Source organism: Streptomyces tauricus, from assembly GCF_014650955.1.
Classification (GTDB): Bacteria; Actinomycetota; Actinomycetes; order Streptomycetales; family Streptomycetaceae; genus Streptomyces; species Streptomyces tauricus.
In genome coordinates, this window is record NZ_BMVY01000004.1 from 1 (window position 1) to 230,686 (window position 230,686).

A 230,686-nucleotide genomic window follows, 5' to 3' on the forward strand; every position below is an offset into this window, starting at 1 on the left:
ATGGCGACGTATCACGACACCATGATCCACCAGCGGTGATCATTTGAAGACACTGCCTAGGGGAGTGGGGGTGGCCGGAGTGTGTGGGGTGATCGTCGGTGGGGGCTGGCCGCCGCGCCGTTCCCCGCGCCCCTTGGGGAGTGGGGGTGGGGGCGTGTGGTGAGTGATCGTCGGTGGGGGCTGGGTGCGCCGTTCCCCGCGCCCCTGAGGGGCGGGGGGTGGGTGTGCCGTTTGTCGCGGCCCCTTGGGGCTACCGGGTGGGGTTTCGTACCGCTGTTACCGCCTTGCGGGCCGCTACCAGGATGGGGTCCCAGACCGGGGAGAACGGTGGGGCGTAGCCGAGGTCCAGGGCTGTCATCTGTTCGACCGTCATGCCCGCCGTGAGGGCCACGGCCGCGATGTCCACGCGCTTGGCGGCGCCCTCGCGGCCGACGATCTGGACGCCCAGGAGGCGGCCGGTGCGGAGTTCGGCGAGCATCTTCACCGTCATGAGGTCGGCCTTCGGGTAGTAACCCGCGCTGTTCGTCGACTCGATGGTGACCGCCTCGAAGCGCAGCCCCGCCCGGTGCGCGTCCTTCTCGCGCAGGCCGGTACGGGCGATCTCCAGGTCGCAGACCTTGCTCACCGCCGTGCCGACGACGCCGGGGAACGTGGCGTAGCCGCCGCCGACGTTCGAGCCGATCACCTGGCCGTGCTTGTTGGCGTGGGTGCCCAGCGCGATATGGCGCTCGCTGCCCGAGACCAGGTCCAGCACCTCGACGCAGTCGCCGCCCGCCCAGATGTTCTCGTGGCCGCGCACCCGCATGGCCAGGTCCGTCAGCAGTCCCCTGTGGTCGCCGAGCGGCAGCCCCGCGGCCTCGGCGAGCGACGTCTCCGGGCGGACACCGATGCCGAGGACCACCACGTCCGCCGGGTACTCGGCGTCCTCCGTGGCGACCGCGCGCACCCGCCCGTCGTCACCGGTGAGGATCTTGGTGACCTCGGCGTCGTTCACCATGGTGATGTTCATGCCCTCCATGGCCTCGTGCACCAGGCGGCCCATGTCCGGGTCGAGCGTGGCCATCGGCTCCTTGCCGCGGTTGACGACCGTCACCTCGTACCCGCGGTTGATCAGCGCCTCGGCCATCTCCACGCCGATGTAGCCCGCGCCGATCACGACCGCGCGGCGCCCCTCCGTACGGCTCAGCGTGTCGATGAGGGCCTGCCCGTCGTCGAGGGTCTGCACCCCGTGCACCCCGGGGGCGTCGATGCCGGGCAGCGACGGCCGCACCGGACGGGCGCCCGTCGCGATCACGAGCTTGTCGTACGACGTCCACTCCTCGGTCCCCGAGTCCAGGTCGCGGGAGCGCACCCGGCCGCCGTCGACGTCGAGTTCCGTGACCTCCGTACGCATCCGCAGGTCGATCCCGCGTTCCCGGTGCTCCTCGGGCGAGCGGGCGATCAGCTTGTCCCGGGCCTCGACCTCGCCGCCCACCCAGTAGGGGATGCCGCACGCGGAGTACGAGCTGAAGTGTCCGCGCTCGAAGGCGATGATCTCCAGTTCGTCGGGGCCCTTCAGCCTGCGCGCCTGGGACGCGGCGGACATGCCCGCCGCGTCCCCTCCGACGACCACCAGACGCTCTTTCGTACGGTTCTCGCCGCTCATAGTCATGCGAACACGCTACGGCGGTCCCGCATTTCAGTCCCGCTCAGGTTCGCGGTTCGTGGCCGTGGGCGCGGTCGCGGGCACGGGCGGAGCCGCCGGCGCGGGCGCGGGTGTGCGGCCCGGTGTCCGGCCGCGCAGGAAACGCACCCACAGGAACAACAGCAGCGCCGCGCCCACCAGGAAGGGCAGTACCGCGCTGAGCGCCAGCCCGATCCACCGGAACATGCTCACGAACGCGTCCCAGCCGCCCCCGAGCGCGTCGGCGAAACCGGGATCGTCGTCCTCGGCGGCCTTCTTCACCGGTGTCTCGGACAGCGACAACGTGATCGTGGCCAGGCTCGTACGGTCCTTCAGCGAGGCCTGCTGGGCCAGCAGCGACTCCAGGTCGGCCTGGCGCGTGCTCAACTCGCCCTCCAGGGTGACCACATCGCTCAGCTTGGAGGCCCGGTCCATCAGCTCGCGGATCCGCGCCACGCTGACCCGCTGCGACTTGATGCGGCTCTCCACGTCGACGACCTGCTCGGTGACGTCCTCCGCCTTCGCCCTGAGGTCGAGGAGCTTGCCCGAGCCCTCCAGTTCGGTGCGGACCTCCTTGTACCTGTCCGCCGGGATCCGCAGGACGACACGGGACCGCTCGCGGCCCTCGGAGTCGCGGTCCGTGGTCTCGTCGCCGACCATGCCGCCCGCGTTCTCGACCACCGTGCGGGCCTCGGCGAGGGACTTCGGTACGTCCTTGACCTGCACGGTCAGCGAGGCGGTGTGGATGATGTGGGCGGTCGGTCCCGGTACCGGGGCGGCCTCCTTGCCCTTGGATCCGCCCTCACCGGAGCTGTCGGCCGCACCGCTGCCGGCCGCCGCGCCCGCGCCCGCGTCCCGGGCGTCCGAGTCGGCGGCCTTGTCGCTGCTCGACCCGGTGTCGTCCGCGCCCGTGCACCCCGTGAGGGCGAGGGCGCCGGAGAGCAACAGCGCCGCCAGGACCTGGACGGGCCGGACGGACCGGTATCGGCTCATGCCACTGCCACTGCCACTGCCACTGCCACTGCCACGTGTCCGCATGTCGGTGTACCCCCGAAGTGTCGTGATGTCTGACGTTCCTTCGACGCCCGGGCCCCGCGGGACGTTGGCCCGATCCGGTCCCGAAGAGGTCACGGTCCGGCCTCGTGACGGACACCCTGGTCACGGGCCGGGGCGCCGGGGGCCCCGGAGACGGCGTCCCGGGTCTGGGACAGTGGACACATGCACGCAGACACACGTACGGGCCCGGGTCACGTCGTCGTCATCGGGGGCGGCATCGCCGGTCTGGCCGCCGCGCACCGCCTGCTGAACGGCGGCGCGCAAGTGACCGTCCTGGAGGCCTCCGAGCGGCTGGGCGGCAAGCTGCTGCCGGGCTCGATCGCGGGTGCCCGGGTCGACCTCGGCGCCGAGTCCATGCTCGCGCGACGGCCCGAGGCGGTTGCGCTCGCCCACGAGGTCGGCCTCGCCGACCGGCTCCGGCCGCCGAACACGGCGGGCGCCTCGATCTGGACGCGCGGGGCGCTGCGGCCCATGCCCAAGGGGCACGTCATGGGCGTACCCGGAGACGCGGCGGCCCTCTCCGGAGTCCTCTCCGACGAAGGTCTGCGCCGCATCGAACGCGACCGCGACCTGCCGCGCACGGAGGTCGGCGACGACGTGGCGGTGGGCGGCTTCGTCGCGGAGCGCCTCGGCCGCGAGGTCGTCGACCGGCTCGTCGAGCCGCTGCTCGGCGGGGTCTACGCGGGCGACGCGTACCGCATCTCGATGCGCTCCGCCGTCCCGCAGCTCTTCGAGGCCGCCCGTGCGCACGCCTCGCTCACGGAGGCGGTCCGCGAGATCCAGGCGAAGGCCGCGCGTGGTCAGCGGCCGGACCAGCAGGCGGGCCCGGTCTTCATGGGCATCGAGGGCGGCGTCGGCCAACTGCCGCTCGCCGTCGCCGCGTCGGTGCGCGCCCGGGGCGGCGAGATCGTCACGGGCGCGCCCGTCACGGAGCTGCGCCGGGTCACGGGCGACGCGGCCGGCGCCGAACGGCACGAAGGCTGGCGGGTCGTCGCGGGCGGCCGGGTGCTCACGGCCGACGCCGTCGTCGTGGCGGTGCCCGCGGGCACCGCCGCCGCACTGCTCGCCGCCGAGGCGCCCGCCGCCGCGGCCGAGCTCGCGGCCGTCGAGTACGCGTCCATGGCGCTGATCACCCTCGCCTACCGCCGCGACGAAACGGCCCTCCCCGAAGGCAGCGGTTTCCTGGTCCCGCCCGTCGACGGGCGGACCATCAAGGCGTCCACGTTCGCGTCCCAGAAATGGGGCTGGATCGCCGAGGAGAACCCGGACACGGTGGTCCTGCGCACCTCCGTCGGCCGGTACGGAGAGACGGAGATCCTCGGCCGCGAGGACGCGGACCTCGTCGACGTCTCCCGGCACGACCTGCGCGAGGCCACCGGCCTCACCGCGGAACCCCTGGAGACCCGGGTGACCCGCTGGGACGACGGACTGCCCCAGTACCCGGTCGGGCACCACGCGCGCGTGGCCCGCATCCGCGAACACGTCGGCAGGGTGCCGGGCCTCGCCGTGTGCGGAGCGGCGTACGACGGCGTGGGCATCCCCGCCTGTGTCGCGAGCGCGAACGCCGCCGTGGACCGGCTGCGGGGCGACGACCGGCTGACGGACGCGCTGATCACGAACCCGGTGCAGAGCCTGCACGGCGGAGCGGGAGAATAGCCCCATGAGTGACGACGCCCCCACCACCGGCCAGGCCAGGACCCCGAACGCCGGCAAGAAGGCCAAGGACCTCAACGAGGTCATCCGCTACACCCTCTGGTCCGTGTTCAGACTGCGTGACGTGCTCCCCGAGGACCGCGCCGGTTACGCGGAGGAGGTCCAGGAGCTGTTCGACCAGCTCGCCGCCAAGGACGTCACGGTCCGAGGCACCTACGACGTGTCCGGGCTGCGCGCCGACGCCGACCTGATGGTCTGGTGGCACGCCGAGACCGCCGACCAGCTCCAGGAGGCGTACAACCTCTTCCGCCGTACGAAGCTGGGGCGCGCGCTGGAGCCGGTCTGGTCGAACATGGCGCTGCACCGGCCGGCGGAGTTCAACCGCTCGCACGTGCCGGCGTTCCTCGCGGACGAGACGCCGCGCGACTACATCAGCGTGTATCCGTTCGTGCGGTCCTACGACTGGTACCTGCTGCCGGACGAGGACCGCCGCCGGATGCTCGCCGACCACGGGAAGATGGCCCGCGGCTTCCCCGACGTGCGGGCCAACACGGTCGCGTCGTTCTCGCTGGGCGACTACGAGTGGATCCTCGCGTTCGAGGCGGACGAGCTGTACCGCATCGTCGACCTCATGCGGCACCTGCGCGCCTCCGAGGCCCGCATGCACGTCCGCGAGGAGGTCCCGTTCTACACGGGCCGCCGCAAGTCCGTCACAGAACTGGTAGCAGGTTTGGCCTGACCTTCCAAGGAGCGCTCGGTCTTCGGGGGCGCGGGGAACAGCGCAATCTTTTGAGGGCGCGGGGAACGGCGCAGCTTTTAAGGGGCGCGGGGAACGGCGCAATCTTTGAGGCCCGGTAGGGACCGGCCGCGCGGTTCCCCGCGCCCCTGAAAGGCAAAGGACTGCGCCGTTCCCCGCGCCCCTATAGGCCCCTAGCGGGGCTGCGGCGGTTTGTGCGGGCCGCAGGCCGCCCCGGGCGCCGGGACCCGTCCCTCCAGCAGGTACGCGTCCACGTGGGCGTTCACGCACGCGTTGGACCCGCCCCCGATCCCGTGCGACCCGGCCCCCCGCTCCGTGACGAGCGCGGAGCCGGAGAGCCGCCGATGCATCTCCAGCGCCCCGGCGTACGGCGTCGCAGCATCCCGCTCGGCGGCGAGCACGAGCGTGGGTGCCAGCTCACCGGGGAACGTGCGGACGTCGAGCGGCCGTTGCCGAGGCAGCGGCCAGTACGCGCACGGCAGGTTCATCCAGGCGTTGGACCACGTCTCGAACGGCGCCACGCGCGCGAGACGCGTGTTGTCGCGGTCCCAGGTGTGCCAGGCCCGCGGCCAGGGCGCGTCGTTGCACTCGACCGCCGTGTACACGGCCTTGCTGTTCTCCTGCTCCTTCACCGAGTCCGGATGCGGCCCCGCCTGCCGGATCAGCGGCTTCGGGTCGCCCTTCAGATACGCGGAGAGCGCCAGCGCGCGCTGCGGCCAGTAGTCGTCGTAGTACCCGGCCTGGAGGAACGCGCCGTGCAGCTGCCCGGGCCCGACCTCGCCGCCCGCGGGTTCCGCCGCGAGCCGCGCCCGCACCCGCTCGTAACTGCGCCGCACCTCCTCCGCCGTACGGCCCAGCCCGTACACCTTGTCGTGGCCGGCCGTCCAGGCGCGGAAGTCGGCCCAGCGGCGCTCGAAGGCGGCGGACTGGTCGAGGTTGTTCCGGTACCAGACCTTCGCCGGGTCGGGGTTCACGGCCGAGTCGAGGACCATGCGGCGTACGTGCGAGGGGAACAGTTCCGCGTACAGGGCCCCGAAGTACGTGCCGTAGGACGCCCCCATGAAGGTCAGCTTCCGCTCGCCCAGGGCGGCGCGCAGCACGTCCAGGTCGCGGGCGTTGTTGACGGAGGTGAAGTGCCGGATCGCACGGCCCGACCGCTCGACGCAGCCCCGCGCGTACGCCTTCGCCCGCGCGACGCGCTCCTTCTTGTACGACTCCGAGGGGTGTGTCGGCGACTGCGAGGGCCCCTTCAGCAGCAGCTTCGGGTCCTGGCAGGACAGCGGGGCCGAGCGGCCCACCCCGCGCGGGGCGTACCCGATCAGGTCGTACGCCGACGCGATGCGCTTCCACTCCGGGATCATGCCGATCAGCGGGAAGTACATGCCGGACGCGCCGGGCCCGCCGGGGTTGTAGACGAGCGCGCCCTGCCGTGGGACGGACCGTTTGCCGTTCTCGGCGTCCTTGCCGGTCGCCCGCACCCTGCTGACGGTCAGCTCGATCCGCTTGCCGTCGGGGTGCGCGTAGTCGAGCGGGACCTTCACCGTGCCGCACTGCAGGGTGGCGGGGCCGTCCTCGTCCTCGGAACACGTCCCGAAGCGGATGCCGTCGGCGGCGGCGCGTTCGGCGGCGACCGCCGTGCCGTGCCGTTCGGCCCAGCCGGAGCCCCACGCCGGCGCCCGGCCCGGTGAGGCCTGGGCGCCTCCCGCGGGCGGTGCGACGGCGACGACAGCGGCCAGGATCAGTGATCCGGCCGTTCCGTGGCGGACGGCAGCTCTCATCGATGTCCCTTCGGCGCACGGCGACTTCACGTTCGGCAACAGAAGGGATGCTTCGGCCGGGACTGGGCGAAGTAAAGGACCGGCCCGCGAATGTCGTACCGATGACCCCGATGCGCGTCCGGCGCGCGCCCCTGCCGAGCGCTCAGGCGTGGGGTCCGCGGTGTCCGAAAGCCGCCCGCAGGTTCGGTTCGCCGACCGCCCGGATGCCGCGCACGGCCACGGTGGTGAGGTACGTACGGTCGTCGCTGTCGGCGTCCGCCCGGTGGGTCAGGGAACTGAGCAGGTGCTGTCCGGCCGGGGACGCCCAGCGGGTGTAGGGGTGCACCTCGATGCGCGCGATGGCCAGACAGCTCATGGTGAGGATGAGGGGCAGCGTGAACCAGACCGCCACCAGTGCCCGCTCGTGCTGGGTCTGAGTGGGCATCAGCAGCGCGGTGGCGGCCAGCACCAGGACGGCCACGGCGGCCGACCGCACCTGGCGTACGGCGCCCGCGACGGTGGTGCGCGCCCCGTCCGGCACGGCGAGGCCCGCCGCGACAAGACGGTCGGCGAGCACGCGTACGGACTCCGCGGCGGCGGCGCTCGTACGGACCGGTGCTATCCGGGACTGTCCGTCCGGGCCGATCGCGCCCAGGACGGAGCGCTCCATCTCGTCCCGGCCGTACGGGTCCACGACGGTCGCCCAGCCGGTGTGGGCGAGCAGCAGCCGGCGCTGGCGGGCCATCGACACGAGGGTGAGATCGGCGACCCGGGCGGGGCCGCCCGACAGGAACGCGGCCTCGTAGAGCGTCAGGCCGCGTCCGGCGAGCGTGTGCGTGTCGTCCGCGGCGGCGGCGCGGACCGAGGCCAGGCACAGGCGCGTACAGGCCGTGCCCGCCGCGGCCCAGGCGAGGAGAAGGAGGAGGACCCAGAACATGCCGGATTTCTATGCGACGGAGGACCGGCCGCGCCACGGCTTGTTCACAATTTGGACGAAGCATCGCCATTGAGTGACGTTTCGCGTCGGCGGTGCTTCGGTTGCTGGGGCTAGTTGTCCCCGCCCTGGGCCCCGCCGCCCTCCGCCCCGTCCTCGGGGGGCCGGGCGGTCGCGGCCGGGGGCAGGGAGTACGTCGGGGTGGGAGTGGCGGGGACGGGAGGACTGGGCGAGGCCTTCGGGCCGGGGGGCGCGGGGGAGTAGGTGAGCGGGGGCGCGCTCGCGGAGGCCGCGTCGCGGGCCAGGGCGTCGAAGTCGACCAGGCCGGTCGCCTCCAGGACCGTGATGTGGTCCAGCACCGTGGTGTTCGCGTCGTCGGCGAGGCCGCGGACGAGGGAGTTGCGGGTGTTCGCGCGGACCTGGGCGACCAGGCCGAACACCTTGCCGTGCGCGGCGCGGAGGATGTTCGCGAACTGCCTGTCGTACTCCTCGCCCCATGCCGCGCTCAGCGTGGCGAGCCAGGCCCGCTGCTGCTCGCTGGGCTGGTTGGGCAGTTCGAGGCCGAGCCGCGCGGCCACGCTGCGTACGCGCGCGTCCAGGAACGTATGGCCCTCGACGAGGTGCTCGCCCGCCGTCCGCACGGACCTGGTGGTGCCGCGCTCCTCGGCCTGCTGTCCGGCGGGCAGCTCCCACAGGCCCGCGAGCCGGACCTTCGTGACGAACTCCCGGTCCTGCGCGGACAGCGGTCCGAAGCTCGTCGACACGGTCTCGGCGTTCAGTGTGTCCACGCCGGTGCCCGACCGGTCGGCGTACGACCAGATCGGGATGAACAGTGCCACGAGGGTCGTCGTCAGACCCGCGATGATGAGCCCGGTGCCGGTGAACAGCCCGCGGCCGTCGATGGATCGCATGGTGCCTCCTGTTGCGGCACCGCACGTTAGTGCGCTTCTGGTGGAGGTTGGCATAGTACTTCGTGGCGTACGCCAACTGTGGTACGGGTTTGGACGAATGAAGTACGCACTCCGGACGGGCCGGTGAGACCGGTGTTTCCGCAGACGGGGACGGTGCCGGGGCCGTCGCCCGACGGCCGTCCGGGCCCGGTCCGCGACAGATGCGTACGCAGTCGCTGTGTGACGGCTGAGTGCGTGCCCGCGCGGCCCGGTGGTCGCGGGGGCGGCGCTGAACAGGCGCGGGACCCGCGTTCCTGTACACACCGGGCACGGCTGTCGCCCTGGTGAGCGACGTCACGGCTGACGAGGGCCGGCTACGCCCCGCGTCGACCGGTTCTCAACGCCTCAGCAGCACCCGGCGCGTGGCGCGCACCAGCCGGGCCGCCGGGCGCTGCGACAGCGGCGCCGGGCCCGAACGCTCCAGCCACCACTCGCTCAGCCGGCGCCGCACGTCCGCGTCCTGGAGGCGTCCGTCGAACAGCAGGTACGCGGCGAAGTCCAGCGCGTCCCGCCGGTAGCCCTCGGTCATCGGGTGGCCTTGCGCGTACGCCAGGAACGCCTTCCGGTACCCCTGGGCCAGGATCTCCGGCAGCTCCGGAGCGACCTTGGCCACGACGTCGGCCCGCTTGCCCGCCAGCGCCCGGGCCTGCACGGCCAGCCGGGTCCGATCGAACCCTTCAGGCACGGGCGTCCCCCCGACGAGCGCGGACAGGAGAGCGGCCTGAGCGAGCCCGACGCGCTGCCGGGCACCACCGTCGCCCGCGTCCGCCTCGGTACCGACGAGGGAGGCCGACCCGTCGTCGGCCGCTCCCGTGGCGGTGGCGGCGGGGCGCGGCGGGCCCGGCCTCGTGGGGGCCGGTACTCCGGCGGCCGCGGCCTTGTCCACCGTTTCGCGGATCGCGGTCAGTTCGCGTTCCAGTTCGGACGGGGCGGGGAAGTTCTCGTCGCGTTCCAGGAGTACGCCCGGCGGGCGGACCCGGGAGGCCAGTTCGGCGAGTACGTCGAGGACCGCCGGTGGCACGGCGTGCGCGTGGCTGTCGTGCCAGACGCCGTCCCGCTCGAAACCGCCGGCGACATGGACGTACGCGATGGCCTCGACGGGCAGTTCGTCGAGCGCCCGGGCCGGGTCCTCGCCGCGGTTGACGTGGTTGGTGTGGAGGTTGGCCACGTCGATGAGCAGGCGTACGCCGGTGCGGTCGACCAGGTCGTACAGGAACTGGCCCTCGGTCATCTCCTCGCCCGGCCAGCAGATCAGCGCCGCGATGTTCTCCACCGCGAGCGGCACCGGCAGCGCGTCCTGGGCGATCCGGATGTTCTCGCACAGGACGTCGAGGGCGTCCCGGGTGCGGGGGACGGGCAGCAGGTGTCCGGCCTCAAGGAGCGGCGAGGCGGTCAGCGCCCCGCCCGCCCGGACGAACGCGATGTGCTCGGTGACCAGCGGGGAGCCGAGGGCCTCGGCGCGGGCCGCCAGGTCGGCGAGTTTCGCCTCGGCGGGACGGTCGGCGCCGCCGAGCCCGAGCGACACCCCGTGCGGGACCACGGTCACCCCGCGCTCCCGCAGCCGCACCAGCGACTCGGGGAGATGTCCGGGACAGATGTTCTCGGCGACGGCCTCGACCCAGTCGATGCCGGGCATGCGCTCCACGGCCTCGGCGATCTCCGGCCGCCACCCGATTCCCGTACCCAGGTTCCTCATCGTCCCCCTCCTCCGCTCACCACCACGACTTCACCAGGACCTTGCGCGTCTCCTTCGACGGACCTGTGTTCCGGCGTGACGGGGTGATGGCCCCGTCAGGCGGGGCCGAACCCATCGGCGGGGACGTTCAGAGCAACATTTGAGGTTCGGACCTCACTGCGAGGAGGCGGAGGCGGGAGCGTCCGGGTCCTCGGGGTCGGGGCGGTTCGTGTTGACCGTGCCGGGCGCCCCGGGGGACGGCCGTGACGTGGTGTTGATGTCACCGGTCGCCTCGGCGGGCGGCGCCGAGCTGGGGATCACCCCGGGGACCGGTGCGGCCGGACCGGACGGGCTGGCCGTGGTGCCCGCCACCGAGTCGTTGGCGATCGCCTCGAAGTCGACGGCGCCGGTCTTCTCCAGCACCGTGATGTGGTCGAGCACGGTCTGGTTGGTGTCCGAGGCGAGCTGCCGCACCAGCGTGTTGCGCGTCTGGTTCCGTACCGTCCCGATCGCCGGGAAGATCTTGCCGTGGGCGGAGCGCAGCAGGTTCGCCCACACCTTGGGGTAGTCCGCGTCGCTCGCGTTCGTCATCTGCTGCAGCCAGCCCTGCTGCTGCTCGTTCGGCTGGTTCGGCAGTTCGACGCCGAGCTCCCGCGCGACCCCCCGCACCCGCTTGTCGAGGTCGGTGTGGCCGACGATCAGGTGGTCGGCGGCCTCCTTCATCGCGGGACTGGGGTTGCGTTCGAGGGCCTGCTGCCCGGCGGGCAGCTCCCACAGACCTGCCAGCCGCACCCGGACGATGAGGTCACGGTCGGTGGCGGTCAGCGGCCCCCACTTCGTCTGCACGGTCCCGGCGGCGAGGTTCGCCGGTCCCGTACCGGCGCGGTCGGCGTACGACCAGACGGGGAACGCGAGCGCGCCGAGCGTTCCGACGAGTGCCACGATGACGAGGGCCGTACCGTTGATACGCCGCACAGGTGCCTCCGGATTTTTACCAACTGGTCGTTGGGGATCTGTACTTGGCCAGCGCCAGAAGATACGTGCGGGGCGGCGGATCTGTTCAATCGTTCGTGTCTCCTGCGTCACACCTCCCGCGCGGTTCCCACCGCTTGCGGCCACTCCTCGGGCGTACGCCCCAGCAGCCGGAGCGTCTCGACCAGCGGGCCGGACCCGTCGGGCACGTCGAGCGCCGGCGCGAACGCACGTCCGGGACCCCGCCCGGCCGGATCGGTCGGTACGCGCCGGGCGACGACCAGTCCGGCTTCGAGGACCCGGTCCGGCAGCTCCAGGCCCACGCCCAGCGAGACCGCCACGTCCCACGCGTGCACCACGTGGTCGATGAAGTGGAACCCGATCGCGACCGACCCGGGCACGGTCCGGCCCAGCTCCGGCAGGACGAACTGCCGCTCCTGGACGCCTTCCGACGCGAAGTCGGCGAGCAGCGTCGTCACGGCCTCCCGGTGGATTCGCGACGGCTCGCCGAGGTCCTTGGGCTCCCGCCAGCACGCCGGATCTGCGCCCGTGCCCCGCGCGGCGGCGGCGAACCCGCGATGCTGGGCGGTCATATGGGCGACCAGCCGCCGCAGGTCCCAGCCCGCACAGGGTGTGGGCCGAGCCCAGTCCCGCGCGGTCGCCGTGTCGACGAGGCGTGCCGTCTCCAGGACCGCGATCCGGTCGAGCGTCACGATGTCGGGAGCGCCCGTCATGACGTCTCCCCGGTGATGAAGTGCCGCGCGTCCGCCCAGGCGGCGGCCTCGTCGAACCGGCTGGTCCTGCGGAGCGTCGAGCGCAGCACGCCTCGGCCGCTGTGGGCCCGGACGATCCGCAGGTGGTCCGGCCGGCCGACGAACTCCTTGAGGGCCACCTCGTCGGTCCAGACCGAGACCGACCCCGAACGCCGCCGCGCCGGGTCGGCCCACAGCCACAGGCCGATCGCGCCGGGGGTCCCGGGCCAGGTGCGGCGCAGTCTCAGCCCGGCCGGCGCGACGGACCAGGACTGCCGGTGGGTGGTGGCGGTGAAGTCGGTGACGCTGATGACGGCCGGACCGCCCCGGGCGTCGGTGCGCGGGCCCGGCTGCCAGGGCGAACGAAGGAGATGAAGAGGCATGGTCGGAGTATAAAAGTAAGCGAACGGTCGTGCTACTTGTTTCGCGTGATCGGGGGAGGGAGGAGGGGCGGCGCCAACAGCGCCTCAGGGCATGGGCAGTTCAGACGACGGCGCAGGCTCGGGTGCCGGGTCGGGATCGCGTACCGATGAAGGGTCGGGCGCGGGCGACGGCTCGGGCGCCGACGCCGGGTCGGTCGCTGCCGCGCGCAGCCGGGTCGCGATGGCGACGCGTGCCCGGCGGTAGGCCACCGACTCGTCGTGCAGGACGGAGACGGCGTTGGCGCTCTCCATCAACGCGACCAGCTCGAAGGCCAGTTGCGGCACGTCCGTGTCGGCGTGGAGTTCACCGAGGTCGCGTGCCTCCGTGATGACCTGCTCCACATGGGCCGTCCAGGCGCGCTGGGCCTCCGCGACCGCGTCGTGCACGGGGCCGGTACGGGCGTCGAACTCGGCGATGACCTCGTAGAAGAAGCAGCCGCCCGGGAAGACCCGGCCCCGGGAGTAGTCGAGCCAGCGCTCGCACAGCCGCCACAACCGGCCGGTCCCGGCGGGGAGTTCGGCGGCGGGCGCGATGACCTGCTCGACGTAGACGCGCGAGGCCTCGCGCACGGTGGCCAGTTGCAGCTCCTCCTTGGAGCCGAACAGGGCGAAGACACCGCTCTTGCTGAGCCCGAGTTCGGTCGCGAGGCGTCCCACGGAGAGGGCTTCCAGGCCCTCGGCCGAGGCGATGTCGACGGTACGGCGCAGCACCGACTGGCGGGTGCGGTTGCCCCGTTCGACCCTGCCGTCCAGTCGTGTCATCGCCTGTCCTCCCGCCGGCCGTCCGTCATCCGCCTACTGCCGGTCGAGACGCAGTGCCGGATGGTCGGCGACCACCGTGCAGGAACCCGGGGCGATCTCCGTGAAGCCCGCGTCGCGCACCAGCGGCAGTCCGCTCGTGACGAGGCGCTCCCACCGGTCGGGGGCGGCCGTGCGGACGGCCAGCGGGAAACCGGCCTCGATCCAGGCCGTGCGGTCCTCGCCGGACAGCTCCCACCAGGCCAGCTGGGCGCCGTGGCCCGCCTGGGCCATCGCCTTGCCCGCCGACATGTCCAGGTCCGGGCTCAGCCACAGTACGGGCGTGGCCGCGTCGGGGTCCGCGGGCGGCTCCGGGTCGTCGAGGTCCGTGCCGGAGACCTGGAGGCGGGCCAGCTCCTTGGGCCAGCCGTCGAGCGGGACCGGCGGGAAGACGCGGACCTCGGCGGACTTGCCGGTGACGGTGATGCCGGGCAGGGCCTCCGCGCGGCGCCACTCCGCGCCGCGGGCCCGGCGGACGACCTTGCGGATGCGGGCGTCCTGCCAGTCGCGGACCGCCTGGGCCCATTCGCCCTCGCCGAGCGAGCGGTCGTCGCTGAGGAGGGTCAGGACTGCGCGGGCGGCGGTCTCCAGGGCGTCCGTGCGGGCGGGTGGTTCGGTCCGTTCGATACGGACGACCAGGGGGAGCACGAACTGCGGTGCGTCGTCGCTCGGGGTGGGGGTCGTCGTTTCGTCGCTGCTCACGTGCTCAGTCTGCCAGTCGGGTGTGCGGGGGTGGTGACGTGCGGGTACGTCGTAGCTGGCCGCGCAGTTCCCCGCGCCCCTAAAAGACTGCGCCGTTCCCCGCGCCCCTGGGTAGGGGCGCGGGGAACGGCGCAATCCTTTTACGCCTCGTCCAGACGCTTCAGCTCCGCGGCTGAGAGGTTCAGGTCCGCCGCCGCCGCCGAGTCGCGGATGGTTTCCGGGCGGGAGGAGCCCGGGATCGGGATCGTCACCGGGGCCTTCGCGAGGATCCACGCCAGGCAGACCTGCTGCGCGCTCACCCCGTGCTCACCCGCCACCTCCGCGAACGCGGCGTACCGCGAACCCAGTTCACCCGCCTTCGAGATCCCGCCGAGCGGACTCCACGGCAGGAACGCGATGCCGAGTTCCGCGCACAGCTCCAACTCCGGCTCGCTGGAGCGGAACGCCGGCGAGAACTGGTTCTGCACGCTCACCAGCCGCCCGCCCAGGATCTCGTTGGCCTGCCGGATCTGGTCGGGGTCGGCGTTGGAGACACCCGCGAAGCGGATCTTGCCCGCGTCCAGCAGATCGCGGATCGCGCCGACCGACTCCGCGTAGGGGACCTTCGGGTCCGGCCGGTGGAACTGGTAGAGCCCGATGGCCTCGACGCCGAGTCGTTCGAGCGAGGCGTCGCACGCCGTCTTCAGGTACTCCGGCGAGCCGTTCAGCGTCCACGAACCGTCGCCCGGACGCAGATGTCCGCCCTTCGTCGCGATCAGCACGTCCGAGGTGTCACCGCCGTACGAGGCCACCGCGCGGGCGATCAGCGACTCGTTGTGGCCGACCTCGTGGGCGTCCCGGTGATAGGCGTCCGCGGTGTCGAAGAGCGTGACGCCCGCGTCCAGCGCCGCGTGCACGGCCGCGACCGAACGCGCTTCGTCCGGACGGCCCTCGATGGACATCGGCATCCCGCCCAGACCGATCGCTCCGACCCGGACGTCACCGATGGTGCGTGTCTGCATGGAGGCTCCTCCTGGGGGTTCGTTCGGTACGTCCCAGCCTCCACCGTGACGTTTTTGCCGTCCAACAAGAGAATGCGATCGCTTTGAGCGACCCCGGTGATGAATCGGCCCCCGGCCGTCCCGTCAGATCAGCTCCGACACCTTCACGAACCGGTAGCCGCGCTCCCGCAGCTCCGGGACGATCGTGCGCAGGGCCTCCTCCGTCGCCGGGGCCGCGCTGCGCGTGCAGTGCATGACGACCACCGAACCGGGCCGTACGCCGTCCAGCACCTGCCGCGCCACGGCGTCCGCGTCCGTCGCGAACGCGTCCCCGCTCACCACGTCCCACTGCACGGCCGTCACACCGGTGCCGCTCAGCGCCTTGAGCGCCCGCTGGTCGTAGCAGCCGCCGGGGAAGCGGAAGTACGGCATCGGGTGCTCGATCCCCGCCGCGCGGAACGCGGTGAACGCCCGCTCCACGTCCGCCCGCATCCCGGACGCGGGAACGGTCGGCAGCCCGTAGCAGTCCTCGGTGAAGGCGTGATGGCTGTAGGAGTGGTTCGCGACCTCGAAGAGCGGATCGCGTCCGATGGCCCGCGCCTGCCGGGGGTACTCCTCGGCCCAGCGCCCCGTCATGAACACGGTCGCCGGCACCTTCAGCCGTCGCAGTGTCCTGATCAGCCGCGGGTTGTCGAACCGTTCCCCGGCGGCAGCCCGGGGCCCCTGGTCGGCCGTCATGTCGGCGTCGAAGGTCAGGGCGACCGTCCTGTCGCGCGCCCCGGCCGCCTTCATGAAGACGGGGGTCAGTCCGCCAGGACCCGGGGCGAGGGTGGGCGGCCGGGAGGGCGCGGTGACCGCGGGCGCGGGGGCCGTGGCGGCGCGGGGGGCGTCGGGAGCGCCGCACGCCGCGAGGGCGACCGCGCCCGCCGTCGTGAGTACACAGGCGGCGGTGGCCCTCTTCAGGCACAGGAAGATCTTCACGCGGGCGACATTAACCGGATGAATAGGAAAAACCGGTTATATCGCTTTCAGTGTCGATCCTGTACGGGTACGGGTGCGGGGGAGGTGCTGGTCAGCCCTCCTCCTGGAGGCGCTTCCGGCAGGCCTCCACATCGAAGTCCGGCTGCGGATACTGCGGGTCCAGTGCCGTCAGATGCTCCAGCAGCAGCCGGCTGATCGCCCAGTTCCGGTACCACTTGCGGTCGGCGGGGATCACGTACCAGGGGGCGGCGTCGGAGGAGCAGCGTTCGAGGGCGATCTCGTACGCCTCCTGGTAGGCGGGCCACAGGGCCCGGTCGTCGATGTCCGACGGGCTGAACTTCCAGTGCTTGCGCGGGTTGGCGAGCCGGCGCAGGAGACGCAGGCGCTGCTCCTCGAACGAGATGTGCAGGAAGCACTTCACGAGGGTCATGCCGTCGTCGGCGAGGGCCCGCTCGAAGTCGTTGATCCGGCCGTACCGGGACTCGATCTCGGCGCGCGGGGCCAGCTCGCGGACGCGGCCGACGAGGACGTCCTCGTAGTGGGAGCGGTCGAAGACGCCGATCTCGCCGTGCTGGGGGAGCCGCCGCCTGACGCGCCAGAGGAAGTCGTGCTGCTGCTCCTCGGGGGTCGGCGCCTTGAAGCCGTGGACGCGGCAGCCGACGGGGTTGAAGAGCCCGATGACGTGCTTGACCGTGCCGCCCTTGCCGCTGGTGTCCATGCCCTGGAGGACCAGGAGGACCCGGCGGTGGTCACCGGCGGTGCTCGCCGCCCAGAGGCGTTCCTGGAGGTTGGCGAGGGGTTCGGCCATCCGGGTGATGGCGGCGAGGCCGTCGGACTTGGACCTGGGCGCAGTCGCCCCGCCGGGGGTCGCCGAGGCGTCGTACGAGGAGAGGGAGATCCGTTCGCCGACCGGGACGCGCAGCACCTCGCGGACGGCGGGGGCGCTCTCCGCGGCCCGCGAGGTGCTGCGCGTCCCGTCCTCACCGGACCCGCTGCCCCGCGTGTCCTTCCTGCCCTTGCTGTCCTTCTTGGCCATCGCGCATCCCTTCGGGGCGGTTCTCTCGATCCTGCGCCGCGGGGGCGGGGGCCGCTACCCGCGGCGCACCCGCCCCCGGACCAGGCGACCGCTACGGCCGCCGGGTGCCCCGGGAAACGCAGGTCACTACCTGCTCCAGGGGCCCGTCACCGCGAACGTCGTCCCCGGCGTGTAGCAGTTCACGTACATCGTCCGGCCGTCGGGCGAGAAGGTGACGCCCGCGAACTCGCCCCACTCGGGGGCGTCCGGCGTGCCGATGTTCTGCCGGTTGCGGGCCATCGGGTACACCTCGCCGCGCCGGGTCACGCCGTACACGTGCTGCGCGCCCCCGCCGTCCTCGCAGACCATCAGACCGCCGCTGGGGGCGAGGCAGATGTTGTCGGGGGACTCGCCGGGCAGCTGGATGTCGGTGTCGGGACCGAAGACGATCACCAGCGTGAGCCGGCGGGCACCGGGCTCGTACCGCCAGATCTGGCCGTAGTGGTCGGCCGCGGAGCCCTCGCCGCTGTGCGCGAAGGAGGACACGAAGTAGACGGACGAGCCGCCCCAGTAGCAGCCCTCCAGCTTCTGGGCGTGGGTGATGCCCTTGGGGCCGAAGTCCTGGAGCCGGATGGGGGTTTGGGCCGCGAGCGGGTCCGGTACGTCGACCCACTCGACGCGGTCGAAGCTCGCCCCCGTCTCCTGGATCGAGGAGAGGTCGGGGACACCCGGTACGCGCATCGCCTGGAGCCGGCCGCCCGCGCGGAGCGAACCGCGCCCGCCCTCGGGCCTGTCGGGCAGGAAGCGGTAGAAGAGGCCGAAGGGCTTGAGGAAGGCGTCCTCGGTCTCGTAGACGACACCGCGCTTCGGGTCGACGGCGATCGCCTCGTGCTGGAAGCGGCCCATCGCGGTCAGCGGCACGGCCCCGGTGCGGTGGGGGTCCACCGGGTCGACCTCGAAGATGAAGCCGTGGTCCTTGGTGTAGCCGTTGGTGCCGGCCTTGTCCTCGGTCTCCTCGCAGGTCAGCCAGGTGCCCCAAGGGGTGGGCCCGCCCGCGCAGTTGACGGCCGTACCGGCGATCGCGACCCGTTCGCCGACCACGTTCCCGCGCTGGTCGAGGGTCAGCGCCGTACAGCCGCCCTTGCCCGTCGGGTCGTAGGTGAGGCCGTCGACCGCCGGGACCGGGATCCTGCCGGTGTTGCGGTTCTCGTGGTTGCGGACCAGGTGGACGCGGCCGTGTCTGCCGGCGAAGGCGGACATGCCGTCGTGGTTGCTCGGCACCTGGCCCTCGCCGGAGCGGAGTTCGTCGCCCTCGCGGGACAGCACCCGGTAGCGGAAACCTTTCGGCAGGTCCAGCAGACCGTCCGGGTCGGGGAGCAGGGGGCCGTAACCGGAGTGGCCCAGTGCGGCGGCCGTACCCGTGAAGAGTTCCGATACGGCACCGGTGAAGGCGATGCCGACTCCCAGGGCTCCGGAGCGGGCCAGCACCTCGCGTCGTGTTGCGGACATGGGGCAACCTTCCTGTTGGCGGACAGGAGTACGTGACCCGCTTGTGTGTATCACGTGGTCCCGATCACGTGAACCACGCGCGTAGCGTGGCGTTCCCGCGCGCCGCCGGACGACCCGGACAGCCCGAAGGGCCCGGTGCGGAACTCGTGGGGAGTCCGCACCGGGCCCCTCGGGCGGCGGCTTCGGTGCCTACGGAGCCGCAGTGGTGACCTTCACCGGCTCGGTCCCCTTCTCGCTGTGCCGCTGCGACCAGTTCTCCAGCGCCGTACGGCACGCGTGGTCCAGGTGATGCAGCCCGGCCAGGTCCACGGTCACCGGACGGTCCTTCGGCAGCGCCTCCAGCTCGTCCAGTATCTTCGGCAGCCGCAGGAAGGTGGCGTTGCCCGACAGGTACGCCTGCACCGGGCCCGCCCCCTTGTCTATGACCTCCAGCTTGATGTGCGAGGCCTCCCAGGCGGTCTTCGCGACGGCGAGCGCGAGCCCGATCAGCACGCCCTCGAACATGTTCACCGCGACGATCGACACGGCCGTGACCATGAGGATCAGCGCCTCGCCCCGGTGCCCGCGCCACAGCGCCGCGATCGAGCGCAGCGGGATCAGCTTCCAGCCCGCGTGCACCAGGATGCCCGCGAGCGCGGGCAGCGGGATGTACGCGAGTACGGACGGCAGCAGCGCCGCGAACAGCAGCAGCCACACCCCGTGCAGCACCCGGGACGCCTTGGTGCGGGCGCCCGCGGACACGTTCGCCGAACTGCGCACGATCACGGCGGTCATCGGCAGCGCGCCGAGCAGCCCGCAGACCGTGTTGCCCGCGCCCTGCGCCATCAGTTCCTTGTCGTACTCGGTGCGCGGCCCGTCGTGCAGCCGGTCCACGGCGGCGGCGCTGAACAGCGACTCCGCCGACGCGATCAGCACGAACGCCAGGATCGTGCCGAGCACGCCCACGCTCGCCAGCCCGCCGACGGCTTCGAGCCCCGGCAGCTGGATCGAGTCGAGCAGTCCGCGTACCTCCACCGTCGCCACGGGCAGGTCGAACGCCAGGGTCGCGAGCGTGGCGAGCGCCACCGCGGCCAGTGCCCCCGGCACCGTACGGACCTTGGCCGGCAGGTGCTTCCACAGCACGAGTACGGCGACGGTGGCGGCGCCGAGCCCGACGGAGACCAGTGCCGTGGTGGACCCGGCGGAGTCGGCGACCAGCCCCGGCAGCCCGGCGAGCTTGTCCAGACCCGAGGCGGGGGCCTCGGCGCCGGCCACCGAATAGAGCTGGCCGGCGATCAGGACCAGCCCGATGCCCGCCAGCATGCCCTCCACGACGGCCACCGAGATGGCCCGGAAGTAGCGCCCCAGCTTCATGGCGCCCATGGCGAGTTGGATCAGCCCGGTGGCCAGGACGATGACACCGAGCACGGCGAGGCCGTACTCGCGCACCGCCTCGAAGACCAGCACGGTCAGACCCGCGGCCGGGCCCGACACCTGGAGGCTGCTGCCGGGCAGCAGTCCGGTGACCAGACCGCCCACGATGCCGGTGATCAGGCCGAGTTCGGCGGGTACGCCCGACGCCACGGCGACGCCCACGCACAGCGGCAGGGCCACCAGGAAGACGACGAGCGAGGCGGTGAAGTCCTGCCGCAGGAAGGGGAATCGCGTTCGCCGGCCCGGATCCGTTCCTTCGGTGGCCGAGGGCGTGCCCGTCGCGGCGCTCACAGCGCCTCGAAGGAGTCGGAGCGGACGTCGTGCGCGAGGACGGACCCGGTGTGGACCTCGTAGAACCAGCCGTGCAGGCGCAGTTGACCGCCCGTCAGCCGCCGTTCCACGCACGGGTACGAGCGCAGCCGCAGGAGTTGGGTCAGTACGTGGTTCTGCACGGCCTCGGTGACGGTCGGGTCCTCGGTGGCGCCGTCGGGCCGCGGGGTGGAGTGCGCGAGCCAGTCGCGGACGGCGGGTACGGCGGTCAGGTCGTCGCCGCGTACCAGCGCGCCGACGGCACCGCAGTGGGAGTGGCCGCAGACGACGATGTCGGTGACCCCGAGCACCTCCACCGCGTACTCGACGGTGGCCGCCTCGCTGGTGGGCTGTGCGGAGGTGTGCGGGGGGACGATGTTGCCCGCGGTGCGCAGTTCGAAGAGTTCACCGGGCCGGGCTCCGGTGATCAGGGCCGGGACGACCCGCGAGTCGGAGCAGGTGATGAACAGGACCTGCGGGGACTGGCCTTCGGCGAGTCGGGCGAACTCCTCCGGGCGGTCCGCGGACTGCTTGCGGAAGGAGCGTGCGTGATCGATGAGGGGCTGCATGTGTCAGTTCCTCCTGGCGCGCATATGCGAGCGCGTCGGCCTACAAAACGGAGCGCATGCGGGTACGGCGACATGACCCCACGTCGACGCGCTCGGCGGACGTGGCGTGGTGAGGGGTGGGTCAGGTCGGAGTCGCTTCGTGCCCGTTGGTCAGGTCAGCAGCGGAAGACCTGGAGGGCTGCCGTGGAGTGGGCCGCGGAGGATCTGGTCGCGCGGTGGTGCGCCGCGGGGGCCGCGGTGTGCGACGGGTCCTCGTGGGCGACCGCGACGTCCTTGCAGAGCAGGAGGCGCGCGGCGGCCGGGGTGACGTGGTCCGCGACACGGATCCGCTCACGGGTGCGCAGCGGGCCGGTCGGGCCGTGCGAGTGCGAGGTGTCGCCACAGGTGACGAACTCGGCCCTGGTCTGGGGGCCGTCACCGGGGCCGGCGAGTTGGGTCGTGTGCGCGGATGCGAACGTCGGTGCGAACGCCGTGGTGGAGGCGGAGAGCTGCAGGGCCAGCAGGACGGCGGCGAGAACGGCGAACAGCGTGCGGACCGTCGTACCTCGTCGCATGGGCCCCCTCTCCGCCGTCTCCAGGTCATGTCTTCCCTTGCTGACACGAACGTTAACTCGGGAAGTTGTTTGCAGGGTTAACTTAACGTTTCACCCTGAAGAGAGGCTGAAGAGGGCCGAAGAGCGCCGGTGACAGGCCGGAAACCGCCGGGGGTACGACGGTCGGCCCTGCACGACGGTCAGTTCTGTACGGCGGTCAGTTCTGTACGACGGTGTACGACGGTCAGTGCTGTACGAGGCCCTTGGCGTCCCGCGCCAGTGCCGTGAGCCGGGAGATCGCGCGGAAGTACTTCTTGCGGTAGCCGCCGTTCAGCATCTCCTCGCTGAACAGCTTGTCGAACGGCATCCCCGAGGCCAGTACCGGCACCTCGCGGTCGTACAGCCGGTCGGCGAGGACGACGAGCCGCAGCGCGGTGGACTGGTCCGGAACCGGCTGCACGTCCGTGAGGCAGACCGCCTCGATCCCGTCCGTCAGCGCGCCGTACCGGCTGGGGTGCACCCGGGCCAGATGGTCGAGCAGATGCGGGAAGTCGTCGAGCGAGGCACCGGGCGTGGCATACGCGGCCTTCGTGACCTGCTCGTCCGAGTACGGGGCCGGGGCCTCGGGCAGTCCGCGGTGGCGGTAGTCGTCACCGTCGATGCGCAGCGACCTGAAGTGGGCCGACAGGCCCTGGATCTCGCGCAGGAAGTCGACCGAGGCGAACCGGCCCTCGCCGAGCTTGCCCGGCAGCGTGTTCGAGGTCGCGGCGAGCGCCACCCCCGCCTCGACCAGCCGGCCGAGCAGACTCGACACGAGGACCGTGTCGCCGGGGTCGTCGAGCTCGAACTCGTCGATGCAGAGCAGCCGGTGGCCGCTCAGCGTCCGCACGGTCTGCTGGAAACCGAGGGCGCCTACCAGGTTCGTCAGCTCCACGAACGTGCCGAAGGCCTTGAGCGCGGGCTCCGCCGGGGTCGCGTGCCAGAGGGAGGCGAGCAGGTGCGTCTTGCCGACGCCGTAACCGCCGTCGAGGTAGACACCGCGGGGGCCGGCCGGGGCCTTGGCAGGCTTCTTGCCGAACCCGAGGCCGAGGAACCCGCGCTTTCCGGAGCCGGCGGATTGCGTCCCGCCGAGACCCGCCGCGAAGTCGGCCAGGACGCGCACGGCCTCGGTCTGGCTCGGCTGGTTCGGATCCGGGATGTACGTGTCGAAGCGGACCGAGTCGAAGCGCGGCGGCGGCACCATCTCGGCGACCAGCCGGTCCGCGGGGACGCGCGGCTCGCGGGCGCACAGGGACGCCGGGGTCGCGTCGGCTGTCGGGCCGGTTCCGGAAGCGGTGGTGGAGGTTGACACGGTTCCCCACTCTACGTCTCGTGCCAGACTGCACGACATGCGACGCCTGTTCCCTGTGACCGACGTGACCGACGCGACAACAGCCCCGGCCTCGGACGGGGTACCGGGTACACCGGGCACAAAGGACGTGGCCCGGGAATGGGGGCTCGACGAACTGGCCGAGGCGTACGCCTATCCACCGGGCGCCGCGGGACCCGAGGGGCCCGAGCCGTGGCTGCGGGCCAACATGGTCTCCACGCTCGACGGGGCCGCCCAGCACGACGGGCGTTCGCAGCCCATCTCCAGCGCCGCCGACATGCGGATCTTCGGCACGCTGCGGGGGCTCGCGGACGTCGTGATCGTCGGTGCGGAAACGGTACGCCAGGAGGGTTACCGGCCCTCGCGGGCCCGCGAGGACTTCGCCGCGCGCCGGGCCGCGGCGGGACAGGGCCCGGCGCCCGCGATCGCCGTGGTGAGCGCGAGCCTCGACCTGGACTTCTCGCTTCCGCTCTTCACCTCGCCGCTGCTTCCCACCCTGCTGCTCACGGGGGCCGCGGCGGCGCCCGACCGGATCGCCGCCGTGGAGAAGGCCGGCGCGCGGGTCGTGATCGCGGGCGACGGCATGGGGGTGGAGCCCGCACGGGCCGTCCGCGCGCTCGCCGGCCTGGGGCTGCGCCGGCTCCTGACGGAGGGCGGGCCCCGGCTGCTCGGCCAGCTGGTCGCGGCCGGTGTCCTCGACGAGCTGTGTCTGACGGTGTCCCCCATGCTCACCGTCGGGGACGCCCAGCGCATCGCGGGCGGCCCGTCCGTCGCGGTGCCGAGCCGGTTCGAACTGACGTCTTTGCTGGAGGAGGACGGGTTCCTCTTCAGCCGTTACCGTCGGACCTGACCATCGGACCTGACCGTCGGAGCCGATCAAGGAATCGGGAGTACGGACAGAGAAGTGGAATCGGCTGTTCCGGTTGGCTTTCGCCGGGCACACCGAAAATCGCAGTCCCCGTGCGGTCACGGGGCAGGATGGTTTCCGCAGGGGTCTACGAACGGCCCACGGATGAGAAGGGCGTTTGTCGTGTTCACGAGCGTATTGATGATCGAGAAGGCCCTCACCTCCGCGGACGTGGAATTCGTCACCACCTTGCACGGCGACGAGGGAGTGGACTTCCACGTACTGCTCCAGCCGCGCGGCGACCAGGCGGACCGGCTGCTGCGGGCGATCGACGACGTGGCCCTCGGTGAGCTGGACGAGGCGGCCCGCGAGAACGAGACGCCCGAAGGGGCGGAGGCGGTCGGCCAGGGGCAGCGGGCCCTGGAGGTGTCGCTGGTGGCGTTGCGGGCCACCGGCAGCGCGGCCGAGGGGCGGCTGATCGAGGCGCATCCGCTGGACGCGCTGAAGGGGCTGGTCGACGAGGTCGGGGCGGACGAGGTCATCGTGCTGACCGATCCGCACTACGTCGAGGAGTTCTTCCACCGCGACTGGGCGTCCCGGGCGCGGCACAAGGTGGGGGTACCGGTGCTGAAGCTGTTCTCCCACAGCAAGGTGTGACGCTGCCGCTGTGGTTTGGCGGGGGCGCGGTGGGGGCCCGGAGCCACCGTACGCGGCCCGTCCGCGGCGGCCCGCGCAGCCTGTGGGCGCTTCTCCCGAGTTGCCCATAGGGGCCTTACGGATGCGGGCCCGGTTGGTGCTGGCCGCGCAGTTCCCCGCGCCCCTTGGAGGGGCTGCGCCCTATCAGGGGCGCGGGGAACGGCGCAGTCTTTTGTCTTTGCGGGGCGCGGGGAACGGCGCAGTCTTTTGTCCTTGAGGGGCGCGGGGAACTGCGCAGGCCGGTGGGGGCCGGTCGCGCCCCCGCGGGGCGGCCCCCGGCCCTTGCGAGGGTCGGCGGGGCGGACGCAATAGGCTGGGGCGCTCACCGTCACAGCCGCATCCTGGGAGAAACACGTATGGCACCCGGCCTTCCTACCGCCATGGATCGACCGCACTTCATCGGCATCGGCGGCGCCGGGATGTCGGGCATCGCGAAGATCCTCGCGCAGCGCGGGGCAGCGGTGGCGGGCAGCGACGCCAAGGACTCCGCGACCGCCGAGGCGCTGCGCGCGCTGGGCGCCACGGTCCACCTCGGGCACGCCGCGGAGCACCTGGCGGCGGACGCCACCTGCGTGGTCGTCTCCTCGGCGATCCGCGCGGACAACCCGGAGCTGGCCCGCGCCGCCGAGCTGGGCATCCCGGTCGTCCACCGCTCGGACGCCCTCGCCCGCCTGATGGACGGCCTGCGGCCGATCGCGGTGGCCGGCACGCACGGCAAGACGACCACGACGTCGATGCTGGCCGTGTCCCTGTCGACCCTGGGTCTGGACCCCTCCTACGCGATCGGCGGCGACCTCGACGTCCCCGGATCCAACGCCCTGCACGGCGACGGCGAGATCTTCGTCGCCGAGGCCGACGAATCGGACCGCAGCTTCCACAAGTACGCGCCCGAGGTGGCGATCGTGCTGAACGTGGAGCTGGACCACCACGCCAACTACGCGTCCATGGACGAGATCTACGAGTCCTTCGAGACGTTCGCCGGCAAGATCGTGCCCGGCGGCACCCTGGTGATCGCCGCGGACCAGCAGGGCGCGCGCGAGCTGACCCGGCGGCTGCCGGACGGCATCAGGGACACCGTCGAGGTGGTGACGTACGGCGAGTCGAAGGACGCGGACGTACGCGTGCTGTCCGTCGTCCCGCAGGGCCTGAAGAGCGAGGTGACCGTCGAACTGGACGGCTCCACGCTCACCTTCACGGTCTCGGTGCCCGGCCGCCACTACGCGCACAACGCGGTGGCGGCGCTGGCGGCCGGCGTGGCCCTCGGCATCCCCGCGGCCGAACTGGCCCCCGCCCTCGCCTCGTACACGGGTGTGAAGCGGCGCCTCCAGCTCAAGGGCGAGGAGGCGGGCGTGCAGGTCATCGACTCGTACGCGCACCACCCCACCGAGATGACGGCGGACCTGGAGGCGATGAGGGCGGCGGCGGGCGACTCCCGCATCCTGGTCGTCTTCCAGCCCCACCTCTTCTCGCGCACCCAGGAACTGGGCAAGGAGATGGGCCAGGCCCTGTCCCTGGCGGACGCCTCGCTGGTCCTGGACATCTACCCGGCCCGCGAGGACCCGATCGAGGGTGTGACCAGCGAGCTGATCATCGACGCGGCATGGGCGGCCGGCGCGGACGTGACGCCGGTGCATGACATGTCACAGGTACCCGCGGTGGTGGCGGGAATGGCGAAGCCCGGTGATCTCGTTCTCACCATGGGTGCGGGAGACGTGACGGACCTCGGGCCCGAGATCCTGACCCGTCTGTCGAAGTAGCCGTACCAGAGAAGTAGCCGTACCTGAGTTGAGGGGTTGAGCTTCATGTCCTACGACATCGAAAAGCCGGACGAGCAGTGGCGTGCGGAGCTGAGCCCGGCCGAGTACACCGTCCTGCGCCAGGCCGGCACGGAGCCGGCGTTCCGCGGTGAGTACACCGACACCAAGACGACCGGCGTCTACTCCTGCCGGGCCTGTGGCGCCGACCTCTTCACCTCCACGGAGAAGTTCGAGTCGCACTGCGGCTGGCCGTCCTTCTACGACCCGAAGGACACCGACGCGGTCGAGCTGATCGAGGACCGCTCCCACGGGATGTCGCGGACCGAGGTGCGCTGTGCCAGGTGCGGCTCGCACCTGGGGCACGTCTTCGAGGGCGAGGGGTACGCGACACCGACCGACCAGCGGTACTGCATCAACAGCATCTCGCTGCGGCTGACGCCGGCCGAGAGCTGACGAGGCCGGTCCGAACGAACGGGATACCGAGGGCGGGCCGAGCGGACGTGTACGTACGTCTGCTCGGCCCGCCCTCGGTCGTCAGGGGCGGCCGTTCGGCGTCGATACGATGGGGCGCCCGTGTTTCGGAGTCGGCGGAGGGAGGCTGGGCGTGACGGACCGGCGGCAGCGTTCCCCGCGGCGGGGACAGGGTGAGCTGGAGGCGCAGGTCCTGTCGGCCCTGCGCGCGGGGGAGGGGCCCGCGACGGCGGGCCGGGTACAGGAGCGGCTCGGGGGTGATCTCGCCTATACGACGGTGATCACGATCCTGACCCGGTTGCTGGCCAAGGGTGCGGTGACCCGGGAGCGTGCCGGCCGGTCCTTCGTGTGGACCCCGGCGTCGGACGAGGCGGGTCTGGCCGCCCGCCGGATGCGCCGGGTCCTCGACGGCGAGCGGGACCGGGAGGCGGTACTCGCCAGCTTCGTGACATCCCTGGAGCCCGGCGACGAACGGCTGCTGCGAGAACTGCTGGCCCACCCCGAGGCCCAGCTCGCCCACCCCGAGGCGCAGCCCGCCCACCCCGAGGCGGAGAGGGAAGACTGAAGCCTCATGGGGGTGTTCGTCTTTCTGCCGCTGGTCCTGCCGTTGACGGCGTGGCCGATCGCCCGGCTCGCCGAGCAGCGGCTGTATCCGCGGACCGCCACCCGGCTGCTGACCGGGCTCGCCGTGGTCATGGCGGTGTGCAGCACGGTGTGCCTGGGGCTGCTGATGGTGGTCGGCACGGCACAGCTGCCCGGCAACCCGCTGCCCGACGGCTGGTCGGATCCCGAGGTGCGCGAGGCGGTGCCGTACGACGAGATCGCCGGGAAGCTGGCCATCCCGGCCCTGCTCGCGGTGCTGCTGGTCTGCGGGCGCACGCTGTGGCGGCACGGGCGGGTCCGCCGACGCGCCCACCTGGCACTCGCCGACCTGCCCGGCACCGAGGTGGCCGTCCTGCCCGACGAGGTGCCGTACGCGTACGCCCTCCCCGGCGGGCGGCGGGACCGGGTGGTGGTGACCACCGCGCTGCTCGCCTGCCTCGAACCGGCCGAGCGGCGTGCTCTGTTCGCCCATGAGCGCGCCCATCTCGCCGCCCGGCACCACCGGTTCCTGCTCGCCGCCCGGCTGGCGGCGCGCGCCAACCCGTTCCTGCGTCCGCTGTGCACGGCCGTGTCCTACACGGCGGAACGGTGGGCGGACGAGGAGGCCGCTCGGACGGTCGGCAGCCGCAGGGCCGTGGCGCGCGCGATCGGCAAGGCCGCGCTGGTCTCCCGCGGCACCCCGGTGTCCACGCTCGCGGGTCTCGCCGCGCCGGGCCCGATACCGCGCCGGGTCGCCGCGCTGCTCGGCCCCGCGCCCGTGCCGCGCACCTGGCCGTCGGTGTTCACCTCGGTGGGCCTCGCCGCCTGGGGCGCGGCCGCCGGGACCGCGGTGTCCGCCCTGTCCTCCGCGAACTCCGCGGTGACGATGGTCCTCATCCTGTATGCGGCGACGCCCCTGTGAGGACGCGCAGGGCGGCCGACCGGCCGGGTGAGCCGTGAGTCGTACCCGCCTCCCCTCCGTATCTCTACATAAATGTAGAGTTTCGCCGTCCGGAATGCAGGAACGCACAAACGCAGGACGCACAAACGCAGGAACGCAGGAACGCGGCACACAAGAACGCGGCACACAAGAACGCGGCACACAGGAACGCAGGAGCGTCGAGCGCTCATGACTAGGGGTCGGCCGAGGGTGGCCGAGCGGGAGGAAGGGGCGCCTGTGGGCGATAGGGGACAACGGCGGCAGGCTCCGGCCGGAAGCAGGCCGGCGCGCTCCGCGCGATCCGCGCCACCGGCGCGCTCGGCGCGGGCGAGGGGTTCGGCACGCGCACGGGGTCCGGCACGGGCGCCGAGGACGAGGCTGACGCGGCGGGGCCGGATCCTGGCCTGGACGGCGGGGGTGTTCGCGGTGCTCGTCCTCGGCTCGGCCGGGGTGGGCGCCTGGATATACCAGGACCTGAACGGGAACATCGGCGCCGCCGACATAGACAACAAGCTCGGCGGGGACCGTCCCGTCAATCTCAGCCCCGGCTCGAAGAACATCCTGGTCGTCGGCTCGGACAGCCGCGACGGCGCCAACGCGAAGTACGGCAGCGACCTGACCACCATGCAGTCGGACACCCTGATGGTGATGCACGTCCCCGCGAACCGGAAATGGGCGACCGTGGTGTCCTTCCCGCGCGACTCGTGGGTGCGGATATCCGCGTGCGAGAAGGGCGACGACACCACCGCCGCGGCGCACCACGCCAAGATCAACGAGGCGTTCGCGATCGGCGGGAGCACCGGCGAGGTCGCCGGCGCCGCCGCCTGCACCATCAAGACGGTCGAGGCGAACACCGGACTGCGCATCGACCACTTCATGTCCGTCGACTTCCAGGGCTTCAAGGGCATGGTCAACGCCCTGGACGGCATCGAGGTCTGCCCCGAGCAGGCCATCCACGACGACAAGGCCCACCTGGACCTGGAAGCCGGCTGCCAGACCGTCAAGGACGAGGAGGCGCTCGGCTACGTACGCGCCCGGTACAGCGTCGGCGACGGCTCCGACCTCGGACGCATCGGCCGTCAGCAGGAGTTCATGCAGGCGCTGGCCAAGAAGGCGCAGTCCAAACTGACCAGCCCGACCTCGCTGTACGACTTCCTGCAGTCGGCCACGAAGTCCCTGACCACGGACAAGGACCTCGCCGGTATCAAGCCGCTGTACGGCCTGGCCTCCGAGGTGAAGGGCATCCCCAGCAAGAGGCTGACCTTCCTCACCGTGCCCAACTACCCGCGTGAGGCGGACGTGGCCACCGACAAGGCCAATGTCGTGTGGCAGTACCCGCAGGCCGGCGACCTGTTCACCTCCCTGGCCAAGGACAAGGAGGTCGACAAGAAGGCGCTGCAGGCCGCCGCCAAGGACGACTTGATCTACGCGTCCGGTGTCCGCGTCCAGGTCCTCAACGGCACCGGCGTCTCGGGCCGCGCCGCCGTCGTCGCCGCGAAACTGCGCCAGGCCGGGTTCACCGTCGTCGGCACGGGCAACGCCCCGGAGACGACCCGCGCCACCACGGCCACCTATCCGCAGGGAATGGGCGCGCAGGCGAAGGTGCTCGCGTCCCGGCTGCCCGACACCAGGGCCGCACAGGGGTCGGACGCCGCCGCGGGCGTGGTGACCCTCGTGGTGGGAACCGGCCTCGACCCCGAGGGCATCCTGTGACCCCGCCGGGCGGGAGGCGGGGCGGCTGAGGTCACAGCCAGGTGGTCGCCAGCCAGGCGGTCGCCGCGGCCGTGAGGAGGAGCGTGATGTTGAGGGCGATCCGGCGGTCCCCGAGCTTCAGGTGCACCGCGGTCGCGCCGATCTGCAGGATCACGAACCCGACGGCCGCGGCCAGGGCCAGCCAGGGCGCGATGCCGGTCAGCGGCGGGAGGATCAGCCCGATCGCGCCCAGGACCTCGATCACGCCGATCGCCCTGACGGCCGGCATCGGCGTGCTGTCCACCCAGGCCATCATCGGCCGCAGCGCGTCACGGCTCTTCACCACCTTCACCCCGCCCCCGTAGAGGTAGAAGAGGGCGAGCAGGCCGGCGACGATCCAGTACGCGAGTTCGAGTGCGTCAGTCATGCCTCGATCCCACTGCGGGGGCACCCCGGCTGTCCAAGACCCTTTTCGGCGCCTCGATACCGTACGGGTATCGTGGCGCCCATGGAGCTACGGACGCTGCGCTACTTCGTGGCGGTCGCCGAGGAACTCCACTTCGGCCGGGCCGCCACCCGGCTGCACATCAGCCAGCCGCCGCTGAGCCGGGCGATCCAGCGCCTGGAGAGCGAGCTGGGAGCAGCGCTGTTCGACCGGTCCTCCGCCGGGGTCGCGCTCACTCCGGCCGGGACGCTGCTGCTCGACGAGGCGCGTGACCTGCTCGGCCGGGCCGACCGGATCCGCGAACGCGTGGCCTCGGCGGCCGGTGCCGCGATCCTCACCGTCGGCCTCCTCGGGGACAGCACGGACCCGGGTGTGATCGGGCTGGCCGCGGCCCATCGCCGCCGGTACCCGCACGTCGAGGTCCGCGTCCGTGAGACCGACCTCAGCGATCCGACCTGCGGACTGCGCGCCGGATCGGTCGACATCGCCCTGACCCGGGGGCCGTTCGACGAGACCGGCCTGGACGTGCGTGAACTGCGGGCCGACCCCGTGGGGGCGCTGCTGCGCGCCGACGATCCGCTGGCCCGTCGGGAGAGCCTGAAGCTGGCCGACCTGACCGGCCGCCGCTGGTTCCGGTTCCCGGCGGGCACCGACCCGCTCTGGCAGTCGTACTGGAGCGGCGGGGAGCCCCGCGAGGGGCCGGTGGTGCGCGCCGTGCAGGAGTGCCGGCAGGCCGTTCTGTGGAACGGCACGGTCGGTATGACGCTCCTGGACCATGTGCCGGCGCGTGGGCTCACGGTGGTACCGCTGATCGACATGGAGCCGAGCCGGGTGGTGGTGGCCTGGAAGCAGGGCGACACGAACCCCGTCATCCGCTCGTTCGTCCGGATCGCGGCCGCCGCCTACGGATGACGGGCGAGGGTGTCCGTCGGCGGGATGGCGGGCGAGGGGTGTCCGTCGGCCGCGCCGGGTAGTCTCCGGCGCATGCGGATCTCCGTCTCCTCGGACATGGACGAACCCGTGGCCCGCGCGCTCGTCGCGGAACTGCGCGAGCGCGGCCACGAGGTGCTGGCGCACGGGGCGTTGCGGCCCGGCGGCGACGCGCGGTGGGCGGTGTGTTCGGAGGCGGCGGCCCGCGATGTCGCCGCCGGACGCGCGGACCAGGCGGTGGTGTGCTGCTGGACCGGTACGGGCGCGTCGCTCGCCGCGAACAAGGTGACGGGCGTACGGGCCGCGCTGTGCACGGACGCCTACACGGCCCAGGGAGCCCGCCGCTGGAACGACGCCAACGTGCTGGCCCTCGGGCTGCGGCTGACGTCCGGACCGCTGCTCAAGGAGATCCTCGACGCGTGGTTCGACGCCGAGCCCAGCACGGACGCCGACGACCGCGAGAACGTGTCGCACGTGACGCGCCTCGACCTCGGTCCCGGCGGCACGGCTCCGTAGCCGCCCCGGGCACCGGCCTCGCTCACAGCACCCTGCGGTGCACCAGCGCCGACAGGACCAGCGCGCCCGGCAGCAGCGGCACCCAGATCGTCAGGACGCGGTAGCCGACGACGGTCGCCGCCGCGATGCCCACGGGGGCGCCGAACGCGACCATGGTGAACACCAGCGCCGCGTCCACGGGCCCGATGCCGCCGGGTGCGGGCACGGCTCCGACCGCCGTACTGGCCAGGAGCAGCGCGAGGACCACCTGGGCCCAGGTCAGCGGGAGTCCGAGCGAGAAGCCGACCGTGGCGATCACGCTTCCCTGCAGCAGCGGGGTCGCCGCAGAACCGCCCCAGAGGGCGATGATCCGGGCGGGCCGCCGGTGCAGCAGCCGTACGTCGGTCAGGGCGGTGCGTACGCAGTCCAGGGCCGGGCGGCGCAGCGGCCGTACGGTCGTCACGAGCAGCGCGGCCGTGCCGAACCCGGCGGCGACGGACCCGGCGACCAGGGCCACGGTCCGTCGGTCCGGGAGCAGTTCACCGAGGTGGAGCAGTTCCGGGTAGGCCACCACGAAGACCAGCAGCACCATCGTCTTGGCGATCGGTCTGACCAGGGTGTACAGCGCGATCGAGGCGGTGGCGCGGGCCAGGGGTATGCCACGGGCCTGGAGGAAGCGCAGGGTCACGGCGTGGGCGCCGATGCTCGCCGGGAGCACATGGTTCGCCGCACCGGCGGCGAACTGCGACGCGAGCAGCAGTCCGGGTGGCAGCCGGTCCGGGATGGCGCCCTGGCGTACGCAGGCGGCGGCCACCCAGCCCAGGCAGGTGCACAGCACCGCGGCCAGCAGCCACCACGGGTCGGCGGCGGCCAGCCTGGCGGTCCCGTCGCGGACGGTCCGCCAGTCGACCGTCGCCCACGCCGCGATCAGCAGCAGGGGCAGCAGCGTCAGGGCCCAGCGGACCGGGCGCCCGATGGCGGGCAGGCGGGAAGGAGCGGGATCGGAGGAGAGCGCCGGAGCCGGATCGAGGGGGAGCACCGGAGCCGGATCGCGGGAGGGGATGAGAGTCGGGACGGGAGAAGGGGCGGGCGTGGGGAGCGCCCGGGGGACGGATTCGAGCGGGAGCGAGGACACGGCGCACGTCGTCCTTCCGCGTCATACCCGCGCGGCGCGGGCGGACGGTCACGGCGAGGCAGGAGGGGGACGGCCGCAACATGCCCACCCGGTGTGACGCCATGGTGTCCGCAAGCCGACGGGGCGTGGACGGCCCGCCGTCGCGCACACGGCTCCGGCTTCTTTGTTGTGCCCACGCCCACCGACTCTCAAGCCAGGCTGCCGGGCCGCCCGCTTCCGTCGCCCTGCGCCGAGGTCGCTATCAACTGGTCGATCAGCGCGATCAGTACGTCCCGGCACGAGTCCCGGTCCCGGGCGTCGCACAGGAGCACATGCGCGTTCTCGGGCAGCGCCAGGGCCTCCCGGATCTCCTCCGGCGAGTACGGATGCTCGCCGTGGAAGCCGTTGACGCCGACGACGAACTGGATGCCGCGCCGCTCGAAGAAGTCGATGGCGGCGAAGCTGGACTCCGGGCGGCGCACGTCGACCAGCACCACGGCCCCCAGGGCGCCGATGGCCAGGTCGTTCCACATGAACCAGAACCGCTGCTGGCCGGGTGTGCCGAAGAGATACAGCACGAGTTCCTGGCTGAGCGTGATCCGCCCGAAGTCCAGGGCCACGGTGGTGGCGTGCTTCTCCGGGATGCCGCCCAGGTCGTCGACGCCCAGGCCGGCCGCGGTGAGCGGTTCCTCGGTGCGCAGCGGCACGATCTCGCTGACCGAGCCGACCATGGTGGTCTTGCCCACGCCGAACCCGCCGGCGATCAGGATCTTCACCGTGTCGGGTGCTGAGGTCCCCTGGATGACGGGGTCAGAGCCGGCCAAGGCCGTCCCTCACTTTCTGCAGCAGGTCCAAGTCCGAGGTGCGGGAGATCTCCCGCGGTGCCCGGGCGGTGATCCGCCCCGCCTCCAGCAGATCGCAGAGCATGATGCACACCACGCTCACCGGCAGGTCGAGCTGGGCGGCGAGTTCCGCCACCACGACCGGCTTCGCGCACAGCCGCAGGATCCGCGCGTGCTCGGGCTGCGGCCGCGCGGCCCGGGCGGGCGGCGGATCCACCGTGGTGACCGACGTGATGAGGGTGAAGTCGGCGCGGCTGGGCCGGGTGCGCCCGCCGGTCAGCGTGAACGGCCGGACGAGACGGCCCGCCGAATCGCCTCCGTTCACTTCACTCGCCGGAGTCGGTGGCGACACCGGCTCGCGGTGCCGCGCTGAGGTGCTCGCCGATCTTCTTCACCAGCATGTTCATCTGGTACGCGACCACTCCGACGTCCGCGCCCCGGTTGGTGAGCACGGCCAGATGGGCGCCGGGTCCCGCCGTGGTGAGGATCAGATAGCTGTTGGCCATCTCGATGAGCGCCTGCCGTACGGGGCCGCCGCGGAAGTCCATGCTGACGCCCTTGCTGAGGCTCATCAGACCGGACGCGGTCGCCGCCAGCCGCTCGGCGTCGTCCCGCAGGAACCCCGTGGACCTGCTGACGACCAGTCCGTCCTCGGAGAGCACGACGGCTTGGTTCACCTCGGCGACCCGGTCCACCAGTCCGGTGAGCAGCTGGTCGAGCTGACTGTGCGTGGCAGGGATGGGGCGTGTCATTTCTCTGTCCTTCATGAGCGGTCAGCGGGCGGAGTCGAGGTGACGGAAGCGCCGTCGGGCGCGGCTTCTTCCCCTTGGTCGTACGACGGATCCGCGTCGTTGTCACGCGCCTGGAGTGTTCCGCGCTGGAATCCGGCGAGGGAGGAGGCCGCGCGTTCCGCGGTGAAGTCGTCCAGGGAGTTGTCGGCCTCGTCGGCAGTGCCGGTCACGGAGTCCTCACGCAACTCGGCGGCCAGACTGGTCTGTGGAACCCGGCGGGGCAGCGCCTTGAGGCCGTCGCGCGCCGTGCGGCCGCCCGGCTCGGCGCGGCCCGCACCGGTACGGCCCGTACCGGCATGGCCCGCACCGCCGTGGTCCGCGTCGGTATAGCTCGTATCGGCGCGGCCCGCGTCGGAACGGCCCGCCTCGGGGCGGGGTCTGACGGTGCCGGTCCGTGCCGCGGGTACCTCGGCGCTGCGCGCGTGGGCGACGGGCTGCGCCTCCCGCGGGCGTTCGTGGGCGGGCCCGTCCGCCGCGGTGTCCCCGCCGTCCCCGGTGTCCCGCGCGGTCGTGCTCTTCGCGGCGGAGGCGACGGCGACGGCGGTCCGGGCCGGTTCCCCGGTCTGCCTCCGCGCCTCGTCGGCTCCCCGCGCGCCCCCGGCGGCGGACTCCGGGGACTCGCGCACCACGATCTCGTACGGGATCAGCACGATCGCGGTCGTGCCCCCGTACGGCGAGGGGCGCAGCGTGACGGTGATGCCGTGCCGGTTGGCCAGCCGGGCGATCACGAACATGCCGAGCCGCAGGTCGTCGGCGAGGGCCACCACGTCGAACTGCGGAGGCACCGCCAACTGGGCGTTGAACGACGCGTAGTCGTCCTCGGACATGCCCAGACCGCGGTCCTCGATCTCCACCGCGAGACCCTTGGCCACCAGCCCGGCCCGCACCCCGACGGGGCTGGGCGCGGGCGAGTACGTGGTCGCGTTGTCGATCAGCTCGGCCAGCAGGTGGATGACGTCGGCCACCGCGGGCGGGGCGAGGAAGACCTCCTCGTCGGTCTGCACCTCCACGCGCTGGTACTCGGCGACCTCGCCGACCGCGCTGCGCAGGATGTCGATCAGGGCGACCGGCTCGGTCCAGCTGCGGCCGGGCCGCTCACCGCTGATGATGACCAGGTTCTCCTCGTAGCGGCGCAACTGGCTGGCCGTGGAGTCGAGTTCGTACAGTCCCTTGAGGATGTTCGGGTCCTGGTGCTCGCGTTCCAGCGCGTCGAGCTTGGTGAGCTGGAGGTTGACCAGGTTCTGGCTCTGCCGGGCGATGCCGAGGATGACCTTCTGGAAACCGCGCCGGGTGTCGGCGAGTTCCACCGCGGTGTTGACCGCCGTGCGCTGGGCGGTGTTGAACGCCTGCGCCACCTGGCCGAGTTCGTCCTGGCCGTAGTCCAGCTCGGGGGTCGCGGACTCCACGTCGACCGTCTCGCCGCGGTCGAGCCGCGCGACCACGTCGGGCAGCCGCTCCTCGGCGAGGCCCAGGGTCGCGATCCGCAGCCCGCGCAGCCGCCGGGACAGGGAGCGGGTGATGCGCCAGGACATGAAGACGCACACCAGCAGGGCGACGAGTCCGGCGGCGCTCAGCGCGGCGGCCTTGATCAGCAGCGCCTCGGCCTGGTCGTCACTGCGTTCGAGCAGCGCCGCCGTCTCCTGCTGGATCAGGGTGGAGTACTGCAGCCTGAGCTTGTCGTACGCCGAGTCCCAGCGCTTCTCCGCGTCGGGGAGGTCGATCCGCCCGTCGCCGTCCTTGGCCCGCGCCGCCAGCACCTGCTCCTCGACGGTCTCCAGGGACTTCCAGTCCGAGCCCTGGAGGATCCGTTCGGTCTGTGTCTTGACCGAGCCGCGCAGCGACGGGACGAGCTGGTCCTCGACGAGGAAGCGCCGGGCGTTGACCAGTTGGGTGAAGTGGCTCCACGACTCGTCGTCGAGCCGGCCCGCCGGCCACACCAGGTGGAGCTGGGCGTCCTCCTGGGAGACCAGTTCCGCCGAGTGTTCGAGGGCGACGAGCGGGCCCGCCTGCGAGGTGAGTTCGCCGTCGTCGACCTGCGAGATCTCCTGGAACGCGTGGATCTGGTCGTCGATGATCGACGTGTACTGGTCCAGCGCCTGCTCGGGGGTGATGTCGGTGGGGTTGTCCACCTGCCCCCGGTAGTACTCCAGGCTCCCCACCGACGCGATGACCGAGTACATCCGGTCGCGGATACGGGTGGGCGCCTCCCGGATCCGGTCGGACTGGCCGACCAGCGTCGCGATGGCCTTGTCGGTACGCTCCCGCTGCGCGTCCAGGGCCGTACGGGAACCGTCGGGCGAGGCCAGCAGCACGGCCGACAGGCTGCGCTCCTTCTGCAGCGCCAGCGTCGCGTCGGTACCCATGGCCCCGGTCGACCGGCTGAGCCCGGTCTGGTCCCGCAGCCGCAGGCCCTCGGAGAACATCTGGATCGTCGTCACACCCCACATGGCGGCGAGGGTGACGCTGGGAACCAGGGCCAGCAGGATCAGCGAGAGACGTATGGAGCCGAGACGGCGGCGGGCGCCTGTCCGTGGAGACATCGTCGTCCTAGAGCGATCAGCGGTGAGCAGAGGTCAGTCGCGGGGGAGTTCGGGCGGTCGCGGGGGTGTCGGATCGTCGGCAGGGCAGCGGACGGGCGCGCCTGATGAGCGCGTGTCCTGTACACACAGGGGGTCCGCAGGATGCTATCCGTACAAGTGACCGTACGCACCGTGAGTACCCCAAACCTTGTCATCGCCGTTATAAGGCGATCTCCGTTCGGGCAGCCCGTCGGGCGGTTCAGCGGGTCCCGTTGGCCGCGTACTTGGCCACCGAGGCGACGTTCTGCTTGGTGACGAACGCCGGTCCGGTGAGCACCGGTTCCTCACCGCCGCCGCTGACGTTGCCGTTGGTCTCGTAGAGCCAGAACGCGTCCACGGCGAGGTATCCCTGCAGATAGGGCTGCTGGTCCACGGCGAACTGCACGTCCCCGCTCTGCACGGACTTGACGATGTCGTTGTTCAGGTCGAAGGTCGCGATCCTGGCCTTGCTGCCGGCCTCCTTCACCGACTTAACGGCCGCGAGGGCGAACTGGGCGCCGTTCATCACGACCTCGTCGATGGTCGGGTCCTGGCGCAGCGCGGCGGCGACGGACTCGATCAGGGCGTCCTCGTCGGTGCCGTCCACGTAGACCAGATCGGTACGGCCGCCGAAGGTCTTCTTCACACCGGCGCAGCGGGCCTCCACGGCCACGTTGCCGCGCTCGTGGATGACGCACAGGGCGTGCTTGGCGCGCAGCGAGTCCAGCTTGTCGCCGACGGCCCGGCCCGCGACGCTCTCGTCCTGGCCGAAGTACTGCAGCAGACCGCCCGGCTTCCAGGCGTCGATACCGGAGTTGAGTCCGACCACCGGGATACCCGCCGCCCTGGCCGCGGCGACCGCGCCCTTCATCGCCTCGGGCTTGGCGAGCGTCACCGCGATGCCGTCGACCTTGTCGGCGACCGCCTCGCGCACCAGTTTCGCCTGTCCGGCGGCGTCCGGGTCGCTCTGGTACGCCAGATCGATGCCGTCCTTGGCGGCGGCGGCCTCGGCGCCCTTGCGCACCCGCTCCCAGAACGCGTCGTCCGGGGCGCTGTGGGTGATCAGGGCGACCTTGATGCCGGAGGCGCCCGCCTTGCCCGCCGTGGTGGCGTCCGAGTCCGCCCCGTCCGAACCGGTGCAGCCGGACGCGAGCAGGGAGACGGCGGCGCAGGCGGCGAGGGCAGCGGTGCCGCGCGCGGATCTGGTGAGCAGGGGGCGGGAGGGGGTGTGGGTCATGGGGGAACAGCACCTCGCTGTGCGGCCGACAAGCGGATGGGGGCGTCAAGTCGCTGTGACGGGCGGCGGGACGAGGGTGCCGACTGTCCGACTTTTGCTGGCCGGAGCCAACCGTGTGTGGCGCCCGGTCGTCAAGTGAGCGTCCGCATGGCCGGAGTTGTGTGCTTTTGATTTGAGGTAGGGATGAGGCTGCCGAGCGCGTCCCCGAAGGGGCGCGGGGAACCGCGCGCTCAACCCCGACCGGCCCGCAGACGTCGTGGAAGAGTCGGCGGGCCGGTTTGATACTCGCTCACGGCGGCGGCGTCACCCCTTGCGGGCGATCGCCCCGTACATCGCGATGTCCTCGTCCCGGACACCCTCCTCGCCGGTCCCGTCCGGGTGCCACTTGTGCACCTGGACGATGCCGGGCTCGACCAGGTCGAGGCCCTCGAAGAACTCCTCCGCCTCGCCCATCGTGCGCAGCCGCATCGGCATACCGCGCGCCGCGTACTCACGGGCGACCCGCCCGACCTCCTGCGGCGCGAACTCGGCCGTGCCGATGGTCATCGCCAGATAGCTGCCCGAGGGCAGCGAGTCCAGCAGGCGGCGGACGATACCGACCGCGTCGTCCTCGTCGAGCACGAAGTGGACGATCGCGATGACGGTCAGCGCGACCGGCTTGTCCAGGTCCAGGGTCTCCAGGAACTCCGCGGAGCCGAGCACGGCCTCCGGGTGCTGGAAGTCGGCCTCGATGTACGCCGTCCGGCCCTCGGGCGTGCTGGCGAGCAGCCCCTGGGACAGGGTGAGGACGATGGGGTCGTTGTCCACGTAGACCACCCGGGACTCGGGGGCCACCGACTGGGCGATCTCGTGGAGGTTCGGGGAGGTGGGGATACCCGTCCCGATGTCCAGGAACTGGCGTATCCCCGCGTTCTCGGCGAGCCAGCGCACCGCGCGGTTCATCCAGTCGCGGTTGGCCCGCATGTGCACGGGCATGGCGGGCCACTCCCGCACCATGGCGTCACCCGCCTCCTTGTCGGCGGGGTAGTAGTCCTTGCCTCCGAGGATGTAGTCGTAGATGCGAGCCGAGTGCGCGCTCTCGGTGTCGATCCGGTCGGCAGGCCATCCGTCGTTGTCGGGCAACGCCGATCTCCCATCATGTCGTCGGTTCACGGTGAACGCTCAAGCACCAGCAGGAGTTTCGAAACAGCGGTCAAGCTCTCGGAGCCGAGAGTCGGAGCAGAGAGCCAGAGCAGGGAGTCAGAGCAGGAAGTCGGCGCGGCCGGCCTTCACGCCCGCCAGGAAACTCGTCATCTCACGCGGGGTGAAGACCAGCGCGGGACCGTCGGGGTCGGTGGACTGGCGCAGCGCGACCCGGCCGTCGCCGAGCTTCTTCGCCTCGACACAGGCGCCGCCCGCGTCGTCGCTCCACGGCTTGTACCAGCCGCGGTTGCCGAGTTCGCGGGACGGGACGCCGTTGCGTATGTGGTGGTGCACGTCAGAGCTCCTTGCGGATCGCACCGAGGAGGGCCTCGGTCTTTCTGGCGGGCGCCGACTGGGCGCCCAGCCGGTCCAGGGCCTCGCGGTAGACCACGACGTCGTCGTCCTTGTCCAGGTACACAGCGCCCACCAGGCCGCTGAGATAGACGATGTCGGGCAGCTCGCGCGCCCGGAACCGGAAGAGGTGGAACGCGCCGGCCCGCATCGCCGGATGCGGACCGTTCGCGAACGGCATGATCTGCAACGTCACATGGGGCAGTGAGTTGACCTCGATCAGATGGTCGATCTGGGCACGCATCACCTCGGGACCGCCGACCGGCCACCGCAGCACCGTCTCGTCCATCACGATCCACACACGCGGCGGCGAGGGCTTGGAGAGCAGTTCCTGGCGCCGCATGCGCAGGGCCACGCGGCGGTCCGTCGCCTCCACCGAGGCGTGCGGGTTGCCGGCGCTCAGCAGGGCGCGCGCGTACTCCTCGGTCTGCAGCAGCCCGTGCACGAACTGCGCCTCGTAGGCGCGGATCTGCAGCGCCGCCTGCTCCAGGCTCAGATACGCGGAGAACCAGTCGGGCAGTACATCGCGGTACGTGTGCCACCAGCCGCGCTTGTTCGCCTCACGGACCGACTTGAGGAAGGTGTCGATCTCCTGCTGGTCGGTCACGCCGTAGATCTGGAGCAGCTTCTCCGCGTCGGGCAGCCTCAGCCGGGCCACCTTGGCGGCCTCCATGCGGCGGATGGTGGAGTGGCTGACCCCGAGCGCGGCACCCGCCTGCTCGAACGTCAGTCCGGCGCGGGTGCGCAGTTCCTCCAGCTGTCTGCCGAGGATCATGCGCAGGACGGAGGGCGCGCCACCCCAGTCGGTCTCAGCGGTCACGCCTTACCCCCTCACAGCGGGCTTCGAGGTCGCAGTCTGTCACGATCACCCGTTCGACAGAGGAAGCATGCACCGGTGGAATTGCAATTTTCAACTTGCCGGTTGCGAGCTGATGTTGGCAGGTGTCACAGTAGGGCGTACCGTCACGGCCCGGTGAACGACCTGACGACGCGGCCCAGTTGGGGGAGAACGGCCGGCGCACCGTCACTGTCCGCAACGGGGTGTCCGCACCCCGTGGCACAGCCGATCCGTGGGGTACCGGCACCGGTCTGACCCCCGGTGCGAAGGCAGACGAAAGGCGAACGGCGATGGCTCCGCCCTCTCTCCCCAAGCCATTGGGCCGACTGCCCGCGGACGAACGCACCGACAGGACGTCCGACCGGAACCCCGGCACGCACTCCGACGGGAACTCCGACAGGACAGGCGTGTTCGGCCTGCCCCCGACCCCCGCCTCGGTAGGCCTCGCCCGCCGGAACGTGACCGAACTGCTCCGCGCGTGGGGCACGGATGCCGAGGCATGTGACAACGCTGTCCTGGTGACCTCCGAGCTCGTCACCAACGCGCTCACCCACACGGCGAGCGAGCGGATCGTGTGCAGACTCCGCACCGACGGACAGCGGATCCATCTGGAGGTCGAGGACCAGAACCGCGGTCTGTCGATCCCCGCACAGCGCACCGCCCGCCTCGACGACCAGGGCGGACGCGGACTCATGCTGGTCGGCATGCTCAGCAGCGACTGGGGCACGCGGGACACCGCGCACGGCTCCGGACGCGTCGTCTGGGCCGTCCTGCCGGCGCGTCCGACGACGGTCCCCCCGCCGTCCCCCCTGCCGTCGGACCCACGGACACACGCGTCCTCCGGGCTCGTGTCCACCCCGCACCTCACCCGGCCCGCCCCCCACTCGGCCGAAGGATCCCTGCCTCATGGAACTGCAGCACGCCCCTGAACCGTGGTCGCGTACGACCGTGACGTCCCCGTCCGAGCGCCCGATCCGCCTGGTCATACCCGCGCAGTTGCGCACCGGCCTGGGGTGTGACGTGGTGGGCACGTCCAGGGAGCACGGCGAACGCATCCTGGACTGTCTGCCCCGTATCGGCTGTGTCTTCGCCGACGACTCCGACGGCGGCTCCGCGGACGGCGGGCGCTGGTGGTGGGTCGTCCCCGCCGGCTCCCACATCGGCGTCAGCTGGCCGCCCTCCGTCACCTACACGGTCGGTGCCCACCGGGCCGACCCGTCGTGGACCCGCGCGCGCCGCGGACGCTTCTCCCCGAAACCCCGGCTGATCCACAGCCCCGCGGGCGACTCGCCCTACACCCCGCCGATCCCCCTGTACTTCCTCGCGTGCCGCCTGGCCGGCCGCGTCCCGAGCTGGTCCCTCGCCGCGGGGGCCTGAACCACGGACCCCGCTCTCCCCGGCGTGAACGGGCCCGCCCCCTCCGACGTAGACGTAGATGTAGATGTATGCGTATGCGTATGCGTACGCGACGAGGCGAGGCGAACGCCGTACGCGTCGCGCCGTGACGAGAAATGATGGGACGCGACGCTCGGCGAGACGACGGGCGCGGGGAGGACGGCGGGCGGGCGTGCCGGGTGACCAGGTGACGCGGGGCGCAGACCGGGCCGTCGGCCTCGGCGCGGGTTCCGCGGCAGCCGCGGTCCGGGCCGTGACGTTCGCTCTCGTCGGCAGTGTGCTCGCGGCCGTCGGCCATCACGCGGTCGACGGCGGGCAGGTGCCGTGGCGGTTCGCGGCCGCCCTGGCCGTCGCGCAGTTCGCCGCCGTACGTCCCCTCGCCCGCCGCCGCCCCGGACTGCGCACGGTCGTCGGGTGCACGCTCGCCGCCCAGGGCGCGATGCACCTCGCGCTGGGCGAGGTCGCGGGCGTGACCCGTACGGGTACGGGCCACACCGGTACGGCTCACCTCGGCGGCGCGGGGCACACCGCGCACGCCGGTCACTTCGCGATGGCGACGGGTGACGGCGGACCCGCCTGGCAGCACGCCGCCGGGGCGATGACGGCCGTCCATGTCTGCGCCGCCCTCCTGGTCGCCTGGCTGCTCCACCGGGCCGACGCGGCGGTCACGGCGGTGCTGCTCACCGGCCGTACGCTGCGCGCGCTCGCGGCGGCGGTACTGTCCCGGCTCCTGCCGGGCGGTGGGCCCACCGCCGCCCACGAGCCGCCGCCCGTACCGCTCACCGGTCCCTGCGACGGCCCGACGGGGACACGCACGACCACACTGGAACACACGCTGGTGCGCAGAGGACCCCCGGGACGTACGCCCGTCCCGCGCGTCCCCTTCACCCGGGTGAGGCCCCTGAGCCCCGCCCGGTTCTTCCACCAGCGAGGAGTCCCCCTGTGTCCCTGTCCGCGAAGTCCACGCCCCCGTCCGCGAAGTCCACGTCCACGCCCACGAAGTTCCCGTCCGCGAACCTTCGCCGTGCCGGGCTGACCGGTGCCGCCGCGCTGACGTCCGTCCTCGCGCTCGCGGGACCCGCCGCCGCGCACGCGGAGGTCGAGGCCGACAAGGCGCAGGCCCTCGCCGAGAACGTCACCCTCACCTTCGTCTCCGAGGCGGAGTCAGCCTCGGGGGGCTTCCGCGAGGTGCGGGTCGTCCTGCCCGAGGGGATCGCACCGGCCGACGTGTCCCTCGGCAAGGCGCCCAAGGGCTGGCGCCTCAAAGTCACCGACGACGGTTACGTGGTCGGCGGTCCGGCGCTCAAGACCGGTGTCGACGCCGAGTACCAGGTGCGGGTCCGCCAGCTCCCGGACGCCGACGAGGTGGCGTTCAAGACCGTGGAGACCTACAGCGACGGTGAGATCTCCCGCTGGATCGAGCTGCCGAAGGACGGGCAGGAGGCGGAGCAGCCCGCCCCGCTCCTGAAGCTGAAGGCCGCGGCACCGGGCGCGACCCCCGTCGCCCCCAGCCCGAGCGCGAGTCCGACACCCAGTCCGACGCCGTCGGCCGCCGCGTCGACCACCACCGCGACCGCCGACGCGAGCACGGCCGCCGAGGCCGGGGAGAAGAAGGACGACGACGGCTCCTCCACGGGGCTGCTCGTCGGCGGCGCGATCGCCGCGGTACTCGTCCTCGGCGGCGGGGCGTGGTGGCTGACGAAGCGCCGCGCCTCCGCCACCGGCGGCTGACCCTCACCCGGCCCGTGGGACGCGCAACGCCCCACGGGCCGGGTGCTGGGCGGGCTTACGGACCGGCTCCCGGGTGGAGGCGGCGCGGCGTCAGGGGCGCGGCCAAGGGCGCTCGTCCAGGTTCTCGATGTCCGTGTTGAACCGCTTGAGGTACGCGGCGAAGGCGGCGACCTCCTCCGGTTCCCACCCTGCCATCACCCGTTCAAGCCCCTGGACGCTCTCCCGGCGGTGGGAGTCGAGCCGGCGCTCGCCCTCCGCGGTGATACGGAACTTGCGGGCGATGCCGCCGTCGGGGTCCGCGATGCGTTCGACGAGGTTGCCGCGCAGCATGGCCGCGGTCTGCCGGTTGAGCGTGGAGGCGTCCAGGCCGAAGGCGTCGCTGAGCTGCCCGATGGACATCGGGCCCTCCATCCGGATGCGGCTGAGCACGATGTACGCGCTGCGTTCGAGGCGACCGCCGGCCCGGGGCGAGTTCAGATAGAGGTGCCGCCCGAGCAGCATCGTCTCGAACTCGATCAAGTGTGTGGGCTTGTCCATGTCGGTCGCCGGTCCTTCCCCGGAGCTGGCTCTTGCCCCCACCTTGCGTCCGGTCCCGCGGTCAGGGGCATCAGACATGACATCAAATATGCATCCGACACGTATTGTGCATGATGCATATTCGGCGCGGCGTGGCGCGGTGCGGCCGTCGCGGACGGACGGGCGGTCGCGCTCGACGCGACGCGCCGGACGGGCGAGGCGGACTAGGCGGACGAGGTGGACGAGTGGGCGAGGTGGACCCGGTGCGCGGAGCGGACGGTGCCGTCGGCGAGTACGTGACCGGCGCCGACGTGTCCGTCTCCGTGCCCGCGCGCGGGGCGGGGCAGCACCTGCTGGTCGTGGTCCACGATCCGGCGGTCGCCGACCTGCTGACGACCACGCTGGAGCTGGCGGACTACCGGGTGACCGTCGCGCGCACCGGCGCCCGGGGAATGCTGCGTCTGGCGGAGCGGCGCTTCGACCTGGTCCTCTTCGATGTGACGGTCCCGGACGTCGAGAGCCTGGGGGAGGGCCGCCGCTTCCGCCCGGCCGACCGGCCGCCGGTCCTCTTCCTCGCCCCGTACGAGACGTTGGGGGCGCTGGTGCCCGAACTGGGCCTGGGGCAGGCGGACTACGTCACCATGCCGTTCAGGGTCTCCGAAGTCCTCGCCAGGGTCCATGTGTTACTCCGCGGCCGTGAACCGGTGCACCAGGGGCCGTGCTACGGCGATCTCGTGCTCGACGACGCCACCTGCCAGGCCTGGCGCGGCCGGCGGGCGCTCGACCTCACCCCCGCCGAGTACCGGCTGCTGCGTCATCTGCTGGCCAACGCGGAACGCGTGCTGTCGAAGGAACAGATCTGCTTCCATGTCTGGGGAGAGACCCGGGCGGGCAACGCGATCGAGAAACTCGTCTCGCGTCTGCGCCAGAAGGTGGATCAGGAGCAGCCCTCGCTGATCCATACGCGCCGGGGCTTCGGCTACCGCCTCGGCCGCTGAGCCCCACTCCTCACCGTGGCGAGAGGTGTGATCCGGGTCACGTCAGCTTCCTGTCAGGTAACCGGCCGTGCGCGGTCAGTCCGCTCCGGTTGCATGTGATCACAGAGGTCGCCGTCCCCACACCCGAAGGACAGGTATGCCCCCCACGCCCCATGCCTCGTCGTCCGACACACCCGATTTCCCTCCCTATCCCCATCTCGGTGCCGGTTCCCGTCCGGACGGGCTCGGGTTCGACCCGGACGCCCTCCGTGCGCGCTACCGCGCCGAGCGCGAGCGCCGTATCCGGCCCGAGGGGAACGCGCAGTACCGGCGCGTCGACGGGGAGTTCGGCTACTACGCCGACGATCCGTACGTGGAGAGCGCGGAGTTCACGCGCGAGCCGCTGCACGACCGCGTCGAAGTGGTCGTCATCGGCGGCGGGTTCGGCGGTCTGCTGGCCGGCGCGCGGCTGCGCCAGGCGGGCGTCGAGTCGATCCGTGTCATCGAGAAGGCCGGCGGCTTCGGCGGCACCTGGTACTGGAACCGCTATCCGGGCATCCACTGCGACATCGAGTCGTACGTCTACATGCCGCTGCTCGAAGAGATCGGCTACGTCCCCCGGTGGAAGTACGCCCCCGGCGAGGAGATCCGGCAGCACGCGCGGGCGATCGCCCGTCACTTCGACCTGTACGACGGAGCCTGCTTCCGCACCCTGGCCACCGAACTGCGGTGGGACGAGGGCGAGTCGGAGTGGGTGGTCTCCACCGACCGCGGCGACCGCGTACGGGCCCGCTATGTGGTGATCTCCAGCGGCACGCTCAGCCAGGCGAAACTCCCCGGCATCCCGGGCATCGAGACCTTCAAGGGCCACACGTTCCACACGAGCCGCTGGGACTACGCGTACACCGGCGGCGACGCGACGGGGAACCTCGCGAAGCTCGCCGACAAGCGGGTGGCACTGATCGGCACCGGCGCGACCGCCATCCAGGTCGTACCCCATCTGGGCCGCGACGCACAGCGGTTGTACGTCTTCCAGCGCACGCCGTCCTCCGTCGACGTACGCGGTCAGCGGCCCACGGATCCGCAGTGGGCGGCCTCCCTCGAACCGGGCTGGCAGCGCCGCCGCAGGGACAACTTCCTGCGGACCGTCACCGGTTCACCCGCCGGCGGCGACCTGGTGAACGACGGCTGGACCAGCAGCGCCCGCCTGCTGCAGAACCTCATCCCGACCAACAACTACGCGGACCTTCCCCCGGAGGAACGCGAGCGCCTGAACGAACTGGCCGACTTCCAGAAGATGAACGAGATCCGGACGCGGGTGGACTCCGTCGTCGAGGACCCGGCGACGGCCGAGGCACTCAAGCCCTGGTACCGGTACATGTGCAAGCGGCCCACGTTCAGCGACCGCTACCTGGACACGTTCAACCGGCCCAATGTGACGCTGGTGGACACCGCGGACCACGGCGGTGTCGAGCGCATCACCGAGCACGCCGTCGTGGTCGGCGGTACCGAGTACGAGGTCGACTGCGTCATCTTCGCGACCGGCTTCGAGGTCGGCGTCTCGGGAATCCTCTCGGGCCGCCTCCCGGTGCACGGCCGGGACGGCGCCACCCTGCCCGGCGCCTGGCGGCAGGGCGCGAGGACCCTCCACGGTTTCTACAGCAACGGCTTCCCCAACCTCTTCCAGCTCGGCCCGCTGCAGAACGCCAGCGCCGTGAACTACGTCCACATCCTCGACGAGCAGGCCACCCATGTCGCCGAGGTGGTCGCCGCGGCACGCGCGCGCCGGGCGCGGTACGTGGAGCCGACCGTCGAGGCCGAGACCGCCTGGGTCGCCACGATCCGGGAGAAGGCCGCCGACCTGTACGCGTTCCAGGCCGAGTGCACCCCCGGCTACTACAACAACGAGGGCAGGCCCCGGCAGCGCAGCGAGTCGTACGGCGACGGGCCGGTCGCCTTCCACGAACTGCTCAGGCGCTGGCGCGCGGACGGCGGCATGGACGACGTCCTCGTCGACGGGGAAGTCGACGGGGAAGGGGACCGGCGATGAGGGCGGGCCCCAGCCGGTACGACGACACCGGCGACCAGCGGGTGACGAGCCGCCGCTGGCACACCGACCGGCTGAACCCCCCGAACCGGCTGTGGGGTTCGAACGGCGTCACCTTCGGCCCCGACGGACGGCTGTACGTGGCACAGTTCCTGGCCGGCCGGATCAGCGCGGTCGACCCCGCCTCCGGGGACGTGGACGTCGTCGTGGAGCAGGACGGCCCGGTCCAGGCACCGGACGACCTCGCGTTCGGGGCGGACGGCTCCCTGTACATCGCCGATCTGACCCCGGGCCGCGTCTGGCGGCGTACCCCCGACGGCACGTACACCCTCGTGTCGGACCAGGTGCGGGTGCCCAACGGCATCACCTGCGTGGGCGACCGGCTCTTCGTCAACGAGATGAGGATGAACGGCCGTCTGCTCGAACTCTTCCCCGACGGCGGCGAACCGGTCGTCCTCACCGGCGGACTGGCCCTCGGCAACGCGATGCAGCTCGGCCCGGACGGCTTCCTCTACTACCCCCACATGATCGGCAACCAGGTCTGGCGGATCCCGCCCGACGGGGGCGTGCCCGAACTGTTCGCCGAGCACGTCGACGACCCGGTCGCGGTCCGCTTCGACAAGGGAGGCGTCCTCGTCGTCCTCTCCCGCGGCCCGGCCGGCATCGTGACCCGGATCGACCTGGCCACCGGGGCGCGTACGGTCGTCGTCAGCGGAGTGGTCGGGCTGGACAACGCGGCCTTCGACGCGGAGAACCGTATGTACGTCTCCAGCTTCGGCAGCGGCGGCGTCACCGAGATGCACGACGACGGCCGCACCCGGGAGATCGTCCCCCGGGGCCTCAGCGGTCCGTTCGGGGTCACGGTCGACCTCCGGGGCACGGTGTACGCGGCCGACCACTACCGCCTCGCGAGCCCGGGCAACTCCGGGGAGGGCGACTCCAGCGGGGTGGTCACCCAGGAACTCCAGACCTTCGTGCACGGCATCACGGCCGACGACGGACTCCTGCACTTCGCCTCCGAGTACGGCGACATCCGCACGTACGACCCCGTACGCAGGACCACCCGCGTACGGGTGCGGGGGCTCGACGAGCCCACCGGGATCGCGGTCGCCCCCGACGGGGCGCTCGTGGTCGCCGAGACGGGCGCGGGCCGCGTCGTACGCATCGACGGCACGGACGCGACGAACGTACTGGCCGAAGGGCTACGGCATCCCGTGGACGTCGCCTTCGACGCCGAGGGCCGCTGTTTCGTCAGCGACGACCGGCTCGGGGCGGTGCTGCGGATCGACGACGGCGAGGCGGTGACCGTGGCCGAGGGACTGGGCGCGCCGCAGGGCCTCACCGTGCGCGGCGACGAGTTGTTCACGGTGGACACGCGGGACCGGTGCCTGCGGGCGGTCTCGCTCAGCACGGGGGAGAGCCGGATCGACGCCGAGAACCTTCCGGTCGGTCTGCCGCCGGGCATCACCCGCGCCGACCCCGCGCTGTTCGCCGAGGGCATGCCGGGCTCGCCCCGCGCGTTCGCCGGTCTCGCCGTGGCCCCGGACGGCACCCTCCTCGTCGCGGCGAACGGCGAGGGCAGCGTGCTGCGGCTGACCGCCGCCGGCGGCCAGAGGGCCGAGCGGACGTCGTAGAGCCCGCCGGGCCCGCCCGGCGAGGTCGGAGGAAGCACTGTCAGTGGCATCGGCGATACTTCATCGAAGCCTTCACCACCCCGCGTGAGACGTCGGTCGAGTGCGGACCGGGGAAGAGGGAGCCGACCGTTCCAGGGGGAGTACCGTGCCGCAGTCCCAGCCGCCCGGCCCGGCAGCCACACCGTCGTGGCGGCTGCTCCTCGCCTATGTACGCCCGTACCGCTGGACGCTGCTGCTCGGCGCCGTGCTGTCGTTGCTCACCGGGGCCGCCGGGCTCGCGCTGCCGCTGGTGGCCAGGACGCTGATCGACGACCTGGGGCACGACCGGGCCATCACCGGCGCGCTGCTGGCCATGTCGGCGCTCGTCGTCGCCAACGCCGCGATCGGCGCGCTGGGTTCGTACGTGCTGCGGTACACCGCCGAGTCCGTCGTGCTCGGCGCGCGGCGGGGGCTCGTCTCGCATCTGCTGCGGCTGCGGATATCCGCCGTCGACAAGAGCGAGCCCGGGGACCTGATGGCCCGGATCACCTCGGACACCACCCTGCTGCGGGAGGTCACCACCGACTCGCTGGTGGGGCTCGGCACGGGCGGCCTCACCCTGCTCGCCACGCTGGTGATGATGGGGTTCGTCGACCCGGTGCTGACGGCCGTCACCCTGGGTGTGGTCCTGGGCGCGGGCACCGTGATCGGCGTGATCGTGCCGCGCATCAACCGGGCCAGCAGGCGGGCCCAGGACGCGGTCGGGGCGATGGGCGCCTCACTGGAGCGGACCCTGGGCGCGCTGCGGACCATCAAGGCCTCCGGCGCCGAGCACCGCGAGGAGCGGATCGTGCACGCGGCGGCCGAGGAGTCCTGGCGGCAGAGCGTCCGGGCCGCCAAGTGGTCGGCGCTGGCGGGGAACACGGCCGGACTCTCGATGCAGATCGCGTTCATCACCGTCCTCGCCGTGGGCGGAGCGCGGGTCGCGACCGGCGCCGTCGACATCGGCACACTCGTCGCCTTCCTGCTGTACGTCTTCTACTTGATGTCGCCGATCCAGCAGGTCGTCGGAGCGGTCGCCCAGTACCAGACCGGCTCGGCCGCCCTGGCCCGTATCGAGGAGGCGCGCCGGCTGCCCGCCGAACCGACCGGCGAGCCCGCGCCCCTGCCCGGCCCCGGCGCCGAACCGGCCTCCATAGCCTTCGACGACGTCCGCTTCCGGTACGCCGAGGACCTGCCGTACGTGCACCACGGCGTGACCTTCGCCGTACCCCCGCGCGGCATGACCGCCTTCGTGGGACCTTCGGGCGCGGGCAAGACCACCGTGTTCTCGCTCATCGAGCGGTTCTACGACCCCGACCGGGGGACCATCGCGCTGGACGGCCGCGACCTCACCGACTGGGACGTCTCCGGGCTCCGGTCGGCCATCGGCTATGTCGAACAGGACGCGCCCGTCCTCTCCGGCAGCCTCCGCGACAACCTCCTGCTCGGCAACCCCGACGCCGACGACGACGAACTGCTCCGCGCGCTCAGGACCACCCGGCTCGACACCCTCGTCGAGAAGCTGCCGAAGGGCGTGGACACGCTCGTCGGCCACCGCGGCACCAAGCTCTCCGGCGGCGAGCGCCAGCGCGTCGCCATCGCCCGCGCCCTGCTGCGACGGCCCCGGCTGCTGCTCCTCGACGAGGCCACCAGCCAGCTCGACGCCGTCAACGAGGCCGCGCTGCGCGACACGGTCGCCGATGTCGCCCGTACGACCACGGTCCTGGTGGTCGCCCACCGGCTGTCCACCGTCACCATGGCCGATCGCATCGTCGTCATGGACGCCGGGCGGGTACGGGCCGTGGGCACCCACCGCGAACTCGTCGAGGGCGACCCGCTGTACGCCGAACTCGCCGCGACCCAGTTCCTCGCGGCCGACGACGACGCCCGCGCTCCGGAGAGCGTCTGAGGGCCACCGCGACTCCCGGGCTCCGTCCGGCGTTCGGCACCGGGCCGGGATCCACCTAGGCCACCGTGAGCACGATCTTGCCGCGGATGTGTCCTCGGGCGGCGCGTTCGTGTGCGGCCCGGGCGTCCGCGAGGGCGAACGTGCTGTCGATCGCGACGCGCACCGTGCCCGCGTCGAGGAGCCTGCCCAGTTCGGCGAGCTGTGCGCTGTCCGAGCGGACCTGAGCGGTCGAGACCGTGACGCCCAGCTTCGCGATCTCCTCGTCGTCGAACTCGCCGAGGAACACCGGGAAGAGAGCCCCACCGCGCTTGAGGGTGCGCAGGAAACGGCTGCTGTGGGGACCGCCGACGGTGTCGAGCACGAGGTCGGCGTCGTGGACGAGTTCCTCGGGACGACTCCTCGTGTAGTCGATGAACCGATCGGCGCCGAGCCCGCTCAGGAACGACTCGTGGCCGCCCGACGCCACCGCGACGACCTGCGCCCCCTTCCATTTCGCCAGCTGCACCGCGAGGTGCCCGACACCGCCCGCGGCGCCGTTGACGAGCACGGTCGTGCCGACGCCGAGTGCCGTCGGACGATGCCGGGCCTCCTGGAAGGGCGACGGATGATCGTGACCGACCTCGATCAGGAACTGCCATGCCGTCAGCCCGGCCATGGGCGCCCCGGCGGCGTGCACATGGTCGACGCCGGCCGGTTTGCGCGCGAGGTCCGACGCACGGGCGGCCACGTACTCGGCGTACGCGCTGCCGTCGAAGCCGGGGAACCGCAGCAGCCCGAACACCTCGTCCCCCACGGCGAGGCCGTCGACGTCCGGGGCGACGGCTTCGACGACGCCCGAGACGTCCGTTCCCGGGATCACCGGCAGGCTGATCGTCGAGTCCGGCTCCCCGGGCACGCTGGTCAGTCCGCCGCGCAGATACCAGTCCGGCGGATTGACGCCGACCGCGTGCACGCGGACGAGCACCTCGCCCGGCCCCGGCTCGGGAACCGGCACCTCGTCGTAGCGCAGCACCTCGGGGCCGCCGTGCTCATGCAGTCGGATCGCCCTCATCGTCTCCGTAGGCATCGTTTTCTCCTGTCCGCACCGCGGGATAGACTTATCCGGACCAGCGATCCACATAACTGGACCACTGATCCGAATATATGGACCACTGATCCGGATAGTCAAGGGGGACAGGTGCGGGCCGACGCCAGGAAGAACCGCGACCATGTGCTCGCCGTGGCGGGCGCCGCCATCGCCGAGCACGGCGTCGACGTATCGCTGCGCGACATCGCGCGCAGGGCCGACGTCGGGCTCGCGACGCTGCTCCGGCACTTCCCGACCCGCGAGGCGCTGCTCGAAGCCCTGCTCCACACCAGCTTCGACGAGCTGACCGCGAAGGCGGACGCCCTCGAAACGTCGGGCTCGCCCGAGGACGCCCTCGTGTCGTGGCTGCGCGACTGCGTCGGGTGGACCACCGAGTACCGGGGTGTGACCGTGCTGATGACGGCCGCCATCGAGGACACCGAGTCCGCGCTCCACGCCTCGTGCGTCACCCTGCGCGCGGCCGGCGCGCGGCTCCTCACCCGCGCCCAGGCCGTGGGCGCGGCGCGCGGCGACATCGACGGCACCGATCTGTTCGCGCTGATCGCGGCCCTCGCCTGGCTCGGCGACCAGCCCTCGCTGGCGTCACGCGCCGATCACCTCTTCGACGTGGTCGCGAGCGCGATCCTGACCGGGGCGACGGCGAGCGGCGGCGGCGCGGAGGGCAGTCCCTAGGGGTCCGCCAGGGGTCCCGGCCATGGATCGAGGGTTTTCCCCGTATCGGGGGGCGGGCATGCCGCCTATCGTCGTACGAGCCACATCCGAACCGTGGGTAACACCGTGGACGGTCGCCGCGCACGGCCGGTGGACGGCTGACCGGGAACCGAGGATCACCGAGGACCACCCCCCACAGGGTGGGGCCGAAAGGCCCCGCGGGGGCGGCCGACGCGAGCGGGTGTCGGCCGCCCCCGCCTTTCGTCGTGCGGCCCGATACTTTCGGCGGCGCCTTTTCTCCCGCTGCGGGATGGTGCAACCGACACCCCACGGGACAGGATGCCCGGATGAAGGGTGATCTGTTTTCCAACGAGTACATGGTGCAGCCGGCCGCCACCGCGGGCATGAGCGTGCAGAACGCCAAGTCGATCAGGTACGCCGTCAACGGCGAGATGCTGGCCCGGCAGGGCGCGATGATCGCCTATCGCGGCAACCTGCAGTTCGAGCGCAAGGGCCAGGGTGTCGGCGGCATGCTCAAGCGCGCGGTCACCGGCGAGGGCCTGCCGCTCATGGCGGTGCGCGGACAGGGGGAGGCGTGGTTCGCGCACGAGGCGCAGAACTGCTTCATCATCGACATCGACCCCGGTGACGTCTTCACCGTCAACGGCCGCAACATCCTGTGCTTCGACGCGACGTTGACGTACGACATCAAGACGGTGAAGGGCGCGGGCATCTCCGGCGGCGGACTGTTCAACAGCGTCTTCACCGGACAGGGCAGGCTCGGTCTGGTCTGCGAGGGCAACCCGCTGGTCATCCCGGTCTCCCCGCAGTGGCCGGTGTACGTCGACACGGACGCGGTCGTCGGCTGGACGGCCAACCTCCAGACCTCGCTGCACCGTTCGCAGTCCATCGGCTCGATGATCCGCGGCGGTTCGGGCGAGGCCGTGCAGTTGATGCTCCAGGGGGAGGGATTCGTCGTCGTACGGCCGAGCGAGGCCACACCGCAGAAGGCCCAACAGCACTGACACGGCCCGGTGATGGGCCGGTCTCCCGGGGGCTGAGCCTCCCGCGTCGGCGTCGGCGTCGGCGTCCGCGTGCGTGCGCGTGCGTGCGTGGGTCCCTGCGGCCGTCCGGCTAGGGCACCAGTCGTCCGTTCGTCCGTCGGCGCCACAGGATCGCGGCGGTGCCGGCGGCGAGCAGGGCGGCGGTGCCCGCGGCGGCGGGCAGGAGCAGGCCGGATCCGGTCGAGGCGAGCGAGCCGTCGACGGTGGTGCCGAGCGAACCACCGCTCACCGAGCCGCCGGTCGTGCCCGGTCCGCCACCCGTGTCGCCGCCGCCGGCCGTGCCGTCCGCGCCGGTCCCGTCGTCCGCGGGACCGTCGACGGGAACCGTGGTATCTGAGTCGGACGGGCCGGCGCTCGGGTCCGGGTCCGTCTCGCCGGGTGTCGGATCGGGTGACGGCGACGGGGACTCGGGGTCGGTCGGTGTCGGAGTCGGAGTCGGAGTCGGCGAGGGCGTCGGCGGGACCGGCGCTCTGAACACGGTCAGCGAGGTGTCCGAGGGACTTCCCACGAACACCGCGTCGCCGCCCGGTGTCACCGCGACGGACGAACTGCCCAACTGCCCGTTGACGCCCGGCAGTTCGGCGCCCATGTCGAGGTCCTTGAGCGTTGCCGTGTCGTACACCGCGAGCCGCCCCACGCCGTCCCCCTCTTCCGGCGGGTTGCCCCAGTCCTGCCACACCGCGAACGCCCGGTCGGAGCGCGGGTCCACGGCGACATCGGCGATGGTGTCGCCCGGTCGCGCGTCGAAGGAGGCGGCCAGTTTCCCGGCGGCGATGTCGTACGCCTCCAGTACGGTGCCCCGCCCCGCCCACAGCACCCCGCGGCCGGTGTCCCACTCCAGGAAGGACACCGCGGCTCCGGTGCCGAGCGCGATCTCCTTGCCGTCCGGCGCGAAGTCGGCCGAACCGACCCTGCGCAGCACTCCGTTGGTGTTGTCCGTCACCCAGATCTGCCCGGCCGCGGTGTCCACGGCGAGCGGACCGCCGGTGGCCGGCAGGGTGAGGGAGCGCTCCACGGTCACCGACGTCTCGCCGACGGCGACCTCCTCCAGTTTCGTCCCGCGTACGACCACGACCGTGCCGGCTTTCGTACCGGACCTGGCCTGCGTGATCGACGTACCGGTGAGCCAGCCGCCGCTCCCCGTCGCGGCCCCGTCCTTGGCGGCGGCGATCCCGCGCAGCCCGACGAGGTAGTGCACACCATCGCCGGAGAGCGGTCCGGCGAGCCGTTTGCCCGGCAGTTGGGCGGGCGCGCCCGTGCTCCCGGGAGAGGTCCTCACCCAGCTCAGTACGTTCCCGGCGGCCGGGTCGACGGCGTAGACGCCGGCCAGGCTGCCGTCCGGCGTACCGGCGACGGTGTCGGAGCCGACGTACAGCTTTCCCGACTCGGGGTGCAGGAGCAGGTCGAGCGGTTTGCCGACGGTCGTGAGGCGGGCGGTCCGCTCGTACCCCTCGGTCGCGGGCGGGCCGTCGGCGCCGGCGGGCGTGCCGGCCGCGACGACGGAGAGGACCACCGCCGTGAGGCCGGCCAGGGTGCCCGCCGCCCGGGGGCGGAGCACATCGCTCCGCCCCCGGGTTCTGAAGGGCGCGGTCACGAGAAGGAGACCGGGAGGTAGACGTCGTACGAGCGGTTGCTGCTGCCCGTGTGGTCGGCGCGCGTCACGATCGCGCAGTCGACGTCCGTGCCGCAGACCTTGCCGGCGGCGATGTTCGGGTTCACGTGCACGCTGACAGCGAACGAGCCGCCGGAGCCGTAGGCGGAACTGTTGGCGACCGTGCCGCCGCCGAGGTCGGACACCCAGTGCGAGGCGCCCGTCGTGCCGGACTGGTCGGCGCCGCCCAGGCAGGGGGTCGGCCGGGAGGTGTACGTCGACGGGTTCCCCGGCTCGACACCCTCGGGGATCACGCACAGGCCGACGTAGACACCCTGGAGCGTGTTGTAGCCGCTGCCGGAGACGGTGACGTTCTGCCCGGCGGCCGACAGGCTGTCGGGCGCGGTCAGTGACAGGTTGTACGTCGTACCGCTCACCGTCACGGACCGCGTCGCGGTGGCGGCCGAGGCGGAGGTGGCGAGCCCGACCGTCAGCGCGGTGGCGGTGGCTCCGACGGCGGCGATCCGGGCAGCACGGGAGAACAGGGCGGATCTCATGGGTAGTTGGCCTTTCAGAGGCGAGAACCACTTAGGTAAGGCAAACCTAAGTTGCAGGTCATCGGATCGTCAACCCACGGCTCGGGAACGGCGCAAAGGTGTGTAGTGATCATGTCAATCGAGCGGTCATCATGCGCCCATGCCGACGCCCCGAGACCGTTCTCGTGCGGGAAGCACGGGCAAGCTGACCGCCTTCGCGGTCGCCCTGCTGATGACGGTCGTGGCGTGCGGCGGCGGCTCCGACGACGGCGGGAGCGGCGGAGGCGGCAAGGGACTCGAACGGTCGAGTGTCACGGTCGCCGCGCTGCCCCTGGCGGACGACGCGCCCCTCTATCTCGCGCGGGACCGGGGGCTGTTCGAGAAGGAGGGCCTGGACGTACGCATCCAGCCCGTCCAGCAGTCCATCCAGGCACTGCCCGCCCTGTCGAAGGGCCAGGTCGACGTGATCGCCGGCGCGAACTACGTCACCTTCCTGCAAGCCCATGAGAAGGGCACCCTGGACCTGCGCATCCTCTCCGAAGGGGCCCGCGTCACGCCCCACATGATGGACGTGCTCGTACCCGAGGACTCCGACATCCGCGGCGTCGCCGACCTCAAGGGCAAGAAGGTCGCCGTCAACATCCTCAACAACATCCAGTCGCTGACCCTGAACGCGATCCTCGGCCGGCAGGGCGCGGGCCGCCCCGAGTACCGGCAGATCGCCTTCCCCCAGATGGGAGTCGCCCTGGAGGAGGGGCAGGTCGACGCCGTCCACGCCGTCGAGCCCTTCAACAGCGCCATCCAGAAGCAGCTGAACGCCCGCGTCCTCGTAGACGGCGGCTCCGCCCCCGTGGAGAACATCCCGATCAGCGGCTACGTCACCACCGCCGACTACGCGGACAAGAACCCGAGGACCGCGGCGGCCTTCCGGCGGGCGATCGCCGCGGCGGCCGAGATCGCCACCCGGGACCAGGACGCCGTCCGCGAGGAACTGCCCGAGTACACCAAGGTCACCGCCGGTCAGGCCGAGTCGATCCGGCTGCCGGCCTACCCGGTGACCTCGGACGCGTCCGAGCTGCGCCGCCTCACCGAACTCATGCAGGAACAGGGCCTGTTGATGAAGACGATCGATCCGGGAACGTTGCTGGTCGAGTGAGGCGCGGCGGGAGCGGTGGAGGCGGAGCGGGCCGTGCGGCGGAGCGCGTGCGGCGCCGGCAGGACCCGCTGCTCGGCGCGCTCGGTGTGCTGCTCGCCCTCGGCCTGTGCGAGGCGGTCGGCAGGGCGGGTCTCGTACGGCGCGAGTACCTGCCGCCCGCCTCCGAAGTGCTCGCTCGGGCCGTGGAGTTGGCGGGCGACCCGCTCTTCCTGGCAGGGGTCGGAGCCACCGTACGCGCCTGGGCCCTCGGCCTCGGGCTCGCCTGCGCGATCGCCGTACCGCTGGGCCTGCTCCTCGGCAGCGTGCCCGTCGTCGACGAGGCCGTGCGCGCCGTCGTCGAGTTCCTGCGTCCGCTGCCGTCCGTCGCGCTGATCCCGCTGGTGTCCCTGCTGCTGGGATCCGGTACGGAGACGAAGGTCGCGCTCATCACGTACGCCTCGGTCTGGCCGATCCTCTTCAACACCGTCTACGGCCTCGGTGAGACCGACCCGCTCGCCAAGGACACCTTGCGTGCCTTCGGCTTCGGCCGCCTGTCGGTCCTCCTGCGCGTCGAACTCCCCGCCACGGCTCCCTTCATCGCCGCCGGCGTACGCATCTCCGCGGCCGTCGCCCTCATCCTGGCCGTCGCCACGGAGATCCTCGCGGGGTTCGGGGAGGGCCTCGGCATCTTCATCGCCCAGGCGGGCCTGGCGACGGACGGCACGCGGGATGTGCTGGCGGGGGTGGTGTGGGCGGGGGTGCTGGGGCTGGCCATTGACATGGTGCTGGTGTGGGGGGAGAGGCGACTGTTCCCTTGGACGCCGGAACATCGGGGCGACAACCCCCGCGCGGCGGCGGCCCGGTGAAGCGGGGCAGGACGGCGGCAGCCGCTCGCAGCGCGCTCCTGCGCTGGACCGTACTCGGCCTCGCCGTCGCCGCCTGGCAACTCACCACCCACACCCACGCCAGCGTCTATTTCCCGCCACCCACCGAAATCGCCCGCCACACCCACACCCTGTGGTTCTCGGGCCCACCCACCCACGCCTTCCTCACCACCGCCGCGACCGAAAACATCCTCCCCAGCCTCGCCCGCATGACCACGGGTTTCGCCCTCGCCGCGCTCGCCGGTATCGCCCTCGGCACGGCCCTGGGCCGCTCCCGCCGGGCCCACGCCCTGTGCAACCCGGTCCTGCAGTTCGCCCGGGCCGTCCCACCCCCGGCCCTGGTCCCCGTCTTCGTCGTACTCCTCGACCTCGGCACCCGGATGCAGGTCACGTCGATCGTCTTCAGCGCCGTCTGGCCCGTCCTGATCAACACGGCGGAAGGCGTCCGCAACACCGACCCCCTGCGCCTCGAAGTGGCCGAGGTGCTGCGCCTGACCAAGACCGAACGGCTCCGTTTCCTCTTCCTGCCCTCGGCGCTGCCCCGCATCTTCGCCGGCCTGCGCCTGAGTCTTTCGCTCTGCCTCGTCCTCATGGTCTTCTCGGAGCTGCTGCCGGGCACGGCCAACGGCATCGGCTTCACACTCACCGACGCCCAGTCCCGCTCGGACCTGCTCACGGTCTGGGCGGCACTGGTGCTGCTCGGCGCACTCGGACACGTACTCAACACCGGCCTGCTGGCGGTCGAGAAGCGACTGCTGGGCAGGGGGAGGCCGGGGTGAGGGGCATGAGGGATCTGCAGGACGACGGTCCGTTCGGTGCCGTCGCCGACGATGGGGGCAGGTGACCGGCCCGCATGCTGCGTCTCGACTCCCTCGGTCAGCGGTACGGCGATCACTCCGTCCTGCACGACATCACGCTCACCGTGCCCGACGGCCAACTCCTCTGCGTCGTCGGGCCGTCCGGCTGCGGCAAGTCGACGCTGCTGCGTACCGTCGCCGGGCTGCTGCCGGTCCGGGAGGGAACCGTGTCCGTCGACGGGGCGCCCGTCACCGGTGTGCCGGACCGGCTGGCCGTCGTCTTCCAGGACTACGGACGGTCGCTCTACCCCTGGCTCCCGGTCCGCGAGAACGTCGCGCTTCCTCTACGGCGGCGGGGACTCGGGCGTCCCGAGCGGCGGGACGAGGCCGAGCGGATGCTGGAACGGGTGGGGCTTCGCGGTGCGGGACGGCGGTATCCCTGGCAGCTGTCCGGCGGTATGCAGCAGCGGGTCGCCATCGCGCGTGCGCTGGTGTGCCGGCCGTCCCTGCTGCTCATGGACGAGCCCTTCGGCTCGCTCGACGCGCAGACCCGGGAGGATCTGGAGGATCTGCTGCTGGAGGTGCATCGGGGGGAGGGCACGACGATCGTGTTCGTCACGCATGACATCGACGAGAGTGTGTACGTGGGGGACCGGGTGGTCGTGCTGTCCGCGGGTCCCGGGTCCCGGGTGGTCCTCGACCTGCCGGTCGTGCTGCCCGGCGAGCGGGACCAGATCGCTACGCGGGGGTTGCCGGAGTTCGTCGCGCTGCGAGCGAAGGTGGGGCACGCGGTACGCGGCTGAACCGGGGCGTTTCCCGCCCCCGCCGCCCTACCCTCCCCCACTCTCGGCTTCGCTTGAGCGGGGGGACCCCCATCGTCCCCGCATGGGGGCTGCGCCCCCTCGCCCCCGTTGTCCTCAAACGCCGGACGGGCTGAAAGACATACGCCCGTCCGGCGACATCTCAGCCCCTCCGGCGTTTGAGGAGCGGGGGTTCGGGGGCTGGCCCCCGAGGCAGTGACGGGAACGGGTAGGGGCGGCGGGGGCGAGGAAAAACGCCCCCCTTTCCCCGGCAGGGCCCCGTTCACTCATCCGTTCACGCGATGGTGCGATCATCCACCCCCGCACGGATGCCCCCGCACACCCCCGGGTAGGCCCCGGCCCATGACGCAGCCGTTCGAACTCCCCCACTTCTACACGCCGTACCCCGCACGGCTGAACCCGCACGTCGACGAGGCCCGGGCCCACACCACGCAGTGGGCCCGCGGCATGGGCATGCTGGAAGGCTCCGGTATCTGGGAGCAGTCCGACCTGGACGCCCACGACTACGGCCTGCTGTGCGCGTACACGCACCCCGAGTGCGACGGCCCCGCCCTCTCCCTCATCACCGACTGGTACGTGTGGGTCTTCTTCTTCGACGACCACTTCCTGGAGACCTTCAAACGCAGCCAGGACCGCGCCGGCGGCAAGGCCTACCTGGACCGCCTCCCGCTCTTCATGCCGCTCGACCTCGCGACCGCCGTACCGGAGCCGCAGAACCCGGTCGAGGCGGGCCTCGCCGACCTGTGGGCGCGTACGGTCCCCTCGATGTCCATGGGCTGGCGCAAACGCTTCGCCGAGTCCACCGAGCATCTGCTCAACGAGTCGATGTGGGAGCTGTCCAACATCAACGAAGGGCGGATCGCGAACCCCGTCGAGTACATCGAGATGCGCCGCAAGGTGGGCGGCGCCCCCTGGTCGGCGGGGCTCGTGGAGTACGCGACGGCGGAGGTTCCCGAGCAGGTCGCCCGCTCACGGCCGATGCGCGTGCTGATGGAGACCTTCTCCGACGCGGTCCACCTGCGCAACGACCTCTTCTCGTACCAGCGGGAGGTCGAGGAGGAGGGTGAGCTCAGCAACGGCGTGCTCGTCCTGGAGACGTTCTTCGGCTGTACGACGCAGCAGGCCGCCGACACCGTCAACGACGTCCTCTCCTCACGCCTGTACCAGTTCGACCACACGGCGCTCACCGAAGTGCCCGCGCTGGCCCTGGAGAAGGGCCTCACACCGGACGAGGTCCGGGCGGTCACCGCGTACACGCAGGGGTTGCAGGACTGGCAGTCGGGCGGCCACGAGTGGCACCTGCGGTCCAGCCGGTACATGAACGCGGGGGCTCTGGAGACCTCGCCCCTGAAGGGCCTCACCGGCCCCGGCACCTCCGCCGCCGACGTCGGGGCGCTGCTCGCCGCGGCCGGCGCCGAGCGGCTGCGCGCGTACACGCACGTGCCGTTCCAGAAGGTGGGCCCGTCGCGGCTCCCGGACTTCTACATGCCGTTCGAGGTCCGGCTCAACGCCGATCTGGACGGGGCCCGCCGGCGCATCACCCCGTGGGCGCACAGCATGGGCATCCTCCAGGAGGGCGTCTGGGACGAGGACAAGCTCGCCGCCTACGACCTGCCGCTGTGCTCGGCCGGCCTCGATCCCGACGGCACCCCCGAGGCACTGGACCTCAGCGCGCAGTGGCTCGTGTGGGGGACGTACGGCGACGACTACTACCCGATGGTGTTCGGCAACCGCAGGGATCTGGCCGCCGCGAAACTGTGCACCGCGCGGCTGTCCGCCTGCATGCCCGTCGCGGGCGAGGAGATCCCGCCACCGGCCAACGCGATGGAGCGCGGCCTCGCCGATCTGTGGCTGCGGACGACGGCCACGATGACGCCGGACGCGCGCCGCACCATGCGGGCCTCGGTGGAGGTCATGACGGAGAGCTGGGTGTGGGAGCTGTCCAACCAGCTCCAGAACCGCATCCCGGACCCCGTCGACTACCTGGAGATGCGTCGCGCGACCTTCGGCTCCGACCTCACCATGAGCCTGTGCCGGCTGGGCCACGGCCCCGCCGTACCGCCGGAGGTCTACCGCAGCGGCCCCGTCCGGGCCCTGGAGAACGCGGCGATCGACTACGGGATGCTCATCAACGACGTCTTCTCGTACCAGAAGGAGATCGAGTACGAGGGCGAGGTGCACAACCTGATCCTCGTCGTGCAGAACTTCTTCGGCTGCGACTACCCGAAGGCGCTCGGCATCGTCCACGACCTCATGACCCAGCGCATGCGGCAGTTCCAGCATGTCGCCGCCCATGAGTTCCCCGTCCTGTACGAGGACTTCGACCTCTCTGCCGAGGCCCGCGAGGTCATGGAGGGTTATGTCGTGGAGCTGCAGAACTGGATGGCCGGCATCCTGAAGTGGCACTACGACTGCCGGCGGTACGGAGCCGCCGACCTGGCCCGCCGCGCCCACGGCTTCGTGCCGGGGCAACTCCCGGAGCTGCCGTTCGGCGGTGTCTGGCGGCCCGCCACGGCCAAGGCCTTCTGACCCCGCGGCCGATCCCGGCCGTCGGCTCCCCCTGGACAGCTGACGGCTGAGGGCTGGGGGCTAGTGGCTGACGGCTGGGCGGTTGGGGGCGGGCGGGCGGCCGGCGGTTTCGAAAGAAGCGGCGTCGATCGGCTCGCGCCACCCCCGCTGTCCGGGCAGGATGCTGCCCGTAGCCCCCTTCGCCCCGCAGCCCACCCCACGGACCGACCCACGGAGGACCGGATGACCGGTACGCCCGCGCCCTTCACCGCCGACGACTACCGGGCCCGTATGGAGCGCGCCGCCCGGGCCGCCGACGAGGCGGGGCTCGCCGGGGTGCTCGTCTCGCCCGGACCCGACCTCGTCTGGCTCACCGGCTACGCGCCGCCCGCGGCCACCGAGCGGCTCACCCTGCTCGTCCTCACCCCCGGGCAGGACCCCGTGCTCGTCGTGCCCACGCTGGAGGCCCCGGACGCCGAGAAGGCCGTGGGCGCGCCCGCGCTGAAGCTGCGCGACTGGACCGACGGCAAGGACCCGTACACCACCACGGCCCCGCTCCTGGACGCCTCGGGCCGGTTCGGTGTCAGCGACAACGCCTGGGCGATGCACCTGCTGGGCCTCCAGAGGGAGCTGCCCGGCACCTCGTACGTCTCCCTCAGCGACGGACTGCCGATGCTGCGGGCCGTCAAGGACGCCGCCGAACTGGAGCGGCTGGCGGCCGCGGGCGCCGCCGCCGACGACACGTACGAGGAGATCCTGAAGGTCGCCTTCGCGGGCCGCCGCGAGTCGGACGTCGCGGGGGACCTCGCCGATCTGCTGCGGCACTTCGGGCACGAGCAGGTGGACTTCACGGTCGTCGGGTCGGGGCCGAACGGCGCCAACCCGCACCACGAGGCCGGCTCCCGCGTCATCGGGCACGGCGACACGGTCGTCCTCGACTTCGGCGGACTGAAGCACGGCTACGGCTCGGACACCTCCCGTACGGTGCACGTCGGCGAGCCGAGCGCCGAGGAGCAGCGGGTCCACGACATCGTGCGCGCCGCCCAGCAGGCCGCGTTCGAGGCGGTGCGGCCCGGGATCGCCTGCCAGGACGTCGACCGGGTCGCCCGCGCCCACATCACCGACGCCGGGTACGGCGACCGATTCATCCACCGCACCGGGCACGGTATCGGTGTCACCACCCATGAACCGCCGTACATGATCGAGGGCGAGGAGCAGCCGCTCGTGCCCGGGATGTGCTTCTCCGTGGAGCCCGGCATCTATCTGCCGGGCCGCTTCGGAGTACGCATCGAGGACATCGTGACGGTCACCGAGGACGGCGGACGCCGCCTCAACGACACCCCCCGGGAGATGGCCGTCGTGAACTGAACACGTCCCCCTCCCGTATCCCGGACCCCACCGGACCTCAACGGCGGACGGCGCGACCATGACCCAGGCAGCGACACCCACCGCGGACACCGTGCGACGTCTCGTCCGCTCCCTGCTCCCGGACGCGCCGGACAGCGGCGGGCCCCGGATCGCGCCCGTCGCCGAGGGCGGTGAGCACTCCACCTGGTTCGTGGGCGCGCGTCATGTGCTGCGGCTCGCCCCGGACCGCGAGGCGTCCCGGCGCCGGCGGCGCGAACTGAGACTGCGTGACCTGGTACGCCCCCACGTCGGCGTCGGCGTCCCGGTGAGCGTCGCCCACGGGGAATGGGCGAGCGGGCTGGCGTACACGCTCGACACGCTGATTCCCGGCGGGTCCGGGGAGGGGCGGGACGTCTCCGCGGTCGGGGAGGCCGATCTGGCGGGGCTGCTCAGCGGGCTGCGCGAGGTGCCGGGGAACCAGGCCGAGTCGATCGGGGTGCCCCGCGTGACGCCCCGGTCCCTCGAAACGCTGCGTGCCGCCGCGGGTCGCGCCGCCGAGGAGCTCGCCGCGGCCGACGAGTTCGACCCCTCCCGGCTGCAGCAGCTCACCGCGGCCGGTGTCGGCCAGCTCGCGCCGCAGCCGGGCGCGGCGTTCCTCGTCCACCACGACCTCAAGGGGGAGCACCTCGTGGTGAGCGGTGACGGGCGCGTCCGTGGGGTCCTCGACTGGACCGACGCCGTGCTCGGCGATCCGACCGAGGACATCGCGGGCCTCGCCCTGGCGGTCGGCGCGCCCGCGGCGGTCCGGGCGGCGACCCTGGCGGGGTACGGGGCCCGGCCCTGTCTGCGCGGTCTGTGGCTCGCCCGCTGCGACACGCTGACGCGCCTCGCGGACCGCCTCCGAGACCGCTCCGACGGCCCGCTGCCGCTGCTGCGCACGCAACTCTCCCGCTCCTGGGAACCAATCCTCCTGGAACGAGTAACAGACGACGCGTAGTTACCCCCGCGGCCCCGGTGGGAGCCGTTCGCGCAGTTCCCCGCGCCCCTGAGGGGCCACGGCCCCGGGATGCGGAGCGCGGCGCATTCCGCCCGGGCGGCTCCGGTGGGAGCCGTTCGCGCAGTTCCCCGCGCCCCTTTTAGGGGCGCGGGGAACTGCGCAGTCTTTTGCTTTTAAGGGGCGCGGGGAACTGCGCGGCCAGCCCCCACCGGGCCCGCCCACAAAGCACCGGCACCCCCCGCGGAGCGGACCGTCACCCCTGTAGCAGCACCACGCACGACTCCCCGGGCAGGCCCAACAACCCGTCCTCCCCCGGGAGTTCCACCGGCTCCCACGCCGCCAGCACGCGTGACTGCCGGGCGCCGAGAGGAATCGCCGCGCGCTCCTCGCCGAGGTTCACCACCACCCGCACATCCCCCCGCCGGAAGGCGAGCCAGCGGGCGTTCTCGTCGAACGCGACCTTGACGTCCGCGAGGTCGGGATCCGTGAGGTCGGCCTGCGCGTGCCGGAGCGCGATCAGCTCGCGGTACCAGGCGAGCACACGCGCGTGCACCCCCTTCTCCGGCTCGGACCAGTCCAGACAGGACCGGTCCCGGGTGGCGGGGTCCTGCGGGTCCGGGATGTCCTCCTCGGCCCACCCGTGCGAGCCGAACTCCCGCCGCCTGCCGCGCCGTACGGCCTCCGCCAGCTCGGGGTCCGTGTGGTCCGTGAAGAACTGCCAGGGCGTGCCCGCGGCCCACTCCTCGCCCATGAACAGCATCGGCGTGAACGGCCCGGTGAGGGTCAGCGCCGCCGCGCAGGCCAGCAGCCCGGGGGAGAGGGACGCCGCGAGCCGGTCGCCCAGGGCGCGGTTGCCGATCTGGTCGTGGGTCTGCGAGTAACCGAGCAGCCGGTGCCCCGCGACCCGCGTGCGGTCGAGCGGACGGCCGTGCCGCCTGCCCCGGAAGCTGGAGTACGTGCCGTCGTGGAAGTAGCCCGCCGTCAGCGTCTTGGCGACCGCCGCGAGCGGGGCCCGGCCGAAGTCCGCGTAGTAGCCCTGTGTCTCACCGGTCAGCGCGGTGTGCAGCGCGTGGTGGAAGTCGTCGTTCCACTGCGCGTGCAGCCCGAGCCCGTTCTCCTTGCGGGGTGTGATCAGCCGCGGGTCGCCCAGGTCGGACTCGGCGACGAGGAACAGCGGCCGGCCCACTTCCTCGGAGAGTCCGTCCACGGCGGCCGACAGCTCCTCCAGGAAGTGGCACGCGCGGGTGTCGTACAGCGCGTGCACCGCGTCCAGACGCAGCCCGTCGATCCGGTAGTCGCGCAGCCAGGAGAGCGCGCTGCCCAGCAGGAACGCGCGCACCTCGTCCGAACCGGGCGCGTCCAGGTTCACGGCCGAACCCCAGGGAGTGTGGTGCGTGTCCGTGAAGTACGGCCCGAAGGCGGGCAGATAGTTGCCGGACGGCCCCAGGTGGTTGTGCACGACGTCCAGGACGACACCCAGACCCAGCTCGTGCGCCCGGTCGACGAAACGCTTCAGCGCCTCAGGACCGCCGTACGGCTCGTGCACGGCCCACAGCGAGACCCCCTCGTACCCCCAGCCGTGCCGCCCCGGGAACGGGCACAGCGGCATCAACTCGACGTGCGTCACCCCCAGTTCCACCAGGTGCCCGAGCCGCTCCGCCGCCGCGTCCAGCGTGCCCTCACGGGTGTACGTGCCCACGTGCAGCTCGTACAGCACGGCGCCCGGCAGCCCGCGGCCCGCCCACTCGGCGCGCCAGGCGTACCGCTCCTGGTCGACGACCGCGCTCAGCCCGTCCGGGCCGTCCGGCTGCCGGTACGAACGCGGATCCGGCAGCACCGGACCGTCGTCCACCGCGAACCCGTACCGCGTGCCGTCCTGCGCCTCGGCCTCGCCCGTCCACCACCCCGGGCGCTGCGGATCGGGCTCCAACGCGCGCGTGGAGCCCGCGCAGTGGAGCGTCATGCGGTCGGCCTGTGGTGCCCACACCTCGAACTGCACGGACGGTTCTCCCTCGTCTGCTCACCGTGACCTCGCCGGTCCCATGGTGCGTCAAACGAGATCAATTCACCTTCGGATCCGCTCGATCGGACGACGATCCTCCTGATCCGGCGACGGAAAACGGCCGTACGGAGCGTGCGTACCGCCCTGAAGTGCTGTGTTTTCTGGACACTCCGGCCGCGCTGCCAGACAATCGGCAGCGTGACGTCGTCCTCCGAGTTCCACACCTATCCCGCTCCCGCGCGGCTGTCGGACGCCGAGCGGGACAGGACGCTCAAGGCGCTGCGGGAGGGCGCCGCCCTGGGAAGGCTCTCGCACGACACGTTCCTCCTGCGGATGGAGCTCGCGTTCGCCGCCCGCACCTCGGACGAACTCGCCGCGCTCACCGCCGATCTGCGCACCGAGAACCGGCTGTCGCGGCTGCTGTTCGGCACGGTCGAGGCGGTCTCCGGTTTCACCGTGCGGCTGCGCCGGGCCTGGCAGGCCGAGCGGCTGCCCAAGCTGCTGCTGCCCCGGCCCGAGAACCGGTACCCGCTGCGGATAGGCCGTGACCCGGCCAGCGGTCTGCGGCTCAGCCACGAGACGGTGTCGCGCGTGCACGCCGAACTGACCCGCCAGGGCGGCCTGTGGGTGCTGCGCGACCTCGGTTCGACCAACGGCACGGCCGTCAACGGGCGGCGGGTGATCGGCGCCGCCGTCGTGCAGGTCGGCGACCAGGTCAGTTTCGGCCGGATGGTCTTCCGGCTGGCGGCGGACTAGACCGACGGGACCGGCGGGACCGGCGGGCAAACCGGAAGGCCGAACCGGCGGACTGAACCGGCGGGCGGAACCGCCCCCTCCGCCGAACGTGGCCCGAACAAGCCCGACGCGCGTGCATATTTCTATCGTGCACCGGTGTTGACGCCACCTCCGCCGCCGTGACTCACTGTGCGTACACCATGCACATCAAGTGAACCGGTGGTAACTCGTTGCGGAGGTAAGACCCTGCCGCCACTCCTCCGCTACCCCTCCGTCGACGAACTGGCCGTCCGGGCCGCCGCGCTCGTGGAACGCCGTCCACGGGACGCCCGCCTGCGCCAGGTCGGCACCTCCCGGGCCGGACTTCCGCTGCGGCTGCTGTCCGTCGGACACGGCAGTCGCCAGGTCCTCGTCGTCGCGGGCCCCCACGCCAACGAACCGGTGGGCGGCGCCACCGTCCTGCGGCTGGCCGAACGGGCCCTGGCCGACCCCCGGCTGTGCGACGGCGCCGACGTGACCTGGAACCTCCTGCTGTGCCTGGACCCCGACGGCTCCCGCCGCAACGAGGGCTGGCTGGCGGGCCCGTACACGCTCGGCCACCACTTCCGGAACTTCTTCCGCCCCGGCTTCATGGAACAGCCGGAATGGCTGCCCGACGGCGCCGCGGGGGCCGCGCTGCCGGAGACCCGCGCCCTGCTCGCCCTCCAGGACGAGCTGCGGCCCTTCTTCCAGTGCTCCCTGCACGGCGTCGACGTGGGCGGCGGCTTCGTCGAGCTGACGCGCGACCTGCCCGGCATGGCACCCCGGCTCACGCACATCGCGACCCGCCTGGACATCCCCCTCGAACTCGCCCCGTACGACACGCTGTACTGGCCCGTCCTGGGCCCGGCGGTCTACCGCATTCCGCCCCCGACGCGCGGCGACCTCGCCGCGGCCATCACGGAGGCGGCCGTCGAGTCCACCTGGTTCCACCCGCATCCGTACGGAACGGTGACCGCGGTCGTCGAGGCGCCCATGTGGGGCGTGGCGGCCGTGCAGGACCCCTCGGCGCCCGCCGACAGCGAGAGCGCGCTGCGGGACGTCGCGCGGACCCTGCGCCACGACACGGTCCTGCTCCAGGAACTGCTGGCCCGGATCCGCCCCCACCTGGGCACGGCGGGGCGCGCGGCCGGGGACGTGGACCGGCTCCTCGCGCCCGTCGACGACTACGTACTGGTCTGCCCCGGCCTCGCCGACTCCTGGGACCCCGACACTGGCCCGGGTACGGACGCCGCCGGCGCCGTCCGCCCGCTGCCGCCGCTCACCACGTCCGGGCTGACCGCGCTGCGCATCTCCGCCCGCCGGATAGCGCTGCGCACGGCGGGGCTGCTGCACCAGCTGGCGACCGCCGCGGGACAGGATCCGTACGGCGCGGCGGCCGACCTCGACCGGCTCATCGACGGCTGGTGCGCGGACTACCACGACGGTCACGGGGCGCGCTGGATCCCGGTCGCGCGGCAGGCCGAGTACCAGGCGCGGGTGGTGCTCGCCGCGTTCGACCTGGCCCGGCACCGGGGTCCCGTACCGGGGCTCGTACCCGGTCCCGTACCGGCGCCCGTGACGAGGGCCGAAGTGCCGTTCGAGTGAGTCGGGGTGGGCCAGGAGCCCCCGCGTGCCGATGCACAGGCAATGACGAACAACCAGAAAGCGACCACGGCGGTACGGGCCTTCCTGCTGGCCGCCTGCGCACTCCTCGTGGCGGGCCCGGTGCCGGCCCGGGCGGCGGCGCTCCCCGCGTCGCCCGCGGGCGACTGGCTCTATGTGACGGTCGCCCGCGGCGAGCCCCGCTCCGGCGACCTCCGCGGCACGCTGCTGCTCTGCGATCCGCCCCAGGGACACGAGCAGGCCGTGCGCGCCTGCGAGGAACTGCGGGCCGCGCAGGGCGACGTCGGCCGGATCCCGCTCAAGGAGACCTTCTGTCCGATGGTCTACGCGCCGGTGTCCGTCTCCGCGCGCGGCGAGTGGGGCGGCCACGCGATCACGTACGAGGAGACGTTCGCCAACTCCTGTGTGATGGCGGCGCGGACGGGGGCGGTGTTCGCCCTGCCGCACTGACATCCGGCCGGGGGAGCCTCAGGGCGCCGCGTCGCGGGCGTGCCGTGCCGCGGCCAGCACCGTGCGGCTCTGGTGCTCGACCTGATGCTCCAGAGGCACCCAGCGCGCCCGGAAGCGTTCGGCGAAGGCGTCGCTCCAGGAACCGACGAGGTGTTCCAGGGCGGGCGCGGCACGGTCGTCGGTCTCCCGCAGGACCCGCAGGAGCATCGACGCGGCCCGCAGCGGGAGCCGTCGGCCGAACGCGTCCACGCTGCCCACGTGCGCCATCGTGGTGTCCGCAGGCGGCGGCCGGAGCCAGTCGCCGGCCAGGCCGGGAACCAGCTCCAGCGCCCACCGGGCGGCCCGCAGCAGTGGCCCGGCGGGGCCGGGCAGGCGCGGCAGCGCGTCGGTGAGGACGCTCTCGACCTGGCGGGTGTCCTGGAGGAGCCGGCGTGCCAGGCGGCCCATCGCCGCCGCGGGCGCGGGATGGGGGGTGGGATCGTCCACCAGGTCGCTCGCCCACATCGGCACCTCGACGACCGCGGTCCGGCCGCCGTACAGGTGGGCGCGGTACCAGGTGCTCTCCCGCGCGTCGTCCGGCATGCTCAGATGCGCCGGGTCCGTGCCGGGCGCGGGCATCACATGCACCCCGGGTCCGGAGGCCGGCCAGCCGGCGGCGTCCGAGGCGCCCGTCTCGACCGGGATGTTCAGCTCCGCCGCGGACTTGCCGAACGGCTCGGCAAGGCCCGGGATGTCCTGGGTGAGCTGCACCCAGCTGCCGCCGAGGTCGGTGCCGTGGAGCGTCACCTGGAGGTAGGGGCGCAGTTGGTCGATGACGCGGACGAGGGCCAGCGTCTCGGGCGGCAGCCGGTCGGGCGGCAGCACCGACGGCGACCACTCGGGCTGCTCGGGCCCGGCGGGGCGGAAGAAACCGAGGTGGTAGTCGAGCAGGGTGCGCGGCGCCGGGGTGACATGGAGACCGGCGCCGTCGGGGTCCGCGCAGAGCAGGAAGTGCCAGGAGGTGTCGTCCCGCAGCCGCCGCTCGCGCACGACCCGTTCGGCCAGCGCCAGCAGGGTGGCACCGCCCACGGGCTCGTTCGCGTGGGCGCCCGCGACGATCAGCACCGCGCGCTCGGCGTGGCCCACGGACAGCAGACATATCGGCCGGCCGGCGCGTGAGGCGCCGACCCGCCGGAGAGCGCACAGGCCCGGCCGATGGGCGGCCAGAGCCCGCGCGGAGCGTTCGAGTTCGGTCACACTGGGGTAGCGCAGCTCCGGCAGGAGACTCACCCCCGACTAGGTCCGCCCGGCGTCGCAATCCGCAGTACTCCACGGACTGGATGAACTGTCAAGTACGTGCGGGGGCGCCTCCGGGGAGCGCCCAGCAGCACTTACGGGTGCCCGGGGCGCCGACGCCACCCCGGACGCCGGACGCGGCCCGCGCCCGCGCCCCGGAGCCGCCCATGACCCGCCTCACCCGCCGATCACCGCGTCGTCGCTCACCCGCTCCAGCAGCACCACGGGCGACCGGCCGAAAAGCGCCTCCACGCGTGCGTGCCCGGTGAACTCGCTTCCGGGCGCGAGCAGATCGGTCCAGCGCCCCGCGGGCAGCGGCAGCTCGGTGTCCCGCCAGCCGCCCTCCTCCTCCAGGCGCAGCGACAGCCGGGTGACGGCCGTGACGACCTCTCCGGAGCGCGCGAAGGCCAGACAGTGCGCGGCTCCGGGCCCGCGGGCGGGCAGCGGCTCGTACGCGGCGGAGTCGCCGAACACCGTGGGCCGCCGCCTTCGCAGCCGCAGGGCCGCCGCGGTGAGCGCGGCCTTCTCGGCGGACAGGTCACTCAGGTCCTCGGGAGGGAAGTGCGCGGGCCGCCGGTTGTCCGGGTCCACCAGGGCCAGGTACTCGGCCTCCGTGCCCTGGTACAGGTCCGGCACCCCGGGCATCGTCAGGTGGACCAGGGCGGCCCCGAGGACGTTCGCCCGCACGTACGGCGCGAGCGACCGCCTGAACTCGGCGACGCGCTGCCCGGGCGCCCCGCACGGGCCCGCCTTCAGGAAGTCCGCCACGGCCTCCTCGTACGCGGGATCCTGTTCGGTCCACGCCGTGCCGAGGCCCGCCTCCCTGATGTGCTTGAGCAGGGCGCCCCGCAGCCGTTCGCCGTCCGCGGGGCCGAGCCCGACGGCGGTCTGCCAGGCGGCCCAGGCCACCTGCGGATCCGGCGCGGCCACGCCCTCGGCGGCCGTGCGCCCGGTCACCTCGGCGAGCAGGTCGGCCCAGCGCGCGGGGGCCTGGGTGAGTACGGAGATCGCGGCCCGTACGTCGGCGCTGCGCTTCGTGTCGTGGGTGGACAGCGCGGTACCGGTCACCGGCCAGTCGCGCTGTACGCGCGCGCAGTACGCGTGGAAGTCCTCCGGGGACACCGCGGGCGCCCCCGGCTCGCCGCCCACCTCGGTCGCCGACAGCAGCGGTACGTACCGGTAGAACGCCGTGTCCTCCACGGACTTGGCCCGCAGCGCCGACGCGAGCTGCGCGAACCGGGCCCGGAACGCCGCGAACCCGGGGCCCTCGCCGATCCGGCCGAGCACCAGATCCCGTACGAGATCGACGACCTGGGCCTCCTCGGGCACCTTGAAGGCCTGCTTCGCCTCCTGGGCGGCCTCCTCGGTGACGACCGAAGCGGCGTCCCCGGAGGTGTACGGCCGGTAGACCTCCAGGCGGACGAGGAGTTCCCGCAGCGCGGTGCGCAGGGCCCAGGGGGCGCGGTCGCGCAGCACGGGGTCCGCGGACGTGCGGCACAGCCGGTCCGCCTCGCGGGTGAGCCGGTCGACCTCGGCGGCCAGCTCGTGATGGACCACCTTGTACGCGGCCCGCCGCACGGTCTCCTCCCAGACGCCCCCGCGGTCGGCCTGGGGGGCCGCGAACCGCCGGTACTGGCCGAGGAGTTCCCCGGCGCCCGCCGGGTCCGTGAGGACGCCGTCGACGTGCCGCAGCGCGTCGTAGCCGGTGGTGCCCGCGACCGGCCAGGCGGCGGGCAGCGGCTCGCCGTCCGCGAGGATCTTCTCCACCACGGTCCAGCGCCCGCCCGTCGCCTCGTGCAGACGCCGCAGATACGCGTCCGGGTCGGCGAGGCCGTCCGGGTGGTCGATCCGCAGTCCGTCGACGACCCCCTCGTCGAGGAGCTGGAGGATCTTGCCGTGGGTCGCGTCGAAGACCTCCGGGTCCTCGACCCGTACCCCGATCAGCTCCGAGATGCTGAAGAACCGCCGGTAGTTCAGCTCGGTACGGGCCAGGCGCCACCACGCGAGCCGGTACCACTGGGCGTCCAGCAGCTCCGGCAGCGGCAGCTTCTCCGTGCCGGCCCGCAGCGGGAACGCGTGGTCGTGGTAGCGCAGCACGTCCCCGTCGACCACCAGGTCGCCGCTCTCCGCGCCGACAGCCTGCCCGAGCACCGGCAGCAGGACGCGTCCGCCCTGGGCGTCCCAGTCGATGTCGAACCAGCGCGCGTACGGCGAGTCGGGGCCCTCACGCAGCACCTCCCACAGGGGGTGGTTGTGGCGGGGGGACATGGCCATGTGGTTCGGCACGATGTCGAGAACGAGCCCGAGGCCGTGTTCGCGGGCGGTACGGGAGAGGGCGCGCAGGCCCTGCTCGCCGCCGAGTTCCTCGCGCACACGCGCGGGGTCCACGACGTCGTAGCCGTGCCCCGAGCCGGGGACGGCCTCCAGGACGGGGGACAGGTGCAGATGCGAGACGCCGAGCGAGGCCAGGTACGGCACGGCCGCCTCGGCCGCGCCGAACGGGAACTCCGGCTGGAGCTGCAGGCGGTAGGTGGCGGTGGGCGCGGCAGATGTCATGCAGACTTACGTACCCGGCTCGCGTGCTTTCGTGTCACGTTTCCCCCTGCGAGCCCGGCAGGGCCGTTCGCGCAGTTCCCCGCGCCCCTAAAAGACTGCGCAGTTCCCCGCGCCCCTAAACGATTGCGCCGTTCCCCGCGCCCCTGGTGGGGGCGCGGGAACGGCGCAGTCCTTTGATCTTTGGCGGGTGCTACGCCGGGCGCTGGAGCACGACCATGCTGTGGTCGATCAGCGGCACCCGGTCGCCCGCCTTCACCTTCGCCCCGGTCCCGGGCGCTACCCCCGCGGACCGGCCCGTGTCCACGATCACCTGCCACTGCCGCCCGTGATTGACCGGCACCACGAACTCCAGCGTCTTCGGCGAGGCGTTGAACAGCATCAGGAACGAGTCGTCGGTGATCCGCTCCCCGCGGGGCCCCGGCTCCGAGATGGCGTTGCCGTTGAGGAACACCGACAGCGCCCGCGCCTGCGTGGAGTCCCAGTCGTCCTGGGTCATCTCCTCACCGGCCGGGGTGAACCAGGCGATGTCCGACAGGTCGTCGTGGGTGCCCTCCACGGGCCGCCCGTGGAAGAACCGCCGCCGCCGGAACACCGGATGCTCGCGCCGCAGCCACACCATCGCCCGCGTGAACTCCAGCAACTCGCTGCCGTCCTCGGGCCACGGCACCCAGGACAGCTCCGTGTCCTGGCAGTACGCGTTGTTGTTGCCGTGCTGCGTGCGCGCGAACTCGTCGCCGTGGCTGAGCATCGGCACGCCCTGCGAGAGCAGCAGCGTCGCGGTGAAGTTGCGCATCTGACGCCCACGCAGCTCCAGTACGGCGGGGTCGTCGGTGTCGCCCTCGGCCCCGCAGTTCCACGACCGGTTGTGGCTCTCGCCGTCGCGGTTGTCCTCGCCGTTCGCGTCGTTGTGCTTCTCGTTGTACGACACCAGGTCGTGCATCGTGAAGCCGTCGTGGCAGGTGACGAAGTTGATGGAGGCCAGCGGGCGGCGCCCGTCGTCCTGGTAGAGGTCCGAGGACCCCGTCAGGCGGGACGCGAACTCGGCGAGCGTCTGCGGCTCGCCCCGCCACATGTCCCGTACGGTGTCGCGGTACTTTCCGTTCCACTCGGTCCACAGCGGCGGGAAGTTGCCCACCTGGTAGCCGCCCTCGCCGACGTCCCAGGGCTCGGCGATCAGCTTCACCTGGGAGACCACCGGGTCCTGCTGGACCAGGTCGAAGAACGACGACAGCCGGTCCACCTCGTGGAACTGCCGGGCCAGGGTCGCCGCCAGATCGAAGCGGAACCCGTCGACGTGCATCTCGGTGACCCAGTACCGCAGCGAGTCCATGATCAGCTGGAGCACGTGCGGGGAGCGCATGAGCAGCGAGTTGCCCGTGCCCGTGGTGTCCATGTAGTAGGTGGGATCGTCGGTGAGGCGGTAGTACGAGGCGTTGTCGAGGCCCTTGAAGGACAGCGTCGGGCCCAGGTGGTTGCCCTCGGCCGTGTGGTTGTAGACCACGTCCAGGATGACCTCGATGCCCGCCTCGTGCAGCGCGCGGACGGCCGACTTGAACTCCAGGACCTGCTGTCCGCGGTCGCCCCAGGACGCGTACGCGTTGTGGGGGGCGAAGAAGCCGATCGTGTTGTAGCCCCAGTAGTTGTTGAGGCCCATGTCGACCAGACGGTGGTCGTTCACGAACTGGTGAACGGGCATCAGTTCGAGGGCCGTGACGCCCAGTTCGGTCAGGTGTTCGATGACGGCCGGGTGGGCGAGCGCCGCGTACGTGCCGCGCAGCTCGTCCGGCAGCCCCGGATGCAGCATCGTCAGACCCTTCACATGGGCCTCGTAGAGCACCGTGTGGTGGTACTCGGTGCGCGGGAGGCGGTCGTCGCCCCAGTCGAAGTAGGGATTGACGACCACGGAGCTCATCGTGTGGGGCGCCGAGTCCAGGTCATTGCGCTTGCCGGGCGACCCGAAGTGATAGCCGTACACCTCCTCGCCCCAGTCGATGCTGCCGCTTATGGCCTTCGCGTACGGGTCGAGCAGCAGCTTCGCCGAATTGCAGCGCTGCCCCCGCTCCGGCTCGTAGGGACCGTGCACGCGGAAGCCGTACCGCTGGCCCGGCATCACGCCGGGCAGGTACGCGTGCCGGACGAACGCGTCGGTCTCGCGCAGCTCTATCGCCGTTTCCGAGCCGTCGTCGTGCAGCAGACACAGCTCGATCCGGTCCGCGGCCTCCGAGAAGACCGCGAAATTCGTGCCGGCGCCGTCGTACGTGGCACCGAGTGGGTACGCCTGTCCAGGCCAGACCTGCATGGATGCAACTCTTCCAGTTGTGCGACGTCGCAGAGGGCGACTCCCGCCCGAGTGTCCCCGAAACTGATGGAACCACCTAGGACTTACCTCCCTCTTACCGGTCGACCAGTGCATACGCGGTATGCCGAACCAGTGGGACTCGATCGACTCCTAGAGATACAGGGGGAGTAGGGGGAAATGTGCGCACAATAGTGCACCGCCATCTGGGCAAGGTGGTGGCGGGTGCGGCCATAGCGGTCGCCGGAACCGCCGTGATGGTCGGCATCACCCTGCCGGGCTCGGCGGGTGCGGACGACTCCGGCGGTCAGGGAACGGGGCGGACCGCGCAGACGGCGGGCCAGGCCCAGCAGCAGGGCCAGGGCCAGGGGCAGGGCGCCGTGCGGCCGGGCGTCGTGGAGCAGGCCCCCGCCGAGGGCGACCGGGGCAAGGGGCGCGACCCGCTCACCGACGACGAGACCGCGCGGGTCGAGCAGCTCGCCCTGGACCGCGGGCTCTCCCGCAGCAGCGAGAACGTCGAGGGCGACAAGGGGCCGCAGCGGATCACCGTCGACCTCTCCGAGCCCGAGGTGGGTGAACTGGACGACCCGAACGCGCCGCGGCGCGCCGCGGTGTCGTTCTACGACTACAAGGACGACTCGCTCGTCACCAGGACGGTGAACCTGGACACGGGCAAGGTCGAGTCGACCGACACCCAGAAGGGCGTCCAGCCGCCGCTCAGCCGTGCCGAGACCGTCGAGGCCGCGCGGCTCCTGATCGCCGACCGGCTGGGCGCCGGACTGCGGGCCGACTACAAGGACGCGACCGGCAAGGAGCTGACCACTGCCGACCAGCTGATGCTCAACAGCATGGTCTTCCGGGCGGGCCCCGGCGCGCCCGCGGCCCTCGCCGACTGCGGCAAGCACCGCTGCACGCGCCTCTTCGTGAAGGTCAGGAACGGGTCCTGGATCGACAGCCGTGACCTGGTGGTCGACCTGAGCGCCCGCAAGGTCGCCAAGGTCGGCTGAGTCTTCCCGGTCCACCGGCCTCCCTCCGTCGAGACAGTCGACTTCGTCGATCTCACTTCACCTTTCCCACTTTCCTGCCTGTGCAAGGGAGTCATTTCTTCATGCGCGTGAACAAAACCAGCCGCGCCCGCCGGCGGACGGCGGTGGGCCTCTCGGTGGTCGCCCTGACCGCCGGCGTCACGACGGCCGCGGGACCGGCCGTCGCCGAGACCAGAGACGCCCCCGCGGCCGCTGCCGCCGCCGACTGCAGCGCGGCGTACAAGATCGAGCAGAAGCTCTCCACCGGCACCACCTGGACGATGTGCTGGCACTACGAGAGCGAGGCCGGGCTCGTCCTGGAGAACGTCTCGTACCAGCCCAAGGGCGAGACCAAGCCGATACGGGTCCTGACGAGCGCCAAGCTCGCCCAGATCCACGTCCCCTACGACGACGGCTCGGTCGAGTACGACGACCTCACGGGCTTCGGCTTCGGACAGGGCCTGATGGAGATGGCCCCCGGTGAGTGCCCCGGTGGCACCATCAAGACCGTCAAGGTCCCGGACGCCTGGGACCCGGAGCACCCGAACGTCAAGGGCCTGTGCGCCACGACCCGTTCGCGCGGTCACGCCTACCGCATGCAGGGCGACACGGCGGGCAAGGTCTGGCAGGAGCAGGGCAAGGACCTGCTCGTCTACACGGTCAACCAGGTCGGCTGGTACGAGTACATGACCGAGTGGCGCTTCCAGGACGACGGCACGATCAACATGAACGTCGGCGCCACCGGCAGCCTCTCGCCCGCCGACTACGACGCCGGTGACGGCCGCGGCTGGCCGATAGGCAAGGGCGCCAAGTCCTACGCCACCAGCCACAGCCACAACGTCTTCTGGCGGCTCAACTTCGGCCTCGACGGCAGCTCCAAGAGCAAGGTCGAGCAGTACGACTCCGTGGTCAGCCCGCCGGCCGCGGGCGGCGAGGCCCCGCGCAACAAGACCACCCGCACCAAGGTCACCAAGGAACTCGCGGGCGACGCCAAGAACATGCGCTGGTGGCGCGTCGTCAGCACGGCCGGCAAGAACAAGGACGAACACCCCCGTAGTTACGAGTTCGTCCCGGGCGCCACCTCCAAGTACCCGGGCCGCAGCTTCACCAAGCACGACATCTACTTCACCGAGTACAAGAAGTGCGAACAGTTCGCCAGCAACAACATCCGCAACTGCGGTACCGGAGCCGGTAAGTCCGTCGACAAGTGGGTCAACGGACAGACCCTCACCCACCCCGTGGCCTGGGTGAACATCGGTTTCCACCACGTCGCCCGGGACGAGGACCAGCAGCCCATGCCGGTCCACTGGCAGGGCTTCTCGCTCGCCCCGCGGGACGTCACCGCTATGAATCCGCTCACTCCGCCGGAGCTGGCCGACCAGAACGGGCAAGTGGAACGCGGTAGTTGAGAAACGACCTGTCCATCCGGCTGCACCGCCCGCCGCTCCCGGAGTACCCTTCCTTGATCGTTGGCTGGGGGAGTGCTCGGGGGAGCGGAAGGCGGTGTGCGGGTGGGGTCCGGAGGGCTGGAGTTGCCCCCTGGTGACGGCGGTCACGAGGGGAGCTCCGCAGATGCCCCACCGGGAGCGGTGTCCCTCGCCCGTCCGATGGAGATCGGCGCGGAGCTGGACTGGGGCGCCGACGCCTGGCGTGAGGTGCGCACCCGCGCGCAGCGGGCCGGGCGGGCCTACATCTGGCTGAACCTCGTCGAACAGCGGCTGCGCGCGGTCGTGGCCGCTGTTCTGCGCCCGATCTACGAGCCCGTGCACGGCGAGGACGACTGGGTGGTCGCCGCCGCCGGGCCCGCCGGGCAGGAGTGGGTGCAGCGCGCCGTCGCCGTACGCGAGGTCAGCCGCCGCAAGGGTTATCTGCTCGACCCCGCCGACGACAACGTCCTGAGCTTCCTCACGCTGCCGCAGCTGCGCGAGCTGATGGTGCAGCACTGGCCGTGCTTCGAGCCGTACTTCGACGAGCGCCGGGACGTCGAACTGGCCCTGGACGAACTGGAAGTCACCCGCAACGTCGTCTCGCGGAACAGGGCCCTGTCCGAGGCCGTGCTGGCCCAGGCCGAGCGCGCCTCCGCGAAGCTCCTGGAGATCCTCGGCGCGGGCAGCGACGTGCCGTCCGCCCGCCGGCTGCCCGTCGACGCCGTCGAGAACCTGGTCGGCGACCGGTACGCGGACGTGGTGGCCGTGCACTCGGACCGGGTGCGGCTGCTGCGGCAGTTCCCCGCCGAGGACCTGTTCGGCGGCTCCCGGCGCCTCGACGCGATCGGCATCGGCCTGAACCTCCTCGTACAGAACTTCTCGGGGCGCAGGCTCGTGCGGCTGGCCGAGTCCGGCTGCCGCACCCGGCTGCTGTTCCTCAACCCGGCGTCCAGTGCGGTGAAGCGGCGCGAGCGCGAACTGGGCATCAAGCGGGGCGAGTTGAGCCGTTCCGTGGAGATGAACATCCTGCACATGCGCCGGGTGCGGGCCCGGCTGCGCGACCCCGGCGCCTTCGAGATCCAGGTCTACGACGAGACGCCCCGCTTCACGGCGTACCTCGTGGACGGCGACGGCTCGGACGGTGTGGCGGTCGTGCAGTCGTATCTGCGCCGCACCCGCGGGATGGAGGCGCCGGTACTCGTCCTGCGGGGCGGCGGCCGGGTGCTGAAGCCGGACAACGCGGGCGAAGACGGGCTTTTCGGGACGTACCGCGAGGAGTTCGAGGTGGCCTGGGCGGATTCGCGGCCGGTGTCCTGACCGGTCCCCGTGTGCCGGGTGCGCTCTCCGGATGTGCCGAGTGCGCTCCCCGGCCCGTTCGGCGCGATGCGGGGGTCCAGGGGGCGCGGCCCCGGGGCGGGTACGGGAGTGGCGGCCGGTAAGCGGAACGCGGTCCTCGGATTGTCAGTGGCCCATGGCATCGTGGAGATCACTGGGGGAACGCACCACGGAGAAGGGGGCCGGCATGGCTTGGCACGGGGAGCTGCTGATCGGCTTCGACCTGGAGACGACCGGGACCGATCCGCGCGAGGCGCGCATCGTCACCGGAGCGGTGATAGAGGTCCGCGACGGGGAGCCCGCCGGGCACCGGGAGTGGCTGGCCGACCCGGGGGTCGAGATCCCCGCGGACGCGGTCGCGGTGCACGGGATCAGCAACGAAAGAGCGGCGGCCGAGGGCAGGCCCGCCGACCAGGTGGCCGATGCGATCGCCTCGGGGCTCGTCGCCTACTGGCAGTCGGGCGTCCCGGTCGTGGCGTACAACGCGGCCTTCGACCTGACCCTGCTCTCCGCCGAACTGCGCAGGTACGGACTGCCGTCACTGCGCGAGCGGCTCGGCGGGACCGACCCGGGGCCGGTCATCGACCCCTACACCATCGACCGCTCGGTGGACCGCTACCGCCGGGGCAAGCGGAATCTCGAAGCGGTCTGCGCGGAGTACGGCGTGCGGCTGGAATCCGCCCACGACGCCACGGCGGACGCCCTGGCCGCGGCCCGGCTGGCCGCCGCGATAGCCACCCGCCACCCGAAGGTGGCCGCGCTCGGCCCCGCCGAACTGCACCGCCGCCAGATCGAGTGGTACGCGGAATGGGCGGCGGACTTCCAGAGCTTCCTGCGCCGCAAGGGGGACGCGGAGGCCGTGGTGGACGGCGTCTGGCCCGTCCGGGACCTGACGGACGAACGGGTCTGAGCCGGCGTCGGCCGACGAGGCCGGCCGACGGCGGGGTCAGTCGACGGCGGGGTCAGTCGACGGTCGGGCCGGCGATGCGCTCGACGCGCGGTGCGGCGAGCCGCGCGTAGTCGGCGCCGGAGATGACCAGGGAGCGGTCGAGACGGGCCGCGTTGAAGTAAAGGCGCGGCTGGGCCACGACGTCCGGGTCGGCGACGACTTCGAGGTCCGCGTCGAAGCTGAAGGGGAGGACGGTCCCGGGGACGGACCGGGCCAGGCGCTCCGCTGTCTCCGCGTCGCTGAATCCGGCGTAGCGGGCCGAGTAGAGCGTCTTGACCGCGGCCAGGTCCACGCGGCGGTCCCCGGGGACGACCGCGAGGACGTTGCGGGTGGTCCTGCGGTCGACCTTCACCCGCAGCACGATGCACTTCGCGGCCTCGGACTCCGGGTGGCCGCGCAGGGCGCTGACCGCCTCGGTGCTTCCTTCCGGGGCGTGGTCGATGAGCTCGTAGTCGACGGCGGCGCTGTCCAGCAGGGTGATCAGACGCTGGTAGGTGTCGTGCTCGGGCATGCGGGGTCCTCTGCGAGGGCTGGCGGGGTGGGCGTGGTCGTGACGTGCGGGTTCGCTGTGGCCGGGCGCGCAGTTCCCCGCGCCCCCGAAGGCGCGCTGCGCGCTGCCTTCAGCGCGTTCGACGGCGGCGCCTTCGTCGAGCGCGCTCGGTGGGCGCGTTCTATCGCCTGGCCCCAGTAGGTGCCGGCGACCAGCAGGGTTCCGCCCAGGGCCGTGAGCGGGGTGAAGTGGTCGCCTGCCAGGGCGATTCCCACCGCCGCGGCCCAGATCGGCTCGGTGCCCAGCAGAAGGCTGGCCCGGCTGGCCGAGGTGCGCTGGACGGCCCAGGTCTGTGCGAGGAAGGCGAACACGCTGCAGAACAGGGCGAGATAGAGCAGCTGGGCCCAGCCCGCCACGCCGACGTGCACGAGGGTGGGGAGGTCACCGGACGCGGGGATCAGGAACAGCACGGTGCCGACGAGGGTCTGCACGGTGGTCAGCCGCAGCGGCCGGACAGCGCGGCCCACGGCGAGCCGGCCGACGAGCGCGACATGCCCGGCGCGTATCACCGCGGCGCCGAGCATCAGCAGGTCGCCGAGGCGGGGCGCGTGGAAACCGTTGCCCGACATGAGGAGGCCGACGGCCAGCAGGCAGACGCCGGCGGCCGCGTAGAAGGCCGGGGGAAGGCCGCCGGTGCGGCCGGTGCGGTCCAGGAGAGGGGTGATCACGATGGTCAGGCTGATGATGAGTCCCGCGTTGGCGGCGCTGGTGTGCGCGACGCCGTACGTCTCCACGACGAGGACGGCCGCCTGGGTGACGCCCAGGGGCAGCCCGAGCCGGATCTCGTCGCGGGTCCACGGGCCGGACTTGCGGTCGGCGGCGACCAGGCCGAGACAGGCGAGGGCGGACAGGGCGTACCGCGCGAACAGCACCACCAGGACGGGCAGCACTGCGGTCGCCGTCTGGGCGGCCAGATAGCTGGAACCCCAGACGAGAGCGACAAGGAGGAGTACCGCATCGGTACGGCGGGCATCGGGCACGCGCTCACCCTGCCCTGCCGCGACTCTGAAGCACAGAGCCAACTTCTAAAACGATCCTTTAGCATCACTACATCGGAGAGGGGGCGGGAAGAGGCGTGCGAGGAGGTCTGGTGAGATGGACGAACGACAGCTGAGGATTCTGCGTGAGCTGGGGGAACTGGGCAGTGTCACCGCGGTCGCCGAGGCGCTGCTGGTGACGCCCTCGGCGATCTCCCAGCAACTGCGGCTGCTGCAACGCGCGATCCCCGTACCGCTCACCGAGCGCCAGGGGCGGCGGCTGGCCCTCACGGACGCCGGGCAGGCCCTGGCCGGCGCGGCGATCGAGGTGGAGACGGCGCTGGAGCGCGCCCGGCACACCGTCGAGGAGTTCGTGGACCGGCCGGACGGCGAGGTGTCGGTGGCGGCCTTCCACAGCGGGGGTTCGGCGTTCTTCCCCTTGCTGCTCCGGGCACTGGCCGCACCCGGCAGCCCCCGCCTCTCCCTCGCCGACGCGGACGTGACGCAGGACGACTTCCCGCCGCTGACCCGGGAGTACGACCTGGTGCTCGCCCACCGCCTCGAACACACCCCCGGCTGGCCGAGTACCGTCACCGCCACGACGCTGCTGCGCGAACCGCTCGACGTGGCCATGCCTGCGGACCATCCGCTGGCGGTCAAGCGCCGGCTCACCCCGCTCGACGTGGCCGACCAGCCGTGGATCACCGCGCACGACGGCTTCCCGGTGGTGGCCACGATCGACGCGATCGCCACGGCCGCGGGCCGTCGGCTGCGGCTGGTGCACCGCATCAACGAGTTCGCGGTGGTCGCCGAGGCGGTCGCCGCCGGCGGGGGCCTCGCGCTGATGCCCCGCTGGACGATGCGCCCGCACCCCGCCCTGGTCCTCAAACCCCTCACCGGAGTCCGAGCCCGCCGCCAGATCGACGCCCTGCACCGCCCCGAACGCACAGCCCGCAAAGCAGTACGCACGGTTCTCGCCGAGCTGCACCGGGCGGCCGACACGATCCGCGCCCAGGGCTGAGAAGCCCCGCTTTCCAGGGGCGCGGGGAACTGCGCAACGGGGCCGTCAGAACGGATACCACCGCACCGTCGCATCCCCGTCCCGCAAGGACGCCACCCGCCGCTCGAACTCGGCGAGCGCCCGAGGATTGCTCGGCGCATGCTGCGCCACCCACGCACAACTCGCGGTCTCCCGCGCCCCGCGCAACACCCCGCACCCCTCCCACTCCCGCACATCCCACCCGTACGTCTGCGTGAACGTCTCGTACGCCGACGCGGGCAACCCGTACCGGTCCCGCGACAGGGCCAGCACGACCAGGTCGTGCTCCCGCAGGTCCGAGGAGAACGTCTCCAGGTCGACCAGGACAGGCCCGTCGGGCCCGACATGCACATTGCGGGGCAGCGCGTCGCCGTGGATCGGCCCCGGCGGCAGCGCCGGCGTGAGCGCGGCGGCAGCCGTGGCGAACCCGTCCCGCCGCTCCCGCAGGAACGCCGCGTCCGCCGGATCGATCACGTCCCCCGCGAGCCGCAGCCACCGCTCCACCCCGCCCAGCAGTTCCCGGCGCGGCAGCGCGAACGCCGGGGAGGGCAGAGCGTGCACCACCCGCAGCAGTTCGGCCAGATCACGCGGTTCGGCCGGGCGGACGGGGTCGGACAGCCGGTGCCACAGCGTCACCGGATGACCGGCGACGAACCGCGCCTCGGGCTCGGCGGCCCGCACCGCCGGAACGCCCGCCTCGGCGAGCCAGAGCGCGACGGCCAGCTCGCGCCGCGCCCGGTCGAGGAGTTCGGTGTCACGGCCCACCTTGACCACCAGGTCACCGAGGGCGAAGACGGCGTTCTCGCCCAGCGCGAGCAGCACCGCGTCCCGGCCGTCCCGCCCGTTCGGGCCGATCCGCGCCTCGGCGAGTACGTCCCGTGCCTGTGCCTCGTCCATCACTCGCCTTCCGTGAAGCCATAGGGAAGCCGTGGGGAAGCGACAGGGCAGCCGAAGGCGAAATCCCCGGCTCCCGCGTTTCCCGCGGTTCCCACACACGTCATCGCACGCCATTCTGCCCCGCGCCGTGCACACGACAGCACGCCGTCCGTCCCCCGGTGTCCCATCCGCACTGGTGGGGGCCGTCGGCCGGGCGCGCGTGCTGTCTTGACGCGGTGTCGCCGGATCACGACGATGACGGGGGCCACCGGGACGGCCAGATCGAGATGAACCGCTCAGAGGAGCCGATTCCGTGACATTGGCGACCGCAAGGAAGCGGTCAGTGAAGCCCTCACCGCGAGCCGGCGGGCCGGGCCGCCCCGTCGACCACGGCGCCTGGTTCCTGGTGCTGCCCGCGCTGATCCCGATCCTGGTGCTCAGCGTCGGCCCGCTGCTGTACGGCATCGCCCTGGCGTTCACCGACGCGCAGTCGGGCCGGACCGAGCCCACGCAGTGGATCGGCACCCTCAACTTCCAGGACCTGCTGCACGACACCCTGTTCTGGGAGTCGTTCCGGATCGGCCTGGTGTGGGCGGTCGGTGTGACCGTCCCGCAGTTCGTCCTCGCTCTCGGACTCGCCCTGCTCCTCAACGAGGAACTGCGGCTGCGCTGGCTGGCGCGGGCGCTCGCGATCATCCCGTGGGCGATGCCCGAGGTCGTGGTCGGCATCATGTGGCGGCTCGTCTACAACCCGGACGCGGGCATCCTCAACGAGACGATCCGCGATCTGGGTCTCGGCGACGGGCGGGACTGGCTGTCGGGCCTCGCGACCGCGCTGCCCGCGGTGATCGTCGTCGGGATCTGGGCCGGTATGCCCCAGACGACGGTCGCCCTGCTCGCCGGACTGCAGAACACCCCGCGCGAACTCCACGAGGCGGCCGCCATGGACGGCGCGGGCGCCTGGCGCCGGTTCCGCACGGTCACCTGGCCCGCCCTGAAACCGGTCGCGCTCGCCATCACGGCGCTCAACTTCATCTGGAACTTCAACTCGTTCGCCCTGGTCTACGTGCTGACCAGCGGCGGACCCGGCGGCCGTACCCGGCTGCCGATGCTGTTCGCCTACGAAGAGGCCTTCCGTTACGGCCAGTTCGGCTACGCGGCGGCGATGGGATGCGTGATGGTCGCGGTGATCTCGGTGATTCTCGCCGTCCACCTGGTCGGCCGGCTGCGGGGAGGCGAGGACGCGTGAGGACGAGCAGAAGGGCCCGCGCGGGCCAGTACGCGGCGCTCCTCGCGTATCTGGTCTTCCTCGCCTTCCCGTTCCTGTGGCTGATCTCCACCGCCTTCAAGCCGGCGCGCGAACTGGCCAGTCTGCATCCGACGTGGCTGCCCCAGGACCCGACCCTGGACAACTTCCGGCAGGCCTTCGACGAACAGCCGCTGCTGCGGGCCGCGTTGAACTCCCTGGTCGCGGCGCTCGGCGCGGCCGTGATCGCCGTACTGATCGCCACCCCGATGGCGTACGTCATGGCCCGGCACCGCACCCGGCTCGCGAAGGCGGCCACCGGGTGGGTGGTCGTCAGCCAGGCGTTCCCGTTCGTCCTGGTGATCATCCCGTTGTTCCTCGTCCTGAAGAACCTGCACCTGATCAACTCCGTGGCCGGGCTGGTCATGGTCTACGTGGTGTGGGCCCTGCCGTTCGCGCTCTGGATGCTCGTGGGGTACGTACGGGCCGTGCCGGCCGAGATGGAGGAGGCCGCCGCGGTCGACGGAGCCGGCAAGGTGCGCACGCTGGTCTCGATCACCGCGCCGCTCCTCGCGCCGGGCATCGTGGCCACGGCCCTGTTCGCGTTCATCAGCGCGTGGAACGAGTTCTTCTTCGCGCTGGTGCTGCTCAAGACCCCGGAGAAGCAGACCTTGCCCGTCGTCCTGACCCACTTCCTCGGCGCGGAGGGCGTGGCGGACCTCGGCCCGCTGGCCGCCGCCGCGTTCCTGGCGACCATCCCGTCGCTGGTCGTCTTCGCGCTCATCCAGAAACGGATCACGGGCGGGATGCTCGCGGGGGCGGTGAAGAGCTGATGCGGACGAGCTCGCTCAGGGGATCGCGATCGCTCACCGGATCGCGTACGAGGTGGATCGCCGCGCTGGTCGCGGGGCTGCTGGTCGTCGCGGGTGCCGGCTGCTCCGGTGACGGGGGCGGCTCCGAGGACGGCCGGATCACGCTCCGCTTCCAGTCGCTGGCCTGGCAGAAGGAGTCCGTCGACGCCAACAAGGAACTCGTACGGGAGTGGAACGCCGCGCATCCGGACGTCAGGGTCGAGTACGTACAGGGGTCCTGGGACAGCGTCCACGACCAGTTGCTCACGTCGTTCGAGGGCGGTGAGGCGCCGGACATCATCCACGACGCCTCGGACGACCTCGCGGACTTCGCGTACGGCGGGTATCTCGCGGATCTGCGCGGGCTGCTGTCCGAGCGGCTCACGTCCGACATCCCGGGGCGGAGCTGGGAGACGACGACGTTCGGGGACGGGATCTACGGTGTGCCGTTCCTCCAGGAGCCCCGGGTCCTGATCGCCAACGCCAAGTGGCTCAAGGAGTCGGGGGAACGGATCCCCACGCCCGAAAAGCCGTGGAGCTGGGACGAGTTCAGGAGGATCACCGACCGACTGAGCGGCGGGGGCGGGAAAGGGGACGGGAAGTACGGGGTGGCCTGGCCGCTCAAGGAGCCCGTCTCGGCCACGCTCAACCTGTCGTTGTCGACCGGCGGGCAGTTGTTCCACCGCGGAGCCGACGGCAAGGTGCGGATCCGGTTCGACGAGGGTGACGAGGTCGTGCCGCGCACGATCCACGACCAGGTCAACCTCGACGGGAGCGCGTCGGGTTCGACGCTCGGCAGCGGTGGCTCCGACACGCTGCCCGGCTTCTTCGGCGGCAAGTACGCGATGGTTCCGCTCGGGTTCTCCTATCGGCAGCAGATTGTGCAGCAGGCGCCGAAGGGGTTCGAGTGGCAGGTGCTGCCCGCGCCTGCGGGGGCCGGGACCGGGGCCGAGGCCGGAGCCGGGACCGACGGGCTCACCCAGGGGGTGAGTCCGCAGACGCTGTCCGTCGCCGAGGACAGCCCGCACAAGGAGGAGGCCGCGGCCTTCATCGACTTCCTGCTCCGGCCGCCGAACATGGTGCGGCTCGCGCTGGGGGACTGGATGCTGCCGACCGGGACGGAGGCGCTGCGGGATCCGGCGCTGCGGAGCGAGAAGGACGGCTGGGCCGTGGGGGCCGCGCTCGCCGGGGCGCTGCGGTCGGCGCCCGCGCAGTCCGTGCGGGGGTATCCGGAGTGGAAGGACAAGGTGGCGACGCCCGCCTACCAGGAGTACTACAGCGGGGCTATCGGGATGGGGGAGCTGCGGCGGCGGCTGGTGAAGGACGGGAACCTGGTGCTGGCGCGGTACCAGCGGTGACGGTTCGTCCCCCCTCGGCGGGGTGATGCGGGTCCGTTGAGGCTGGGTGCGCAGTTCCCCGCGCCCCTAAAAGCCGGTGGGTCGTGGGGTGCGGGTCCGCTGGGGCTGGGTGCGCCGTCGTGGGTTTATTAGCTTGTACGAGACGTCTCGTCTCGTTAAGGTCGGTGCATGACCACCCCACACCCCGCCCACATCGCCATGTTCTCCATCGCCGCCCATGGGCATGTGAACCCGAGCCTCGAAGTGATCCGGGAGCTCGTCGCCCGCGGGCATCGGGTCACGTACGCCATTCCGCCCGTCTTCGCCGACAAGGTCGCGGAGACCGGTGCCGAACCCAAGCTCTGGACCTCGACCCTGCCGTCGCCCGACGACGACCCGAGCGCCTGGGGGGACACACTCCTGGACAACGTGGAGCCCTTCCTCGCGGACGCCATTCAGGCGCTCCCGCAGCTCATCGACGCCTACGAGGGCGACGAGCCGGACCTCGTGCTGCACGACATCGCCTCGTACCCGGCCCGCGTCCTCGCCCACCGCTGGGGCGTCCCCGCCGTCTCGCTCTCCCCGAACCTCGTCGCCTGGGAGGGGTACGAGAAGGAGGTCGCCGAGCCCATGTGGGCGGAGCCGAAGAAGACCGAGCGCGGGCAGGCGTACTACGCGCGCTTCCAGGCCTGGCTGGACGAGAACGGGATCGACCAGGACCCCGACTCCTTCGGCGGCCGGCCCGCCCGCTCCCTCGTCCTCATCCCCAAGGCCCTCCAGCCGAACGCCGACCGGGTCGACGAGTCCGTGTACACGTTCGTCGGTGCCTGCCAGGGCGACCGTGCCGCCCAGGGGGAGTGGCGGCGGCCCGACGGCGCCGAGCGCGTCGCCCTGGTGTCCCTGGGGTCCGCCTTCACCAAGCAGCCCGCCTTCTACCGCGCGTGCGTGAAGGCGTTCGGCGCGCTGTCCGGCTGGCATCTGGTGCTCCAGATCGGCAAGCACGTCGACCCGGCCGAACTCGGCGAGCTCCCGGCGAACGTGGAAGTCCACGACTGGGTCCCGCAGCTCGCGATCCTCAAGCAGGCCGACGTCTTCGTCACCCACGCCGGCGCGGGCGGCAGCCAGGAGGGGATGGCGACCGCCACACCGATGGTCTGCGTACCGCAGGCCGTCGACCAGTTCGGCAACGCGGACGTGCTCCAGGCGCTCGGAGTCGCCCGCCATCTGCCCATGGAAGAGGTCACCGCCGACACTCTGCGCGAGGCCGTTCTGGCGATCGCCGACGACCCGGAAGTGGCGCGGAAACTCGAAGTCGTCCAGGCCGAGATGGCGGCCGAGGGGGGAACTCGCCGTGCCGCGGATTTGATCGAGGCGGAAATTCCCGCAGGGCGCGACACAGCACGCCAGGGCGCATAAGGCCTGGTCAGGTCACTGTCAGCGAACCCGGAATTCCCCCGGGTCACGGTTCCACGTAATTGGTGAAGCCATGGCGCACTTTGTATAACGGGAAGGTCATTCGATAACGCTCGGGTAACGCAGGGTCTGTCCTGTCGGGTCATGGATCGGGTTGCTGAGTTCGACCCCTGACCCCCGCAGAAGGTTGCACGGGCATCTTCTTGTTCTTTTCCCGAACAGGTTCTTAGCGTGAGGTGAACTCGATACGAACTCTGGGAAGTTGACCTATGCGCCGTGACATACCGCCCCTCGCAGAGGTGCGCCGCATCACCGAGAAGAAGCGGGACGCCTGGTGGACCGTGTTGCTCGTCGACCCGGTCGCCACCCCGCTGGTGCGGTTGACCGCGAAGTACACGAGGATCACCCCGAACCAGATCACCTGGGGCGCGTTCCTGCTCGGTCTGGTCTCGGCGGCGTTCTTCGCGTTCGGTGACTGGCGGTGGCTGATCGCCGGCGCGTTCGTCTACCACCTGAGCTTTATCCTCGACTGCATGGACGGGAAGGTGGCCCGTCTCACCGGACAGGGCTCGGTCTTCGGCGCCTGGCTGGACTTCGTCTTCGACCGCATCCGGGTGGCGGTGTGCGGCGTCGCGCTGATGGCAGGGCAGTACGACCGCACCGGCGAGACGATCTACATCTGGCTGGCCGCCGCGGTCGTCTTCCTCGACACGCTGCGCTACATCAACGGCCTGGAGATCTTCAAGATCCGCCACACCATGCGCAAGCAGATCAAGGCACGGGTGCGGGCGGCCCGGCGCGCGGAGAACTCCGCGGAGCTCGCCTTCATGGAGGACCTGCTGCGCAACAACCCCGAGGCGGACATCGAGCAGGACATCCGCCAGGCGGCGACGGCGACGGCGACGATGACGGCGACACCGGCGGGCGTCGCGGAGGTCACCGACCTCGCGCCGGTGACAGCGGCGGAGACTGCCCAGGCCCAAACCCAGGACCACGCCCAGACCCACGTCCAGACCCACGTCCAGGCCGAGGCCGAGGCCGAGGTGGAGGCCGGCTCCGAAACCGAAGCCGGCGCCGAGGCGCAGCGCAAGGCTCCGGCCCGTGTGATCGACCTGCACCAGGAGTTCAGGCACCGCTTCCCGGTCTATCTCCGCGCCCGCTCCTTCTTCCTGCGCCACCGCATCCGTACGCACCTGGTGAGCGGTATCGAATTCCAGATGGGCGTCTTCATCCTCGGCCCGCTGTTCGACTCGGTCATCAAGGCGACCATCGTCTCCGGGGCGCTGCTCCTCGTCTTCGAGCTCGCGATCATCTACAAGCTGCTGCTCTCCACCCGGGACTTCACGCGCACGATCGACTCCTTCGAGCGCGAAGAGGTAGCCACCGCGGCCTGACCGGCGGACCGCCAACGACCGCACGGAACGGCCGCACGACACGGCGCCACGAGACGGCCGCACGAAACGGCAGCGGGGCCGGGGCAGATGCCCCGGCCCCGCTGCCGTTCGGCGTCACCGTTCCGTACGGAACCGGTCGGTCAGACGCCGACCCTCTCGCCCTCGACCGCCGGCGGCTGCGGCGGCTGCGACCGCGTCGACGGCTCCTCGAACGACTCGTCGTGACTGAGGTCCGGCAGCCGGTTCAGCCACTTCGGGAAGTACCAGTTGCGCTCGCCGAGGAGGGCCATGACCGCCGGGAGCAGCACACCGCGGATGATCGTGGCGTCGATGAGGACCGCCGCCGCGAGGCCCACACCCATCTGCTTCATGGACTGCATGGACAGCGTGCCGAAGATCGCGAAGACGGCGACCATGATGACGGCGGCGCTGGTGATGACACCGGCCGTCGTGACGACCCCGTGCTGGATGGAGTCCCGGGTCGTCAGCCCCCGCAGCCGCGCCTCACGGATCCGCGAGACCACGAACACGTGGTAGTCCATCGAGAGCCCGAAGAGGATCACGAAGAGGAACAGCGGCAGCCAGGTGATGATCGCGCCCACTCCCTCGGCGCCCACCAGCGACGCGCCCCAGCCGTGCTGGAAGACGGCGACGAGGATGCCGTACGCCGCTCCGACGGACAGGAGGTTGAGGATGATCGAGGTGATGGCGATCGTCAGCGAGCGGAACGACAGGAGCATCAGCACGAAGGCGAAGACCACGACGAAGGCGAAGACCGGGGCCACCGCGCTGACGAGCTGGTCGTTGAAGTCCTTCGAACCCGCCACCTGACCGGTCACCGGTGCCTCGACGCCGTCGACCTTGCCGAGCGTCGCGGGCCGGACGTCGTCGCGGATGATGTCCAGGCTCTTCTCGGCCTTGTCGAGGTTAGAACCGCCCACCAGCGGCACGTACACGAAGGCGATGTTCTGCGTGTCGTGCACCTTGACGTCGACCGGGCCGCGCGAGGCGCCCGAACTGACCGCCCGCTCACGGAAGTCGGCGATCGCGGACTTCACCTCGGCGGAGTTGATGTCGTCCGCCTTGACGACCACCTCGGCCGGGTCGGAGCCGCCGGGGAAGGCCTCGTTCACCCGCTCGTACGTCGCCACGATCGGCAGCGAGTCGCCGAACTCCTGGTCGAGCGTGAGGTTCTGGGTCTTCATGCCGAGCGCGGGAGCGGCGATGGCCACCAGGGCGCCCGCCGCGACGATCAGCGAGATCACGGGCTTGGCCAGCACCACGCGCAGGACGCTCGTCCAGAAGCGGCTGTCGTTGCCGGAACCGCCGGCTGTCTTGCGGCGCTTGTCCGGGTGCAGGAACGGGATCCGTCCCGTCTCGACGCGCTTGCCGAGCAGCGAGAGGACCGCGGGGAGCACCGTCACCGAGCCGACCATGGCGACCGCCACGACCATCAGTGAGGCGAGTCCCATCGCCTTGAAGGTGGCGATCCCGGTGAACAGCATGCCCGCCATCGCCACGCACACCGTGACGCCGGAGACGATGATGGCCCGGCCGCTGGTCGCCGCGGCGATGCGCAGCGCCGTCTCGTGGTCCCTGCCCGCCGCGCGTTCCTCGCGCTCGCGCCGCAGATAGAACAGGCAGTAGTCGACGCCGACCGCGAGGCCGACCAGCAGCATCACGGAGCTGGAGGTCTCGTCCATCGGCTGGACATGGCTGACGAGCATCATCAGGCCCATGGTGGCCATGATCGCGGTGATCGCGAGCAGCACCGGCACGAGTGCCGCCACCAGCGCGCCGAACGCCACCAGCAGGATGCCGAGGGCCACCGGGACGGCGGAGAACTCGGCCTGCTTGAAGTCGTCGCCGAACGCGTCGTCGAACGTCTTGTTCATGCTGGCGCCGCCGATCTCCTCGATCCGCAACGCCTCATGGTCCTTCTGGACCTCCTCCACGGCCTTCAGGACGGGCTCCACCCGCTCGCCCGCCGTGTCCGCGTCGCCGCGCATGTCGAACTGGACCAGCGCGCTGCGGCCGTCCTTCGAGATCGTCTTCGTGTCGTAGGGCGAGGTCACGTCGGTCACCTTGCCGGTGCCCTCGACCGCCTTGATCACGGCGGCGACGGCGGCACGGAACTCGCTGTCGGTCGCCTTGAGACTCGACTCCTTGCCCTGGAGGAGCACGGTCTCCCCGGCCGGCTCCTCGATCCCCGCCTGCTCCGCGATGGCCGCGGCGCGGCCCGTCTCGCCCCCGAGCTGCTCGCTGTCCTTGAGCTCGACCGTGCCCGCCGCCGAGCCGAGTCCCATCGCCAGAACGACGAACAGCACCCAGATCCCGACGGCCGCCCAGCGGTGCCGGGCGCTCCAGCCACCGGCCCGGGCCGCTATCCCCCGTACCCGCGTGTCTCGCTTCCCCATGACGGGCTTGCCCCCTTGTCCTGGGCGCCGACCCCCTGCCGACACCTTCCGCTATGAAGGTATGGCGCCGATAAGGGCCGCTCCTCGTGCTCTCCGGTGAAGTCCGGCGGTCGGAAATCCTCCCCCCGGACCCTGGGGCCTCCGCACTGAGGAGGATGAGGGCCCCTTACATGTAAAGCCGCTCCTCGGGGGTCGCGCCCGAGCTGACCGGTCGGTAACCTGCGTTGCGCCGGGACACCCCGGCCCGACGGCTGTCGTGCCCACCCCCACGGGGCACGACGGCCGTCCTAGGGTGTGGGACATGGCGCGCGGACGGCCGTGCGATGACAGCGGGGACGACGATGGGCACGGCTGTGGGGACGACGACGTACGCGGCGCTGCTGCGCGGCATCAATGTGGGCGGCAGCCGGAAGGTGCCGATGGCCGAGCTGCGCACCCTCCTGGAGGGACTCGGGCACAGCGGCGTAGGTACGTATCTGCAGAGCGGGAACGCCGTGTTCACCAGCGACCACGGCGACGAGGACTCCCTCGCCGAGGAGTTGGCGGCGGCCCTCGCCGAGCGGTTCGACTTCACGGTCGACGTGCTGGTGCGCGACCACGCGTATCTGCGGGCCGTCCTCGACGCCTGCCCGTTCCCGGCCGCCGAACTGGAGGCCAAGCAGCTGCACGTCACGTACTTCTCGGCACCCGTCGACGCCGAACGCTTCACGTCCGTCGACCAGCGGACCTTCCTGCCCGAGGAGTTCCGCCTCGGCGACCGCGTGCTGTACCTGTACGCCCCCGACGGCCTCGGCCGCTCCAAACTGGCGGAGAGCCTGGCGAAGCCCCGGGTGACGAAGGGGATCGTCGCCACCACGCGCAACTGGAACACCGTCGTCAAACTCGTGGAGCTGACCGGTGAGTGAGCCCGGACGCAACGAGGCCGTCGAGGCGGCCGTCAAGGGGGAACTGCGTCTCCTTGACCCCGAGGTCCGCCGCTCGCCCGAACTCGCCGGCGCGCTGCTGCACCCCGACTTCCACGAGTTCGGCGCCTCCGGCCGGCACTGGGACCGCGCCGCGATCATCGACATGCTCGCCACGGCGAAGGAGCCGGCCCCCGTGTCCGCCTCAAGGATGAGAGGCGTCCAGCTCTCGGCGGACGTCGTCCACCTCACCTTCGACACGGACGACAACGGCCGCCACGTACACCGCAGTTCGCTCTGGCGGCGAGCGGGCGAGGAGTGGCTCCTGTACTTCCACCAGGGGACGCCGTTCACGGAGTGAGGCATCGTCGGGTCGCACACGCGACTGTGGCAGGCTCGGGCGTATGCGTTACATCATCATCGGAGCAGGGGCCGTGGGCGGGGCCGTCGGCGGACGCCTCGCCGAGTCGGGACACGACGTGGTGCTCGTCGCGCGCGGCGCGCACCACGAGGCGTTGCGCGAGCGGGGACTGCGGCTCGTGACACCCGACGGGCCACGCACCCACCGACTGCCCACGGTCGACGGCCCGTCGGCTTTCGGCGAACTGCGGGCGGACGACGTCCTCGTACTCGCCGTCAAGACACAGGACAGCGTGGCCGCGCTGGACACGTGGGGGCCCGTCCCGGTGGCGGGCGGCGGTACGGCGGCCGAACGGCTGCCGTTGCTGTGCGCGCAGAACGGGGTGGAGGGCCAGCGGCTCGCGCTGCGCCGCTTCCACCGCGTGTACGGGGTGTGCGTGTGGCTGCCCGCCACCTTCGTCGAGCCGGGCGTGGTGTCGGCGGCCGGTACTCCCCTCACCGGCATCCTGCACCTCGGGCGCTTCCCGCACGGGACGGACGACACCGCGCGGGCCGTCGCCGCCGACCTGTCCGCGTCCCGCTTCGAGGCGCCGGTCGTGCCCGACGTGACGCGCTGGCAGTACGCCAAGCTGCTCGCCAACCTCGCCAACGCCACCGAGGCGGTCAGCGGGAGCGTCGACAGCGAGGAGGCCGTCGCGCTGCAGGGCCGGGTACGCGCCGAGGGCGAGGCGGTGCTCGCCGCGGCGGGCATCGCGTACGCCTCGCAGGAGGAGCAGAAGGAGGCCCGGGCCGACAAGATGCGGCTCGTACCCCTCGACGACGGACCGGCGCGCGGCGGAGGGTCGTCCTGGCAGTCGCTGAGCCGTGGCACGGGCACGATCGAGGCGGACTACCTGAACGGGGAGATAGCCCTGCTCGGACGCCTGCACGGCGTCCCCACCCCGCTCAACGACCTGCTGCAGCGCCTCGCGAACGAGTTCGCGCGCGAGCGGCGTGCGGCGGGTTCGATGCCGGTGGCCGAGCTGATCCGGCTGGCCGACGAGGCGGCCGCCCCACGTGCGGCAACTCCGTGACACACGGCCCCTCGTATCCCTAGGGTGATGGAGCGATTACGGGGTGGGGGGAACCACAATGGCCGGAAGACAGTTGCCGTCGTTGCCGAAGATGCGCAAGGACGCGGTCACACGACGGCTGTGCGCGTCGGTGCATCTCGACGCGGACTTCGCCCACGAGGCGGACCGCAGACTCACCGGGGACGGCCTGAACGCCATGGGTCCGGCCCTCGGCATCAACCTCGTCGCGCTCGCCCGGCACGCGCGCGTGGCCGTCCTGCACCGCGCCGCGCTCGACCGCCGGCTCGCCTGGCTCTTCGCCGCGGGCTGGGCCACCCTGCTCGTCGGCCTGGTCGCCCTCGTCAAGGGCCACGGCCCGATCGCGATGACCGCCGTGTACGGGCCGGTGGCCGTCCTGGCCGCCGCCTGGTGGCTCGTCCACCACGACCAGGCGCGGGCCAGAGCCGCGGCCCAGGGCGTCTACCGCAGCCAGGACAAGGCCGAGAACCTCGCCCCGGCCGTCGAGACGGAGGCCGAGGCACGGCTGCACGACCTCAAGCGGGCCAACGTGATCCCGTACACCGACTCGGCGGAACGCACCAACCCGTTCGTCGGCAGCGGCGACAAGATCAAGGAAACGCTCTGGCAGCCGATCGACGTCAGCAGGCCCGCGGACTCGCCCACCGGCGGCAAACTCACCGTCCGCCCCTTCGACGCCGTCGACCTGCACACCTACGTGGCCCGGGAGATGGAAGGCGTCTCAGGACTCGACGGGCTGCGCGCCAGGAACCGCCTCTACGTGATCGGCAGCAACGCCCTCCACCTGCCCGACCTGCTCCCCGACCGCACCCGCCGGCCGGTCGCCCAGATCCCCCGGCAGCTCGTCCAGGCAGGCCTGCAGAGCCCCGGCGCCGGTATGCGCACCTACCTCTGTCTCGAACGGGTCGGCGAGGGCGGCCGGACCATCGTCTCCATGTACCTGCGGGCGCGACTGCACCGGCCCAGCCTGACCTGGGAGGTCGCCGCCTACGCGATCCCGCCGCTGCACGGCCGCTTCCACCGGGTGGACCACCTGCCCGTCGCCCGCGCAGAGAGCTGGTGGAGCCTCGTCTCGTACGCCACCACGCACGTCTGGCCCGAGCTGCGCGGTGCCTCCCGGCGTCTGCGGGCCCGGCGCCGGTACCGCCGCGAGACGGAGCGCGCCCTGACCAGGACCCGCCGCGAGATCAAGGAACGCCATCTGGTGTACGACTACGGGGCGTTCGACTCGCTGCGTGAGAGCCTCGGCGACTGGGAACAGGCCGGCTACTCGGAGAAGACCGACGCGCAGGACTTCCTGTTCCGGCTCCAGCAGGGCGTCCTGGTCGCGACCGAGCGCTTCCTCCAGGACCACAACGTCGACACGGGCTCGTTCGACAAGGCGCAGCAGATCATCAGCACCCAGACCTACAACATCTCCGGGGACATCAACGGCCCCAGCAACATCGGCAACCAGGGCCAGATCACCATGGCGGGCGGCCAGCCCCAGCACGGGCAGGGCGGTGGCGGCCAGCCGGGCGCGGGGCAGGGCGGCGGGCCGTGACCCGCACCCGCCCCTTCGACGAACAGGAACCAGGCATGAGCACCTTCAACTTCCACGGCGACATCAACGGCCCCACCAACATCGGTGACCACGGCCGCATCGAGATCAACAACGGCGCTGACGCGGCCCAGTCGCTCCGCCTCGCCGCCGAACTCGTGGAGCGGCTGCGCACCGAGAACCCGCCCCTCGTCGCCCAGGCGGAGGTCGTACGGGGCGAACTGGCCCGGGCCGAACAGGACGGCGCCGCCCCGGACCGCGGGCGGGTCCGCTCGGCCCTGGAGACGATCTCCGTGGGCGTCGCGGCCGGCAGCGGAGGGCTCGCCCTCGCACAGGAGCTGAGCCGGGTCCTGGGTCTGTGAACCCGGCCCGGCCCGCTCACCTGCGGACCGGTTACCTGCGATCCGGGTACCTGCGGACCGGGTACCTGTGATCCGGGCACCCGTGATCCGGGCACCCGTGATCCGGGTACCGGTGATCCGGGCACCCGTGATCCGGGTACCGGTGATCCGGGACGGTCACTTCGCCCGGACGACCGCCCAGGCGCCGTCGCCCAGGTCCAGTTCCAGGCCCGCGCGCAGCGGTACCGTCTGGCCGGGGCCGATCTGCTGGGACGTACCGTCCGAGCGCGTGCCCGCCCAGGTCTCGTCGCTGCGGTTCGCGATGCCGAAGCGGCCCGGCTTCGTGGGGTGTTCCACCAGTTCGGCCACCAGGCTCGCGTCCGAGTAGTCGTGCCGGGCGGGCTCGGCCTCCAGATGGTGGGCGTGCACACGGGCCGCACGCGGCAGCCGGATGTGCCGCTCGGTGCGCGGCGGGGGAGTGGTCACCGTGAGACGCGGCGGCAGCACCAGCAGCGCCCCGCAACCCCAGCACGGGCGGGACGCCGCCGACTGCTGCTCACCCGGCTCCGTCATGTTCTGCCGCCCGCACGACGCGCACTCCACCACCGCGTCCCGCACCGCCCGCAGCGCGTCGCGCCACTCGGACTCCCGCACCCGCACCGCCGGATCGTGCAGCCCGGCGGTGAAGCTGCGCCGGAACAGCTCCTGTAGTGCGCTCGCCGAGGCGTCCCAGGTGGCCAGCACGGTCGCGTGCTCCATCGGGTCGGGCTCGTTCGAGTCGTCCGCCGGGTCGAAGACGAACAGCGGGTTCTTCCCGTAGAGCTTCCGCTCGGCCGCCTCGTCCAGACAGTGGATCGCCAACTCCCGCCTGCCCTTCAGCGGATGATGGTTCATCAGGAACATGAACAGCAGCACGGCCAGCGAGTGCAGATCGGACTGCGTACCGGGACGGGCGCCGGGCTCGGCGCGCACCAGCTCGGGCGCCATGAACTCCATCGTCCCCGAGATCCCGCTCGCGTCGCCCTCCACCACCGCGTTGTCGTTGTCGCAGACGAGGATGTCACCGGTGTCCGGGTCGAAGAAGACGTTGCCCCAGGAGATGTCCCGGTAGGCGATGCCCCGTGAGTGGAGCGCCTGGTACGCCTCGACGGTGTACAGGCACGCCGTCAGCAACGCGCGCGTACTGGTGCGCAGTTGACGGCGGAAGAGCGCGGGCAGTCCCTTGAACCGGTCGGGCCGCAGCCCCATCAGGTAGCCGAACGAACCGTGGTGCCAGGGCACATACGCCTCGGGCCACAGGAAGCGGTCGTCGTCGAAGTCGCGGGACACCAACTCCCGTACGATGCCCTCCTGTTCGATGGTCGCGCAGGTCGGGTAGTACCACTTGAGGGCCTTCTCACCGGCGGACGTCTTCACCCGGTAGACCTCGCCCTGGCCGCCCGCCCCCAGCATGTCGACGACCTGGACCTCCTCACCGGTCTCCACGGTCAGGCGGGTTCCGCTGTCGAGCATGCCGGTCACCTAGGTCTCCCTCTTTCGTTCGGGTTCCGTGTCGGGGTCGGGGGCGGGGTCGAGGTCGGCTTCGGGATGGGCGGCGGGATCGGCGGCGGGATCGGCGGCGGGGTCGGTGCCGGGCTCCGGGTCGCGCTCCGGCCGCGGGCGGGCCGCGTACGAGTGCAGCAGGGCCGCGGCCAGGGTCGTGTCGTCGCCGGAGTACCGGGAGGCGTGCCGCAGCCAGTCGGGCAGCGCGGCCCGTACCCCCTCGAAGCCCTCCGTCGCGAGCCGCCCGTCCATGTCCCCGACGAACTCCGTGAAGCCCTCTTCCGAGGCGAAGCTCTTCGACAGGCCGTCCGTGGACAGCACCACCAGACGCGGCAGGCGCGCCTCCTCGAACACGGGCGCCCAGTGCGTCCGTACCGCGCGCCACGCCTGCGGCCCGCACAGCGACTCGGTCTCGTCGCCCAGGTCGTCCTCGGCGGGGGCCAGCGGCCGGTCCACCGAGCCGTCGTGGCCCACCACCGCCAGATCGCCGTCGCCGATCTGCCAGGCCGTCAGGAGCCACGGCGTCACGACCGCGCCGATCAGCGTGGTCCCGTACAGCGTCAGCTTCTCGTCGGGGCCGGGCTCGGGCCGGCCCAGGTCGGCCACCGGCCGGTGCCGCGACCAGTGCCCGAGGGCCGCCTCGCGCCAGGACTGGACGAGGGCGCGCGGCATGTCGTTGCGGGCGTAGTTCATCAGCCGGGCGAGCCCACCCGGTTCATGGCAGGCGTCGGCCGCCCGGCCGAACTCCGTCGCGAGCGCGACGAACCGGTCCACGGCGAACCGCGCCCCGAGCGCGCTGCGTGCGTGCGCGGCCGAGCCGTGGCCGTCCGCCACCGCGAGGACGAGGGGATCGGCCCCGGAACCGGTCCCGGAGAACGCGTACCAGTCCTGGTTCTGGCGTTTCCCGGTGCCCTGGATGCTTTCGGCGAGGGTGGCCCAGCGCCGTACGAGTGCCGTCACCACACGTCGTCGTCATCGTCGTCGTCGAGGACCGGCGGCGCGAACGGCTGCTTCGCCAGCGGGTCCCCCGAACCGGCGACCGGCTGCGAGGCCGCCTTGACCGCCGCCGTCGAGGCCCAGCGGATCGCCGCCGCGAGCTGCTTGGGACTGTTCGCGTCCAGCGGCTGCAACTCCGGGTTGGCGAGGAACTCCTGCAGCACCGAGCGGTCGGCGTCGTGCCCGATGGCGATCGCGACCCGGACCGCCTTGCGCCCCCAGGGCGTCGCGTCGATCGCCTTGAGACCCGCCTTCCAGTCGTCGGTCGGCACACCGTCCGAGACCAGCGCGAGGACCGGCTTCAGGGCCCGCTGCGGCATCGGCGGGCTCTGCAGCTCGCGCGAGACCAGGTGCAGCGCCTCGCCCAGGTTCGTCATGCCGTCCACCTCGACGTCCTGCCAGGTGAAGTCGTCGACGGGGACGGGAGTCTGGTGGTGCCACGTGGCCGTCGTGGAGAACGTGACCGTACGCAGCAGCAGTTGGGCCGCCGGGTTGTCGTGGGCCACCGAACGCATCTCCGGGACGGCCTCCCGGATCGCGTAGTTGAGCCGGGCGATCTTCTCGCCCTGCATCGAGTACGAGCAGTCGAGCAGCCAGATGAAGTGGACCGGACGGTTCGCCATGGGCCCGCCGGGGATGTCACTCACTGCGTGTCCTTCCGTGGGGTGTCGGGATTGGTTCCTGACCTGGGTCGGTGCGTGCCGGCACGTGTACTGGCACGTGGGTCGGTATACGTGTCGGTCAGCGCACCGCGTACAGGACGGCCGTGACGAGGAGCGCGCTCGTCAGGACCAGTGCGGTGACGAACAGGCCGAGGGCCATGCGCCGCCCCCATCTGATGTGCCGCGTCACGGTGCTCATACGGTGTCGAACCTCTTCTCTCCCGGACTCTTCTCCTTTGACCCTTTCGCCCCCTTCGCTCCCGATCCGGCGGCCGGGTCGGGGCCGATCAGGCGGCCCGTGCGCAGCCCCGACGCGGCCAGCAGCCACAGCACGGGCTCGGCGGCCCGCCGCTGCTCGCTGTCCAACGAGCCCGCGCCGGTGGCCGCGTGGGCGCTGACGGCCCAGTAGCGGTCGGCCCTGAAGTCGTGGCCGAGGGCGCGGACGAGCCCGCCGAGACCGATCTCGGTGAGCCAGGTGTCGATCCGGGCACCGGCCACCGGCAGTGAGTCGAGCTGGTCGAGGACGTCCCGTTTGGTGACGACCGTCGCCACGGACATCCTGCCGCGCCGCCCGGTGAGCGCCGACAGCTCGCCCGCCAGCCGCTGGTACGTCTCCCAGGGGCCCTGCGGCGAGGGCCGCGCGGCGGTGGCCCGGTCGGCGTCGGCGCCGCTCAGCTTCGTACGTACGGTCGGCTCGGCGAGCACGTCCGCGACCAGGACGACCCCGTCGGTGTGCGCGAGGTAGTGCTGGGCGCGCACCCGCTCGGCGTCCTCCAGGGACTCGCCCATCGGGTCGTACAGGTAGAGCAGCCGGCGGCGCCGTCCGAGCGTGACGGTCAGCATGAAGGCGCGGGGCTGGCCCCCGGTCGTGGCGTGCGCCCACGTGGCTCGCTGAAGCTCCTGGTTGAGGGAGTTCGCGGTCTGCCGGTCGTCCGTCGACGCGTACTCGACGCGCAGGCCGCTCCGCCGTGACCAGGCGTGCAGCCCCTCGACCATGGCGGCCATCAGCATCGTCTTGCCCGACGAGGTGCCGCCGACCAGCGGCGCGTGCACGACACGCGTGGTGCCCACCGCGTCCGGCAGCACCTGGTCGCAGTGCGGGCACAGGGCGGTGAGCCGGCCGCGGCCGGCGAGCCGGGTCGCCCCGAGCCGCTGCCCGCAGGAGCACATGTGCCGCAGCGCCCCGTACCGTCCGGGACGCAGCCGGGCGTGCGGCTCCCGGCAGCCGGGGCAGCGGTGCACCGCGAGCGGTACCGGCCGGTAGCAGCCCGGGTAGGGGCACTTGACGCGGATGCGCAAGGCCGTGGCCCAGCCGCGCTCCACGCCCCGCAGCACGAGCGCGGTCCCGGCGGCGCCCAGCCACACCAGGCCCAGCAGGACGGCGAAGACCGCGAGCGCGAGCGCGAGGAACACGGTCGCGAGCGTGGCGCCCACGAGGGCGCCTAGGAACGTGCCGGGCGCGACGAGCCACATCCCCAGCTGGACGAACGAGTTGCGCTCGGGGATCCCGTTCGAACGGATGCCGCGGAAGAGCCTCGCGGTCGTGTGCCGGGTCCATCGGCCCGTGAACCCCAGCCAGATCACCCGGAAGCCGAAACCGCCCGCGGTGGCCGAGTCCACCCACATCTGCCGCCACCAGTAGGCGAGTTCGGCGGGCTCGCCGTCTCCGGCGCCCCCACCGACATCCGGGATACGGGTGTCGGGCCGGCCCTCCTGCCGCGGGCCCAGGGCGGAGCACACCGCCCGGACGCCCTGGGCGAGGAGCTGCCACAGGGCGTTGCCGAAGCAGACGGCGGCGGCGATCAGCGCCACGAAGCCGAGGAGGTACTGCGCGACCGTGTTCACCGGCGCTCCCTGCCGTCGCCCGGCGGGGGTGCCACGTCGCCGTACCGCGAGGACGGGTTGTTGTCCCGGCCGCCGTCCCGACCGCCGTCCCTGCCGCGTCCGCGGCCGGTGAGGCGGCCCGCGAGGCGGCCGAGCGTCCCGGGGCGGTTCCAGGCCCGGAAGGCGTCGAGCTTGCCGCGGCCCGCGCGGTCGAGGCCCGACTCCACCAGCGCCAGATCCTCGGCGGGCAGCGCGCGCACGACGGGCCGCAGCACCTTGGCCAGCAGCGCGGCACATGTCTCGTCCCACGCCGGGTGCGCGCCCGCGTGCGAACTCCAGTCGCAGAAGCAGTCGGCGACATAGCCGGGGACGGTACGCAGCCGGTCGCCCACCCGGTTCGACTGCGCCGCCCGTTCGTACGCGGCCAGCAGGTCCGCGTCACCGGACAGGGCCAGCGCGTACAGCTCACCGGGCGGCGCCGAGCCGCGCAGCAGACGGCGCGCGAGGGCGCGGTGGACCCGTTCGAGGACCGGCGCGGGCACGGGGCGGGCGTTCGCGGCGAGCGCCGCCGCGCGCTGTACCCAGTCCAGTCCCTCGCCCTCGGTGCCGAGCAGTCCCGCGAACTCCAGCAGCAGGAGTGCCGCGCGCTGTTCCGGCGCCAGTTCCGTGGTGAAGCAGCGCAGCAGGTCGGCGGCGAGCGCCGGGATGTCGCGGTCGTCGGCCGGCGCCGCGAGCGCGGCGTCGATCAGCAGGTCCCGGGTCCCGGCGGCGCGGTGCGCGTCGGAGCCGAGTTCGTTGAGCAGCAGGCTCGCCTCCTGGCCCGTGGGCAGCTCACCGGGCCACACCAGGTCGAGCGCGGTCCGCAGCACGGCCGGTTCGGCGTGCATGGAGACCCCGGCGGTACGCACCACACCGTGGAACGCGGCCAGCCGGTCGCCCGCCCCGGCGGACGAGGCATACGCCGCGCACATCCGTAGATGCGGAAACCCCGGGTGTTCCCGCACGGGAAGCCCCGCGACGGCCAACATCCGCGCGGCGACCACCGGCCGACCGGCGGCGACGGCATCGAGCGCCCCGAAGAGAGCGATCCGAAGGGTGGGGTGAGCGACAACGGCGTCACGCAGCACGCCGAGATCCTCGGGCCGGATGGGGTTGGGGGGCTCGGTGGGGTGGACGAGACCGGCAGGGTTGGCGGGTCCGGCGGAGTGGGCGAGACCGGCGGGATACGCGGGGGCGCCGGGGCCGCCGAAGCCACCGGGACCGGCGAGACCGCCGGGATGCGCCGGGCCGCCGTGCCCGGCGGGATACGCCGGGCTGCCGGGATGCACCGGACCACCGGGGCCACCGGGTCCAGTGAGACCAGCGGGCTCGCCGGGGCGGGCGAGCCCAGCGGGACCACCGGGATATGCCGGACCGTCGGGACGCCCTGGATTGCCGGGGCCGCCGGAGCCGGCGAGCCCAGTGGGGTCGCCGGGATACGTTGGACCGTCGGGCCCGCCGGGACGCTCCGGGCGACCGGGACCGCCGGGTTGCGCCGGACCGGCAGGACGCCCCCGGCCGCCGGGACCGCCGGGACCGCCGGGGCGTTCCGGACCGCCGGGGTGGGACGGACTGGTGGGCTCGGCGGGACCGGTGGGGCGGGCGGGCCAGGCAGGGCCGGCGGGACCGGTCGCGGCGGCGTCCTGCCCGGTGCCCGGCCGGGACCCGTTCCCGGCTTCCGGGTGGGCCGGGGGCGTGCGTGTGCTCCACCACGGGACCGCGTCGGTGCGGTCGGCCGTCGTCGCCCGGGTGCGGCGGCCCGGATGGCCGGGGGCCGTACGGGCCTCCGGGGCCGCGGGCGAAGGGGTCAGCCGCGCTTCCGGGATGTCCATGAGCGCCTGGGCCAGGCGTGCCGCGAGGTCCGGGAGGAGGTCGGTGCAGTCGACCTCCAGGAGGTCGGCGACGCGCAGCAGGCCCAGCGGGCGCCCGGTCGGCGGCTGCGCCGGGTCGGCGACGCCCGCGCGGATCGCGTACCCCAGTTCCCCGCCGAGCCGCAGCCGCGCCTCGGGCGTGAACGCGGCGCCGTGGACGACGGGGACCGGCCCGTCCCCGCGCACCGCCGCCGTCAGCACCCGCGCGGCGAGCGGCGCCGAGACGAACGCCGGCACCTGCCCGTCGAGGCGTTCGAACAGCGAGATCAGCCCCGCGACGAAGTCACCCGCCGACGCCGTACCGTCCGCCGCGCCGGATGGCGTCTCGTCCGACGGCCGTGCCTCGCACAACGCCTCGACGAACTCCGCCAGTTCGCCCTCGGGCATGCTCCCCGCACGGTCACGGACCCACTGCGTCGCCGCCGTGAGCGCGGCCGGCGGGAGGGGGACACGCGCCGTGAGCGCCGCCGCGGCCAGCGAACCGAGGTCCGGCCCGTGATGCCGGAACAACTCGGGCCTGCCCGCCCGCCACACCCGGGCGCACACCTCCGCCCACGGGTCCGTCACCGCCCCGGCGGCCGGGGCGGGAGCGGGCGGCCGGGTGCAGTCGTGGACCCGGTGCCGATGGCCGTACGCCACGGTCTCGGACGACGGCAGCACACCGATGATCTGCTGCCTGGCCTGCACGGGCCGCCGCGTGTACGTCGTGAAGGTCAGCCGGTGCGCCTGCTCGCGGGGCAGCGCCGCACAGGCCAGCGCGATCCACTGGGCCACGGCCGCGCTGTCCCGCTCGACGAGCACGACCTGTCCGGCTCCCGGGTCGTCCGCGACCGCGCGGACATCCGCGAGGACCGCCGCGAGCCGGTCGGCGCGGGACGCGGCGAAGGCCACCAGCGCCTCCTGCCGCATGAGCCCCGACGGTTCGAAGCGGTCGATCGGCTCGGGCCTGCCCCCGTCCGGAGTCGTCCGGCCCCAACGCCGGGACTCCCAGGCCGTGATGGGCAGCGCGCCGTCCGGCAGTCGCACCCCGGCGGGCAGATGGAGGGCGTGCGCGTGGAAGTTGCCCCACCGTCCGCTGTAGTCGACGCCCGTGTACACGGACCGGCTCAGCAGCCGCCCGCCGTCGGAGAGTTCGCTGAAGCTGAACGCCGTCGGGAAGTCGGCGAGTTCCCCCGCGTCGGGCCGCGCGGGGGAGTCCCGCGGCGGCTCGTACCCGATGAGCTGCTCCGCCTCCCTGAGCACGCCCTGCGGCACGTCCGCGCTGACCGCCGTGAAGCGGAAGCCGGACCCGCCGGGCCCCGGCGGCGCGGAGGTGTAGTGGAGCTGGGAGAGCGTCACCTGGACTGTCCTTTCCGTGCGTTGGTCACCGGCAGCAGCCCGCGCCGGGCCAGCAGCCACAGCAGCGGATCCTCCACGCGCAACGGCTGCGGCCCCGACTTCGGTACGTCCGCCGGGGCGTCGGCGGGCGGCGGCGCACCCAGCGCGGAGAGCCCGAAGAGCGACAACTGCGCGAAGTCGCGCTCCAGTTGCCGGTACAGCGCCCCGGAGTCCCAGTCCGCCAGCTGGGAGCGCAGCTCCTCGTGCACCGCGAGCCGGTCGTCCTCGTCGAGCGTCCCGCCGTCGTGGGTGGCGCTGCGCAGCAGCGGCGAGTGCGGGTCGAGCAGTGGCCGCAGCATGTCCGTCTTCGTCACGGCCACCGCGATCGGCGTGCTCACCCGGCCGCGCGAGCCGCCCCGCCCGTGCGCCCGCAACTGCGTGGCGAGGTCGGCCGCGATCTGCTGCGGCGGTGTCTCCACTGCGGGCAGCGGCGGCCCGTCCCCGAGCGGCAACCGGTCCCGTACGGAACCGAGTTGCAGCGGGTCTACCAGCAGGATGATGCCGTCGGCCGCGCTGAGGTAGCGGGTGTAGCGGTCCACGGCGTCAGCGCCCGCGAGGTCCTCACCCGCCGCGTCGAAGAACACGAGCGTCGTGTGCCGGCTGCCCGAACCGAGGCGTCCGCGCCGGGGCAGGCTCAGCCGGTACAGCAGCGGATCGTTGAAGCCCAGCGCGGCGGGACGGGTCGCGTCCGGCAGCCGCAGCCGCTCGTACAGGTCCTGTGCCATCTCCTTGTCGCGCTGCTGCGTGCCCTGGCCCATCGCGGCGAGCGAGGCGTCGAAGGCCTGGCCGACCCGCCGGTTCAGCTCGTTGACCAGTACGGCGACATAGGTGCTCTTGCCGGACGCCTTCGCGCCGACCAGGGCGATGATCCGGCTGTCCTGCTCGCAGTAGTCACTGGGCAGATCGCTGTGGCAGGAGCCGCACACCCGGACCGTCGTGGTCACGCCACAGCCAGGGCAGACGGCGGGACCCGCGTGCGCGGCGGGCCGCAGCCTGGACACCGCCGAGCGCGGCCGGTTGAAGACCGGGCCGCGCATCCGGGCCGACGGCGGGATGCTCGGGCCCATGAACTCGGCCCACACGTCGTCGCGTTCGGGCCCGCAGGGCTGGGAGCCGCGCACCCCGCCCGCGATCATCAGACAGCGGTAGGGCAGCCCGGCGGCCGACGAACGGGCGAAGCAGTAGGGGCAGATGACGGTCGTCATGGGTTCAGCGCACCACCAGGGTCGCGGGGGACGGTTCTTCGAGTCGTACGGACGTGGCGTGCTCGCCGAGCAGGAACCCGCGCAGGGTGTACGGGACGGGACAGGGCGCCGAGTCCAGCTCGTACTCGACCGTACGCAGTTCCAGGAGCTCGGCTCCGGCGATCCTGAGCACGGTCGTGCCGTCGGCGGGCCCGCGCGGGCGCAGGGTCCCGCTGCGCGCCACACAGACGAACTCCGGCAGTGAATCAGGGAGTCCGGTCTGAACCCCCTCGGACGACGGATCGGATGAGGGATCGGACGAGGAGCCGGGTGATGGGTCGGGTGCTGGATCGGGAGAAGAGAGGGTCACGCGGATCAGCGGTTTGCCGCGCCGCAGCATCCGGCGCGGCCCGGGCACCAGGCGGTACGCGACGGACGCGTCCGGCGGCAGCACCGCCTCGGCGGCCGACGGCAGCGCCACCACGGACCCCGAGGCGCGCGGCGCGGGCACGGCCCTGACCCGGACACCGCCCCGGCCGACCGGCAGCCGCAAACCCTGACGCCGGTACTGGTGCGCGGCGACGGCCCTCTCGCCCGTGCGCCCGTCGCCCTCCGTCCAACTGACGGTCAGCAGACCGGTGCCCTCGGGCCAGTCGAGGACGACCTGCACCTGACCGTCCGCCTGCCGCCGCGCGCTCAGCCCGGTCACGGGGACGGGCGCCTCCACGGTGACGGTCGGCCCGGCCACGGCACGTTCCCCGAGCACGGCGACGGCCGCCACCTCGGCATGCGTGCCGGGCGGCGGACACAGCACCTCACCATCGCCGTCGCCGTCCCGACGGGACCACGGGAGCGGTACGGGCACCTCGGAGACGGCCAACTCGGTTCCGGGGAAAGGCGCTTCACCGGGCCAGCACACGAGCCGTACCTCCGTGCCTTTCCTGGGCAGGCCGTCCTCGCCGCCCGTCCAGGTGAACCGGATTCCCTCGCCCTCCGCCGTGGCCGTGAGCGTCCGTACGGGGTCGGGCCAGCGGTGCACCGTCCGGGTCGCCGCGGCGCCGGCAGAGGCCACGGACTGTCCCTCGGGCGTGCGGTAGTGGCAGACGACCCGGAACCGGTGCGGGCCGGGCGGCAGCCCGGTGGCGGTGAACCGGCCGTCCCCGCACGGCAGGTGTGCGGTCAGGCCGTCGGGACCGGTGTGCTCGACCGTCACCTCCGTGGCGCCCGGCGGGGTCCGCCAGGTGCCGTCGATCCGCTCCCGGCCGTCCGTCAGCGCGAGATCGCTCACCTCGGGGGTGACCGCCATCTCCCGCGCGACGAGGGGTACGCCGTCGACGCGGCCCTGGCGCACGGGGAGCGCCACGTACCGCACCACGCTCCCGAGCGGTACCGCCCGGTCCTCGATGCCGCCCGCGCCGCCCTCAGCCGGGGCCACCTGGCGCACCTCGCGTACCTCGGTGCTGCCTCGCCCGGTCCGCCGGAGCCGCAGGATCCGCCAGGTGACGCCGGGTTCTGTCGCGTCCCAGGTCAACACCGCCGACTCCGGGCCCAGTACGCACCGCAGCGGCTCGGCGCGGTCGTCGTGGCGGGGCCGGTGGATGCGTACCAGGCTGAACAGTGCCTTGCGGTCGTCCGCCGCGAGGCGCAGGACCCGCAGGTACTCCTCCGTCGCGGCCTCGGTGTCGCCGGCCCGCTCGGCGTCACGGGCCGCGTCCAGCGCGGCGTCGGCATGGCCGAGGCGGCGGGAGAGGGTGGTCCGGAGCGTGCCGAGCGACGGGTCGCGGCCGGTGCGCGGCAGCCGCTCCAGGAGTGTGCGCACACGACGGAGCCGGTGCTCGGCCCAGGCGTCGGCCAGTGACTCGGCGGCGGCCCGCTGCGCCCTGTCCAGGACCGGGCGGACGCGGGCGGCGGCCACGAGGCCCGCGGCCTCCTCGGCGTGGATGCCCAAGGAGCGGGCGGTGTCGGGGTGTTGGCCGCGCGGGTGGTCCTGGAGCAGTTCGATCAGCTGGTACAGGACGACTCTGCGCAGGGTCTGCGGGTCGTGTCGGTGGAGTTCGGCGAGTTGGTTCGCGAGGGCGGCTGCCGGGCCGGTGCCGCGGCCCAGGTCGGCCAGCAGCGCGTGGTCGACGCGTCGTCGGCCGCGGGCGCCGACCGGGACGAACACGCCGTCCAGGACGCGTAATCCGGGGCCTGAGGTGAACAGTTCGCCGATGTGGCGCAGGCCGGCGGCGTGTTGGGTGGCGAGGAGGTGGGCGTAGCCGGGGGTGAGGGGGGAGAGGGGGAGTGCGGACAGGGCTCGGGGCAGGCCGAGGTGATGCCCGAACTCCTGACCTGCCACCTGTACCGCTCCCCCGGTCGTGCCTGCGACCGACATCCCATCAGATTCGGGGGGTGGGAGGGGGTGGATTTCGGAATCCGGCGAGGTGGGAGGGGTTGTGTGGGCCGGGTGGGTCTGAAGTGAAGAACCAAAACGTTCCTCGCCCCCGCCGCCCCTACCCACCCCGTCACCACATGGGGGCTCCGCCCCCTATCCCCCCATTGCGCAGTTCCCCGCGCCCCTACGTACGTAGGGGCGCGGGGAACTGCGCAGTCTTTTGGCCCGCCCCCGCCGGCCCGCACCTGACGGTTCAGGCGCCCAGGGCTGCTCGCGCGGTCGGCGCAAGCGCCTCCTCGTAGCGGGTGAGGAGCAGTTGCGCGACCTCCGGCGACGCGCCCAGTACCGGCGCCAACACGTCCGCCTCGGACGCACCAACCGCCACCCGGTCCGGCAGCCGCCCCGGCGCGAGGAAGTACGGCGCCACGACCACCCGCCCGCACCCCAGTTCGCGCAGCGACCGCACCACATCCTCCGTGCGCGGCAGCGACGTGCCGGAGGCGAACGCAGGCCGCACGGCGCACCAGCCGGTGCGCCGCCACTCCCGCGCGATTTCTGCGATCACTGCGATCGCCTCCGGGTCCGTGGACCCCGCCGCGGCCAGGACGACCCCGGTCGAGGACTTGTCGGCGGGGGCGAGCCCCGCCTCGTACAGCCGCCGTTCCAGCGCGGCCGTCAGGAGCGGTGACGGGCCCAGGACCTCGGCCTGCCGGATCCGCAGCCGGGCCGGTGCCTCGTTCAGCACCGACGGGATGTCCGTCTTCGCGTGGAAGGCGCGGGTCAGGAGGAGGGGGAGGGCCACGACGTCGCGTACGCCCTCCGCCGCCAGGGACTTCAGCTTGCCCGAGACGGACGGGAGGTTGAACTCCAGGAAGCCGGTCTCCACGCGCACCCCGGGCCGCCGCGCCCGCACCTGGCGTACCAGGGCGTGCACGGTCGCGGCATGGCGCGGGTCGCGGCTGCCGTGGGCGATGACGAGGAGGACCGGTCGGGCCATGGAGGTCAGCTTTTCACCAGGAGACCGCGGCTGCGCAGCACCCACCGCTCCAGCGGGCTGAAGATCAGCAGGTCGATGGCGATACCGACGATCAGGATGAGGAGGATGGCGAGGAACACCATGGGCATGCTGTTGGCCGTACGGCCGTTCTCCAGCAGCTGGCCGAGGCCGACGCCCAGGTCGGGCGAGGACGCGATGATCTCGGCGGCCATCAGCGAACGCCAGGAGAACGCCCAGCCCTGCTTGAGCCCGGCGAGATAACCGGGCAGCGCGGCCGGGATCACGATGTGCCAGGTGCCGCGCAGGCCCGTCGCGCCCATCGTGCGGCCCGCGCGCAGGAACAGCGGCGGGACCTGGTCGACGCCGGAGACGAGCCCGTTGGCGATGGAGGGGACCGCGCCGAGCAGGATGACCGCGTACATCATCGAGTCGTTGAGGCCGAGCCACAGGACCGCCGGCGGCACCCACGCCACCGACGGCAGCGACTGGAGGCCGGACAGGATCGGGCCGATCGCCGCGCGTACGAACTTCACGCGGGCGACCAGCAGTCCCAGCGGGGTGCCGATGACGAGGGCCATCAGGAAGCCGAGCAGGCCGCGCGAGACGCTCGTCCAGATGTATTCGAGGAGCGTGCCCTCCAGCCAGGCCTCCTGGACCTCGTCCCAGACGGCGGACGGCGCCGGCAGCTTGTAGCTGTCGGTGACCTCCGCCCACACCAGGACCTGCCAGACGATCAGCACCAGCGCCACGGCGACGATCGGCGGGAAGACCTTCTCCATGAAGGTCGTGCGGAACGGGGCCCTCTTCGACTGGACGGTGTCCAGCGCGTCGAGGCCCGCCTCCAGTCCGGCGAGATCGCCCCCGCCGTCCTTCGCGGCGGGAGCGTCACCGTCCTTGACGGTGCTCGTCTCAGTGCTGGCCATGTCGGCGGATCTCCCCACGCAGTTGTTCGGTGATCTCGACGGACAGTTCCGCCACGGCGGGGTCCTCGATGCGGCGCGGCTGCGGGATGTCGACCGTCCACTCCCGTGCGATCCGCCCCGGGCGCGAGGACAGCAGCACCACGCGCTCGGCGAGCCGTACCGCCTCGCGCACGTTGTGCGTCACGAACAGCACCGACACGTTCGTCTCGTGCCAGATCCGGGTCAGTTCGTCGTGCAGCACGTCCCGCGTGATGGCGTCCAGAGCCGCGAACGGCTCGTCCATCAGCAGCAGCCGGCTGTCCTGGGCGAGCGCGCGGGCCAGCGCGACCCGCTGCCGCATACCGCCGGACAGCTCGTGCACCCGCTTGCCGTACGCGCCCTTCAGCCGGACGAGCTCCAGGAGCTCCTCCGTCCTGGCGCGGCGGTCGTTCTTGGGCAGGCCCCGCAGTCTCAGGGCCAGTTCGATGTTCTTGCCCGCGGTCAGCCACGGGAAGAGGGCGTGCTCCTGGAACATCAGGGCCGGGCGGCCGTCGGTGCTGATGCCGCCCGTGGACGGCTTGTCGAGCCCGGCGACCAGGTTGAGCAGCGTCGACTTGCCACACCCGGAAGCTCCCAGGAGGGTGACGAACTCGCCGGGCGCGACATCGAGGGTGATGTCGTCCAGGACGAGCTGCTGCCCGGCGGGGCCGGCGAAGGACTTCGAGACGTGCTCGATCCGGGCGGCGTACTCCACCGACGTACCGGCTTCGGCGTCGGCGGTCTTGGCGAGGGCGGTTGCCACGGTCGTCACCTCCTGGGAACTCATGGGTGTGCTGGCCTGAACTCTCGGCGTTCCGGGCTTACTTGACGCCGAGGCCGGCGTCGTCGACCGCGCTCGCGCCCTCGGCCTCGAGGACCTTGTTCAGTGGCGCGAGGTCGTAGATGCCGTCGAGCTTGGGCTTCTCCAGCAGACCGGCCTTCACCGCGTGCTCCGCCTCGGTGTTGAGGGTCGAGGCCAGCGGGTCGTCGGTGAACTGGATCGACTTCCACGCCGGGTCGATGACCTCGGCGGGCAGCTCCTTGCCGGACAGCTCCTTGAGCTTGGTGTTGGCGGCGGCCTTCGCCTCGTCCGGGTTGGCGTTGATCCACTTGTTGGTCTTCACCGAGCCGCGCAGCACGGCCTCGACGACGTCCGGGTGCGCCTTGAGGAACTTCTGCGACACGATGATGTTCGTGATCACGAACTTCTTGTCGGGCCACAGGTCGGCCTCGTCGAGCAGCACCTTCGCGCCCTCGGCGACCAGCTTGGACGCGGTCGGCTCCGGCACCCACGCGCCGTCGATGGACCCCGACTTGTAGGCGTCCGGCGTGATCTTGTTGTCCGTACGGACCACGGAGACGTCGCCCTTGCCGCTCTCGGCGTCGACCTTCCAGCCCTGCTCGGCGATCCAGTTGAGGAACGCCACGTCCTGCGTGTTGCCCAGCTGCGGGGTGGCGATCTTCTTGCCCTTGATGTCCTTGGTGGACTTGATCTTGTCCGGGTTCACCACCAGCTTCACCCCGCCCGAGGCGGAGCCGCCGATGATCCGCAGGCCCTTGCCGTCGGTCGTGCTGTAGCCGTTGATGGCGGGGGAGGGGCCGATCCAGCCGATGTCGATCGAACCGGAGTTGAGCGCCTCGATCTCGGAGGGACCCGCGTTGAACTGGGAGTACGAGGCCTTCGTGCCCCCGAGCTCCTTCTGCAGCAGCCCCTCCTGGTCACCCACGAGTGCCGTGGCGTGCGTCAGGTTCGGGAAGTAGCCGATCCGGACGGTGTCGGCGGAGAGCTTCTTGCCCTCGGCGGCGACCTTCGAGGTGTCCTCGTCCTTGTCGGAGCCGTAGCCGCAGGCGGCGAGGGTGAGGAGGGGAAGAGCGGCGGCCACGGCTATGCCGCGGCGAAGCAGTGTGGAGCCCTTGGCAGGCACGGGAGGGTTTCCTCTCGTTGGCCCGGCGGTCACGGTTCTTCAGGTCGTGGCCGGGAGGTCGGCAGGTCTTCGTCGTATCCGCGACGGCGGGCGGGGGGACGGGGCGCGCAGGCAGTGCGCGTACGTCAGCACGCACATCGCGCGACCCCGCCCTGCCCGGCACCGAGGGCGCCGCTGCCGACGCGGCCGCCCTCCTTCGCGAACGTGGAGTAGAAGTCCCTGGTGGCCGTCATGTCAGAAGTCCCACCCGTCCTCGTCCGCCTCGGCCCTGACCGGCTCCGGGGAGGCGAAGGACTCGCCGACCATGCCCGCGGTGAGCGTGGTCCCGTCGGAGGGGTCGATCAGGATGAACGAGCCGGTGCGCCGGGAGTCGGCGTACGAGTCCACCGGCAGCGGCTCGGCGGTACGGATCTTCACGCGCCCGATGTCGTTGGCGACCAGGTGGCCCGGGTGCGGGTGCAGGGACAGGTCGTCGAGGGTGAGCCGCGAGGGGATGTCCTTGACGATCGCCTTGACCGTGCGGGTGCCGTGCTTGAGCAGCACGCGGTGGCCGATGGTCAGCGGTGCGTCGGCCACGTGGCAGACCGTCGCCTCGATGTCCTGCGTGGTCGCGGGCGCGTCCTTGGTCGGCACGATGAGGTCACCGCGCGAGATGTCGACGTCGTCCTCCAGGAGGACCGTCACCGACTGCGTCGTCCAGGCCAGGTCGACCGGCTCGCCCAGCAGGTCGATGGAGGCGATCCGCGAGGTACGGCCGGAGGGCAGCACGGTGACCGCCTCACCGACGCGGAACGCGCCGGCCGCGATCTGACCGGCGTACCCGCGGTAGTCCGGGTGCTCCGCGGTCTGCGGGCGGATCACGTACTGCACGGGCAGCCGCGCGTGGCAGGTCGCGAGGTCGTGGCTGACCGGCAGGGTCTCCAGGTGCTCCAGGAAGGTGGGCCCGCCGTACCAGTCCATGTTCGCGGAGGGGTCCACCACGTTGTCGCCGGCGAGCGCGGAGATCGGGATCGCGGTGATCTCGGGAACGCCCAGCTCGGAGGCGTACGCCGTGAACTCCTCGGCGATCGCGGCGAACACGGGCTCCTGGTAGTCGACGAGGTCCATCTTGTTGACGGCGAGCACGACGTGCGGGACGCGCAGGAGGGCGGCGATCGCGGCGTGGCGGCGGGTCTGCTCGACGACACCGTTGCGCGCGTCGACCAGGACCACCGTCAGCTCGGCGGTGGACGCCCCCGTCACCATGTTGCGGGTGTACTGCACATGCCCCGGCGTGTCCGCGAGGATGAACCGGCGCTTGGCCGTGGCGAAGTAGCGGTAGGCCACGTCGATGGTGATGCCCTGTTCGCGTTCGGCGCGCAGGCCGTCGGTGAGCAGGGCGAGGTCGGGGGTGTCCTGGCCGCGGTTGCGTGAGGCGTGCTCGACGGCTTCGAGCTGGTCGGTGAGGACCGACTTGGAGTCGTGGAGGAGGCGTCCGACGAGGGTGGACTTGCCGTCGTCGACGGAACCCGCGGTCGCGAACCGGAGCAGCGTCGTCTCGGACAGCTGCTCGACCGACAGCGGCTCGATGGGCTCGGTGGGCTCGATGGTGCTCGTCATGGCTAGAAGTACCCCTCGCGCTTGCGGTCTTCCATCGCGGCCTCGGACATCTTGTCGTCGGCTCGGGTGGCACCCCGCTCGGTGAGCCGGGAGGCGGCGATCTCGGTGATCACGGCTTCCAGGGTGGTGGCGTCGGAGTCGACCGCACCGGTGCAGGACATGTCGCCGACCGTGCGGTAGCGCACCAGGCGCCTCTCGACCGTCTCGCCGTCCTTGGGGCCGCCCCAGTCGCCTGCGGTGAGCCACATGCCGGCGCGCTGGAAGACGTCCCGTTCGTGCGCGAAGTAGATCTCGGGCAGGTCGATGCCCTCCCGGGCGATGTACTGCCACACGTCCAGCTCGGTCCAGTTGGACAGCGGGAAGACCCGGACATGCTCGCCGGGGGCGTGGCGGCCGTTGTAGAGGTTCCACAGCTCGGGACGCTGGCGGCGCGGGTCCCACTGGGAGAACTCGTCCCGCAGGGAGAACACGCGTTCCTTGGCGCGGGCCTTCTCCTCGTCCCGGCGCCCGCCGCCGAACACCGCGTCGAAGCGCTCGGCCTGGATCTTCTCCGTCAGCGGCAGCGTCTGCAGCGGGTTACGGGTGCCGTCGGGACGTTCTTTCAACACACCACGGTCGATGTACTCCTGTACGGAGGCCACATGGAGCCGCAACCCATGCTTCTTGACGGTGCGGTCGCGGTACTCAAGGACTTCCGGAAAGTTGTGTCCGGTGTCCACATGCAGCAGCGAGAACGGCACCGCGGCGGGCGCGAACGCCTTCAGTGCCAGGTGCAGCATGACGATGGAGTCCTTGCCGCCGGAGAAGAGGACCACCGGCCGCTCGAACTCGCCCGCCACCTCACGGAAGATGTGCACCGCCTCGGACTCCAGCGCGTCCAGGTGGCTCAGGGCGTACGGGCTGCTCGTCCCCTCCTCGGAGACGTCGGCAACGGTCGTCGTCATGCGAGACCCCTCTCGGCGAGCAGCGCGTAAAGCGCCGCCGCGGACTCCTGCACGGACTGGGTGTGCGACTCGATGCGCAGATCGGGCGACTCGGGCGCCTCGTACGGGTCGTCGACCCCGGTGAGCCCGGAGATCTCGCCCGCCGCCTGCTTGGCGTACAGGCCCTTCACGTCCCGCTCGCTGCACACCTCGACGGGCGTGGCGACATGCACTTCGAGGTACGCGGCGCCGCTCGCCTGGTGGCGCTTGCGCACCGCCTCGCGGCTGTCGGCGTACGGGGCGATGACCGGTACCAGCGTCTTGACGCCGTTGCGGGACAGCAGGTCGGCGAGGAAGCCGATGCGCTGGACGTTCGTGTGCCGGTCCTCGCGGCTGAAGCCGAGGCCCGCCGTCAGGAACGTCCGGATCTCGTCGCCGTCGAGCACCTCGACGCGGTGGCCCTCCTCGCGCAGCCGTCCGGCCAGTTCGTACGCGATGGTGGTCTTGCCGGCGCTCGGCAGACCCGTGAGCCAGATGGTGGCTCCGGTCACTTGGTTCTCCTGGTTCATCGAGGTCGTCGGGCCGGTCGCGGTCGCTTCGGTCGTCCCGCGCGTCGCGTTGGTCTCGGGCGTCGCGGTCATGGTCAGCCGTGCAGTCCGCACTCGGTCTTCGCGCTGCCCGACCAGCGGCCGGCGCGCGCGTCCTCGCCCTCCAGCACCCGGCGGGTGCAGGGGGCGCAGCCGACGGACGGGTAGCCGTCCATGAGCAGCGGGTTGGTGAGGACACCGTGCTCGCTCACGTACGCGTCCACGTCGTCCTGCGTCCAGCGGGCGATCGGTGAGATCTTGACCTTGCGGCGCTTCTCGTCCCAGCCGACCACGGGGGTGTCGGCCCGGGTCGGCGACTCGTCGCGGCGCAGTCCGGTGGCCCAGGCGCGGTACTTGGTCAGCCCCTGCTCCAGGGGCGCGACCTTCCGCAGCGCGCAGCACAGGTCGGGGTCGCGGTCGTGCAGCTTTGGCCCGTACTCGGCGTCCTGCTCGGCGACGCTCTGGCGCGGGGTGAGCGTGATGACGTTGACGTCCATCACGGCCTCGACGGCGTCCCGGGTGCCGATGGTCTCGGGGAAGTGGTAGCCCGTGTCGAGGAACACGACGTCCACGCCGGGGTTCGCGCGGGACGCGAGGTGGGCGACCACCGCGTCCTCCATCGAGGAGGTCACGCAGAACTGCTTGCCGAAGGTCTTCACGGCCCACTGGAGGATCTCCAGCGCGGAGGCGTCCTCCAGGTCGCGGCCGGCCTGCTCGGCGAGTGCCTTGAGCTCGGCGTCCCCGTCGGTGTCCGTGTGCGTGTCGGTCCCGGTCGGTGCGTCGGCCTGTGTCGGTGTGCCGGTATGGGTCTGAACGGTCGTCATATCTCGTCCCCTCCACCGTCGTTGCGCTGAAGTCCACGGGTCAGCAACCCGAGGAACTTCAACTGGAAGGCCCGGTTGCACGCTCCGCATTCCCACGCGCCGTGCCCCTGCTCGCTGGGACGCAGGTCCTCGTCGCCGCAGTAGGGGCAGTAGAAGGGCGCCGCGCGCTCGCTCATGACAGGGCCTCCTCGGAGGCGCGGGTGGCCCAGGTCGCGAAGCGCTCGCCGTCCTCGCGCTCCTCCTCGAAGCGCTTGAGGACCCGCTCGACGTAGTCGGGCAGGTCGTCCGCGGTGACCTTCAGACCGCGGACCTTGCGGCCGAAGCCGGCTTCGAGGCCGAGCGCGCCGCCCAGGTGCACCTGGTAGCCCTCGACCTGCTCGCCCTTGTCGTCCAGCATCAACTGGCCCTTGAGACCGATGTCCGCGACCTGGATACGGGCGCAGGCGTTCGGGCAGCCGTTGATGTTGATGGTGACGGGCTCGTCGAACTCGGGCATGCGGCGTTCGAGTTCGTCGATGAGCGAGGCGCCGCGGGCCTTGGTCTCGACGATCGCGAGCTTGCAGTACTCGATGCCGGTGCAGGCCATCGTGCCGCGCCGGAAGGTGGACGGCTTCACCCGCAGGTCGAGCGCTTCCAGGCCCGCGACCAGGGAGTCGATGCGGTCCTGCTCGACGTCGAGGACGATCATCTTCTGCTCGACGGTGGTCCGCAGGCGGCCGGAGCCGTGCGCCTCGGCCAGCTCGGCGATCTTCGTGAGGGTGGCGCCGTCCACGCGGCCCACGCGGGGCGCGAAGCCGACGTAGTACAGGCCGTCCTGCTGCCGGTGCACCCCGACGTGGTCGCGCCAGCGGGCGAGCGGCTGGTCGGGGGCGGGCCCGTCGACCAGCTTGCGCTGCAGGTACTCGTCCTCCAGGACCTGGCGGAACTTCTCGACGCCCCAGTCGGCGACCAGGAACTTCAGCCGGGCGCGCGTACGAAGGCGCCGATAGCCGTAGTCGCGGAAGATCGACAGGACGCCGATGTGGACGTCGGCTACCTCGTCGAGCGGCACCCAGGCGCCGAGGCGCTGGCCGATCTTCGGGTTGGTGGAGAGGCCGCCGCCGACCCAGAGGTCGAAGCCGGGGCCGTGCTCCGGGTGGTTCACGCCGACGAACGCGACGTCGTTGATCTCGTGCGCCACGTCGAGGAGCGGCGAGCCGGAGACCGCGGTCTTGAACTTGCGGGGCAGGTTCGAGAAGTCCTTGTTGCCGATGACCCGGCGGTGGATCTCCTCGATGGCGGGCGTGCCGTCGATGATCTCGTCCTCGGCGATGCCGGCGACGGGCGAGCCGAGGATCACGCGGGGCGTGTCACCGCAGGCCTCGGTCGTGGACAGCCCGACGGCCTCAAGGCGCTCCCAGATCTCCGGGACGTCCTCGATGCGGATCCAGTGGTACTGGACGTTCTGCCGGTCGGTGAGGTCGGCGGTGCCGCGCGCGAACTCCTGCGAGATCTCGCCGATGACCCGCAGCTGCTGGGTGGTCAGGCGTCCGCCGTCGATGCGTACCCGCAGCATGAAGTACTTGTCGTCCAGCTCCTCCGGCTCCAGGACCGCGGTCTTGCCGCCGTCGATGCCGGGCTTGCGCTGGGTGTAGAGCCCCCACCAGCGCATACGGCCGCGCAGGTCGTTGGGGTCGATCGAGTCGAAACCCCGCTTGGAGTAGACCGTCTCAATGCGCGTCCGCACGTTGAGACCGTCGTCGTCCTTCTTGAACTGCTCGTTGCCGTTGAGCGGGGTGTAGTGACCCACGGCCCACTGGCCCTCACCGCGGTGACGGCTCACCTTGCGGCGGGGCGTTGCGGCAGCGGGATCCTGCGGAGTGGCGGCCATGGTTTCTACGTCCTTCGGGACAGACGGATGCGGCTCTGACCTGCGCGTACGAGTGCATACGGGCATGCGTGCGCGGCATTGCGCAAGTCGAGACAGGGGGAATGTCGGTAGTGCTGGGCGCGGGGCGTCGGCCCCTGGCGCCGTGGGTCAGCGGACCGGACAGATGGCGCTGGACATGCGGCCGAGGTCGACGTGCCGCCGACTCACCAAGGCAATTCCAGTTCCCGACATGACGGAAGCGTGTCACGGCGATCTGGACACAGTCCAGCTTCGTCCAGGATGCGGACACCCTTGTCCCGGGATGTGGGACAAGGGTGGTGACGGTCACAAGATCCGGTGCGGATCACATCCCGCCAGGTCAGCCGACCTGTGCTCCGGGCCAGGGCCCGGGGGTGGCCACGTCCGGCTCCTCCTCCACCTTGGTGTCGAAGAGCTTGAAGCCGCGGCGCAGGTAGTTGTCCATCGCGTGCTCCCCGTCCTTGCTGCATGTATGCAACCAGACGCGCTTCGTCGGCGCCCGCCCCGGCCAGCGGTCGGCCAGGTCCCAGGCCCGCGCGACGCCGTACGACAGGAGGTGTCCGCCGATGCGCCGACCGCGGAAGGCCGGGATCAGACCGAAGTAGACGATCTCGACGACACCGTCGTCCTGCGCCTCAAGCTGTACGTACCCGGCGGGTGTCCCGCGGTCGTACGCGACCCAGGTCTCCGTGCCCGGCCGCTCCAGGTCCTCCCGCCACTGCGCGTACGTCCAGCCGAGCCGGTCCGTCCAGCGGATGTCGCCGCCGACGGAGGCGTAAAGGAAGCGGCTGAACTCGGGGGAGGGCACCTCCGCGCGGACGATCCGGACGTCACCGTCGCCGTCGGGGGCGGTGGCGGGCAGCCGGTCGGCCGGAGAGGTCTGCTCCAGGGACCAGGTGGTCACAGCGATGCTCATGCGGGCCAGCGAACCACGGGGACGGGCCGCCCTCCAAAGCGGGCCGCCCGTCCTTCCCGAGGGTCACTGCACCGAGTCGTCGACCGCCGCCAGCGGGACCGAGTAGAGCACCCGCTCCGGGATCGCGGGCGGCTCCCACGCGTTGTCCTGGTCCGCCGCCCACTCGGTGAGCGTCCACAGCTCGCCGGTCTCCTGCCAGTACGACAGGGATTCGGTGTGCTGCCCCCAGCAGGCGTACGACGTGCCGCCGTCGCCGCACTGCGCGGCCTTCGCGGCGCTCTCGTTCTGCCGCCACAGCGTGCCGTGCTTGTCGCGGCTGCCCGGGGCGTAACCGGTGTACCAGTCGGCCTTGTCCGCCCCGTCCGGCTTGTGCGAGAGGACGCCCTGGAGCCCGACGGCCTTCGTCTCGTACGCCTCGTCGGCGTCCACGAGGTCACCGGCGGTGCTGGCGAGCAGGCCGGTGCGGTCGCTCGCGGTGCTGTAGTGGTAGCGCCAGACGCGGGCCGGTTCGGTGCCGGTGGAGCTGAACCACTCGTTGGCGACCAGGCTGTCCGGTGTCGAGGTGCGGTCCAGGGAGATGGACGCGAAACAGGGACGCCCGTCGTTGTCGCTCGCACGGCACGCCCCGCCGGTGAGGTTGTACGAGCCGATGGCCGGCAGTACGTACTGGTAGCCGCGCGCCGACCAGCCGCCGCTCACCCTGCCGACCTCGGCGCTGTTCACGTCGGCCCGCAGGATGCGGTTCATGTCGAAGACGAACAGGGCGTTGTCGTGGTCGGCGCCGTTCCTCGCGGTGACGATCAGCTTGTCCTGGTACCAGACCATGCCGCCGATGTGGGAGCGGACGGCGCCGAAGTCCCTGCCGCCGGAGAGCGGGGCGACCAGCAGGACCCAGCGGTACTTGAGGTTCTTGGGGTCGTTCGCGTCGATGAACGCGACCCGGGCCAGCCCCTTGTCGGCGGCGGGCTCACCGGTCTTGTGGTCGTTGTGGGTCCAGCCCGCCAGGATGACCCGGTCGGAGCCCCACTTGCCGTCGTTGTCGGCGTCCCCGGAGGTGGTGACGGACTGCGGCAGCCACTTCTGTGTCGTGGCGTCCCCGCTGTCCCAGCAGTACGCGCGGGCGGCGGTGGGCTCGACGGGCAGGGCGGCCGACTCGGTCGCCTCGCAGTCGGCCTGGTCGCGCATCGGATGGTTGGCGCTCCGCAGGACGGTGTCCACGCCGACGGTCCCGCCCATGCCGCTCGCCAGGGTGTCGAGCGTCGACTCGGCGACGAGGTTCTCGTGCAGTTGGAGCTTGCCGATCTCGGCCGAGGAGGTGAGCGGCTTCAGGGGGCCGGGGTTGTCGCTGCCGGCGGCCTGCGAGGTGGTGATGATGGTGGCGGCGGCGGTGAGGGCGAGGGCGGCCCCGGACAGGGTGGCCCGCAGGACACGCCCCTTGTTCCGGCGGCGGTGTCTGCCTCGATACGTCATAGGTCCTCCCGTCGGCGGCCAACTGCCTCCTTCGATCCGGCGGTTGGGCCGGAGGAGACGGATGTGGGGGGCCGTGGGTTGGATGGTACGGCAGAGGGCACCGAGCCCGGTCGAATACCCCGCAATAGGTAGGGAACGCCTACGCCCACCCACAGCGGCCCGCGGCGCGTCCGCCCTGGTCGGCGCAGACCGGCAGCGCCCCGACGGGGGCGCGGGGAAGCGCGCGGCCGGCCACGGCCAACTTGTGGAATCAGACCGTCCACCCGGTGGGAGCCACCCGGCGGTGGTCAGGAGACCGGGCGGGCCCGTTCCACCACCGATGCCAGGTCGAGTGTGTGCGGCAGTGTTCCCAGGGACGAACCCCAGTCCCCGCCGAGGCGGGACGCGCAGAACGCGTCCGCCACCTCCGGTGGGGCGAAGCGGACCAGGAGGGAGCCTTGCAGGACCACGGCGATCCGTTCGACGAGGCGCCGGGCGCGGCCCTCGACGCCGCCCAGGTCGGCGAGGTCGGTCAGCAGGTTCTTGATCGCGCCGTCCAGCCGGTGATCGGCGCCGCGTGCCAGGCCGACCTCCTGGAGGTAGGCGTTCAGGGCGGACGGCTCCCGCTGGAGGGCCCGCAGCACGTCGAGCGCCTGGATGTTGCCCGCGCCCTCCCAGATGGAGTTGAGCGGCGACTCGCGCAGCAGCCGCGGCATGCCGGACTCCTCCACGTACCCGTTGCCGCCCAGGCACTCCAGTGCCTCCGCCACGACCGGCGTGCACCGCTTGGTCACCCAGTACTTGGCCGCGGGCACCGCGAGCCGCAGGAAGGCACGCTCCTGCTCGCCGCCGTCGTCGTACGCGGCGGCCAGCCGCAGCGCGAGCGTCGTCGCCGCCTCCGACTCCAGGGCCAGGTCCGCCAGGACGTTCCTCATCAGCGGCTTGTCGAGCAGCCTGCCGCCGAACGCCTCGCGGTGGTCGCAGTGGTGCACGGCCTGCGCGACGGCCTGCCGCATCAGCCCCGCCGAGCCGAGCACGCAGTCCAGCCGGGTCGCGGCGACCATCCCCATGATGGAGCGCACCCCGCGTCCCTCGTCGCCGACGCGGCGCGCCCAGGTCCCGTCGAACTCGACCTCGGCGGAGGCGTTCGAACGGTTGCCCAGCTTGTCCTTGAGGCGCTGGATCCGGAAGACGTTGCGGGTGCCGTCCGCCAGCACCCGCGGCACCAGGAAGCAGGTGAGGCCGCCCCCGCCGTCGGAGGGGCCCGCCTGCGCCAGTACCAGGAAGCCGTCCGACATCGGGGCCGAGCAGAACCACTTGTGGCCCGTCAGCTCGTACGTCCCGTCCTCGGCGAGCGGCCGCGCGGACGTGGTGTTCGCGCGGACGTCGCTGCCGCCCTGCTTCTCCGTCATGCCCATCCCGAACAGGGCGCCGGCCTTCTTCGCGGCCGGACGCAGGTCCTGGTCGTAGACGGTGGAGGTGAGCCGGGGCTCCCACTCGGCGGCGAGCGCCGGGTCGGTGCGCAGCGCGGGCACCGCCGCGTGGGTCATCGACAGCGGGCAGCCGTTGCCCGCCTCGACCTGGCTCCAGACCAGGAAGCCGGCCGCGCGCCGCACATGCCCGCCCGGCCGCGACCAGGCCGCCGTCAGCCCGGCCGACACGCCCTTGCCGAGCAGCCGGTGCCAGGACGGATGGAACTCGACCTCGTCGAGCCGCTCTCCGTAGCGGTCGTGGGTGAGCAGCTTCGGCGGGTTCTCGTTGGCCAGTACCCCCCACTTCTGGACCTGCGCGGACCCGGAGGTGCGCCCGAGGGCGGACAGCTCGCTGTGCGCCTCGTCGAGGAGCGCGGGATCGAGATGCCGGTCGACCGCCTCCACGAGGGCCCGGTCGGCGTCGAAGAGGTCGTACGCGACCAGCGGCGGAGCCTGGTTGGTCACGGTGTGGGTGCGGGCTGCCATGACTGCGAACCTACCCGCGGTGCGGCGATCGTCACCAAACTCCCGCCGCACCCCCCCGTACACCGGAGCGCCCGCGTCCGGTACACCCGGGCGCCCGCCTCGCTCAGGCCGGACGCGACAGCGCGGCCAGGTCGCCGGAGCCGAGTGTGTCCTCGCCGCGCGAGCCCACCGACCAGCTCGGGCTGTGGACGGTGTCGAGATAGCGCTCGCCGAGGTCGGGGGCGATCGCCACCGACGTGAGGTCCCGTGCCCCGTTCAGATCCATCCAGGTGGAGGCCCCGCTGACCACCGTGCCGGTGGAGCCGCCGAACAGGAAACCCCGGGCGGCCAGCCGGCGGCAGACACGGACGGTGTCCGCCTCCTCCACGTGCACCACGTCGTCCACGTACGACGCGTCGAGCATCGGCGGACGTACGCCCATGCCGAGACCCGGGATCTGCCGGGGGCGCGCGGGTCCGCCGAAGGTCACCGAGCCGACGCTGTCCACCGCGACGATCCGCACCCGGCGCCGCCACTGCCAGAACCAGCGCGCGCAGCCCATCAGGGTGCCGGTCGTACCGGCCCCGACGAACAGCACGTCGAGGTCCGGGAAACGGCGCGCGATGGCCGGCGCCGTGGTGCGGTAGTGCGCACGCCAGTTGCTGTCGTTGGCGTACTGGTTGAGCCAGACGTACCGGTCGTCCGAGGCACACAGCGCCTGTACGTACGCGATCCGGGCGCCCAGGAAGCCGCCGTGCAGAGCGGGTTCCTCGACGACGTGGACCACGCTGCCCAGAGCTTCCATCATCCGCCGGGTCGCCGGATTGCAGCGTGCGTCGGTCACGCACCGGAACCCGTAGCCACGGCTCGCGGCGATCACGCTCAGTGCCACGCCCAGGTTCCCGGACGACGACTCGACCAGGACGGATCCCGGCCGCAGGGCGCCGCTGCGTTCGGCGGCGTCCACCATCTCGGTGGCCGCCTTCATCTTGATCGACCCCGCGAAATTGAACCCCTCGCACTTCAGGAAGAGCGGCAGCCCCATCGTCGCCCGCAGGTCGACGTAGAGCTCGTTCTCGTTGAATTCCGAAGGATCGGAAATGACAGGCATGAGTCCCCCTCATTCATGCGGCCTGCGTGCGGCGCCGTGCCCACGTCCCGTGCGGCACGGCGCCCGCCGGTCAGCCGTGCCGGCGCAGCTCGTGGAAGAAGCCGTCCACGACGTGCGGCTCGCCCCGCCGGGCCACCTCGTCGTGGACGAACTTGCCGACCGCGAGGTCGAGGACCCCGAGGCCGAAGGGCGAGAAGACGACCGTCCGGTCGGCCGGTACGGTCACCCGCCCGGACAGCACGTCGTCCAACGTGCCGTCGATGAAGTCCCGGCCGCCGCTGAGACGTTCGGCCAGGTGCGGAGAGGTCTCCGCCTTCAGGCAGTGCTCGATGTCGTCCACGAAGTTGGCCGAGGCGAGCAGGATCTCGGGTGCCAGGTCGCGCAGCGACACATGCAGCACCAGCGGGGCGTGGTCGAACCACGCGGGGTCGTGGATGTGCGGCGTGCCCGCGACGGTGGCGAAGACCACCAGATCGCTGGAGCGGATCAGCGACTCGGCACTGTCGTGCACGGTGATCCGGCCCTTGATGCCCGAGCGTTCCAGATAGCCGCGGAAACCGGCGGCGCTGTCCGCGGACAGGTCGAACACCCCGGTCTCCTCGAACGACCAGCCGGTGGCGGTGAGATGGGTGTGGATGTGGCGGGCGATCAGCCCCGTGCCGACGAACCCGACCCGCACCGGCCGGGTGCGGCCGCGGCTGAGCCGGTCGGCGGCGAGCGCCGCGGAGGACGCCGTCCGGGTGGCGCTGATGATCGAGCTCTCCAGGCAGGCGAACGGATAGCCCGTGTCGTGGTCGTTGAGGATCAGTACGGCCGACGCGCGGGGCAGCCCCGACGCGGTGTTCTCGGGGAAGCTGGAGACCCACTTGATGCCGTCCACCCCGATGTCCCCGCCGATCGACGCCGGCAGCGCGATGATCCGCGACGACGGGCGGTCGGGGAAGCGCAGGAAGTACGACGGCGGGTTCACCGAGTCGCCGGCCCCGTGCAGCCGGTACACCCGCTCGACGAGGTCCGCGATCTCGGACTCCCGCCCTTCCAGGGCCTGCTGGACCTGGGCGCCGGAGATGACGGAGAACGGGGGAGCGGTGCGCGTCCCGGGTACCTCGGGCGTCCCGGCGGTCCGCGCCGCCTGTTCCGTGCCGGTCATGCGGTCCTCACTTCGGTCGTGGGTGTGCAGTCGGTCAGCCGGACCGGGTCGGCCAGTGCGGCGAGCACCTCGCGCGGGCCGTCGAAGGGCTCCCTGCTGTGCGCGGTGCGGATGTTGTCGACGATCATCAGGTCGCCGGAGCGCCACGGCTCGCGGGCGGTGTGGGCCTCGTACACCTCGTTGATCTGCCGGACGACGTCCTCGCCGATCGGGTCGCCGTTGCCGTGGCGGGTGTTGAAGGGCAGCCCGTCGGGGCCGTAGACGTCCACCAGGTACTCCCGCACCTCGGGATCCATCGTCCACTCGTTCAGGAAGGCGATCTGGTTGAACCAGCAGAGCCGTCCCGTGACGGGGTGCCGGACCACCGCGGCGCGGCGCTGGCGGGTGTGCAGGGAGCCGTCGCTCTGCCAGGCGAACTCGATGGCGTGGGCGCGGCAGTAGCGTTCGACGGCGGCGCGGTCCTCGGTGCCGAAGGCCTCGCCGACCGACGCCCCGATCTCGTCGTTGTACGTCCGGGTGAGCAGCCAGCCCTCCCGGGCGAACCGTTCGGTGAGGCCGGCGGGCAGCGCGTCGAGCACGGTGGGCGCGTCGGCGACGGCGGTGGCGCCGCCCTCGGCCGGCGCGTCGAGGCACGCGAACAGCATCAGGGCGGGGAACTCGACGGCGTAACTCAGCTCGTGGTGCATGCACATCTGCTGGTTGGGCGGCCACTTGGTGGACGAGTACACCCCGTCCGCGTACGTCCGCCGGGGCGCGAAGGACTCCCGGTCGGGCATCAGGCCGGTGGCCAGGCGCCGGAACACGTCCCCGGTCGTGTCCGGGTCGCTCAGCCCCAGACCGCGGACCAGGACGCTGCCGTGCTCGGCGACCACGGCGCGCAGCGCGTCGCGGTGGACGGCCGCCCAGCCCGCCGTGTCCCCCGCCACGTCGGCGCGCAGGATCGGCGGGCGGCCGGGACTCAGGTCGACGTCGGGCAGCAGCGTCGGGGTCGAGGACATCGTGTGGTTCCTTCCGGTCTCGCGCGGTTCGAACCGCGCGTGGCCGCGCGGGTGGTCGTGGATCGGTTCCTGTGCCGGTTTCCGGGCCCGGTCCTCGGCGCGGTTCACGACGCCTCCCGGGCCGGGGCGTCGAGCAGTCCCGCCAGGTCGGCGAGGACGGGGAGGCGGGCGACGTCCTTGAGGGTGATGGCCCGGTCCAGGGCGACCGCCAGCTTCACCGCCGCGAGGGAGGTGCCGCCGCGCTCGAAGAAGTGGTCCAGGCGGCCGATCCGGTCCCGCGGGATGCCCAGCACCTGCGCCCAGGCCGCCGCCAGGCGCCGTTCGCCCGGGGTGTCCGGCGCGTGTGCGCCGTCCTGGCCGCCCGTACCGCTGCCGGCGGAGTCGAGGTCCTCGGCGAGCGCGGTCAGCGTCCTGCGGTCGATCTTGCCGTTGGCGGTCAGCGGCAGGCTCTCGCGCCGGTGGACGGCCGACGGCACCATGTACGCCGGAAGCGACCCGGCGAGCCGTTCCAGGACCGCTTCCGGGTCGAGCGGTTCGGGACCGGCGCAGAACGCCACGAGCCGCGTGCCGCCCGCGACGACCACGGCGCCGTCCCGGACCCCGGGCGCCCGCAGGAGCGCGTTCTCGATCTCGCCGATCTCGATGCGGAAGCCGCGGATCTTCACCTGGCTGTCCCGGCGGCCCAGGAACTCCAGCTTCCCGTCGGGCAGCCACCGGCCGTGGTCCCCGCTGCGGTAGAGCCGCTCACCGGGGCGGTACGGGTCGTCCATGAACGCGGCCTTCGTGCGCTCGGGGTCGTTGACGTACCCGCGGCCGACGCACACCCCGGAGAAGACGATCTCGCCGGGCGCGCCGAGCGGGACGGGCGACAGGTGCTCGTCGACGACGTACACGCGCACGTTGGCGACAGGCCGGCCGAGCGGGACCCGGTCCTCGTCGGGCACCCGGGTCATGACCTCGTGGTTGGTGTCGTCGGAGGTCTCGGTCAGGCCGTACGCGTTGGCGAGGCGGATGCCCGGCTCGGCCGCGAACCAGCGCTGGACGAGTTCCTTCTTGACGGCCTCGCCGGTGACCGACACGCAGTGCAGGTCGGGCAGTTCGCGTGGCCGCCGCTCCAGTTCGGCGAGGACGGCTTCGAGATACGACGGGACGACCTGGAGGACGTTGACCCCGCCCCGCGTGATCGTGTCCACGAACCGGGGCACGTCCAGGATCACCTCCTGGGCGACCAGCAGGGTCCGCCCGCCGACCAGCAGCGCGGAGACGAGCTGCCACAGCGAGATGTCGAAGCACTGGGGCGCCGTCTGCGCGACGACCTGCCCCTCGCCGACGCCCAGGTCGTCGATCTTGGCGAGGACGTGGTTGACGAACCCCGCGTGCTCGCACATCGCGCCCTTGGGCTCGCCGGTGGAGCCGGAGGTGAAGTAGATGTAGGCGAGCTGGTCCGCGGCGACCGCGACACCGAGGTCGCCGTCGGCGTGGTCCTCCGCGTAGGCGTCCTCGACGCGCAGGGTACGGGCGCCGGTGTCGGCCCCCTCCAGCGTGGCGGTGCTGCCGGCCTCGGTCAGGACCAGCTCGCAGCCGGCGCGCCTGAGCGTCCTCTCGATGCGCCCGGCCGGGAAGTGCGGCTCGATGGGCAGATAGACGCCGCCCGCCTTGAGGACCGCGAGGACGCCGGCCATCCAGTCCAGATCGCGTTCCATGACGAGGGCGACGACCCCCTCGGGGCGCAGCCCACGGGCGAGCAGCGCCCGGCCGATCCGGTTGGCCCGCGCGTTCAGCTCGCGGTACGTCCACTCCTCGTCCCCCTGGACGGCGGCGACGGCGTCCGGGTGCGCGGCCACCCGCTCCTCGAACAGCTCGTGGACGCGGCGGTCCGGCAGTGCGCGGTGCGGTCCGGCCAGCCCGTCGAGCTGGAACCGCAGTTCGTCGTCGCCCAGGAGGCCGTGCCGGTCGTGCCCGGCGTCCGGGTCCGCGGTCAGCAGGCGGAGCGCGGTCAGGTGGTAGCCGGCGACACGGGCGGCGGCACCGGCGTCCAGGACGTCGGTGCGGTAGCGCAGCCGAAGGGAGCGGTCCGCCACGCCCACGCGCAGCACGGCGTCAGCGGTGTCCTGGGCGTCCTCGGCGCTGTCGCCGCCGTGCGGGTCGAGCACGGCCGCGAAGGGGACCGGGGCGCCGCCCGCCTCCCGCACGGGCGGCTCCCCGGCCGGTTCGTGGGCGGCCTCGCGGACCGCCAGGTCCGCCTGTGCCAGCAGGTCGCGCCAGGTGCCGGGGCCGACGGTCAGCCGGCGGGGCAGCGGCGCCGCGCCCCGCGCGCCGACGTAGCCGGTGACGACCTCGCGTTCACCGGACAGGGCCGCGAGGACCGTGGCGTGTGCGGCCAGGAGCGCGGACGGCTCCGTCGTCAGGCCGTCGGGCAGCGGGACTTCGTACTCCGCCGTGCCCGGGACCGGGTCGAGCGTCCACCTCGGGATCGTGTCCATTCTGTGTTCCCCCCTGTGTTCCTTTACGTGCCGTGGTCAGGCGCGCCGCTGTTCGGCCGCCGGGTTCCCGCCCCAGTGCGCCCCCGGCGGTACCTCCTCGCCCTTCATCAGGAAGGAGTCGGCGGCGATGACGGCGGCGTCCCCCACCGACGCGCCGTAGTGGACGAGCGCGCCGACGCCGAGCGTGACGCCGCTGCCGATCTCGATGTGGTCGGACTTGAAGGTGCCGTCCTCCTGCGAGTGCGACTGGATCTTGCTGTGCGCGCCGAGGGTGCAGTCGTCCCCGATGGCGGTGAGCGTGCGCTCGGTGATGTAGGCCCCGTCGTCGAAGACCCGGCGGCCGATACGGACCCCGAGGAGCCGCCAGAGCAGGCTCTTGAACGGGGTGCCGTTGTAGAGGGCGAAGTGCGTGTCCGGGATCTTCCACAGCCGCTCGTGCCGCCAGAAGAGCGGGTCGTAGATGGAGTGCAGCCGCGGCTGGAGCGGCCGGAACCGCAGGATGACCCGCTCCACCAGCGCGTAGTAGCCGGTGGTGAACGCGACGCCGACGAGCAGGGACGCCCCGATCAGCAGACCGCCGGCGGTGCCGTACTCCCCGTACAGGTCGAAGGCGGCGAAGCCGAGGACCGTGAGGGCGAACCAGTCGAACCATCGCAGGAACAGGAACAGGCCCATGGTGCCCAGGTTGTGACGGTTCTTCGCGGCGAGGCGGCGGCGCAGCTCGTCGCCCTCGCGCAGGTGGTCGAAGCGGGTGTCGCGCTCCACGGTCCGCGGGATCTCGAAGGGCGGCGAGCCCAGCAGGCCGACCCCTTCGCGGACCTCCCCGTCCAGCGGAACCATGACCTTCGTCGCCAGCAGGACGTTCTCGCCCGTGCGGCCCCCCACCGGATAGGCGATGTGGTTGCCCAGGAAGCTGTTCGGTCCGATCGTCGCGCGCGAGACGCGGAACGACGAGCCCGAGAACTCGGCGTTCATGATCGACAGCCCGTCGGCGACCATCGTGCCGCGCCCGACGGTGGCCAGGAACGGCGTCTCGTGCGCCACGCCCGTGCCGAAGTTGGAGCCGGTCTGCTCGACGTGCGAGAGGTCGTACCCGATGGCCCGCAGGTAGTGGACGATGTACGAGCTGTCCCCGCACAGCCACTTGAAGAACTTCACGTTGGTCAGCCGCGCGACGGAACGCTGCACCGAGTAGTGGAAGCCGTAGAGCGGGTAGACCCGGTCCGGCTCCAGGAAGCGGTTCAGCAGCCGCGGGACCACGGTCCCGACGGCGAGGCCGACCACGACGAAGCCCACGAAGAGCGCGACCGACAGGGCGAACGCCTCGGCGTAGAACCGTCCCGACGTGATGTGCTGCGCCTCCCGGTCCAGCAGCACGTCCAGCGAGGGCGCCACCGTCAGCAGCAGGTACGCGCCCCCGACGAGGAGCGGCATGGTGACCAGGAGCGTCTGCAGGACGGTGGCCAGGCCGTAGCCCACCCGGCGCGCGGTGCCGCACTCCGCAGGGGCGACCCGTACGTAGTCCACGTCCGTGCGCTGGGCCGGCGAGCCGTGCCAGTGCTGTCCGGCCGGCACCTCCGCGCCGCCGTACAGCGCCGAGGCGTGGCCCAGCTGGGATCCGTCGCCCATGACGCTGCCGATGTCGAGGACGGTGTTCTCGCCGACGAACACGTCCTGGCCCAGCGTGACCCGGCCGGTGCGGATGCGCCCGGCGTGCGCCTGGTAGCAGAGGAAGTGCGAGTCCTTGCGGATCACGGTGTTCGCGCCGACCGTGAACAGGTCGGTGCAGACCGGGACCGCGTGGGAGAGGATCGTGACGTTCCTGCCGATCCGCGCGCCCAGGGCCCGCAGATAGAGCACGTAGAGCGGGTTGCCGGCGAACAGGACCATCGGGTTCGCGTGCAGCAGCACCTTCACGGTCCAAAAGCGCAGATAGGCCAGGCTCCAGATCGGGAACTCGGTCTCCTTCCAGCGGCCGACCAGCACCCACTTGGCCACCACCGGCAGGGTGCACAGGCCGACGAAGACACCGCCGCCGAAGAGGGCCGACCGCAGGTAGACGTCCACGACGCCGTCACCGGCCGACACCCAGTCGTACCCCTGGGCGGTGACGAGCCCGGACAGCAGGCAGTACAGCGCGAAGACCAGGAACTGCACCGCCCCGCACAGGGCGTACCGCGCGCCGCTGACCGGTACGGGCGGCGCGGCCGGTTCCGCCGGCGGCGCGGGCTCCTCGGCCGGGACCTCGGACAGCGCCGCCGCCAGGCCGCGGATCGTCGGGTGGCCGTATACGTCCCGCATCGACACGGCCGGCAGGTCGGGGTGCTTCCTGACCCGGGCGCAGAAATGTGCCATCACCAGGGAGTTGGCACCGAGGTCGTCGAAGAAGTGACTGTCGACGGGGACCCGCTCGGCGCGTACGACACCGGCGAGCACCTCCGCGAGGACAGGTTCGATCCCGTTGACCGGGTCGCGGGTGGCCACGGACAGCGTCGGAGCGACGGTCGCGACCTCAGTGGGATTTCCCACCACTTGATCTCCTTGCTGGTGATTGCTCGTACTTGTGGACTGTTCGGAGTGTTTGGCACCTCGGATGGGAATACGAAGGATTCACGCCCGCAGTTTCATCACGCCCCTGAATTGGTGACGAAAGATGTTCTGGTGAACCACGGTGATTCCTGTGTGACTCCGGTGTGCCGGAAGGTAGAGTTGTTTCTCGTGCAAGCCGAGTTGCGCCGCGGCAGGCGAGAAGAGGTTGTTCGGGAAGTGTGAGAAGTGGCCGCGTGGAAAAGGCGCAGTGCAGCACGGCATGATCCGCGTGGGAACCACGCGGATCACGGGTAACGCGGCTGTGTCGGACCCTCCTCCGGGCCCTTCTGAGTCCCCCCGTGTCGTGGTGCCACTGAGCCGTCCCCACGTGCCCAGCGCAATGCAATCCGAATTGTTTCGGCGGGCTCATGAACGGGTCAAGGGCGTTTCGGACTGTGGCGCTTTCTCGCTGTTCGATGCTTCAACGCCCACCACCCTGAATGATCTCGTCCGGCCGTCTCACCGGGGAACTCACCCGTGGACGGTACATGTGTTGTTGCGTATTCCACTTCTGCAGGGCAGGTGAATCGGCCACGCGGTCATGACAGAAAAAGGGTTCGATTTATCTTTACGATTAACGCGGAATTGCTGACGCTTTTCCGACGTATGACGGAACCGGATCAGTACCGTCCCGCCACCGGGTCGCGTACGCCGCTCCCGCCACACCGGCTCCGGTCGCGGCACCGGGGGATGAGTGCGACCCCGCGCGGCGGATACCTTTAGGGCGTGCAGCCAGCAAGTGAACCCCCTCAGAGGACGTCCGGTCGTCTCCACCGGGCGCGTGCCCTCTATCGGAACGTCTCGAAGCGCAGGACCGCCTGGCTGCTGCTCAAGGACACCGTGAACTCGTGCATCGAGTACCGCATCCTCGGACTCGCGGCGGAGGCGGCGTTCTTCACGCTGCTGTCCGTGCCGCCGCTGCTGCTGAGCATGATCGGCCTGCTGGGCTACGTCGACGACTGGACCGGCGCCGACACCATCGCCAGCGTGGAGACCAGCCTCCTGGAGGCCTCCCGCACGGTCCTCACCGACAAGGGCGTCGCCCAGATCGCCGAACCGCTCCTGCACGACGTCATGGAGGGAGGCCGGCCCGACGTCATCTCCCTGGGCTTCCTGTTCGCCCTGTGGTCCGGCTCGCGCGCGGTGAACGTCTTCATCGACACCATCACCGTGATGTACGGCCTCGACGGGGTCCGCGGCATCGTCAGGACCCGCCTGATGGCCTTCCTGCTCTTCCTCGTGGCCCTGCTGATCGGCTCGGTCGCCCTGCCGCTGATGGTCGCGGGCCCCGACGCCGTGGTGAACGTCGTGCCGTGGTCGACGACCGTCGTACAGGTGCTCTACTGGCCCGTCGTCATCGTCCTGTCCATCGTCTTCCTGACGACGCTGTACCACGTGTCGGTGCCGGTGCGTTCACCGTGGATCGAGGACGTGCCCGGCGCGCTCGTGGCGCTCACCATGTGGGTGCTGGGCAGCCTCCTGCTGCGCATCTACCTGACGAACACCGTCGAGGGCCCCACCATCTACGGCTCCCTGGCCGCGCCCGTCGCCGTCCTCCTGTGGATCGGTGTCGCCGCCTTCGCGGTGCTCGTGGGCGCCGCCGTGAACGCGGCCATCGACCGCGTCTGGCCCGCCGCCGCCACCGCCGCGGCCCGCGCCGTCAACGAGCGGCTGCGCGCCGAGCAGGCCGCCGACCTGGTGGCCCGCGCGGCGGCGGCCCGCGCCGCGCAGGCCGAGGACGGCTACGACGACCCCGACGACCCGGACATGCCCTCCGAGTTCCCGGAGCGCTGGTCCCGTTTCCTGCCCCCGGAGGACGTCACCTCCCGGCTGCGCACCCACGCCAAGTCCACCCCCAAGAACAGCGACGAGCCGCCCGCGCCGCAGTGACGCGGCAGCCCCGCCGCGGTGACCGCGGCGGGGCTGTCAGGCCGATCCGGGAGGCGGGGGCTGAGGGCGTCAGACCTTCCACACGCCGGCCGCCGCGTGCTCCCGGGCGAAGTCCGCGAAGTCGCGCGGCGCACGGCCCAGGACCTCCCGCACCCCGTCCGTGGTCCGCGCGTTGTGCCCGTCGAGCAGCCCGTCGAAGACCTCCTCCATGAAAGCGACCTCCTCGGGCGGCAGCCCGAACCCGGCCAAAATCGCCCCGTACTCCTTCGTCGGCACCGGCACGTACCGGATCTCCCGGCCCGCCGCGGCGGAGATCTCCGCCATGGCCTCACGGAACGACAGCAGCCGCGCCCCCGTGATCTCCAGCGTCCGCCCCGCGTACGAGGAGTCGGCCAGCGCCTCCACCACGACCTCCGCGAGATCGCGCGCGTCGATGAACGGCACCGGCACCTCGCCCGCCGGGAAGACGAACTCGCCGCCGCGCACCCCGTCGAGCAGCAGGCCCTCGCTGAAGTTCTGGAAGAACCAGTCGGCCCGCACCACGGTCCACTCGGCCCCCGACTCGCGCAGCGCCCGCTCGGCCGGCTCCGCCTGGCGCTCCCCGCGCGCCGACAGCAGCACCAGCCGGCGTACACCGAGATCCTGGGCCCGCCGGGCGAACGCGGCGACGTTCTCGGCCGCGCCCGGCGCACCGACGTCCGGCGCGTACGCCAGATACGCCGCGTCGGCCCCGCGCAGCGCCTCGTCCCACGTCGAGGGGTCGTACCAGTCGAAGCGCACCTCACCACTGCGCGAAGCGGCCCGTACACGGAAGCCCGCGGCCTTCGCCGCCTCCGCCACCTGACGCCCGGTCCTGCCCGAGGCGCCCGTCACCAACACCGTCCCGTTGCGCGTGTTCTCCGTCATGGACCCAGTCAACGGCCGCCCGCCGCAAGGGAACATCGCTGAACCTCTCGTTCCCATAAGAGCGCGTCTACTCTGGGGCCATGGACGCACTCGCAGGCCTTCTGGAGGGTCCACGCGCGCGTGGCGCCTTCATGATCCGGGCGTGCTTCGAACCGCCCTGGTCCCTCCGGATCGAGGACCGCGCCCCGCTCACCGTCATGCTGATGATCCGCGGTGAGTCCTGGATCACCCCCGACGCGGGCGAGCCCGTGCTGCTGCGGGCCGGCGACCTCGCCATCGCGCGCGGCCCCGACCCGTACACCTGCGCCGACGACCCCGCGACGCCGCCGATCGCGGTGATCCTGCCGGGGCAGAAGTGCGTCTACCCGGACGGGCGCTCGATGCGCGGCCACATGGACCTCGGCGTCCGCACCTGGGGACAGCGCCTCGACGGTTCCATGGTGATGCTGATCGGTACGTACCCGGTGCGGGGCGAGGTCAGCGGGCGGCTGCTCGACGCGCTGCCGCCGGTGCTGACGCTCACCTCCGACGTGTGGGAGTGCCCGCTGACCCCGCTGCTGACCGAGGAGATCGTGCGCGACGAACCCGGCCAGGAGGTGGTCCTCGACCGGCTGCTCGACCTGCTGGTCATCGCCGCGCTGCGGGCCTGGTTCTCGCGCCCGGAGGCCGCGGCGCCCACCTGGTACCGGGCGCTCGCCGACCCGGTCGTCGGCCGTGTGCTGCGGCTCGTCCAGGACGACCCGGCCCACCCCTGGACGGTCGCCTCCCTCGCGACGAAGGCCGGTGTCTCGCGGGCCGCGCTCGCCCGCCGCTTCAGCGAACTCGTCGGCGAGCCCCCGATGACGTACCTGACCGGCTGGCGCCTCGCCCTCGCCGCCGACCGGCTGCGCGACACCGACGACACCCTGGAGGCGATCGCCCGCCAGGTGGGCTACGGCAGCGCGTTCGCCCTGTCCAGCGCGTTCAAGCGGGTGCACGGGATCAGCCCGCAGGAGCACCGGACGCGGGCGGGCCGTCCTGCGATCGGCGTACCCTTCTGACCGTGGCCGAGTTGTACGTGGGGTCGTACGCCGAGTCGTCGCCGGGGCCGTACAGGGAGCGGGCGTCGCGGCTCGCCGGTGCGGTCGTGTGGACCCGTACCGCCGTGCCGGGTGACGCGGCGCCGGTACTGCCCGACGGCTGCATGGACCTGTTGTGGACCGAGGGCCGGCTGTTCGTGGCGGGGCCCGACACGCGTGCGTACGTGAGCGGGAGCGGGAGCGATGTTCCCGGATCTGGAGCTGGGGGTGCGCGGCGGTACGCGGGGGTCCGGTTCTTTCCCGGCAGCGCGCCCTCCTGTCTCGGAGTGCCCGCCCACGAACTGCGTGACCGGCGTGTCGACCTCGCGGAGCTGTGGGACGCGGGCCAGGTGCGGCGGCTCACCGAGCGGGTCGACGCGGCGGCCGATCCCGCCGCCGCGCTGGAGGCGGTGGCCGTACGGCGGGCGGCCGACGCCGAGCCGCCCGACCCGCGGCTGAGGGCCGTCGTCGCGGGGCTGTCCACGGGGTGGTCCGTCGCCTCCACGGCTCAGCGGGTGGGGTGGAGCGAGCGGCAGTTGCACCGGCGGGCGCTGGCCGCGTTCGGGTACGGGCCGAAGACCCTGGGGCGGGTGTTGCGCCTGCAGCGGGCGTTGGCGCTGGCGCGGGGTGGGGTGGGGGCGGCGGAGGTGGCGGTGGTCGCGGGGTACGCCGATCAGGCGCATCTGGCGCGGGATGTGCGGGAGTTGGCGGGGGTGCCGTTGGGGGTGCTGTTGCGGGCGCGGTGATCGGCTGCGGCCCGTTGGGGTGCTGGTCGCGCAGTTCCCCGCGCCCCTAAAAGATTGCGCCGTTCCCCGCGCCCCTATAGGCGAAGGGTTGCGCCGTTCCCCGCGCCCCTGAAGGTGAAGGGTTGCGCCGTTCTCCGCGCCCTTGAAGACAAAAGATTGCGCCGTTCCCCGCGCCCCTAAAAGATGCGCCGTTCCCCGGGCCCCCGGCAGGCCCGGCGGTTATGGGGTGTTGAGGTGGGCGAAGAGGTCCACGGCGTTGTCGTCCGGGTCGTGGATCACGGCGTAGCGCATGCCCCAGGGGGCGTCGAACGGCTTCAGTTCCGTCGTGTGGCCCGCGGCCAGCAGCGCTTCGTACGTGGTGTCGACGTCCGCGGGGCTGTCGCACAGGAAGGCCAGTGCGACCCGGCCGCCGGCCGTCGGGGGCCGCCAGTCGGGGTGGAACGAACGGATCGTGTCCTCGGTGTCGAGCGCGAAGCGCAGCCCGCCGGGCAGTTGTGCCTCGACGTGCGGCGCGCTCTCCGCGCCCTCGGGGAATTCCAGCCCCAGACGGCGGTAGAAGGCGAGCGACGCGGCCATGTCGGAGACGACGAGGCCGATGAGATCGAATCGTGGAGTCGGTGGAGTGGTGGGTGAAGTCATGGGACCACCGTAAGGATCGCGGTGGTCCCTGGTCTTGAAGGAATCGGACGTCCCACGGAGGTTGCCCCGGGGCTACTTCGTGTCGCGGTTGAACTGTGAGGTCGACCAGTAGTACCCGAGCGCCGCCAGTCCCAGGCACCAGGCCACCGCCAGCCACCCGTTGTGGCCGATCTCGGTGCCCAGCAGCAGACCGCGCAGGGTCTCGATGGCCGGGGTGAAGGGCTGGTACTCGGCGATCGGCTGGAACCAGCCCGGCATCGTGTCGGCCGGGATGAACGCGCTGGAGATGAGCGGCAGGAGGATCAGCGGCATGGCCATGTTGCCGGCCGCCTCGGCATTCGGGCTGGCCATGCCCATACCGACCGCGATCCAGGTCAGCGCCAGGGCGAACAGGGCGAGCAGCCCGAACGCCGCGAGCCATTCGAGGGCCGTGGCGTCGGTGGACCGGAAGCCGATGGCCACACCGACGGCCCCGACGAGGACCAGACTGGCGAGCACTTGCAGGACGCTGCCGACGACATGCCCGATGAACACCGATCCGCGGTGGATCGCCATCGTCCGGAAGCGGGCGATGATGCCCTCGTTCATGTCGGTCGCGACGGACACCGCGGCCCCGATCACGGTGCTGCCGATGGTCATCAGCAGGATGCCCGGGACGAGATAGGCGATGTACTCGGACCGGTCGGCGCCGCCGTCCCCGATCCCGGCGCTCATCACGTCGCCGAAGATGTAGACGAAGAGCAGGAGCAGCATCACCGGGGTGAGGAGCAGGTTCAGGGTGAGGGACGGGTAGCGCCGGGCGTGCAGGAGGTTGCGGCGCAGCATGGTGGCCGAGTCGCGGACGGCGAGGGAGAGGGTACTCATCGGACGTTCTCCTTGGGCTGGTCGCTCTGGCTGGGATTGCTGGGACGGCTGGGGACGTCGGCGGTGTCGCCGGTGCCGGACCCGGTGCTGGTGCTGCTGGTGAGGGCGAAGAAGACGTCGTCGAGGTCGGGGGTGTGCACGGTCAGTTCGTCGGCTTCGATGCCCGCGGCGTCGAGCCGGTCGAGGACGGCGCGCAGTTCACGCTGGCTGCCGTCGCTGGGGATCTGCAGGGCGAGTGCTTCGTCGTCGAGGGCGACGTCGTGCAGGGCGGCGGCAGCGGCCCGGTAGGCGTCCGGGTCGGCGAACCGCAGGCGGACGTGGCCGCCGGGGACGAGTCGCTTGAGTTCCTCGGCGCTTCCCTCGGCGGCGATGCGGCCGTCGTGGAGGACGGCGATGCGGTCGGCGAGCTGGTCGGCCTCTTCGAGGTATTGCGTGGTGAGGAAGACGGTGACGCCGCCGGTCACGAGCTCGCGGATGATCTGCCACATGGTGTGGCGGGAGCGGGGGTCGAGGCCGGTGGTGGGTTCGTCGAGGAAGATGATCCGCGGGCTGCCGACCAGGGTCATGGCGATGTCCAGTCGCCGCTTCATACCGCCGGAGTAGGCGGCGGCCGGCTTCTTGGCGGCCTCCACGAGGTCGAAGCGTTCGAGGAGTTCGGCGGCGACGCGCCGCCCCTCCTTCTTCGGCAGGTGGTGCAGGTCGGCCATGAGGAGCATGTTCTCCTCGCCGGTGATCAGCCCGTCGACCGCGGAGAACTGCCCGGTGACCCCGATTCCCGCCCGCACGGCCTGCGGTTCGGCATCGAGATCGTGGCCGCCGACGCGGATCGTGCCGGAGGCGGGGTCGGCGGAGACGAGGGTGGAGAGGATGTTGACGACGGTGGTCTTGCCGGCCCCGTTCGGGCCGAGCAGGGAGAAGATCGTTCCTTCCGGGACGACCAGGTCGATGCCGTCGAGCACGACCTTGTCGCCGTAGGACTTGCGCAGCCCGTGCGCCGCGATGGCCGGGTGGGTCATGAGGGATGCTCCTTCGAGAAGCGGGTCAGCTGGTCAGCGGGACGGCGATTCAGCAGGTCGGCGGGGCAACGGGTCAACGGGGCAACGGGTCAGCGGGTGAGCGATTCAGAGACTGCGGGCGGTGATGTCGCCGTAGGACGTGGTCGCGTGGATGTTCAGACCGGCGGCGCCGTCGGAGTTCTTGAGCGCGTTGTCGATCCGCCCGAAGGCGGTACCGGCGTCCAGGGAGGCGGAGACTCCGCGGGCGGCGCCGACCGACACCTCGCCGGCCTCGGTACGCAGGACGACCGTGCCGCGTACGGCCTCGGTGATGCGGATGTCGCCCTTCTGGACGCTGATCTCCGCCGGACCGCCGAGGCGGCCGACCGAGATGTCACCGGCGAGCAGGGTGAGGTGGGCCTGCGCGGTCTCGTCGAGCTTGACCGAGCCCCGCGCCCCCTCGAAGGTGACGTCGCCCAGCCGTCCGACGCCCCGGAACTCGCCGGCGGCCGTCTTCGCCTCGACACGGGAGCCGGCGGGCAGCTGGACGGTCACCTCGACGGACCCGGAGCTGCCGAGGATCCGGTTCTTCGCGGGTGCCGCCTCGATCCGCAGGACGCCGTCGCCGTAGGTGACCTCGATCTGCTCGGCCGCCTTCACGTCCCGGCTGTTCGAGGTGTTGGCGGGCAGGACCTCGACCGTGGTGTCGGCCCGGTCGGCGGCGATGAACCGGATGCGTCCCGCGGGGATGTCGAGGACGGCGGAGACCTGGGTGGCGGTGTCGAACTTCTGCGTCGTGAACTTCTGCATCGTGCTCTCCTCTGTGTGCTTGTCGCGTGCGGTTGTTCGGTCCGCGGGTTCGCTTCCCTTGTCGGTGCGCCCGTTCGGCGTTTCCGACATTGGAAAAGCTACGTTGCGTTCATAGATGCGGCAACAAGCTTGTTGCACTCCAGTGTCATAATTGCAGCTCAGGCGCCATATTTCGTTGCACTGAAACTGAATCTAACGCAACAAGCACCCCCGTGTTCGTTGCAATGTGCTTGGAGTGAACGCTATGCTCAGGGCGTCGGGACGACCGAGCACCACGAAGGGGACCGCGATGCCGGGAGGCAGGCTCACTCAGCAGGAACGCCAGCAGATCGCGCTGGGGCTGGCCGACGACCTCGCGTACGCGGAGATCGCCAGACGGCTCGACCGCCCGACCTCGACGATCACCCGCGAGGTCATGCGCAACGGCGGCCCCCTCTCCTACCGCGCCGACCTGGCCCACCGCGCCACCGAACACCGCGCCCACCGGCGCAGGGAGGCCGCGCCCCGAGGGCAGGAGGCGCTCCCGCAGGCCCACGGCCGTGACGCCGAGGCCGTACGCGAGTACGTGGAGGTGTTCACCACGCTCCTCATGCGGTCGGGCCTGCCCAAGATGACGTCCCGGGTGCTGGCGCACCTCTACACCACCGACGCGGGCAGCCTCACCGCGTCCGAACTCGTCCAGTTGCTCCAGGTCAGCCCCGCGTCCATCTCCAAGGCGGTCACGCTCCTGGAGAGCCAGGGCCTCATCCGGCGGGAGCGGGACGACCGCCGCCGCGAGCGCTATGTCGTCGACAACGACGTCTGGTACGACGGGATGATCGCCGCCGCCCGGTCCCACGCCCAACTTGCCGAGACCGCACGGCAGGGCGTCGGCATCCTCGGCCCCGACTCCCCGGCCGCCGCCCGGCTCGAAGGCATCGCCCGCTTCGTCGACTTCGTGGGCGAGGGGATGGCCCGTGCCGCGGAACAGGCGCGCGAGGTGCTGTACACGAAGCCAGAACAGCCCACCGAACCCACGCAGTAGAGACCTGGAGCCGTTTCCCCATGGCAGCACAGCGCACGACATCCCACCCCCGGGTCCTCGTGTACACACGCACCGCGGACTACCGCCACGACTCGATACCCGACGGCACAGCCGCCGTCCGGTCGCTGGGGGCCGAGCACGGCTTCACCGTCCACGCGACGGAGGATCCCGGTTTCTTCGACGTCCCCGTGGGCCCGTACGCGGCCGTCGTCTTCCTCTCCACCAGCGGTGACGTCCTGACATCCGCGGGCCGGGAGCACCTGGCTGCCTACGTCGAGGCGGGCGGCGGTTTCGTCGGGGTGCACGCGGCGGCCTGCACGGAGTACGACTGGCCCTACTACGGCGAGCTGCTCGGGGCCCGTTTCGCCCGGCACCCCGACCACCAGCCGGGCAGGGCCGTCGTGGAGGACCACGATCATCCGGCGACCCGGCATCTGCCCGCCGTCTGGGAGTTCACGGACGAGTGGTACGACTTCCGGACCAGCCCCCGGGGTTCGGTACGGGTACTCCTCTCCGCCGACGAGACCTCGTACGACGGAGGCGGCATGGGCAGCGACCACCCCCTGGCCTGGTGCCACCCCCAGGGCGCGGGCCGAGCCTTCTACACGGCATTGGGCCACGCCCCGGAGGCCTACAAGGACCCCAACTTCCGCACCCACCTCCTGGGCGCCATAACTTGGGCGGCCGCCTTCTAGAGGCCAAGGGAAGAGCCCCGAAAGGGGCGCGGGGAACGGCGCGCTCCACCACAACGAACCCGCACTTGGCATCGGCCCCCGCACCGGGCTTTTGAGGGGCGCGGGGAACGGCGCGGCCAGCCACAGCGAACCCGCACCCCTCAACACCCCGCCGTACTCCCACGTACAACCAACCGCGTGGACAACTCCGTCCGCGTCCCCTCCGGCTGCTCCCCAGCCATCATCCGCACCAGTAAGCGCAGCGCAACCGCCGCCATCTCGGAAACCGGCTGCCGCACAGTGGTCAGCGCGGGCGACGCCCACCGCGCCTCGGGCAGGTCGTCGAACCCCACCACACTGACATCGCCCGGCACGGACAACCCCCGCTCCGCGAGGGCGCGATACGCACCGAGCGCCATCCGGTCCGAGCACACGAACACGGCCGTGGGCGGCTCCGGCAGATCGAGCAGCTCCAGCATCCTGTGATACGCGGAGCCCTCGTCGAGGCCGCCGTACCGCAGGTACTCGGACCGGTGCCGCACCCCCGCCGCCGCGAGCGCCGAACGGTACCCCGCGACACGCGCGCCGCCGCACGTCCTGCGGCGGTGCCCCGCGATGACGGCGACCCGTTCGTGGCCGAGCGAGAGCAGATGCTCCGTGGCGAGCACCCCACCGTGCCAGTTCGCCCCGCCGACCGAGACGACACCCGCCGGCGGTTCGAGCGCCGGGTCGATCAGCACGAAGGGAATGCGGTGCTGCTCCAGCCACGCGTACTGGGACGCGGTCAGTTCGGCGAGGTCGAACAGCACCCCGGACGAGCCGCGGGCGGCGAGCTTGTCCAGCCAGCCGCGCTCCGGACGGTCGCCCCGGGTCCGGGTCAGCCCCGCCGTGACCACCACCTCAAGGCCCGCGTCCTGCGCGGCCTCCTCCACCCCGTGCAGGACCGCGCCGGCCCAGGAGCTCTCCAGCGAGTGCACGACGAGGTCGACAAGCCCGGGCGACTTCGCCGCGTCGAACCGGGGTCTGCGCACGTAGCCGAGCCGGTCGAGGGCCTCCGTGACCCGGCGGCGGGTCTCCGGCGCCACGTCCTCGCGGCCGTTGACCACCTTCGAGGCCGTGGGTACGGACACCCCTGCCTCGCGGGCGACGACCGCGAGGGTCGGCCCCGCCACGCTCCCGGTACGCACCATGGAGCCCACCTCTCCGGCCCCGTCCCGAGGGCCCGCGAAAGTTTCGGGTAGAAAGCGCTTCCTACACTGGTCCCTACAGTAAGGCCGCCCGAACTCGCCGTGGAAGAGCGGGTACTCGGTGGAATTCGCCGGAGCCGAAAGTCTCGAAATGCCGGACATGCAGGTCGTGAGCGCTTCGAGAGCGCTGCGTGAGTGCTTGAGAGGCAGTCCGACAAGGATGCCGCGTGTCAGGCGACACGTCCGCCTTCGCCGCCCGGGGCTGCGGAACGGGCGGGTTCTGTGATGCGCTGGAAGCGCGGTTCGCGGACACGGTTCGTCGTGGCGAGGAGGGGTTCGGATGACTGAGGGACCTGAGGTAGCTGAGGGGCCTGAGGAAGCTGAGGGGCCTGAGGTGGCCGAGGGGTCTTTCAGGGCCGAGGATCCCGTGGTGGGCACCCCGTACGGGGCGGTGCGAGGCCGCTACGAGGCCGGCCTCGCCGTCTTCCGCGGCATCCCCTACGCGGCCCCGCCCTTCGGCCCCCGCCGCTTCCGGCCGCCCGTCCCGCCCGAGCCCTGGGCCGGGGTGCGCGACGCGGGCGCGTTCGGGCCGACGCCGCCCAAACCGCCGTACTCCGAGGCCTTCGCGAAGCTGCTCTCCGACCCGGTCGTACCGGGCGACGACTGCCTGAACCTGAACGTGTGGACGCCGGAACCGGGTCCGGGCGCCCGTCTCCCGGTCATGGTGTGGATCCACGGCGGAGCGCTGACCCGGGGCTCGTCCGCGATCCCGGTGTACGACGGCCGGTCCTTCGCCCGGGACGGCGTGGTGTTCGTGTCCTTCAACTACCGCCTGGGAGTGGAGGGGTTCGGCCTCTTCCCGGACGCCCCCGCCAACCCGGGCCTGCGCGACCAGCTCGCCGCACTGGAGTGGGTACGGGACTCGATCGCGGAGTTCGGCGGCGACCCGGACCGGGTGACCGTCTTCGGTGAGTCCGCCGGGGCGATCAGCATCGGGGCGCTGCTGGCGAGCCCGCGCGCCCAGGGGCTGTTCCGGCGGGCGGTGCTGCAGAGCGGGGCGCCCGAGGTGACGGAACGGGACAAGGTGCGGCGCATGGTGCGGCGGATGGCCGCCCGGCTGAGGGTGCCGGCGACGGCCCGGGCGTTCGCCGCCGTCGACCGCGGCGCCCTGGCCGCGGCGCAGGCGGAGGCGGGCCGCCGGGCGAGTCCGGTCGTCGGCGGGCCCGCGTTCGGCATCGTCGTCGACGGTGATCTGGTGCCGCGCGATCCGCTGGAGGCGCTGATCGAGGGCGGGGCCGCACCGGACGTGGAGCTGCTTGTGGGCTGGACGAGTGAGGAGTACCGGCTGTGGCTCGCGCCGACCGGCCTCCTCGAACGCCTCGACCGGCTCGGCCCGGTCGCCCTGACGGCGGCGAGGGCCCGCTGCCGCTGCGGTCCGGAGGTGCCGCGCGGCTACCGGCTGGCCCGTCCCGGAGTGAGCACCGCCGACCTGGTGGGGCAGCTGGTCACCGACCACCTTCTCCGCGTGCCGCTGCACCGGCTCGCCGACGCCCGCCGGGCGCGCTCGCACGTGTACGAGTTCGCCTGGCCGTCGAACGTGCCCGGTCTCGGCGCCTGCCACGCCCTGGAACTGGGCTTCGTCTTCGACACGATCGACGCACCCGAGGCGGCGAAGCTCGCGGGGCCCGGGGCGCCGCGGGCCCTCGCCGACGAGATGCACTCGGCGTGGGTACGGTTCGCCGTCACGGGCGACCCGGGCTGGCCCGCCTGGGACGACACACATCCGGTACGGGTCTTCGGCTCGGACGGCCCCGAGGTCGTACGGGGCCCCCGGGACCGGGAAATGGCCCTGTGGGAGCCCGATTCCCGGCTCCCCGCCAAGCCCGAACGCGACCGGCTACCACCCGGCCCGAGCACGACACCAACAACGCCGACACGCCGCCTCCGCAGGCCGGGCGGCATGCGAAGGGTCTGAACACTCACCCGGATCCGCGCAAGCAGGCCCCGGGCCGCGCCCACACCCCGCCCCGGGGCTAGCGCCGCTTGGAGGTGGGTGGGCGGCGGGTGAGGACCAGGGGGGTTGTGTCCGTGATGGCGACCGTGTGTTCCGAGTGGGCCGTGCGGGAGCCGTCGGCTGAGCGGATCGTCCAGCCGTCCGGGTCGTACACGATCTTGTCGGTGCCGGCGGCGAACCACGGCTCGATCGCGATCGTCAGACCGGGACGCAGCTTCCAGCCGCGGCCGGGACGGCCGTCGTTCGGGATGTGCAGCTCCTCGTGCATCGTGCGGCCGATGCCGTGACCGCCGAATTCGAGGTTGACCGGGTAGCCGTACTCGGCGGCGACCCCGCCGATGGCCGCCGAGATGTCCCCGAGCCTGTTGCCCGGCAGGGCGACCGCGATGGCGGCCTCCAGGGCGACCTCGGTGGCCTCGATCAGCCGCAGGTCCTCCGCGGCCGGGGTGCCGACGATGACGGACAGCGCCGAGTCCGCGGCCCAGCCGTCGATCATCACCGCCATGTCCATGGTCAGCAGATCCCCGTCGCGCAGCTTGTAGCTGTGCGGCAGCCCGTGCAGCACGGCGTCGTTGACCGAGAGGCACACCACGTTGCGGAACGGGCCCTTGCCGAACGAGGGCTCGTAGTCCCAGTAGCAGGACTCCGCGCCGCGCTCCTTGATGCGGCGGCGGGCGTGATGCTCCAGATCCAGCAGGTTGACCCCCACCGCCGCGAGGTCACCGAGTTCGCCCAGCACCTGACCGAGGAACTGTCCGGTGACGTGCATGCGCTCGATGTCTGCGGGAGATTTGTGCTCGATCACTGCGTTCCTCGATTCCCCGGGGCGGCCGACCGGTATATTTATACCAGAGGCCGGGATGGTTGCCCGCCGGACGCCACCGCCTCTAGCATGTGCGGATGGTCCGCCATCCGCTCGCCCCCGAACAGATCGAGGCGGGTCGACGTCTCGGAGCCGCACTGCGCTCCGCCCGGGCCGGACGCAGCCCCGTCGAAGTCGCCGCGGCGGCGGAGATCTCGCCGGAGACCCTTCGCAAGATCGAGACCGGCCGCATGCCGACGCCCGCGTTCGGCACCATCGTCCGCCTCAGTGAGGTACTGGGCGTACCCCTGCCGGAGCTGGCCAGTATCTGGCGCACCGATCCCGCCCTGAGCGCGGCCTCCTGATCCCAGCGGTCTCCCTGATCCCAGCGGTCCCGTAGACACGCCTTCGCCCCGCTCACGCGGTGGTGAGCGGGGCGAGGACTTCAGCCGTGCCGGTCAGGTGAGGTCAGGGGGTCAGGGCAGGGTCCATTTCTGGTTGGCGTTGGTGTGGCACGTCCACAGGTGGACGGCCGTTCCGTCGTTCCAGGTGCCGCCGGAGGCGTCCATGCATTTGCCGGACTGCGGGTTGCGGACCGTGCCGTCGGACTGGGGCGTCCAGGTCTGGGCGCCGGAGCCGTTGCACGTCCACAGCTGGATCTTCGTACCGTCGGCGTTGCCTCCGCCGCTCACGTCCAGGCACTTGCCCAGGGCCCGCAGTGTGCCGTCGCCCTGGACCGTCCACCTCTGCGCGGCGGAACTGTTGCAGGTCCAGATCTGCACCTTCGTACCGTCGGCGGTCTGCGCGTTGTCGATGTCCAGGCACTTGCCGTTGACGCCCTTCACCTCGCCCGTGCGCGGACCCGGCTCCTGGCCGCCCGCGCGCTTGACGCGGATGTTGCGGAAGGACACGTCGTCGCCGTCACCGTGGTTCTGGAGGCCGATGTGCCCCTGCCGCAGGCTCCGTACGGGGTCGGTGTTGGTGAAGTCGTTGACCTTGCGGCCGTTGAGGAAGATCTCCAACCGCTCACCGGTGACCCGGAGTTCGTACGTGTTCCACTCGCCCGGCGGGTTCAGTGCGGCGTCCCGTGCGGCGATGTCCGCGGACTTGAAGCCGTAGACGGAACCCGTGGTGCGGTCCACGGTGTCGGTCGCGTCGATCTGGATCTCGTACCCGTTGTTCACCGCCGACCACGGGTCGTCGGAGGCCGGGAAGCCGATGAAGATCCCGGAGTTGTCGTCCCCGGCCATCCGCCAGTCGAGCTTGAGGGAGTAGTCACCGGTGAACTCCTGGGCGTTGTACCAGAACAGGCCCATCCCGCCCACGGAGGTGAGCGTGCCGTCCGCGAGGCTGAACTGCCCGGGACCGGCCTGCTTCCAGCCGGTGGTGGACGAGCCGTTGAACAGAGACGTGTAGCCGGTCTCCGGGCGGCAGTCGGCGTCGGTCATCCCGGCGGCCCAGCGGATACCGCCGAGGAGGTGGCGCCGGAACGCGGGGTCGGCGTACGACTCGGCGGTGTGCCCGCCGCCCGTGTAGAAGGACCGGCCGCCCTGGTAGTCCTTGCACCAGGCGATCGGGTGGTCGCCGGACATGTTCCCGCCCGAGTAGCTGGACTCGTCGAGCGAGGCCAGGACACGGGCGGTGGTACGGGGATTGGTGCGGTAGTTGTACCACTCGTCGGTGCGCTGCCAGGTGCTGCCCAGATGGGCGGTGGCGTCGTGCGCCCGGTCCTCCACCTTGACCGTGGCGGACTGGATCGCCGGATGCGAGTGGAAGAGCGCGCCCGCCAGGCCCTCGTAGAAGGGCCAGTCGTACTCGGTGTCGGCGGCGGCGTGGATGCCGACGTAACCGCCGCCGCCCTGGACGTAACTCTCGAAGGCCGTCTGCTGGGCCGCGTTCAGCACGTCACCCGTCGTCGACAGGAAGACGACGCTCTTGTACTGGGCGAGGTTGCCGGTCGTGAAGGCCGCGGCGTCCTCGGTCGCGTCGACCGTGAAGTTGTTCGCGCCGCCGAGGCCGCGCAGGGCCGCGATGCCCTCGTCGATCGAGTCGTGGCGGAAGCCCGCCGTCTTGGAGAAGACGAGGATCTTGTACGCCGGGTCGGCCGCCGCGAGCGGTCGTGCTTCGAGCGGTCGTGCTCCGGCGGTGACGGACTGACCGGCGGCCCCGGGCAGCGCCGAGGCCTGCGGGGTCAGACAGAGCGCGGCGCCCACGAACAGGCCGAGGACGGCTTTCACACAGGTGTGCACAGAAATACGCATGGTCGGTCTCCTCCCTCCTACGGCAGGGTCCATTTCTGGTTGGCTTGGGTGTGGCAGGTCCACAGGTGGACGGCGGTTCCGTCGTTCCAGGTGCCGCCTGAGGCGTCCAGGCACTTGCCGGACTGGGGGTTGCGGACGGTGCCGTCGGACTGGGCGGCCCAGGTCTGGGCGCCGGAGCCGTTGCAGGTCCACAGCTGGACCTTCGTACCGTCGGCGCTCGCTCCGCCGGAGATGTCCAGGCACTTGCCGAGCGCCTTGAGCGTGCCGTCGCCTCCGACGGTCCACTTCTGGGCGGCGGACCCGTTGCAGGTCCAGATCTGGACCTTCGTACCGTCGGTGGTCTGGGCGTTGTCGATGTCCAGGCACTTGCCGCCCACGCCCTTCACTTCGCCCGTGCGGGCGGCGCCGCCGGAGGTGGTGAAGGAGAACTCGTCCAGGTCGAAGAGCGCGCCGCTGCCGCCCTTGAAGACGAGGTGGAGGGAGGTGGAGCCGGTGGGCTGGTTGCTCAGTGCGGTCGTCACGTCCTGGAAGGTCTCCCAGCCGCCGGTCACCGGCACGGTCGCCGTACCGAGCAGGGTGCCGGTCGTGGAACCGGCGCGGACCTCGATGGTGCCGCCCGCGCCCGCCGAGGAGACCCGGGCGGTGAACCGCGTCGCGTTGCCGAGGGCGTACGGGGTGAAGGAGACCCAGTCGTTGTTCTCGATGTTGCCGACGGTCTTCCCGCCGTGCGCGGGACCGTGGGAGATGACGTCGACGCCCGAGGAGGCGTTGTAGTGCTCGCCCTGCCGGTGGCTGGGCTGGACGACGTGCTGGTCGTGCGCGGTCAGCGCGGGCTGGCCGGCGGCGCCCTTGTCGGTGTACTCGGCGTCGAGCACGCCGAAGATGTTGGCGTTGGGATCGTGCTCGCCGTCCGCCAGGGTCTGCAGCGTCCCCGTGCACCCGGTGGTCGAGGTCTGCGGATGGCCGTGGCTGTCGTGTCCGACGATGAAGGTGACCTTCACCTTGGAGCAGTCGATCGTGCCGTCCTCGGGGTCCGTCACCGTCACCTTGAACGGGATGGCGTCACCGAAGTCGTGGATGCTGCCGTCCAGGGGCAGGTCGAGCTTCACCGTGGGCGCGGTGTTGCCCACCGTGATCTGCACGGAGGCGCTCGCGGACTTGCCGGTGCTGTCCGTGACGGTCAGCGTCGCCGTGTACTGGCCGTTGCCGGAGTAGGTGTGGGAGGGGTTGGCGGCGGTCGAGGTGGAGCCGTCGCCGAAGTTCCAGGCGTAGCTCAGGGCGTCGCCGTCCGGGTCGGTGCTGCCCGCCGAGGAGAACGCGACGGCCAGCGGCGCCTTGCCCGAGGTGACGTTCGCCTTCGCCTGCGCGGTCGGGGCGAGCCCGCCCGTGACGTGCTCGATGCGGTACAGCGCGGAGTTCGCGTCACCGTTGAAGTAGCCGGTGCCGTAGTCGAGGACGTACAGGGCGCCGTCGGGGCCGAAGGCCATGTCCATCACCTGGGTGCCGGTCCAGGGGAAGGAGTTGATGGACTGCACGGTGCCGTCGCCGCCGGCCTCGACGCGCTTGATCCAGCGGCGGCCGAACTCCCCGGCGAAGAAGTCCCCGTCGTACTCCTGCGGGAACTTCACCTCGGAGGTGGAGGCGGCGTCGTAACGGTAGACCGGGCCGCCCATCGGGGACTCCGAGCCGTTGCCGAACTCCGGGACGGACCCGCCGTCGTACGGGATCCACGCGGGCTGGGCCGGAGGCAGGCTGGTGAGACCGGTGTTGTTCGGCGAATTGTTGCTGGGCGCCGCGCAGTTGAAGGCGGAGCCGGAGGCGCCGGTGGCGAAGTTGTAGTCGATGTAGGCGTCGTTCTTGCCGGTGCAGTACGGCCAGCCGAAGTTGCCGGCCTTGGTGATCCGGTTGAACTCCACCTGCCCGCCCGGCCCGCGCGTGGGGCTGGCGGTGCCGGCGTCGGGACCGTAGTCGCCGAGGTAGACGATGCCGGTGGCCTTGTCGACGCTCATCCGGAAGGGGTTGCGGAAGCCCATCGCGTAGATCTCGGGCCGGGTCTTCGCGGTCCCGGAGGGGAAGAGGTTGCCGCTCGGGATGGAGTACGACCCGTCCGCGTTGACCTTGATCCGCAGGACCTTGCCCCGCAGGTCGTTGGTGTTGCCGGCCGAACGCTGGGCGTCGAAGGCGGGGTTGCGGGTGGCGCGCTCGTCGATCGGGGTGTAGCTGTCCGAGGCGAACGGGTTGGTGTCGTCGCCGGTGGACAGGTACAGGTTCCCCGCCGCGTCGAAGTCGATGTCGCCGCCGACGTGGCAGCACAGGCCGCGCGAGGCCGGTACATCGAGGATCTTCTTCTCGCTCGCGAGATCGAGGGTGCCGTCGGTCTTCAGCACGAACCGGGACAGCCGGTTGACGCCGTCGAAGGGGGCGAAGTCGGCGGCGCCGCCGTCGGAGGGGGCGTCACCGGCCGGAGTGCTGAGCGTGGGCGCGTAGTACAGGAAGATCTGCCGGTTGGAGGCGAAGCCCGGGTCCACGGCGACGCCCTGCAGCCCCTCCTCGTCATGGCTGTAGACGTTCAGCTTGCCCGCGACGGAGGTGGTGCCCGCCGCGTTCGTCAGCCGGAGCGTGCCGTCCCGGGAGGTGTGCAGGACCGAGCGGTCCGGCAGCACCGCGAGGGTCATCGGCTCGCCCGTCTCGGCCACGCCCTTGGCGAGCGTGACCTGCTGGAACTCGACGGCTGCCGCCTTCGGTGCGGCCGCCTTGGGTTCGCCGCCCGGGTCCGCCGGTCGCGCGGCGGCCGGGGAGATGGGCAGCAGACAGCCGACGGCACAGGCCACGGCGGTCAGCAGGTATCGGACACGTCTGTGTCCGAGCGGTTTCGTGCGCACAGAGGTCTCCCAAAGTGGGGTGGGATGACGACAGTCCTCACCGGACTGCCAAGCGGTGCACAGGCGCGCGCCGTCGCGCCGTCGTGACCGGTCGCAGCGCTATGACCGGTTCATTTCAAGGAAGTTAGCGAGCTTTGTCGAACGCCGTAACCCATCGGGCAGAAGTTCCCGACACTTTTTCCCCACCGAGGACAAAGTGGGGCCGGAGCGATGATCCGTAGAGTCTGCGGGTAACTCACGGACACATGAGGAGACCCGAGTGCACCCGATGGCGATCGAGCAGAACTTCCGGATGCGGGCGGGCCGGTTCCAGAGCTGGGGGATCGGACTGCTGATCGCCGCTTCCCTGTTCTGGATCTACGCGGCCTGGCAGGTGTTCACGCCGTACGAGTCCACGTACAACAAGGTGGACTGCCCTGCGCCGTTCACCTCCGAGCGCAGGGACCTCTACGTCGACGATTCCAACGGCTGGGTGCACGAGGACGCGCTGAGATGCGCTTCCGACCGTGACTGGCCCGAACCGCTGGCGGCCCTGGTGATGTCCGTGCCGCTCTCGGCGATAGGAAGCGCGCTGCTGACGGCCGGCACGGTCAGCGTCCGACTGCGCGTACACGACAGGGAAATGCACGAGGCGCAGAACTGAGGGGGTGCGGTACGCGCGGGCGCGGGGGTGCCTCGCGCCCCACACGCCGGCCCGAGCTGAGCGCCGGTCGGTCCGGTCCGAGGGGCAGGGGCGGCGCTAGGACTGATTGTCCGAGGGGCAGGGGTGTCGCTAGGACGGATCGAGGGTGTCGGCGATTGTCGTGATCGCCCGCGGTCCCACTCGGCAGCAGCCCCCGATCAGCCGTGCCCCGGCCCGCGCCCAGCCGACGACCTGCGTCGGCGCGAACGTGGAGTGCCCCCGCCAGGCACGCGCCCCCGCGTCCCAGGTCTCCCCGCTGTTCGGATAGACGACGACCGGTTTGCCGGTGACCCGTACCGCGGTCGCCACCGCGGCGTCCACGTCCTCGGGAGCGCAGCAGTTGACGCCGACCGCGATCACCTCGTCGGCGTCGGCGGCCACCGCGAAGGCCTCCTCCAGCGGCTGCCCGGCCCGCGTCCGGTCACCGGCGACGCTGTACGACAGCCACGCCGGTACGCCGAGTCCACGCACCGCCCGCAGCAGCGCCCGCGCCTCGTCGACGTCCGGCACGGTCTCCAGGGCCAGGACATCGGGGCGGGCCCCGGCCAGCACCTCCACCCGGGGCCGGTGGAAGCGCTCCAGCTCGGCCACGCTCAGCCCGTACCGCCCCCGGTACTCGGAGCCGTCCGCGAGCATCGCCCCGTACGGGCCCACCGACGCCGCCACCCACAGCGGCCCGCGCGCGCCCTTCGCCCCGGCCTGCCGGGCGGCCTCCCGCGCGAGTCCGACGCTCAACTCCAGGAGTTCGGCCGCACGCTCCGCGGAGATGCCGCGGCGGGCGAAGCCCTCGAAGGTCGCCTGGTAGCTGGACGTGATCGCGACGTTCGCGCCGGCCTCGAAGTAGGCGAGATGCGCTTCGGTGATCGCCTCGGGCCGCTCCACGAGCAGCCGCGCCGACCACAGCTCGTCACTCAGGTCGTGTCCGGCGGCCCGGAGCTGATTGGACAGACCGCCGTCGAGGACGACGACGCCGGAGCGGGCACCGGAAGCGGTGGCGAGGACTTCGGCGAGAGGGCGGCCCGCGCCGGGAGAGCTGTCGCTGGTCATACGTCGACGCTAGCCGAAGCGCGCCCGAACCCCCGCCGCTGAAAGAGGCACCTTCCAGGGTCATCGCATGCGTGCACCCGCGCCCACTCCGTGCAGCTCGCCGAAGAGGTACACGAGGTCTTCCGATCGCCGCTGCAACGGGTCGAGTTCGACGCCGACCGCCTCCGGCGACAGGCCCGGCCCCGGTGAGGTCCGGCGGCACGCGGTCGGTTGTAATGCCGGGGTGGAGACGTGGTGGTGGGATGCGTTGCCGGTGTCGGTGCGGGAGCGCGTCGACGAGTTCGTGCTGAGCGATCGGCGGCTGCAGGCGATCCAGGCGGTGATGGAGGCGGTACGGGGTCAGTGGGAGGGCGTCCAGGCGCCGCGTCCTGGGCTGCACGAATGCGACCGCGTGGTGATGGCCCGCTACCAGGCTCTGGCCGACCGGATCGTCCGGCGGCCCGAGCCACCGAGGGACGCGGAGTCGCTGGCCGCCCGCATCGGCGAACTGCCCGGGAGGCTCGTCGCGGTCGAGGCCATCTGGGACGGGGACACCAGCGGCTGGTTCGTGGTGCTCGTCGCTGTCCTGGACGGACCGCCGAGCGAGGTCGATCTGGCCATGATCCGGCACGGCTCGGATCTCCGTGTCTTCAACGGACAGGTACCACCCTGGCCGGAGGCGGTGGAGGCGCAGACGACCGGCACCGCTCTGGCCGCCCGCTTCGGCGTACCCTTCCACTTCGCGAGCCCGGACGCCCCCGACGACGAGGCACCCCGCTGGCGGCCCACTCCCTGACGGCCGCGGCGCGGCGGCGTCGCCCCGGCAGGCGGGAAGTCCGGCGCGGCGCAGTTCCCGGCACACCGCGTCAGCCACTCTGTGGCGCTCGGCGATGACGTCCGGCTCCGCGTGGGGCGGCAGGTGGAATCCGTGTTCGTTCGCGGTCAACTCAGGTCCGGCCAGTTCAAAAGGCTCTGCAGTGTGGTGCGGTCGCCCTCGGTTCGGAGGGTGTCCAGGGGGAGGCGGCCGTGCAGGGTGAGCAGCAGCTCGCTCGCGGAGCCGTGGAGGGCGGCGTCCGTTTCGTGGCGGTCGTCGGGGACGAGACGCGATCCCGACTCCGTCACGTCGATCACCCATGACCGGCCCTCGGTCGCGTGCAGGGCGATGCGGATCGGATGGTGTGACCAGGGGCCGGCCGTTCCGTGGCTGACGCCGATGAACTCGGCTATGCCGTCGAGTGCCACAACCTCCGGTACGGGCAGGGGAGTTCCCGTCGCCAGTTGGGCGTCGAAGGCGTGGACAGCGGCCTCCTGGACCTGATGGCGTGCCACGGCTCCGCTGTTCTGCGGGACGTCGGAGTCGCCCCACCAGGTCCAGCAGTCCACCGCGGGACCCGCGGCCCGCAGTGCGGCGATCAGCTCCTCGGTGGCCGCGGCCGAACGGGTCAGGAGATGATCAGGACCAGCAGGTCTTCGAAGGCAGCTGTCTGGGTCATCCCCGTTTCCTATCACCCGCCACTGACAGCGGCCCCTGGACAGCCCATTCCCCCTGACCCGCCGTCACCGGGTCCGCGGCCGGCCCCGGCACACGCTCTTCCGGATCGCTCCCGTCCGACCCGTTGACCTCCTCGTAACACGCCCTTACCTTTTCGGCGTTCGGGATGACAGATGTTGTGCGAAATGCCGAACATTTCTGTTCGCTTTTGTGTCCCCCCACCCCGAAACCCGGGGCCACCCGAAGGAGCGTGCCTGAGATGAGACGCCTGTACGCCGTACTCCTCGCCCTCTGTCTGGCCCTCGCCGGTGCCCTCGTCACCGCCGGCCCGGCCCAGGCCGCCGCCCAGACCATCGCGAACGGCACGCAGTTCACCGACACCGGCGGCAGCCCGGTGCACGCCCACCACGGCGGAGTCGTCAAGGTCGGCTCGTACTACTACTGGTTCGGGGAGAACCGGAACTCCGACAACACCTTCCGGTACGTGGACGCCTACCGCTCCACGGATCTGAAGAACTGGGAGTTCCGCAACCACGTCCTGACCGAGGCGAGCGCCCCGGAGCTGGCGACCGCGAACATCGAGCGGCCCAAGGTCATGTACAACGCGTCCACCGGCAAGTTCGTGATGTGGATGCACAAGGAGAACGGCGTCGACTACGGCGAGGCCCGCGCGGCGGTCGCCGTGTCGGACACGGTCGACGGCAACTACACCTGGCAGGGCAGTTTCCGCCCGCTCGGCACGCACATGTCCCGTGACATCACGGTGTTCGTCGACACGGACGGCGCGGGCTACATGGTCTCGGCCGCCCGCGAGAACTACGACCTGCACATCTACCGGCTGACCGCCGACTACACCGGAATTGCCAGTCTGGTCGCCGACCCCTGGCACGGCGGCCACCGCGAGGCACCCGCGCTCTTCAAGCGCAACGGCGTCTATTTCATGCTGACTTCGGGCGCCACGGGCTGGAACGCCAACCAGCAGCAGTACGCCACGGCGACCTCGATCGCCGGGCCCTGGACCGCGATGGCGAACGTCGGCGACTCGACGACGTACAACTCGCAGACCGCGTACGTCCTTCCCGTGCAGGGGAGTTCGGGGACCTCCTACCTCTACATGGGTGACCGCTGGGGCAACTCCTTCGGCGGTACGGTCAACGACTCCCGTTACGTCTGGCTGCCGTTGGGCTTTCCCAGCTCGACCACGATGTCCATGTCCTGGTCGCCGGAGGTCACCGTCGACACGGCCACCGGGACCGTCGCCGGGACGAGTGCCACGTACAACTCGCTGATCGCCCGCCACTCCGCCAAGTGCGCCGACGTGACCAGCCAGTCGCTGTGGACCGGCGCCCAGATCAAGCAGTACACCTGCAACGGCGGCACCAACCAGAAGTACTGGTTCAAGTCGGTCGGCAGCGGCTACTACCAGCTGGCGGTGCGGGGCAGCTCCCTGTGCGTGCAGGAGAACGTGAGCACCGTCACACAGGAGAACTGCAGCGGTTCGGCGACCGCCCAGCAGTGGTCGCTCACCACCACCGGCTCCTATGTGACCGTCAGGTCCCGCGCCACCGGCGAGTGCCTGGACGTGAACGGCGCGTCCACCGCGGACTCCGCCGCGCTCATCACGTACACCTGCAACGGCGCGACCAACCAGCAGTGGACGAGAGGGACATGAGAACCGCGACGATCACCTTGCTGGCCGGGCTCACCCTCGCCTCGGCCCTGTCCCTCACCCCGGCCCAGGCTCACAGCCAGCAATCCAGGCTTGGGCTGGAGAACTGCGCCGCCGACGCCTGCCACTTCGATGTCCCGCCCGGCACCTATGACGTACGGGTACGGCTCGGCGGTGCGGACGCGGCGCGTACCGGTATCACCGGCGAGACCCGGCGCACCCTGCTCGCCGAGACGCCCACCGGGGCGGGCGAGCCCGTGACCCGCAGCTTCACCGTGAACGTCCGTACCCCCGAGGGCGAGCCCACCGGCCCGGACGGCACCGCCGGGCTGGACCTGTTCGTCGGCGGCTCGGCGCCCGCGCTCGCCGGCATCCGCGTCACCCCGGCGGCCGGTCGGCACACCCGGCAGATCTTCCTCGTCGGCGACTCCACGGTCTGCGACCAGCCCGGCGACCCCTACTCAGGCTGGGGCCAGCAGCTCCCGCAGTACCTCCGCAAGGGCGCCTCCGTCGCCAACTACGCGGATTCGGGGGAGAGTACGGTCACCTATCTCGCCGATCCGCGGCTCTTCGCGACCGTCCAGCCGCTCATCCGCAAGGACGACCTGGTCCTCATCCAGCTCGCCCACAACGACAAGCAGACGGACGAGCCGACGTACCGCGCGAATCTCGAAACGCTCGTCGCGGGCGTACGGGAAGAGGGTGGACGTCCGGTTCTGGTCACTCCCATCGTCCGTCGCTGGTTCAACGGCGACGGCACACTGAACAACGGCACAGCCTTGCTGGTGAACGGCCTCGGGGTGGACCACCCGGCCGTCACCCGCTCGGTCGCCGCGGCCCACGACGTCCCCCTCATCGACCTCACGACCAGGACAAAGGACCTGGTGGAGGGGCTGGGCGTCGAGGGCTCCAAGGCGCTGTACCTCTACGACGAGAAGCGCGACAACACCCACACATCGACGCGGGGCGCGACGGCGTACGCGGGAATCGTCCGCGACGAACTCCTTGCGCAAGGCCTGGTGCCCGAGCGCCTTGTGAGGTGAGCTTGACGCCTGGGGCGTCCCGACCGGAACCGGGGCGCCTCAGGTGTACATCCGTGGGGCAGCCCCACGGATGTACACGCCCGGCAGCCCGGTACGCCCAGTGCGTCCGGTACGCCCGGTGCGACCGGGAAAGTCATAGAGGTTGCGTTGCACGGGGGAGGCGACCGGCGCCTCACCGGGGGCCGGAGGGTCGGAGCGTCAGAGGGTTGGAACGCTTCGGTCGGTGCCGAAGCGTTCCGGTCCTAGCGTGGTGTCATGGCTTCCACCTTTGCCTCACTCCACCACCCCGACGCCGGCGCCCCGCTGCTCCTCCCCAACGCCTGGGACCACGCCTCGGCGGCGGCCCTGGCCGCGCAGGGCTTCGCGGCGATCGGCACGACCAGTCTGGGCGTCGCCGCCGCCGCGGGCCTGCGCGACGGTTCGGCGGCGACCCGCGACGCGTCGCTGGCGTTGGCCCTGGTGCTGGGCCAGGGTCCCTTCCTCCTCTCGGTGGACGCCGAGGGCGGCTTCAGCGACGATCCGGCCGAGGTCGCCGAGGTGGCCCGCGAACTCGCCGCCGTCGGGGCGGTCGGCATCAACCTGGAGGACGGCCGCCCCGACGGCACCCTCACCGCCGTCGAACTCCACGCGGCGAAGATCAGCGCGGTGAAGGACGCCGTGCCGGGGCTCTTCGTCAACGCCCGCACGGACACTCACTGGTTGGGCGACGGCAACGGCGACGGACACGGTGGCGGGCGCGGGTGCGGGTGCGGGTGCGAGACGATCCGTCGTCTCGACGCCTACCAACTGGCGGGCGCCGACGGTGTGTTCGTCCCCGGGCTCGGCGACCCCGCCCGGATCGCCGCCCTGGTGAAGGCCCTCGACGTGCCCCTCAACATCCTCTACTCGCCCACCGGGCCGACCGTTCCCGAACTCGCCGAACTGGGGGTGCGCCGGATCAGCCTCGGGTCCCTCCTCTACCGGCGTGCCCTGGGAGCGGCCCTGGAGACGGCCGCGCTGGTCAGGGCGGGGCTGCCCGTCGAGGGGGCCGCGCCGACGCCGACCTACGGCGAGGTGCAGGCGCTGGTTCCGCCCGGACCCACCCCGTCCGAGGGGGCTTCCTGGTAGCGTTGATGCTTTCGTGGGTATAAGGCTCTGTGGACTCCGACCGGCGAGGGACCCAGGAATCATGGACATCCCCGGTAGCACCGGCAACACGGGTGGGAAGCGACTGGCCGCGGCCGTCGTGATGCGCAAGGGCCTCGTCCTGCTGGTGCGCCGCAGCGAGACCGAGCGGTTCCTGCCCCGGGTGTGGGGCGTGCCCTGCGGGAAGCTGGAGCCCGGCGAAAGCCCCGAGGACGGTGTGCTGCGGGAGCTCAAGGAGGAGACCGGGCTGCTCGGCGAGGTCGTCCGGAAGGTCGGCGAATCGTCCTTCATGAGCGAGTACCGCGGGCAGGAGATCAAGAACTGGCAGGACAACTTCCTGGTCAGGCCGCTCTCCCGGCACATCACCCTCCCCGAGCCGGACCAGGACCACCGCTGGCTGAGCCCGGACGAGCTGCACACCGTCGACATCGACGAGTACAACATCGACATCGTGCGTCAGGCCCTGGCCGGGTCTCCCGACCCCACCAGCTCTCCCGACGCCACCGAATCCGCCGACGCCACCGGCTCCGCGCACCTCACGAACTTCTGAGCAGCTTCGCCAGCGCGTCGAGTTCGCCCAGGTAGTCGTCCACGTCCATCGGTACCTTCGGTACGGCCCCCGGGTGGGGCCCCGCCGCCGTGAACACGTCGGTGTGTTGCCGCCGTCCGTTACCCGTCTCCAGGAAGAGCGTCACCGTCGGCTCCGCCGTGTCGCACCACGCCCGGTGCAGGGTGTGCGCGGGCAGGGCGTAGGTGCTGCCCGCCGCGTACTCCGCGACCTGGGTGAGCTGCAGCCGGGCCGGGCCCGTGGGCTCCAGCAGCCAGTCGGCCGAACCGTCCGCCAGGGACTCCAGATAGCGGTCCGCCTCGACCCCGCCGTCACCGCGGGGCGCGTACAGCTCCATCGCCAGCCGCCCCCGTACGACCTTGGAGGCGAGCGGGGAACGGTGGTTGTGGATGTCCTCCTTGCCGATCGCGCCGCGCCCCGGATGCCACAGATGGGCGCGCAGCATGTGGTGCGGGCCGTCGTCGATGAGCAGGAGCTTGTCGAAGCCGAGGACGTGGCGGTACGAGAGCCGGGCGCAGCCGTGCGGATCGCCCTCACCGGAGGCCAGCTCGGCGATCAGCTCCAACAGGCGGTCGGGGGAGCCCAGTTCGGCCACCACCGAGCGGGCCGCCGACAGCAGTTCATGCTCGGGCAGGTCGCCGTGGAGTGTCTCGGCCAGCAACTGCCGTGCCGCCAGGGCCTGTCGGCCGCCCATGCATGTTCCTCCCGGCTCAGCCGTTCGCTTGGTGGATCAACGGTTGGTACATCCATACGGCATGCGACCGCAGTGCCGAAAGGCCTTGATAGGTCATCCACATGGGGCGGCGCAGCTCGTTCGTGTCGTCGCGCACCCAGGTCCATATGCCGTCGCTCTGCCCGGCGTACACCGCGCTCACCGCGCCGTTCAGCCGCTCGCGCCACTCCTCCTCCATGCCGTCCTCGCGCGCGACGGCGCGGGCGCCGGGGGTGAGCAGGGCGCGGACGACCCAGGAGGCCGTGAAGTGCCGTACGTTCAGGACCTCGTGTCGGGTCGGGTCGTCGGTGCGCGGCCTGCGTACGTCCTCGCGGAGGTTGGAGAGGTCCAGGCAGGCGTCGTGCGGGGCGTCCGGGCAGGCCAGCAGCCAGCGCACGCCGTCCTCGCGGGCGGCGCACGCGTTGACGCTCTCGCTGCCCAGGACGCGGGCCGCGCGGTCCAGGGCGACCACCGCCTGGGCCGTGTGCAGCGGGGACGGCGGCCCGTGGAGGGGCGCGAGCCGGTATCCCCAGCAGCGGTGGTGCCCGCGGCGGGGATCGGTGACCGCGCCCTCGACGAGGGCGTCGCGCAGCGGGGGCAGCACCGCGGAGTCGGGCGCCGCGCGCAGCAGGCCGCGCATCACGGTCGTCAGGACGTGGGTCAACTCGCGCCCGGTGCGGTCCAGTTCATGGGTGAAGCGCGCCTCGCAGTGCGCCACCTCCTCGGCGAGCCGCTCCTTGGAGGCGCCGGCCCTTGCCAGCGCGCCCAGCACCAGGGCGGTCACCTCCGGGCGGGCCTGGGAGCCCTGCGTACGGGCCGACCAGCCGCCGTCCGGCAGGCGCAGCCGCCACAGCGTGTCGATCAGATCGCCCGCGCCGACCCGCCCCTCGGGCATCCCCAGGTCGAGCATGATGTGCAGGCCGTACGCGGTGCCCATGGAGGTGGGCTGGCCCGGGCCGCTCTCACCGAGGGAGTGCGGCCAGCCGGTGAGGCGTCCGCGTACGGGGTCGTCGACGACGCAGATCTGTTCGGCGAGGGTGCCGTAAGCGGCGGAGAAGAGGTCGGGCAGCGGCCCGGGCCCCGGGAGGGCGGACCCGGACGCGGTCAACCGGGCAGTTGGAGCAGGTGTGTTGTTCTCGCTCCTGACCTGGAGCAGTGCCGCCGAGAGCCAGGCCGCGAGGGCCGTGCCGAGCCCGCTGACCACGGCGATGGAGTAACGCGCCGTCTGGCCACCGATGTTGTCCGGCAGGACACCCACCAGGGACTGGAACACGGCGTAGCCCGCGGCGGCGGCGCCGAGTCCGCCCAGCCAGCGGACGAGACGGGCGGGACGCGGCCCGTGCGGTATGTGCGGCTCGGGATCCGGTCTCAACGGGCCGCGACGGAGCTGCGGTTGGGACAAGGTCCGCTCCCTCCCCCCAAGGCGGCACGTGGCACCTGCGAAGCTTCCAGTCTAAGTGGTGGGCGGGACGCGTGGGGTCGCTCCGGGGGGCGCCGGGGCGGACAGCGAGCGCTGGGCCCGCAGTTGTGGGCGGGCGCGTTCGCGAGCCGTGACCGCCACGTCCTCGACGGTCTACGGGACCACCGACGTCTACGGGACCACCGGCGCTGAAGAGGGTTCACCGCCCGGCGGCTCCTCGCGTGGCCAGTGCTCCAGTGCGACGTGCAGGGCGTCCACGGCACGGTTCCATGACGTCCGTACGTCCCTGGAGGCGCCGAACGCTCCCGTGGCCTCCAGGGCGCAGTAGCCGTGGAAGGTGCTGCGCAGCAGGCGTACCGCGTCGGTGAGGTCGGGCTCCTCCAGGCCGTACGCGCGCAGCATTCCGTGGGTGACCTCGGCGGTGCGGGCGAAGGCGGGGGAGGTGGCCGCGAGGCTCTGGTCGATACGGATCTGGGTGGACGCGTATCGGCCGGGGTGCTCCAGGGCGTACGCGCGGTAGGCGTCGGCGAAGGCGGCCAGGGCGTCCTTGCCGGCGCGTCCCGCGACCGCGTCGGCGATGCGGTCGATCATCTCGCCGCCTGCGAGGAAGGCGATGCGGGTGCGTAGGTCGTGCAGGTTCTTGACGTGCGAGTACAGGCTCGCGTCCTTCACGCCGAAGCGTCTGGCCAGTGCGGAGAGGGAGATGTGCTCGAAGCCGACCTCGTCCGCGAGGTCGGCTGCCGCCGCGACGACGCGCTCGGCGGTGAGTCCGGCACGGGCCATGGGCGGCGGGCCCCTTTCCGGGGTGGCGGGTTCAGACGACCGAGCCAGAATAGCGATCATGCTCCCCGCGTGCCTCCACGACGGTCCTCGCCCCCGCCGCCCCTACCCTTCCCGTCCACGAACGGGGGCTCCGCCCCCTCCCCCCGGTTGCGCAGTTCCCCGCGCCCCTGGGCACGTAGGGGCGCGGGGAACTGCGCGATCCTTGAGGCCGGATCCCACCGGGCCGCAGGTGAGGGCGGTGGGTGGGATCAGCCGATCGGGGCGTACAGCACGCCCAGTTTGTCGATTTCCGTGCCCGCTCGGCCCGTGAAGCCCACGATCTGCCAGCCCGCCGGCGCCGTGTACGTCACCGTGTCCGACGTGGGCGTACCGGCCGACACCGTCCGGGACTTGTCCGTCGTGAAGGCCGCCGAGAAGATCCGGGTCCGGCCGTCCTTCTGGCCCTGTGTGAGCTTCACCGAGGTCAGGTGTTCGCCGGTGGCCAGGGTGAGGGACGCGGCCGTACCGCCCGTACCGCCGTGGGTCAGCGACGTACCGCCGTCGAGCGTGAGCGACACCGCGTCAAGCCGCGAGCCGCCGCGGAGTGTCAGCGTGCGCGGGGCGGGCGCGGCCGGAAGGTCGTCCGCGTCGTTGAACGCCGTGCCGTGCGGACCCCCGAAGAAGTCGCTCGCCCGGAGCTTCGCGGGCAGGGTCCAGGAGAAGTCGACCGTGTGCGGGAAGTGGTCGGAGAGGTTGCCGCCCGCCGAGTCCAGGAACTTCGCCCACTCGTTGCCGTAGCGGCTCGCGGAGAGGTTCACCAGGTCGCTGCCCCGGTAGAGGATCTTGTCGACCACCTCGCAGGAGTTGGTCGGCGCGGTCGTCGGGCAGACGAGCGCGTCGCTGCCCTGCGCGGGCGCGCTGCCGCCACGGACCAGCTGGACCCACGCGTCGGTCAGCCCGTTCTCGCTCGCGAGGGTGCGGATGTTGTCGCCCGAGCGGGTGTACCGGGTGTTGGTGTCACCCATGACGACGACCGCGTTGCCCGCCGAATTGGCCTGGACGAAGTCCGAGAGCTGCTCGATGTTGGCGCGCCGCGCGGCGAGGGCGTCGTCCGTGGAGTCGGCGTTCGTGTGCACGTTGTACACGTCGACGAAGACGCCCTCCGCGAGCCGGACGCGGGCCAGCGAAAAGCCCTTGGGCGTCAGGCAGTTGGTACCGGTGCAGTTGTTCCACCCCACCCGCTCGAAGTCCTCGAAGGTGTGGTCGGAGAGGGTGTTCAGGCCGTCGCCGAAGGGGACGCCGCCACTGGTCGCCGTGCGGTACGGGTGGTTGTCGCCCGCGTACAGCGCCGCGTGGTAGTTGAAGTCCTCCTGGACGTTCACGATGTCGTACGCGCCCAGCCGCGGCGCGAGCAGCGGGGTGTTCACCTCCGGATTGCCGGAGCTGAGCCCTTCGGGGAGACCCGCGACGTTGTACGTGAGGACGTTGAAGGTGCCGGAGGTGGGGGCCGCGGCAGCCGCCTGAGCGGGGGAGGTGGCGGCCGAGGTGAGCCCGGCGACGGCCAGCGTGCCGGCCAGCAGGGTGCCGATGAGTCTTCTCATGGTGGGGGATGCCTCCAGGCAACAGAGAAAACGGCGAGACAGAGAAAACGGCAAGACAGAGAAAACGGCAAGACAGAGAAAACGGCAAGACAGAGAAAACGGCGAGACAGAGATACGGAGAGACAGCGATACCGAGGAGTCAACTAGTCTGTCCTACAGGGGCAGTTGGGGGAACGGGGACGGCAGAGGCGAGCTGCCGTGCCGGAGTCGCCCGCAGCTCACCCCCACGTCGACCAGCGTTCATGTTTCACATCGAGTCTCCATAGCGCGCGACCGCACCGGCGGCGCCGGACACAGGAGGCCGACATGGGGCACGGACACAGTCACGGGCACGGACACGGGCATCACCACGGTCACGACCATGACCACGGTCACGACCACGGCAGCGCGCCCCTCCCCGCCGCCTTCGACACCTCCGTACCCGACGAGGCCCTGACCCCCGAGCAGCAGTCGCGCCGTTCCATGCTCCGCCGCGCGGGCCTGCTCGGCGCGGGTCTGGCCACCGTGGGCGCGTTCGGCGCGGCGGCGAGCGGAACGGCCGCCGCGCAGTCGTCGACCGGCGCCCGGAACTCCTCCGGTGGCCGCAAGGGCAACGGCTTCCTGTGGCTGGCCGGTGACCACCACATCCACACGCAGTACAGCAGCGACGGCAAGTACCGCGTCGTCGACCAGGTCCGCCAGGGCGCCAAGCACGGCATGGACTGGCTGGTCATCACGGACCACGGCAGCGCCGCGCACGCCAAGATCGGCGTCGACAAGGTCAACCCGGACATCAAGAGAGCCCGTGACGCGTACGAGGACACCCTCGTCTTCCAGGGCCTCGAATGGAACATCCCCGGCGCCGAGCACGGCACGGTCTTCGTGCACCCCGGCAAGAACGAGGTCTCCGTCCTCAAGCAGTTCGAGAACGACTACGACGGCAGCGTGAAGAACGCCTCCGACTCGACGCCCGCCAACGAGGCGCTCGCCGTCGCGGGTATCGCGTTCCTCGGCGAGCAGGTCCAGCGCCGCAAGGTCAAGGACGCGCTGATGCTCGCCAACCACCCGGCGCGCCGCGGTGTCGACTCCCCGCACGAGATCCGCGCCTGGCGCGACGCGACCTCCGCGCGCCACCAGATAGCCGTCGGCTTCGAGGGCGCCCCCGGCCACCAGGCCGCCGGCCTTCCCGCCCCCCTCGGCATGGGCCGGGCGCGCGGCATCTACGACAACAACCCGAGCGCCAACTCCTTCCCCGGCTACCCGCCGGAGAGCTACCGCACCTGGGGCGGCTTCGACTGGATGACGTCCACGGTCGGCGGCCTGTGGGACAGCCTGCTCGCCGAGGGCAAGGCCTGGTGGATCAGCGCCAACTCCGACTCCCACCAGGTGTACGCGGACACGGCCGCACGCGGTGGCGGCGACTTCAACACCGACGGCCGCTACGGCGACCCCGTCTACAACGGCCAGATCGACACCACGCAGGGTGACTACTGGCCCGGCCAGTACAGCAGGACCCACGTCGGCGCCGAGGACTTCTCGTACGCGGCCGTGATGGACGGCATCCGCGCCGGACGGGTCTGGGTCGACCACGGCCAGCTCATCAGCGGCCTCGACGTCCGGGTCTCCGGCGGCAGCCGCTGGGCGACCCTCGGTGGCGCGCTGCACGTCAAGAAGGGCACGAACGTCACGCTGACCGTCGACATCGCGCTCGCCCAGGACGCGAACTGGGCGGGATTCATTCCGAAGTTGGCCCGCGTCGACGTCATCCAGGGTGACGTGACCGGCCCCGCCGCCGACAAGGACACGCTCGTCGCGCCGACCACGAAGGTCGTCAAGTCGTACGAGGTCAACAAGACGACCGGCACGGTCCGGATCACGTACTCCCTCGGCCGCGTCGACCGCCCGCTGTACCTGCGCCTGCGCGGCTCGGACGGCAACCGGTCCGCCGTCGGCGCGCGCGGTGCCGCCGTGGACCCGGCGGGTCCCGCGATCGATGTCGTCGGCGACGCCGACCCGTGGAAGGACCTGTGGTTCTACTCCAACCCGGTCTGGGTCCTGCCCGCGTGACCCTTCCGCCCTACGTCACGACGGTCGACGCCGACGTACGCGAGCTGCGCGCGGCCGACCACCTGTTGCTGGAGCTGGCAGCCGAACTTGCCCTCCCCGAGGGTGCGTTCGGCTGCACGCACCTGGTATGCGGGGAGCGACCGAGGGTGGTCCTGTCGTTCGCCACGGCATCCGCGGACACCGCGCGACGCCTTGCGGCGAAGGGTTACGAGGTGACGGACGGCGCACCCGACGAGGTGGGTCGGGCCGTCCTCTACCCCGGCTCGGCCGAACTGACCGGCACGCTGACGATCGCGGAGCTGCTGGCTCGCTCCGCGATCGGCGGGGTGGTGGTGTTGGGCGCGCCCGGCGAGCCGCCGCCTTCGCAGCGGGTGGTGACCCGGGACCACGTAAGGCCGCAGTGGCAGGACGGTGAGCTGGTCCTGACGCTGCAACCGGCCGCGGGCGGGGTACTGGTCCCGTTCGAGGTCCCGGACCCTACGCCGTGCTGCGCGGACCACTGAGGTCGAGAACGAAGTCCGCCCAGGCGGCGGGGGAGAGGGCGAGCTGCGGCCCACGGGTGTTCTTGGAGTCACGGACGTGGATGGTGGCAGCGGGGCAGACGGCGACCTCGACGCAGTCGCCTTGACTGCCGCTGCTGTGCGTCGATTTGTGCCAGGCAGCGGCTACTTCGACGCAATCACCGGAGTCGTCGCCGCTGTAGCTGCTCTTGAACCAGGCCAGCTCCGTGGTGCTCATAGCGCTCCTCGCATCCGCTCCAACAGGCTCCGGGATTCGTCCGGAGTGAGTGCCTGTGATCGCAGTTTCGCATAGCGCATGTGCAGGACACTGATCGTTTTCGGACTGGCTACGAGCTGGCCGCTTTCCTGACCCTCGCAGTAGCCGAACCACTCGTTCTCCGGAGTTTCCAGCAACCGGATGGGGCCGTTGAGACCCGCGTGGACTGGGCGTGACATCGGCATCAACTGCAGCTCGACGTTCCGCAGTTCCGTGACAGCCAGAACATGGTCGATCAGCGCGCGAGTAACTTCGGGGCCGCCGGTACCCCGCAGGACGATGTGCTCTTCGATGATGAAGCTGAACACCGTGTTGGGCAGCTCGGTGAGCAGGCGTTGGCGCTCCGAACGAGCGGTGAGCTGGGCCTCGATCTGCGCGTCGGTCAGTACCGGCAGCCGTTCGTTGAACAGGGTCCGGGAGTACGCCTCCGTCTGAAGAAGCCCCGGCACCAGCCGGTTCTCAAATGTGTAGAGGCTGATCGCCTGCTCCTCCAGGTCCGCCCATTTGCGGAACCAGGACGCCAGCCCCGGTTGCCGCGTGGCGTACTTCGCTGCCGCCCGGAGCACTCCGAACGCGTCCAACACCTCCTCCGCGCGCTCGACATACACCCTCGGCGGCAGCCGTCTCCCCTGCTCGATCGACGCCACCGTCCCCGGCTGGTACCGCACGAGCGGTGCGAACTCCTCCTGCGTGAGCCCCGCCCGCTTGCGGAAAGCCTTGTGGACCAGACCGAACGTCTTCAAACTGTCCGACGGTTCGGGCTCGTTCGCCGTGCTGTTGGTCATGAACTCATGGTCACGGAAAGTCACTCCGACTGTCCACAGAGTGAACTCGTACGGAGTGCGGCGTACGAGTGTCGGTGCTGGTCGACCGCCCGGCCACCCGGGACCTTTGACCCATGCAAGGACACATCGGGGTCCAAGTCCCCGTCACCGTACGTACGTTCACCCAGCTCTTCAGCTGCACCCCGCGAGGGGCCCGGCTCGCCCGGCGGCTGGTCGCGAACCGGATGGACGTGTGGGGGCACGCGTACGACAGCGAGGCGAGCGAATCCGTCACCCTGGTCGTCGCCGAGCTGGCGGCCAACGCGGTGACGCACGGCCGGGTCAAGGGCCGCGACTTCCGCGTATGGCTGGTCATGCGGGCCGGCGAGGACACCGTACGGGTGGAGGTGGCCGACGCGCGCACCGAACGACTGCCCGTACTACGGGAGTCGCCCGGCCCCGGTGAGGAGGACGAGGGCGGTCGCGGCCTGCTCCTGGTCGACGCGCTGGCCGAACGCTGGGGGACGGGCCTCTGCGTGGGAGGGGCCTTCAAGACCGTGTGGGCGGACATCAGGGTGCCGCGTCCGTAGGAGCAGTCGGCTGGAACTGTGGTGAGGGTTCCAGCCGACGTCGCTCCCCCAAGAAGAAGGTAGGGGGGAGGGGGCGTGCGACGTCTCCATTGCCTGCCGGGGCCGTCGCCTCTTAGCGCCCCGGGAGAGCGGGTGACTGGCGGGTACAGCAATCAGTATACCGGTCAGATGCCCGGCGAGCAGGGAGCGGCCCCATGAACGGTGGCGCTTTACACGTACACCAGGCCAGTGTCGGGGAGTTGCAGACCGCCGCGTCGGCGGTCCTCGCTCCGCTGGCCGTGACGGCTCCGGATGCTGAGGGGCACGGGAGCGCGTTCCGGGCCGACATCGACGCGGCGGCGGTCGGGCGCGCCGCGGTGGCACGGATCAGAGGCTCGGCGCATCTGGTCCGGCGGTCGACCCGGGCGATCTCGTCCACGGACCCCGAACTGCTGAAGATCACCCTGCACGGGTCGGCCGAGCCTGCCGCGGTGGACCAGGGAGACACCCGGTCCCGTGCTCACCGGGGCGACTTCGTGGTGCTCGACATGACACGGCCGTATCGCATGGCCGTCCCCGACGGGTGTGACGTGCTGGCCGTCGGCATCTCCCGCACCGAACTGGGGCCGCACGCCACGGCGGTCGCCGACCGGGCCGCCCTGCGGCTGGCGGCCGGCAGCGGTGCGCAGGCCGTGTTCTCCGGGTTTCTGAGGGGACTCGGCACCCACCTCGACGAACTGGCCGGTCCCGCGCAGGCCCACGTGGGCGACGCCCTGGTGTCGCTCCTGATCGCCGCCTTCACCGAGACGGCGCCCGGCCGCGCGGACACGGCCACCGAACTGGTCGACCGCATCCGCGTCTACGCCCTCGCGAACATCTCCGACCCGTCCCTGTGCGTCGAGTCGGTCGCGGCGGCGCACGGCATCTCGGGCCGCCAGCTCCACCGGCTGTTCGCCCGGTCCGGGACCCCGTTCGCGGCCTGGCTGCGCGCCGAACGCCTCGGCCGCGTACGGCGCGACCTCCTCGACCCGGCCCATGACAGCCGTACGACCGCCGCCGTGGCCGCCCGCTGGGGTATCCACGACCCGCGCCACCTGGCCCGCGGCCTCAAGTCCCACTACGGCCGGACGGCCCGCGAACTGCGCCTGGACAGGTGACGGCGGCACAGCGGGAACGCGGAGCGGGCCGGGCCTTCCCCCGTGGAGGCCCGACCCGTGGTTCACACGTGACGCGGTACGCGTCCTACGACACGGGACCTACGGCTGGAGCGTGATCGAGTTGATCGGCGTCATGTTCTTGTCGATGAACCAGCCGCTCGGCAGGTTCCCCTCGCAGCCCGTGCCGTTGTAACCGGTGCAGGTGCTCATGGTCGCCCCACCGGTCTGGTTGTTGAAGATGCGGTACGTGCCGAACATGCCGCTCAGGTTGTGGGACCCGTAGTCGTAGTAGACGTGCGACGGCTGATCGTTGTTCCATCCGGCGCCCGGGTAGATGCAGACGTACCCGTCCTGACACCCGTGCTGCGTGGCGGCGCTGGCGGTGGTCGAGCCGACGGTGGTCAGTACACCGACTGCGAGTGACACGGCTGCCGCGGCCCTGGCGATCCTGCGCATGAAGAGTCCCCTCGTAACTGCGTGAGTGGTCGGGTTCGGCACTCACCGTAGGGAGGACCCGCGCGGCGCGTACCTGACAGATGTCAGGAGCGGACCGCCGCGGTGACGCCGGACGCGCTCAGCCCGCGCCGTGACGCCGGACGCGCTCAGCCCGCGTCGATCCTGTCGACGGCGAACTCGCCCCGGTCTGCACGCTGCCGTTGACGTGGCGGCGGGGAACACGCTCACCACCGCGCCCTCACCCGACTTCTCGGGGCGGAACAACCAGGACACTTCTGAGTCAGCGCGTGGCACGCGTGTCTTGGTCACCCCGGGTGCCCTGGGTGTCTTGAGTGCCATGGGCATCTTGAGTGCCCTGGGTGCCCTGGGTGCGGTCTTGGAGCGCCCGTTCCACGGCGTCCCGTACCCGCGCGTCCTCGCGCTCCTTGCGGCGGGTGCGGTTGCGGCGGCGCAGGATGTACGCGCCCGTGGCCCCGGCGAGCAGCACGACGATCAGCAGGACCAGGGTCCAGGGGATCGCCCAGCCCGTCGTCGTGGCCTCCACGGGCTTGAGGGATGTGGTCGAACCGGCCGCGTCCGTGATCGCGGGAGTGACCGTCGCCTTCGCGGTGAGGCGGACGGCGGGTGTGACCTCGTGGACCGGGACGGAGACCTTCCAGCGTTCGCCGGGAAGTAGTTCCGGGGCGGCGGCGATCTTCCCGGCGCGCGTCTCCGACGTACCGAAGGGGCCGGTCAGCGTGACCTTCTGGGCGCCGGAGAGCAGGGCGTTGCCCGTGTTGTGGAGCGTGTACGTGACCGTCGCGTCGCCCTGGCCGAAGGGGTTCGCCGTGCCCCGGTAGTCCACGTGCAGGTCCTCGACCGCGAGTGTGGGCTTCAGCGCGCCGCTGACCCGCAGCTTGATCCGGATGCCCAGGCGGCGGTCGACGGCGATGCCCTCGGTGTCGTCGGCCTGCTTGAGCGAGGTGAGGATGCCGCCCACATAGTCGCCGGGGGTGGCGTCGCGGGGGACGGCGACGGTGAAGGGGATCTCCGCCGTCCTGCCCGGCGCGATCCGCACGCTGGTCTTCGTGGCACGGACCCAGGCGCCGATGCCGAGGGACTTCTTCTCCCGTGTGAGGAGGTCGAGTTGGCCCTTCTCGGTGGTGTAGCCGTCGGCCGCGTACAGCGCCAGTGTGAGCGCGCTCCTGCTGCGGTTGGCGACCACCATGGCGTCCTTGACCTGGCTGCCGGGGTTGACGCTGTAGCTGAAGCTGGAGCGGTCGTCCCCGTACCCGTTCGCGGCCGTACGGACCGTCCAGGTCACGTCACCTTCGGCGGCCCGGGCCGGCCCCGTCGACGTACCGGCGAACGCGAGAGCCACCAGCAGCGCCAGGACCGCGTACCGCAGGAGCGTGTACCGCAGGATCCCGTGACGCGGGATGAGATGACTCGGGGCGGCGAACGCCGTCCGGCGGAGTGCTGGGGACATGTGCATGGCGGGGCTCTCCGGGCTTGGGTGGTGCTGGAAGGGGCGGGGCAGGCGGCCGGTGAGCCGATCGCCTGCCCCGCTGATGGAGCTGGTCAAACAGGTTGAGCGGGCTGAGCGGGTTGAGCGGGTCGCGCGGCGGTGATCAGCTGCTCAGCGCGGTGATCGTCAGGGTGGCGCGGTAGCCGCCCTTCCGGACGCTGTCCAAGATCTTGAGATCCAGGTCGGCGCCCAGCTTCGCCTTGCCGCGGGCGTGACCCTGGTCGGCCGAGCCGAGGCCGCGCGAGATCGACAGACCCTTGCCCTGGTCGTCGTAGCCCGAGGCCACCGAGGCACCGGCCTTGGCGCCCGCTCCCTGGTCGAGGAGGTACGGCGACCAGCCCAGGTAGGAGCCGGGGAACGTCTTGTCGGCGTCCTTGAAGTCGCTCACAGCGGCCGACACCGACCACGGCGAGAGCGAACGGCGGGAGTCCGTGACGAGGATCGGGTTGATCTTGCCGGAGGCGGTGAAGTGGTCACCGTTCTCCTCCTTGGCGGTACCCAGGTCCACCAGGCCGTTGTAGCCGTCGATGGTCCAGCCGAACTCGCCCGGGGCCGCGTTCGGCACGTTGACCTGGAGGGACTGGCCGTCACCGTTGTACGGGTGGACGCTCACCTTGTCGACGACCGAGCCGACGGGCTGGTCGGCGGTGGTGTTGTTGCACCAGTCGCCGTGCTCCACCTCGGAGTTGGGGGCCGCGCAGGTGCCGCTGCGGATGTTCTCGACGACGAGCTTCTCGTCGCGCACCTGCACCTTGACGTAGCTGCGGACGTGCTCCTGGTTCTGGACGGAGTTGTACCAGTAGCTGTCCGGGTTCAGCGGGTCGGCGCCGTTGCCCGCACCGCTCGTACCGCTGCTGTCGGGCTTGGTGATGTCGTAGTACTTCGAGCCCGAGGCCGAGTTGGCGGTCACGTACAGGACGCCGCCGGGACCGGGGTAGACGTCGGCCGCGCCGGGCTGCTCGTCCTTGTCGGCCTTCTCACCGTTCTTGATGAGGTAGCTGCGCGAATAGCTGTGGTCGTGACCCTGGAGGACGATGTCGACGCCGAGCTTGGAAAACGTTGTCGGGAAGTCGACGCGGCGCGCCTTGTTGTCGCCGTCCTTGGCGTGCGAGGCGGGGGAGTAGATCGAGTGGTGGTAGACGAGCACCTTCCACTTGGCCTCGGAGCCGTGCTGGTTGATGACGTCCGTGACGTACTTGGTGTGCGCCTCGTCACCGCCGCCGCCCTGCGAGGTGGCGTAGCTGTTGCTGTTCAGGTCGATGAACAGCACATCCTTGTAGATGTACCAGTAGTCACCGCCCGAGGTGTTGGAGGCGGGGTTGCCGTTCGAGTAGTACGCGCCCGAGCGGTCCGTGTTCGGCGTGGAGAAGTGCTGCTCGTACGCCTTGCCGCCGACGTCGTGGTTGCCGATGGTCGCCGCGAACGGCACCTGGCGCAGCTGGTCGGGGGCGAGGAACGCGTTCCACTGGGACTCGTTGTTCGCGCTCTCGACCTGGTCGCCGCCGGAGACGAGGAGTTCGGCGTCCTTGTTGGCCTTGGTGGCCACGTCGAGGGTGTCCTGCCAGCCCGCCTGGTCCTTCGCCGTGTCGCCGGAGGAGCCGATCTGCGGGTCGCCGAGGAAGAGGAAGTCGTACTCGCCCTCGAAGTCCTGCGTGCGGAACGCGTACGCGGTCGACCAGTTGCCCTCACTGCCGACGCGATAGGAGTACGCGGTGTTCTCCTTGAGGCCGGTGATGGTGGCGTGGCGGTTGTAGCCGCCGCTGGTTGCGATGTTGGCGCCGCCCAGCGCGTCGAACGTGGCGGCGTCGGCGGGGAACTCGCCCGCGGTCACCAGCGCGGTGGGCGCGACCTGGATCTTCTGGGTGGTGTCGGCGGAGGAGTACCAGCTGACGGTCCGCTGGGTCTCGTCGGCGCCGACACCGAGGACGATGCCGGTGAGGGTGGCTGAGTCGGCGGCGACCGCGGGATTCGTGAGTCCGCCACCGCCGAGGGCCAGGATCAGGCCCACGGATGCCGCGACGGCGGTGCCCGCCACGCGGCGCCGCACCGGTCTTCCGGCCGGTGCGAAGAGCTTTGTTCTCATGACGTGTCGTTTCTTCTGTTCTGCCGTGTGCGTGCGGTGTGCACGCAATGGAGATCGTCAAGCTTTCGGTGCCAGGTGAACCCCGCATAAATGTGGTCGCGGGGTCTGCTGAACATCCAGGTGAGCGGGGTGCGGGGGAGTCGGGTGGGCTCTCACAGGCCGAACGTGCGCTGGACGAACCAGATCAGCCCCATGGCGGCGACGCCCGCGCTGATCGTGCCGGTCGCCCACAGGCCCGCCCGGCGGGAGCGCCGCCGCAGCAGGAGCAGCAGCGGGAACACCACGGCGATGATGGCCAACTGCACTGCCTCGATACCGATGTTGAAGACGAGCAGCGACCACAGCAGGGTCCACGACCAGGCGGCGTCGATCCCGAGCGCTCCGGCGAAGCCCAGCCCGTGGACGAGGCCGAAACAGAACACGACACCCAGCCGCGTCCACCCGGCGCGGTCCAGCGCGAAGTGGCTGCCACCTCCGTCGCCACGGCCGCCGTCCGGCACCGGCACCGGCAGGTCGGTGACGTGCACACCGCGCTGCCGGATCCGCCACAGATGCCAGCCGGCGACCACGGCGATGGACAGCGCGATGACAGGTTCCACGACGCTCCCCGGCACGTCCACCAGGCCGAGCGCGGCCAGCAGGAACGTCACCGAGTGCGCCAGCGTGAAGCTGGTGGCCGCCAGGACGATCTCGCGCGGTCGCCGCGATCCGGCGATCAGCGCGAGCAGGAACAGGATGTGGTCGACGCCGGTCAGCAGGTGTTCGGCGCCCAGACGGAAGAACTCCCAGAACCGCTCGGTCCAGGACTGGCCGAGGGAGAACGACGGATGGGCCGCGTCCAGGACCGCGCTGCCGGTACGACCGCCGACGTCGTACGTGGCGATGGTCTTGGTGCCCTTGACGTACTCCTCGGAGTCCGGGAAGAGCCCGCTGCGGATCTCGTGGTCGACGGTGACGTGGCTGTCGCCGCCGCCCGCACAGGTCCAGTCGAGGGTGAGGAGGGCGTAGGGCACGCCTTCCTCGCGGCCCATGCGGAAGCCGCCGGCCGGGGCGGGTCGGCAGGCTTCTTCTCCCGCGGTGACCGTGAAGCGCCGGGTGACGTAGTCGACGGCCGTCGCATGGTGGGCGTCGAGTGCCGCGGCCTGCGCGTCGGCGTCCCCGGCGTCGAACGCCTCGGTCCCGGCACGGAAGAGCGGGTCGTCGTGTCCGGCGTCGGCGGCGGACACCACCAGGAGGTCGTACTCCAGCTTCAGCTCGGTCCGCAGCCGGTCGTCGTCGCCGTCGGTGACACGGACGTACACGGTCGAGGTGAAGCCGTGGGCCGCGGCGGGTCGGCCGAGGCCGAGCAGGATGAGGAACACCGCCGCGGCCAGAACGGTCAGGGGGCGGCGCACAGGGTGTGACATGGGGCTCCTTGAGGTTGCCCGTGCACCGTCCTGGTCGAGGGTGAATCGACGGGGGCCGTTCGGCGAACCGTGGGGGAACACCTGCTCGATCACGGCTGAGCGGATGGAGATGCTGGTCAGCGGGGGCGCAGGATGTGGGCGTACCCGCCCCTGTCACGCCCTGTCACGGAGGACGATCCTCTTGCGCCGCCCGCTCCTGGCCGCCACCGCCCTGGCCGCGGCCGTCGTCCTCGCCACCGCCGTCGTCACCGGATGCGGGGGCGACGGCGACGACTGGTCGCAGCCGCATCCGCGGCCCTCCGCCGTCGGCGCGCTGGGCGCGGGGTTCGTCGACCCGGCCGCCTCACCCGCGCCGGAGGCGACGATCACCCCGCGGCCCGGCTCCTGGTCCGGAGTACGGCCCTCCGAGGGCTACCGGGTCGTCCTGCTGACAGCGGGCGACGACCGGCCGACGAAGGCGCTGGTGACCGCGGTACGGGACTGGGCCGACCGCGAACAGGTGGACCTGCGCACCGAGACCGTGACCGACCCCGCCGACATGGTGCACGCCGCGGACCGGGCGATCGCGATGAAGCCCGACCTCGTCGTCAGCGCCGGCAACGACTTGATCGACGCGCTGGCGACGGTCACCCCGAACCACCTCTCCCAGCAGTTCCTCGTGGTGGGCGCGGAACTGGCCGAGCCCACCCACAACGTGACCGCGGTCGACTGGTCCGGAGCGTCGTTCCGCGGCGAGGGCCTGGGCATGTCCTCGACCTACGATCCCGCGTCGTTCACGGCGGCCCGCTGCGCGGCGGCGGTCCGGGCGGGCACGGCGGCCGTGCTCTCCGGCTGGACGGGGATCGTGGTCTGGGTGGACGACTTCTAGCCGTTGATCTCGTTGATCTCGTTGGTCTCGGAGAACACGAACGAGAACTCGGTCGGCCGCACCGGCAGGAGGTACTGCGGCAACGGACCCGGGCCGCAGGACTGTGAGCCGATGCCCTGCTGGCCGTGGTCGAGGTTGACCCACACCGTGTCGCCGGGTGTCAGGTCGGTGAGGTGGTTCGCGGCGTCCAACTGCTCGCTCGTCCAGCGGCGGGCCGTCAACCAGAACTCCGCCCCGCCCTCGACGCGCAGGGCCGGGAAGTCCGGCCCCCGGCCGAGCTCCGCCCAGCGGACACCGGCCCGGGCGCCGTTCTCCTGCGGCCGGACGTACGGCGTCTGCAGGTCGTCCACCGTGGACTCCCAACGGCCCAGCATCGCGGCCGAGCCGGTGTCCGGGTACGCCTCGCCGGGCCCACCGCCGTGCCACCTCACCCGGTCGGCCGCGGTCAGTCCGAGGCGAATGCCCAGGCGCGGCAGCGACACCTGGTGCCAGTCGCCTTCCGGTGTCACCGACACGGTCAGCTTCAGCCTCGGCCCGTCGGAGGTCCACCGGTAGACCGTGCGCAGCGCCAGATCCGCCGCGGCCGGCGCCACCCGGGTGCGTACCGTCAGCGCGTCGTCGCTCAACTCCACGGCGTCCAGGCGGTGTTGCATCCGGTGCAGGCCGAGCTTGCGCCAGAGCGGACCGTGGCGCAGATCCGGCTGCCAGGGCGCGCCCTCGTCGTTGTCGGTCGGGGCCCGCCACACGTCCAGCTTCAGATCGCTGACGTCGATCCCGCCGACGGTCACCAACTCACCCGTGCGGGCGCTGAACACGGCCGGTCCGAGCGTGATGCCTCCCCGGCCGTCGAGGGCGGGGCGACGGCGGGCCGTCACACCGATCGACTGCCGGGGCGCGCACCACAGTTGGACCCACGCCACCACATGCCCCTTCGGCGCCCAGGCCGTGTCCCCGGCGAGCACCGCCCGGACCGTCCACCTGGTCTCCGTCCCGCGCACGTCCACCGGCGGCTCCGGCAGCTTCACATCGGCGGAGTCGCCCGGCGCGAGCGCGGGCACGGTCAGGGTGCCCGTCCCCACCGACTCACCGTCGACGTCGTACGACCAGGTGAAGGCCAGCGCCGACAGGTCCGCGAAGTCGTACCGGTTGGTGATGCGGACGACGCCTTCGACGCCGTCGCCCTCCATGCGGACCGGCTCGACGACCTTCTTGTACTCCAGGAGACCGGGGGAGGGGGTGCGGTCGGGGAAGAGCAGCCCGTCGCAGACGAAGTTCCCGTCGTGCAGCTCCTCGCCGAAGTCACCGCCGTACGCGAACCCGTACCGCTCGTCCTTGACGCCGTGGTCGATCCACTCCCAGACGAAGCCGCCCTGGATGCGGTCGTGCGCCTCGAAGAGGCGCTGGTAGTCCGCGAGTCCGCCAGGCCCGTTGCCCATGGCGTGCGCGTACTCGCAGTGGATGAAGGGGAGTTGGCGCCGTTTGACCGGGCCGCCGTCCAGGCCGCGGCCGATCCGGTCGACCTCCGCGTGGTCCGCGTACATCCGCGAGTACACGTCCGTGTCGCGGCAGTTCCAGTCGCCCTCGTAGTGGATGAGCCGCGAGCCGTCCCGGCCGCGGATCCACTCGGCCATCGAGGTCAGCCCGCGCCCGGTGCCCGCCTCGTTGCCCAGCGACCAGATGACGACCGAGGGGTGGTTCTTGTCGCGCTCGACCATGCGGGCCGCCCGGTCCAGGAGCGCCGGGGTCCAGCGGTCGTCGTCCACCGGGTTGTCGCGCCAGCCCTGCTCGGTGAAGCCGTGGGTCTCCAGGTCGCACTCGTCGATCACCCACAGCCCGTACTCGTCGCACAGGTCGAGGAAGGCCGGGTGCGGCGGGTAGTGCGAGGTGCGCACCGCGTTCACGTTGTGCCGCTTCATCAGCAGCACGTCCTCGCGCATGGTCTCCAGGTCCAGGGCGCGGCCGTGCTCGGGGTGCCACTCGTGCCGGTTGACCCCCTTGAAGAGCAGCGGCCTGCCGTTGACCTTGATCAGCCCGTCCTCCAGGGCGACCGTACGGAACCCGATCCGCAGCGGGATCCGCTCCCCGGGCACGACCAGCACGGCGTCGTACAGGTACGGCGTCTCGGCCGTCCACGGCCGTACGGGCACCGTGATGACCTGTCCGGTCTCGACATCGATGTCCAGGCCCGGTACGAGGATCCGCCCCTCCACGTCGGAGTCGACGCGCAGGGTCCCGGTGCCCTCGCGGTGGTCGTAGGAGGCGTGCACGAAGAAGTCGCGCGCGCTGCCCGCGGGCCGGTGCAGCAGTGTGACGTCCCGGAAGATGCCGGGCAGCCACCACTGGTCCTGGTCCTCCAGGTACGAACCCGCCGACCACTGGTGGACCCGCACCGCCAGTACGTTCCCGGTGGGCCGCAGCAGGTGCCCGACCGCGAACTCGTGCGGCAGGCGCGAGCCCTTGAACTCGCCGAGGACCGTCCCGTTCAGCCACACCCGGGCGCAGGACTCGACGCCGTCGAAACGCAGGACCGCGCTGTCGGTCCCGCCCGCGTCCGCGCCCTTCGCCAGGAGCGTGGGCCAGTCGTCCGGCAGGTCGAAGAACCGCAGATGGTCCCCGGTGGGGTTCTCCGTCGGCACCCTCGGCGGATCCACGGGGAAGGGATAGCGGTGATTGGTGTAGATCGGCGCACCGAACTCCCGGTCACCGCTGCCCTGGAGGACCCAGTGCCCGGGTACCGCGACCTCCGCCCAGCCCCCGGAGTCGTACCCCTGCCCGGCGAAGGAGTCGTCCTCGGCGTCGGCCGTCGCCGACAGACGGATACGCCAACTGCCTTTCAACGAGAGGGAGGCGGCGTCGGAGGACGCGTACCACGCGCGGGGCGGCAGCGTGCCGCTCCCGGGCGAGACGTCCTCGACATAGTCGGCGCCGGGGGAACCGGTGGTGCGGAAAGACATCGTTCTCCTAGGTCACACGAGCATCAGGGGCAGGATGGACACGGCGGCGGCCACGAAGATCGGATGGAAGTTGACGGTCCACGCCTCCTGATCCTGACCGATGACCAGGGGCCACAGAAAGGCGTTCCAGCAGTACGCACCCCGGTACCCCCGAGCCCGTCCACGCGCGCCGCCTCCTCCAGCTCCTCGGGGAACCCCAGGAAGTACTGCCGGAACGGGAAGCGGGTGAAACCACTGAAGAGCCCCGGAACGATGAGGCCTTGCACGAGCGCGAGTTCCTTGCCGGGTGGGCCTACGCCCTGATGAACGGGACAGAGAGGACCGCGTCCACGAAGGCGTTCCGGAACGTTTCCGTCGGGTCGAGGTCCGCGACCAGGGCCGCGAAGTCGTCCATCCGCGGATAGCGTCCACGCAGGTCAGAGGCGTCCGCCGTGAACACCTTCCCCCAGTGCGGACGCGCGTCGAAGGGCGCGAGTGCCTCCTCCAGCCGGCGCACCACGGGCAGCACCGCCGCCGTGTCCTCGACCCAGGTGAAATGGAACGCCACGGTGTCCCGCCCGTACGCCGGACTCAGCCACTGACTGTCGGCGGCGACCGTGCGCACCTCGCAGATCTGCAGCACCGGCGCGATCGTCGCGCGGATCGCGTCGACGGCGTGCAGGGCGTCGGCGGCGTACGAGCGCGGCAGCAGGTACTCCGACTGGAGCTCGGCGCCGCTGCTCGGGGTGAACTCGGGCCGGAAGTGCGGCAGCCGCTCGTGCCAGGGGCCGGGCACGCCGAACTGCTGGGTGCAGTTCACGGCGGGCATCCCCGGCACCGGGTGCATCGCCTCGGCGGCGGGCTCGGCCCACGGGAAGCCGTCCCACGGCACGTCGGTACGCCGCTTCACCCACGCCTGCACGAACCCCGACCGCTGCCAGTCGGTGAACAGACTCACGCTGTACGCCGACGCCGACACCGTCTCGAAGTCCAGCCCGGCGAGTGGCAGCGGGCCGAAGACGTGCTGGGCGACCTCGAAGTCCGGCTCCAGGTCGAGAGTGAGCGCGGTCACGACACCGAGGGCGCCCAGGGAGGTCACGGCGCCGTCGAAACGGGGGTCGTCGCGGCCGATGGCCAGGACCGACCCGTCGCCGAGGACCAGCTCGACCTCCCGTACGGGGGAGGCGAGGGAGCCGTTGGCGTTCCCCGAACCGTGGGTGCCGGTGGCCACGGAGCCCGCCACGGAGATGTGGGGGAGGGAGGCCATGTTGGGCAGGGCGAGCCCGTGGTCGTGGACGGTCCGGGCCAGCTCGGCGTACCGGACGCCGCCGGCGACCCGGACGGTACGGGCCGCGGTGTCGACCTCGACCGAGGGCGGCAGCGCGGTCAGCGACAGCAGCACGCCCTCGGTGCCGGGGTCGGCGATCAGATTGAAGGAGTGTCCGCTGCCGAGCACTCGGGCGTGGGGGCTGCCGGCCACCAGGGATCGGAGCGCGTCCAGTGAGCGCGGACGTTGCAGCTCCTTGGCGGAGTAGGTGATGTTCCCCGCCCAGTTCCTCAGAGCCTCAGCCATCCCTCATCCTCCCGAAAGTCCTCCCTGGAACCTACCTCGCGCCACGCTGGGTGTTCTCCACGGGCCGGTGACAGCTGAGCGCGCAGTTCCCCGCGCCCCTACGGGGCGGATTGCCGGCCGCGCCGCTGGGGGGGGAAGCTGGGGCGCAGCCCCGCTTCCAGGGGCGCGGGGAACGGCGCGGCCAGCTCCGACCGGCCCGCACCCATCCTCGTACGCCCGGGGTGGAGCCCTGTTTTTTGGGGGCGCGGGGAACGGCGCAATCAGCCCCACCGGCCCGCGGCCAGTGAAGAAGGCCGGCGCACGCCACAGGCCCGCTCCCCGCCCGGAAGGGCCCCGGCACAGGCCGCCCAGGAGGCGGGGCATACCGTGAGGAGTCGAACACAGCCGTCGGGAGTACGCCGCCGGGAGCGAGGAGGACGGGATGGGCAGCCGAACCGCGCTGGTCGAGGATCTGATGGAAAGGTTCCCGCACGTACCGCGCGAGGCGGTCTTCAAAGAAGACCTCCTCCGCGGCGGCGTGGCCTTCGACGACTCCGCGCTCAGCGACAACGAGGGCGGAGACGTCAAACCGAAGTCGTACTTCATCTTCTCCTTCGACCACGGCACCCTCCCCGAACTGGGCGAGGCCGCCCTGCGCCGCCCGCCCGAGGAGATCATCCTCACCGGCGGCCCGTACGACCTGCGGCGGACCGTCGTCTCCGTACGCGTCAACCCGTCCTCGCCCTACCGCGTCGCCGCCGGCCCCGACGGCCTGCTCGGGCTTTACCTGGACGGGAAGCGGATTTCGGACGTCGGGGTGCCGCCGATGCCGGAGTACTACCGGCACAAGCTCTCCAACGGGAAGTCCGTCATGGAGGTGGCCCCCACCATCCAGTGGGGCTACCTGATCTACCTCACGGTCTTCCGCGTCTGCCAGTACTTCGGCGCCAAGGAGGAGTGCCAGTACTGCGACATCAACCACAACTGGCGCCAGCAGAAGGCGGCGGGCCGCCCGTACACCGGGGTGAAGGACGTCGACGAGGTCCTTGAGGCGCTGGAGATCATCGACCGGTACGACACGGCGAAGACGTCCACCGCGTACACGCTGACCGGCGGCGCGATCACCTCCAAGCTGCAGGGCCGCGACGAGGCCGACTTCTACGGCATGTACGCCAAGGCCATCGAGGAGCACTTCCCCGGGCGGTGGATCGGCAAGGTCGTCGCCCAGGCGCTGCCCCGCGACGACGTGCAGCGCTTCAAGGACTACGGCGTACAGATCTACCACCCCAACTACGAGGTGTGGGACGAGTACCTGTTCAAGATGTACTGCCCCGGCAAGGAGCGCTACGTCGGCCGCGACGAGTGGCACAAGCGCATCCTCGACTCCGCGGAGGTCTTCGGCGCGCGCAATGTCATCCCCAACTTCGTCGCGGGGGTGGAGATGGCCGAGCCCTTCGGGTTCAAGACGGTCGACGAGGCGATCGCGTCCACGACGGAGGGGCTGCGGTTCTTCATGTCGCAGGGCATCACGCCCCGCTTCACCACCTGGTGCCCCGAGCCGACGACCCCGCTCGGCAAGGCCAACCCGAACGGCGCGCCGCTGGAGTACCACATCCGGCTGCTGGAGGCCTACCGGGCGACGATGGACGACTTCGGCCTCGCCTCGCCCCCCGGATACGGGCCGCCCGGACCGGGCAACGCGGTGTTCTCGGTCAGCTCCTTCATGGACAGCCTCCCGGCGAACGCGCCGGTGGGGGAGGAGAAGGAAGCGGGCACGGACGGGGTGCCGGTGGGCTGAGGCCGGCCGGGGCAGGGCAGGGACGCGGCCGGCACGGACGAGACGGCACGGACGAGACGACGGTGGCCCGAGTGACCAGGAGGGGTCGGTCGGGCCCGCGGGGCCGATGAGGACGTACGGCTGGGGCCACCGGGCCTGGTGAGGACGTACGGCTGGGGCCACCGGGCCTGGTGGGGCACGCGACCGGCGGTAACCGGATCTGGCGGTGCCGCTTGTCAGTTGTGCAGGAAGCGTGAAAAACTCACCCGGTCGCGAGACGTCCCCTTCAACTCCCGTATTAAACGGGTGAGTTGACCCCACTTGAGCCCCCATCTGGATGCAGGTGAAACCCCCACCCATGCCAGACCTGCCGACCCCTCAGGACGCCGCCGAGGCAACCTTGTTCTCGGAGTGCTGGGACGCGGTTCTTTCCTACGCCGACCTCTGCACCGGCGGTTCCGCCGACGCACGTCCCCTGGCCTCCGAGGCCTTCTCCCGCGGTATACGCGAAGCCCGTGCCGCGGAGGCCGAGACCGGCGGCAAGAGCTTCGGACGCCGGGCGCGTTCGCCCAGGCTGCCCCGCATACCGCTCCTCCTGACCGCCGTACGCCAGACAGCCGTCGCCTGGGAGGCCCAGGGCCACGGCGACCGACTCGTACCCGAACTGCGTCTTTGGCTCAACTCCGAGCACGCCGAACGTTTTTCCGGCCCGCCCCTGCACCGGCCGCTGGCCCTGCGCGGCCTGCGGGACATGCAGGAACCGGACGCCGCGCTCCTGTGGCTGACCGAGGTCGAGGCCATGCCGACGGCCGCGGTGGCCCGTCGGCTCGGCCTCGATCCGGCGGGCGTCACCGAGGAGTTGCAGCAGGTACGCGGAGTGTTCCGGGACCGCTGCCACCGCAACCACCTCGACACCCCGCTCGCCGAGGAGTGCCGCAGTTACGCGCGCCTGCTCGACGCGGTCACCCGCTCGCCCGCCGCCGACGTGCCCGACGACCTCTCGCGCCACCTGGCCCGCTGTGTCGAGTGCGCGGAGGCCGCCGCCTGCCTCAAGCACAGCGGGGGCGGGCTGCCCTCCGCGCTCGCGGGCGGAGTGATCGGCTGGGGCGGGCTCGCCTACCTCGAACGGCGGCGCAGGGCCGTCGAGTCGGGCCTCAGCCGCAGTGCCGCCGACGACACGGACGAACCCGCCGGCTGGACGAAGGAGAAAGGCGGCCGGGCCCGGATCGGGCGCGCCGGGCTGCTGGCCGTGGCCGCCGGGGTCTCGCTCCTCGCACTCGTCGTGACCCTGGTGCCCTTCGGCTCGGGGGACGACGGCACCGAGACCGCCGCGGAGTCGGCGGGCCGGCAGCCGGTGGGGGAACAGGTGCCCTCGTTCGACGGCCTGCCGTCGGGCTCCGGCTCCGGGTCGGTCGGCGAGTCGACGTCGTCCACGGCGTCCCCGAAGACACCGAAGTCCAGCGCGGACGCGGGGGCGATCACGGGAACCGGTTCGGAGAAGGAGGCCCAGGGCGACTCCTCGTCCTCCGCCGAGGAGGACGCCACCGCTCCCAACCCCAGCGAACCCGCCGTCTGCCACGCCAGATACGACCTGGTCAGCGAGTGGCCGGACGGGTTCCAGGCCACCGTCACCGCCAAGTCCGACTACGCCCTCGACACCTGGCGCGTCGGCTGGACCTTCCGCGACGGCCAGAAGATGACACAGATGTGGGACGGCACCTTCGCCCAGAAGGGCTCCCGGGTAACGGCGACAGCCGCCGACTACAACAAGTCCGTCGCGGCGGGCGGCTCCCTGGCCGTGGGCTTCCTCGCCTCCTGGCACGACAAGAACTCACCACCGGTCGACTTCACCCTGAACGGCCGCAGCTGCACGCACTCCAGCTGAGGCGCACGGCTCATCGCCGTAGGCAGGGGCACCGCGACGACTACGGCGCCCCTGCTCCCGGTCGGCCCGGGTCCAGCGCCGCGGGGAGATCAAGATGGTGATCGACGACGAGGCCGGCTGAGCGGCGCGCTCGCGCGTGTGCGTGACTCGCGTCGCGGGCCTGCCCCTGGCACGCGTGGCAGGGGCCGCGGTTCGTTGGAAGAGAAAGACGCGCCGTAATTCGATGGCGTCCCGGTTCGGACGGCTCTACGCTTCCGTTCTGTTGGAGCGGTGGCCCCTGGTCGCCGCGGGTGACTCTGCTCGGTTCTTGGAGGTGTGAACGATGGCTGTCGTTGAGTTGGGCGCTGCCCGCATCCGGAAGTTCATCGAATCCACCTCCGTGGTCACCGGCTGACAACCTTCTTCTCCGCGCCCGAGTGCGCGCGGCCGGGGCCACCCTTCGAAGGGTCACCCCTTGTCTTTCTCGTCCTTCTCCTCCTCACACCTCTCTTCTTCCGGGTCCTCCGGCCACCCGCTCGCCGCCTACGGCTGGGACGACGCGTGGGCCGCTGAATTCGCCCCCCACCTCGAACGCGGGCTCGTGCCCGGGCGGGTCGTGCGGGTCGACCGCGGGCAGTGCGATGTCGTCTCCGCCGACGGGCTCGTGCGGGTCGACACCGAGTTCGTGACGCCGCACGACCCGCTCCGGGTCATCTGCACCGGGGACTGGGCCGCCGTCGACCCCGGCGGGGACCCCCGCTACGTACGGGAGTATCTGCCGCGGCGTACCGCCTTCGTGCGGTCGACCTCGTCCAAGCGGTCGGAAGGGCAGATCCTCGCCGCCAACGTGGACTACGCGATCATCGCCGTGTCCCTGGCGGTGGAGCTCGACCTCGGCCGGATCGAACGGTTCCTCGCGCTGGCCTGGGAGTCCGGCGCCCAGCCGCTGGTCGTGCTGACCAAGGCCGACCTCGTGCCGGACCCGGTGGGGGTCGCGTATCTCGTGCAGGACGTGGAGACCGCGGCGCCGGGCGTGCAGGTGCTGGCGGTCAGTTCCACGGACGGGGACGGGCTCGACGTGCTCGGCGCCGTCGTGTCCGGCGGGACCTCCGTGCTGCTCGGCCAGTCCGGAGCGGGCAAGTCGACGCTCGCGAACGCGCTGCTCGGGGAGGATGTCATGGCCGTTCAGGCGGCGCGTGACGTCGACGGCAAAGGTCGGCACACGACCACGACCCGGAATCTGCTGGTGCTGCCGGGCGGTGGCGTACTGATCGACACCCCCGGCCTGCGCGGGGTCGGGCTCTTCGACGCCGGCAGCGGTGTCGGGCAGGTGTTCGCGGAGATCGAGGAGCTCGCCCAGGGCTGCCGGTTCCTCGACTGCGCGCACGTGGCCGAGCCCGGGTGCGCGGTACTGGCCGCGCTCGAATCCGGGGTGCTGCCCGAGCGGCGGCTCGAAAGCTACCGCAAGCTCCTCCGTGAGAACCAGCGGATCGTGGCCAAGACCGACGCGCGCGTCCGCAACGAACTGCGCCGCGAGTGGAAGCGCCGGGGTGCCGAGGGACGGGCCGCGATGGAGGCCAAGCGCGGGAACCGGGCCTGGCACTGAGGCCCCCAGGGGGTGGGCTGGCCCGCACAACCGGCCCACCCCCTCCGGAGGCCGCCCGGTCGGCCCGCCCGCCCTGACCCGCCGGGCGCCCGCAGCGTCGCGTCCGAAATCCGCCAGACCGCAGGCCGGCGGGGGCGCAGACTGGAAGGGTGATTGACGAGGAGACCGGATACGGAGCCGTACGCAGCCGGGACGCCCGGTTCGACGGGGCGTTCTTCTTCGCCGTGCGGACGACGGGCATCTACTGCCGGCCCAGCTGCCCCGCGGTGACGCCGAAGCGGCAGAACGTGCGGTACTACGCCACGGCCGCCGCCGCGCAGGGCTCGGGGTTCCGCGCCTGCCGCCGGTGCCGCCCGGACGCCGCGCCCGGGTCCGCCGAGTGGAACGTACGCGCCGACGTCGTGGGACGCGCCATGCGGATGATCGGCGACGGCGTCGTCGACCGCGAGGGCGTCGCCGGGCTCGCCGACCGCCTCGGCTACAGCGCCCGCCAGGTCCAACGGCAGCTCACCGCCGAACTGGGCGCGGGCCCCGTGGCCCTCGCCCGCGCCCAGCGGGCCCACACCGCACGGGTGCTCCTGCAGACCACGGGGCTGCCGGTCACCGAGATCGCGTTCGCGGCCGGCTTCGCGAGCGTGCGCCAGTTCAACGACACGATCAGGACCGTGTACGCGTCGACTCCGACCGGGCTGCGCGCCGCCGGGAACCGCGGTGGTACGCGACCGGCGGCGACCCCCTCCGCGGGCATCCCGCTGCGCCTCGCCCACCGCGGCCCGTACCAGGCCGCCGCCGTCTTCGACCTGCTGGGCGCCGAGGCGGTGCCGGGCATCGAGGAGGTGACGGGCGCCCCCGGGTCCCGCACCTACCGGCGGACCCTGCGGCTGCCGTACGGCACGGGCATCGTCGCCGTCGGGGAACGGGTGGCGGACGCGTCCGCCCACAGCAGCGGCTGGCTCGACGCCCGGCTGCACCTCACCGACCTGCGCGACCTCACCACCGCCGTGCAGCGCCTGCGCCGCCTCTTCGACCTCGACGCCGACCCGTACGCGGTGGACGAGCGCCTCGCCGCGGACCCGCGGCTGGCCCCGCTGGTCGCCGCCAGGCCGGGACTGCGCTCGCCCGGCGCCGCCGACCCGGAGGAACTGGCCGTGCGCGCGCTCGTCGGCCCCCGCGAGGCCGAGCGGCTCGTGCGGGCGTACGGGAAAGTGCTGGACTCGCCCTGCGGGACGCTCACGCACGTCTTCCCCGAGCCCGCCTCCCTGGTGGAGTGCGGCGGCACCCTGGGCGCCCTCGCCGCGGCCCTCGCGGACGGCGAGCTGCGGCTCGACCCGGGCGCCGACCGGCAGGCGGCGCGGGCCGCCCTGAACGCCCTGCCCGGCCTGGACGCGCACGTCGTGGCCGTCATCCATACCCGTGCGCTGGGCGACCCCGACGTGGGCCCGCCCGGAGCGCCGGTCCCCGACACCTGGCGGCCGTGGCGTTCCTACGCCCTGCGGCACCTCGAAGCGGCCCAGCGGCCGGAAGGCGAAGACACGTGACCACGTACCACACCACCCTCGACAGCCCCGTCGGTGACCTCCTGCTCACCGCGGACGCGTCCGGAACGCTGACCTCCCTGTCCGTGCCCGGCCAGAAGGGCGGACGCACGGTCGGCCCCGACTGGCGGCACGCGCCGGAGCTGTTCGCGGAGGCCGAGCGGCAGCTCACCGCCTACTTCGCCGGTGAACTCAAGGAATTCCGGCTGCCGTTGCGGGCGAGCGGCACCGAGTTCCGCGAGAAGGTCTGGGACGCCCTCGACTCCGTTCCCTACGGCACGACCGCCACGTACGGGGAGATCGCCGCGCGGATCGGTGCCTCGCGCGTCGCCGTGCGGGCCGTCGGCGGAGCGATCGGCGCCAATCCTCTGCTGATCGTCCGCCCGTGCCATCGCGTGATCGGCGCCGACGGGTCCCTCACGGGGTACGCGGGCGGGCTGGAACGCAAGGTCCAGCTCCTCACGCTCGAAGGCCGCTGAAGGGTTGATGAAGGGCCGCTGAGGGGCCGGTCGGGCGCGAGCCGGACCCGCCCCGGTCGCCCCGGTCACTCCTCCAGACCCCAGCTGTGGATCCGCCGGGGATGGACGCGGATCAGCTCCTCGCTGAAGTGCGGGCCCAACTCGTGCGGCCCGGTCAGGAGTTCGGCGTCCCCACGGATGTCCACTCCGCGCACCTTCCAGGGCCGCAGGCTGACGATGTCGTCGATGACGAGACCGACCTTCGGATTCTTCTGGAGGTTGCGCCACTTCTTGGTCGTCCCCATGGCATAGCCGCCGATGAGGATCGTCCCGTCGTCCTGCGGATGGAAGCCGACGGGGTTCGCCTGCGGCTGGCCGTGCTGGTCGACGGTGGCGAGGCGGCCCAGCCGCTGGGATTTTAGGTACGCCCGTTCGGCTTCACTGAATGCGGTCATGTCAGCAGCCAAACACGGTTTTCCCGCCCTCCGCACCGGATCCTGACCCCGGGCCCCGTACCTGTACACCGCGGGCTCCCCCAGACTCCGTCGGTGGAAGGCAGGAACGCATCATGGTCGAGGTCGGACGAAGAGACGCCTGCCGGGCCCTGACCGCCCTGGCCGGCGCGCTGGCCCTCACGCTGATGGGCACGGCCGCGGCCCACGGAGGACCCCCGGCCGGCCCCGACCGCGCGGGTGCGCGGGCCGCCCCCGAGCACTGGACCGGCACCTGGGAAGCCGCCGCCTCCGGCACCGCGGCCCCGCTCCCCGGCGCCTCGATCCGCAACGTCGTCCGTACGAGCGTCGGCGGTACGGCCCTTCGGGTACGGATCTCCAACCGGCTCGGTACCCAGCCGCTGATGCTCGGCGCGGCCACCCTGGCCAGACAGCGGCAGAACGCGCCCAAGAGCCCGCACGCCGTCTCCGGCACCATGCGCGCCCTTACCTTCGGCGGCCGGAAGAAGATCACCGTGCCGGCCGGCAAGGACGTCGTCAGCGATCCCCTCCGGATGAGCGTCCCCGCCGCCACGAACCTCCTCGTCACCCTCCACACCCCCGGCGACTCGGGCCCCGCGACCTACCACCGCGACGCGCTGCAGACCAACTTCCTCGCCCTGAACGGCAATCGCACCGCGGAGACGGGCGGCGCCGCCTACAAGGCCACGACCAGTTCCTGGTACTACGTGACCGGCGTCGACGTGCTCCGCCCGCAGGCTCCCGGGAGCGTGGTCGCGCTCGGTGACTCCCTCACCGACGGCTCGGGCTCGACACCGAGCGCCAACCGCCGCTGGCCCGACCGGCTCGCCGAGCGGCTCCGCGCCCTGCCGGCCGACCGTCGGCAGGGCGTACTGAACGCGGGCGTCGCCGGCAACCGGCTGCTGCTCGAAGGGCGTGGGCCCAGCGCGCTGGCCCGCCTCGACGCCGATGTGCTCTCCCGCACCGGGGTGCGCACGCTGATCGTGATGGAGGGCGTCAACGACATCAAGAGCGCGCCCAACCAGACCGACCCGGCCGCCCTCGGTGCCGCGTACCGCGAGATCGTCCGGCGCGCCCACGCCCGCGGGATCCGGGTCGTCGGCGCCACCATCACCCCGTTCGGCGGCCACGGCAGCCACACGGCGGCCCGCGAGCGCGTACGTCGGTCGGTCAACCAGCTCATCCGCACCGGCGGTCTCTTCGACGCGGTCGCCGACTTCGACGCCGTGGTCCGCGACCCGTCCCGTCCGGACCGTATGCGCGCCGCGTACGACCCCGGCGACCATCTCCACTTCAACGACGCGGGCATGCGCGCACTGGCCGACAGCATCGACCTCACCGCCCTGGCACGGTGACCGGCCCTGGCGCAGGGAGGGCTCATGGCGTGGGCAGGCCCCAGCGCGGGGCCTCCGCCGCCCTCGCGCATCGCGCATCCGCCGCCGGACGAGGCCGGCGTCGTCGAGGACGGTGAGCCAGGGGTCGGCGGGGGTGTTCCCACGGTCGGCCGCGGTCGCCCGCGCGGGCAGGCCGTCGGCGAGCCGGGTCCCGCCGGCGGCGGATCCGGTGGCCGGCTGCAGCCGCGGGTTCCCTCAGCCCCAGATGACCGCTCCCAGCCACGCCCCCGCGATCAGCAGACAGGCGAACAACTCCACCAGCACGCTCGTCCCGCCCTGGCGCATCACCCTGCGTACGGAGGTCATCGCGTCGCCATGGCCGCCGAGCCGCAGCCGTTCGGCGAGGTAGATGCCGCCGAGGCAGCCTGGTATCGCACCGATCACCGGCACGAGGAAGAAGCCGAGGAGTGCGCCGACGCCCGCGTACACCGCCATTCGGGGGGTGGCGCCGCTCGCCCGCAGACTGCGCGGCGGCAGCCACCAGCGGATCACCTGGACGAGGAGGAGAAGGGCGGTGGCGCCCACGAGCACGCCCCAGGAGAGCGGCCGGGGGTCCTCGAAGGCCCACCACAGGACCGCGGCCCACACGAGCCACGAGCCCGGCGCGCCGGGCACCAGCACCCCGCTCAGGCCGAGCAGCAGCACCACACCGACCAGCAGGAGTTCCCACGCTCCCATCTGCCCAGGGTGCCCCAGTACGGGGTCACCCGCAGGTCAGGTCAGTCCTGTGCGGGTGGGGGTGCGGGGGTGGGTGCGGGTGCGGGTGCCGGTGCCGGTGCCGGTGCCGGTGCCGGTACTGGTACTGATGCCGGTGTCGCGGGGCGGTCGTGTGGACCCCGGGCCACCCAGCCCTTCTCGTACGTGTGCCAGCCGAGCTGGAGGCGGGTCGTGACGCCCGTCAGCTCCATCAGCCGCTTCACCCGGCGCTGTACGGTCCGCAGCCCCAGATCGAGCTGTTTGGCGACGCTCGCGTCGGTCAGCCCGGCGAGGAGCAGGGAGAGGATCTCCAGGTCGGTGCCGTCCGGCCCGTCCCGCTCCTCCTCGACGACCGTGCCGGGCTCGCCGGGCGTCGCGGGTGTGCCCAGGCGCAGGGGCAGGGCGTCCCGCCACACCGACTCGAACAGACCCGACAGTGATTCGAGCAGCCCGCTGGCGTGGACGACGAGCGCGGCGGGCTCCAGGGCCTGCGAGGTCAGCGGCACCATCGCGAGGGACCGGTCGACGATCACCAGCTTGGTCGGCACCTCGTCCACGACCCGTACCCGCTCGTCACGGCCGAGGGCCGCGGAGAGTTCGGCGATGCCGCCCGGCAGGTGCAGGACCGAGCGTTCGACGACCACGCGGTAGCGGACGCCCCGGCCGGCGGCCTGCTCCTCCGCGTCGTTGTCCGTCCCGGAGACGACGACGGGGTTGCCCGTGACCAGGGCGCACACCTCGTCGCTCGCGCCCAGCTGGAGCTGCAGGAAGCGCTGGGCGACCGCGGCGGCACCCGTCACCACCTCCACCAGGTCGACGGCTGCGGGTTCGGTGGCCTGCGCGCGGTACTCCTCGGCGAGCAGCGCCGCCGTCAGCTCGGCCTGGTCCAGCTCGTGGCGCCGCTGGGTGAGCAGCGCGCCGAGCGCGACGCCGGGCGGCGCGGCCACCCAGCGGCCGGAACGCGCCGACGACTGAGCCGCGAGCCCGTGCCGTTCCAGTCTGCGCAGCGCGCGTTCGGTGTCGTGCTCGCCGAGTGTGAGCCGGCGTGCGAGATCGGGCACGTCGGCGGCGCCCACGGACACCAGGGCGCGGTACGCCGACTCGTGTGTGTCGTCCAGTCCCAGTGCTGCCAGACCTGTCGCTCCGAGCATGCGGCGACGCCCCTCCCCGAACCCCGGCCGTGGCGGAAAACGGCCACGGCGTAAAACCGCCTCGGCACATCATCGCCGTACCGTCCGTGTCTCTGCCAAGGTGGCGCTGACGGCAGTCCGGTCCGCCCGCGCGGCCCGGACCGGCGAGGACCGGCCAATGACCGCGAGAACGGGGCTGCGGCGGATGAACGGTACGGCGGGTGGAACCCGACCGGGGAGACCGGTGCGACCGGTGCGCACAGCTCGGCCTCAGGTGAGCGGGTCACACTCGGGGCGGGTCCGGCCGGACCGGCCGGTTCCGCTTGGGGTCCGGCCGCCCAGACCGTGACGCGGGCCGTCGGGCCCGGTCACACAGGCGCCGCCGGGTGGTTCTCCCGTGGGGGGTGGGACTGCCCGGCGGTCCCGTATCGCTGGTTTTTCCCCGTGCCCCGTTTTCATCCGGCCCGAGCGGTGGACAATTACGGGCATGAGCCAGCAGGGGGAGAGGCCGACCGGTCAGCAGGACGACTGGTGGGGGCAGCTGTACGACGACTCCACGGGGGACACCGGGCCGGCGCCCGCACCGGACTCCCTGGACGACCGCTTCGCCTCGGCGACAGACACCCTGACCCCACCGACCCCACCCCCGGCGGTCCCCCCACCCAGGGCCTCCGACGTTCAGCCGGGCGAACCCCGTCAGGAGCGCGGGGCACGGTCTACCGAGCCCCGTCAGGGGCGCGGGGAACTGCGCGGCGAGCCTTCACGGCCCGCACCTGGCATGTCGCCCGCCGACGGCCCGGTGGGGCCGAGCGCCGCGTCCGGGGCCGGGCCCGGTGAGGGGCGCGGGTCACAGTCTGCCGGGCCCCGTCAGGGGCGCGGGGAACTGCGCGGCGAGCCTTCACGGCCCGCACCTGGCATGCCGTCTGCCGACGGCTGGGTGGGGCCGAGCGCCGCGTCCGGGGCCGGGCCCGGTGAGGGGCGCGGGGAACTGCGCGACCAGCCCCCACCACCCGCACCCGGCACCGGCCCCGCCGAAAAGATGCCCCCACCATGGTGGCCCCCCAGCACCCCGCTGGCGGAAACGCGCCGCGCCGCCCCGACCGACCCGCGCCACCCCGTGCCCACGGACCCGCCCCCCGCCGAGGGGCCGGCGGAGTCGGACCCCCTGTGGCGCAGCGGACTCCAGCGGCAGCGCGCCCCCTGGGAGGCCCCGCCCGCGGAGCCCCCGGGCCCGGCCACCTTCCAGCAGGGCCAGGGCGGCCCCACCGGGTTCCGCACACCCGTACCGCCGCCCACGGCCATGTCCACGGAAGTGCCCCCGCCGGCTTCGGAGGCCGCGGGCCCCGGCAAGCGCCCCGCCGCGCCCCCGTCGTCGGAGTGGCCCCAGCCCCCCGGCGGCCCGCCGACCATCGGGCCCCCGCCCACCGTGGGCACCCCGTCCCTCGGCGACAGCACCCCCACCGGCACACCGCCCGACCAGCCGGAGAAGCCCGAGCAGTCCGGGGAGTCCGGGGAGTCCGGGCGGGAGCAGCCCGTCCTGCGCGTGCCCGAGACCCCCGCCCCGCTCGACCACGTCGGCTCCGGCCCGCCCACCTACGACGCCGAACCCACCGCGCTGCCGGCCGCCGACCCGGACGACCTCGACGACCTCGTGGCCGACACCGTGCTGGACGGGGCGTCGTACGGCACGTACACCCTGCGAGCCGTGTCCGTGCGCGGGGACTCCGCCCGGTTCCGGGGCGAGCCGCGCAGGGACTCCCTGCTCACCGCCCGCTTCGGCACCGGCGACGACGCCCTCGTCCTGGTCGCCATGGCGACCGGCGCCCGCGCCACCCCCGACGCCCACCGTGCCGCCGCCGAGGCCTGCCAGTGGATCGGAAGGGCCGTGGGCCGCAGTCACGCCCGGCTGGCCGAGGACATCAGGGCCGCCCGGCGCGGCGACCTGAAGTCCGGTCTGCACCGCCTCACCGACCGCAGCCTGGGCAGGCTGCGGGCCGCCGCCGTCGAGCGGGGCGTCGAGCCCGAGGAGTACACCGCGAGCCTGCGCTGCCTGCTCCTGCCGGCCGACCCCGCGTGCCGTACGCGCGTCTTCTTCGGCGTAGGAGCGGGCGGTCTGTTCCGGTTGCGGGACGGCGAGTGGCAGGACATCGAACCGCGCGTCGCCGACACCACGGGCGAGGCCGTCGTCGGCTTCGGATCGCTGCCCCCCGACACGCCCGGCGAGACACCCCGCGACACCCCCCACGAGACGCCCGACGGCGACCGGCTGACCATGGACCTGGGCATCACCACACCCCCGAGCCCGTACGAACCGGCGCCCGAGCCACCGCCCCGCGCCCCCTTCCGCTTCCGTGCCTCCGTCGCCCGCCCGGGCGACACGCTCCTGCTGTGCAGCGGCGGCCTCGCCGAGCCCCTGCGCGGCGAACCGCGCCTGGTCGAACACCTCACCTCCCGCTGGTCGCGGAGCGAGCCACCCGGCCTCGCCGCGTTCCTCGCGGACAGCACGGTCCGGGTCAAGGGGTACGCCGACGACCGGACAGCCGCCGCCGTTTGGGAGGCGTAACCGCGCCCGCTGTGAACAGATGGGACCTGAGGGGATCCCATGACAGCGAACGACAGCGAACGACGTCGGTCGTCAGCGGTCGCCAGCGAACGACAGCGAAGGGCGCGTGACCCCATGGCCAAGCAGAACGTCGCCGAGCAGTTCGTCGACATCCTCGTCCGCGCCAGCGTCAAACGCCTGTACGGAGTCGTCGGCGACAGCCTCAACCCGGTCGTCGACGCGATCCGGCGCAACTCCGCCATCGACTGGATCCACGTCCGGCACGAGGAGACGGCGGCGTTCGCGGCGGGCGCCGAGGCCCAGATCACCGGCGGGCTCGCCGCCTGCGCGGGCTCCTGCGGCCCGGGAAACCTGCACCTCATCAACGGCCTGTACGACGCCCACCGCTCCATGGCCCCCGTACTCGCCCTCGCCTCGCACATCCCCTCCAGCGAGATCGGCCTGGGCTTCTTCCAGGAGACCCATCCCGAGCAGCTGTTCCGCGAGTGCAGCCACTACAACGAGATGATCTCCAACCCGCAGCAGATGCCCCGCCTGGTGCAGACCGCCATCCAGCACGCGATCGGCCGGGGCGGCGTGAGCGTGGTGACGCTGCCGGGCGACATCGCCGACGAGCCCGCCCCGGACAAGGCGGCCGAGACCGCCCTCGTCACCTCCCGCCCCACCGTGCGCCCCGGCGACACCGAGATCGACAAGCTCGCCGCCATGATCGACGAGGCGGACAAGATCACGCTCTTCTGCGGCAGCGGCACCGCGGGCGCGCACGCCGAGGTCATGGAGTTCGCCGAGAAGATCAAGTCCCCCGTCGGGCACGCCCTGCGGGGCAAGGAGTGGATCCAGTACGACAACCCGTACGACGTGGGTATGAGCGGGCTCCTCGGGTACGGCGCCGCCTACGAGGCCACCCACGAGTGCGACCTGCTGATCCTGCTGGGCACCGACTTCCCGTACAACGCCTTCCTCCCCGACGACGTCAAGATCGCCCAGGTCGACGTACGGCCCGAGCGGCTCGGCCGTCGTTCGAAGCTGGACCTCGCGGTGTGGGGCGATGTGAAGGAGACCCTGCGCTGTCTCACCCCGAAGGTGAGCCCCAAGAGCAACCGCCGCTTCCTCGACAAGATGCTCAAGAAGCACGCCGACGCGCTCGACGGGGTCGTGAAGGCATACACCCGCAAGGTCGACAAGCACGTCCCGATCCACCCGGAGTACGTGGCCTCCGTCCTCGACGAACTCGCCGACGACGACGCCGTGTTCACCGTCGACACCGGTATGTGCAACGTCTGGGCGGCCCGCTACATCACCCCCAACGGCCGCCGCCGCATCATCGGATCCTTCTCGCACGGCTCCATGGCGAACGCTCTGCCGCAGGCCATCGGCGCCCAGTTCACCGACCGCGGCCGGCAGGTCGTCTCGATGTCCGGCGACGGCGGATTCTCCATGCTGATGGGCGACTTCCTCACCCTCGTCCAGTACGACCTGCCGGTGAAGGTCGTCCTCTTCAACAACTCGTCCCTGGGCATGGTCGAGTTGGAGATGATGGTCGCCGGGCTCCCCGCGCACGGGACGGCCAACAAGAACCCCGACTTCGCGGCCGTGGCGCGGGCCTGCGGTGCCTACGGGGTACGCGTCGAGAAGCCCAAGCAGCTCCCGGGCGCCCTGAAGGACGTCCTGAGGCACAAGGGCCCCGCCCTCATCGACATCGTCACCGACCCGAACGCCCTGTCCATCCCGCCGAAGATCAGCAAGGAGATGGTCACCGGCTTCGCCCTGTCGGCGTCCAAGATGGTCCTCGACGGGGGAGTGGGCCGCATGGCGCAGATGGCCCGCTCCAACCTCCGCAACATGCCCCGCCCGTAGGGCTCGCCGACGGGAGCCGGTACGTCGGCGGTCAGTCGGTGGGGACCCACTTGCGCTCCGAGCCCTCCGTTCCGTACCAGTAGCGCGGCAGCCCCTTGATGGCGCTCGTACGGAACGGACGGCCGTGGTCGTCGATGCGGGCCGTGCCGGTGCGTCCCTCGGAGGACCAGTCGAGTTCCAGGTACCAGGAGCAGCCGCAGGTCTCCGTCAGCGCGGTGACCAGCAGCACCTCCGGGTCCGAGGCCGACACCCGGTAGGGCATGCGCACGGCCGGGATCGGCGTACCGGTGTCGTTGCCGGGCACCGCGCGGGCGATCGGCCGGTCCTTGTCCAGGTCGACCGCGAAGGAGCGCGGGGTGATCGAGCCGCCGCAGCCCTGGTCCATGGCGTAGACCGTGCCGGGGTCGGGGGCGGTGCGTTGGACCACCCGGACCCGTAGATCCGTCAGGACGACGGCGGTCGAGGTCCGGCCCTGCACGGTGATCTCGACATTGGTCTCCCGCCCGTGCACCGCGCCCTGGGTGGCGGCCCAGGTCCCGGCGTCCTGCGCGGCCGGCGGCGGCGGAACCTGCCCCGGGTCCTTGCGGATGACGTAGTCGTGGCCGCAACCGAGCTTCCATGCCTGCGAGTTCGCGGTCCAGGTGAGGGGCGCGGAGACGGTTCCGCCGCCCTTGGGCCGCTGCTTCGTGTCCTTCGCACCCTTCGCACCCTTCGCGCCCTGGGAGCTCGAAGGCGAGCCTCCGCCGGCCGACGCGGACGCCTTGCCCGTGGCGTCGGCCGAGGGCGACGGGCCGCTCCTGCCGGGGGACGGGCTCGTCGACGCGCGGTGACGGGGGTCGGAGGTGACCGTCGTGGGGGACGGGCGGACGCTTCCGGAGGCGTCGTCGGAGGACCGGTCGTCGGAGAGGGCCGACAGGCTGCCGAGGGTGAGAAGCAGCGCGGACGCCGCCGCGACGGTGACGGTGATCCGCCGCCGGTGCCAGGCGTGGCGCGGGCGCGTGTCGGCGAAGCCGGAGCCGGAGCGGGCGTCGGCACCCGTACCCGTACCCGTACCCGTACTCGCACCCGCGTCGGACACGAGTGCGTCCGCGGAGTCGAGGGCGGGGCCGGAGTCGGGATCGGGGCCGGGGTCGGATGCCGGGCTCGGGGCGGGCGAGTTCGTGGTCCTCGCGGGGTCGGGCGGCGAGTCGGCCGACGGCCCGTCGTCCTCCGTCGTCGTGTCCGGGGCCTGGGCCTGGGCCGGGGCCGTGTCCGAGTCCGGGGCCGGGTCCTCCGACGGGCCGGGCGTACGGGGCCGTTGACGGGCCGCGACCGCCAGGATCCACCGGCGGTGCAGTTCGAGCCGCTCGTCCGGCGTCGCCCCGCACAGTGCGGCGAACCGCTCCACGGGGGCGAAGTCGAGCGGTACCGCGTCGCCGGCGCAGTAGCGGTGCAGCGTCGAGGTGTTCATGTTCACCCGGCGCGCGAGGGCGCCGTAACTGCGGTCCGTCCGTGCCTTCAGACGTCTCAGCAGTGCCGCGAACTCCTCGACGTCCTCGTCCCGAGTCGCCACCGTTCCCCCGTCCTGGTCGTCCGTACTGGTCGTCGCCCCCGGCCGAGGGGCCTGTCCCGGCCCGGATGAGCATCCCAGGCACTCCATATACCTGCACGTCAGGAGGGCTGGGATGGTTCCACGGTGGCGGAAACGGCCTCGCCTGTTGCGCATGCCCCGAGTGACGGCTGATGCTTCTGGTGTCGCACCGACCGCCGGACCGACCAGCCGGCGGCAGCCCAGGACGGGCCTTCGCGGCAACACCCACCACTTGTACAGGCGCTTCGCCGTGCACGCGGAACGACCGTGCACACCGAACGACTGCGCACACAGATCGGCCCCGCACACAGAACGTGCGGGCACTCGGACCCAGGGGGACATGCAATGACCAAGCGCACCCGAGGCGTGGCGTTCACCGCGCTCGCCGCGGCGGCTCTCGCCGCCGGTACGGTACTCGCCGGCCCGGCCGGTGCCGTCGTGAACACCTCGGCACCCGTCTCGGTGACGTCGAGCACCGCACCGAAATTCCTGGCGGCCTCCCAGCTGCCGCCGCACCCCTCGTCCGCCTGGACGGCGGGCAAGGTCACGCCCGGTGTCCCCGACGAGCTGGTGTTCTGCCTGGAGGACGCGCTGCCGGGCTACGACTCCTCGTACCGGGACTTCCGGACCGACCTGGAGACCAACGCCCAGCAGCTGACCGTCGTCGTCGGCAGCACCGCGAAGGCCGATGCCCTCGCCGAGCGGCTGAACAAGGAGATCAAGGCCTGCGCGGCCAAGGCCGAGCAGACCGACCCGGAGGTCGAGGCCACCCTGAAGGACTACGGCAAGCTGCCGGTCGAGGAGGGTGCCCACGTCTACGGGGTGCACACCAGCAGCTCCTGGGGCGCCACCGACATCAACCTCTACGCGGTCGGCAGGGACGGCCGGGCCGTCACGGTCGTGAAGTGGGGGCAGATGGGCGACTTCTCCGACGCGCCCGTGAAGGCCTTCAAGAAGACGACGACCACCGCGGTCAACAAGCTCTACTGACCGCCACCCGAGCAGGGGCCGCCCTCGCGCGACGGGGGTCGAGAGGGCGGCCCCCACCGGTGCGACCGACCATCGCGCCGGACAGGACCCGAACCCAGCAGCAGCATCAGAACGGGGAGTACACAGACCGATGAGCAACAACAGCAGCGCCACCGGCACCGCCACCAGCACCACCGGACGCAGGCGGGGGCGCCGGGCCGCTCTGGTCGCCGGCCTCGTCGCCGCGACCGCCCTGCCGCTCGGGATCACCGCGTCGGCCGAGGCCACCTCGGCCGACGCGACGGCGCGGACCGCCGCGTTCCGCTCGGTCGTCGGGCAGCCGTCGAACTCGGTGACCCGTATCGCCGACTTCTACGGGGCGTACATCGACGCGCAGAGCGGCCCGGGCGAGGGCGGGAACCTCGTCACCGAGCTGCGGAAGTACTACGTGGACGCCGACTACCTCAAGGAAGTGGAGGCCTGGGAGGACAAGAACCACGCGGACGGCGTCCTGCGGGCCCAGAACGTGCCGGCGAAGTGGACGGTCACCGACAACGGCGCGGCGGACCACTCGGAAGCGCTCGTGACACTGACGTGGGGGGACAGGTCCACGGTCAAGCTCGTCGTCGACATGAACCGCGACCACGAGATCATCCACATCGGGGCCGAGGGAACCGGCGTCAAGTGAGCGAGGGGACCGGCGGAGTCAACCCTTCCGCCGGTCCCCGGCCGACTCGCGTACGGCTGGTGAGGCAGGTGGCTGTCGGCAGATGGACCGAGCGCCGACGACCGTTCCGCCAGCCGGCTCCATCGCCTCGAAGTGGTGTGCGCCCGTCCGGTACACCCCTGCCCCGCGCGGCGGCTGGACGGCACCGCCTCTCGCGCGGGGGCCGCCCGCCCGGCCCGGACCGCGACCGCCGGGGGAGGCCGTCGGTCAGGCCGCGGTACGAGGTCGGGCGGTCCGCCCGCCGCGGACCGTCCGCCGGTCGACCGGAACCCCCCATGTCACCAGTGCGTTCTCCGGCCGCCTCGGCGGGAACGTACGCGATCCGCCGCGCGGCCCGCGCCCGCCGACGTCCGCCGATGTCCGCCGCGCTCGCCCCGCCCACCGCTCCTCGTCGTCTGCGGGGCCATCCCGAAGGCTTCGCGGACGTGACCCGTCACTGGACGGTCCCCGTCGTACGGAGGTCAACGGCCCACGTACAGGCATCGGTTGAAGAATCGACAGGACTGCCGGGTTTCCTGGCGGGGCATGCATTCCGTGAACGTGTTCGAGCAGGAGGGGTACCGAGAGCGGCGGGGGTCATGAAGAGGTATGCGCGAGGAGGCGGTCCCGTTTTATCCGGGGCCTTCTCGGCGGAGACGGTGAATTCGGCCACGACCGTGGAGGACACGGCGAACACGGCGGAGATCGCGTTTGATCAGCAAGGAATGTCGCACCTCAGGCGCAGGCTCCGGCGCTGCGATCTCCGGGCCGTGCCCGAGGTCCGCAGGGCGCTGCGGGAACTGCTCGCCCACTGGGGGAGGTCCGGCAGGTCAGAGACGGCGGAACTGCTCACCAGTGAGATCGTGACCAACGCACTCGTCCACACGGACCAGGAGGCGCTGCTGACGGCGACCGTCGGCCCGCGCGGACTGCGGGTGGAGGTACGGGACTTCGAGGGGCGCAGGCCGAGGCTGCGGATACCGAACGCCGACGAGGGCACGCACGGCAGGGGACTGCTCCTGGTGCAGTCGCTCGCCGACGCGTGGGGCGTACGGATGCACGGGGTGGGGAAGGCGGTGTGGTTCGAACTGGATGGGGGCGCGGCATGAACTGCCGCGCCCCCATCCAGAGTCGGAGCCGTTGAGAGCCCCGGGTCCCGCTCAGCCGAACTGCTGCTCCAGGTCCTTCAGCTTGCGCTCAAGGGAGTCGAGTCGAGGGAGGGCCATTGTGTCGTCCTCCGCGGTGAGATCGACTGTCCCCGAGTCCCCGCTTCGGCGGACCGGCTGCAACGAGGGTCGGGCGCGTGAAGGTAGTTCCGGCGTTGATATGGCAGGCTCCGCGGCGACCTGGGGGGCCGGTTGGGCCGCCTGGAGTTCCGCCTGACGGCCGCCGCGGCCGAGCGCTCCGCGGTGGCCGCGGGTGATCGCCTTGATGCGGGCACGGTCCAGCTTCTCCTGGTCGCGCCGGCGCAGGCGGTTCTGCTCCTTCTCGCGCTTGTCCTCGCGTACTTCCTCGACCGCCTCGTCCAGGCTGCGTACGTTCTCCAGCAGCATCAGCGACCAGGCGCCGTACGTCTCACGAGGGGCGCGCAGCCACCGTACGATCCGGATCTGGGGCAGCGGCCGGGGCACCAGGCCCTGCTCGCGCAGAGCGGCGCGGCGGGTCTGCTTCAGCGCGCGGTCGAACAGCACTGCGGCCGACAGGGACATGCCGGCGAAGAAGTGCGGGGCGCCCGCGTGGCCGAGGCCCCTGGGGGCGTGCACCCAGTTGAACCAGGCAGCGGCGGCCGCGAACGTCCACACGAGTATCCGGGAGCCGAGCGCCGCGTCACCGTGGCTGGCCTCGCGCACCGCGAGTACGGAGCAGAACATGGCCGCGCCGTCCAGGCCGAACGGCACCAGGTACTGCCAGCCGCCGGAGAGGTTCAGATTCTGCTCGCCGAAGCCGACCAGGCCGTGGAAGGAGAGTGCGGCGGCGACCGCGGCGCAGCAGAACAGCAGGACGTAGGAGGCGGTGCCGTAGACGGCCTCCTTGCGCCTGCGGCGTTCTTCCGTGCGCTCCCACGAGTCTTCGGCGTGGGTCTTCTCCCCGGCGCGCTTGCCACGCGCGAGCACCGCAACCGCCGCCAGCAGGCCCAGGAGCAGCACGGCGCCGGGTAGCAGCCAGTTCAGCGATATGTCGGTCAGTCTCATCTGGGGTCCCTTGCATTGGGATAGGGCGTAACGCCCGTCATAGTGGCCCAATCCCGCGGGTCCTCAGGGGGTTTCGGGGCAAGAGGCCGCCAAGAGAGTGCAAGGGGATGCGCGTGGGCGGCATTCTCCTCGAACTGCCGCTTGAGGAGCGGGAGTTGAGTTCGAGTTAGATTACCCGTACGGGTGGTTCCACGGAAAGTTCCTGCGCCAAGTGAGGATATTGTGAACCAGCCGTGACCTCAGTATCCGCGTCCATGGCAAAAAACCCGGGCCGAGGCCGAGTTGATCTTACTGGACGCGGAAGGTGGACCCTGCCCGGGGCTCAGCCCGCGGCTGCCTCTGCCGCTTCGGCAGCCTGGGCCGTCAGCTTCGCGATGCGTACGGCCTCGGTGTTGCGGGGGCAGTTGGCGCAGGTGTCCTCGGCGTCGAGGGTGTAGTAGAAGCAGCAGCTGGCCCGGTCCCGGGTGGGCAGGCACTCGCCGTTCGGACCGGTCACCTCGCGGAAGCCGGCCGTGCCGACGTACGGCTTGGTGGATACGGGTGCGGGTGCGGGTCCAGCTCCAACTGCGCCTCCGCCTCCGGTCCCGGTTCCGGTTCCGGGGAACAGTCGCTCCAACTCCCGTGTCGCGCGCTCCTGCTCGCCGAGCAGACCGGCCACGTAATGAAGGCTCTCGACGACCTCGTCGGTCGCCATGGCCCACAGGGCGCGGCCCCGGCGCCGCATGCGCGGACCGAATCCGCTCAGGACCGGCTCCAGGTGCTCGGCGACGGAGGCCCGCACCTCGGCGCGCAGGGCCTCCTCGTCCGGAACCACGCGGGCGCCGGGGAGTGTTGCCGCCGGGTCGTCCGGCAGGCAGGCGAACTCGCCCACGCGCACCGCGATACGGCCGGGCATGCGCTGGAAGGTGACGTCCTGTACGGGGAAACGGGGGACGCGGCGCAGCACGAACCACGGAACCGTGATCAGCAGACAGGCCGGCCAGGCGTACCGGTGCAGACCGAAGCTGGCGATGACGTCCGGGCGGGCCCGCCGTCCGTGGTCGGCCAGCACCTGCTCGTCGTCCCATGCGAGGAAGGAGTCGAACTCCGGCCCCGCCTCCGCGAGCCTCGCGACGGAGATCCGTCCGTCACCGGTCGGGGCGGGTTCACCCGGGGCGAGCTCCGTCACGCCCAGGGCCGGGAACACCTCGGTCATCCGCGTGTACGCCTCGGTGAGGGCTGAGTGGGCCGGGCGCGCGGCGACGGCGGGCGCGGGCACGGTCACGGCCGGGGCGGGAGCGGACATGCACGGACCCCGTTTCTCGATCTTCGACAGGTAAGGCTTACCTTACCCGATAGGGTCGAGGTTTACCCTGTTCTGTCGGGGTCACGACGGACCCACCCGACATTCCCCGCCGCACACCCACCACCAGCGCCAGCGCCACCCCGGAGGAGGCTCCCGTGGAAAAACCCGGTCCGCACGAGGCGCACGGCTCTGCCGGGGCCTCCTCGGAGGTTCGGCCCCGGGAAGCCCGGCTCCAGGACGCTCGGCTCCAGGAGGCGCGTCCTCTGGAGGCGCGTCCTCTGGAGGCGCGTCCTCAGGAGGGCGGCCTCGGGGAGGGCGGCTCGTTGCGGACGCGTCCTACGGAAGGGCGTCCCCTGGAGAGCCGCCAAGGGGAGGCGCGTCCAGCGGGAGGCCGTCCACTGGAGGGCGGCCCCGGGGAGGCGCGTTCTGCGGAAGGGCGTCCCACGGAGGGCGGTCCCGGGGAGACGCGTCCCACGGAAGGCCGGCCCGTGGAGGGTCGTTTCGGGGAGGCGCGTCCCGCCGAAGGGCGTCCCGTGGAGGGTCGCCCTGGAGAGGCGCGTTCTGCGGAAGGGCGTCCCCTGGGGGGCGGTCCCGGGGAGGCGCGTCCTACGGAAAGCCGCTCCCTGGAGGGTCGTCCCGGGGGGACGCGTCTCGCCGAAAGGCGTCCCTTAGAAGGTCGCCCTGGGGAGACGCGTCCCGCGGAAAGCCGCCTCCTGGAAGGCGGTCCCGGGGGGAAGCGTCCCGAGGGCTCAGCCCCCCGGGTTCCGGCCCAAGCGCGCTCGGAGAGCCGCGGCGGCGCCTCTCCCGCGACCCCGGTGGCTCCCGTGGGGGCCGGCGCGTCCGCCGCCCGTGGCGAGCACACCCACAGCGAGACGCCGATTCCCCAGCCGCGGGTGACGCGCGAGGGCGCCCGGGATCCCCGGGGCACGGGCGGCACGGGCGGCGGCGCGCAAGGCGAGGGCTCCTCGGGAGCGTCCCGTGCGGCGGCTGCGTCCTCCCGTGCTGCGGATCCGGAGGGCCCGGAGGCCCCGGGCGGCGGCTCAGGCGCTGCCGACGGCCGCGGTACGCCGTCGGGGCGTCGGGTGCCCGGAGCCCGTACGCCCTCGGTTGCGCCCGCCGCCGTCCCCGTCCCTGTCTCCGGGCCCGCCTTCGCCGTCGCGGCTCCTCGGCCCGTGATCCAGAGGGTCTCCGTCCGCGGTCAGGTCCTCGACGCGCTCCGGTCCGCGCTCGTCGCCGGTGACCTCGCCCCCGGCGAGGTCTACTCCGCGCCCGCGCTCGGCGAACGTTTCGGCGTCTCGGCGACCCCCGTGCGCGAGGCCATGCAGCAGCTCGCGAACGAGGGCGCCGTCGAGGTCGTACCGAACCGCGGTTTCCGCGTCATCCGGCGCGGGGCGCGTGAACTGGCCGAGCTGGCCGAGATACGGGCACTCGTCGAGATGCCGGTGATGCTGCGGCTGACCCGTACGGTGGCGGGCCCCTGCTGGGCGGAGCTGCGTCCGCTGGCCGACGCGACCGTGATCGCGGCGGGCACCGGCGATCTCGCGCGGTACGCCGAGTCCGACCGTGTCTTCCACGCCGCGGTCCTCGCGCTGTCGGGGAACCGTCAGCTGGTGCAGCTCGCGGACGATCTCCATCGGCGGGCGCAGTGGCCGCTGGCCGGGGCCCCGACCCGGCGTCCGCGCGCCGATCTGCTGGGTGACGCGGCTCAGCACACGGCGCTGCTGGACGCGTTGACCGCGCAGGATGTGGCCGCGGCGCAGGCCGTGATACGGGATCACTTCGCGGGCGCGTAGCGGATGCGCACCGGCCGACCGGGGGGTTGTCCGGCGCGGCCCGGTGTCTGCCCGCGGGCCCGGTGGGGCCGGTCGCGCAGTTCCCCGCGCCCCTGAAAGCAAGGGCACCCGTGCCCTTGAAAGCAAGGGCACCCGCGCCTCTGAAAGCAGAGACCCCCGCGCCCCTGAAAGCAAAGACAACGGCACTGGTGCGGCCAGATTCCCGGGCCCCCGCCCTTGAACGTGAACGTCAGGCCGTGGCCGCCGGAGGCGTCAGCTGGTCCGCCAGCCAGGTGGGTACGCCCCCTAGGAGGCGGAACAGGCGGCCCGCCTCGGCCCGGAGCCGGGTCGCCTCCGGTTCGGTCTCCGCGTCGGCGAGGGACGCCAGCGCCGGGGCCGTACCGACGAGGTAGCCCAACTCCTCGCGGATACGCAGGGATTCGGCGAAGCCGTGCCGCGCCTCCGCCAACTCGCCCTCCCGCAGCGCGAGTCCGGCGAGGTGGCGCCAGGTGAAGGACAGGAGCAGCGGGTCGTCGTGCGCGGTGGCGCCCGCGTGGGCCCGGCGGTAGGCGGCGCGCGCGGACTGCGGCGAATGCGCCAGGTTCTCCGCGAGCAGGCCGCGCCGGAAGTCCAGCAGCGCCCGCCCCCTGGCGCCCGGCGCGATCAGCGCCGCCGCCCGGCCGAGCGCGGCCCGTGCCTCGTCGGCGCGGTCGCGCACCGCGAGCAGCGTGGACGCGTACGCGAGCTGCCCGCGCTCGCACGCCGCCGCGCCCCGCTCGTCGTCGCTCTGGGCCAGCGCCTCCGCCGTACGCAGCGCGTCCTCCGCCTCCGCCCACCCCTGCTCGGTGTAGAGACAGCGTTCGACGAGGAGTGCGGCTCTCTGGAGAGCGGCCGATGCCGTGTGTGGTTCCAGGAGAGCGGCCGCGTCGGCCCAGCAGGCGCGCGAGCGCAGCCGCCATACCGCGGTCTGGAGTGGATCGTCCCCTGCAGTCGTTCCGTAACCAGACATGGCGGGATGCGCCACGTTGCCCTCCCCGAGCACGCCATTGAGCTGTTGAGTGGTGGCGGCATCTCAGCACGAATCAGCGCGCCCGGCCAAGGGGGTAGGTGAAGGATTTCACAAAGTCGTGGGACAGAGAAGAGACTTGGCGCCCGTCCCGGACTCCCGCTCGCCCCCGGGCGACGGGAGCCCCACCGCCCGCGGCGCTGTGACCTCAGCTCATCCGCAACGCGAGGAAGAAGTCCAGCTTGTCCTCCAGCCGGGAAAGATCTCGGCCCGTCAACTGCTCGATACGTCCGACCCGATAGCGCAGCGTGTTGACGTGCAGATGCAGCCGGGCCGCGCAGCGCGTCCAGGACCCGTCGCAGTCGAGGAACGCCTCCAGCGTCGGGATCAGCTCGGCGCGGTGCCGGCGGTCGTACTCGCGGAGCGGATCCAGCAGCCGGGCCGTGAAGGCGCGGCGCACGTCGTCCGGCACGAAGGGCAGCAGCAGGACATGGGACGCCAGCTCCTGGTGGCCCGCCGCGCACACCCGCCCGGGCCTCGCGGCGGCCACCCGCCGCGCGTGCCGTGCCTCCTCCAGGGCGCCGCGCAGGCCCTCCGCCGAGTGCACGGCCGCGCTGACGCCCAGCGTGAGCCGCCCGTCGCCGTCGAGCCCGGCCGACAGCGGTTCGCGTACGGCCTCCAGGATCGTGTCGGCGAGCAGGCCCGTCTCGGAGCCGTCGTGCTCCGAGGAGACGGCCGGCAGCGGGACGAGCGCGACGGCCTCGTCACCCGTGTGGGCGACCGCGATCCGGTCCGACGGCTCCGGACCCGACGACAGCGGGTCGACCAGGATCTCCTCCAGCAAAGCCTGTGCCACCGGACCGCCCGCCAGGCCGCCCGCGGCCCCCTCGGCCCGTCTCGCACCGCCGCCGGACTCGGCGGGCAGTCCGGCCGGTCCGCCCTTGGCCTCGTCCCATTCGACGCGGGCGACCACGACCTGCCAGTGCGGGGCCGCGCCCAGCCCCGGCAGCAGCACGGGCGCCGCGACCCGCAGCCGCGCCGCGATCTCGGCGGGCGCGGCACCGGTCTGCACCAGCTCCAGTACCTCCTGCGCGAGTCTGCGCCGCACGGTGCGCGCCGCGTCCCGTCGCTCCCGCTCCACGGCGATCAGCTGCGTCACGCCCTCCAGCAGGTCGAGCCGCTCCTCCGGCCAGTCCCCGGCGTCCGCCTCCACCGCGAGCAGCCACTCCGACAGCACGGTCTCGCGTACGTCGCGCGCCCCCGCCGTACCGCGTCCGCCGCCGCGCACCGGGAAGAGCGAGTACGTGGCCGGGCCCACCGTCACCCGGTGCGGGCCGCGCCGGCCCGTGCGGACCGCCGCCAGGTGCTCGCCGGCCAGCGCGGCGCACACGCGCGCGGGCAGCTCGCTCTCCGCGAGCCGCGAGCCCGCGATGAGGCGCCCGGCGGGGGACAGCACCCAGGCCCGCAGGTCCAGGTCGGAACCGAGCAGGTCCAGGACCACGTCCGGGCCGCCGCCCGCCGGGCCGGAGGTCATCATCCGGCGGTGCCGGTCCACCACGGCCGCCAGGTCACCGGCACGCTCGCCCGACACCTGCCGTACGACGTACTCGGTGATCGTCGCGAAGGCCACCGACTCGTTGACGGCGAACAGCGGCAGCCGGTGCTGGGCGCAGGCCGCCACCAGATCGTCGGGGATCGCGCCCAGCTCGGCCTCGCCCACCGCGAGCGCCGCGACCCCGGCGCCTGCGAGGAGCCGCACGAAGGGTTCGGAGTCGGCGGCGCCCCGGCGCCAGACGAGGCCCGTGAGCACCAGCTCGCCGCCCGACAGATAGCGGCTGGGGTCCCGCAGGTCCGTGGTCATCACGCCACGCACCGTGCGGTCCAGCTCGTCCTGGCCGCCGAGCAGCCGCAGGCCCAGCGCGTCCGTGTCCAGCAGTGCGCGCAGCCGCATCTCGTCGCCGCCGTTCTGTCTCGAAAATTACGATGGATGGAGAACCGATGGAGGGGGTCGAACCGATGAAGGGGAGAGAGGAGGACTCGTTCCGGCCGGTGGCCGACGCGCAGCGGACTGCGTCTGACGTTTCCGAGGGAAAGCCAAGAGGTTACTGATGACCTCCGTTCATACGAATCTACAAGATGCGCGCCCTGGCCAGCCAACTCCTTCATGGTTTCGGTGACTGACCCCGTTGGTGGAACGCGCTGTGTACTGGCTCCCATCCACGTGAACAACTCATGAACGAGCCTGGGCCGCCGCACACGATCTGGCTTGATCAGCACCATCCACGAGACGAAGAAGAGAGCCGGTCATGGACTTCCTTCGCCCCGCCAGCTGGGAGGAGGCGCTCGCCGCGAAGGCAGCGCACCCCACAGCTGTGCCGATTGCGGGTGGCACCGACGTGATGGTCGAGATCAACTTCGACCACCGCCGGCCCGAGTACCTGCTGGACCTGAACCGCATCGGTGAGCTGGGCGACTGGGAGGTCGGCGAGGAGTCGGTCCGCCTGGGCGCCTCGGTCCCGTACTCAGCGATCATGGACAACCTGCGCGGCGAGCTGCCCGGCCTGGCCCTGGCCTCCCACACGGTCGCCTCCCCGCAGATCCGCAACCGCGGCGGGGTCGGCGGCAACCTCGGCACCGCCTCCCCGGCCGGTGACGCCCACCCCGCCCTCCTCGCGGCGGGCGCCGAGGTCGAGGCCGAGTCCGTACGGGGCTCACGGCTGATCCCGATCGACGCCTTCTACACCGGGGTGAAGCGCAACGCGCTCGCCCCCGACGAGCTGATCCGCGCCGTCCACATCAAGAAGGCGGACGGCCCGCAGCAGTACTCCAAGGTCGGCACCCGCAACGCCATGGTGATCGCGGTCTGCGCCTTCGGCCTGGCCCTGCACCCCGACACCCGCACGGTCCGCACCGGCATCGGTTCGGCGGCGCCCACGCCCGTCCGGGCCAAGGCGGCCGAGGAATTCCTGAACGCGGCGCTCGAAGAGGGCGGCTTCTGGGACAACGGCAAGATCATCACCCCGTCGGTGGCCAAGCAGTTCGCCGAGCTGTGCTCCGGCGCCTGCAACCCCATCGACGACGTCCGGGGCACCGCGAGCTACCGCCGCCACGCCGTAGGCATCATGGCCCGCCGCACGCTGACCTGGACCTGGGAGTCGTACCGCGGCACCGCCGCCGCCACGGAGGGAGTCGCGTAATGCGCGTCAATTTCACGGTCAACGGCCGTCCGCAGGAAGCCGACGACGTGTGGGAGGGCGAGTCCCTGCTGTACGTACTGCGGGAACGCCTGGGCCTGCCGGGCTCGAAGAACGCCTGCGAGCAGGGCGAGTGCGGCTCCTGCACGGTCCGCCTCGACAACGTTCCGGTGTGTTCGTGTCTGGTCGCGGCCGGGCAGGTCGAGGGCCGCGACGTCGTCACGGTCGAAGGCCTGGCGGACTTCGCCAAGCAGCGTGCGGAACACGGGGGTTGCGCTTCCGCGGCCTCCGGGATCTCAGGAGCTACGGGCGCCGCCTGCGGTACGCCGCTGGACGCGGCCAAGCGGTGGGAGGCGCGGCCCGCTGACTCCCAGACCGGTGAGGGCACCGAACTCGCCCCCATCCAGCAGGCGTTCATCGACGCCGGAGCCGTCCAGTGCGGCTTCTGCACCCCCGGCCTGCTGGTCGCCGCCGACGAGATGCTGGAGCGCAACCCGACCCCGACCGACGCGGACATCCGCGAGGCGCTCTCGGGCAACCTCTGCCGCTGCACCGGCTACGAGAAGATCATGGACGCGGTCCGCCTGGCGGCCGCCCGTCAGGGAGAGGCGGTCTGACGATGACTACCGACGCTCCTCGCGCGACGGTCGGCAACACCGCCCCCGTCGGCACCCCCACCAAGGTCACCCAGGGTTCGCGGACCAAGGGCGGCATCGGCGAGTCCACGCTGCGCCCGGACGGCACGCTCAAGGTCACCGGCGAGTTCGCGTACTCGTCCGACATGTGGCACGAAGACATGCTGTGGGGCCAGATCCTGCGCTCCACGGTCGCGCACGCCGAGATCCTCTCCATCGACACCGGTGAGGCCCTCGCGACGCCCGGCGTCTACGCCGTCCTGACGTACGACGACCTGCCCACCGCCGTGAAGAACTACGGCCTGGAGATCCAGGACACCCCGGTACTCGCCCACGGCCGTGTACGCCACCACGGTGAGCCTGTCGCGATCGTGGCCGCCGACCACCCCGAGACCGCCCGCCGCGCCGCCGCCAAGATCAAGGTGGAGTACAAGGAGCTGCCCGTCGTCACGGACGAGGCCTCGGCCACCGCGCCGGACGCCCCGCTGATCCACGAGGGCCGCGACGACCACCACATCGGCCATGTCGCGCACCCGAACATCGTGCACCGCCAGCCGATCGTCCGCGGCGACGTCGAGGCGGCCCGGCAGCGAGCCGATCACATCGTCGAGGGCGAGTACACCTTCGGGATGCAGGACCAGGCGTTCCTGGGCCCCGAGTCGGGCCTCGCCGTACCCGCCGAGGACGGCGGCGTGGATCTCTACGTGGCCACCCAGTGGCTGCACTCCGACCTGCGCCAGATCGCCCCGGTCCTCGGGTTGCCCGAGGGCAAGGTGCGGATGACGCTGTCCGGCGTCGGCGGCGCGTTCGGGGGCCGCGAGGACCTGTCCATGCAGATCCACGCCTGTCTGCTGGCCCTCCGCACGGGCAAACCGGTCAAGATCGTCTACAACCGGTTCGAGTCCTTCTTCGGCCACGTCCACCGCCACCCCGCGAAGCTCCACTACGAGCACGGGGCGACGAAGGACGGCAAGCTCACCCACATGAAGTGCCGGATCGTCCTGGACGGCGGCGCGTACGCCTCCGCCTCCCCGGCCGTCGTCGGCAACGCGGCCTCCCTGGCCGTCGGCCCGTACGTCCTCGAAGACGTCGACATCGAGGCCATCGCCCTCTACTCCAACAACCCGCCCTGCGGCGCCATGCGCGGCTTCGGCGCGGTCCAGGCGTGCTTCGCCTACGAGGCGCAGATGGACAAACTCGCGGACGCGGTGGGCATGGACCGGGTCGAGTTCCGGCAGCTGAACGCGATGTCGCAGGGCACGCTGATGCCCACCGGCCAGCCGGTCGACTCGCCCGCCCCGGTCGCCGAACTCCTGCGCCGCGTCAAGGCGATGCCCATGCCGCCGGAGCAGCAGTGGCTCGCGGCCGGCGAGGCCGCGGACGTCCGCCAGCTCCCCGGCGGCCTCTCCAACACCACCCACGGCGAAGGCGTCGTACGCGGCGTCGGGTACGCGGTCGGCATCAAGAACGTCGGCTTCTCCGAGGGCTTCGACGACTACTCCACCGCCAAGGTCCGTATGGAGGTCGTCGGCGGCGAACCCGTCGCGACCGTCCACACCGCGATGGCGGAGGTCGGCCAGGGCGGCGTCACCGTCCACGCGCAGATCGCCCGCACGGAACTGGGTGTCGCCCAGGTGACCATCCAGCCCGCGGACACCCAGGTGGGTTCGGCGGGTTCGACCTCGGCGTCCCGCCAGACGTACGTCACCGGCGGCGCCGTGAAGAACGCGTGCGAGCTGGTCCGCGAGAAGGTCCTGGAGATCGGCCGCCGCAAGCTCGGTACGTACCATCCGGCCTGGGCGACCGCCGAACTGCTCCTGGAGGGCGGCAAGGTCGTCACCGACGGGGGCGAGGTCCTGGCCGACCTGGTGGACGTACTCGAGGACGAGGCCGTCGAGGTCGAGGAGGAGTGGCGGCACCGGCCGACCGAGGCCTTCGACCTGCGCACGGGTCAGGGCAACGGCCACGTCCAGTACTCGTTCGCCGCCCACCGCGCCGTCGTCGAGGTCGACACCGAACTCGGCCTGGTCAAGGTCATCGAACTGGCCTGCGCGCAGGATGTCGGCAAGGCGCTCAACCCGCTGTCCGTCATCGGCCAGATCCAGGGCGGCACGACCCAGGGTCTGGGGATCGCAGTGATGGAGGAGATCATCGTCGACCCCGTCACGGCGAAGGTCAGGAACCCCTCCTTCACCGACTACCTCATCCCCACGATCCTCGACACGCCGACCATCCCCGTCGACGTGCTCGAACTCGCCGACGACCACGCGCCGTACGGGCTCCGTGGCATCGGAGAGGCCCCGACCCTGTCGTCGACCCCGGCCGTCCTCGCGGCGATCCGCGAGGCGACGGGCCTGGAACTCAACAGGACGCCGGTCCGCCCGGAGCACCTGACGGGCACGGCGTAGTCGGCCTGCCGCCGTTCCTGTGGGCAGGCGTTCCGCTGGGGGTCCCCCCAGGCCCTTGAGGCACTGGGGGAGGAACGGGTGGGCACAGGAACGGCCACCCCGGCGCCGGGCGACTGTGTATCCCACGGCACCCGGCACCCGGCAACCGCGCAAGTACAGCACCGCGTCTCGTCTCGGGCCGTCCCCCGGGTCGTGCACCTTCCCAAAACCCGCGCAAACCGAAAGCAAGCCGCGGGTGCCCCTATGAACCTTGGGAGAAGGCACCATGACCCAGCAGTCACTGGAGCCCAGGACCACCGCCGACGACGCGGGTGAAGGAACCCGCGTCCCGGCCGGCCGGTCCTGGCTCGACCGCTACTTCCACATTTCCCTGCGGGGAAGCACGGTCGCGCGTGAGATGCGCGGCGGCGTCACGACCTTCATGGCGATGGCGTACATCCTCCTCCTCAACCCCTTGATCCTGTCCGGCAAGGACGCGGCGGGGAACACGCTCGGCCAGCAGGCACTCATCACCGCGACCGCGTTCGCGGCGGCGTTCACCACACTCCTGATGGGCTTCTTCGGCAAGGTGCCGCTGGCCCTCGCCGCGGGACTGTCCGTCTCGGGCGTGCTCTCCTCGCAGGTCGCGCCCCAGATGACGTGGCCGCAGGCCATGGGCATGTGCGTGATGTACGGCGTGGTGATCATGCTGCTGGTGATCACCGGGCTACGCGAGATGATCATGAACGCGATCCCGTTGGCGCTGAAGCACGCGATCACGATGGGCATCGGTCTGTTCATCGCGCTCATCGGCCTGGTGAAGGCGGGCTTCGTCCACCAGGGCAAGGCGACGCCGGTCTCGCTCGGCGCGACGGGCGAACTGGCCGGCTGGCCGGTGCTGTTGTTCGCCGTCACGCTGCTCGCCATCTTCATGCTCCAGGCGCGCGGCGTCCCGGGCGCGATCCTGATCGGCATAGTCGGCGGCACCGTACTGGCCGTCGTCCTCAACGCGCTCGACGTGATCGACCCGAAGCAGTGGGCGAGCGGTGCCCCCGAACTGCACGGCAGTGCGGTCTCGATGCCCGACTTCTCGATCTTCGGGGACGTCGAGTTCGGCGGGTGGGGCGAGGTCGGCGCGATGACGGTCGGCATGATCGTCTTCACGCTCGTCCTCGCCGGGTTCTTCGACGCGATGGCGACCATCATCGGCGTCGGCACGGAGGCGGGCCTCGCCGACGACAAGGGCCGGATGCCGGGGCTGTCCAAGGCGCTGTTCATCGACGGCGCCGGTGGTGCGATCGGCGGGGTCGCGGGTGCCTCGGGTCAGACGGTGTTCGTGGAGTCCGCGACGGGGGTCGGCGAGGGCGCCCGAACGGGCCTGTCCTCCGTCGTCACGGGCCTGTTCTTCGCGGCCTGCCTCTTCTTCACCCCGCTGACGGCGATCGTTCCCGGCGAGGTGGCCGCGGCGGCACTCGTCGTCATCGGCGCCATGATGATGATGAACGCCCGCCATGTGGACTGGGCCGACCGCGCGACGGCGATCCCGGTCTTCCTGACCGTCGTGATCATGCCGTTCACGTACTCCATCACGGCGGGAGTCGCGGCCGGGGTCATCAGTTACGTCGCCATCAAACTCGCCCAGGGGCGGGGCAGGGAGGTGGGGGCGTTCATGTGGGGCCTCACGGCGATCTTCCTGGTCTTCTTCGCACTGAGCCCGATCGAAAGCTGGCTGGGAATCCACTAGGCGCTCCGCTGCGGGACGGGCGAGGAATCCGCAACCCAGTGGCGGCGGGCCGCGCAGTTCCCCGCGCCCCTAAAACCGGTGCTGCGCCCCAGCTTTCCCCTCCAGCCCCGGTGGGGAAAGGGCGGCGCGGTCAGGGGCGCGGGGAACTGCGCACCCAGCGACAACGGACCCGCACCTGCGTCTTACCCAGGGGCGCGGGGAACGGCGCGCCCAGCGACAACAGACCCGCACCTGCGTCCTGCCTAGGGGCGCGGGGAACTGCGCAGCCAGCGACAACAGGCCTGCACCCGGGTGCGGTTAAGGGGCGCGGGGAACTGCGCACCTAGCGACAACGGACCCGCACCTGCGTCCTGCCTAGGGGCGCGGGGAACTGCGCAACCAGCGACAACAGGCCTGCACCCGGGTGCGGTTAAGGGGCGCGGGGAACTGCGCACCTAGCGACAACGGACCCGCACCGGGCGGGGTAAGGGGCGCGGGGAACGGCGCACCCAGCCACAACGCACCCCGGAGAAAAGGAGACCGACAATGCTGGACATTGCCGAAGAGCTGCACCGATGGGTGCAGCAAGGCCGCGACTTCGCCGTGGCCACAGTCGTGGCCGTCGCCGGCAGCGCACCGAGACCCCCCGGCGCCGCCCTGGCAGTGGACGCCGCCGGCACGGCAACCGGCTCGGTCTCCGGCGGCTGCGTGGAGGGCGCGGTCTACGACCTGTGCCAACAGGCGCTGGAGGACGGGGAGCCGGTCCTCGAACGCTTCGGGTACAGCGACGAGGACGCCTTCGCGGTGGGCCTGACGTGCGGCGGGATCATCGACATCCTGGTGACTCCGGTGCACGCCTCCTCCCCCCTCCGCGAGGTGTTCGCGTCGGCGCTCGCCGCAGCCGCCGGCGAAGAGGCGTCGGCGCTCGCTCGCGTCGTCTCCGGCCCGGCGGAACTACAGGGCCGCGCCCTCCTCGTACGCGCGGACGGCCCGTACGAGGGCGGCTTCGGCGCGCACCCCGAACTGGACCGCACGGTCGCGCAGGAGGCGCGCGCCTTCCTGGACGCGGGCCGCACCGGCACCCTGGAGATCGGCGAGCAGGGTTCCCGCTGCGGAGCACCGCTCACCGTGCTGGTCGAGTCCTCGGCCCCGCCACCCCGGATGATCGTCTTCGGGGCGATCGACTTCGCCTCGGCCCTGGTCCGCATCGGCAAGTTCCTCGGCTACCGCGTGACGGTCTGCGACGCGCGCCCCGTCTTCGCGACGGCCGCGCGCTTCCCGGAGGCGGACGAGATCGTCGTCGAGTGGCCGCACACCTACCTGGAGCGCACGGAGGTCGACGCCCGTACGGTCCTGTGCGTCCTGACCCACGACGCCAAGTTCGACGTACCGCTCCTCGCGCTCGCGCTGCGGCTGCCGGTCGCGTACGTAGGGGCGATGGGCTCCCGCCGCACCCACCTCGACCGCAACGAACGGCTCCGCGAAGTGGGCTTGACCGAGCGGGAGTTGGCCCGGCTACGGTCGCCCATCGGCCTCGACCTCGGCGCCCGTACGCCCGAGGAGACCGCCCTCTCCATCGCCTCGGAGATCGTCGCGAACCGGCGGGGCGGGAGCGGGGTGTCGCTCACCGGGGCGCACACGCCGATCCACCACGACGTGTCCTCGACGCCGGTACGCCACATCGGAGCGGTGGCCTGATCCCCACGGCGACGGCGGGTCCGGCATGTGGCCCGGCGTCAGAGATGGGCGAGGAGCCGTTCCAGTGGAGGCGGCGTCCGGTCGAGGTCCAGGCTCGCGACGAGTTCCTGCGCGTACTGGGCCTTGCGCCCGGCGTGGGTGCCCATGAAGCGGTGGAGATGCTGCTCCACGGTCCACCCCCGCTGCGCGGGCTGGTTCTGGAAGGTGCGGAAAGCACGCAACTCGCCCTGTTCCTGCACCACTTGCTGGATGACATCGGCGCCCAGGGAACGGATCAGCTCGTCCTCCAGGTCCGCGTGGCACATATAGAACCCGAGTGACTCCAGATCGTCGGCCGTCAAATCGGAGCCGATCCCGGCCCGTTCAAGCGCCCGCCGGAAGAACCGCTCCTCGGCCGCGTCGCACAGTCCGGCGAGCCGGACGTCGAGCCCCTGCGGCCCGCACAGGTCCACGAATCTCCCGACGCTCATCGCGCCCCCGAGCGGCACCACCGAGACCCCCTCCTCGTCGAGGTCCCGGCCGTGCCGGGCGGCCAGTGCCTCGACGGCGACCTGGTCGCTGCCTCCCTCGACGAGCACGACCGTACGCAGCCCGGTGCCGGCCGCCGCCTCCCGCGCGCTCGCGCCCGCCTCCGCCGCCCCCGCGCCGCCAGCCGCCCACTGGACGACTGCCTGGCGGAACCGCCCCATGTCGTTCATGGGCCCCAGTCTCGCAACTCCGAGTGGACTCGTTCCACAGACTTTCGCCAGGACGCATCGCGGGAGTCCGTGGGAATTCATGGGAACTCATGGGAACTCATAGGCGCTCATGGGAGCCCCATGGACGGCTCGCGGGCAACGCGCGCGGCGGGGAGGGGCCGGGGTACGCGCGCCGACGGCGTGGGCCCGAGCCGCCGCCCACCCCTCCCGGTGGGTACCGGCCCCGTGACCGTCAGCCGGGCAGGGTGAGGGAGAACGTGCCCGACTCGGCGAGCGTGCGCAGGAGTTCGGGCGCCGCGAAAGCCTCCGCGGGGGCCAGTACGCCCGTCTTCGCCGGCCCCTCCCCGCCCGCGAGCCGCAACGCGGCCTCGACCGAGACGACGGCCCCGGCCCGCCAGATGTCCCGGCCCCGGACATGGGCGTTGCGGCCACCGCCGGCGGCCCCGGTGACCTGGACCGCGACGGTGAACTCCGTCTTCGCGCGCTCCTGCGGACTCACGTCCACGCTGGTGAAGATCTGTTCCTCCTCGAAGGTGGAGGCGGTCAGCTGGACCTCCACGGCCCGGGCCGGAACGTGGCGCGGGACCGTGACGACCTCGCCCGACGGGAAGGGCACGATCGTCGTACGGGGTCCGACGGGCGGCGGGAACGGGAAGACCGCGTTACGGATCTCCACGGGCCCCACCCGCTGTGCCCCGTCCACGAAGCCGATGCGGTCGATCTCACCGATCAGCAGGTTGGCGGTGTTCACGGCGCCTTGGGTCATGCGCCAGCCTGTGACCGCGTAACCGACGGTCACCTTGTCCACGTCGGGCAGCCCCTCCGCGGCAGCCGCGGCCAGCAGGTCGCCCAGTCCGCCGTAGAAGCTCATCTGCGGGACGAGGACCGCGCCGGTGCGCTGGGCGGTGGCCTGGAGGGAGTCGAAGAGGTACTTCACATGGTGCGGCTCGATCGCGTGGTCCACGTACGGTGTGCCGGTCTCCGCGGCGGCGGTGGCGACCGGTTCCCCGGTCGTGGTGAACGGCCCCGCGCAGTGGATGATCACGTCGGCGGTCTCGGCGAGCGCGCGCAGGGCGGGGCGGTCGTCGAGGGGTGCGTGCCGGACGCGTACGAGATCGGGGGTGCCGAGTTCGGTGGCGAGCGAGTGCAGTGCCCGCTCATCGCGTCCGGCGAGGATCACGTGCTGGTGCCGGGCGAGCAGTTCGGCGGTGACGACCCTTCCGGTGTGACCGTTGGCGCCGTAGACCGCGAAGAGGGGTGCCTTTCGTGCCGTTGTCCGCGCTGCCTGTGCCGTCATGGCGAGGCTCACTTCCATACCGAGGGTATGTAATCGGATCGGCTAAGTTACGTACCCTCGGTATGCCTGTCAAGGGAGTTGATGAGCCGGATGGTCCGACGGACCCAGGCCGAACGCTCAGGCGCGACCACGTCCCAACTGGTCGACGCCGCGACGGAGTTGTTCGGCAGTCACGGTTTCGCGGGCGCGCCTCTCGACGCCGTCGCGGCCATGGCGGGGGTCACCAAGGGGGCCGCGTACCACCACTTCCCGGGCGGCAAGACGGCCCTGTTCCACGCCGTCTTCGTACGCCATCAGGAACTGCTGGCGGAAGCGCTGCTGCGGGCCGGAGCCGCCGCGCCCGACCCGCGCGCGGCGCTCCACGCGGGTGCCCGCACGTTTCTCGAACACTGCCTCGACCCGGGCTTCCAGCGTGTCGTCCTCCTCGACGGCCCGTCCGTCCTCGGCTGGGAGACGGTTCGCGAGATCGAGTACGAGCACGCGCTGCGTGTCCTGCGCGAGGCCATGGAACACGCGGTGCGCGAGGCCGGCGGAACACCCGACGCGGCCCTGACGGCACGCTGCCAGCTGGTCTTCGGAGCCCTGTGCGAGGGAGGCATGCTCCTCGCCCGCGCAACGGACCCGGAGACGATGCTGGAGGTGGTGGCAGGAGAGGCGACCAAACTCCTGAACACGGAACCCGCCACCTGACGACTGCGCTTCCCGCTTCCCGCTTCCGGGCTCCGGGCTCTCGACTCCCGGCTCCCGGCTCTCGGGCACCGGCTCCCGGTTCCGGGTCCCGGCCCCGGTTTCTCGACCTCGGGTTCTGGCCCCCGGCGTCGACTCGGATCCCGGCCCCGGTTCCGGGCTCTCGGTTCCGGGCTCCGGCTCTCGATCCCGGTTCCGGGCTCGGGGTCTCGACTTCGGGTTCCGAGTTCTGGACTCCGGCTCCGGAATCTCGGCCCCCGGCTCTCGGCTCTTGGGCCCCGGCTCTCGGCTCCCGGGCCCCGGCTCGGAGTTCCGGGTCCCGGCCCCGGGTTCTCGACTCCGGGTTCTGGCTCCCGGCGTCGACTCCGGCCCCGGCCCCGGCCCCGGCCCGGTTCCGGGCTCCCGGCCTCGGGACCCGGCTCCGGGCCCCAACTCCCGCTTCCGGGAAACAAATCCGGGCTCTCGGCCCCCGGCCGACGCCCCCCGCTCCCGACCGACGGCCGACGGTCGGGAGCCGGGAGCCGGGAGCCGGGAGCCGGGAGCCGACGCCTGACGGCCTGCGGCTGACGGGCTCAGCTCTCAAGGCTGTGACAGCAGCCCGTCCACCGCTCGTCCGAACATCCACCGGCCCGCCCGCCCCAGCAGGGCGTCGAAGGCGCGTGGCACCCCTCGCACCCCCAGCTCCTCCCGCCACAGCACCTGTGAGCCGCCGCCCGCCGTCGGCCGTACCTCGATCTCGGCCCAGCCGACGACCAGGCCGCCGCGTTTGACGAGCCGGCACAGCCCGGGCGTGCGATCCCGCGGCGGCCGCCATACGACGACCTCCATGCGGTCGTCGAACGCCACCGGCCCCACCCCGGTACGCGCCACGAACACCGTGCCCGCCCCACGCGGCGGCAGCGTGACGACCCGGACCCGCGTCAGCGGCACCACATCGGCATGCCGCTCCCACAGCGTGAGCCGCCGCCACGCCTCGTCGGCGCTCAGGGCGGTGTCCCGGCGCACAAGAAAGAGAGTCACGTGATTGATCGTATGCACTCCTCTCGGCGCAGGGGGGTGAGCCGCACGGTGGTCGCCGTCCGATGAGTTGGGTATCCCTGTCCTAGGAACTCGGTGTTCGGAGCATCAGTGATCGTTGAGGTCCGGAGGAGGGGGCGCTGTGGGCGAGCTGGACGCGGCGACTGCGGGGCGATTAAGGGTCCGTTCGCCGGACGGTGTCGTCCATGGGGGCGGGCTGCTGCTGACCGGAACAACCGCTGTGACGTGTGCGCATGTCGTGGCGATCGCGCTCATGGGCGGCCGCTCGAATGCGGCGGCCTCGCCGGCGGACCCGCCGCGCGGACACGTCCTGGTGGAGCGGCCGGCCGAGTCCGGGCGGCCCGGTGTGTCCGGGACGGCCGAGGTCACCGATGGCGGCTGGTTCGCCGGACCCCTCGCCGGCCCTTTCGCCGGCGAGGACCGCACGGATCCGGCCAGCCGCACGGATCTCGCCGTACTGACCCTGAGTCGTCCCCTCCCGCACGGCACGCGGACCGCTGTGCCCGGCCGCTGCCCGCCTTCCGACGGCCGAACACTCAGGGTGTTCGGGTATCCGAAGCAGGCGCCCCACGGGATCTGGGTGTCGGCCCGGCTGGTCGGAGCGGGCGGGCCGTGTCCCGTGTGGAGGCAACTGGACGTCGTCGCGGATTCAGGAGTCGGTGTCGAGCAGGGCTTCAGCGGCGCGGGAGTGTGGGACCCGCGGTCGGAGCGCATGGTGGGCCTGGTTACTGCCGCGTTCAGTCGTGGCGGGGCCCGGGTCGCATGGATGCTGCCCCTGGACGTGGCGGCGGACCAGTGGACCGCCCTGTGCGCGCACTTGGACGTCGAGCCGGGAGTCCGGGAAGCGGTCGAGGGCAGTCGGACCGAGGGCTGGAGGGACGAGGGGACCGGGGCTTCTCCCGACGGGGCGAGGGCGTGGCCCCGAGCCGTGGGGCTGGTGGCACCGTCACCGCCTCCGCTGCCGCCGTCCGTGCCGTCGGTATCGGAGCAGTTCGCGCTGGCGAAGGCACTGCTGGCGATCCCTCAGATCGACGAGGACCACGGGGCCGCCCTGCGGAGCCTGCTGCCCCCGGCTATCCGGCACAACGTCAAGTCGCAGTCCCGGGCCCATACGCAGGTGGCCGAGATCGTGCGTGCCTGTACCCAACACCGTGACGGGCGTGCGGCGTTGCGGGAAGCGGTCGTCCTGCTGGCCCCCGAGTCGGTGTCGGTCGAGGCCGCGTTGCACCTGCTCGACCGCGTGTGGGCCGTGGGTGACGGTGCATGAGCTCCACACTTCCACGGAAAGTGGATGGCGCGGGTTCATGGGCCCCGTCGAAGATCCTGCTCGACGCGCTGGAGGGCCTGTCGGCGTTCGACGAGATGAGCACCGTACGGACCTGCGTCGGCGTGGTGGAGCAGTTGCTGGGCGTCCGGATGAACCTTCCGGAGAGCCCGCGCCGCCGTACGTACCTCATGACCCTGCTGTCCGCCGTGTCGGAGCACCGGAACGGATGGCAGGCCCTCGGCAGCGCCGTCGATCTCGTGGAGGGCGACACCTTTTCGGCCCAGCGTGTGCGCACCGCGATCGCGGTGACGGAGGTGCCGCTCTTCCCGTCCGCGGAATGGGCGGAGCTGATGAATCTCCTGAGCGGACTGCAGGTCCCTGAACTTCCCTGGATCTACCAGGAGGTCATGGCCTACCGCGGCGAACCGCCGCCGCCCGCACACTGTGCCGAGCCGTGGCTGGCGGTGCTGCACGCCGCGACGTTCAACGCCCGCCCGGGTGAACCGCTGCCCTGTGTACAACTCGTCGCCCGGCTGGCCCGTCATGTCAAGGGCCCGCAGGCGGCCGGGCTTGCTTCCTGGGCCGCCGCGCACGGCACGGCGGCCCTCACCGGCGTGCCGCCCACTGGGCAGCGGAGTGAGCCTTCCGCGCACGGCACGCCTTCCCCGGCCCCGGTGGGCGCCGCCCCTCCCGCCCCTCCCGCCCCTCCCGCGCCGCCCGTACAGGCCCGGCCCAACGGCGCGGACGCCCCGTACGTCTGGCGGCCGGGAGCAGGTCTGCTGGTGCGGGTGAAACCGCTGCCCGACCCGGACCACGACAAGGAACGCCTGTTGTCGCACTGGTGGCAGCTGGGCCCGTTCCCCGCCCGTCCGGTCCGCGGTGAGGACCGGCGCATCGACCTGAGACGGCTGTCCGAGCGGGTCACGGCCCTGGTGGAGGAGGCCGAGGCGGGCTGGGCGTACTTCTACAAGGACGACCTCACGCTGGAGTTCTTCCTGCCCCGGGAGCTGCTGGAGCTACCGGTCGAGAGCTGGACCAAGCGTCCTCTGCTCGGCGCGAACGGCGTGCTCGGCGAGGACCACCCCGTCCTGCTGCGCAGTCTGGACCGGATGGAGCGCCCGGACACCCACGGACGATGGGCGAAACGATGGGATCACCTCGCCCGGGGAGAGGAGGGGCGTGCACACTGGTTTCCGGAGGACGGACGAGCGCGGTTGCTGATGGATCCGCTGCCCGCCCTCGTCGTGCTCAGTTCTCCGCCCCGTCGCCGTGGGGAGCAGGAGAAGGAGTTCGACGAGCTCGGAGAGTGTCTGCGCGTCGGGGTGCCTGTGGTGGTCTGGGACCGCAGGGAAGGACACGATCCCGTCTTCCGTCGAGATCTCGCCGACCTGCTGGCGCGAAGAGGTGCCACGGATCTGCCGGACGCCGTCAGGGAGTTGCGCATCCTGGCCCGGGACGACGACTCTGAGAGTGCCTCGTCACTGATCGGTCGCCATCTGGCGCTGCTCTGGGACGACCCCTACCGGCTCCCGGAGGATCCGAGGGGCACGGCCACTCCCGAGGCTGACCGAGGGGAGTCGTAATGCGACCGGAGAGCGAGACCGCGACCGGAAACGGAGGGACGCTTCCCCCTTCGCGCACGAGCATCGATCCACCCGGACCCGAAGCACAGGCCGCTCGTGCGGATGCACGCCCGGCTGCCGGCGCCGGCCCGCCCGCGTGGTGGATCTACCAGGGCACGGGGGAGCCGCTGCGGGAGGGGACGCTGTTACGGCGGCTGCCACCACCGCCCCAGTGGCGGATGTTCACGGGCGGACCGGAGACACCCGCTCCGCCGGAGGACGAGGAAGAGGTGCTCCGCCGACTGGGGCGGGTCCACCCCGTGGGTGCGATGTCGGAGCAACTGCGGCACGAGGCCGACATGGTGAACGCCGCGCTCTATCTGCGACGTCCGCTCCTGGTGACGGGGCGGCCGGGCACGGGCAAGTCGGCCCTGGCCTACCGCATCAGCCGTGAACTGGGACTCGGCCGGGTGTTGCGCTGGCACATCACAAGCCGCAGCACGCTCCGCTCGGGCCTGTACGAATACGACGCGATCGGCCGAGTACAGGACGCCGCAGCCGCGCGGGCCGTGTCCGGAGCCCCGGCGGGGGAGCCGGCGGCGAAGGCGGACGGGGCAGGTGGCGCCGAGGTCGGGGACTACCTCCAACTGGGTCCGCTGGGTACCGCACTGCTGCCCTACGCCGCACCCAGAGTGCTGCTGATCGACGAGATCGACAAGAGCGACCTCGATCTGGCCAACGACCTCCTCAGCGTCTTCGAGGAGGGCAGGTACGCCATTCCCGAACTGGTGCGGCTGCGCCGGCGACATCCACGCACCGTGGTACTGACGGACGATCCCGACGGCAGTGTCACGATCGAGGAGGGACTCGTCAGATGCCGGGCGTTCCCCGTCGTCGTCGTGACGAGCAACGGCGAGAGGGAGTTTCCTCCTGCCTTCCTCCGGCGGTGCCTGCGGCTCCATATGCCCGAACCCGACCACGAACGTCTCGCCGACATGGTGGCCGCGCACTTCGTGGACGAGGAGACACGGGGCGTCGACTCCCTCGGCCTGCTGGAGCAGTTCGTCCGGCGCAGCCGTGAGCGCGGTGGGCTGGCCGCGGACCAACTGCTGAACTCCGCGTACCTCAGCCTGCACGCCCTGGACGGCTGTTCGCTCGACGGGGTGGTCGACGCGCTCTGGCACCGGCTGGACGGTGAACTCCCCGAAGCGGGTACGCCATGACCGACAGGCCCTACTGGTGGGAGGTCGCGGACGCGCTCTATCTGGCCGCCTGCCGCGAGGACGCCGCGGACGCGGATTCCGGCCGGGCCAGGACAGCGGACCAGGTTCCGCCGCCGGAACGGGACCTGCCTCCGCTGCCGGAGCCGCCCGCCGCACCGGACGAGGAGACGGCTGCGGGGCAGGGACCGGCGAGTGCCGCACAGCGGCGGGTGGAGGTGTCCCTGGCGGCACTCTCGGCCGCACGGGGAACCCGTGCGGCCGATGGGGGGAGGCCTCGCGCCGACGTCTCTCTCGGTCTGACGAACGCGCTCGGCCTGGAACGAGCCCTGCGGCCACTCCAGTTGTCGGTCTCATCGCCCTACACAGTGAACCTGGACGAGGAGGCGACCGCGGAACGCGCCGCCACCGACGGGCTGTGGCTGCCGCAGACGCGCTCGGAGCCCGAACCGCTCCTGGAACTGCTGCTGGTGGTCGACGAGGGACCCACCATGGCCCTGTGGCAGGACTCGGCGCTGCGGATCCGGAAGATGCTGGAGCACACGGCGGCCTTCCGGATCGTTCGGACGGCGTCCCGGGCAGTGGGCACCGCCGCCTCGTTGCCGTCGACCGGCCCGAACCGCCTGCTGCTCGTCCTCACCGACGCCGCGAGCCCCGCCTGGCGCACCGGGCAGGCGGCCGCCCAACTCCACGAGTGGTCCCGGATCGGGCCCACGGCGGTGATCCATCTGCTGCCCCAGCACCTGTGGGAACTGACCCTGCCCAGCACCACCCGGGCCGGCCTGCGGGTGGCCGCCAGAGGAGCGCCCAACGTCGCCTACCGGGTGGAGACACTGCTGCCGCCCCACGGCCTGGACCGCGGCCCGGCGGAGTCCTACGTGCCGCCGACCGGTGCGAACGGATCGGTGGTGCCGGTGCCCGTGGTGGAGCTGAGGGCCGGTCCCCTCGCCCGGTGGGCCGACCTCGTGGCCGCCACGGGCGGCGACCGCAGACACGATCTCGCGGTACTGCTGACCACGGCCGACGGGGATCTGCTGGCCCTGCCTCCCCAGGACGACGCACCGGCCACGCCTGCCGCGGCCGAGGACTCGGCCCAGGAGAGCGTGGCCCGATTCCGCTCCGCCGCGTCCCCCACAGCGTTCACCCTGGCCCGCAGGCTGGCCGCGGCCCCGCTGAACCTGCCCGTCATGCGCATGGTCCAGCGGACCGTCTCCTCGGCACAGCCGTGGAACCTGTCCGAGATCATGCTCGCCGGCCTGATCCACCGGATCGACTCCGCCACGGACGCGGAGGACCCGTACCAGGTCTGCTTCGACTTCGTCCCCGGCACCAGGGAGGAACTCCTGGCACTGGGGAGCCGCGCCGAAACCCTGGCGGTCCTGCAGCAGGTCGAACAGCACGTGGGTCCCGGCCTCGACGCCCGGTGGGACGGCGGAGCGGCCCTGGTCGCGTCGGACACCCATGCCGGCACGCCACCGCTGACCCAGCAGACGCGCCGGTTCCTGCCGTCGCTGCACTCCGCTCTCACCGCGCTGTCCGGCCCTTTCCTGGCCCGGGCCGACGAGGTGGGGAGCCTACTGAGCCGGTCGGCACCCGAACCACAGGGCCCGCAGCTGTCGGCCTCCGACGCCGAGCCGCAGGCCACGCCGCGGCAGGCCGAGGAGACCCCCGCGGTGCGGGACCGGCCCGCCCCCTCGCGGCAACCGGCACTCCGGTCGCCCGAAGCACCCGGGACCCCCTCAACAGGAGGCAACGTGACCCTCGGCCAGTCTCCCTCCACCGGTAGGCGCCCACCGCAGGACGCCTCCCGGCTGTGGGGCAACGTGCCCCAGCGCAACCGCAACTTCACAGGCAGGGAGGACCTGTTGGAGCTGCTCGCGGAGCGGCTGAGGACCGGCATCGCCGCGGTGCTGCCCGAAGCACTGCACGGCATGGGGGGAGTGGGCAAGTCCCAGATAGCCGTCGAGTACCTGTACCGCCACAGCCGCGACTACTCGCTCGTGTGGTGGATCCCCGCCGAACAGCACAACCAGGTCATCCAGTCGCTGATCGAGCTGGGCGACCGCATGGGCCTCAAAGCGGGCTCCGACGTCAGCGCGGTCCGTACCGTACTCGAAGCGCTGCGCACCGGTGTTCCCTACCGGAACTGGATCCTGGTCTTCGACAACGCGGAGAATCCACGCGAGATCCGCCGGTACTTCCCGACGGACGGGCCCGGCCGCATCCTGGTCACCTCCCGCAACGCCCAGTGGTCCAGCCTCGCCAGTTCCCTGGAGGTCAACGTGTTCGCCCGGGAGGAGAGCATCGCCCTCCTCAGGCGGCGCAGCCCCGACATCCCGGACCTTCCGGCCGACCAGCTGGCCACCGCGCTGGGGGACCTGCCCCTCGCGGTCGAACAGGCGGCGGTCTGGCTCGCCGAGACCGGAATGCCGGCTCACCAGTACCTCGAACTCTTCGAGCGGAAATGGACCGAGCTCCTCCAGTCGGATCCGCCCCCCGACTACGAGATGCCGGTCGCCGCGGCCTGGAACGTCTCGCTGGAGCGACTCCAGGAAGACCACCTGGATGCACTCAACCTGCTCCAGGTATGCGCGTTCTTCGCCCCCGAACCCATTTCCTGGGATCTGTTCTCGGCCGTTCGCGGTGTGTCCGTCCCCGAGGACCTCCAGGCCACGCTGGAGGACCCGGTGAAGCTGGCGAGGGCGGTACGGGAGATCGGCCGGTACGCCCTGGCCCGAATAGACCACCGGCAGAGCACGATCCAGCTGCACCGGCTCGTCCAGCGCGTCCTGGTCGACCAGATGAGCCCCGACGAACAGAAGAACATGCGTCACGCCGCCCACCAACTCCTCGTGCACGCGGATCCCAGGAACCCGCAGCGCATTCCGCACTGGTCCAGGTACTCCGACCTGCTGCCCCATGTGCAGGTGTCGAACGCGGTCGAATGCGGCGACCCGTGGACCCGGCGGCTGGTCCTCAACGAACTGCGTTTCCTGGTCGCCCGGGGGGATTTCAGCGGAGCCCAGAGCTTCTCCGAGAGGGCCAGGTCGTGCTGGACCGACAGGCTGGGGCAGGAGCACGCCGACGTGCTCGCCGCCGACCAGGTCCGCGCGGAGGCCCTGCGCTGCCGGGGCCGGTACACCGATTCCTACGACCTGCAGAAGGACCTGGTGGACCGCTTCACCCGGGTCCACGGCGAGCACCACGAGGACACCCAGCTGGCCTTGAGCCTGCTGGGAATCCATCTGCGGCTGCGGGGTGACTTCTACGGTGCCCGCGAGCTCGACGAGAGGACCTACAGCACGTCCCTGCGGGTCTTCGGGCCCGATGAACCCAACACCCTCCAGGCGGCCCACAACTACGCGGTGAGCCTGCGGCTGGCGGGCGACGTCCAGGCCGCGCTGCAACTGGACGAGGAGACCTGGCGGCGCAGGGTGGAGGTCATCGGGGAGGACCACGTCTACTCGCTCGGCACGCTCAGCGCGTACTACCTCGACCTGCAGGAGCTCGGGCGCTACGCGGACTGCCTGGAAGGCCACGAACACCTGGCGGCCCGGGCCCGGGACTCGTTGGGGGACGAGCACCCGCTGACCGTGATGATCAGCGCGGAGCTCTCGGCGACCCGCCGCAAGGCGGGGGATCACGAGGGCGCGTACCAGTTGACCTCACAGCTGAGGGAGATCGCCGAGCGCCGTCTGTCCCCCGACAACCGTGACGCGCTGCGGGTCAACCTGGTCCATGCCACCGATCTTCGTCAGGTCGGGCAGCTGCAGGCGGCCCGGGCCCTGGGCACCGACGTGATGGATCGGCACATCAGGAAGTTCGGAGAACAGCATCCGCACACCTATGCGACGTTTCTCAACCTCGCGGTCACGCTGCGGCTGCTGGGAGAGGTGGAACAGGCGCTGGAACTGGACCAGAAGGCGCTGGACGGCCTCAGCGCCGCGCTGAGCCCCGATCATCCGCGTACGCTGCTGGCCCGTATGAACCTGGCCAGTGACCTGTTCGCCCTGGGCAACTCCACGAAGGCCGAACAGATCGACCGGGAGGCGGTACCGGAGGCGTCCCGCGTCTACGGACCCGACCATCCGGCGTCCCTCGCCGTACAGTTGAACCATTCCGCGGACCTCAAGGCCACGGGCGACATCTCGGCCGGCCGTGAACTGCACGACAAGACGCTGGAGAAGTACCGCAAGCAACTGGGCGCGGACCACCCGGCGACCCGCGACGCGAAGCGCGGCATCCGGGCCAACATCGACATCGACCTCGTCGCCCTGTAGCGGGCGACGCGCGAGGGTGGGGACGCCGCGCAAAGGGTGTAGGGGTGTGCCTGCCGAACCCCGGTGGCTCGCACCCCACCGGCTACCGCCTGCGAGCCGCGGTCCGGTCAGCTGAGGTGTGATCAGCCGCAGTGTGATCAGCCGCAGTGTGGTCAGCCGCGGTCCGGTCCGCCGGACGAGCCTGCACCGAGCAGGGTTCCGCTCTCCGCGAGCCATCCGGCCAGGGCCAGCGGATCAGGTCCGTCGGTGCCGGATTCAGGCAGGGCCCGACGGAGGCCCGCCACCAGTTCGGGCCGCTCCAGCAGCAGACGGGCTGCCGGGGGCCGCTCGGACTCCTCCCATGTGGCAGCCCAGCCGACCCACGCCTCGGAGTCCTCGGGGCGTCGGGCGATCCGGTCGCGGAACCACCGCTCGGCCTCAGCGGATTCACCGGCGATCACGTCCATGAACGCGGCGGTCTCGCCACGGGCGGACCTGCGGTCCTCGGCGAACACCTCGGGGCGGCTGAGGAAGAGCCGGGAGAGCGCTCCGCGTGAGTCCGGCCGCACCAACTCCGGCCGGGGGCGCGGCAGTAGACGGACCTGGACCGCGGGGACCTTGCCGGAGCGCCAGGCGTCGGCCAGCAGCCGACCGGTCACGTCGTCCGGGGCAAGGTGCCGCAGCCGCCACATCGCCCGACGTCCGGCGCAGACGCGTCGCGCCAGGCGGGCCGGCAGATCGGGCACCTCTTCGTCCTGCCAGCTGTCCACCACATCGGTAAGTGCCGCGACGAAGGTCTCGCCCGGCGGGGTCAGCCGCCCGGCGGAGGCGAGCGTATGAGCCCCCTCCCCGACCTGTTCCCTGAGCACGGCGAACTCGAAGTGGGCGAGTGCCGACTCTTGTTCGCCGGCGGCCTCCCAGCGGTGGGTACGCCAGAAGTCGGCCACACCGGCGAAGGCGAAGGTGCCGTGGAGCAGCCCGAGGGCAGGTCGCGGGTCACTGCGCCAAGGGGCGAAAAATACCGGTTCGCCTGCCTGCCCGTCGTTGTCCGGGTCCGAGGCCGTGGCCGCAGCCACGGCCGGGTCCGGGTCCGAGACCAGAGGCACCAGGGCGAGCAGAGCGTTCAGTTGCTGATGCCGTGACTCGTGAGCGAGTGCGGCGGCGGCCTGCGTACGGTCGGGCGGGAGGGACAGGGCCACCGCCCCGAAAGCGTCCTGGCTCGAAGCGCTGGCCACGGCCATCGGGTCGGTGGACGGGGTCGGCAGGGGAACGACACTGGTGACGAGGGTGGTGAACGCCCGATGTGCCTGTGGGTGCGAGCGTTCCAGGAGGTCCGTGGCGTCGGCCAGGCGCGTCCGCCAGGTGTCGGACGCCTCTACCACGGAAGACGCGGGCAGGAGTACCGAACCAAAGTCGCGGTAGGGGGTGACGGCGTCCAGGCGCAGGGGGCCGGTGGTGGTCGACGCCGCCCGCAGGTCGAGGAGGGGCTGCCACCGCCGGACCGGACCGGTGCCGCGCCAGGTCATCTCGGCTGTGGCCCCCACGCCGTGGAGCACGATGCCGTCGGCCGACACCCGCACTTCGGCGACGCCCCAGGGATCGTCGTCCACCGGGCCCGCCACGCCCAGCGACGGCAGCCAGACATGGCCTCTCGTGGTCGGCAGCCGGAGCGTCGCAGGGCCGCTGCCGGCGCGGACGGTGAGCGCGGCGGCCAGGCAGTGGAACTGTCCGATCTCCACCCACAGAGGCGGTTCGTTCGGGTCCCGGGTGTCCTTGTCGGCGGGCTCGGAAGCGAGTTCCTCCTCCAGTCGACGCAGCAAGCGGGTGGCCCACGTCCTGACGAACGGATCCGCGACGGTTGCCTCCACCGCGCTCGGGGACCGCCGCTGCGCCTCGACCGCCATCGCCCATGCCGCCGAGGGCGGGGCCAGGGCCCCGAAAGCATCGGCCGGCAACTGCTCCACGCGTTCGAGCAGCGCGCCCAGCAGCAACATCCGCATGCTCCGCTCCGCGGATTCCAGGCGTTCCAGCCCCGCCGCGCCCGGGGCTCCCGACGCAATGGCCTGGAGTAAGGACGTGGACACGTCATACACCCTGAGCGGGCTCGCGCCGGTCATGGCTGCGGACTTACCTCCGAGGACACCTGGCGGCGGGCATACGCGGACATCTCCTCGCTCTGGCTGTCACCCAACAAGGGGCCGAACGCATCACTTGCCGACTCGCGTACGGTACGCAGCGCCTGGCGAAGTGCCGGGTCGTCACTCTCGGCGAGCTCGGCGAACGACAGAGGAGAAAGATCGAGCAGCCTGGAGGGGAACACACGGTCGCGGTCCGGCATTTCAGCAACCTCGGCTGTCACGAGTACGGGGCACGGCGGATACTTTCTGCGCTGGGGCGGCCAGGCGGAGCCGGCCTGACACGTCAAATAGCCAGCGCCGTCCGCGGTCGGTCGAGACCGCCGCGGACGGTGTCTGGGCGGCCAAGGGTATCGTCCTCGCCGAGCCGATATAGGTCAGGCTTACCGGTGACTGGGCGAAGTCGATACACACCGAAAGATCAGGCGGCAACATCTGTCATTTGGATACGCCTGCTGGGGCCTTTTCCCACAGGATGGACGATCGGTACGGTCGATGGGGGAATGGGCGTGCCAAGGGGGAGAGCCGTCATGGAGCTGACGCGATTCACCACTGAGGACGGCGTGGAAGTGATCGTGGAGACGGGTGACGACGAACCGGCGATCATCCCTGTCGCACGGGGCGCGGACGGTATCGCCGACGCCGCGGCGACGCTCGACAGCGGCCTCGACCGCATCACCGCGGTCGCCGGCTCGGCCGTTCGGCGGCTGCGGGCCATGGCCCAACGGCCGGACGAGATCACGGTGGAGCTGGGCGTCCGGCTGAACGCCTCGGTGGGTGCTGTCATCGCCAGGTCGGAGTCGGAGGGGCACCTCACCGTCACGTTGGTCTGGAGATCAGGGAACGCGGACGGCCCGACCTCCTGACCCCATCTCAGACATCCAGCAGATCCCGTACCCGAACCACCCGCCCCGTCGCGAACGACTCATTCGCGGCGAGGCCCGTCACCAGTGACCTCGCTCCGTCGGTCGCGTTCGCCGCGCGGCCCAGGGGGTCCGGGGTGGAGCGGTGGGGGCCGAACAGGTCCTGGAGCATCCGTACGTCCCCGCCGCCGTGGCCGCCCTCGCCGGTGGGGACCTGCACCTCGCGTGGGCGTTCCCAGCGGCGGCGGAGCAGCACCTCCGTGCGGCCGGCCTCGTCGCCCACGCCGGCGCCGTGCATGACCGGGCTCGCGCCGTCGGTCCGTACCTCGGGGCGCAGCCATGTCGACTCCTCGACGAGCAGTTCGAGCCGGCCCTCGCTGCCGTTGAACGCGACGCGGTAGCCCTCCCAGGGGGGCGTACGCCGTGAGGTGGTAGGTCAGGGACGCCCCGGACGCGTACCGCACCAGGACCGCCATGTCGTCCTCGATGGTCACGCCGGGGCCGAACACGTTCTGGTCGCGGTGGTAGCCGTCCTCTTCGGGCCGCGTATGACGCTGTTCGCGGACGTGCTGAGCGTGGGGGTGTGCACGGCGCTCGCTTCGCTGCCGGTGGTCACCCTGCCGGCCGCGCTGTCCACGGCGTGCGCGGTCCTGCGCGGCGCCCGCGAGGACCGGCCGGCCACGGCCGGACGGTACTCGGCGGTCCTGCGACGACGGCTGCGCCCCGGCGACCTCGCGGCCGGAGCGCTGGCCCTCGCCGGGGTCCTGCTGCTCTGGGCGGACCTGGCCCTGGCACGTGCCGGACTGCCCGGCGCCCCGCTGTTCGCGGTCGTCGCCGGGGCGATCGGCGGGTACGCGACCGTCGTCGGCCTGCGTGCCTGCGGGCGCCCCGAGTCGCTCACCGACTGGCGGGCGGCGGTGGCCGGCGCCGCCCGGGACTCCGTCAGGGACGCGGGCGGCAGCGGTCTCGTCCTGCTCGCCCTCGCGGCGGCCGTGATGTGCGCGTGGATGCTGCTGCCGCTGGCATTCCTGACCCCCGGACCCCTGGCGATGGCGCTGACGGCGGTGGACATACGGATGCCGACACGGACGCCAACTCGGACGCCGGCACGGGTGGCGCCTCGCGGATAAGGGGGGCCCGCGAATGTGGGCAAGCCCGGCCGTGGGGGAGAGCGCGCGCGGACGTCGGTCGTGGCGCGCGTGGAGTTCCGGCCCTGCCCTGTGTTCTGGATCACGTGGCGCGTGTTGAGCGTGGGACGGGGGCAATTCCCGTACCTCACCACGACGCACGCGCGACGAATGCGAGGATGAGGCCCGTCATGACTGCTGGGTGGGGTGTTCGCACGGTACGGGCCGCGGTGTTCGCGGTCGTCTGTGTGGTGCTCGCCGCCCTCGGTCACGTGCTGATGTCCGGTTCCCCGGTGGCCTGGTGGACGATGGCCGCCGGGACCCTTGCGACGGGCGGCGCGGGCTGGTGCCTGGCCGGCCGGGAGCGCGGACTCCCCTTGATCGTGTCGGTGGTGGTCGTCACCCAGGGACTGCTCCACTGGTCGTTCTCGCTCGCGGCGTCGATGGCGTCGGCGGCGGGGCCGGTGGCCTCCGGCCGGGGGACAGGTGCGGCGCACATGTCTTCCACGGACGCCACGGCGCCCATGGATGCCATGGACATGGGGTCCATGTCCTCCATGGGATCCGGACACATGGGTGCCGGACACATGGGCTCCGGGCACATGGGAGCCGGCCACACCGCCGCGGAACACATGAGTGCGGGACACATGGGTGCCGAGCACATGGGCGCGGGCCATATGGGCTCGGATGCCATGAGTCAGTCGGCGCACGCCATGGACGGAACCTCCTCGCTCGGCATGCTCGCCGCCCACCTCTTGGCCGCGCTGCTGTGCGGTCTGTGGCTGGCGTACGGCGAACGCGCCACCTTCCGCATCCTGCGCGCGGTCGCCGGACGACTGGCCGCGCCCCTGCGGCTGCTGCTCGCGCTGCCCACGCCCCCGCACCGCCCGCGTATCCGCGTCCGCCGCGGTTCCTGCGACCGTTCGCCGCGGCGGTTCCTTCTCGTCCACGCCATCACTTCCCGGGGTCCGCCCGTGGGGTCCGCTGCCAGTTGAGACAGCCGGATCCCCGAGGCGCCCCTGTGCGCCTCGGGCGTCGGCCGTACCTCCGCGTACGGCCGTACCCCCTTGCCGGACCGACGTGCGAACGCGCCGTCGGTCCGGATCACGGATGACCCGAGAAGGACACCTGGTGATCACTCCTGCCCCGCCCGTCCCCCGTGACGGCAGCAACAGAAGCGACGCAAGTAACGCAAGCCATGCAAGCAACGCAAGCCATGCAAGCGACGCAAGTGACAGAAGTGGCAGCGGTGGTGAGGCGGCGGCCTCCGTCGACGAGTCGATAACCGCCTGGGCGCTGGCCGCCCGGGGTGGCGACCCGGACGCCGTCGAGCGTTTCGTGCGTGCCCTGCACCGTGACGTCGTGCGCTATGTCGCGTACCTCTCCGCCGACCCCCAGGCCGCCGACGACCTGGCCCAGGACACGTTCCTGCGGGCGCTCGGCAGCCTGCACCGATTCGAGGGCCGCTGCTCGGCCCGTACCTGGCTGCTGGCCATAGCGCGCCGTGCGGTGGTCGACAGCCTCCGGTATGCCGCCGCCCGGCCGCGCCTGTCCGACGTACCGGACTGGCGGCTGGCGGTCGAACGGGCCCAGCCGCGCGGCCTGCCCGGCTTCGACGAAGGGGTCGTGCTCCTCGATCTGCTGGCCGCGCTGCCGACCGAGCGCCGTGAGGCGTTCGTCCTGACGCAGTTGATGGGGCTGCCCTACGCGGAGGCGGCCGCGCTCACCGACTGCCCCGTGGGAACGGTCCGTTCCCGGGTGGCCCGCGCCCGAGCCACCCTCATGGACCTGCTGTCCGAAGCGGACCCGCTCACCACCGCGCCCGCGCCCGCGTCCGCGCCTGCACCCGTGCCCGCAGCCGTACCCACCCCCGCGGCCCTGGCTGCTTGACGGGGCTGACGGAGCTGACGGAACCGACGGAGGGGGCGCCGGCAACCGGTGCCGACGCCCCCTCCGCGTGGCTCACACCGTGAGCTTGATCGCTTCGAGCCAGAGGTCGTTGTTATGGGTGCCGGAGTAGGTGAAGTCGTACCCGGACTTGGGGTCGTCGCATTCCAGGCCGAGCCAGGCGTCGTTGTGGACGTGAGCGGTCTGGCAGACGCTGCTGCTGCCGCCTCCGACGTTGATGGTCAGCCCCAGCATGTTGGGGGCGTCCTTCTTGGTGCTGCCGACGTAGTTGTCGATACCGTCGGCGGCGCCCGACCACGGGTCGGGGAAGTGCCCCTCGCCGTTGGTGGACCCGGGGTTGTGGACGAAGGCGGCGCTGCTCGTGCCCTTGGTTCCGGACACCGCGATGTTGACGGCCTTGAGCGGTGTCTCCTGGCCCACGGTGCCGGCCGTCTCGCCGTCGCACACGGCGTCGGTCCAGCCACGGCCGGACACGTAGACGCGGTAGCAGATGTGTCGTCCGGTCGGGTCCTGCGCGGCGAGTTTCTGGACGGCGGTCGCAGCCGTCCGCTCCGGGGCCTTGGTCTCCTTGTCCTCGGAACCGCCGCCCCCCGCCCCGGCTCCGCCGGCGGCGGCCTGCGTCTCGGTAGCGGCCGGAGGCGTCGTGACGGCGGGTGCGGACGGGGCCTTGGGTGCCTCGGGAGTCGGTGAGGCGGAGGGCGGCAGGGTGCTGATGCCGGCTTCCTGGAGCTTCTCCGTGGCGGAGCTGCGCACTGGGGGCTTGTAG

Annotated in this window: 192 protein-coding genes and 4 pseudogenes (1 of these 196 cut by a window edge); 90 read left to right on the plus strand and 106 right to left on the minus strand. The window is 71.8% G+C overall.

Annotated elements, in window-relative coordinates; genetic code table 11:
* Positions 1-250 precede the first annotated feature (250 nt).
* Together IE278_RS08975 and IE278_RS08980 are read right to left on the minus strand one after the other, a co-directional pair.
* On the minus strand, positions 251-1,651 hold the full coding sequence (locus IE278_RS08975; protein ID WP_189770525.1) for an FAD-dependent oxidoreductase: 1,401 nt from the start codon (positions 1,649-1,651) through the stop codon (positions 251-253).
* 27 nt (positions 1,652-1,678) lie between these two features.
* Positions 1,679-2,656, minus strand: coding sequence for a DUF4349 domain-containing protein (locus tag IE278_RS08980; protein WP_189770526.1), 978 nt, complete (start codon positions 2,654-2,656; stop codon positions 1,679-1,681).
* A 225-nt stretch (positions 2,657-2,881) separates the two neighbouring features.
* On the opposite strand from IE278_RS08980, the gene hemG reads away from it, so the two are divergent.
* Together hemG and hemQ are read left to right on the plus strand one after the other, a co-directional pair.
* Positions 2,882-4,375, plus strand: coding sequence for a protoporphyrinogen oxidase (gene hemG / locus IE278_RS08985; protein WP_189770527.1), 1,494 nt, complete (start codon positions 2,882-2,884; stop codon positions 4,373-4,375).
* 4 nt (positions 4,376-4,379) lie between these two features.
* A complete protein-coding gene (gene hemQ / locus IE278_RS08990) occupies positions 4,380-5,111 on the plus strand; it encodes a hydrogen peroxide-dependent heme synthase (RefSeq protein ID WP_189770528.1) in 732 nt (243 codons plus the stop codon).
* A 191-nt stretch (positions 5,112-5,302) separates the two neighbouring features.
* Here hemQ and IE278_RS08995 read toward each other — a convergent pair whose 3' ends face one another.
* From IE278_RS08995 to zapE, 17 genes are all read right to left on the minus strand, one after another.
* Positions 5,303-6,907, minus strand: a complete 1,605-nt coding sequence (locus IE278_RS08995; protein WP_189770530.1) for an alpha/beta hydrolase — start codon at positions 6,905-6,907, stop codon at positions 5,303-5,305.
* 142 nt (positions 6,908-7,049) lie between these two features.
* A complete protein-coding gene (locus tag IE278_RS09000; protein ID WP_189770532.1) occupies positions 7,050-7,823 on the minus strand; it encodes a TIGR04222 domain-containing membrane protein in 774 nt (257 codons plus the stop codon).
* Between the two features lie 110 nt (positions 7,824-7,933).
* Positions 7,934-8,731, minus strand: a complete 798-nt coding sequence (locus IE278_RS09005) for a DUF4142 domain-containing protein (protein WP_189770534.1) — start codon at positions 8,729-8,731, stop codon at positions 7,934-7,936.
* 376 nt (positions 8,732-9,107) lie between these two features.
* Positions 9,108-10,466 carry an MbnB/TglH/ChrH family RiPP precursor modification enzyme gene (locus IE278_RS09010; RefSeq protein ID WP_189770536.1) on the minus strand — a complete coding sequence of 453 codons (1,359 nt, stop codon included), beginning with the start codon at positions 10,464-10,466 and terminating at the stop codon, positions 9,108-9,110.
* Positions 10,467-10,619: 153 nt separating this feature from the next.
* Positions 10,620-11,420, minus strand: coding sequence for a DUF4142 domain-containing protein (locus IE278_RS09015; RefSeq protein WP_189770538.1), 801 nt, complete (start codon positions 11,418-11,420; stop codon positions 10,620-10,622).
* 107 nt (positions 11,421-11,527) lie between these two features.
* Complete coding sequence (locus IE278_RS09020) at positions 11,528-12,151, minus strand: TIGR03086 family metal-binding protein (protein WP_189770540.1); 624 nt, start codon at positions 12,149-12,151, stop codon at positions 11,528-11,530.
* Positions 12,148-12,552 carry a hypothetical protein gene (locus IE278_RS09025; RefSeq protein ID WP_189770541.1) on the minus strand — a complete coding sequence of 135 codons (405 nt, stop codon included), beginning with the start codon at positions 12,550-12,552 and terminating at the stop codon, positions 12,148-12,150. The genes IE278_RS09020 and IE278_RS09025 overlap by 4 nt, the downstream gene beginning before the upstream one ends.
* A gap of 84 nt (positions 12,553-12,636) precedes the next feature.
* Positions 12,637-13,353 (minus strand): TetR/AcrR family transcriptional regulator, encoded by a 717-nt coding sequence (locus IE278_RS09030; RefSeq protein ID WP_189770542.1) that lies wholly within the window; start codon positions 13,351-13,353, stop codon positions 12,637-12,639.
* A 33-nt stretch (positions 13,354-13,386) separates the two neighbouring features.
* Positions 13,387-14,091 carry a peptidyl-tRNA hydrolase gene (locus IE278_RS09035; protein ID WP_189770543.1) on the minus strand — a complete coding sequence of 235 codons (705 nt, stop codon included), beginning with the start codon at positions 14,089-14,091 and terminating at the stop codon, positions 13,387-13,389.
* Between the two features lie 140 nt (positions 14,092-14,231).
* Positions 14,232-15,092 (minus strand): aldo/keto reductase, encoded by an 861-nt coding sequence (locus IE278_RS09040; protein WP_189770544.1) that lies wholly within the window; start codon positions 15,090-15,092, stop codon positions 14,232-14,234.
* A gap of 123 nt (positions 15,093-15,215) precedes the next feature.
* On the minus strand, positions 15,216-16,046 hold the full coding sequence (locus IE278_RS09045; protein ID WP_189770986.1) for a polysaccharide deacetylase family protein: 831 nt from the start codon (positions 16,044-16,046) through the stop codon (positions 15,216-15,218).
* 97 nt (positions 16,047-16,143) lie between these two features.
* The gene (locus tag IE278_RS09050; protein ID WP_189770545.1) at positions 16,144-17,088 is read right to left on the minus strand and encodes a PPK2 family polyphosphate kinase; all 945 of its coding nucleotides are present in this window, start codon (positions 17,086-17,088) and stop codon (positions 16,144-16,146) included.
* Positions 17,089-17,214: 126 nt separating this feature from the next.
* On the minus strand, positions 17,215-18,576 hold the full coding sequence (locus tag IE278_RS09055; RefSeq protein ID WP_189770546.1) for a PhoX family protein: 1,362 nt from the start codon (positions 18,574-18,576) through the stop codon (positions 17,215-17,217).
* Positions 18,577-18,765: 189 nt separating this feature from the next.
* Entirely contained in the window at positions 18,766-20,280 is a 1,515-nt protein-coding gene (locus tag IE278_RS09060; RefSeq protein ID WP_189770548.1) for a SulP family inorganic anion transporter, read from the minus strand.
* On the minus strand, positions 20,277-20,867 hold the full coding sequence (locus IE278_RS09065) for a carbonic anhydrase (RefSeq protein ID WP_189770550.1): 591 nt from the start codon (positions 20,865-20,867) through the stop codon (positions 20,277-20,279). Before IE278_RS09065 ends, IE278_RS09060 begins: the two co-directional genes overlap by 4 nt.
* A 155-nt stretch (positions 20,868-21,022) precedes the next feature.
* Positions 21,023-21,421: a hypothetical protein gene (locus IE278_RS09070; protein ID WP_189770552.1), complete on the minus strand. Its 399-nt coding sequence runs from the start codon at positions 21,419-21,421 to the stop codon at positions 21,023-21,025.
* Positions 21,422-21,644: 223 nt separating this feature from the next.
* A complete protein-coding gene (gene zapE, locus IE278_RS09075; protein ID WP_189770557.1) occupies positions 21,645-22,790 on the minus strand; it encodes a cell division protein ZapE in 1,146 nt (381 codons plus the stop codon).
* Between zapE and IE278_RS09080 the strand changes: the two genes are divergently transcribed.
* The 7 genes from IE278_RS09080 (at position 22,789) to IE278_RS09110 (ending at position 29,775) form a co-directional block, all read left to right on the plus strand.
* Positions 22,789-23,619, plus strand: a complete 831-nt coding sequence (locus IE278_RS09080; protein WP_189770559.1) for a pyrimidine reductase family protein — start codon at positions 22,789-22,791, stop codon at positions 23,617-23,619. The genes zapE and IE278_RS09080 overlap by 2 nt on opposite strands.
* 180 nt (positions 23,620-23,799) lie before the next feature.
* Positions 23,800-24,273: an indole-3-glycerol phosphate synthase gene (locus tag IE278_RS09085; RefSeq protein ID WP_189770561.1), complete on the plus strand. Its 474-nt coding sequence runs from the start codon at positions 23,800-23,802 to the stop codon at positions 24,271-24,273.
* 395 nt (positions 24,274-24,668) lie between these two features.
* Positions 24,669-26,069, plus strand: a complete 1,401-nt coding sequence (murC, locus tag IE278_RS09090) for a UDP-N-acetylmuramate--L-alanine ligase (RefSeq protein WP_189770563.1) — start codon at positions 24,669-24,671, stop codon at positions 26,067-26,069.
* A 45-nt stretch (positions 26,070-26,114) separates the two neighbouring features.
* Positions 26,115-26,522: a peptide-methionine (R)-S-oxide reductase MsrB gene (msrB, locus tag IE278_RS09095; RefSeq protein ID WP_189770565.1), complete on the plus strand. Its 408-nt coding sequence runs from the start codon at positions 26,115-26,117 to the stop codon at positions 26,520-26,522.
* Between the two features lie 151 nt (positions 26,523-26,673).
* The gene (locus IE278_RS09100; protein WP_189770567.1) at positions 26,674-27,105 is read left to right on the plus strand and encodes a BlaI/MecI/CopY family transcriptional regulator; all 432 of its coding nucleotides are present in this window, start codon (positions 26,674-26,676) and stop codon (positions 27,103-27,105) included.
* 6 nt (positions 27,106-27,111) lie between these two features.
* Positions 27,112-28,044, plus strand: a complete 933-nt coding sequence (locus IE278_RS09105; protein WP_189770569.1) for a M56 family metallopeptidase — start codon at positions 27,112-27,114, stop codon at positions 28,042-28,044.
* Positions 28,045-28,251: 207 nt separating this feature from the next.
* On the plus strand, positions 28,252-29,775 hold the full coding sequence (locus tag IE278_RS09110; protein ID WP_435861450.1) for an LCP family protein: 1,524 nt from the start codon (positions 28,252-28,254) through the stop codon (positions 29,773-29,775).
* A 31-nt stretch (positions 29,776-29,806) separates the two neighbouring features.
* Here IE278_RS09110 and IE278_RS09115 read toward each other — a convergent pair whose 3' ends face one another.
* Positions 29,807-30,181 carry a DoxX family protein gene (locus IE278_RS09115; RefSeq protein ID WP_189770571.1) on the minus strand — a complete coding sequence of 125 codons (375 nt, stop codon included), beginning with the start codon at positions 30,179-30,181 and terminating at the stop codon, positions 29,807-29,809.
* An 81-nt stretch (positions 30,182-30,262) separates the two neighbouring features.
* Here IE278_RS09115 and IE278_RS09120 point away from each other — a divergent pair, with 81 nt between their 5' ends.
* Both IE278_RS09120 and IE278_RS09125 read left to right on the plus strand, forming a co-directional pair.
* Positions 30,263-31,111 (plus strand): LysR family transcriptional regulator, encoded by an 849-nt coding sequence (locus tag IE278_RS09120; RefSeq protein ID WP_189770573.1) that lies wholly within the window; start codon positions 30,263-30,265, stop codon positions 31,109-31,111.
* 72 nt (positions 31,112-31,183) lie between these two features.
* A complete protein-coding gene (locus IE278_RS09125) occupies positions 31,184-31,645 on the plus strand; it encodes an RpiB/LacA/LacB family sugar-phosphate isomerase (protein WP_189770575.1) in 462 nt (153 codons plus the stop codon).
* A 22-nt stretch (positions 31,646-31,667) separates the two neighbouring features.
* On the opposite strand, the gene IE278_RS09130 is transcribed toward IE278_RS09125, so the two are convergent.
* From IE278_RS09130 to IE278_RS09170, 9 genes are all read right to left on the minus strand, one after another.
* Positions 31,668-32,759, minus strand: coding sequence for a lysylphosphatidylglycerol synthase transmembrane domain-containing protein (locus tag IE278_RS09130; protein ID WP_189770585.1), 1,092 nt, complete (start codon positions 32,757-32,759; stop codon positions 31,668-31,670).
* A gap of 188 nt (positions 32,760-32,947) precedes the next feature.
* The gene (locus IE278_RS09135; protein ID WP_189770587.1) at positions 32,948-33,562 is read right to left on the minus strand and encodes a GTP-binding protein; all 615 of its coding nucleotides are present in this window, start codon (positions 33,560-33,562) and stop codon (positions 32,948-32,950) included.
* On the minus strand, positions 33,549-33,905 hold the full coding sequence (locus IE278_RS09140; RefSeq protein WP_189770589.1) for a DUF742 domain-containing protein: 357 nt from the start codon (positions 33,903-33,905) through the stop codon (positions 33,549-33,551). Before IE278_RS09140 ends, IE278_RS09135 begins: the two co-directional genes overlap by 14 nt.
* A 1-nt stretch (position 33,906) precedes the next feature.
* Positions 33,907-34,332, minus strand: coding sequence for a roadblock/LC7 domain-containing protein (locus IE278_RS09145; protein WP_107021990.1), 426 nt, complete (start codon positions 34,330-34,332; stop codon positions 33,907-33,909).
* A gap of 11 nt (positions 34,333-34,343) precedes the next feature.
* Positions 34,344-36,911 carry a sensor histidine kinase gene (locus IE278_RS09150; protein WP_189770591.1) on the minus strand — a complete coding sequence of 856 codons (2,568 nt, stop codon included), beginning with the start codon at positions 36,909-36,911 and terminating at the stop codon, positions 34,344-34,346.
* Positions 36,912-37,149: 238 nt separating this feature from the next.
* Positions 37,150-38,166 carry a substrate-binding domain-containing protein gene (locus IE278_RS09155; protein ID WP_189770593.1) on the minus strand — a complete coding sequence of 339 codons (1,017 nt, stop codon included), beginning with the start codon at positions 38,164-38,166 and terminating at the stop codon, positions 37,150-37,152.
* A gap of 303 nt (positions 38,167-38,469) precedes the next feature.
* Positions 38,470-39,288: an SAM-dependent methyltransferase gene (locus tag IE278_RS09160; protein ID WP_189770595.1), complete on the minus strand. Its 819-nt coding sequence runs from the start codon at positions 39,286-39,288 to the stop codon at positions 38,470-38,472.
* A 117-nt stretch (positions 39,289-39,405) separates the two neighbouring features.
* Entirely contained in the window at positions 39,406-39,642 is a 237-nt protein-coding gene (locus IE278_RS09165) for a DUF397 domain-containing protein (RefSeq protein ID WP_189770597.1), read from the minus strand.
* 1 nt (position 39,643) lies between these two features.
* On the minus strand, positions 39,644-40,519 hold the full coding sequence (locus IE278_RS09170; RefSeq protein WP_189770599.1) for a Sco1979 family transcriptional regulator: 876 nt from the start codon (positions 40,517-40,519) through the stop codon (positions 39,644-39,646).
* Positions 40,520-40,827: 308 nt separating this feature from the next.
* Between IE278_RS09170 and IE278_RS09175 the strand changes: the two genes are divergently transcribed.
* The 4 genes from IE278_RS09175 (at position 40,828) to IE278_RS09190 (ending at position 43,663) form a co-directional block, all read left to right on the plus strand.
* The gene (locus tag IE278_RS09175) at positions 40,828-41,466 is read left to right on the plus strand and encodes an ATP-binding protein (RefSeq protein ID WP_189770600.1); all 639 of its coding nucleotides are present in this window, start codon (positions 40,828-40,830) and stop codon (positions 41,464-41,466) included.
* Positions 41,444-41,914: a hypothetical protein gene (locus tag IE278_RS09180; RefSeq protein ID WP_189770602.1), complete on the plus strand. Its 471-nt coding sequence runs from the start codon at positions 41,444-41,446 to the stop codon at positions 41,912-41,914. The genes IE278_RS09175 and IE278_RS09180 overlap by 23 nt, the downstream gene beginning before the upstream one ends.
* 190 nt (positions 41,915-42,104) lie before the next feature.
* Positions 42,105-42,968, plus strand: a complete 864-nt coding sequence (locus IE278_RS09185; RefSeq protein ID WP_189770603.1) for a hypothetical protein — start codon at positions 42,105-42,107, stop codon at positions 42,966-42,968.
* On the plus strand, positions 42,965-43,663 hold the full coding sequence (locus tag IE278_RS09190) for a DUF1775 domain-containing protein (protein ID WP_189770988.1): 699 nt from the start codon (positions 42,965-42,967) through the stop codon (positions 43,661-43,663). Before IE278_RS09185 ends, IE278_RS09190 begins: the two co-directional genes overlap by 4 nt.
* Before the next feature lie 90 nt (positions 43,664-43,753).
* On the opposite strand, the gene IE278_RS09195 is transcribed toward IE278_RS09190, so the two are convergent.
* Positions 43,754-44,200, minus strand: coding sequence for a MarR family winged helix-turn-helix transcriptional regulator (locus IE278_RS09195; protein WP_189770604.1), 447 nt, complete (start codon positions 44,198-44,200; stop codon positions 43,754-43,756).
* A 275-nt stretch (positions 44,201-44,475) separates the two neighbouring features.
* Here IE278_RS09195 and IE278_RS09200 point away from each other — a divergent pair, with 275 nt between their 5' ends.
* The 4 genes from IE278_RS09200 (at position 44,476) to IE278_RS09215 (ending at position 50,767) form a co-directional block, all read left to right on the plus strand.
* On the plus strand, positions 44,476-45,177 hold the full coding sequence (locus tag IE278_RS09200; RefSeq protein ID WP_246570230.1) for a response regulator transcription factor: 702 nt from the start codon (positions 44,476-44,478) through the stop codon (positions 45,175-45,177).
* A gap of 136 nt (positions 45,178-45,313) precedes the next feature.
* Positions 45,314-47,206: a flavin-containing monooxygenase gene (locus IE278_RS09205; protein ID WP_189770605.1), complete on the plus strand. Its 1,893-nt coding sequence runs from the start codon at positions 45,314-45,316 to the stop codon at positions 47,204-47,206.
* On the plus strand, positions 47,203-48,837 hold the full coding sequence (locus IE278_RS09210; RefSeq protein WP_189770606.1) for an SMP-30/gluconolactonase/LRE family protein: 1,635 nt from the start codon (positions 47,203-47,205) through the stop codon (positions 48,835-48,837). The genes IE278_RS09205 and IE278_RS09210 overlap by 4 nt, the downstream gene beginning before the upstream one ends.
* Positions 48,838-48,982: 145 nt before the next feature.
* Positions 48,983-50,767, plus strand: coding sequence for an ABC transporter ATP-binding protein (locus tag IE278_RS09215; RefSeq protein ID WP_189770607.1), 1,785 nt, complete (start codon positions 48,983-48,985; stop codon positions 50,765-50,767).
* Between the two features lie 55 nt (positions 50,768-50,822).
* Here IE278_RS09215 and IE278_RS09220 read toward each other — a convergent pair whose 3' ends face one another.
* Positions 50,823-51,833: an NADP-dependent oxidoreductase gene (locus IE278_RS09220; RefSeq protein WP_189770608.1), complete on the minus strand. Its 1,011-nt coding sequence runs from the start codon at positions 51,831-51,833 to the stop codon at positions 50,823-50,825.
* Positions 51,834-51,944: 111 nt separating this feature from the next.
* Between IE278_RS09220 and IE278_RS09225 the strand changes: the two genes are divergently transcribed.
* Entirely contained in the window at positions 51,945-52,526 is a 582-nt protein-coding gene (locus IE278_RS09225; RefSeq protein WP_189770610.1) for a TetR/AcrR family transcriptional regulator, read from the plus strand.
* 326 nt (positions 52,527-52,852) lie between these two features.
* Positions 52,853-53,530 carry an AIM24 family protein gene (locus IE278_RS09230; RefSeq protein ID WP_189770611.1) on the plus strand — a complete coding sequence of 226 codons (678 nt, stop codon included), beginning with the start codon at positions 52,853-52,855 and terminating at the stop codon, positions 53,528-53,530.
* Between the two features lie 109 nt (positions 53,531-53,639).
* Here the strand turns inward: IE278_RS09230 and IE278_RS09235 are convergent, their stop codons facing one another.
* Entirely contained in the window at positions 53,640-55,127 is a 1,488-nt protein-coding gene (locus tag IE278_RS09235) for a hypothetical protein (protein ID WP_189770613.1), read from the minus strand.
* A 32-nt stretch (positions 55,128-55,159) separates the two neighbouring features.
* Positions 55,160-55,717, minus strand: a complete 558-nt coding sequence (locus IE278_RS09240) for a hypothetical protein (protein WP_189770615.1) — start codon at positions 55,715-55,717, stop codon at positions 55,160-55,162.
* 139 nt (positions 55,718-55,856) lie between these two features.
* Between IE278_RS09240 and IE278_RS09245 the strand changes: the two genes are divergently transcribed.
* The 7 genes from IE278_RS09245 to IE278_RS09275 all read left to right on the plus strand — a co-directional run bounded on the left by IE278_RS09245 (position 55,857) and on the right by IE278_RS09275 (position 64,185).
* Complete coding sequence (locus tag IE278_RS09245; RefSeq protein ID WP_246570207.1) at positions 55,857-56,852, plus strand: ABC transporter substrate-binding protein; 996 nt, start codon at positions 55,857-55,859, stop codon at positions 56,850-56,852.
* A gap of 47 nt (positions 56,853-56,899) precedes the next feature.
* Complete coding sequence (locus IE278_RS42905) at positions 56,900-57,697, plus strand: ABC transporter permease (protein WP_189770617.1); 798 nt, start codon at positions 56,900-56,902, stop codon at positions 57,695-57,697.
* The gene (locus IE278_RS09255) at positions 57,694-58,494 is read left to right on the plus strand and encodes an ABC transporter permease (protein WP_246570208.1); all 801 of its coding nucleotides are present in this window, start codon (positions 57,694-57,696) and stop codon (positions 58,492-58,494) included. Before IE278_RS42905 ends, IE278_RS09255 begins: the two co-directional genes overlap by 4 nt.
* A gap of 74 nt (positions 58,495-58,568) precedes the next feature.
* Entirely contained in the window at positions 58,569-59,315 is a 747-nt protein-coding gene (locus tag IE278_RS09260; RefSeq protein ID WP_189770620.1) for an ABC transporter ATP-binding protein, read from the plus strand.
* Positions 59,316-59,675: 360 nt separating this feature from the next.
* Positions 59,676-61,862, plus strand: coding sequence for a germacradienol/geosmin synthase Cyc2 (gene cyc2, locus IE278_RS09265; protein WP_189770622.1), 2,187 nt, complete (start codon positions 59,676-59,678; stop codon positions 61,860-61,862).
* Positions 61,863-62,084: 222 nt separating this feature from the next.
* The gene (locus IE278_RS09270) at positions 62,085-63,209 is read left to right on the plus strand and encodes an aminopeptidase P family protein (protein ID WP_189770624.1); all 1,125 of its coding nucleotides are present in this window, start codon (positions 62,085-62,087) and stop codon (positions 63,207-63,209) included.
* 58 nt (positions 63,210-63,267) lie between these two features.
* Positions 63,268-64,185: a phosphotransferase family protein gene (locus tag IE278_RS09275; RefSeq protein WP_189770626.1), complete on the plus strand. Its 918-nt coding sequence runs from the start codon at positions 63,268-63,270 to the stop codon at positions 64,183-64,185.
* Positions 64,186-64,438: 253 nt separating this feature from the next.
* On the opposite strand, the gene treZ is transcribed toward IE278_RS09275, so the two are convergent.
* Positions 64,439-66,184, minus strand: a complete 1,746-nt coding sequence (gene treZ / locus IE278_RS09280) for a malto-oligosyltrehalose trehalohydrolase (RefSeq protein WP_189770628.1) — start codon at positions 66,182-66,184, stop codon at positions 64,439-64,441.
* Between the two features lie 201 nt (positions 66,185-66,385).
* On the opposite strand from treZ, the gene IE278_RS09285 reads away from it, so the two are divergent.
* The 3 genes and pseudogenes from IE278_RS09285 to IE278_RS09295 all read left to right on the plus strand — a co-directional run bounded on the left by IE278_RS09285 (position 66,386) and on the right by IE278_RS09295 (position 69,016).
* Positions 66,386-66,943 carry a DUF1707 and FHA domain-containing protein gene (locus tag IE278_RS09285; protein WP_189770630.1) on the plus strand — a complete coding sequence of 186 codons (558 nt, stop codon included), beginning with the start codon at positions 66,386-66,388 and terminating at the stop codon, positions 66,941-66,943.
* A 225-nt stretch (positions 66,944-67,168) separates the two neighbouring features.
* Positions 67,169-68,594, plus strand: a pseudogene (locus IE278_RS09290) (M14 family zinc carboxypeptidase).
* Positions 68,591-69,016, plus strand: coding sequence for an SSI family serine proteinase inhibitor (locus tag IE278_RS09295; RefSeq protein ID WP_189770632.1), 426 nt, complete (start codon positions 68,591-68,593; stop codon positions 69,014-69,016). The pseudogene IE278_RS09290 and the gene IE278_RS09295 overlap by 4 nt, the downstream one beginning before the upstream one ends.
* A gap of 18 nt (positions 69,017-69,034) precedes the next feature.
* On the opposite strand, the gene IE278_RS09300 is transcribed toward IE278_RS09295, so the two are convergent.
* The 3 genes from IE278_RS09300 to glgX all read right to left on the minus strand — a co-directional run bounded on the left by IE278_RS09300 (position 69,035) and on the right by glgX (position 75,146).
* Positions 69,035-70,285, minus strand: coding sequence for a M14 family zinc carboxypeptidase (locus IE278_RS09300; RefSeq protein WP_189770634.1), 1,251 nt, complete (start codon positions 70,283-70,285; stop codon positions 69,035-69,037).
* Between the two features lie 183 nt (positions 70,286-70,468).
* Entirely contained in the window at positions 70,469-72,847 is a 2,379-nt protein-coding gene (gene treY, locus IE278_RS09305) for a malto-oligosyltrehalose synthase (protein ID WP_189770636.1), read from the minus strand.
* 190 nt (positions 72,848-73,037) lie between these two features.
* Positions 73,038-75,146: a glycogen debranching protein GlgX gene (glgX, locus tag IE278_RS09310; protein ID WP_189770638.1), complete on the minus strand. Its 2,109-nt coding sequence runs from the start codon at positions 75,144-75,146 to the stop codon at positions 73,038-73,040.
* 179 nt (positions 75,147-75,325) lie between these two features.
* Between glgX and IE278_RS09315 the strand changes: the two genes are divergently transcribed.
* From IE278_RS09315 to IE278_RS09330, 4 genes are all read left to right on the plus strand, one after another.
* Positions 75,326-76,150 (plus strand): Tat pathway signal sequence domain protein, encoded by an 825-nt coding sequence (locus tag IE278_RS09315; protein ID WP_189770641.1) that lies wholly within the window; start codon positions 75,326-75,328, stop codon positions 76,148-76,150.
* 101 nt (positions 76,151-76,251) lie between these two features.
* A complete protein-coding gene (locus tag IE278_RS09320) occupies positions 76,252-77,577 on the plus strand; it encodes a copper amine oxidase (RefSeq protein WP_189770643.1) in 1,326 nt (441 codons plus the stop codon).
* A gap of 102 nt (positions 77,578-77,679) precedes the next feature.
* Complete coding sequence (locus IE278_RS09325; protein ID WP_189770645.1) at positions 77,680-78,912, plus strand: DUF5919 domain-containing protein; 1,233 nt, start codon at positions 77,680-77,682, stop codon at positions 78,910-78,912.
* 205 nt (positions 78,913-79,117) lie between these two features.
* Positions 79,118-79,840, plus strand: coding sequence for a 3'-5' exonuclease (locus tag IE278_RS09330; protein ID WP_189770647.1), 723 nt, complete (start codon positions 79,118-79,120; stop codon positions 79,838-79,840).
* Between the two features lie 52 nt (positions 79,841-79,892).
* Here IE278_RS09330 and IE278_RS09335 read toward each other — a convergent pair whose 3' ends face one another.
* Together IE278_RS09335 and IE278_RS09340 are read right to left on the minus strand one after the other, a co-directional pair.
* A complete protein-coding gene (locus IE278_RS09335; RefSeq protein WP_189770649.1) occupies positions 79,893-80,390 on the minus strand; it encodes a YbaK/EbsC family protein in 498 nt (165 codons plus the stop codon).
* On the minus strand, positions 80,360-81,409 hold the full coding sequence (locus tag IE278_RS09340) for a DMT family transporter (protein WP_189770651.1): 1,050 nt from the start codon (positions 81,407-81,409) through the stop codon (positions 80,360-80,362). Before IE278_RS09340 ends, IE278_RS09335 begins: the two co-directional genes overlap by 31 nt.
* Before the next feature lie 115 nt (positions 81,410-81,524).
* Here IE278_RS09340 and IE278_RS09345 point away from each other — a divergent pair, with 115 nt between their 5' ends.
* Positions 81,525-82,427: a LysR family transcriptional regulator gene (locus tag IE278_RS09345; RefSeq protein WP_189770652.1), complete on the plus strand. Its 903-nt coding sequence runs from the start codon at positions 81,525-81,527 to the stop codon at positions 82,425-82,427.
* A gap of 45 nt (positions 82,428-82,472) precedes the next feature.
* Here IE278_RS09345 and IE278_RS09350 read toward each other — a convergent pair whose 3' ends face one another.
* Positions 82,473-83,342, minus strand: coding sequence for a phosphotransferase (locus IE278_RS09350; protein ID WP_189770653.1), 870 nt, complete (start codon positions 83,340-83,342; stop codon positions 82,473-82,475).
* Positions 83,343-83,634: 292 nt separating this feature from the next.
* Here IE278_RS09350 and IE278_RS09355 point away from each other — a divergent pair, with 292 nt between their 5' ends.
* The 5 genes and pseudogenes from IE278_RS09355 to IE278_RS09375 all read left to right on the plus strand — a co-directional run bounded on the left by IE278_RS09355 (position 83,635) and on the right by IE278_RS09375 (position 89,562).
* Entirely contained in the window at positions 83,635-84,570 is a 936-nt protein-coding gene (locus tag IE278_RS09355) for a carbohydrate ABC transporter permease (protein WP_189770654.1), read from the plus strand.
* Positions 84,567-85,400, plus strand: a complete 834-nt coding sequence (locus IE278_RS09360; protein WP_189770655.1) for a carbohydrate ABC transporter permease — start codon at positions 84,567-84,569, stop codon at positions 85,398-85,400. The genes IE278_RS09355 and IE278_RS09360 overlap by 4 nt, the downstream gene beginning before the upstream one ends.
* Positions 85,400-86,776 carry an ABC transporter substrate-binding protein gene (locus IE278_RS09365; RefSeq protein WP_189770656.1) on the plus strand — a complete coding sequence of 459 codons (1,377 nt, stop codon included), beginning with the start codon at positions 85,400-85,402 and terminating at the stop codon, positions 86,774-86,776. Before IE278_RS09360 ends, IE278_RS09365 begins: the two co-directional genes overlap by 1 nt.
* Positions 86,777-86,903: 127 nt before the next feature.
* Positions 86,904-88,171: pseudogene (gene mgt / locus IE278_RS09370) on the plus strand (macrolide-inactivating glycosyltransferase).
* A 266-nt stretch (positions 88,172-88,437) separates the two neighbouring features.
* Positions 88,438-89,562, plus strand: coding sequence for a CDP-alcohol phosphatidyltransferase family protein (locus tag IE278_RS09375; protein ID WP_189770660.1), 1,125 nt, complete (start codon positions 88,438-88,440; stop codon positions 89,560-89,562).
* Positions 89,563-89,702: 140 nt separating this feature from the next.
* On the opposite strand, the gene IE278_RS09380 is transcribed toward IE278_RS09375, so the two are convergent.
* The gene (locus IE278_RS09380; protein ID WP_189770662.1) at positions 89,703-91,979 is read right to left on the minus strand and encodes an MMPL family transporter; all 2,277 of its coding nucleotides are present in this window, start codon (positions 91,977-91,979) and stop codon (positions 89,703-89,705) included.
* Positions 91,980-92,302: 323 nt separating this feature from the next.
* On the opposite strand from IE278_RS09380, the gene IE278_RS09385 reads away from it, so the two are divergent.
* From IE278_RS09385 to IE278_RS09405, 5 genes are read left to right on the plus strand one after another with little or no spacing between them, the layout of a single operon-like run.
* The gene (locus IE278_RS09385) at positions 92,303-92,884 is read left to right on the plus strand and encodes a DUF1697 domain-containing protein (RefSeq protein ID WP_246570210.1); all 582 of its coding nucleotides are present in this window, start codon (positions 92,303-92,305) and stop codon (positions 92,882-92,884) included.
* Positions 92,877-93,242: a nuclear transport factor 2 family protein gene (locus IE278_RS09390; protein WP_189770665.1), complete on the plus strand. Its 366-nt coding sequence runs from the start codon at positions 92,877-92,879 to the stop codon at positions 93,240-93,242. The genes IE278_RS09385 and IE278_RS09390 overlap by 8 nt, the downstream gene beginning before the upstream one ends.
* A gap of 43 nt (positions 93,243-93,285) precedes the next feature.
* Positions 93,286-94,314, plus strand: a complete 1,029-nt coding sequence (locus tag IE278_RS09395) for a ketopantoate reductase family protein (protein WP_189770667.1) — start codon at positions 93,286-93,288, stop codon at positions 94,312-94,314.
* A gap of 58 nt (positions 94,315-94,372) precedes the next feature.
* A complete protein-coding gene (locus IE278_RS09400; RefSeq protein ID WP_189770669.1) occupies positions 94,373-95,875 on the plus strand; it encodes an AbeC-like domain-containing protein in 1,503 nt (500 codons plus the stop codon).
* A gap of 35 nt (positions 95,876-95,910) precedes the next feature.
* On the plus strand, positions 95,911-96,234 hold the full coding sequence (locus tag IE278_RS09405; protein WP_189770671.1) for a hypothetical protein: 324 nt from the start codon (positions 95,911-95,913) through the stop codon (positions 96,232-96,234).
* A gap of 156 nt (positions 96,235-96,390) precedes the next feature.
* Here IE278_RS09405 and IE278_RS09410 read toward each other — a convergent pair whose 3' ends face one another.
* The 26 genes from IE278_RS09410 to IE278_RS09535 form a co-directional block, all read right to left on the minus strand.
* Positions 96,391-97,734: a serine/threonine protein kinase gene (locus tag IE278_RS09410; RefSeq protein ID WP_189770673.1), complete on the minus strand. Its 1,344-nt coding sequence runs from the start codon at positions 97,732-97,734 to the stop codon at positions 96,391-96,393.
* Positions 97,735-98,715: a protein phosphatase 2C domain-containing protein gene (locus IE278_RS09415; RefSeq protein WP_246570211.1), complete on the minus strand. Its 981-nt coding sequence runs from the start codon at positions 98,713-98,715 to the stop codon at positions 97,735-97,737.
* Positions 98,712-99,374, minus strand: coding sequence for a vWA domain-containing protein (locus IE278_RS09420; protein ID WP_189770994.1), 663 nt, complete (start codon positions 99,372-99,374; stop codon positions 98,712-98,714). Before IE278_RS09420 ends, IE278_RS09415 begins: the two co-directional genes overlap by 4 nt.
* A 234-nt stretch (positions 99,375-99,608) precedes the next feature.
* A complete protein-coding gene (locus tag IE278_RS09425; RefSeq protein ID WP_220451674.1) occupies positions 99,609-101,258 on the minus strand; it encodes a TRAFAC clade GTPase domain-containing protein in 1,650 nt (549 codons plus the stop codon).
* The gene (locus IE278_RS09430; protein ID WP_189770675.1) at positions 101,255-104,485 is read right to left on the minus strand and encodes a GTPase-associated protein 1-related protein; all 3,231 of its coding nucleotides are present in this window, start codon (positions 104,483-104,485) and stop codon (positions 101,255-101,257) included. Before IE278_RS09430 ends, IE278_RS09425 begins: the two co-directional genes overlap by 4 nt.
* Complete coding sequence (locus IE278_RS09435; RefSeq protein WP_189770677.1) at positions 104,482-105,729, minus strand: TRAFAC clade GTPase domain-containing protein; 1,248 nt, start codon at positions 105,727-105,729, stop codon at positions 104,482-104,484. Before IE278_RS09435 ends, IE278_RS09430 begins: the two co-directional genes overlap by 4 nt.
* Positions 105,730-105,733: 4 nt before the next feature.
* Positions 105,734-108,046 (minus strand): hypothetical protein, encoded by a 2,313-nt coding sequence (locus tag IE278_RS09440; RefSeq protein WP_189770678.1) that lies wholly within the window; start codon positions 108,044-108,046, stop codon positions 105,734-105,736.
* Between the two features lie 289 nt (positions 108,047-108,335).
* Positions 108,336-109,079 (minus strand): sirohydrochlorin chelatase, encoded by a 744-nt coding sequence (locus IE278_RS09445; RefSeq protein WP_189770680.1) that lies wholly within the window; start codon positions 109,077-109,079, stop codon positions 108,336-108,338.
* A gap of 5 nt (positions 109,080-109,084) precedes the next feature.
* Positions 109,085-110,002 carry an ABC transporter permease gene (locus tag IE278_RS09450; protein WP_189770681.1) on the minus strand — a complete coding sequence of 306 codons (918 nt, stop codon included), beginning with the start codon at positions 110,000-110,002 and terminating at the stop codon, positions 109,085-109,087.
* Positions 109,989-110,807, minus strand: a complete 819-nt coding sequence (locus tag IE278_RS09455) for an ABC transporter ATP-binding protein (protein ID WP_189770682.1) — start codon at positions 110,805-110,807, stop codon at positions 109,989-109,991. Before IE278_RS09455 ends, IE278_RS09450 begins: the two co-directional genes overlap by 14 nt.
* A 34-nt stretch (positions 110,808-110,841) precedes the next feature.
* Entirely contained in the window at positions 110,842-111,945 is a 1,104-nt protein-coding gene (locus IE278_RS09460; RefSeq protein ID WP_189770683.1) for an aliphatic sulfonate ABC transporter substrate-binding protein, read from the minus strand.
* A gap of 234 nt (positions 111,946-112,179) precedes the next feature.
* Positions 112,180-113,544, minus strand: coding sequence for a sulfate adenylyltransferase subunit 1 (locus IE278_RS09470; protein WP_189770690.1), 1,365 nt, complete (start codon positions 113,542-113,544; stop codon positions 112,180-112,182).
* 2 nt (positions 113,545-113,546) lie between these two features.
* On the minus strand, positions 113,547-114,488 hold the full coding sequence (cysD, locus tag IE278_RS09475) for a sulfate adenylyltransferase subunit CysD (RefSeq protein ID WP_189770692.1): 942 nt from the start codon (positions 114,486-114,488) through the stop codon (positions 113,547-113,549).
* A complete protein-coding gene (gene cysC, locus IE278_RS09480; protein WP_189770995.1) occupies positions 114,485-115,036 on the minus strand; it encodes an adenylyl-sulfate kinase in 552 nt (183 codons plus the stop codon). Before cysC ends, cysD begins: the two co-directional genes overlap by 4 nt.
* Positions 115,037-115,110: 74 nt before the next feature.
* On the minus strand, positions 115,111-115,878 hold the full coding sequence (locus IE278_RS09485) for a phosphoadenylyl-sulfate reductase (protein ID WP_189770694.1): 768 nt from the start codon (positions 115,876-115,878) through the stop codon (positions 115,111-115,113).
* Complete coding sequence (locus tag IE278_RS09490; protein ID WP_107016475.1) at positions 115,875-116,054, minus strand: hypothetical protein; 180 nt, start codon at positions 116,052-116,054, stop codon at positions 115,875-115,877. Before IE278_RS09490 ends, IE278_RS09485 begins: the two co-directional genes overlap by 4 nt.
* On the minus strand, positions 116,051-117,748 hold the full coding sequence (locus IE278_RS09495; RefSeq protein WP_189770696.1) for a nitrite/sulfite reductase: 1,698 nt from the start codon (positions 117,746-117,748) through the stop codon (positions 116,051-116,053). Before IE278_RS09495 ends, IE278_RS09490 begins: the two co-directional genes overlap by 4 nt.
* A gap of 147 nt (positions 117,749-117,895) precedes the next feature.
* Entirely contained in the window at positions 117,896-117,979 is an 84-nt protein-coding gene (locus tag IE278_RS43165) for a putative leader peptide (RefSeq protein ID WP_349817346.1), read from the minus strand.
* A gap of 127 nt (positions 117,980-118,106) precedes the next feature.
* Positions 118,107-118,682, minus strand: coding sequence for a GNAT family N-acetyltransferase (locus IE278_RS09500; RefSeq protein ID WP_189770698.1), 576 nt, complete (start codon positions 118,680-118,682; stop codon positions 118,107-118,109).
* A gap of 63 nt (positions 118,683-118,745) precedes the next feature.
* Positions 118,746-120,152: a hypothetical protein gene (locus IE278_RS09505; protein ID WP_189770700.1), complete on the minus strand. Its 1,407-nt coding sequence runs from the start codon at positions 120,150-120,152 to the stop codon at positions 118,746-118,748.
* A gap of 287 nt (positions 120,153-120,439) precedes the next feature.
* Positions 120,440-122,089 (minus strand): acyl-CoA dehydrogenase family protein, encoded by a 1,650-nt coding sequence (locus IE278_RS09510; protein ID WP_189770702.1) that lies wholly within the window; start codon positions 122,087-122,089, stop codon positions 120,440-120,442.
* Between the two features lie 103 nt (positions 122,090-122,192).
* On the minus strand, positions 122,193-123,179 hold the full coding sequence (gene sbnA / locus IE278_RS09515) for a 2,3-diaminopropionate biosynthesis protein SbnA (protein ID WP_189770704.1): 987 nt from the start codon (positions 123,177-123,179) through the stop codon (positions 122,193-122,195).
* Between the two features lie 70 nt (positions 123,180-123,249).
* On the minus strand, positions 123,250-124,329 hold the full coding sequence (sbnB, locus tag IE278_RS09520; protein ID WP_189770706.1) for a 2,3-diaminopropionate biosynthesis protein SbnB: 1,080 nt from the start codon (positions 124,327-124,329) through the stop codon (positions 123,250-123,252).
* Entirely contained in the window at positions 124,326-125,327 is a 1,002-nt protein-coding gene (locus IE278_RS09525) for a TauD/TfdA family dioxygenase (protein WP_189770708.1), read from the minus strand. Before IE278_RS09525 ends, sbnB begins: the two co-directional genes overlap by 4 nt.
* Before the next feature lie 104 nt (positions 125,328-125,431).
* Entirely contained in the window at positions 125,432-127,810 is a 2,379-nt protein-coding gene (locus IE278_RS09530; RefSeq protein WP_189770710.1) for a non-ribosomal peptide synthetase, read from the minus strand.
* 36 nt (positions 127,811-127,846) lie between these two features.
* Entirely contained in the window at positions 127,847-130,342 is a 2,496-nt protein-coding gene (locus IE278_RS09535) for a Pls/PosA family non-ribosomal peptide synthetase (protein WP_373311955.1), read from the minus strand.
* A 783-nt stretch (positions 130,343-131,125) separates the two neighbouring features.
* Here IE278_RS09535 and IE278_RS09540 point away from each other — a divergent pair.
* Complete coding sequence (locus IE278_RS09540) at positions 131,126-132,289, plus strand: YihY/virulence factor BrkB family protein (RefSeq protein ID WP_189770712.1); 1,164 nt, start codon at positions 131,126-131,128, stop codon at positions 132,287-132,289.
* Between the two features lie 69 nt (positions 132,290-132,358).
* On the opposite strand, the gene IE278_RS09545 is transcribed toward IE278_RS09540, so the two are convergent.
* Positions 132,359-133,195, minus strand: coding sequence for an NmrA family NAD(P)-binding protein (locus IE278_RS09545; protein WP_189770714.1), 837 nt, complete (start codon positions 133,193-133,195; stop codon positions 132,359-132,361).
* An 80-nt stretch (positions 133,196-133,275) separates the two neighbouring features.
* Here IE278_RS09545 and IE278_RS09550 point away from each other — a divergent pair, with 80 nt between their 5' ends.
* Positions 133,276-134,235 carry an AraC family transcriptional regulator gene (locus IE278_RS09550; RefSeq protein WP_189770716.1) on the plus strand — a complete coding sequence of 320 codons (960 nt, stop codon included), beginning with the start codon at positions 133,276-133,278 and terminating at the stop codon, positions 134,233-134,235.
* 2 nt (positions 134,236-134,237) lie between these two features.
* Positions 134,238-134,999, plus strand: coding sequence for a helix-turn-helix domain-containing protein (locus IE278_RS09555; RefSeq protein ID WP_246570212.1), 762 nt, complete (start codon positions 134,238-134,240; stop codon positions 134,997-134,999).
* A gap of 219 nt (positions 135,000-135,218) precedes the next feature.
* On the opposite strand, the gene IE278_RS09560 is transcribed toward IE278_RS09555, so the two are convergent.
* The 4 genes from IE278_RS09560 to IE278_RS09575 form a co-directional block, all read right to left on the minus strand.
* The gene (locus IE278_RS09560; protein ID WP_189770718.1) at positions 135,219-135,638 is read right to left on the minus strand and encodes a VOC family protein; all 420 of its coding nucleotides are present in this window, start codon (positions 135,636-135,638) and stop codon (positions 135,219-135,221) included.
* 72 nt (positions 135,639-135,710) lie between these two features.
* On the minus strand, positions 135,711-136,502 hold the full coding sequence (locus tag IE278_RS09565) for an ABC transporter permease (RefSeq protein WP_189770720.1): 792 nt from the start codon (positions 136,500-136,502) through the stop codon (positions 135,711-135,713).
* The gene (locus tag IE278_RS09570; RefSeq protein ID WP_189770722.1) at positions 136,499-137,518 is read right to left on the minus strand and encodes an ATP-binding cassette domain-containing protein; all 1,020 of its coding nucleotides are present in this window, start codon (positions 137,516-137,518) and stop codon (positions 136,499-136,501) included. The genes IE278_RS09565 and IE278_RS09570 overlap by 4 nt, the downstream gene beginning before the upstream one ends.
* 105 nt (positions 137,519-137,623) lie before the next feature.
* Positions 137,624-138,307: a DUF4097 family beta strand repeat-containing protein gene (locus tag IE278_RS09575; RefSeq protein ID WP_189770724.1), complete on the minus strand. Its 684-nt coding sequence runs from the start codon at positions 138,305-138,307 to the stop codon at positions 137,624-137,626.
* Between the two features lie 289 nt (positions 138,308-138,596).
* Here IE278_RS09575 and IE278_RS09580 point away from each other — a divergent pair, with 289 nt between their 5' ends.
* Positions 138,597-139,331 carry a GbsR/MarR family transcriptional regulator gene (locus tag IE278_RS09580; protein WP_189770725.1) on the plus strand — a complete coding sequence of 245 codons (735 nt, stop codon included), beginning with the start codon at positions 138,597-138,599 and terminating at the stop codon, positions 139,329-139,331.
* Positions 139,332-139,351: 20 nt separating this feature from the next.
* Complete coding sequence (locus tag IE278_RS09585; protein WP_189770727.1) at positions 139,352-140,026, plus strand: ThuA domain-containing protein; 675 nt, start codon at positions 139,352-139,354, stop codon at positions 140,024-140,026.
* 140 nt (positions 140,027-140,166) lie between these two features.
* On the opposite strand, the gene IE278_RS09590 is transcribed toward IE278_RS09585, so the two are convergent.
* Positions 140,167-141,195 (minus strand): LacI family DNA-binding transcriptional regulator, encoded by a 1,029-nt coding sequence (locus tag IE278_RS09590; RefSeq protein ID WP_189770730.1) that lies wholly within the window; start codon positions 141,193-141,195, stop codon positions 140,167-140,169.
* Positions 141,196-141,532: 337 nt separating this feature from the next.
* Here IE278_RS09590 and IE278_RS09595 point away from each other — a divergent pair, with 337 nt between their 5' ends.
* The gene (locus IE278_RS09595; RefSeq protein WP_189770731.1) at positions 141,533-143,167 is read left to right on the plus strand and encodes a carboxylesterase/lipase family protein; all 1,635 of its coding nucleotides are present in this window, start codon (positions 141,533-141,535) and stop codon (positions 143,165-143,167) included.
* A gap of 58 nt (positions 143,168-143,225) precedes the next feature.
* Here the strand turns inward: IE278_RS09595 and map are convergent, their stop codons facing one another.
* The gene (map, locus tag IE278_RS09600) at positions 143,226-144,011 is read right to left on the minus strand and encodes a type I methionyl aminopeptidase (RefSeq protein ID WP_189770733.1); all 786 of its coding nucleotides are present in this window, start codon (positions 144,009-144,011) and stop codon (positions 143,226-143,228) included.
* Positions 144,012-144,106: 95 nt separating this feature from the next.
* Here map and IE278_RS09605 point away from each other — a divergent pair, with 95 nt between their 5' ends.
* Entirely contained in the window at positions 144,107-144,373 is a 267-nt protein-coding gene (locus IE278_RS09605; protein ID WP_189770735.1) for a helix-turn-helix domain-containing protein, read from the plus strand.
* 111 nt (positions 144,374-144,484) lie between these two features.
* On the opposite strand, the gene IE278_RS09610 is transcribed toward IE278_RS09605, so the two are convergent.
* Complete coding sequence (locus IE278_RS09610) at positions 144,485-146,269, minus strand: ThuA domain-containing protein (RefSeq protein ID WP_189770737.1); 1,785 nt, start codon at positions 146,267-146,269, stop codon at positions 144,485-144,487.
* Between the two features lie 17 nt (positions 146,270-146,286).
* Complete coding sequence (locus tag IE278_RS09615) at positions 146,287-149,151, minus strand: PQQ-dependent sugar dehydrogenase (RefSeq protein ID WP_189770739.1); 2,865 nt, start codon at positions 149,149-149,151, stop codon at positions 146,287-146,289.
* Positions 149,152-149,410: 259 nt separating this feature from the next.
* Between IE278_RS09615 and IE278_RS09620 the strand changes: the two genes are divergently transcribed.
* The gene (locus IE278_RS09620; protein WP_189770741.1) at positions 149,411-149,794 is read left to right on the plus strand and encodes a hypothetical protein; all 384 of its coding nucleotides are present in this window, start codon (positions 149,411-149,413) and stop codon (positions 149,792-149,794) included.
* Positions 149,795-149,923: 129 nt separating this feature from the next.
* Here the strand turns inward: IE278_RS09620 and mmuM are convergent, their stop codons facing one another.
* On the minus strand, positions 149,924-150,880 hold the full coding sequence (gene mmuM / locus IE278_RS09625; RefSeq protein ID WP_189770742.1) for a homocysteine S-methyltransferase: 957 nt from the start codon (positions 150,878-150,880) through the stop codon (positions 149,924-149,926).
* Between the two features lie 223 nt (positions 150,881-151,103).
* On the opposite strand from mmuM, the gene IE278_RS09630 reads away from it, so the two are divergent.
* Positions 151,104-151,655 (plus strand): hypothetical protein, encoded by a 552-nt coding sequence (locus IE278_RS09630; protein WP_189770744.1) that lies wholly within the window; start codon positions 151,104-151,106, stop codon positions 151,653-151,655.
* Between the two features lie 146 nt (positions 151,656-151,801).
* Here the strand turns inward: IE278_RS09630 and IE278_RS09635 are convergent, their stop codons facing one another.
* A complete protein-coding gene (locus tag IE278_RS09635) occupies positions 151,802-152,368 on the minus strand; it encodes a maleylpyruvate isomerase N-terminal domain-containing protein (RefSeq protein WP_189770746.1) in 567 nt (188 codons plus the stop codon).
* A 242-nt stretch (positions 152,369-152,610) separates the two neighbouring features.
* Here IE278_RS09635 and IE278_RS09640 point away from each other — a divergent pair, with 242 nt between their 5' ends.
* The 4 genes and pseudogenes from IE278_RS09640 to IE278_RS09655 all read left to right on the plus strand — a co-directional run.
* On the plus strand, positions 152,611-154,023 hold the full coding sequence (locus IE278_RS09640; RefSeq protein ID WP_189770749.1) for an RICIN domain-containing protein: 1,413 nt from the start codon (positions 152,611-152,613) through the stop codon (positions 154,021-154,023).
* Positions 154,020-155,063 (plus strand): rhamnogalacturonan acetylesterase, encoded by a 1,044-nt coding sequence (locus tag IE278_RS09645; RefSeq protein ID WP_189770751.1) that lies wholly within the window; start codon positions 154,020-154,022, stop codon positions 155,061-155,063. Before IE278_RS09640 ends, IE278_RS09645 begins: the two co-directional genes overlap by 4 nt.
* 255 nt (positions 155,064-155,318) lie before the next feature.
* Complete coding sequence (locus tag IE278_RS09650) at positions 155,319-156,170, plus strand: isocitrate lyase/PEP mutase family protein (RefSeq protein WP_189770752.1); 852 nt, start codon at positions 155,319-155,321, stop codon at positions 156,168-156,170.
* A gap of 61 nt (positions 156,171-156,231) precedes the next feature.
* A pseudogene (locus IE278_RS09655) lies at positions 156,232-156,657 on the plus strand (NUDIX hydrolase); the annotation flags it as partial.
* 67 nt (positions 156,658-156,724) lie between these two features.
* Here IE278_RS09655 and IE278_RS09660 read toward each other — a convergent pair.
* The 4 genes from IE278_RS09660 to IE278_RS09675 form a co-directional block, all read right to left on the minus strand.
* The gene (locus IE278_RS09660; RefSeq protein WP_189770754.1) at positions 156,725-157,450 is read right to left on the minus strand and encodes a hypothetical protein; all 726 of its coding nucleotides are present in this window, start codon (positions 157,448-157,450) and stop codon (positions 156,725-156,727) included.
* 16 nt (positions 157,451-157,466) lie between these two features.
* Positions 157,467-158,870, minus strand: coding sequence for a prenyltransferase/squalene oxidase repeat-containing protein (locus IE278_RS09665; RefSeq protein WP_246570214.1), 1,404 nt, complete (start codon positions 158,868-158,870; stop codon positions 157,467-157,469).
* Between the two features lie 189 nt (positions 158,871-159,059).
* A complete protein-coding gene (locus IE278_RS09670; RefSeq protein ID WP_189770755.1) occupies positions 159,060-159,671 on the minus strand; it encodes a TetR-like C-terminal domain-containing protein in 612 nt (203 codons plus the stop codon).
* Between the two features lie 248 nt (positions 159,672-159,919).
* On the minus strand, positions 159,920-161,251 hold the full coding sequence (locus IE278_RS09675) for a jacalin-like lectin (RefSeq protein WP_189770756.1): 1,332 nt from the start codon (positions 161,249-161,251) through the stop codon (positions 159,920-159,922).
* Positions 161,252-161,557: 306 nt separating this feature from the next.
* Between IE278_RS09675 and IE278_RS09680 the strand changes: the two genes are divergently transcribed.
* Positions 161,558-163,297 carry a PHP domain-containing protein gene (locus IE278_RS09680; protein ID WP_189770757.1) on the plus strand — a complete coding sequence of 580 codons (1,740 nt, stop codon included), beginning with the start codon at positions 161,558-161,560 and terminating at the stop codon, positions 163,295-163,297.
* Complete coding sequence (locus IE278_RS09685; protein WP_189770758.1) at positions 163,294-163,800, plus strand: hypothetical protein; 507 nt, start codon at positions 163,294-163,296, stop codon at positions 163,798-163,800. The genes IE278_RS09680 and IE278_RS09685 overlap by 4 nt, the downstream gene beginning before the upstream one ends.
* Here IE278_RS09685 and IE278_RS09690 read toward each other — a convergent pair.
* Both IE278_RS09690 and IE278_RS09695 read right to left on the minus strand, forming a co-directional pair.
* Positions 163,775-164,035, minus strand: a complete 261-nt coding sequence (locus tag IE278_RS09690) for a DUF397 domain-containing protein (protein WP_189770760.1) — start codon at positions 164,033-164,035, stop codon at positions 163,775-163,777. The two genes, IE278_RS09685 and IE278_RS09690, sit on opposite strands and share 26 nt — an antisense overlap.
* Positions 164,032-164,859 (minus strand): helix-turn-helix domain-containing protein, encoded by an 828-nt coding sequence (locus tag IE278_RS09695; protein WP_189770763.1) that lies wholly within the window; start codon positions 164,857-164,859, stop codon positions 164,032-164,034. The genes IE278_RS09690 and IE278_RS09695 overlap by 4 nt, the downstream gene beginning before the upstream one ends.
* 113 nt (positions 164,860-164,972) lie before the next feature.
* Between IE278_RS09695 and IE278_RS09700 the strand changes: the two genes are divergently transcribed.
* Positions 164,973-165,428 (plus strand): ATP-binding protein, encoded by a 456-nt coding sequence (locus tag IE278_RS09700; protein ID WP_189770764.1) that lies wholly within the window; start codon positions 164,973-164,975, stop codon positions 165,426-165,428.
* A 194-nt stretch (positions 165,429-165,622) separates the two neighbouring features.
* Entirely contained in the window at positions 165,623-166,564 is a 942-nt protein-coding gene (locus tag IE278_RS09705; protein ID WP_189770765.1) for an AraC family transcriptional regulator, read from the plus strand.
* A gap of 99 nt (positions 166,565-166,663) precedes the next feature.
* Here the strand turns inward: IE278_RS09705 and IE278_RS09710 are convergent, their stop codons facing one another.
* The 4 genes from IE278_RS09710 to IE278_RS09725 form a co-directional block, all read right to left on the minus strand.
* Positions 166,664-167,020 (minus strand): hypothetical protein, encoded by a 357-nt coding sequence (locus tag IE278_RS09710; protein ID WP_189770766.1) that lies wholly within the window; start codon positions 167,018-167,020, stop codon positions 166,664-166,666.
* Positions 167,021-167,300: 280 nt separating this feature from the next.
* Complete coding sequence (locus IE278_RS09715) at positions 167,301-168,488, minus strand: COG1470 family protein (protein WP_189770767.1); 1,188 nt, start codon at positions 168,486-168,488, stop codon at positions 167,301-167,303.
* 142 nt (positions 168,489-168,630) lie between these two features.
* A complete protein-coding gene (locus tag IE278_RS09720; protein ID WP_189770768.1) occupies positions 168,631-170,610 on the minus strand; it encodes a purple acid phosphatase family protein in 1,980 nt (659 codons plus the stop codon).
* Between the two features lie 152 nt (positions 170,611-170,762).
* The gene (locus IE278_RS09725; RefSeq protein WP_189770769.1) at positions 170,763-172,016 is read right to left on the minus strand and encodes a HupE/UreJ family protein; all 1,254 of its coding nucleotides are present in this window, start codon (positions 172,014-172,016) and stop codon (positions 170,763-170,765) included.
* Between the two features lie 181 nt (positions 172,017-172,197).
* Here IE278_RS09725 and IE278_RS09730 point away from each other — a divergent pair, with 181 nt between their 5' ends.
* On the plus strand, positions 172,198-172,884 hold the full coding sequence (locus IE278_RS09730) for a type 1 periplasmic-binding domain-containing protein (protein ID WP_189770771.1): 687 nt from the start codon (positions 172,198-172,200) through the stop codon (positions 172,882-172,884).
* Here IE278_RS09730 and IE278_RS09735 read toward each other — a convergent pair.
* The 3 genes and pseudogenes from IE278_RS09735 to IE278_RS09740 all read right to left on the minus strand — a co-directional run bounded on the left by IE278_RS09735 (position 172,881) and on the right by IE278_RS09740 (position 177,390).
* The gene (locus IE278_RS09735; RefSeq protein ID WP_189770773.1) at positions 172,881-175,838 is read right to left on the minus strand and encodes a glycoside hydrolase family 2 TIM barrel-domain containing protein; all 2,958 of its coding nucleotides are present in this window, start codon (positions 175,836-175,838) and stop codon (positions 172,881-172,883) included. The genes IE278_RS09730 and IE278_RS09735 overlap by 4 nt on opposite strands.
* 12 nt (positions 175,839-175,850) lie before the next feature.
* A pseudogene (locus tag IE278_RS42155) lies at positions 175,851-176,101 on the minus strand (carbohydrate ABC transporter permease); the annotation flags it as partial.
* A gap of 29 nt (positions 176,102-176,130) precedes the next feature.
* Positions 176,131-177,390 (minus strand): D-arabinono-1,4-lactone oxidase, encoded by a 1,260-nt coding sequence (locus IE278_RS09740; RefSeq protein WP_189770775.1) that lies wholly within the window; start codon positions 177,388-177,390, stop codon positions 176,131-176,133.
* Positions 177,391-177,811: 421 nt separating this feature from the next.
* Between IE278_RS09740 and IE278_RS09745 the strand changes: the two genes are divergently transcribed.
* The 5 genes from IE278_RS09745 (at position 177,812) to IE278_RS09765 (ending at position 184,630) form a co-directional block, all read left to right on the plus strand.
* Positions 177,812-179,167, plus strand: a complete 1,356-nt coding sequence (locus IE278_RS09745) for a radical SAM protein (protein ID WP_189770777.1) — start codon at positions 177,812-177,814, stop codon at positions 179,165-179,167.
* Positions 179,168-179,504: 337 nt separating this feature from the next.
* Positions 179,505-181,031 carry a cellulose-binding domain-containing protein gene (locus tag IE278_RS09750; protein ID WP_189770779.1) on the plus strand — a complete coding sequence of 509 codons (1,527 nt, stop codon included), beginning with the start codon at positions 179,505-179,507 and terminating at the stop codon, positions 181,029-181,031.
* 454 nt (positions 181,032-181,485) lie between these two features.
* Entirely contained in the window at positions 181,486-182,616 is a 1,131-nt protein-coding gene (gene rsgA / locus IE278_RS09755) for a ribosome small subunit-dependent GTPase A (protein WP_189770781.1), read from the plus strand.
* A gap of 152 nt (positions 182,617-182,768) precedes the next feature.
* Positions 182,769-184,154, plus strand: coding sequence for a DNA-3-methyladenine glycosylase 2 family protein (locus tag IE278_RS09760; RefSeq protein ID WP_189771001.1), 1,386 nt, complete (start codon positions 182,769-182,771; stop codon positions 184,152-184,154).
* The gene (locus IE278_RS09765; RefSeq protein WP_189770783.1) at positions 184,151-184,630 is read left to right on the plus strand and encodes a methylated-DNA--[protein]-cysteine S-methyltransferase; all 480 of its coding nucleotides are present in this window, start codon (positions 184,151-184,153) and stop codon (positions 184,628-184,630) included. The genes IE278_RS09760 and IE278_RS09765 overlap by 4 nt, the downstream gene beginning before the upstream one ends.
* A 65-nt stretch (positions 184,631-184,695) precedes the next feature.
* Here IE278_RS09765 and IE278_RS09770 read toward each other — a convergent pair whose 3' ends face one another.
* The gene (locus IE278_RS09770; RefSeq protein ID WP_189770785.1) at positions 184,696-185,064 is read right to left on the minus strand and encodes a PPOX class F420-dependent oxidoreductase; all 369 of its coding nucleotides are present in this window, start codon (positions 185,062-185,064) and stop codon (positions 184,696-184,698) included.
* A gap of 113 nt (positions 185,065-185,177) precedes the next feature.
* Between IE278_RS09770 and IE278_RS09775 the strand changes: the two genes are divergently transcribed.
* Positions 185,178-186,437, plus strand: a complete 1,260-nt coding sequence (locus tag IE278_RS09775) for an SGNH/GDSL hydrolase family protein (RefSeq protein ID WP_246570215.1) — start codon at positions 185,178-185,180, stop codon at positions 186,435-186,437.
* Positions 186,438-186,671: 234 nt separating this feature from the next.
* Here the strand turns inward: IE278_RS09775 and IE278_RS09780 are convergent, their stop codons facing one another.
* Both IE278_RS09780 and IE278_RS09785 read right to left on the minus strand, forming a co-directional pair.
* Complete coding sequence (locus IE278_RS09780) at positions 186,672-187,154, minus strand: DUF456 domain-containing protein (RefSeq protein WP_189770787.1); 483 nt, start codon at positions 187,152-187,154, stop codon at positions 186,672-186,674.
* A gap of 41 nt (positions 187,155-187,195) precedes the next feature.
* Positions 187,196-188,323: a helix-turn-helix transcriptional regulator gene (locus IE278_RS09785; RefSeq protein WP_246570216.1), complete on the minus strand. Its 1,128-nt coding sequence runs from the start codon at positions 188,321-188,323 to the stop codon at positions 187,196-187,198.
* A 466-nt stretch (positions 188,324-188,789) separates the two neighbouring features.
* Here IE278_RS09785 and IE278_RS42160 point away from each other — a divergent pair, with 466 nt between their 5' ends.
* Both IE278_RS42160 and IE278_RS09795 read left to right on the plus strand, forming a co-directional pair.
* Entirely contained in the window at positions 188,790-190,865 is a 2,076-nt protein-coding gene (locus tag IE278_RS42160; RefSeq protein ID WP_246570217.1) for a protein phosphatase 2C domain-containing protein, read from the plus strand.
* Between the two features lie 114 nt (positions 190,866-190,979).
* Entirely contained in the window at positions 190,980-192,722 is a 1,743-nt protein-coding gene (locus IE278_RS09795) for a pyruvate dehydrogenase (RefSeq protein ID WP_189770789.1), read from the plus strand.
* Positions 192,723-192,753: 31 nt separating this feature from the next.
* On the opposite strand, the gene IE278_RS09800 is transcribed toward IE278_RS09795, so the two are convergent.
* Positions 192,754-194,427, minus strand: coding sequence for a helix-turn-helix domain-containing protein (locus IE278_RS09800; protein WP_189770791.1), 1,674 nt, complete (start codon positions 194,425-194,427; stop codon positions 192,754-192,756).
* Between the two features lie 210 nt (positions 194,428-194,637).
* Here IE278_RS09800 and IE278_RS09805 point away from each other — a divergent pair, with 210 nt between their 5' ends.
* From IE278_RS09805 to IE278_RS09815, 3 genes are all read left to right on the plus strand, one after another.
* The gene (locus IE278_RS09805) at positions 194,638-195,282 is read left to right on the plus strand and encodes a hypothetical protein (RefSeq protein ID WP_189770793.1); all 645 of its coding nucleotides are present in this window, start codon (positions 194,638-194,640) and stop codon (positions 195,280-195,282) included.
* Positions 195,283-195,412: 130 nt separating this feature from the next.
* A complete protein-coding gene (locus IE278_RS09810) occupies positions 195,413-195,949 on the plus strand; it encodes a hypothetical protein (protein ID WP_189770795.1) in 537 nt (178 codons plus the stop codon).
* Positions 195,950-196,692: 743 nt separating this feature from the next.
* Entirely contained in the window at positions 196,693-197,076 is a 384-nt protein-coding gene (locus IE278_RS09815; protein WP_246570233.1) for an ATP-binding protein, read from the plus strand.
* A gap of 51 nt (positions 197,077-197,127) precedes the next feature.
* On the opposite strand, the gene IE278_RS09820 is transcribed toward IE278_RS09815, so the two are convergent.
* Both IE278_RS09820 and IE278_RS09825 read right to left on the minus strand, forming a co-directional pair.
* Positions 197,128-198,159: a DUF2637 domain-containing protein gene (locus IE278_RS09820; protein WP_189770799.1), complete on the minus strand. Its 1,032-nt coding sequence runs from the start codon at positions 198,157-198,159 to the stop codon at positions 197,128-197,130.
* 322 nt (positions 198,160-198,481) lie between these two features.
* The gene (locus IE278_RS09825) at positions 198,482-199,444 is read right to left on the minus strand and encodes a (2Fe-2S)-binding protein (protein ID WP_189770801.1); all 963 of its coding nucleotides are present in this window, start codon (positions 199,442-199,444) and stop codon (positions 198,482-198,484) included.
* Between the two features lie 893 nt (positions 199,445-200,337).
* Between IE278_RS09825 and IE278_RS09830 the strand changes: the two genes are divergently transcribed.
* A complete protein-coding gene (locus IE278_RS09830; protein ID WP_189771006.1) occupies positions 200,338-201,237 on the plus strand; it encodes a GntR family transcriptional regulator in 900 nt (299 codons plus the stop codon).
* A 229-nt stretch (positions 201,238-201,466) separates the two neighbouring features.
* On the opposite strand, the gene IE278_RS09835 is transcribed toward IE278_RS09830, so the two are convergent.
* Together IE278_RS09835 and IE278_RS09840 are read right to left on the minus strand one after the other, a co-directional pair.
* A complete protein-coding gene (locus IE278_RS09835; RefSeq protein ID WP_189770803.1) occupies positions 201,467-202,240 on the minus strand; it encodes a hypothetical protein in 774 nt (257 codons plus the stop codon).
* 190 nt (positions 202,241-202,430) lie between these two features.
* On the minus strand, positions 202,431-204,173 hold the full coding sequence (locus tag IE278_RS09840; RefSeq protein WP_189770805.1) for a PucR family transcriptional regulator: 1,743 nt from the start codon (positions 204,171-204,173) through the stop codon (positions 202,431-202,433).
* 355 nt (positions 204,174-204,528) lie between these two features.
* Between IE278_RS09840 and IE278_RS09845 the strand changes: the two genes are divergently transcribed.
* The 5 genes from IE278_RS09845 to IE278_RS09865 all read left to right on the plus strand — a co-directional run bounded on the left by IE278_RS09845 (position 204,529) and on the right by IE278_RS09865 (position 211,859).
* A complete protein-coding gene (locus IE278_RS09845) occupies positions 204,529-205,419 on the plus strand; it encodes an FAD binding domain-containing protein (RefSeq protein WP_189770807.1) in 891 nt (296 codons plus the stop codon).
* Positions 205,419-206,033 (plus strand): (2Fe-2S)-binding protein, encoded by a 615-nt coding sequence (locus tag IE278_RS09850; protein ID WP_189770809.1) that lies wholly within the window; start codon positions 205,419-205,421, stop codon positions 206,031-206,033. The genes IE278_RS09845 and IE278_RS09850 overlap by 1 nt, the downstream gene beginning before the upstream one ends.
* Positions 206,034-206,035: 2 nt before the next feature.
* Positions 206,036-208,459, plus strand: coding sequence for a xanthine dehydrogenase family protein molybdopterin-binding subunit (locus IE278_RS09855; protein WP_189770812.1), 2,424 nt, complete (start codon positions 206,036-206,038; stop codon positions 208,457-208,459).
* A 265-nt stretch (positions 208,460-208,724) separates the two neighbouring features.
* Complete coding sequence (locus IE278_RS09860; RefSeq protein ID WP_189770814.1) at positions 208,725-210,182, plus strand: NCS2 family permease; 1,458 nt, start codon at positions 208,725-208,727, stop codon at positions 210,180-210,182.
* Between the two features lie 525 nt (positions 210,183-210,707).
* A complete protein-coding gene (locus IE278_RS09865) occupies positions 210,708-211,859 on the plus strand; it encodes an XdhC family protein (RefSeq protein ID WP_189770816.1) in 1,152 nt (383 codons plus the stop codon).
* Between the two features lie 38 nt (positions 211,860-211,897).
* Here the strand turns inward: IE278_RS09865 and IE278_RS09870 are convergent, their stop codons facing one another.
* Together IE278_RS09870 and IE278_RS09875 are read right to left on the minus strand one after the other, a co-directional pair.
* Positions 211,898-212,557, minus strand: a complete 660-nt coding sequence (locus tag IE278_RS09870; protein ID WP_189770818.1) for an ATP-dependent endonuclease — start codon at positions 212,555-212,557, stop codon at positions 211,898-211,900.
* Between the two features lie 232 nt (positions 212,558-212,789).
* Positions 212,790-213,854, minus strand: coding sequence for a saccharopine dehydrogenase NADP-binding domain-containing protein (locus IE278_RS09875; RefSeq protein WP_189770820.1), 1,065 nt, complete (start codon positions 213,852-213,854; stop codon positions 212,790-212,792).
* 90 nt (positions 213,855-213,944) lie between these two features.
* On the opposite strand from IE278_RS09875, the gene IE278_RS09880 reads away from it, so the two are divergent.
* A complete protein-coding gene (locus IE278_RS09880) occupies positions 213,945-214,544 on the plus strand; it encodes a TetR/AcrR family transcriptional regulator (protein WP_189770822.1) in 600 nt (199 codons plus the stop codon).
* Positions 214,545-215,120: 576 nt separating this feature from the next.
* Here IE278_RS09880 and IE278_RS09885 read toward each other — a convergent pair.
* On the minus strand, positions 215,121-215,561 hold the full coding sequence (locus tag IE278_RS09885) for an SRPBCC family protein (RefSeq protein ID WP_189770824.1): 441 nt from the start codon (positions 215,559-215,561) through the stop codon (positions 215,121-215,123).
* 139 nt (positions 215,562-215,700) lie between these two features.
* On the opposite strand from IE278_RS09885, the gene IE278_RS09890 reads away from it, so the two are divergent.
* Genes IE278_RS09890 through fxsT form a run of 4 tightly spaced genes read left to right on the plus strand, consistent with a single transcriptional unit; the run spans position 215,701 to position 223,908 of the window.
* Entirely contained in the window at positions 215,701-216,846 is a 1,146-nt protein-coding gene (locus IE278_RS09890) for an effector-associated domain 2-containing protein (RefSeq protein WP_189770826.1), read from the plus strand.
* Complete coding sequence (locus IE278_RS42910; protein ID WP_189770828.1) at positions 216,843-218,429, plus strand: VMAP-C domain-containing protein; 1,587 nt, start codon at positions 216,843-216,845, stop codon at positions 218,427-218,429. Before IE278_RS09890 ends, IE278_RS42910 begins: the two co-directional genes overlap by 4 nt.
* Positions 218,429-219,631, plus strand: a complete 1,203-nt coding sequence (locus IE278_RS09900; protein ID WP_189770830.1) for an AAA family ATPase — start codon at positions 218,429-218,431, stop codon at positions 219,629-219,631. The genes IE278_RS42910 and IE278_RS09900 overlap by 1 nt, the downstream gene beginning before the upstream one ends.
* Positions 219,628-223,908, plus strand: a complete 4,281-nt coding sequence (gene fxsT / locus IE278_RS09905; RefSeq protein WP_189770832.1) for an FxSxx-COOH system tetratricopeptide repeat protein — start codon at positions 219,628-219,630, stop codon at positions 223,906-223,908. The genes IE278_RS09900 and fxsT overlap by 4 nt, the downstream gene beginning before the upstream one ends.
* Positions 223,909-224,060: 152 nt before the next feature.
* On the opposite strand, the gene IE278_RS09910 is transcribed toward fxsT, so the two are convergent.
* Complete coding sequence (locus IE278_RS09910; RefSeq protein ID WP_189770834.1) at positions 224,061-225,971, minus strand: HEXXH motif domain-containing protein; 1,911 nt, start codon at positions 225,969-225,971, stop codon at positions 224,061-224,063.
* A 29-nt stretch (positions 225,972-226,000) separates the two neighbouring features.
* Positions 226,001-226,225 carry an FxSxx-COOH-like cyclophane-containing RiPP peptide gene (locus tag IE278_RS09915; RefSeq protein ID WP_189770836.1) on the minus strand — a complete coding sequence of 75 codons (225 nt, stop codon included), beginning with the start codon at positions 226,223-226,225 and terminating at the stop codon, positions 226,001-226,003.
* 327 nt (positions 226,226-226,552) lie between these two features.
* Between IE278_RS09915 and IE278_RS09920 the strand changes: the two genes are divergently transcribed.
* Positions 226,553-226,888, plus strand: a complete 336-nt coding sequence (locus tag IE278_RS09920; RefSeq protein ID WP_189770838.1) for a CU044_2847 family protein — start codon at positions 226,553-226,555, stop codon at positions 226,886-226,888.
* A gap of 7 nt (positions 226,889-226,895) precedes the next feature.
* Here the strand turns inward: IE278_RS09920 and IE278_RS09925 are convergent, their stop codons facing one another.
* Positions 226,896-227,183, minus strand: a complete 288-nt coding sequence (locus tag IE278_RS09925; RefSeq protein WP_373311962.1) for a hypothetical protein — start codon at positions 227,181-227,183, stop codon at positions 226,896-226,898.
* A gap of 250 nt (positions 227,184-227,433) precedes the next feature.
* Between IE278_RS09925 and IE278_RS09930 the strand changes: the two genes are divergently transcribed.
* From IE278_RS09930 to IE278_RS09940, 3 genes are all read left to right on the plus strand, one after another.
* On the plus strand, positions 227,434-228,015 hold the full coding sequence (locus IE278_RS09930) for a hypothetical protein (RefSeq protein WP_189771007.1): 582 nt from the start codon (positions 227,434-227,436) through the stop codon (positions 228,013-228,015).
* 188 nt (positions 228,016-228,203) lie between these two features.
* Entirely contained in the window at positions 228,204-229,007 is an 804-nt protein-coding gene (locus tag IE278_RS09935; protein WP_189770840.1) for a hypothetical protein, read from the plus strand.
* Positions 229,008-229,143: 136 nt separating this feature from the next.
* Positions 229,144-229,902: a sigma-70 family RNA polymerase sigma factor gene (locus IE278_RS09940; RefSeq protein WP_373311963.1), complete on the plus strand. Its 759-nt coding sequence runs from the start codon at positions 229,144-229,146 to the stop codon at positions 229,900-229,902.
* Positions 229,903-229,974: 72 nt separating this feature from the next.
* Here the strand turns inward: IE278_RS09940 and IE278_RS09945 are convergent, their stop codons facing one another.
* Positions 229,975-230,686, minus strand: partial view of a COG1470 family protein gene (locus IE278_RS09945; RefSeq protein WP_189770844.1) — the end only. It continues 722 nt past the right edge of the window; only the last 712 of its 1,434 coding nucleotides appear in the window; its start codon lies beyond the right edge, outside the window; the stop codon is at positions 229,975-229,977.

Excerpts from the sequence above, each read along its gene's own strand:
- IE278_RS08975 (WP_189770525.1), bottom strand. The coding sequence starts at position 1,651 with ATGACTATGAGCGGCGAGAACCGTACGAAAGAGCGTCTGGTGGTCGTC.
- IE278_RS08980 (WP_189770526.1), bottom strand. The coding sequence starts at position 2,656 with ATGAGCCGATACCGGTCCGTCCGGCCCGTCCAGGTCCTGGCGGCGCTG.
- hemG (WP_189770527.1), top strand. The coding sequence starts at position 2,882 with ATGCACGCAGACACACGTACGGGCCCGGGTCACGTCGTCGTCATCGGG.
- hemQ (WP_189770528.1), top strand. The coding sequence starts at position 4,380 with ATGAGTGACGACGCCCCCACCACCGGCCAGGCCAGGACCCCGAACGCC.
- IE278_RS08995 (WP_189770530.1), bottom strand. The coding sequence starts at position 6,907 with ATGAGAGCTGCCGTCCGCCACGGAACGGCCGGATCACTGATCCTGGCC.
- IE278_RS09000 (WP_189770532.1), bottom strand. The coding sequence starts at position 7,823 with ATGTTCTGGGTCCTCCTCCTTCTCCTCGCCTGGGCCGCGGCGGGCACG.
- IE278_RS09005 (WP_189770534.1), bottom strand. The coding sequence starts at position 8,731 with ATGCGATCCATCGACGGCCGCGGGCTGTTCACCGGCACCGGGCTCATC.
- IE278_RS09010 (WP_189770536.1), bottom strand. The coding sequence starts at position 10,466 with ATGAGGAACCTGGGTACGGGAATCGGGTGGCGGCCGGAGATCGCCGAG.
- IE278_RS09020 (WP_189770540.1), bottom strand. The coding sequence starts at position 12,151 with ATGACGGGCGCTCCCGACATCGTGACGCTCGACCGGATCGCGGTCCTG.
- IE278_RS09025 (WP_189770541.1), bottom strand. The coding sequence starts at position 12,552 with ATGCCTCTTCATCTCCTTCGTTCGCCCTGGCAGCCGGGCCCGCGCACC.
- IE278_RS09030 (WP_189770542.1), bottom strand. The coding sequence starts at position 13,353 with ATGACACGACTGGACGGCAGGGTCGAACGGGGCAACCGCACCCGCCAG.
- IE278_RS09040 (WP_189770544.1), bottom strand. The coding sequence starts at position 15,092 with ATGCAGACACGCACCATCGGTGACGTCCGGGTCGGAGCGATCGGTCTG.
- IE278_RS09050 (WP_189770545.1), bottom strand. The coding sequence starts at position 17,088 with ATGGCCAAGAAGGACAGCAAGGGCAGGAAGGACACGCGGGGCAGCGGG.
- IE278_RS09055 (WP_189770546.1), bottom strand. The coding sequence starts at position 18,576 with ATGTCCGCAACACGACGCGAGGTGCTGGCCCGCTCCGGAGCCCTGGGA.
- IE278_RS09065 (WP_189770550.1), bottom strand. The coding sequence starts at position 20,867 with ATGCAGCCCCTCATCGATCACGCACGCTCCTTCCGCAAGCAGTCCGCG.
- IE278_RS09070 (WP_189770552.1), bottom strand. The coding sequence starts at position 21,421 with ATGCGACGAGGTACGACGGTCCGCACGCTGTTCGCCGTTCTCGCCGCC.
- IE278_RS09080 (WP_189770559.1), top strand. The coding sequence starts at position 22,789 with ATGCGACGCCTGTTCCCTGTGACCGACGTGACCGACGCGACAACAGCC.
- zapE (WP_189770557.1), bottom strand. The coding sequence starts at position 22,790 with ATGTCGTGCAGTCTGGCACGAGACGTAGAGTGGGGAACCGTGTCAACC.
- murC (WP_189770563.1), top strand. The coding sequence starts at position 24,669 with ATGGCACCCGGCCTTCCTACCGCCATGGATCGACCGCACTTCATCGGC.
- msrB (WP_189770565.1), top strand. The coding sequence starts at position 26,115 with ATGTCCTACGACATCGAAAAGCCGGACGAGCAGTGGCGTGCGGAGCTG.
- IE278_RS09105 (WP_189770569.1), top strand. The coding sequence starts at position 27,112 with ATGGGGGTGTTCGTCTTTCTGCCGCTGGTCCTGCCGTTGACGGCGTGG.
- IE278_RS09110 (WP_435861450.1), top strand. The coding sequence starts at position 28,252 with ATGACTAGGGGTCGGCCGAGGGTGGCCGAGCGGGAGGAAGGGGCGCCT.
- IE278_RS09115 (WP_189770571.1), bottom strand. The coding sequence starts at position 30,181 with ATGACTGACGCACTCGAACTCGCGTACTGGATCGTCGCCGGCCTGCTC.
- IE278_RS09120 (WP_189770573.1), top strand. The coding sequence starts at position 30,263 with ATGGAGCTACGGACGCTGCGCTACTTCGTGGCGGTCGCCGAGGAACTC.
- IE278_RS09125 (WP_189770575.1), top strand. The coding sequence starts at position 31,184 with ATGCGGATCTCCGTCTCCTCGGACATGGACGAACCCGTGGCCCGCGCG.
- IE278_RS09145 (WP_107021990.1), bottom strand. The coding sequence starts at position 34,332 with ATGACACGCCCCATCCCTGCCACGCACAGTCAGCTCGACCAGCTGCTC.
- IE278_RS09150 (WP_189770591.1), bottom strand. The coding sequence starts at position 36,911 with ATGTCTCCACGGACAGGCGCCCGCCGCCGTCTCGGCTCCATACGTCTC.
- IE278_RS09155 (WP_189770593.1), bottom strand. The coding sequence starts at position 38,166 with ATGACCCACACCCCCTCCCGCCCCCTGCTCACCAGATCCGCGCGCGGC.
- IE278_RS09175 (WP_189770600.1), top strand. The coding sequence starts at position 40,828 with ATGGCTCCGCCCTCTCTCCCCAAGCCATTGGGCCGACTGCCCGCGGAC.
- IE278_RS09180 (WP_189770602.1), top strand. The coding sequence starts at position 41,444 with ATGGAACTGCAGCACGCCCCTGAACCGTGGTCGCGTACGACCGTGACG.
- IE278_RS09195 (WP_189770604.1), bottom strand. The coding sequence starts at position 44,200 with ATGGACAAGCCCACACACTTGATCGAGTTCGAGACGATGCTGCTCGGG.
- IE278_RS09205 (WP_189770605.1), top strand. The coding sequence starts at position 45,314 with ATGCCCCCCACGCCCCATGCCTCGTCGTCCGACACACCCGATTTCCCT.
- IE278_RS09210 (WP_189770606.1), top strand. The coding sequence starts at position 47,203 with ATGAGGGCGGGCCCCAGCCGGTACGACGACACCGGCGACCAGCGGGTG.
- IE278_RS09220 (WP_189770608.1), bottom strand. The coding sequence starts at position 51,833 with ATGCCTACGGAGACGATGAGGGCGATCCGACTGCATGAGCACGGCGGC.
- IE278_RS09230 (WP_189770611.1), top strand. The coding sequence starts at position 52,853 with ATGAAGGGTGATCTGTTTTCCAACGAGTACATGGTGCAGCCGGCCGCC.
- IE278_RS09240 (WP_189770615.1), bottom strand. The coding sequence starts at position 55,717 with ATGAGATCCGCCCTGTTCTCCCGTGCTGCCCGGATCGCCGCCGTCGGA.
- IE278_RS09245 (WP_246570207.1), top strand. The coding sequence starts at position 55,857 with ATGCCGACGCCCCGAGACCGTTCTCGTGCGGGAAGCACGGGCAAGCTG.
- IE278_RS09260 (WP_189770620.1), top strand. The coding sequence starts at position 58,569 with ATGCTGCGTCTCGACTCCCTCGGTCAGCGGTACGGCGATCACTCCGTC.
- cyc2 (WP_189770622.1), top strand. The coding sequence starts at position 59,676 with ATGACGCAGCCGTTCGAACTCCCCCACTTCTACACGCCGTACCCCGCA.
- IE278_RS09270 (WP_189770624.1), top strand. The coding sequence starts at position 62,085 with ATGACCGGTACGCCCGCGCCCTTCACCGCCGACGACTACCGGGCCCGT.
- IE278_RS09275 (WP_189770626.1), top strand. The coding sequence starts at position 63,268 with ATGACCCAGGCAGCGACACCCACCGCGGACACCGTGCGACGTCTCGTC.
- IE278_RS09295 (WP_189770632.1), top strand. The coding sequence starts at position 68,591 with ATGACGAACAACCAGAAAGCGACCACGGCGGTACGGGCCTTCCTGCTG.
- treY (WP_189770636.1), bottom strand. The coding sequence starts at position 72,847 with ATGACATCTGCCGCGCCCACCGCCACCTACCGCCTGCAGCTCCAGCCG.
- glgX (WP_189770638.1), bottom strand. The coding sequence starts at position 75,146 with ATGCAGGTCTGGCCTGGACAGGCGTACCCACTCGGTGCCACGTACGAC.
- IE278_RS09320 (WP_189770643.1), top strand. The coding sequence starts at position 76,252 with ATGCGCGTGAACAAAACCAGCCGCGCCCGCCGGCGGACGGCGGTGGGC.
- IE278_RS09330 (WP_189770647.1), top strand. The coding sequence starts at position 79,118 with ATGGCTTGGCACGGGGAGCTGCTGATCGGCTTCGACCTGGAGACGACC.
- IE278_RS09335 (WP_189770649.1), bottom strand. The coding sequence starts at position 80,390 with ATGCCCGAGCACGACACCTACCAGCGTCTGATCACCCTGCTGGACAGC.
- IE278_RS09345 (WP_189770652.1), top strand. The coding sequence starts at position 81,525 with ATGGACGAACGACAGCTGAGGATTCTGCGTGAGCTGGGGGAACTGGGC.
- IE278_RS09350 (WP_189770653.1), bottom strand. The coding sequence starts at position 83,342 with ATGGACGAGGCACAGGCACGGGACGTACTCGCCGAGGCGCGGATCGGC.
- IE278_RS09365 (WP_189770656.1), top strand. The coding sequence starts at position 85,400 with ATGCGGACGAGCTCGCTCAGGGGATCGCGATCGCTCACCGGATCGCGT.
- IE278_RS09375 (WP_189770660.1), top strand. The coding sequence starts at position 88,438 with ATGCGCCGTGACATACCGCCCCTCGCAGAGGTGCGCCGCATCACCGAG.
- IE278_RS09380 (WP_189770662.1), bottom strand. The coding sequence starts at position 91,979 with ATGGGGAAGCGAGACACGCGGGTACGGGGGATAGCGGCCCGGGCCGGT.
- IE278_RS09385 (WP_246570210.1), top strand. The coding sequence starts at position 92,303 with ATGACAGCGGGGACGACGATGGGCACGGCTGTGGGGACGACGACGTAC.
- IE278_RS09395 (WP_189770667.1), top strand. The coding sequence starts at position 93,286 with ATGCGTTACATCATCATCGGAGCAGGGGCCGTGGGCGGGGCCGTCGGC.
- IE278_RS09400 (WP_189770669.1), top strand. The coding sequence starts at position 94,373 with ATGGCCGGAAGACAGTTGCCGTCGTTGCCGAAGATGCGCAAGGACGCG.
- IE278_RS09405 (WP_189770671.1), top strand. The coding sequence starts at position 95,911 with ATGAGCACCTTCAACTTCCACGGCGACATCAACGGCCCCACCAACATC.
- IE278_RS09420 (WP_189770994.1), bottom strand. The coding sequence starts at position 99,374 with ATGGCGAACCGTCCGGTCCACTTCATCTGGCTGCTCGACTGCTCGTAC.
- IE278_RS09435 (WP_189770677.1), bottom strand. The coding sequence starts at position 105,729 with ATGACGACCGTCATCTGCCCCTACTGCTTCGCCCGTTCGTCGGCCGCC.
- IE278_RS09445 (WP_189770680.1), bottom strand. The coding sequence starts at position 109,079 with ATGGCCCGACCGGTCCTCCTCGTCATCGCCCACGGCAGCCGCGACCCG.
- IE278_RS09450 (WP_189770681.1), bottom strand. The coding sequence starts at position 110,002 with ATGGCCAGCACTGAGACGAGCACCGTCAAGGACGGTGACGCTCCCGCC.
- IE278_RS09455 (WP_189770682.1), bottom strand. The coding sequence starts at position 110,807 with ATGAGTTCCCAGGAGGTGACGACCGTGGCAACCGCCCTCGCCAAGACC.
- IE278_RS09470 (WP_189770690.1), bottom strand. The coding sequence starts at position 113,544 with ATGACGAGCACCATCGAGCCCACCGAGCCCATCGAGCCGCTGTCGGTC.
- cysD (WP_189770692.1), bottom strand. The coding sequence starts at position 114,488 with ATGACGACGACCGTTGCCGACGTCTCCGAGGAGGGGACGAGCAGCCCG.
- cysC (WP_189770995.1), bottom strand. The coding sequence starts at position 115,036 with ATGAACCAGGAGAACCAAGTGACCGGAGCCACCATCTGGCTCACGGGT.
- IE278_RS09485 (WP_189770694.1), bottom strand. The coding sequence starts at position 115,878 with ATGACGACCGTTCAGACCCATACCGGCACACCGACACAGGCCGACGCA.
- IE278_RS09490 (WP_107016475.1), bottom strand. The coding sequence starts at position 116,054 with ATGAGCGAGCGCGCGGCGCCCTTCTACTGCCCCTACTGCGGCGACGAG.
- IE278_RS09495 (WP_189770696.1), bottom strand. The coding sequence starts at position 117,748 with ATGGCCGCCACTCCGCAGGATCCCGCTGCCGCAACGCCCCGCCGCAAG.
- IE278_RS43165 (WP_349817346.1), bottom strand. The coding sequence starts at position 117,979 with ATGTCGGGAACTGGAATTGCCTTGGTGAGTCGGCGGCACGTCGACCTC.
- IE278_RS09500 (WP_189770698.1), bottom strand. The coding sequence starts at position 118,682 with ATGAGCATCGCTGTGACCACCTGGTCCCTGGAGCAGACCTCTCCGGCC.
- IE278_RS09505 (WP_189770700.1), bottom strand. The coding sequence starts at position 120,152 with ATGACGTATCGAGGCAGACACCGCCGCCGGAACAAGGGGCGTGTCCTG.
- IE278_RS09510 (WP_189770702.1), bottom strand. The coding sequence starts at position 122,089 with ATGGCAGCCCGCACCCACACCGTGACCAACCAGGCTCCGCCGCTGGTC.
- sbnA (WP_189770704.1), bottom strand. The coding sequence starts at position 123,179 with ATGCCTGTCATTTCCGATCCTTCGGAATTCAACGAGAACGAGCTCTAC.
- sbnB (WP_189770706.1), bottom strand. The coding sequence starts at position 124,329 with ATGACCGGCACGGAACAGGCGGCGCGGACCGCCGGGACGCCCGAGGTA.
- IE278_RS09525 (WP_189770708.1), bottom strand. The coding sequence starts at position 125,327 with ATGTCCTCGACCCCGACGCTGCTGCCCGACGTCGACCTGAGTCCCGGC.
- IE278_RS09530 (WP_189770710.1), bottom strand. The coding sequence starts at position 127,810 with ATGGACACGATCCCGAGGTGGACGCTCGACCCGGTCCCGGGCACGGCG.
- IE278_RS09545 (WP_189770714.1), bottom strand. The coding sequence starts at position 133,195 with ATGACGGAGAACACGCGCAACGGGACGGTGTTGGTGACGGGCGCCTCG.
- IE278_RS09550 (WP_189770716.1), top strand. The coding sequence starts at position 133,276 with ATGGACGCACTCGCAGGCCTTCTGGAGGGTCCACGCGCGCGTGGCGCC.
- IE278_RS09560 (WP_189770718.1), bottom strand. The coding sequence starts at position 135,638 with ATGACTTCACCCACCACTCCACCGACTCCACGATTCGATCTCATCGGC.
- IE278_RS09565 (WP_189770720.1), bottom strand. The coding sequence starts at position 136,502 with ATGAGTACCCTCTCCCTCGCCGTCCGCGACTCGGCCACCATGCTGCGC.
- IE278_RS09570 (WP_189770722.1), bottom strand. The coding sequence starts at position 137,518 with ATGACCCACCCGGCCATCGCGGCGCACGGGCTGCGCAAGTCCTACGGC.
- IE278_RS09575 (WP_189770724.1), bottom strand. The coding sequence starts at position 138,307 with ATGCAGAAGTTCACGACGCAGAAGTTCGACACCGCCACCCAGGTCTCC.
- IE278_RS09580 (WP_189770725.1), top strand. The coding sequence starts at position 138,597 with ATGCCGGGAGGCAGGCTCACTCAGCAGGAACGCCAGCAGATCGCGCTG.
- IE278_RS09585 (WP_189770727.1), top strand. The coding sequence starts at position 139,352 with ATGGCAGCACAGCGCACGACATCCCACCCCCGGGTCCTCGTGTACACA.
- IE278_RS09590 (WP_189770730.1), bottom strand. The coding sequence starts at position 141,195 with ATGGTGCGTACCGGGAGCGTGGCGGGGCCGACCCTCGCGGTCGTCGCC.
- IE278_RS09595 (WP_189770731.1), top strand. The coding sequence starts at position 141,533 with ATGACTGAGGGACCTGAGGTAGCTGAGGGGCCTGAGGAAGCTGAGGGG.
- IE278_RS09605 (WP_189770735.1), top strand. The coding sequence starts at position 144,107 with ATGGTCCGCCATCCGCTCGCCCCCGAACAGATCGAGGCGGGTCGACGT.
- IE278_RS09610 (WP_189770737.1), bottom strand. The coding sequence starts at position 146,269 with ATGCGTATTTCTGTGCACACCTGTGTGAAAGCCGTCCTCGGCCTGTTC.
- mmuM (WP_189770742.1), bottom strand. The coding sequence starts at position 150,880 with ATGACCAGCGACAGCTCTCCCGGCGCGGGCCGCCCTCTCGCCGAAGTC.
- IE278_RS09640 (WP_189770749.1), top strand. The coding sequence starts at position 152,611 with ATGAGACGCCTGTACGCCGTACTCCTCGCCCTCTGTCTGGCCCTCGCC.
- IE278_RS09645 (WP_189770751.1), top strand. The coding sequence starts at position 154,020 with ATGAGAACCGCGACGATCACCTTGCTGGCCGGGCTCACCCTCGCCTCG.
- IE278_RS09650 (WP_189770752.1), top strand. The coding sequence starts at position 155,319 with ATGGCTTCCACCTTTGCCTCACTCCACCACCCCGACGCCGGCGCCCCG.
- IE278_RS09660 (WP_189770754.1), bottom strand. The coding sequence starts at position 157,450 with ATGGGCGGCCGACAGGCCCTGGCGGCACGGCAGTTGCTGGCCGAGACA.
- IE278_RS09670 (WP_189770755.1), bottom strand. The coding sequence starts at position 159,671 with ATGGCCCGTGCCGGACTCACCGCCGAGCGCGTCGTCGCGGCGGCAGCC.
- IE278_RS09675 (WP_189770756.1), bottom strand. The coding sequence starts at position 161,251 with ATGAGAAGACTCATCGGCACCCTGCTGGCCGGCACGCTGGCCGTCGCC.
- IE278_RS09680 (WP_189770757.1), top strand. The coding sequence starts at position 161,558 with ATGGGGCACGGACACAGTCACGGGCACGGACACGGGCATCACCACGGT.
- IE278_RS09690 (WP_189770760.1), bottom strand. The coding sequence starts at position 164,035 with ATGAGCACCACGGAGCTGGCCTGGTTCAAGAGCAGCTACAGCGGCGAC.
- IE278_RS09695 (WP_189770763.1), bottom strand. The coding sequence starts at position 164,859 with ATGACCAACAGCACGGCGAACGAGCCCGAACCGTCGGACAGTTTGAAG.
- IE278_RS09700 (WP_189770764.1), top strand. The coding sequence starts at position 164,973 with ATGCAAGGACACATCGGGGTCCAAGTCCCCGTCACCGTACGTACGTTC.
- IE278_RS09705 (WP_189770765.1), top strand. The coding sequence starts at position 165,623 with ATGAACGGTGGCGCTTTACACGTACACCAGGCCAGTGTCGGGGAGTTG.
- IE278_RS09710 (WP_189770766.1), bottom strand. The coding sequence starts at position 167,020 with ATGCGCAGGATCGCCAGGGCCGCGGCAGCCGTGTCACTCGCAGTCGGT.
- IE278_RS09715 (WP_189770767.1), bottom strand. The coding sequence starts at position 168,488 with ATGTCCCCAGCACTCCGCCGGACGGCGTTCGCCGCCCCGAGTCATCTC.
- IE278_RS09720 (WP_189770768.1), bottom strand. The coding sequence starts at position 170,610 with ATGAGAACAAAGCTCTTCGCACCGGCCGGAAGACCGGTGCGGCGCCGC.
- IE278_RS09725 (WP_189770769.1), bottom strand. The coding sequence starts at position 172,016 with ATGTCACACCCTGTGCGCCGCCCCCTGACCGTTCTGGCCGCGGCGGTG.
- IE278_RS09735 (WP_189770773.1), bottom strand. The coding sequence starts at position 175,838 with ATGTCTTTCCGCACCACCGGTTCCCCCGGCGCCGACTATGTCGAGGAC.
- IE278_RS09740 (WP_189770775.1), bottom strand. The coding sequence starts at position 177,390 with ATGGCTGAGGCTCTGAGGAACTGGGCGGGGAACATCACCTACTCCGCC.
- IE278_RS09745 (WP_189770777.1), top strand. The coding sequence starts at position 177,812 with ATGGGCAGCCGAACCGCGCTGGTCGAGGATCTGATGGAAAGGTTCCCG.
- IE278_RS09750 (WP_189770779.1), top strand. The coding sequence starts at position 179,505 with ATGCCAGACCTGCCGACCCCTCAGGACGCCGCCGAGGCAACCTTGTTC.
- IE278_RS09770 (WP_189770785.1), bottom strand. The coding sequence starts at position 185,064 with ATGACCGCATTCAGTGAAGCCGAACGGGCGTACCTAAAATCCCAGCGG.
- IE278_RS09775 (WP_246570215.1), top strand. The coding sequence starts at position 185,178 with ATGGTCGAGGTCGGACGAAGAGACGCCTGCCGGGCCCTGACCGCCCTG.
- IE278_RS09780 (WP_189770787.1), bottom strand. The coding sequence starts at position 187,154 with ATGGGAGCGTGGGAACTCCTGCTGGTCGGTGTGGTGCTGCTGCTCGGC.
- IE278_RS09785 (WP_246570216.1), bottom strand. The coding sequence starts at position 188,323 with ATGCTCGGAGCGACAGGTCTGGCAGCACTGGGACTGGACGACACACAC.
- IE278_RS42160 (WP_246570217.1), top strand. The coding sequence starts at position 188,790 with ATGAGCCAGCAGGGGGAGAGGCCGACCGGTCAGCAGGACGACTGGTGG.
- IE278_RS09795 (WP_189770789.1), top strand. The coding sequence starts at position 190,980 with ATGGCCAAGCAGAACGTCGCCGAGCAGTTCGTCGACATCCTCGTCCGC.
- IE278_RS09800 (WP_189770791.1), bottom strand. The coding sequence starts at position 194,427 with ATGCGCAACAGGCGAGGCCGTTTCCGCCACCGTGGAACCATCCCAGCC.
- IE278_RS09805 (WP_189770793.1), top strand. The coding sequence starts at position 194,638 with ATGACCAAGCGCACCCGAGGCGTGGCGTTCACCGCGCTCGCCGCGGCG.
- IE278_RS09810 (WP_189770795.1), top strand. The coding sequence starts at position 195,413 with ATGAGCAACAACAGCAGCGCCACCGGCACCGCCACCAGCACCACCGGA.
- IE278_RS09815 (WP_246570233.1), top strand. The coding sequence starts at position 196,693 with ATGTCGCACCTCAGGCGCAGGCTCCGGCGCTGCGATCTCCGGGCCGTG.
- IE278_RS09820 (WP_189770799.1), bottom strand. The coding sequence starts at position 198,159 with ATGAGACTGACCGACATATCGCTGAACTGGCTGCTACCCGGCGCCGTG.
- IE278_RS09825 (WP_189770801.1), bottom strand. The coding sequence starts at position 199,444 with ATGTCCGCTCCCGCCCCGGCCGTGACCGTGCCCGCGCCCGCCGTCGCC.
- IE278_RS09840 (WP_189770805.1), bottom strand. The coding sequence starts at position 204,173 with ATGCGGCTGCGCGCACTGCTGGACACGGACGCGCTGGGCCTGCGGCTG.
- IE278_RS09845 (WP_189770807.1), top strand. The coding sequence starts at position 204,529 with ATGGACTTCCTTCGCCCCGCCAGCTGGGAGGAGGCGCTCGCCGCGAAG.
- IE278_RS09850 (WP_189770809.1), top strand. The coding sequence starts at position 205,419 with ATGCGCGTCAATTTCACGGTCAACGGCCGTCCGCAGGAAGCCGACGAC.
- IE278_RS09855 (WP_189770812.1), top strand. The coding sequence starts at position 206,036 with ATGACTACCGACGCTCCTCGCGCGACGGTCGGCAACACCGCCCCCGTC.
- IE278_RS09860 (WP_189770814.1), top strand. The coding sequence starts at position 208,725 with ATGACCCAGCAGTCACTGGAGCCCAGGACCACCGCCGACGACGCGGGT.
- IE278_RS09865 (WP_189770816.1), top strand. The coding sequence starts at position 210,708 with ATGCTGGACATTGCCGAAGAGCTGCACCGATGGGTGCAGCAAGGCCGC.
- IE278_RS09870 (WP_189770818.1), bottom strand. The coding sequence starts at position 212,557 with ATGAACGACATGGGGCGGTTCCGCCAGGCAGTCGTCCAGTGGGCGGCT.
- IE278_RS09875 (WP_189770820.1), bottom strand. The coding sequence starts at position 213,854 with ATGACGGCACAGGCAGCGCGGACAACGGCACGAAAGGCACCCCTCTTC.
- IE278_RS09880 (WP_189770822.1), top strand. The coding sequence starts at position 213,945 with ATGGTCCGACGGACCCAGGCCGAACGCTCAGGCGCGACCACGTCCCAA.
- IE278_RS42910 (WP_189770828.1), top strand. The coding sequence starts at position 216,843 with ATGAGCTCCACACTTCCACGGAAAGTGGATGGCGCGGGTTCATGGGCC.
- IE278_RS09900 (WP_189770830.1), top strand. The coding sequence starts at position 218,429 with ATGCGACCGGAGAGCGAGACCGCGACCGGAAACGGAGGGACGCTTCCC.
- fxsT (WP_189770832.1), top strand. The coding sequence starts at position 219,628 with ATGACCGACAGGCCCTACTGGTGGGAGGTCGCGGACGCGCTCTATCTG.
- IE278_RS09915 (WP_189770836.1), bottom strand. The coding sequence starts at position 226,225 with ATGCCGGACCGCGACCGTGTGTTCCCCTCCAGGCTGCTCGATCTTTCT.
- IE278_RS09920 (WP_189770838.1), top strand. The coding sequence starts at position 226,553 with ATGGAGCTGACGCGATTCACCACTGAGGACGGCGTGGAAGTGATCGTG.
- IE278_RS09925 (WP_373311962.1), bottom strand. The coding sequence starts at position 227,183 with ATGCACGGCGCCGGCGTGGGCGACGAGGCCGGCCGCACGGAGGTGCTG.
- IE278_RS09930 (WP_189771007.1), top strand. The coding sequence starts at position 227,434 with ATGACGCTGTTCGCGGACGTGCTGAGCGTGGGGGTGTGCACGGCGCTC.
- IE278_RS09935 (WP_189770840.1), top strand. The coding sequence starts at position 228,204 with ATGACTGCTGGGTGGGGTGTTCGCACGGTACGGGCCGCGGTGTTCGCG.